This is a genomic window from uncultured Winogradskyella sp. (genome assembly GCF_947498345.1).
Lineage (GTDB): Bacteria > Bacteroidota > Bacteroidia > Flavobacteriales > Flavobacteriaceae > Winogradskyella.
In genome coordinates this window covers 1-163,660 of the sequence record NZ_CANMJY010000010.1, presented here as the reverse complement: position 1 = coordinate 163,660, position 163,660 = coordinate 1, and the positions used below count along the sequence as shown (strand labels likewise).

The 163,660-nt window shown below is 32.5% G+C and carries 164 protein-coding genes; 59 read left to right on the top strand and 105 right to left on the bottom strand.

Annotated features, from left to right (window positions below; genetic code table 11):
* The 4 genes from Q0912_RS14020 to lptB form a co-directional block, all read left to right on the top strand.
* Positions 1 to 832: hypothetical protein (locus Q0912_RS14020; protein ID WP_299116175.1), on the top strand; the 832-nt coding region annotated here is incomplete at its 5' end.
* Between the two features lie 12 nt (positions 833 to 844).
* Positions 845 to 1,447 carry a DUF6705 family protein gene (locus tag Q0912_RS14015; protein WP_299116173.1) on the top strand — a complete coding sequence of 201 codons (603 nt, stop codon included), beginning with the start codon at positions 845 to 847 and terminating at the stop codon, positions 1,445 to 1,447.
* Positions 1,448 to 1,458: 11 nt separating this feature from the next.
* Entirely contained in the window at positions 1,459 to 1,860 is a 402-nt protein-coding gene (locus Q0912_RS14010) for a hypothetical protein (RefSeq protein WP_299116171.1), read from the top strand.
* Between the two features lie 254 nt (positions 1,861 to 2,114).
* Entirely contained in the window at positions 2,115 to 2,855 is a 741-nt protein-coding gene (gene lptB / locus Q0912_RS14005; RefSeq protein ID WP_299116168.1) for an LPS export ABC transporter ATP-binding protein, read from the top strand.
* A gap of 189 nt (positions 2,856 to 3,044) precedes the next feature.
* Here lptB and Q0912_RS14000 read toward each other — a convergent pair whose 3' ends face one another.
* Both Q0912_RS14000 and Q0912_RS13995 read right to left on the bottom strand, forming a co-directional pair.
* Positions 3,045 to 3,917 carry a DUF808 domain-containing protein gene (locus Q0912_RS14000; protein ID WP_299116166.1) on the bottom strand — a complete coding sequence of 291 codons (873 nt, stop codon included), beginning with the start codon at positions 3,915 to 3,917 and terminating at the stop codon, positions 3,045 to 3,047.
* Positions 3,918 to 3,938: 21 nt separating this feature from the next.
* Positions 3,939 to 4,697, bottom strand: a complete 759-nt coding sequence (locus Q0912_RS13995) for a CDP-alcohol phosphatidyltransferase family protein (protein ID WP_299116164.1) — start codon at positions 4,695 to 4,697, stop codon at positions 3,939 to 3,941.
* Between the two features lie 143 nt (positions 4,698 to 4,840).
* Between Q0912_RS13995 and Q0912_RS13990 the strand changes: the two genes are divergently transcribed.
* Positions 4,841 to 5,911 (top strand): PorV/PorQ family protein, encoded by a 1,071-nt coding sequence (locus tag Q0912_RS13990; protein WP_299116162.1) that lies wholly within the window; start codon positions 4,841 to 4,843, stop codon positions 5,909 to 5,911.
* Positions 5,912 to 6,031: 120 nt separating this feature from the next.
* The gene (locus Q0912_RS13985; RefSeq protein WP_299116161.1) at positions 6,032 to 7,159 is read left to right on the top strand and encodes a DUF4105 domain-containing protein; all 1,128 of its coding nucleotides are present in this window, start codon (positions 6,032 to 6,034) and stop codon (positions 7,157 to 7,159) included.
* Between the two features lies 1 nt (position 7,160).
* Here Q0912_RS13985 and Q0912_RS13980 read toward each other — a convergent pair whose 3' ends face one another.
* The 27 genes from Q0912_RS13980 to Q0912_RS13850 all read right to left on the bottom strand — a co-directional run bounded on the left by Q0912_RS13980 (position 7,161) and on the right by Q0912_RS13850 (position 37,454).
* A complete protein-coding gene (locus tag Q0912_RS13980; RefSeq protein WP_299116158.1) occupies positions 7,161 to 8,555 on the bottom strand; it encodes a sugar transferase in 1,395 nt (464 codons plus the stop codon).
* A gap of 55 nt (positions 8,556 to 8,610) precedes the next feature.
* A complete protein-coding gene (locus Q0912_RS13975; RefSeq protein ID WP_299116156.1) occupies positions 8,611 to 9,618 on the bottom strand; it encodes a glycosyltransferase family 4 protein in 1,008 nt (335 codons plus the stop codon).
* On the bottom strand, positions 9,578 to 10,933 hold the full coding sequence (locus Q0912_RS13970; RefSeq protein WP_299116154.1) for an O-antigen ligase family protein: 1,356 nt from the start codon (positions 10,931 to 10,933) through the stop codon (positions 9,578 to 9,580). Before Q0912_RS13970 ends, Q0912_RS13975 begins: the two co-directional genes overlap by 41 nt.
* A 40-nt stretch (positions 10,934 to 10,973) precedes the next feature.
* Positions 10,974 to 11,732 carry a transglutaminase-like domain-containing protein gene (locus tag Q0912_RS13965; protein ID WP_299116152.1) on the bottom strand — a complete coding sequence of 253 codons (759 nt, stop codon included), beginning with the start codon at positions 11,730 to 11,732 and terminating at the stop codon, positions 10,974 to 10,976.
* A 138-nt stretch (positions 11,733 to 11,870) separates the two neighbouring features.
* Entirely contained in the window at positions 11,871 to 13,016 is a 1,146-nt protein-coding gene (locus Q0912_RS13960) for a glycosyltransferase (RefSeq protein ID WP_299116149.1), read from the bottom strand.
* Positions 12,980 to 14,032, bottom strand: coding sequence for a glycosyltransferase (locus Q0912_RS13955; RefSeq protein WP_299116147.1), 1,053 nt, complete (start codon positions 14,030 to 14,032; stop codon positions 12,980 to 12,982). The genes Q0912_RS13960 and Q0912_RS13955 overlap by 37 nt, the downstream gene beginning before the upstream one ends.
* A 2-nt stretch (positions 14,033 to 14,034) precedes the next feature.
* Entirely contained in the window at positions 14,035 to 15,312 is a 1,278-nt protein-coding gene (locus Q0912_RS13950) for a glycosyltransferase family A protein (protein WP_299116145.1), read from the bottom strand.
* 51 nt (positions 15,313 to 15,363) lie between these two features.
* A complete protein-coding gene (locus Q0912_RS13945; protein ID WP_299116143.1) occupies positions 15,364 to 16,428 on the bottom strand; it encodes an exostosin family protein in 1,065 nt (354 codons plus the stop codon).
* Positions 16,429 to 16,496: 68 nt separating this feature from the next.
* The gene (locus Q0912_RS13940; protein ID WP_299116141.1) at positions 16,497 to 17,693 is read right to left on the bottom strand and encodes a glycosyltransferase family 4 protein; all 1,197 of its coding nucleotides are present in this window, start codon (positions 17,691 to 17,693) and stop codon (positions 16,497 to 16,499) included.
* Positions 17,690 to 18,478, bottom strand: a complete 789-nt coding sequence (locus Q0912_RS13935) for a sulfotransferase family 2 domain-containing protein (RefSeq protein WP_299116139.1) — start codon at positions 18,476 to 18,478, stop codon at positions 17,690 to 17,692. Before Q0912_RS13935 ends, Q0912_RS13940 begins: the two co-directional genes overlap by 4 nt.
* Before the next feature lie 11 nt (positions 18,479 to 18,489).
* Positions 18,490 to 19,311, bottom strand: coding sequence for a sulfotransferase family protein (locus Q0912_RS13930; protein ID WP_299116183.1), 822 nt, complete (start codon positions 19,309 to 19,311; stop codon positions 18,490 to 18,492).
* Between the two features lie 50 nt (positions 19,312 to 19,361).
* On the bottom strand, positions 19,362 to 20,420 hold the full coding sequence (locus Q0912_RS13925; protein ID WP_299116136.1) for a glycosyltransferase family 4 protein: 1,059 nt from the start codon (positions 20,418 to 20,420) through the stop codon (positions 19,362 to 19,364).
* Positions 20,401 to 21,798: an asparagine synthase-related protein gene (locus tag Q0912_RS13920; protein ID WP_299116134.1), complete on the bottom strand. Its 1,398-nt coding sequence runs from the start codon at positions 21,796 to 21,798 to the stop codon at positions 20,401 to 20,403. Before Q0912_RS13920 ends, Q0912_RS13925 begins: the two co-directional genes overlap by 20 nt.
* On the bottom strand, positions 21,799 to 23,004 hold the full coding sequence (locus Q0912_RS13915; protein ID WP_299116132.1) for a glycosyltransferase family 4 protein: 1,206 nt from the start codon (positions 23,002 to 23,004) through the stop codon (positions 21,799 to 21,801).
* A gap of 46 nt (positions 23,005 to 23,050) precedes the next feature.
* On the bottom strand, positions 23,051 to 23,941 hold the full coding sequence (locus tag Q0912_RS13910; protein ID WP_299116130.1) for a sulfotransferase domain-containing protein: 891 nt from the start codon (positions 23,939 to 23,941) through the stop codon (positions 23,051 to 23,053).
* Positions 23,938 to 25,062, bottom strand: a complete 1,125-nt coding sequence (locus Q0912_RS13905) for a glycosyltransferase family 4 protein (protein WP_299116128.1) — start codon at positions 25,060 to 25,062, stop codon at positions 23,938 to 23,940. The genes Q0912_RS13910 and Q0912_RS13905 overlap by 4 nt, the downstream gene beginning before the upstream one ends.
* 10 nt (positions 25,063 to 25,072) lie before the next feature.
* Entirely contained in the window at positions 25,073 to 25,975 is a 903-nt protein-coding gene (locus Q0912_RS13900) for a hypothetical protein (protein ID WP_299116126.1), read from the bottom strand.
* Positions 25,976 to 25,977: 2 nt separating this feature from the next.
* Positions 25,978 to 26,895: a glycosyltransferase family 2 protein gene (locus Q0912_RS13895; RefSeq protein WP_299116124.1), complete on the bottom strand. Its 918-nt coding sequence runs from the start codon at positions 26,893 to 26,895 to the stop codon at positions 25,978 to 25,980.
* Positions 26,896 to 28,029, bottom strand: a complete 1,134-nt coding sequence (locus Q0912_RS13890; RefSeq protein WP_299116122.1) for a polysaccharide pyruvyl transferase family protein — start codon at positions 28,027 to 28,029, stop codon at positions 26,896 to 26,898.
* The gene (locus tag Q0912_RS13885; RefSeq protein WP_299116121.1) at positions 28,010 to 29,080 is read right to left on the bottom strand and encodes a nitroreductase family protein; all 1,071 of its coding nucleotides are present in this window, start codon (positions 29,078 to 29,080) and stop codon (positions 28,010 to 28,012) included. Before Q0912_RS13885 ends, Q0912_RS13890 begins: the two co-directional genes overlap by 20 nt.
* Positions 29,070 to 30,323: an ABC transporter ATP-binding protein gene (locus Q0912_RS13880; protein WP_299116120.1), complete on the bottom strand. Its 1,254-nt coding sequence runs from the start codon at positions 30,321 to 30,323 to the stop codon at positions 29,070 to 29,072. Before Q0912_RS13880 ends, Q0912_RS13885 begins: the two co-directional genes overlap by 11 nt.
* A gap of 3 nt (positions 30,324 to 30,326) precedes the next feature.
* Positions 30,327 to 31,193 carry an ABC transporter permease gene (locus Q0912_RS13875; RefSeq protein ID WP_299116119.1) on the bottom strand — a complete coding sequence of 289 codons (867 nt, stop codon included), beginning with the start codon at positions 31,191 to 31,193 and terminating at the stop codon, positions 30,327 to 30,329.
* A gap of 79 nt (positions 31,194 to 31,272) precedes the next feature.
* A complete protein-coding gene (locus Q0912_RS13870; protein WP_299116118.1) occupies positions 31,273 to 32,250 on the bottom strand; it encodes an SDR family oxidoreductase in 978 nt (325 codons plus the stop codon).
* A gap of 15 nt (positions 32,251 to 32,265) precedes the next feature.
* Positions 32,266 to 33,561, bottom strand: a complete 1,296-nt coding sequence (locus Q0912_RS13865; RefSeq protein WP_299116116.1) for a nucleotide sugar dehydrogenase — start codon at positions 33,559 to 33,561, stop codon at positions 32,266 to 32,268.
* Positions 33,558 to 34,148: a sugar transferase gene (locus Q0912_RS13860; RefSeq protein WP_299116114.1), complete on the bottom strand. Its 591-nt coding sequence runs from the start codon at positions 34,146 to 34,148 to the stop codon at positions 33,558 to 33,560. The genes Q0912_RS13865 and Q0912_RS13860 overlap by 4 nt, the downstream gene beginning before the upstream one ends.
* Before the next feature lie 18 nt (positions 34,149 to 34,166).
* Positions 34,167 to 36,650, bottom strand: a complete 2,484-nt coding sequence (locus tag Q0912_RS13855; RefSeq protein WP_299116112.1) for a tyrosine-protein kinase family protein — start codon at positions 36,648 to 36,650, stop codon at positions 34,167 to 34,169.
* Positions 36,651 to 36,653: 3 nt separating this feature from the next.
* Positions 36,654 to 37,454, bottom strand: coding sequence for a polysaccharide biosynthesis/export family protein (locus Q0912_RS13850; protein ID WP_299116110.1), 801 nt, complete (start codon positions 37,452 to 37,454; stop codon positions 36,654 to 36,656).
* Positions 37,455 to 37,557: 103 nt separating this feature from the next.
* Here Q0912_RS13850 and Q0912_RS13845 point away from each other — a divergent pair, with 103 nt between their 5' ends.
* From Q0912_RS13845 to Q0912_RS13815, 7 genes are all read left to right on the top strand, one after another.
* Entirely contained in the window at positions 37,558 to 39,420 is a 1,863-nt protein-coding gene (locus Q0912_RS13845) for an ABC-F family ATP-binding cassette domain-containing protein (RefSeq protein ID WP_299116108.1), read from the top strand.
* Positions 39,421 to 40,191 (top strand): class I SAM-dependent methyltransferase, encoded by a 771-nt coding sequence (locus tag Q0912_RS13840; RefSeq protein ID WP_299116106.1) that lies wholly within the window; start codon positions 39,421 to 39,423, stop codon positions 40,189 to 40,191.
* A gap of 164 nt (positions 40,192 to 40,355) precedes the next feature.
* Positions 40,356 to 41,045, top strand: coding sequence for an ABC transporter ATP-binding protein (locus tag Q0912_RS13835; protein WP_299116104.1), 690 nt, complete (start codon positions 40,356 to 40,358; stop codon positions 41,043 to 41,045).
* A gap of 229 nt (positions 41,046 to 41,274) precedes the next feature.
* Positions 41,275 to 41,850 carry a cob(I)yrinic acid a,c-diamide adenosyltransferase gene (locus Q0912_RS13830; RefSeq protein WP_299116102.1) on the top strand — a complete coding sequence of 192 codons (576 nt, stop codon included), beginning with the start codon at positions 41,275 to 41,277 and terminating at the stop codon, positions 41,848 to 41,850.
* Between the two features lie 161 nt (positions 41,851 to 42,011).
* Positions 42,012 to 42,233, top strand: coding sequence for a DUF2795 domain-containing protein (locus Q0912_RS13825; protein WP_008272287.1), 222 nt, complete (start codon positions 42,012 to 42,014; stop codon positions 42,231 to 42,233).
* Positions 42,234 to 42,401: 168 nt separating this feature from the next.
* A complete protein-coding gene (gene secA, locus Q0912_RS13820; RefSeq protein ID WP_299116100.1) occupies positions 42,402 to 45,758 on the top strand; it encodes a preprotein translocase subunit SecA in 3,357 nt (1,118 codons plus the stop codon).
* Positions 45,759 to 46,086: 328 nt separating this feature from the next.
* The gene (locus Q0912_RS13815; RefSeq protein WP_299116098.1) at positions 46,087 to 46,695 is read left to right on the top strand and encodes a hypothetical protein; all 609 of its coding nucleotides are present in this window, start codon (positions 46,087 to 46,089) and stop codon (positions 46,693 to 46,695) included.
* A 359-nt stretch (positions 46,696 to 47,054) separates the two neighbouring features.
* Here the strand turns inward: Q0912_RS13815 and Q0912_RS13810 are convergent, their stop codons facing one another.
* Positions 47,055 to 47,477, bottom strand: coding sequence for a DoxX family protein (locus Q0912_RS13810; RefSeq protein WP_299116096.1), 423 nt, complete (start codon positions 47,475 to 47,477; stop codon positions 47,055 to 47,057).
* A gap of 168 nt (positions 47,478 to 47,645) precedes the next feature.
* A complete protein-coding gene (locus Q0912_RS13805; RefSeq protein ID WP_299116094.1) occupies positions 47,646 to 48,305 on the bottom strand; it encodes a GNAT family N-acetyltransferase in 660 nt (219 codons plus the stop codon).
* A gap of 112 nt (positions 48,306 to 48,417) precedes the next feature.
* Between Q0912_RS13805 and Q0912_RS13800 the strand changes: the two genes are divergently transcribed.
* From Q0912_RS13800 to Q0912_RS13780, 5 genes are all read left to right on the top strand, one after another.
* On the top strand, positions 48,418 to 48,966 hold the full coding sequence (locus Q0912_RS13800; protein WP_299116092.1) for a hypothetical protein: 549 nt from the start codon (positions 48,418 to 48,420) through the stop codon (positions 48,964 to 48,966).
* A gap of 54 nt (positions 48,967 to 49,020) precedes the next feature.
* Positions 49,021 to 49,707: a hypothetical protein gene (locus Q0912_RS13795; RefSeq protein WP_299116090.1), complete on the top strand. Its 687-nt coding sequence runs from the start codon at positions 49,021 to 49,023 to the stop codon at positions 49,705 to 49,707.
* Positions 49,708 to 49,756: 49 nt separating this feature from the next.
* Positions 49,757 to 50,380 (top strand): Crp/Fnr family transcriptional regulator, encoded by a 624-nt coding sequence (locus Q0912_RS13790; RefSeq protein ID WP_299116088.1) that lies wholly within the window; start codon positions 49,757 to 49,759, stop codon positions 50,378 to 50,380.
* A gap of 69 nt (positions 50,381 to 50,449) precedes the next feature.
* The gene (locus Q0912_RS13785) at positions 50,450 to 50,689 is read left to right on the top strand and encodes a hexameric tyrosine-coordinated heme protein (protein ID WP_299116086.1); all 240 of its coding nucleotides are present in this window, start codon (positions 50,450 to 50,452) and stop codon (positions 50,687 to 50,689) included.
* Positions 50,690 to 50,766: 77 nt separating this feature from the next.
* Positions 50,767 to 51,291, top strand: a complete 525-nt coding sequence (locus Q0912_RS13780) for a nuclear transport factor 2 family protein (RefSeq protein WP_299116084.1) — start codon at positions 50,767 to 50,769, stop codon at positions 51,289 to 51,291.
* Here the strand turns inward: Q0912_RS13780 and Q0912_RS13775 are convergent.
* From Q0912_RS13775 to Q0912_RS13760, 4 genes are all read right to left on the bottom strand, one after another.
* Positions 51,283 to 51,966 carry a peptidoglycan DD-metalloendopeptidase family protein gene (locus Q0912_RS13775; protein ID WP_299116082.1) on the bottom strand — a complete coding sequence of 228 codons (684 nt, stop codon included), beginning with the start codon at positions 51,964 to 51,966 and terminating at the stop codon, positions 51,283 to 51,285. The two genes, Q0912_RS13780 and Q0912_RS13775, sit on opposite strands and share 9 nt — an antisense overlap.
* A gap of 100 nt (positions 51,967 to 52,066) precedes the next feature.
* Positions 52,067 to 53,689 carry a hypothetical protein gene (locus Q0912_RS13770; RefSeq protein ID WP_299116080.1) on the bottom strand — a complete coding sequence of 541 codons (1,623 nt, stop codon included), beginning with the start codon at positions 53,687 to 53,689 and terminating at the stop codon, positions 52,067 to 52,069.
* Between the two features lie 74 nt (positions 53,690 to 53,763).
* Positions 53,764 to 54,336, bottom strand: a complete 573-nt coding sequence (locus Q0912_RS13765) for a hypothetical protein (RefSeq protein ID WP_299116078.1) — start codon at positions 54,334 to 54,336, stop codon at positions 53,764 to 53,766.
* Positions 54,320 to 54,877: a sigma-70 family RNA polymerase sigma factor gene (locus Q0912_RS13760; protein WP_299116181.1), complete on the bottom strand. Its 558-nt coding sequence runs from the start codon at positions 54,875 to 54,877 to the stop codon at positions 54,320 to 54,322. The genes Q0912_RS13765 and Q0912_RS13760 overlap by 17 nt, the downstream gene beginning before the upstream one ends.
* A 183-nt stretch (positions 54,878 to 55,060) precedes the next feature.
* On the opposite strand from Q0912_RS13760, the gene Q0912_RS13755 reads away from it, so the two are divergent.
* The 3 genes from Q0912_RS13755 to Q0912_RS13745 are packed head-to-tail and all read left to right on the top strand — an operon-like array spanning position 55,061 to position 57,472.
* A complete protein-coding gene (locus tag Q0912_RS13755; protein WP_299116076.1) occupies positions 55,061 to 55,627 on the top strand; it encodes a DUF2911 domain-containing protein in 567 nt (188 codons plus the stop codon).
* Between the two features lie 15 nt (positions 55,628 to 55,642).
* Positions 55,643 to 56,722 (top strand): methylmalonyl Co-A mutase-associated GTPase MeaB, encoded by a 1,080-nt coding sequence (gene meaB, locus Q0912_RS13750; protein ID WP_299116074.1) that lies wholly within the window; start codon positions 55,643 to 55,645, stop codon positions 56,720 to 56,722.
* A 33-nt stretch (positions 56,723 to 56,755) separates the two neighbouring features.
* A complete protein-coding gene (locus Q0912_RS13745) occupies positions 56,756 to 57,472 on the top strand; it encodes a glycosyltransferase (RefSeq protein WP_299116072.1) in 717 nt (238 codons plus the stop codon).
* On the opposite strand, the gene Q0912_RS13740 is transcribed toward Q0912_RS13745, so the two are convergent.
* The 4 genes from Q0912_RS13740 to Q0912_RS13725 form a co-directional block, all read right to left on the bottom strand.
* Positions 57,462 to 58,034, bottom strand: coding sequence for a phosphatase PAP2 family protein (locus Q0912_RS13740; RefSeq protein WP_299116070.1), 573 nt, complete (start codon positions 58,032 to 58,034; stop codon positions 57,462 to 57,464). The genes Q0912_RS13745 and Q0912_RS13740 overlap by 11 nt on opposite strands.
* A complete protein-coding gene (locus Q0912_RS13735; RefSeq protein ID WP_299116068.1) occupies positions 58,034 to 58,261 on the bottom strand; it encodes a hypothetical protein in 228 nt (75 codons plus the stop codon). Before Q0912_RS13735 ends, Q0912_RS13740 begins: the two co-directional genes overlap by 1 nt.
* A 3-nt stretch (positions 58,262 to 58,264) precedes the next feature.
* On the bottom strand, positions 58,265 to 59,647 hold the full coding sequence (locus tag Q0912_RS13730; protein WP_299116066.1) for an MATE family efflux transporter: 1,383 nt from the start codon (positions 59,645 to 59,647) through the stop codon (positions 58,265 to 58,267).
* A gap of 93 nt (positions 59,648 to 59,740) precedes the next feature.
* Positions 59,741 to 60,346 carry a DinB family protein gene (locus tag Q0912_RS13725; protein WP_299116063.1) on the bottom strand — a complete coding sequence of 202 codons (606 nt, stop codon included), beginning with the start codon at positions 60,344 to 60,346 and terminating at the stop codon, positions 59,741 to 59,743.
* Positions 60,347 to 60,510: 164 nt separating this feature from the next.
* Between Q0912_RS13725 and Q0912_RS13720 the strand changes: the two genes are divergently transcribed.
* Positions 60,511 to 61,473, top strand: a complete 963-nt coding sequence (locus tag Q0912_RS13720; RefSeq protein WP_299116061.1) for a helix-turn-helix domain-containing protein — start codon at positions 60,511 to 60,513, stop codon at positions 61,471 to 61,473.
* Between the two features lie 151 nt (positions 61,474 to 61,624).
* On the opposite strand, the gene Q0912_RS13715 is transcribed toward Q0912_RS13720, so the two are convergent.
* From Q0912_RS13715 to Q0912_RS13690, 6 genes are all read right to left on the bottom strand, one after another.
* Complete coding sequence (locus Q0912_RS13715) at positions 61,625 to 62,347, bottom strand: VOC family protein (RefSeq protein ID WP_299116059.1); 723 nt, start codon at positions 62,345 to 62,347, stop codon at positions 61,625 to 61,627.
* A gap of 13 nt (positions 62,348 to 62,360) precedes the next feature.
* Complete coding sequence (locus tag Q0912_RS13710; RefSeq protein ID WP_299116057.1) at positions 62,361 to 63,251, bottom strand: sterol desaturase family protein; 891 nt, start codon at positions 63,249 to 63,251, stop codon at positions 62,361 to 62,363.
* Positions 63,252 to 63,253: 2 nt separating this feature from the next.
* Positions 63,254 to 63,778 (bottom strand): hypothetical protein, encoded by a 525-nt coding sequence (locus Q0912_RS13705; RefSeq protein WP_299116055.1) that lies wholly within the window; start codon positions 63,776 to 63,778, stop codon positions 63,254 to 63,256.
* 65 nt (positions 63,779 to 63,843) lie between these two features.
* Positions 63,844 to 64,401 carry a Crp/Fnr family transcriptional regulator gene (locus Q0912_RS13700; protein ID WP_299116053.1) on the bottom strand — a complete coding sequence of 186 codons (558 nt, stop codon included), beginning with the start codon at positions 64,399 to 64,401 and terminating at the stop codon, positions 63,844 to 63,846.
* Between the two features lie 189 nt (positions 64,402 to 64,590).
* On the bottom strand, positions 64,591 to 65,193 hold the full coding sequence (locus tag Q0912_RS13695; RefSeq protein WP_299116051.1) for a hypothetical protein: 603 nt from the start codon (positions 65,191 to 65,193) through the stop codon (positions 64,591 to 64,593).
* On the bottom strand, positions 65,186 to 66,550 hold the full coding sequence (locus tag Q0912_RS13690) for a hypothetical protein (RefSeq protein ID WP_299116049.1): 1,365 nt from the start codon (positions 66,548 to 66,550) through the stop codon (positions 65,186 to 65,188). The genes Q0912_RS13695 and Q0912_RS13690 overlap by 8 nt, the downstream gene beginning before the upstream one ends.
* Positions 66,551 to 66,853: 303 nt before the next feature.
* Between Q0912_RS13690 and Q0912_RS13685 the strand changes: the two genes are divergently transcribed.
* On the top strand, positions 66,854 to 67,879 hold the full coding sequence (locus Q0912_RS13685) for a response regulator transcription factor (protein ID WP_299116047.1): 1,026 nt from the start codon (positions 66,854 to 66,856) through the stop codon (positions 67,877 to 67,879).
* Between the two features lie 96 nt (positions 67,880 to 67,975).
* Complete coding sequence (locus tag Q0912_RS13680; protein WP_299116045.1) at positions 67,976 to 69,520, top strand: serine hydrolase; 1,545 nt, start codon at positions 67,976 to 67,978, stop codon at positions 69,518 to 69,520.
* A gap of 43 nt (positions 69,521 to 69,563) precedes the next feature.
* On the opposite strand, the gene Q0912_RS13675 is transcribed toward Q0912_RS13680, so the two are convergent.
* The 4 genes from Q0912_RS13675 to Q0912_RS13660 form a co-directional block, all read right to left on the bottom strand.
* Positions 69,564 to 70,505, bottom strand: a complete 942-nt coding sequence (locus Q0912_RS13675; RefSeq protein ID WP_299116043.1) for a nitronate monooxygenase — start codon at positions 70,503 to 70,505, stop codon at positions 69,564 to 69,566.
* Positions 70,506 to 72,116, bottom strand: a complete 1,611-nt coding sequence (locus Q0912_RS13670; RefSeq protein WP_299116041.1) for a S8 family serine peptidase — start codon at positions 72,114 to 72,116, stop codon at positions 70,506 to 70,508.
* Between the two features lie 20 nt (positions 72,117 to 72,136).
* Positions 72,137 to 73,324, bottom strand: coding sequence for a tRNA 2-thiouridine(34) synthase MnmA (mnmA, locus tag Q0912_RS13665; RefSeq protein WP_299116039.1), 1,188 nt, complete (start codon positions 73,322 to 73,324; stop codon positions 72,137 to 72,139).
* 129 nt (positions 73,325 to 73,453) lie between these two features.
* Complete coding sequence (locus Q0912_RS13660) at positions 73,454 to 74,164, bottom strand: toxin-antitoxin system YwqK family antitoxin (RefSeq protein ID WP_299116037.1); 711 nt, start codon at positions 74,162 to 74,164, stop codon at positions 73,454 to 73,456.
* Positions 74,165 to 74,228: 64 nt separating this feature from the next.
* Here Q0912_RS13660 and Q0912_RS13655 point away from each other — a divergent pair, with 64 nt between their 5' ends.
* The gene (locus Q0912_RS13655) at positions 74,229 to 75,257 is read left to right on the top strand and encodes a fasciclin domain-containing protein (RefSeq protein ID WP_299116035.1); all 1,029 of its coding nucleotides are present in this window, start codon (positions 74,229 to 74,231) and stop codon (positions 75,255 to 75,257) included.
* A gap of 118 nt (positions 75,258 to 75,375) precedes the next feature.
* On the opposite strand, the gene Q0912_RS13650 is transcribed toward Q0912_RS13655, so the two are convergent.
* The 3 genes from Q0912_RS13650 to Q0912_RS13640 form a co-directional block, all read right to left on the bottom strand.
* On the bottom strand, positions 75,376 to 76,176 hold the full coding sequence (locus Q0912_RS13650; protein ID WP_299116033.1) for a DNA alkylation repair protein: 801 nt from the start codon (positions 76,174 to 76,176) through the stop codon (positions 75,376 to 75,378).
* Positions 76,177 to 76,339: 163 nt separating this feature from the next.
* The gene (yidC, locus tag Q0912_RS13645; RefSeq protein WP_299116031.1) at positions 76,340 to 78,244 is read right to left on the bottom strand and encodes a membrane protein insertase YidC; all 1,905 of its coding nucleotides are present in this window, start codon (positions 78,242 to 78,244) and stop codon (positions 76,340 to 76,342) included.
* An 89-nt stretch (positions 78,245 to 78,333) separates the two neighbouring features.
* Positions 78,334 to 79,950, bottom strand: a complete 1,617-nt coding sequence (locus Q0912_RS13640; RefSeq protein ID WP_299116029.1) for a CTP synthase — start codon at positions 79,948 to 79,950, stop codon at positions 78,334 to 78,336.
* A gap of 88 nt (positions 79,951 to 80,038) precedes the next feature.
* On the opposite strand from Q0912_RS13640, the gene Q0912_RS13635 reads away from it, so the two are divergent.
* Positions 80,039 to 80,602, top strand: a complete 564-nt coding sequence (locus tag Q0912_RS13635) for a hypothetical protein (protein ID WP_299116028.1) — start codon at positions 80,039 to 80,041, stop codon at positions 80,600 to 80,602.
* 150 nt (positions 80,603 to 80,752) lie between these two features.
* Here the strand turns inward: Q0912_RS13635 and Q0912_RS13630 are convergent, their stop codons facing one another.
* The 8 genes from Q0912_RS13630 to bshC form a co-directional block, all read right to left on the bottom strand.
* Complete coding sequence (locus tag Q0912_RS13630) at positions 80,753 to 80,944, bottom strand: cold shock domain-containing protein (protein ID WP_299116179.1); 192 nt, start codon at positions 80,942 to 80,944, stop codon at positions 80,753 to 80,755.
* 80 nt (positions 80,945 to 81,024) lie between these two features.
* Complete coding sequence (locus tag Q0912_RS13625) at positions 81,025 to 81,888, bottom strand: RNA polymerase sigma factor RpoD/SigA (RefSeq protein WP_299116025.1); 864 nt, start codon at positions 81,886 to 81,888, stop codon at positions 81,025 to 81,027.
* A gap of 342 nt (positions 81,889 to 82,230) precedes the next feature.
* Positions 82,231 to 82,458 (bottom strand): DUF3820 family protein, encoded by a 228-nt coding sequence (locus Q0912_RS13620; RefSeq protein ID WP_299116023.1) that lies wholly within the window; start codon positions 82,456 to 82,458, stop codon positions 82,231 to 82,233.
* 2 nt (positions 82,459 to 82,460) lie between these two features.
* On the bottom strand, positions 82,461 to 83,006 hold the full coding sequence (locus tag Q0912_RS13615; protein ID WP_299116021.1) for a DUF922 domain-containing protein: 546 nt from the start codon (positions 83,004 to 83,006) through the stop codon (positions 82,461 to 82,463).
* Positions 83,007 to 83,408: an OsmC family protein gene (locus Q0912_RS13610; RefSeq protein ID WP_299116019.1), complete on the bottom strand. Its 402-nt coding sequence runs from the start codon at positions 83,406 to 83,408 to the stop codon at positions 83,007 to 83,009.
* Position 83,409: 1 nt separating this feature from the next.
* The gene (locus Q0912_RS13605) at positions 83,410 to 85,314 is read right to left on the bottom strand and encodes a LysM peptidoglycan-binding domain-containing protein (RefSeq protein ID WP_299116017.1); all 1,905 of its coding nucleotides are present in this window, start codon (positions 85,312 to 85,314) and stop codon (positions 83,410 to 83,412) included.
* A gap of 52 nt (positions 85,315 to 85,366) precedes the next feature.
* Positions 85,367 to 86,902, bottom strand: a complete 1,536-nt coding sequence (gene guaA, locus Q0912_RS13600) for a glutamine-hydrolyzing GMP synthase (RefSeq protein ID WP_299116015.1) — start codon at positions 86,900 to 86,902, stop codon at positions 85,367 to 85,369.
* A gap of 86 nt (positions 86,903 to 86,988) precedes the next feature.
* On the bottom strand, positions 86,989 to 88,587 hold the full coding sequence (gene bshC, locus Q0912_RS13595) for a bacillithiol biosynthesis cysteine-adding enzyme BshC (protein ID WP_299116013.1): 1,599 nt from the start codon (positions 88,585 to 88,587) through the stop codon (positions 86,989 to 86,991).
* Positions 88,588 to 88,726: 139 nt separating this feature from the next.
* Here bshC and Q0912_RS13590 point away from each other — a divergent pair, with 139 nt between their 5' ends.
* From Q0912_RS13590 to Q0912_RS13570, 5 genes are all read left to right on the top strand, one after another.
* Positions 88,727 to 91,207 carry a M14 family metallopeptidase gene (locus Q0912_RS13590; protein ID WP_299116011.1) on the top strand — a complete coding sequence of 827 codons (2,481 nt, stop codon included), beginning with the start codon at positions 88,727 to 88,729 and terminating at the stop codon, positions 91,205 to 91,207.
* Between the two features lie 117 nt (positions 91,208 to 91,324).
* The gene (locus tag Q0912_RS13585; RefSeq protein ID WP_299116009.1) at positions 91,325 to 92,119 is read left to right on the top strand and encodes a hypothetical protein; all 795 of its coding nucleotides are present in this window, start codon (positions 91,325 to 91,327) and stop codon (positions 92,117 to 92,119) included.
* Between the two features lie 51 nt (positions 92,120 to 92,170).
* Complete coding sequence (locus Q0912_RS13580; RefSeq protein ID WP_299116007.1) at positions 92,171 to 92,542, top strand: VOC family protein; 372 nt, start codon at positions 92,171 to 92,173, stop codon at positions 92,540 to 92,542.
* 3 nt (positions 92,543 to 92,545) lie between these two features.
* Positions 92,546 to 92,872, top strand: coding sequence for a hypothetical protein (locus Q0912_RS13575; protein WP_299116005.1), 327 nt, complete (start codon positions 92,546 to 92,548; stop codon positions 92,870 to 92,872).
* Between the two features lie 10 nt (positions 92,873 to 92,882).
* Positions 92,883 to 93,281, top strand: a complete 399-nt coding sequence (locus Q0912_RS13570) for a VOC family protein (protein WP_299116003.1) — start codon at positions 92,883 to 92,885, stop codon at positions 93,279 to 93,281.
* Between the two features lie 16 nt (positions 93,282 to 93,297).
* Here the strand turns inward: Q0912_RS13570 and rimO are convergent, their stop codons facing one another.
* Complete coding sequence (rimO, locus tag Q0912_RS13565) at positions 93,298 to 94,602, bottom strand: 30S ribosomal protein S12 methylthiotransferase RimO (protein WP_299116001.1); 1,305 nt, start codon at positions 94,600 to 94,602, stop codon at positions 93,298 to 93,300.
* Positions 94,603 to 94,682: 80 nt separating this feature from the next.
* Here rimO and Q0912_RS13560 point away from each other — a divergent pair, with 80 nt between their 5' ends.
* Positions 94,683 to 95,768, top strand: coding sequence for a serine hydrolase domain-containing protein (locus Q0912_RS13560; RefSeq protein ID WP_299115999.1), 1,086 nt, complete (start codon positions 94,683 to 94,685; stop codon positions 95,766 to 95,768).
* Here the strand turns inward: Q0912_RS13560 and Q0912_RS13555 are convergent.
* From Q0912_RS13555 to Q0912_RS13505, 11 genes are all read right to left on the bottom strand, one after another.
* Positions 95,765 to 97,432, bottom strand: a complete 1,668-nt coding sequence (locus Q0912_RS13555; RefSeq protein ID WP_299115997.1) for an amidase family protein — start codon at positions 97,430 to 97,432, stop codon at positions 95,765 to 95,767. The genes Q0912_RS13560 and Q0912_RS13555 overlap by 4 nt on opposite strands.
* A gap of 35 nt (positions 97,433 to 97,467) precedes the next feature.
* The gene (locus Q0912_RS13550; RefSeq protein ID WP_299115995.1) at positions 97,468 to 98,103 is read right to left on the bottom strand and encodes a hypothetical protein; all 636 of its coding nucleotides are present in this window, start codon (positions 98,101 to 98,103) and stop codon (positions 97,468 to 97,470) included.
* Positions 98,104 to 98,114: 11 nt separating this feature from the next.
* Positions 98,115 to 99,089, bottom strand: a complete 975-nt coding sequence (gene ftsY, locus Q0912_RS13545) for a signal recognition particle-docking protein FtsY (protein ID WP_299115993.1) — start codon at positions 99,087 to 99,089, stop codon at positions 98,115 to 98,117.
* A 145-nt stretch (positions 99,090 to 99,234) separates the two neighbouring features.
* Positions 99,235 to 99,387 (bottom strand): DUF4295 domain-containing protein, encoded by a 153-nt coding sequence (locus Q0912_RS13540; RefSeq protein WP_008271041.1) that lies wholly within the window; start codon positions 99,385 to 99,387, stop codon positions 99,235 to 99,237.
* Between the two features lie 9 nt (positions 99,388 to 99,396).
* On the bottom strand, positions 99,397 to 99,579 hold the full coding sequence (rpmG, locus tag Q0912_RS13535; protein WP_076616981.1) for a 50S ribosomal protein L33: 183 nt from the start codon (positions 99,577 to 99,579) through the stop codon (positions 99,397 to 99,399).
* Between the two features lie 25 nt (positions 99,580 to 99,604).
* Entirely contained in the window at positions 99,605 to 99,841 is a 237-nt protein-coding gene (gene rpmB, locus Q0912_RS13530; protein WP_008271039.1) for a 50S ribosomal protein L28, read from the bottom strand.
* Between the two features lie 114 nt (positions 99,842 to 99,955).
* On the bottom strand, positions 99,956 to 101,203 hold the full coding sequence (locus Q0912_RS13525) for a competence/damage-inducible protein A (protein WP_299115990.1): 1,248 nt from the start codon (positions 101,201 to 101,203) through the stop codon (positions 99,956 to 99,958).
* Positions 101,204 to 101,545: an Hpt domain-containing protein gene (locus Q0912_RS13520; protein WP_299115988.1), complete on the bottom strand. Its 342-nt coding sequence runs from the start codon at positions 101,543 to 101,545 to the stop codon at positions 101,204 to 101,206.
* Entirely contained in the window at positions 101,546 to 102,157 is a 612-nt protein-coding gene (locus tag Q0912_RS13515) for a fumarylacetoacetate hydrolase family protein (RefSeq protein WP_299115986.1), read from the bottom strand.
* Between the two features lie 34 nt (positions 102,158 to 102,191).
* Positions 102,192 to 103,094: a carboxypeptidase-like regulatory domain-containing protein gene (locus Q0912_RS13510; RefSeq protein ID WP_299115984.1), complete on the bottom strand. Its 903-nt coding sequence runs from the start codon at positions 103,092 to 103,094 to the stop codon at positions 102,192 to 102,194.
* Positions 103,095 to 103,151: 57 nt separating this feature from the next.
* Positions 103,152 to 103,928: a 3'-5' exonuclease gene (locus tag Q0912_RS13505; protein WP_299115982.1), complete on the bottom strand. Its 777-nt coding sequence runs from the start codon at positions 103,926 to 103,928 to the stop codon at positions 103,152 to 103,154.
* Positions 103,929 to 104,126: 198 nt separating this feature from the next.
* Between Q0912_RS13505 and Q0912_RS13500 the strand changes: the two genes are divergently transcribed.
* From Q0912_RS13500 to Q0912_RS13490, 3 genes are read left to right on the top strand one after another with little or no spacing between them, the layout of a single operon-like run.
* Positions 104,127 to 104,669, top strand: a complete 543-nt coding sequence (locus Q0912_RS13500) for an RNA polymerase sigma factor (RefSeq protein WP_299115980.1) — start codon at positions 104,127 to 104,129, stop codon at positions 104,667 to 104,669.
* A gap of 10 nt (positions 104,670 to 104,679) precedes the next feature.
* The gene (locus Q0912_RS13495; RefSeq protein ID WP_299115978.1) at positions 104,680 to 105,078 is read left to right on the top strand and encodes a hypothetical protein; all 399 of its coding nucleotides are present in this window, start codon (positions 104,680 to 104,682) and stop codon (positions 105,076 to 105,078) included.
* Positions 105,071 to 105,322 (top strand): hypothetical protein, encoded by a 252-nt coding sequence (locus Q0912_RS13490; RefSeq protein ID WP_299115976.1) that lies wholly within the window; start codon positions 105,071 to 105,073, stop codon positions 105,320 to 105,322. Before Q0912_RS13495 ends, Q0912_RS13490 begins: the two co-directional genes overlap by 8 nt.
* Positions 105,323 to 105,427: 105 nt before the next feature.
* Here the strand turns inward: Q0912_RS13490 and Q0912_RS13485 are convergent, their stop codons facing one another.
* From Q0912_RS13485 to Q0912_RS13470, 4 genes are all read right to left on the bottom strand, one after another.
* Positions 105,428 to 106,768: a dihydrolipoamide acetyltransferase family protein gene (locus Q0912_RS13485; protein ID WP_299115974.1), complete on the bottom strand. Its 1,341-nt coding sequence runs from the start codon at positions 106,766 to 106,768 to the stop codon at positions 105,428 to 105,430.
* An 89-nt stretch (positions 106,769 to 106,857) separates the two neighbouring features.
* On the bottom strand, positions 106,858 to 107,958 hold the full coding sequence (locus Q0912_RS13480; RefSeq protein ID WP_299115973.1) for a glycosyltransferase family 2 protein: 1,101 nt from the start codon (positions 107,956 to 107,958) through the stop codon (positions 106,858 to 106,860).
* A 6-nt stretch (positions 107,959 to 107,964) separates the two neighbouring features.
* Positions 107,965 to 108,582 carry a recombination mediator RecR gene (gene recR, locus Q0912_RS13475; RefSeq protein ID WP_299115971.1) on the bottom strand — a complete coding sequence of 206 codons (618 nt, stop codon included), beginning with the start codon at positions 108,580 to 108,582 and terminating at the stop codon, positions 107,965 to 107,967.
* Between the two features lie 85 nt (positions 108,583 to 108,667).
* Complete coding sequence (locus Q0912_RS13470) at positions 108,668 to 111,217, bottom strand: T9SS type A sorting domain-containing protein (RefSeq protein WP_299115969.1); 2,550 nt, start codon at positions 111,215 to 111,217, stop codon at positions 108,668 to 108,670.
* Positions 111,218 to 111,296: 79 nt separating this feature from the next.
* On the opposite strand from Q0912_RS13470, the gene Q0912_RS13465 reads away from it, so the two are divergent.
* A complete protein-coding gene (locus Q0912_RS13465) occupies positions 111,297 to 112,754 on the top strand; it encodes a sodium:solute symporter (RefSeq protein ID WP_299115967.1) in 1,458 nt (485 codons plus the stop codon).
* Here the strand turns inward: Q0912_RS13465 and Q0912_RS13460 are convergent.
* On the bottom strand, positions 112,734 to 113,096 hold the full coding sequence (locus Q0912_RS13460) for a CoA-binding protein (RefSeq protein ID WP_299115966.1): 363 nt from the start codon (positions 113,094 to 113,096) through the stop codon (positions 112,734 to 112,736). The genes Q0912_RS13465 and Q0912_RS13460 overlap by 21 nt on opposite strands.
* 104 nt (positions 113,097 to 113,200) lie before the next feature.
* Between Q0912_RS13460 and Q0912_RS13455 the strand changes: the two genes are divergently transcribed.
* On the top strand, positions 113,201 to 115,675 hold the full coding sequence (locus Q0912_RS13455) for a TonB-dependent receptor (RefSeq protein WP_299115964.1): 2,475 nt from the start codon (positions 113,201 to 113,203) through the stop codon (positions 115,673 to 115,675).
* Positions 115,676 to 116,103: 428 nt separating this feature from the next.
* Here Q0912_RS13455 and Q0912_RS13450 read toward each other — a convergent pair whose 3' ends face one another.
* The 15 genes from Q0912_RS13450 to Q0912_RS13380 form a co-directional block, all read right to left on the bottom strand.
* On the bottom strand, positions 116,104 to 116,523 hold the full coding sequence (locus Q0912_RS13450) for a DUF6196 family protein (protein ID WP_299115962.1): 420 nt from the start codon (positions 116,521 to 116,523) through the stop codon (positions 116,104 to 116,106).
* 3 nt (positions 116,524 to 116,526) lie between these two features.
* Positions 116,527 to 116,838, bottom strand: a complete 312-nt coding sequence (locus tag Q0912_RS13445; protein WP_299115960.1) for a hypothetical protein — start codon at positions 116,836 to 116,838, stop codon at positions 116,527 to 116,529.
* A 206-nt stretch (positions 116,839 to 117,044) separates the two neighbouring features.
* Entirely contained in the window at positions 117,045 to 117,881 is an 837-nt protein-coding gene (locus Q0912_RS13440) for a sulfurtransferase (protein ID WP_299115958.1), read from the bottom strand.
* Between the two features lie 77 nt (positions 117,882 to 117,958).
* Positions 117,959 to 118,312: a hypothetical protein gene (locus Q0912_RS13435; protein ID WP_299115957.1), complete on the bottom strand. Its 354-nt coding sequence runs from the start codon at positions 118,310 to 118,312 to the stop codon at positions 117,959 to 117,961.
* Positions 118,313 to 118,472: 160 nt separating this feature from the next.
* A complete protein-coding gene (locus Q0912_RS13430; RefSeq protein ID WP_299115955.1) occupies positions 118,473 to 118,952 on the bottom strand; it encodes a hypothetical protein in 480 nt (159 codons plus the stop codon).
* Positions 118,953 to 118,976: 24 nt separating this feature from the next.
* Positions 118,977 to 119,411 (bottom strand): hypothetical protein, encoded by a 435-nt coding sequence (locus Q0912_RS13425; RefSeq protein ID WP_299115953.1) that lies wholly within the window; start codon positions 119,409 to 119,411, stop codon positions 118,977 to 118,979.
* 136 nt (positions 119,412 to 119,547) lie between these two features.
* Entirely contained in the window at positions 119,548 to 120,453 is a 906-nt protein-coding gene (locus Q0912_RS13420; RefSeq protein ID WP_299115951.1) for a hypothetical protein, read from the bottom strand.
* A 247-nt stretch (positions 120,454 to 120,700) separates the two neighbouring features.
* Positions 120,701 to 121,219: a hypothetical protein gene (locus Q0912_RS13415; RefSeq protein WP_299115949.1), complete on the bottom strand. Its 519-nt coding sequence runs from the start codon at positions 121,217 to 121,219 to the stop codon at positions 120,701 to 120,703.
* 184 nt (positions 121,220 to 121,403) lie between these two features.
* Complete coding sequence (locus tag Q0912_RS13410) at positions 121,404 to 121,847, bottom strand: hypothetical protein (protein WP_299115947.1); 444 nt, start codon at positions 121,845 to 121,847, stop codon at positions 121,404 to 121,406.
* Positions 121,848 to 122,024: 177 nt separating this feature from the next.
* Positions 122,025 to 122,543 (bottom strand): hypothetical protein, encoded by a 519-nt coding sequence (locus tag Q0912_RS13405; protein ID WP_299115944.1) that lies wholly within the window; start codon positions 122,541 to 122,543, stop codon positions 122,025 to 122,027.
* Between the two features lie 159 nt (positions 122,544 to 122,702).
* Positions 122,703 to 123,290 (bottom strand): hypothetical protein, encoded by a 588-nt coding sequence (locus tag Q0912_RS13400; protein WP_299115942.1) that lies wholly within the window; start codon positions 123,288 to 123,290, stop codon positions 122,703 to 122,705.
* Positions 123,291 to 123,399: 109 nt separating this feature from the next.
* The gene (locus tag Q0912_RS13395; RefSeq protein ID WP_299115940.1) at positions 123,400 to 124,530 is read right to left on the bottom strand and encodes a helix-turn-helix domain-containing protein; all 1,131 of its coding nucleotides are present in this window, start codon (positions 124,528 to 124,530) and stop codon (positions 123,400 to 123,402) included.
* 233 nt (positions 124,531 to 124,763) lie between these two features.
* Positions 124,764 to 125,378, bottom strand: a complete 615-nt coding sequence (locus Q0912_RS13390; protein ID WP_299115938.1) for a hypothetical protein — start codon at positions 125,376 to 125,378, stop codon at positions 124,764 to 124,766.
* A gap of 136 nt (positions 125,379 to 125,514) precedes the next feature.
* Positions 125,515 to 126,018 (bottom strand): hypothetical protein, encoded by a 504-nt coding sequence (locus Q0912_RS13385; protein ID WP_299115936.1) that lies wholly within the window; start codon positions 126,016 to 126,018, stop codon positions 125,515 to 125,517.
* Between the two features lie 147 nt (positions 126,019 to 126,165).
* The gene (locus Q0912_RS13380) at positions 126,166 to 127,176 is read right to left on the bottom strand and encodes a beta-ketoacyl-ACP synthase III (protein WP_299115934.1); all 1,011 of its coding nucleotides are present in this window, start codon (positions 127,174 to 127,176) and stop codon (positions 126,166 to 126,168) included.
* A 213-nt stretch (positions 127,177 to 127,389) separates the two neighbouring features.
* Here Q0912_RS13380 and Q0912_RS13375 point away from each other — a divergent pair, with 213 nt between their 5' ends.
* The 10 genes from Q0912_RS13375 to Q0912_RS13330 all read left to right on the top strand — a co-directional run bounded on the left by Q0912_RS13375 (position 127,390) and on the right by Q0912_RS13330 (position 143,134).
* Entirely contained in the window at positions 127,390 to 129,831 is a 2,442-nt protein-coding gene (locus Q0912_RS13375; protein WP_299115931.1) for a prolyl oligopeptidase family serine peptidase, read from the top strand.
* A gap of 166 nt (positions 129,832 to 129,997) precedes the next feature.
* Positions 129,998 to 131,908 (top strand): molecular chaperone HtpG, encoded by a 1,911-nt coding sequence (gene htpG / locus Q0912_RS13370; protein WP_299115929.1) that lies wholly within the window; start codon positions 129,998 to 130,000, stop codon positions 131,906 to 131,908.
* A gap of 120 nt (positions 131,909 to 132,028) precedes the next feature.
* On the top strand, positions 132,029 to 133,681 hold the full coding sequence (locus Q0912_RS13365; RefSeq protein WP_299115928.1) for a serine hydrolase: 1,653 nt from the start codon (positions 132,029 to 132,031) through the stop codon (positions 133,679 to 133,681).
* Between the two features lie 155 nt (positions 133,682 to 133,836).
* The gene (locus Q0912_RS13360; protein ID WP_299115927.1) at positions 133,837 to 134,412 is read left to right on the top strand and encodes a Crp/Fnr family transcriptional regulator; all 576 of its coding nucleotides are present in this window, start codon (positions 133,837 to 133,839) and stop codon (positions 134,410 to 134,412) included.
* A 170-nt stretch (positions 134,413 to 134,582) separates the two neighbouring features.
* Positions 134,583 to 135,218: an MOSC domain-containing protein gene (locus tag Q0912_RS13355; protein ID WP_299115925.1), complete on the top strand. Its 636-nt coding sequence runs from the start codon at positions 134,583 to 134,585 to the stop codon at positions 135,216 to 135,218.
* A 197-nt stretch (positions 135,219 to 135,415) separates the two neighbouring features.
* Positions 135,416 to 136,477 carry a hypothetical protein gene (locus Q0912_RS13350; RefSeq protein WP_299115923.1) on the top strand — a complete coding sequence of 354 codons (1,062 nt, stop codon included), beginning with the start codon at positions 135,416 to 135,418 and terminating at the stop codon, positions 136,475 to 136,477.
* A gap of 16 nt (positions 136,478 to 136,493) precedes the next feature.
* Positions 136,494 to 139,946 (top strand): pyruvate carboxylase, encoded by a 3,453-nt coding sequence (locus Q0912_RS13345; RefSeq protein WP_299115921.1) that lies wholly within the window; start codon positions 136,494 to 136,496, stop codon positions 139,944 to 139,946.
* Positions 139,947 to 140,071: 125 nt separating this feature from the next.
* The gene (locus tag Q0912_RS13340; protein WP_299115919.1) at positions 140,072 to 140,863 is read left to right on the top strand and encodes a class I SAM-dependent methyltransferase; all 792 of its coding nucleotides are present in this window, start codon (positions 140,072 to 140,074) and stop codon (positions 140,861 to 140,863) included.
* A 45-nt stretch (positions 140,864 to 140,908) separates the two neighbouring features.
* A complete protein-coding gene (rlmF, locus tag Q0912_RS13335) occupies positions 140,909 to 141,865 on the top strand; it encodes a 23S rRNA (adenine(1618)-N(6))-methyltransferase RlmF (RefSeq protein ID WP_299115916.1) in 957 nt (318 codons plus the stop codon).
* Positions 141,866 to 141,898: 33 nt separating this feature from the next.
* On the top strand, positions 141,899 to 143,134 hold the full coding sequence (locus tag Q0912_RS13330; RefSeq protein WP_299115915.1) for a DEAD/DEAH box helicase: 1,236 nt from the start codon (positions 141,899 to 141,901) through the stop codon (positions 143,132 to 143,134).
* A 36-nt stretch (positions 143,135 to 143,170) separates the two neighbouring features.
* On the opposite strand, the gene Q0912_RS13325 is transcribed toward Q0912_RS13330, so the two are convergent.
* Genes Q0912_RS13325 through Q0912_RS13315 form a run of 3 tightly spaced genes read right to left on the bottom strand, consistent with a single transcriptional unit; the run spans position 143,171 to position 145,365 of the window.
* Positions 143,171 to 144,331: a hypothetical protein gene (locus Q0912_RS13325; protein WP_299115913.1), complete on the bottom strand. Its 1,161-nt coding sequence runs from the start codon at positions 144,329 to 144,331 to the stop codon at positions 143,171 to 143,173.
* Complete coding sequence (locus tag Q0912_RS13320; protein ID WP_299115891.1) at positions 144,315 to 144,830, bottom strand: hypothetical protein; 516 nt, start codon at positions 144,828 to 144,830, stop codon at positions 144,315 to 144,317. Before Q0912_RS13320 ends, Q0912_RS13325 begins: the two co-directional genes overlap by 17 nt.
* A complete protein-coding gene (locus Q0912_RS13315) occupies positions 144,814 to 145,365 on the bottom strand; it encodes a sigma-70 family RNA polymerase sigma factor (protein ID WP_299115889.1) in 552 nt (183 codons plus the stop codon). The genes Q0912_RS13320 and Q0912_RS13315 overlap by 17 nt, the downstream gene beginning before the upstream one ends.
* Positions 145,366 to 145,488: 123 nt before the next feature.
* Here Q0912_RS13315 and Q0912_RS13310 point away from each other — a divergent pair, with 123 nt between their 5' ends.
* Positions 145,489 to 146,805, top strand: a complete 1,317-nt coding sequence (locus Q0912_RS13310) for a hypothetical protein (protein ID WP_299115887.1) — start codon at positions 145,489 to 145,491, stop codon at positions 146,803 to 146,805.
* On the opposite strand, the gene Q0912_RS13305 is transcribed toward Q0912_RS13310, so the two are convergent.
* Complete coding sequence (locus tag Q0912_RS13305) at positions 146,802 to 147,206, bottom strand: hypothetical protein (RefSeq protein WP_299115885.1); 405 nt, start codon at positions 147,204 to 147,206, stop codon at positions 146,802 to 146,804. The two genes, Q0912_RS13310 and Q0912_RS13305, sit on opposite strands and share 4 nt — an antisense overlap.
* Positions 147,193 to 147,777: a sigma-70 family RNA polymerase sigma factor gene (locus Q0912_RS13300; protein WP_299115883.1), complete on the bottom strand. Its 585-nt coding sequence runs from the start codon at positions 147,775 to 147,777 to the stop codon at positions 147,193 to 147,195. The genes Q0912_RS13305 and Q0912_RS13300 overlap by 14 nt, the downstream gene beginning before the upstream one ends.
* Positions 147,778 to 147,919: 142 nt before the next feature.
* On the opposite strand from Q0912_RS13300, the gene Q0912_RS13295 reads away from it, so the two are divergent.
* The 3 genes from Q0912_RS13295 (at position 147,920) to Q0912_RS13285 (ending at position 149,707) form a co-directional block, all read left to right on the top strand.
* A complete protein-coding gene (locus Q0912_RS13295; protein ID WP_299115881.1) occupies positions 147,920 to 148,258 on the top strand; it encodes a DUF6249 domain-containing protein in 339 nt (112 codons plus the stop codon).
* 93 nt (positions 148,259 to 148,351) lie between these two features.
* Positions 148,352 to 149,326 carry a hypothetical protein gene (locus tag Q0912_RS13290; RefSeq protein WP_299115879.1) on the top strand — a complete coding sequence of 325 codons (975 nt, stop codon included), beginning with the start codon at positions 148,352 to 148,354 and terminating at the stop codon, positions 149,324 to 149,326.
* A gap of 183 nt (positions 149,327 to 149,509) precedes the next feature.
* A complete protein-coding gene (locus Q0912_RS13285; RefSeq protein ID WP_299115877.1) occupies positions 149,510 to 149,707 on the top strand; it encodes a hypothetical protein in 198 nt (65 codons plus the stop codon).
* 415 nt (positions 149,708 to 150,122) lie between these two features.
* Here Q0912_RS13285 and Q0912_RS13280 read toward each other — a convergent pair whose 3' ends face one another.
* Positions 150,123 to 150,803, bottom strand: a complete 681-nt coding sequence (locus tag Q0912_RS13280) for a M15 family metallopeptidase (RefSeq protein WP_299115875.1) — start codon at positions 150,801 to 150,803, stop codon at positions 150,123 to 150,125.
* 32 nt (positions 150,804 to 150,835) lie between these two features.
* Here Q0912_RS13280 and Q0912_RS13275 point away from each other — a divergent pair, with 32 nt between their 5' ends.
* From Q0912_RS13275 to Q0912_RS13240, 8 genes are all read left to right on the top strand, one after another.
* Positions 150,836 to 151,441 (top strand): alpha-ketoglutarate-dependent dioxygenase AlkB, encoded by a 606-nt coding sequence (locus Q0912_RS13275; protein WP_299115873.1) that lies wholly within the window; start codon positions 150,836 to 150,838, stop codon positions 151,439 to 151,441.
* 371 nt (positions 151,442 to 151,812) lie between these two features.
* On the top strand, positions 151,813 to 152,739 hold the full coding sequence (locus tag Q0912_RS13270; RefSeq protein ID WP_299115871.1) for an alpha/beta hydrolase: 927 nt from the start codon (positions 151,813 to 151,815) through the stop codon (positions 152,737 to 152,739).
* Positions 152,740 to 153,070: 331 nt separating this feature from the next.
* A complete protein-coding gene (locus tag Q0912_RS13265) occupies positions 153,071 to 153,931 on the top strand; it encodes an SPFH domain-containing protein (protein ID WP_299115869.1) in 861 nt (286 codons plus the stop codon).
* A gap of 2 nt (positions 153,932 to 153,933) precedes the next feature.
* Positions 153,934 to 154,092 carry a DUF4177 domain-containing protein gene (locus tag Q0912_RS13260; protein WP_299115867.1) on the top strand — a complete coding sequence of 53 codons (159 nt, stop codon included), beginning with the start codon at positions 153,934 to 153,936 and terminating at the stop codon, positions 154,090 to 154,092.
* Positions 154,092 to 154,601, top strand: a complete 510-nt coding sequence (locus Q0912_RS13255) for a hypothetical protein (RefSeq protein ID WP_299115865.1) — start codon at positions 154,092 to 154,094, stop codon at positions 154,599 to 154,601. The genes Q0912_RS13260 and Q0912_RS13255 overlap by 1 nt, the downstream gene beginning before the upstream one ends.
* Entirely contained in the window at positions 154,594 to 154,773 is a 180-nt protein-coding gene (locus Q0912_RS13250) for an Arc family DNA binding domain-containing protein (RefSeq protein ID WP_299115863.1), read from the top strand. The genes Q0912_RS13255 and Q0912_RS13250 overlap by 8 nt, the downstream gene beginning before the upstream one ends.
* A gap of 130 nt (positions 154,774 to 154,903) precedes the next feature.
* On the top strand, positions 154,904 to 156,187 hold the full coding sequence (locus tag Q0912_RS13245; protein ID WP_299116177.1) for a DUF819 family protein: 1,284 nt from the start codon (positions 154,904 to 154,906) through the stop codon (positions 156,185 to 156,187).
* Positions 156,188 to 156,239: 52 nt separating this feature from the next.
* Positions 156,240 to 156,950 (top strand): DUF4369 domain-containing protein, encoded by a 711-nt coding sequence (locus Q0912_RS13240; protein ID WP_299115861.1) that lies wholly within the window; start codon positions 156,240 to 156,242, stop codon positions 156,948 to 156,950.
* Between the two features lie 103 nt (positions 156,951 to 157,053).
* Here the strand turns inward: Q0912_RS13240 and Q0912_RS13235 are convergent, their stop codons facing one another.
* The 7 genes from Q0912_RS13235 to Q0912_RS13205 all read right to left on the bottom strand — a co-directional run.
* The gene (locus tag Q0912_RS13235; protein ID WP_299115859.1) at positions 157,054 to 157,323 is read right to left on the bottom strand and encodes a hypothetical protein; all 270 of its coding nucleotides are present in this window, start codon (positions 157,321 to 157,323) and stop codon (positions 157,054 to 157,056) included.
* Positions 157,324 to 157,397: 74 nt separating this feature from the next.
* Positions 157,398 to 158,369 (bottom strand): type I phosphomannose isomerase catalytic subunit, encoded by a 972-nt coding sequence (locus Q0912_RS13230; protein WP_299115857.1) that lies wholly within the window; start codon positions 158,367 to 158,369, stop codon positions 157,398 to 157,400.
* A gap of 4 nt (positions 158,370 to 158,373) precedes the next feature.
* The gene (locus Q0912_RS13225; protein ID WP_299115855.1) at positions 158,374 to 158,784 is read right to left on the bottom strand and encodes a 6-carboxytetrahydropterin synthase; all 411 of its coding nucleotides are present in this window, start codon (positions 158,782 to 158,784) and stop codon (positions 158,374 to 158,376) included.
* Positions 158,781 to 159,308 (bottom strand): isopentenyl-diphosphate Delta-isomerase, encoded by a 528-nt coding sequence (idi, locus tag Q0912_RS13220; RefSeq protein ID WP_299115853.1) that lies wholly within the window; start codon positions 159,306 to 159,308, stop codon positions 158,781 to 158,783. The genes Q0912_RS13225 and idi overlap by 4 nt, the downstream gene beginning before the upstream one ends.
* A gap of 105 nt (positions 159,309 to 159,413) precedes the next feature.
* On the bottom strand, positions 159,414 to 161,393 hold the full coding sequence (locus Q0912_RS13215; RefSeq protein ID WP_299115851.1) for an OmpA family protein: 1,980 nt from the start codon (positions 161,391 to 161,393) through the stop codon (positions 159,414 to 159,416).
* Between the two features lie 10 nt (positions 161,394 to 161,403).
* A complete protein-coding gene (locus Q0912_RS13210; RefSeq protein WP_299115849.1) occupies positions 161,404 to 162,330 on the bottom strand; it encodes a type IX secretion system membrane protein PorP/SprF in 927 nt (308 codons plus the stop codon).
* A gap of 28 nt (positions 162,331 to 162,358) precedes the next feature.
* On the bottom strand, positions 162,359 to 163,660 hold a 1,302-nt coding region (locus Q0912_RS13205; protein WP_299115847.1), incomplete at its 5' end, for a gliding motility-associated C-terminal domain-containing protein.

Sequence of the window (163,660 nt, the reverse complement as noted above, 5' to 3'; positions counted from 1 at the left end):
CACTTATGAATGCGTATTTGACTCTGGTGGAGATAACCCACCAGATGGAGGAGACCCCAATGCTGGTGGTAGTACTGGAGGTGATGGAACTGGTAATAGCTCAGGTAATACAAATATTGCTTCATTAACATCACCTGTGGGCAAAAAAGTTGGTGCCGCATCTAATGAGACCGATAATTGTAAAAGCCTTAAAGATTTAAGAAAAACAGACTCCTTAAGTCTAAATATTAAATCTATTATAGACCAACTTAGGCTAAAAACAAACGAAAAAGAAGAATGGTATCAAGAAGTAAAACGTCAATTTGGAGAAACGGATTATGAAACATTTCTTGTGTCCGGAGGAATTAAAAAAGGTGTAAACGACAAAAAATCAAAATTTACTACAGGAATTTTTTATATTGGTGTAATACATACACATCCTGAAGGGAAAAAACCAATGTTTTCTTGGACAGACTTACAAGCAGTCCGAGAAATTTACAGGGAAGTTGGTGCTTTTGGCAAAGACCATGTATTTAATATTTGTGTTAACCATAATGGCACAGTATATGCTCTAAAAGTGGATGATTACGAGGCATTAAATGCTAAAATTGAAAGTGATTGGGCAAATGCCAGAGGAAATAATGATGTAAAGAAAAGAAAAAACATTGAATATGAATTAGGAAAAGCATATAAGAATGACGATAATATTGAACGTGCCTTTTTAAGAAAATTCAAAAATCATGGTATATCCTTATATAAGGCGGCTGATGAAAATATAAGCAATTGGAACAAACTAGAATTAGATAATCCTAATTCAAGAAATTCAGAAGTAAACATCTTACCTTGTAACTAAAAACAAACCGTTATGAAACACATTATAACCACTATAGCAATATTCATTTTTGCAGTATTATTTTTTAACTGTAAGGCACAATCACCTATAAAATCAATTGATAGTTTAGATTGGGAATACCAAAACAACGCATACTATAAAGATCTAAACAACGATTTAGATGCCTTCGAAGGTACTTGGTTATATACTAATGGAAACACATCTCTAAAAATGGTATTAGAAAAAAGGACAATGCAATTTAATGGAGACTATTATACCGATTTAATAGTTGGTGAATACCAATATATTAAAAATGGTGTAGAGAAAATAAATACACTAAATCAACTTAGTCAAGACCTTGGAGAAAACCATAGTATTGAAGGAAATTTCACTAGAAAAACCTGCGAAGTTTCCCCTGTTGATGATTGTGTAGATGGTGAAATACGCTTGCAATTATATATGGATGACCCTTTAGTTAATTCAGGCTTAGACATTATCTTACATAATCGTGTTATTAATGGGGAAGATGCATTAAAAGTAAACATGTCATCTGGATATGGGTTAACTAAAGAAGAAGATATAGTTGAACCAACTTTGGGCTTTCAATTAGAAAATATGGTGTTTATAAAGCAGTGATTTAATTATAAATGAAGTATACCTTAGTTATAATAACAGTATTCATTTTTGCAGTATTATTTTTAAACTGTAAGGCACAATCGCAGGCTCAACAAATTATTAATTACAATAGCTTAATCATTGGTACTTGGATATCAGAAGATGACCCTGACTATAAAATTGAATTTACTAGTCAAGGTATACAAAAAGAATATGTTAATAATGAACTTCAAGAAGAAATTTATCAGTATAGTATTATTCCTTCTTGCGGTTCAAATTCAAATAATGGATTTGATGTTTTTTTAAAAAGACAAACGAATATTATAGATTATACATGTGATATCATTAATAATATTCATACAGACTCGAATGGAATTATAACACTATCTATTACAACTGAAAGCGGTCAATTAGACAGATATATTAAACAATGAAAAAAACCTTTATCCTTATAAAGTATCACTAAAATCGCTCTTATTTGTGTTACTGTAAAACCTAACTATTTCATAAGTATCAACCACTCTTTAACATCAACTTCTTTTGATGATGTTACGTAGCTCTTCAATTTTCACATGCTTTTGCAAAACTTGTATAGGTTAATTCCATAAGAGCAAAATTCAACTTATTATATAGTTAATAATTACTTAATCTATATGATTTTCTTATTTTTAACGTTCTAAATAGCATTATGAAGTTACGTGCAGAAAATTTAATGAAGTCCTATAGCGGGCGAAAAGTGGTAAAAGATGTTTCTCTAGAAGTTAATCAGGGAGAAATCATTGGTTTACTTGGCCCTAATGGTGCTGGTAAAACCACATCGTTCTACATGATTGTGGGTATTATAAAACCTAATGGTGGTAATATCTATTTAGATGATACCAACATTACTAAATACCCAATGTACAAACGCGCACAAAATGGTATTGGTTATTTAGCACAAGAAGCTTCTGTATTTAGAAAATTAAGCATAGAAGATAATATTCTTAGTGTACTACAGCTGACCAATTTAAGCAAAAAGCAACAGCACGAAAAAATGGAATCGCTTATTGAAGAGTTTGGTTTAGGACATATTAGAACCAATAGAGGAGATTTGCTTTCGGGTGGAGAACGTCGACGTACTGAAATTGCCAGAGCTTTAGCAACTGATCCTAATTTTATTCTTCTGGATGAACCCTTTGCAGGAGTAGATCCAGTTGCTGTAGAAGATATTCAGCGTATAGTAGCCAAACTCACCAAAAAGAATATTGGTATCCTCATTACAGACCACAATGTACAAGAAACCTTGGCTATTACAGACAGAACATATCTTATGTTTGAAGGTGGTATCCTCAAAGCTGGAGTCCCAGAAGAACTGGCAAATGATGAAATGGTACGTAAGGTATATTTAGGTCAGAATTTTGAGCTTCGTAAGAAGAAATTAGAGTTCTAAATCCAATTAAATCCCTCAATAAAAACAATAAGCCCTAATATAAATATCAACAGAGCACCCAAATAAAGTTTAAGCTTTCTGTTAGGTTTATTTAATTTAGTTTTAGCAAATCTGTTAAGTAGAAAAGCGATTATTACTAATGATAAACCAATGACTTTCGCTACCCAATCGTACATTGTAAATCACTTTTTATTTTTTCTTAGGCAAAAAAAGTTTTACAGTTTTAACAACAAGTAAACAAATAATTCCAACGGCAAGACCAATAATAAAATCTCTTAATATGCCTGGTATACCTTCTAAAAGATGATGGAAGTATTCGATATTATGTACAAAAATTCCTCCTGCTACCAATAATAAAGCCAGTGTTCCTATTACTGATAATGCTTTGATAATCCACGGCAGTGCTTTAGTTAATCCCATACCAAGATTATATAAAAATCCAGAATTGGACTTGCTCTTTTGAATAAGCTTTAACCCCATATCATCCATACGCACTATAAGTGCAACAATACCATATACACCAACTGTAGCAATTAATGCAATTATAGAAACAACAATGATTTGAGTGGTTAAATTTTCTTTAACTACGGTACCTAATGCAATAATCACAATTTCAACAGAAAGGATGAAGTCAGTAATAATTGCAGATTTAATCTTCTTTTTTTCAACTTTAAGCAATTCTTCAGTCGAAATATTGTGTTGTGCAGCCACTACTCTCTTCTCAGTTCTATGAAAAAAGAATTCATAAATTTTTTCTGCACCTTCGTAAGCCAAATACAGTCCTCCCAGTACCAAAACAACAATGACCATTTTTGGTATAAAAGCACTCATTAAAAAAGCTATTGGTAATATAATGAGCTTATTTATTAAAGACCCTTTAGAAATTGCCCATAGTACAGGGAGCTCCCTCGATGGACTAAAGCCAGAAGCTTTCTCGGCATTTACCGCTAAGTCGTCGCCTAAAATCCCTGCTGTTTTTTGGGTTGACACTTTGGTCATTGTCGCAACATCATCCATAAGTGCTGCAATGTCGTCTAATAATGCAAAAAAGCCTGAAGCCATTTATATATTTAGTAAAATTTGTTAATTGATTTGTTTCTGATTTAACACTGATAATAAAATGTATAGAATGATAATAACTGGTATTGCCGCAAACTGCAAAACAATTAATAGCACTAAACCAAGTATTAAAAAGATATAACGTGTTGCATTATTCTTAAAACTCCAGTCTTTAAACTTTAACGCAAATAATTTAATCTTAGAGTTGAGTAAATAACAACTTAAAAGTGTTATTCCTATTAAAAACCACTTATTAATAATAATAGAATTCATAATATCATTATTTTGAAACTCTAAAATCATTGGTAATGATAAAATCAATAAGGTATTTGCTGGTACAGGAAGCCCTTTAAAATACGTTTGCTGGTCTTCATCTAAATTGAATCTGGCTAAGCGATATGCAGATGCTAACGGAATAAATAAGCCTATAAGCGGTAAAACAGATAATTTAAAACCTTGCCAATGAAAAATAGAATTCCAACTATCACTGTGAGTCGAATAATCTGGCGCATCTACGGTTAAGGAAATTAATTTAAACATAATAATTCCTGGCACTACTCCACTAGTAACCATATCTGCTAAAGAATCTAGTTGAATTCCTAAGGGACTTTGCACATTGAGTTTACGTGCTAATAGACCATCAAAAAAATCAAAAAATATACCTAAAAACACAAACATTGCAGCCACAACAAAATTTCCATAGACCGCAAATACCACAGCAATACAACCCGAAAACAAATTGAGAAGTGTAACTATATTGGGTAGATGTCGTTTTAAACTCATGGACTTAGTTTTTGTAAAAATAAAAAAGTATTTGAGCTTAACTTGTTATTTTTTTCAAATTGCCCCTTTATTAAACAATAAGTAGCTTATTTTGAAGTTAAATAAATAGAAAAATTGTGCATCTTTGTAAAAAAATATTGCTGTTGAAAAATTACATTGTAATTCTCTTAACACTTGCTACACTTTTTGTTTCGGCTCAGACTACAAGAAAGTATTCTAATGAATTTATGAATATTGGTGTGGATGCTGCTGCATTGGGTATGAGTAATGCTGTTGTATCACAAACCAGTGATGTAAATTCCGGATACTGGAATCCGGCAGGATTGGTATACCTCGAAGACAAGCAATTGGCTTTGATGCACTCTAGCTATTTTGCTAACATAGCCAATTATAACTACATAGGTTTTGGTATGCCATTAGATGATAGAAGTGCTGTTGGTGTATCTTTAATTAGATTTGGTGTTGATGATATTTTAGATACCACACAGTTGATTGATGATGAAGGTAATATTAACTATGACAGAATAAGTACATTCTCTACTGCAGATTACGGATTAACCTTTTCATATGCCAGAAAGTTACCTTTAGATGGTTTAAATTTTGGCGTAAACGCCAAAGTAATACGACGAATTATTGGCGATTTTGCTTCGTCTTGGGGGTTTGGACTCGATGCAGGTATACAGTTTGAAAATAAATCGGGATGGAAGTTTGGTTTAATGGCAAGAGACATAACTACAACATATAATTCCTGGTCTATTGACGAAGATAATTTTGAACGAATTAGCGGAGCAATTGAAGGGCAGAATCAGGAATTACCAGAAACTACAGAAATTACAATTCCTAAATTACAAATTGGAATGTCTAAACAATGGATTTTCCATTACGACTACTCGCTATTAGCAGCAGCCAATCTAAATGTACGTTTTGAAGAGAATAATGATGTATTTTCCACCTCATTTGCAAGTATAAATCCAGCTTTAGGATTTGAATTTGGTTACACTGATCTGGTCTTTTTAAGAGGTGGAGTCGGTAACTTTCAGAATGAAAGACAAATTGATGATTCTGAAAATCTAACATTTCAACCTAATTTTGGCGTAGGATTTAAGTATAAAGGTATACAACTTGATTATGCTTTTACAGATATAGGTGATCAAAGTGCAGCTTTATATTCTAACGTATTTTCTTTAAAAATAGATTTTAGTGTTTTTAGATAAATAGGTATTCCTATGGCTACAAGGACATTTATTAGTAGAATATAACACATAGATCAATTAAATTAGTAAGTCTAGATTTTGGTAAAAAAAACACTTTCTTTTCTATTTCTTTTTATAACATTGGCAATATTTGGTCAACAACATACGCTGTCTGAAGAAGCAGAAGTATCTGTACTAACTTTTGGCCCAGGACAATCATTAAACGACTCCTTTGGCCACAATGCTTTTAGAATTACAGATAATAAAAAAGGTATTGATTTAGTGTATGGCTATGGAGAATATGATTTTGACGCCCCAAATTTCTATTTAAAATTTGCAAGAGGAAAGTTAAACTACCTTATAAGCAAACATAAATTTTCTGATATATACTACCACTATTCTAGTTATAATAGACGTATAGATGAACAGGTATTAAATCTCTCTTTAGAAGAAAAACAAAAACTTTTTAATTTTTTAGAAAATAATTACAAGCCTGAGAATAGAAAATATAAATACGATTTCTTTTATGACAATTGTGCTACACGAATAAGAGATGTCGCAGCTATAGTCACAAATTCTAACATAGATTTTACATTACCTGAAAATTTTGAACCTAAAACGTTTAGAGCATTAATACACGAACATTTAAATCGTAATTCCTGGGGAAGCTTAGGAATAGATATAGCATTAGGCGCGGTTATTGATAAAGAAGCTAAACCAAAGGAATACATGTTTTTGCCGAAGTATATCTATTTATTTTTTGATGTTGCCAAAATAAATGGCAAAGAAAATCTAATAAAAAATTCATCTACTTTATATAAGAATAGAGCTAAAAAATCAGCATCTAACTTTCTGTATAGTCCTTTAATGATTCTAGGTATAATTGCAGCTCTTATTCTATATATCACTTATAGAGATTCAAAAAATAAAACACGTAGTAATTGGTTAGACATTACCTTATTTACTCTTACGGGAATAATAGGCGTATTGCTCTTATTACTGTGGTTTACAACTGATCATTCTGCAACTGCTCAGAATTATAATGTACTTTGGGCTGTACCGCTTAATATATTTGTAATAGGTCAACTCTTTAAAACACAAATTAAAAACTGGTTTAAAGCCTACCTTAAGCTTTTAATTATAATGCTCTGCCTATTAACTTTGCATTGGCTTATCGGAGTTCAAGTATTTGCTATAGGTTTAATTCCTTTGCTGATTGCTTTAACGCTTAGGTATATTTATTTGTTAAGGTTTTATAGTAGAAATTAGTTTATTGCCCTCTGTAATACAAAATTGTACTTAAAGTTTTAATCGTTATACTAAAGTCTAAGAAGATGCTTCTGTGCTTTATATAATATAAATCGTATTGTAGTTTAGTTAAACTATCGTCAATAGACGATCCGTATCTTGTATTAACCTGTGCCCAACCTGTAAGACCAGGTTTAATGATATGACGTGTTTCGTAAAATGGAATAATACGTGATAGCTCATTTACAAAAAATGGGCGTTCTGGTCTTGGACCAATAATACTCATATCACCTTTTAAAACATTAAAAAATTGAGGGATTTCATCTAATCGAGAACGTCTTAAAAATCTTCCGAAAGCTGTGACGCGCTTGTCATCTTTTTGAGCCCATTTAACACCATCCTTTTCGGCATTGATCACCATAGTTCTCAACTTTAATATTCTAAATGGCTTACTGTTTCTACCAACTCGTTCTTGAGAATAAAATATTGGTCCTCGGTTACCTAATGCATTACCAATAAGCAATAATGGTAATAAAAGTAATCCGGTGATCAGACCTAAAATAGCAATTATAATATCAAAAGCACGTTGAAAAAAAATGTAAAGTTTATTCTCGTTACTTCTGCTAAATGGGAAGTATTTATAAAAGTCCTTGCCTACAAACTGAATTGGTACTCTATAGAGTAATTCTTCATATACCTGAGTATATTCTCTTATTTTAAACCCTCGCTCCATTAATAGCATTAAGTCGTGATAAACCTCAGCAATAATGGATTCGGTATTAAAGCTTGCAACTAATACTTCAGAAATCCTTTCTCTTTCAATAATTTCTAAAAAATCTTTAGCTATAAACTCTTTAAGTCCTTTAAATTTTACAGATTCTGATGTTGAAACTTCACTATTTATAAATCCAACAATTTTATAATTTGGATCTGAAGTATCTAACGCTTTAATTAAACCGTCAATATTAGAAACCTCTCCTACCAAAAGGACACGCTTATAGAATCTGGGAGATTCAATGAGGTTTATATATACTAATCGCCATAATAAAATGGAAATAATGATAGCCATAAAAAAATACACTATCTGTATACGTTCTTCAGGTAAATATGGAGATAGAACAGGTGTTAAAAGATAAAACAATACAACTGTAGATGTTGTGATAACTATATTCCTAAATGTAGTATCTAGCTTACTTGCTTTTTGTAGATCATAGAGTTCAAATACGGTTCCGAAAATGGTAATATACACTCCTAACAATATTAGAGCGACCGTATTATCTTGACTAAATTGAATGTATTCAAAATCAAAAAATAGATCTAAGCAATATATGGAAAGAAAAACCATAGATAGATCCACGATTCTAAGTAAAATCTTTCGCTCTGAAACTTCAAAATGAATTCCTTTTTTATGCTTCATGTAGAGGGTTAGTAATAGGTAAAGATAATAAGTACATTTTATTTTTAACTTTAAATCAAGACAAAAGTGCCTCCCATTTAGGTTTAACAACTTCCCAATCAAATTGTTCAACTTTTTTTCGGGCATTTATAACCATACTATCTTTTAGTTTTTTATCTTTTTTTAAATTGATTATTTGATCAACCATTTCTTCTACATTAGTAGGAGGTACTAAAATTCCTTCTTTTTTGTCTATTATTAAATTAGGTAATCCTCCTACATTAGTAGAAACTACTGGTAAGCCTAATGCCATAGCTTCAATGACACTCACAGGTGTATTATCGAAATTTGTTGTATTAATGAAAATATTACTCTTTTCTGATAATGCCAACCAATCTTTTTTAGATAATTTTCCAGTAAAATTAACCTTTACATTGTTCTCTTCAGCCAGATGTTTCACTTTTGATAATGTTCCGTCGTTATCAGGACCTACCATTGTTAACTGTGTTTTGTAGCCTTTCTCGATAAGTTGCTTTAATACCAAAACTGCCATTTTTGGATTATACAGCTCGGCAAATGACCTTACCCATAGAAGTTTAATAGTATCAATTTCTCTATTTTTAAATTTGTATCTATTTATCTCAATGGTATTTGGTATAAAAGTAATATCGCTATAACCATATTTATTAAAAATAGTTTTTAAAAAACTTGATGGAGCAATTAATTTATAAGCATATTTAAAAATAGCTTGACTCATTTTAGGATTTTTAATTAGTCTGCTTTCTAAATCACCTCCTCTTAAAATTGGAATATATTTAATATTAAACCACTTGCATATTTGAGCTATAATTAGAGCATAATAAAAATTAGCAGTACTATAAGTATCAATTAATACATAATCTGTCTTATTTTTATTATTGAGTACTAGCATTGTCATATCCAATAATCTTAGAATTTTATTGGATTTATTAGACGCGGTTTTTACATGGTATAGCCCACTTAAGAAGTTACCAAGCACCTCTATTGAAGTAACAGTTTTACCCTTATTTGATAAGACGTTTCCTATGTAGAGGACGTTTTTCATACTTAACATTTAATAATGATAGTGAATACAGAAATGCAGGTGCAGCAATCCTCATTGCTGAGTGGTTTATCGTCGCAAACCAAAAAGCCAAGAATGCATAAAAGAATATATTATTCTTATTTCTGGAGCGATAGGATAATGGCGTAAATATAAGTATCAATAAAATAATAATACCAATGAGTCCATGCTCAGATAATAATCTACTGATTTCGTTATGAGATACCACACCTTTACCTCCCATACCTAAACGCCTATCCTTAACTCTACTTGCACCAATCCCTAAAAACGGTGATTGTATAAAGCCTTCTATTTCATCCATAAAGAGTTCTACTCGCCCTGTAGTTATATCATCTTTACCTCTTCCTAAAGCATCCTCATTAGCATAACGCTTATCAATTAAACCCATGGTCATGGCTGAACTAATCATCCATGTAACTATAATGCTAGTTAAAAATAAAAAGAAAGATATTGCTAATTGATTTCTTTGTTTTCTCGAGGACTTATTGTACAACAATACTACAAAAGCTGCAATTACTATTATTGCAGTAAACACACCACCTCTGCTAAAAGTAACTACAGCTCTAAAAGATATTAAAGCTAGTAATGACATATTCAAAACTTTAAGGAACAAGGTTGGGGAATGCAATAATAGACGTACCGTAAAAACAATCATACCAAGACCTAGAATAGTAGAAACCTGATTTGGACCAAATCCACCTGAGGCTGCGAAATTTGATGATGTACCCGAGAGTGTTTCTTCTATACTTGGATTATAGAAATATAGATACATCGTCATACTTACGATAGGTAGTGAGGCGTACATTAAAATGTTAGTTAAGGCATTGATCGAAATCTTTCTATCATACGCAAATAAAGCAGCTAAGCCCAAACAAGTTGGTCCACTTAAAACAAAAGCCACATTGGTTCTAAAGTTAGCTTCCAGACTTAAATTCATAGATGCTAAAATCACTGAAGGTACAAGTAGCACTAAATAAATAAAATAAGAATAACCTTTTCCTGAGATACCCTTATAAAACATACCAATCAGTACAAAAACTATAATAAGGTATTTTGAAGCTTCATAGGCCAATCCGCCTTTAGTCATTCTAAACAGTACTTCTGCACCTACAAAATATGCACAAGCCTGCAAAACAGCAATTGTTTTTTTATTCTTTGGACTAATTATTATATTAACAAAAAAGTAAAGCAAGGCAAGATTAAAATAAACCTTAGATACCGGAAGCGCCAAATAAATTACAACACCGAGTACAGCATGTAAAATAATTAAGAATACGTATTTGTTATTTGACTTCAAAAAAACAGGGTTATATAACCTTTATATAGATGCAATAAAATTAAGCAGATTTAAATAAATCATTATAATCGGAAAGCGGAAACTTATATTTATAACTTCTACCAGTCATATATACCAAAAAATGAATCACAAAAATAGGAAACCATTGTTTTAGGCCTCTCAAATAGCTATCATATAATTTATTTTTGTACGAAACAATAAGGTATGGAGTTGCTGATGGATTATAAAAATAATTCTGTAATTGTTTATCTTCCTTTTCAATACCTAACAAGGAAGAATGTCTTAAATTTCCATTTGCTGTGAATACTTCTAATGTTGAAAGAGGCTCTACATTATCTTCTAGATAGAATAATATACACCTCGAAACATCTATTAATATCCATTTATTCATTTCTTTAGAAAAGATTTCATTTACCGCATGCCCACCATAACGCTTATCAAAAGGCATTATAGTTATACCCCATTCTTTTACTAATATTCCATTAATAACACAAAAGTTATTAAATACTTGAGATAAATCGCTACATACACCACCACGTCCATCTAACATACTAACAAGAGCTTCATCTGAAGGAAGACTCAAACCAGGACCGCCTTTAATATTAGACCTAAGCCATAGTGCAATTTGTTTTGCTTTTTCTAATTCGGTTGCTGGTAGTTTATTTTTGAAAATCTCTTTATTGATCTCATAATAGATTTTAGGGATATCCTTTTCTTGATTGTATTTATTATAAGTTTCTTGATTAACCTCTTCTGTATCGGCATTATGAGATAATAGTCGAAATCTTGTATAGTACAAGAATGGATGCCTTTTTAAAACTTTTTTGATTCTTCTTCTAATCAACTCCCTAAAATAATGATTAATAGCGCTCTAAATTTAAATAAAATAATACGCTCACAAAAAAGTATCTCAGTAAATTGTAAATATTTACAAAAATTACAGTGTCTCTAATTCAAAAATTTCATTTTTGATTCTATCTAAATATATCTTATAGGTGAATCTGTTAGCTATTTGGTAATTGTTGCTTATCATTTTATAAAAAAGATGTTCGTCAATCTGTAAAGCCCTTATTAATGTCTCAACAATACTACTAACCTCTATACTTCTCAGTAGATAACCATTATTTTCGCCTATTATTTGAGGAATACAAGATACGCTTGACACTATTGGGAGACAACCATAGTTCATAGCTTCACTAATTACTTTAGGAAATCCTTCGCTTTTGGAAGGCAAAACAATATAATGGGATTTTGTATAAATTGAAACAACGTCCTTTTTAGATAAGTACCCATAAAAATTAATGTTTAATCCTGTACTTTTTTTAAATAGAGTATCTCTCAGTACACCATCGCCAACAATATTTATCTCATTGATTAAAGATGGTTCTAGTTGTTTAACTGCTTCTATTAAATTTAGCACTCCTTTATTGTCATTTAAACCACCAACAAAGCAAATATTATATGGCTTTTTAACTGCTTTTTGCTCAACAATAGTTTTACCCAAACCTCTATCTTCATCATCTAAACAAGGATTATCAAAAGCCAAGATATTCTTAGGTTGATTATCCCACAACCCATTAACTGTTATTTTACTATTGCGTTTTAGACTTTTGAGCTTATTTCGCTGCCAACTATAGGATTTTGAAGTTTTGCCAACCCAACTACCAGCATACTTAAACCAAAAATTTTTATCGGGATATTTTATAGAAAGTCGTGTTGCGATAATTGAGGGATTTGATGGTGCCCTTACATGTATAAAAGCATGTTTTTTGACCTGATGATTGATTACAGACCACATTTTAGGGTAATTTATAAGAATATTTATTTTACTTAAAAAACTACGTCCACCAACTTTTTGCAACGCAATAACTTTAATTTTATCGGAATTAATTTGTTTATACGATGCATTGTTTAACTGATCATTTCGGTTAAACCCAATCCATGTTATTTCTGAAAATAATGACAAACAATATTCCAGTTCTGTAACAACAGGCCCAAAAGCATACCAATGGCTATCCTTTTGATACATCCCTGTATCAGAAATCACTAAGAGTTTATAACCTTTTGATATATGCTTAGACATCTATTAATATAATTATTACTGCTAAAATAATCACTATATACCTGTTCTAAAGAAGTAGATGAAAGTTTATCCAGTTCTTTTACTTTCAAAGACCAGGATTCTAAATTAAACTTTGAAATAAAACATTGTGGTAATTCACTTTTAATCGTTTTAAAAACTTGTCCAGTTGCAAACGCCAAAAAAGGTAATCCCTGTGCAAGATATTCTATAAGAACTAATGGACCAGTCTCTTGATGCGATGTATGAATAGCATATTTATAGTTGTACAGTTCTGGTTGTATATTATTACAATCATGAACAAATTTAACATGCTCTCCATAGTCTAGCTGAGAAACTAATTCTTCAAGCTCATTAAAATAATCTTCGTCTCGTATTTTACCAAATATGGTTAATCTTTCATTTAAATGCTTTGCTAGCCGAATTGCATAATCGATATTCTTAACCCGACTAATATTAGACACTATTACAATACCTCTTTTTATCGCTTGCTTTTCATCTACATTTTGCTTAGCAATTGTATTTTCTAATAGAAATATTTTCCCTTCGGGCAAGCGTAACCTTTCTCTCGCCCAAATACAATTACTCTGACTAACGCCTATAAAATAATCTGGCTTAAAAACAGATTGAAATAGTTTATCCTTTACAGAACGTGCGCTTAATTTAGAAACCCCGAAATAATGGCTATGATCGTGAAATATTAGCTTATGATTTTGTTTACTAAAATACCTGGATGCCAAAGACACATATCTAAAATTATGTTTTAAATGTATATGGACTAGGTCATACTCATCAATTAATTGAGATACTTCTTTTAGCTTTTTTTTGTCAAACCTTCTTTTTCTCTCTAAAAAAAATACAGGGATTTTAGTATTTAACAAGCCACATAATTCGCCTTTTTCTACTAAAATTAAAACTGCTGCATCTACCTTTCTCTCGTACAACAAGTTAGATAACAATACAGTAATATGCTCTGCACCACCTACTTTTAACGTATCTATAACTTGTAATACTTTCATTATCATAATTCTGCTATTAATGCACCATAATCTATCTTTTTACTTGCAAGGTACCACGATCTACAAACTTGAAATATTACAATAGGTGATAGAACAAAAGCTATAATAAAACCAAAGAATAAAGCCATCTTATTGCCTTTAAAGCTATAAGGAATTACTGAAGGAGGCACAGTCTTTAGTAATGATAATAACGTACGCTTGGTACCATAATAACGTCTAAAGTAATACAAAACGCTTGGAATAGGCCGAGGACCAAACCATTTTTTTGGTCTAAATCCATCCCAACTTCCCATTTCTCTTAAACCTCCTGAACCAACTTTAAGGTGTAAACGCTGAGCGAACGGGTTAGAGACATTTAAAAAACCATTAACATGCGCTCTTAATCCATATTCTCCGTCACCCATACGCTGCTTTTCAAATTGTCTATCAAATAATCCTATGTTTCTAAAAACCTGTTTTTTTATGAGAACATTACCTGTATCTAACTGATCAGATCTTCTAAAGAAAGTATAATTCTCCGGAACTTTGGCTCCTACAAGAGATATGGATACACCCGAAGAAATATCTGCATTAAAAAAATCTAAACATTTTACATGGTTTGAAATCCAATTAGGTTCTACTCTACTATCATCATCAAATAATAATAAGAATTCTCCTTTACTCATTTTTATTGCCTCATTACGTGCTAACCATAGTGCTCTTTCTTTTTGATGGTGAACTATTAAATCTAATTCAAAATCTTTATAAAAATCATTGTTAAAAGGGTCGGATTGATCTATAATAATGACTTCAAAATTTAAATAATCTTGCTTCTCTAAATCACTAAGTACATCCTTTAAGTATTTATATCTATTTAGAGTAGGTATGACAACACTTACCAATGACTTTTCCCTCAATAGTTTGGAATCAAATGTTTTCCATTTAGGATATAAAATTGGTGTTTTTAAGTATTTTGAGCGTTTTACCGATCTAGACTTTAAAAATGCATTTATCTCTGTAAACGGATTCTTTAGCGTTACAACTCTAAGTAATAAGATATATACAGCCCATACCTGATTAAAATATTTTCTAATAAATCTGTAATTATCAACCTTAGATAGGGTCTTAAAAGTACTAAAGGTTTTTACTTCACCTATAAAACCCAACTGCAATGCTTGCCATGATAAATCGTAAAGAGTAGCATCTTTATCTTTATAATTCTCATCTTTTGTTAATACTATTTTTACCGACTCTGGTAAATCATTGTAAACAGGAAAAACAAAAGATTGCTTTGCTTGCAAGGCAAAATAGTTAGTCGGTTGAATATATTTTAAAAAAGTGAAAGGCAAATTTTATTCTAAATGGTTAAAAATTGTTTCAAAATACGATTTTAACTGAAGCTTATCTTCCCACAATCTCCTATTTTCCTTAAACTTGGCATTTAGTTTACCTTCATCTAATCTAGAATGATAATCTATTACTATATCTGCAACACGATGTCTGTCTTTATAATCAACCCAAACAACGTGATTTTTCCAATTTAAGTCATCATCGTGTGGCAAGATACAATCTGTATTTAAAAAAACAGGGATTCTACCCATAGCCAAGGTTTCATAAAATCTGACCGAAAAATTCCCAACTCCTCTTACACACAGTACATAATCAGAATCTTTTATATTATCAAAAAATTCATAGGTCGTTTTATGTGTATTTCTTCCTTTTAAAAACTCTACACCTGCTCTATGCGCTTTTCTTAAAATAAAATTGGAGTTTATTTTATTATTACTCTTCAAACGTGTTATAAGCTTATATCTAAGATGTTTTGTAGCTATTAATTGATGTGGAGTCTTATACCTCAACCCTGTATAATACAACATATTTCTTAACGCTATTTTTGCTAATTCTTTAATTGTTTCAAATGTATTAGAATCAGCCTGACCACAGAATCCAACAGTAGGGTTGGTATTATATGGCCTGGTATATACTGTATCTGTTTGATAATATTTTTTTAGTGGGTCAGGTACAAAAACAGGCAAACCATTATGTTTGCTATTAAGTTTAGACTTATAACCTTGAGCCCTTAAAACAATTACATCGAGGTGTTTTGGTATTTTTATCCCAAAATCACTAGGTATAAAAACCAAAACTTGCTTATTTAACTTATTAGCTTTTTCTATAAATTGAATTGCTTTCTCTGATTGATTTGTTAACTTATAATACAACCATGACATAGTTAGAATAGCAAATTTTGCATCTTCTATTTTATCTGTAAAAGTATAGTCTTTATCAGATATACCATATTGTGCTATCCGCTGTTGATCCGTGAAATTTGGCCCTTTAATAAAAGGCTTTAACATAGGAAACAGATGTCTTCTATGATTCTTGTCGTAGTGTTTGTTAGGGAAAAACAATATCATAAGCGAAAAGTACAGAACTTTATATTAATTCTCAAAAGAAGTAGCTAAAAATAAGCTAGAGATATCAATCAAAACGAACTAACCCTATCACAGTAAAAGTCTATGAACTGTTTTCTTTGATTTTCCAGATTGAATTCATTTTTCACTCTTTTTAAAGCATTCTGAGAAACTTCTGTTTTTTCTTTATTATCGAGTTCTAAAACGTACCGTATTTTTCTTGAAACTTCTTGTGGGTTTTGTTTAGGCACTAACCATCCTGTTTTTCCATCTATTATGTTTTCTTTTAATCCGCCAACATTTGTCGCTACACATAACTTACCCAATGCTTGAGCCTCTATAACCGCATTGCAAAAGCCTTCATTGATACTCGTCTGTATATAGAGGTCGCTACTGGCGATTAGTTCTAATGTTTGTTTATGCTCTAATTTATAATGAAAAAAGACGTTATCCTCTAGCCCTAATTGCATAACGAGAAATAAATAGCGTTCTCGTTCTTTAGTGTTGCCATCACCAATTATATGAAATTCAATGTCTGCATATACTTCTTTCAGTATTGCAATGGTTTTTATACCTGTAGTAAGGCCCTTTATCCAATTTAATCGCGCAACTGAACATAGTTTAAGATTTTTATTTTGTTTTATATGAGATGATTCAGTTATAGCTTTAATCTTATTGATATCTACTGCAGGCGCAATAATAGAATATGGAATATTTTTGGGTAATCCTAAACGTAAAGCTTCACTATATAGATATTTAGAAATTGAGTGTACTTTATCAATATTTTCCCAAAGCAAAGTATAGCAATTCTTATGCTTTTTAGGGTATATATTAATGTCAAAACCTCTTAAGCTAACTGCCATTTTTGCATTAATAGCCTTGGCTATTAATTCGCTCCCTATAGCTTGAGTGGCAAACCCAAAATGCAGCCAATCCAGATGTTTTTTAAGAATATGACTATTGAGAAAAATTTGTTTTAATATATCGCTACTTTGCTGTTTTGATAATTTTGAAAGCCTATAGAATTTCAGCACTTTTTTAATATGAGGAAAAAGTGTCACAACCGTCCACAGCAAGTTAAATACTAATACGAGTTTATTTTTATGAACTTGAGGTGTTTTGTATACAGGACAGAGGTTGAAATTTGGCCTTACTGTCTGCACAAATAATGCAACTGAATAACCATTATCCTGAAGCCCTTTGATTTTATTAACAAAAAATGTTTCAGAATAACGAGGAGTTGCAGGTAAGACGAGACCTATTTTCATTTTTTTGCAACTTTTAGTTGAACATTATTATAAAACTGGTAAGCTTTAGCCAGTTTTTCTCGTGCCTTTAGCTCTTCTTCATATGATATAACTATAGTTTCATTTTTTCCAAATACACGTTCTTTTTTCACTTGCAATTCTTTACCAATCAATAAACTCAAATCGGTGATAGCCTCTTCAAACTTTTCTTGGTGGTAAATCGCATCGAGTTTACTAATATTATGCAAAGCTTCTTCAACATTACCTGTTTCAGAAAACATATATAATTGATTCTGAATATGTTTCATTGGCACATTATCTAAAAAATCATTGAAGCTATTACCTAACCAAACTGTTTGCTTATATATCGTATTGTAGTAGGGCTCTATTGAGGTAGCCTCCTTTGGATCGAGATCTTTCACCCATTTTAAATATCTGTATAATGAAACTAAACGTTTGTAAGGATCTCTTAACATACAAAATACAAATGTATTTGTAGGAATATTCAGATTCCAATAGGGAATATGAGAATTCGCATAAAAATAACAACCATCATTGATTAAGTTCTCATTATTCCTTACAAAAACATAGCTCCCTTTTATTAATAGTGCTTTACGCTTAACAGATTTAAGATTTAAACCTGCTATATTCCAAAACGCTGAGTTAATACTTGTTCCTGCACTTTTTCTTATATGTACGTGATATACTCTATCATATTGCTTAAGATAAGGTGCGTTTTTATTGTACACATACCTTGCATAATGGGCTTTAAAACGTTTATATCTTCTTTTTAAAAAAGTTCTCACTTAATCACAACTTAATTTTTGGTATATGCTGTTACCTTGAATCGGTCTAAAATACCTTTGATAGCCATAGTATCTATATCATATTCATGTTTTGAATCTTTATCATTATCTCTAATATAACTTTTAGGATGTGTTTTAGAAGAAGGCTTACTGTACACGTCTTCTATATTAGACAAAGGCTTTATATTAAGCGTTTTACACAAATCATAATATATATTTATATCTGCCTTTAATTCTTCATAATGAAGAACTATGAAGTTGTTTTGATTAGTAGGGCTTAAATCAAAAATCACTTTATTTTCTATGCACCATCTCAATGTTAAAATCTCAATGTCATTGAAACTATCGAGCTCTTTCCATTGAAAACTATATTTATGTTCTAAAATACGTGTTAAATGTTCTTGCTTCTTAAAATGGGTAAGATCGTAGAGCCAACTAAATTTTACTCGGTTTTGTGAAAAAACCACATCGTAAGGGTTTCTTATAAAAAACAACACAGGAATGTCGTAAAACGAATTAAGAAATGATACTCCTAAATTACATCGTACAAATTTTATAATATATTTCTTAGGTAGAAATGGCCATAAATGCATTTTAAATCTACGGTTGCTTATTTGTCCAATCCAGTCAGAATCTACTCTATTGTTAAGAACTCGGTTTATGTACTTTTTCTGGGACGATGTAATTGATTCTTTAGAAAGGTACTTATCACAAATAAGGTGTCCTTCTTTAGTTTGAAATTCATGCTCAGGTTCAAACAAAAGTCTATATCTAAATTGTAATGCAATTATTTCTGCAAGCCAACTTGTTCCGCTGCGTGCTGAGCCAGCTATTATAATATGTTTATTAAATCGTTTCAGCGTTGTAGGGTAAAACTGTACAATTATTTGATTAATTTCAAATATAAATCTTTGTAGGCATTAATTTCCATTTGAAGGGAAAAACGTGACCTTACATTTTCTACGGCTTTTAGTTTTAATTCCTCATACAAAATCTTGTCGCTGTATAAATTATTGATCTTTGCAACTAAATCTTCAGAAGAATTGAAGATATAACCACCATTGCCGTTATGTAAAATATAACGTGCTCCTCCACCAGAATCTGAACTTAATACCGGGATTCCTGAGGCTAAAGCTTCAAGAATACTTACAGGAAGACCTTCTTGACGAGAAGCCAATACAAATACATCTTGATTAGACAGCACTTGTGGGATTTCTGAGTTCTTTATATATCCCCAAAAGTGTACACGATTCTCCAAACGGTGCTTAGAGACTAATTCATTTAAATAGTGCCTGTAATCATTATCCTCTCTACCATATAGGTTAAGATGAATACTTTTTGGTAACTCTACTAAAGCCTCAATGATTTGACCCTGATTCTTATTAGCAACTATATTACCAATGCAACATATATTAAACGTATTACGTTCTCTAGAGTTTTGAGGTAAAAACAGGTTTAAATCTACACCATGAGGAATAAAACTCGTTTTAGATTTTAATAACCAATTTTTAAAAAACCGTTCTTCCATTTCTGGATTATCATAGGCAATATGACTAGACAATATACTTTTAAAAACCCATCGCTTTGACCATGAATTATTCTTTTTAGTATAAAGATATTTGGTACCAGATAACCTACATGCTAAAGCTTCAACTAAAGAAGATTTATAATCCCAAGAATGTAATATATCTATTCTATACTTTTTAAGTAAACCCAATAGATAGAAGGTGTCCTTTATAGTTTTACCTTCATAATTTAAAAAAATACAATCGTTTTCTGAAACCGCTTCTGGTATACAATCGTAATTATTCTCTACAGCTACAAAAACCTTATATCTAGACGTTTCTTTTATCCCACGCATTATAGCGAGAAGCACAAACTGACTTCCTGCTGTTTTAAAATTGGGTATAGTAAAAAGTATTTTAGGTTTTGTTTTTTCCATTAAAAGTAGATTGCCATAGCGAGAGTGTTAAGAGCATACTCAACGTGTGCGAATATTTTACACTATTCTTCTCTCTAAAACTTTTATAAAAATGTTTAGTAATTTCATTTTCAACTAATACTTCCAAGCCATTTTCAAATAAATATTTTCGCAAATATGTGTCATTTTTAGTCCCTAGAAACTGGAGTTCCCAATTACGTTGCACATAGGCTTGACCTATTAAATTGTTCTTAATCCTTTTAATTTTATTGAATATACGGTAAGGATAATTATAAGGTTTTCTATTGTATAGATATGTATTTAAATTAAAAGGTCTATGCTCATGCCATGTAATTTTTGCTAGCTTAATATTTCGTCGTTTTATATAATCAATTTGCAATTTTCTATTTGCTAAATAAGCTTCGGGAACACTACATATAAATTCGCACATTTCATCACTATAATATGGTAATGTTATTGGTGCTGCTGCTTCAAATATAGTAAGATTAGCCGTAGTCCATCTTGGAGCCCAATACATAGATTTAAAGGCCCTGATTTTTGCACTAGAATTATCTATATTAATATCCATTAATAAGGATTTAACCCTGCTTCTTAAATAATCCTCAAACTCTCCTTCTAAGTTCCAAGATTGCCAAAGTTTAATCGCCAACTCTAATCCACCAGGTTTCACTATTTTTTTTAGAACTAAATTAACCTCTTCCTCTAAGGACAATTGATTTTTAGTTTGCGCATCAAACAAAACATCTCCCCAATGTCCTAAAGAAAAAACATCACCTAAGTTCCTCAGCTCATCTAAAACCGCCATCTGCCTAGGATGTGTAAATTCAGCAAGACAACTATTAATCTCGGCAAGCTCATGAATATGATTCCACAAATAGTGTTTTGTTATACTAAAAGGTTTGAAAGGAAAATTGCACACATTTGCTATAGCTTGAGATAGTTTTGTTTCCGGATAACCATTTTCAAAGTTATAGCTGTATGAAGTAACATCTTTTTTGAGATGCTTTAAAGCTACCGCTTGAGTTCTACTATCTAAGCCACCAGATAATGGTAATATTACTTTTTGATTGGTTGTTTGACGATCTATAACATTTTCAAAAACTGACATAAAATTCATCAAAACCTCTTCATAACTAAGGTTAGAAGGTGTATAATGCCATTTAAACCAAGGTTCACTAGAAACCAGTATACCATCTTTATCAATTACATTATTAGTTGCTGGCCTTAGACAAACTTCATCTTTATAATAACAATCCTGATCGAGAAAAAAACCTGTTGCCATAAAAACGCAAATAGCCTCATAATTTAGGGTATGACTAGCTGCAATCTTAGCAAATTGCTGTCGTTTTGGTATGATATCCGTTTTAACTGTTTTCACTTATACGGTTGGTTTATCTATACATTTACGATAAAGACTTTCCATGTCATCAATCATTTTCTCTTCACTATGTTGTATTTCAACTTTTTTCCTTGCTTCAACTCGCATCTTTTCAATTTCATCTAAACTTAGTTCATTAAATTTTACAACGGCATCTACTAAAGCGTCAATACTGTTTAATGGTGTTATTATACCTGTTTTTAAATGTGATATAAGCTCTGACATACCTCCGCAATTAGTACTGATTACAGGCAAACCAATAGCCATAGCCTCAATAACTACATTTGCAATTCCTTCTTCTAAACTCGGTAAAATAAACACAGAAGATCGTCTCATAATTTCATATACTTCATCTTGAGAGACTTTATCAGTAAGCTTTATCTCATAAGATAGATTATAAGCTTCTATTAAATAGATAAGCTCTTCATCATTAGCAGCCCCAATAATTGTATAATTAATTTTAAGACCTTTTTCTTTAAGTAAATGACACGCTTGTATCATGGTACTATATCCTTTTTTCCAGTGTGGACGACCAACAGACAATAATTTTAGCGGTTCACTTTTCTCATAGGATTTATTAAAATTTATTGACTTTAGGTCTAACCCAGAATAAACGACTTTATCAATTTTCTTTGCTGAGTTATGTATTAAATTACTGTTTACTTTTAGGGTATTACTCACCGAATGAAATCCATCTAACCTAGGATACCATTGCTTTAAATAATTCTGATATTCTGTATCTACTGAAGCCCTTACGTTAATATGATAGCCACGCTGACTTAGCACTATGCTATATTTTTTCAACGATATTACATCTTCTACAAGAGGAAGTAATGTAGGCCATTGTAGATGTATAATATCTGGTTTGATTTTCAATATACTGTTACTAATATTCAGTTTTTTTACACCTAAACTATTGGTATGCAATAGCATATTAAATAATTTAATGAACCGCTTAATACCACCAGAATAAAATACAGTTTGAAGCGCAAGTTTTAGAGATACCAAAAGAAAATTTACTTTATTAGTATTGTTTCCTAGATTTATATACCTAACACCTTCTAATTTTTTTTCAATATCTGTATTAAACCCTAGAACAAATACATTGTGTCGTCTTGAAAGCCCAAGAATAAGCCTATTAATAAAAGCCGTAGTTTTAAAACTACCGTCAAAAATTATGATATTTAATTTTTTTGAACCGTTCAATTATTTAGGTGCTTAATTATTTAATAGAAGCTTATAATCTATACTCTTAATAACCATAATCTTTAATGTTTATATAATCAGGAAGCTTCTCATTATTTAAATCCAATGTTTTTAAATAATGCGTAACAGCATGTTTATCTATAGTTTTATTTGAGCTTATAAAATTATGAATAGCCATTACGGATTTTTTAAATCGTCTAGGTATTAAATGCTCTTTATGGTAAGCTGTTTTTCCTATTCTATTATAAAAGCGTAATGATTCAAGCTTCTCTTGTTTAATAGAAACGTTGTTTTTAGAATCTAAAATATCCTCAGACACACTTATTTTAAAACCGAAATAGTCTTGTAATTCTTCAAGAAAAGATGATCTATTTGTCTTTAGCTTTTCGTAGTATAAAACTTTAATACGCGCTTCACCTACCAGTTCTTTTATATAATGATAGTAGGCATAGTAATTTAAATAAGTCCCTCTTGAGAAGTTGAGTTGGGTATTCTTTTGAGCTAAAAAGTCATTAAGGCTAGCCATACCTCCTTTTTTGAGGTATTCGGCATACATACTCGCAATAAAATCTCTTTGGTTTCTTAAAACTAAAATATATTTGGCATTAGGAAAAAAAGCATGTAAACGATCAAAAATCAATCTCCTGTTACTTGCATTTTGTAAAGGCAAACCTGATAATTGCTCTTCACATAAAGTAATGCTTTTATCAGCAAGAAATTCTTCTGAAAGATTTTTAAAAAACAATTCTCTGGCTATTCCTACATCATATGTCAAAGGATGTTCTCTGAGTATATATTGATTAAACTCACCCAAAACAGTCATATCTCGTAATGGCAAATAATTAAACTCATTAAAACCAGGATAAAATGTTTTTTGAAAAAACGTAGAACCTGTTTTGTGCAACCCTAAATGAATATATGTTGTATTGTTAATCATACAGCATTATAAAGTTTATTAAATTCCTTAAGCTCTACATCCCTTGAAAATTGTTTTTTGTGCGTTTCATTATGCAACCTTAATTCATCAAAATTCATACTATTAGCTTCTAAAATGGCATTGTCTAACGCTACCATATCATTCACACTAATCACAACTCCACTTTTCTGGTGCACAATGACTTCTGGCATTCCACCAACATTGGTTATCACACATGGTAGATTATGCATCATAAGGTCTACCAATCCGTTTGAAAGCGCCTCGCTTAATGACGGTTGTAAAGCTACATCATAGTTTTTATAATGCTCTTTAAGCTCTTTATTATCTAGATGTCCTTTTAAGCTAATAGAATCTTGTAATTCTAACTGATTAATTCTGTAGTTAAAATATTCTTTTAAACTGCCATCTCCATAAATATCTAATGTTACATTGTAACCTTTTTGCCTTAGCCTATGTACACTTTCTATACTATAAATGTGTCCTTTAACCCATTCTAATCTCCCAACAGCAATTAATCTTATAACATCTGTTTTGTCGAAGTCTGTTTTTATATTTTTAGCTTTTGGCAGTTCTTGTCCTCTGTATATCACTTTAGATTCTATATGTAATTGATCTTTGAGATAAGTACTCATATAGGCACTAATATTATGGACTATGTCTGCTAAGCTTAATTTTTGCTTTAATAATATCTGTTGGGTTTCATTTTGAGTATCGATCAGCAAATCTCTTCCTCTCAATGACATAATTACCTTTACCTTATTACATTTAAAGTATCGCAATAATGGTAAGGGTATAGCATGCATATGATGTAAATGAAGTATATCTGGTTTATTGATGCACAGTACAATCCATTTTTGCAACACACTCAATGGTAATACTTTACTTAAATCTCTATAATCACTATCAAAAGTATATAGTTTTAAATGAATTAATAAAAACTGAATACGATTATATTGTTTAATAGTAAAAACTGTAATCCTATCTGTCTTTACAAATAACCTATGACAAAAAACAAAATGATTATCGTTAGAGGTAGTATTAAGTAGCTCTAACAAATCTTTTGTATACGTTTGATTTTTATTACCAAAAGCCTTAACTATATGACATATATTTCTTGGCATTCTCTATACTTTATCGATACTTTAATTTAGTAATTAGTTTTCTTTTGGCTTCCATAAATTTATACTTTAAATGAACGCTATAAGCTAAGTCTAACCCTAAATACAAATAGGTTTGATATACCTGAAAGCAATAATACTTCATTAATAGCTTATTAATTTCACCATTACTATTTAAACGATTTAGTTCAGCTTTTAGAAGTTGTAAATCTAGACTTGAGTTTTGTTTTACAGTTTCTATATTGAGATAATTTTTACCTCTCACTAAACCCAAATGAAATCCATGCCATGGACGTAAATTATGCAAAAGTTTTTCTGCATCAAAATTAAATGCCGCTTTGCACAAATTGTAAAGCACATGCTCATTACGTTCGGTATCTTTTAATAACTGATTTCTATAGGTACTATCACTTAAGAATTTTTCAATAACTGGTTTTAATGCAGTATAGTATGGTTTTACCTCAACAAAATGAAGGCCTGTTAATCGTTTTGAAGGTATATTTTCATGCGCTACAGATGGTCTAACTTTATTACTAAATGGAAGTTGGGTTTTAGCACATTGATCTCTATGAAACTGAAATAAATTATAGGCTTCTTTTAAAACTAAAATATCTACATCCCCAAAATAGATATAATCATAATTAAAAAACACATCGAGCATTAAGATGTGCCTTATGGACTGGTATTTTGCACCACGATGTTTTAATTCTTTAACCCAATTATGTCCTTTAGTAAAAGATTCTTTTAAAATAGTGTTATGGCTATTTTCAACATAATGCTTATATTTTTTTGGTAATATGCCATCGTACAAAATAATGATATCCGAATCTGGGTAAGATTGGCCTATTGAATATATATAATAAGGTATGTATTTATAGTATTTACTGTAAATAAAAGTGCAAAAGGCGGTTTTCATAACTACTTTAAACGTTTATAAAAATAGTTATACTTACCAAATAGTTGATTGGTGGCTTTTGCCAAATAAAACGCATTTGCTCTGTTTTTAAACACTTCTTTTAATGATTTACCAAACCCTTTTGGTAATTTAAAAGCATTGCGGCTTTGTAAATAACATGTGATACATTTTAATAAAGAGTAACGGCTAAAATCTTTATGGTCTGTTAGGGCTTTAACATCTGTATATGTAAGCCAATGTGCATTAAACTTAGATTCTAAATAATAATGTTCATCAGCAATTCTTCGGGATCTAATAGAATCCTCATGAGCTCTTCTGAGTGTTAAAAAATGATCTACAGTTGCCATGGATGTGGTTTTCAATAATAATTTACATATAAAATTATATTCTTGCCCTGCTTTTAAATTTTCATTATAGGTTATGGTATTGACTAATGCTCTTTTTACCATTGTATCTGGTGTACTCCAGTTAATATGACCCATAGCGAAACTTTCAAAAGTTACATCATTGGCATTAAACTCATAATATTTAAAATCGTGATTGTCTTTATTAAAGTATTTTGTTTTACTTACTACAAAATCTATCTTTTTAGATATTAAGGTTTCTACCTTAAGCTTAAGGAAATCTTTGGTCATTAAGTCATCACTATCAAACCAATTGATGAGTTCTCCTTTACTTTTTATAAAACCGTAGTTTCGTGCGCCATTACCACCAGATTTGTGTTGTTTTGGCCGTTTATAGTACTTAAAACGAGGGTCTTTTGCCACATAAGTCTCAACAACTTCTTTTGTATTATCACTACTCCCATCGTCTATAATGAGGCATTCCCAGTCAGTATAGGTTTGCGCAAAAACAGAGTCTAAAGTTTCACTTATTAAGTGAGCGCGATTAAAAGTGGGAATTATTATTGAGACAAGCATTTATCCATTATAGTTTATAATATGATTTACCTTATTCCACATTTCCATAGTCTTACTTTTTTCAACAGTAACATAATCCCTTAAATGATTGACACATTCTGTGTATAAGTTATCATTGTTTATAACTCTAAATATTTTATCAATACTTTTCTCATAATCTTCTAAGTTTAGAACACCTTCGTGAGCATAGTCTTTCATCAATTCCTCATACTTATGGCTCCATGAAGTACAAAATGTAGGAACAGCTTGAGATAAACCACTAACCACACCATGAAATCGAGAAGAAACGACAGCTTTAGACTTACCAATAACATATTTTACATCATTAGCATTAATATCTGAAATAACAGGATAATTATAGCCTTTATTTAGCGTATTAATTATCTCTAAATCTCCTTTACCTTCATGGTTAAGGAAAAATAAATCCAAATTTGCTTCTGATAATCTTGCAACTAATGTATTCATGAACTGCATATAATCATTGGACTTTTCTTGATCTGTATGTGTAAGCATTTTAGCGTTTGGAATAAGGCAAATTTTATCTTCAAACGCTTCATAAATTATATTTGATGTAGGTGTATAGATATTTGTAAAATCAGGATATAAAAGCAACTTATCATGTTCTCCTACTATACTTACACATGATTCGTAAGAAACTTTATCTCTCAGTATAAATAAATCTATGTGTTTTAAAATATTTTGAAAATAATGCTTAGATAATGTTTTCTTGAATAATCCGGCTGCCTGAGGTAAAAAAACAATTTTAGTGCCTTGTTTTTTAAAAGATTTGTAGTAGGCTATTTTTTTATCAATATCTTTTTTTTCTGTGTCAGAATATATCCATTGGTCTCCTATATGAAACCCACCGGCATCAAAAAGTACATCTATATTTTCTGTAAGCTCAACGCCAGAGTTAGAGAATCTATTCTTAGGAAAGATAAAAGAAAAATTAATCTTAAATCTACGTAACGAAATTAATGACTTTAAGCCTAAAGAGGCTTTCTGTTGAAAAGTAGCATGACCTTTAAATATTAAGCTAATATTACTATCATTTTTGTACCTATCAACTATAGAACAAAGCATTAACTCCGCACCTTTATTTTTAAACCCTGTATTATCTATTTGAATATTCATTGTACATTACAATATCTGATGCTTCTTTTTTTTCTGAAAAAGGCACTAAGCCCTTACTCTTTGCATATCCAAAAGCAATAAAACATATACATCTTTTATGCTTAGGTATTTTAAATTGTTTATATAGACTATTTTCTCTTTCTTCAATATCTGGCCAATTAATGACACAAGAAGATAAACCTTGAGCTTCAAGTCCTAAAACAAAACTCATAACAAAGAGACCGCTATCTATGTAAATTATATGACGATCTCTTTCTTCAGAATAATAGCTAAGGTCACCTAATACAATTGCCAAATTTTTTATTTCATCTTTAAACGTTTGAACTCCCATTGGTAGTTCTACAGCTTTAGATATTACATTTTTATCTTGTAAAACTAAAACTTCAAAAGGTTGTCTATTACAAGCACTTGGTGATTGCAAACCTGCACTCACTGCATTTTCTATAAGTGTCTTATCTACTAAACCATTTTCAAAATATCTAACTGAATGTCTTCTTTCGGTCAACTTCAAATAATCAGAGAATGCAATTTTAGAAGCTTCTAACTCTTTATGCTCAAATGGTATAGATTTAATATTTGGCTCTTGCTGTATTGAGATTTTACTTCTTATAGCATCAAACTCTTTTTTAGATTTTTTAATTACGTCTAAAGTATCATCTGCCCTTTTAAAGTAAGCATCTAATACATCAACAACCCAGCTTAATGATTTCTCATCTATATCTTTATAAGTAACCCTAAGTATTCTACATGTATCATATATATAACCTAAGGCATAATGTTTTTTTTGTTTGGGTACTATAAGTCCTTTTTCAATTCTATGTGTACTTCTTCGAAGAAATGCTTGATTAGATTCTAGATTTTCATTTCTAGAATTATGGACTTTCTTACCTAGAAGAACACTAAGCATTTCACGGTTAAAAGATGAATCCAGAAAAAAGTAATACAATTTCGCTAAAAAAATACCCTCTTCATCTAGCCTTGCAAGGATTTTTTTAGAAAAAAAGTTTTTAATCCTCGGTTTTATTCTATGAATTTTTTTTCTAAGTCTCATTCCAACCAACATTCATTAAAAATTTCCCATTATTTCTAAGCACATTCTTTCCCATATTATAATAATCCCCAGGAGATACTTCAAAGGCAAAAACTTCTTTTTCAAGATGATGTGGTTTACCATATGCATGCAATGATAAATTTATATGAAACCTACCTTCAACAAATGGTAACCTCTTTAATTTCACACATACTTTTGTTGACTCACTTTTTATATCAAATTTAGAGTATGTATTACCAAAATGCGCAATCTTCTCACCATATTGATCATATAAACCAACAAATAAGTTAACTGGTACATGCTCTTCATTTTCGATACTAACGAATAAATCTAGATCATCCCCACTATGAAAGTTAGTCGTTGAAATACCATTATTTTGAATTTCCGCTGATAACATTTTCACTAAAGTTGCTTCCTTTTGAAACTCTTTTACAGAACCACTATCCAAAACATTAATCGTTAGGTATTCTTTTATGGCTTCACTTGTAGGTTTAATACTTTGTATTAGTCCATCATTTAAAATAACACATCTATTACACAAATTTTGAATAGCTCCCATATCATGACTAACAAACAGCACTGTTCTTCCGTCTCCTTTACTAATATCCTGCATCTTACCAACGGCTTTCTTTTGAAACTCTGCATCACCTACTGCCAAAACTTCATCAACCACTAAAATATCGGGTTCTAAAAATGCAGCTACCGCAAAAGCCAAGCGCACACGCATACCAGAGCTATAACGCTTTACAGGTGTATCTATATATCTCTGACATCCCGAAAACTCTATTATTTCTTCCTCCTTTGCTTTTATCTCCGATTTAGTCATTCCTAAAATCGCGCCATTTAGATAAATATTTTCTTTACCGGTAAGCTCTGGATGAAAACCTGTTCCTACCTCTAACAAGGATGCTATTCGCCCTTTGGTCTTTATTTCTCCAGTGGTTGGGCTGGTAACTCTAGATAATATCTTTAGCAGTGTAGATTTACCTGCTCCATTTTTTCCTATAATACCTAGTACTTCACCTTTATTGACTTCAAAACTAATATCCTTTAAAGCCCATACATAATTACTTTTAGCTTTAGAATTTCTATCGTTTTTATCCCCTATTTTTAAGAAGGGATCTTCCTTGCCTCTTATCTTGTAGATCCAACGCTTAAGATCATGACTCAAAGTACCTGTACCAACCACTCCTAATCGGTATTGCTTGCTAATATGATCGACTTTTAAAATGACATCTAACATATACTAAACGGTATCAATAAATGATTTCTCGGTTCTATTAAAAATAACAAGACCTAACATAAACAGTCCTATACTAATCAATAAGGTATATAAAAATTTACCAAGATTAAAGTCGCCTGTATCTAGTAACATATACCTAAACCCTTCTATAATCTGGGTCACAGGATTATACTCTACAATTTTTGCCACCAATGGTGGAAATTTGGCTTTGGCCTCAGACATAGGATACGGAACTGCCGAGACATACATTAACAACTGAACAGCAAAATTAAGTAGTACTGTCAAATCTCTATATTTTGTAGTTAAAGATGAAAATATCATTCCCAATCCTAAACCTAACATACCCATTATAATAACATATAGTGGAAACAATAGAATATATCCACTAAAATCTAAATCATGACCTGCCCAGCTATAGTAGATAAAGAATCCTATAAAGATTAATAGTTGAATCCCAAACTTTAAGAGGTTAGAGACAGTTATAGACATAGGCAATATAACTCTAGGGAAATAAACTTTACCGAATATACCTTGGTTCTTTGTAAATGTATTTGAAGTATTAGTTAGGCAATCTTTAAAATAATTCCACGCTGTAATCCCAGCGAGATTAAATAAAAACGGAGGGATACCACCAGTTTTTATATCTCCTAAATTATTAAAAACGAGTGTAAATATTACCGAAGTAAATAAAGGTTGAATTAAATACCAAAGCGGACCGAGAATTGTTTGTTTGTATAAAGTAACAATATCTCTTTTTACAAAAAGTACCAGCAAATCTCTATATCTCCAAATTTCTTTGAAGTTAAAGTCGATGAACTTTCTCTTACTAGAGATTGTGTATAACCATTCATCTTCTTTTTGGGTAGTCAAATCAACGTGTTTTTGTTAATCACGCTAATATACTATTTATTCGGTATTTTGATAATAAAGCTTAGGTGTATTTATTCACTTAATTAAAATAATCCCAAGTGATTTTTAAGCCCTCTCTAACGGTATATTGAGGTTTATAACTCAATAATTTTTCGGCTTTTGAAATATCAGCCAGTGAGTCTCTTACATCTCCTTGTCTTGGTGGTCCATATACAGCTTTTAAATCTGAATCTGCTGCAACTCTAAGTGAGTCCCAAAGATAGTTTACTGAAATACGCTCTCCACAAGCTACATTAAACACTTCATTAGCCGCTTCTTTTGAAGCAAAAAACCCTCTAACATTAGCTTGAACAGCGTTATCAACAAATGTAAAGTCTCTTGTTTGCTCTCCATCTCCATTGATTTTTGAAGCTTCATTATCTTTTAATGCCTGCATAAATAGTGGAATTACTGCCGCATAAGCTCCATTAGGGCTTTGCTTTGGTCCAAATACGTTAAAATAACGTAAACCTATGACATCAGTATCATAAGTTTTTCCAAAAACATCTGCATACAATTCATTAACATATTTTGTTACCGCATAAGGTGATAATGGTTTACCTATATTATCTTCTATTTTAGGTAGAGATTTACTATCACCATAAGTAGAACTCGACGCTGCATAGACCATACGTTTTACAGTTGAGCTATCCTTTAAAGCAATTAGCATATTCAAAAAACCTGAAATATTAACCTCATTTGAGGTAGCAGGATCATTAATAGAACGCGGTACTGAACCTAATGCAGCCTGGTGAGATACATAGTCTATCCCTTCCATAGCTTTCTTACATGTCTCTAAATCCCTGATATCTCCTTCAAGTAATTCAAAAGCAGGATTATCCATAAATTCAGTTAAGTTTTCGCGATATCCGTTTGAAAAATTGTCTAAAACTCTAACTTTTTTAGCATCATATTTTAAGAGATATTCAACAATATTAGAGCCAATAAAACCAGCTCCTCCTGTTATTAAAAAACTTAAATTAAACAGGTCTTCTTTATGGTATTGATTTGAGTACATAAAAGTTGATTTGGTTTACAAACGCGCATCCACGGTATTATGTGGTAATAATGATTTTACATCAAAAACCACACACATATCAGATTTAAGATTATCGATAGACAATTCTAAAAACTCGTTATGCGATACTGCCAAAATAATGGCATCATAATTAGATTTTAACTGAGACATTGAAGATTTTAAATCTAAACTATACTCATGCTTTACCTCTTCTGATGAAGCCCAAGGGTCATATACATCAACATTGACGTGATAAGATTGTAACTCCTCAATAATATCTATAACTCTAGAGTTTCTTATATCAGGGCAGTTTTCTTTAAAAGTAATCCCTAAGACTAGCGCATTAGAACCTTTTATAGTTGCCCCTTTCTTTATCATCATCTTAACAGTTTCGGTAGCTACGTAACTCCCCATACTATCATTCATTTTACGACCTGCCAATATAATCTCTGGGTTATAACCAGATTCAATTGCTTTTTGAGCTAAATAATAGGGATCAACACCTATACAGTGACCACCCACCAGTCCTGGTGAAAATTTTAAAAAGTTCCATTTAGTACCTGCAGCTTCTAATACAGCTTTGGTATCTATATCTAAAAGTCTGAAAATCTTAGACAACTCATTAACAAATGCAATATTGATATCACGCTGAGAGTTTTCAATAACTTTAGCAGCTTCAGCCACCTTTATTGAAGGCGCTAAATGCGTGCCTGCAGTAATAACAGTCTTATATAAATCATCTATTTTTTTAGCAACTTCTGGCGTAGAGCCCGAAGTCACTTTTAATATTTTAGTTACAGTATGTTTTTTATCACCTGGATTAATTCGCTCTGGCGAATATCCTGCATAAAAATCTTTATTATAGACCATACCAGAAGTACTTTCAACTACTGGAATACATATATCTTCGGTAGCACCTGGATATACTGTTGACTCGTAAACTACAATATCACCTTTGCTCATAGCTTTACCTACGGTCTCACTAGCCTTAATTAAAGGTGTAAAAACAGGTTTATTTAGAGCATCAGTTGGTGTTGGCACAGTGATAATATAAATATTAGCAACTGACAATGCATCTAAGTTATCTGTGATATATAATCCTTTATTAGCATTTAAATCTGTAGTTAAAACAGATTTTAAATTATCATTGTCAACCTCTAGTGTCTTATCTAAACCAGAATTTAATTCGTTGATGCGCTGTTTGTTGATGTCAAAACCAACTACAAAGAATTGTTTTGCGAATTCTACAGCGAGGGGCAAACCGACATAACCTAATCCTATGATTGCAATTTTGTCTTCAGAATGTGTCATTTGTTTAAAGTAGATTTTAAAATGAGCCTCAAATCTAAAGAAAAACTATAATTCAAGACGTAGTTTTTGTTGATTTTCACTTTATCTACCCAAATAATCGTTCTGTTGTAATGTTCTGGGTCATTTTGCCGTTCTAATACACGTTCTTCATCCTTGTACTTTAAAGTAGCCTCACCTGTTATTCCTGGTTTTACTTTTAAAACAATACGATCTTCACCTTGTAACTTATCTGCAAAACCCTGAACATCAGGCCTTGGACCAACAAAACTCATATCACCAATTAATACATTATAAATTTGTGGCAATTCGTCTAATTTTGTTTGTCTTAAAAACTTACCAAGTACTGTGGCACTTTTTTCTAAGTGCCCTAATTTATGTGTTTCTTCTTTTAATGTCCTTATTTTATATATCTTAAACAATCTTGCATTTTGTCCTACTCGCCACTGAGAAAACACCCCATGCCTCTTAGTGTCAATGCTAGCAGCAATAACCAAAATTATAATTGGAAGTATTAAAAACGGGAGCATTACTAATGCCAAAACAACATCAAAGATGCGTTTAATGATGAGTTGTTTTTTAGTAATCAAAATTTAAGGTATAACTGGTTACAACCGTTTAAAGTAATTCTTAATCTTCTTAAAAAAGGACTGATTATCTCTCTCGTGATAAGCATTACCGTAAACACCATAGCCGTAACCATAGCCGTAACCATAGCCGTAACCATAACCATAATTGTGATTATTCTTGTGCTTATAGAAGTTTAGTACAAAACTCACATTCTTTAATTCACCACTTCTATACTTTGCATTAACAAGCTGAAGCATTCCTTTTTTAGTATAGTCTAATCTTACCATAAAAATCGTAGCATCTGTGTACTGTGTTAATTCTAAAGCATCAGTTACTAAACCTAATGGTGGTGTATCTAAAATAATTATATCGTACTCTTGCTTAAGTAAAGTTATAAGCTCTTTTAGTTTGTTTCCCATTAAGAGCTCCGAAGGGTTTGGAGGTATTGGACCCGATGTTATTAAGTCCAGATTTTCGACATGTGTGTTTGTAATGATTTCATTTAACTCACTATCTTCAATTAAATAATTTACCACTCCTTTTTCATTAGTAATATTAAAATCATCAAAGATTTTAGGTTTACGTAAATCTAATCCTAATAAAATAGTTTTTTTACCAGAAATGGCATAAACTGTGGCAATATTGATAGATGTAAATGTTTTTCCTTCACCACTTACCGAAGAGGTAATCATCAATGTGCTTGCCTTAGTATCCGATGGGTTATTCTTAAATATAAATTGCAAACTTGACCGTATGGCTCTAAACGACTCAGCTACGGCCGACTTAGGTTTCTCATAAGCCACCAGATTATTCTTGTAACGATATTTTCCGATAAGTCCTAAAATTGGAATTTTAGACATTTTCTCAATCTCATCAGAGCCGTGGATGGTACTATCCAACAGGTAAATAACAAATATCAAAAACATTGGAGTAAAAAACCCAATCATTAATGCCATCATATAGTTTAGTGATCGCTTGGGTCCTACAGGTGGGTTTCCAATATCTTTAGCTTCATCGATTACTGTAATATCAGATACATTTGCTGCTTTTACAATGGCTGCTTCACCACGTTTCGCTTGGTAAATATCATAGGCTTCTCTACTCAAATCCAACTTTCGTTGTATTTTTAAATATTCTTGCTGATCTTCAGGAAGACCTATTAATTTTCCTTCTAAATTTGCTATCTTATTGTTTACAGTACTTAATTGTACACTAATAGTATTCCTTGTAGAGTTTATAGCCTCTAAAAGGACATTTTTTTCGGTTTCTATCTTACGGTCTATATCGTCGAATAATACAGAGCCTTCCTTAGTTGAATATTCAAGGTTTCTTCTTTGAACAGATAACCCTATAATCCTACTAACACTCGATAATATATTTACTTCGCTTATACCTACTGTTGAAGGTGCCGCGATTTGACTATAATCATTTTTATTTCTAAGGTACTTTTCTAAAGTATTTAAATAATTTAATTTAGATTCTTCTAATAATCGCTCCTGGTCATAAGTTTTAAGCTGTTCTGAAATTTGAAGGATTTCTTCTTCTACATTAAATACTTTATTTGTCTTTCTAAAAGCATTCATTTCATCTGTAACAGACTTTAAATTGTCATTGACATTACCTAAACTACTATCAATAAACTTTATGGTATTTGTAGCATAAAGATTTTTACGCTCTAATTCTGTTTTTCTGAGAATAGCAGATGTAGCGTTGAGAAAATCAACAATCTTAGATTTATTTTTGCCAATAAGCGACAGTCTAAGCACCGAAGAAGCATCACGAGATGATGGCTCTATTTTAATTGTTTTTTTATAGCGGTCTACAACCTTGTCAAAATCTAAACATCTTACAAAATAATTATCATTACCAGATACATCTACACTTGGTTTTAATGTAATTTTTCCATTAAAAAAAGGTAAACTTACAATGTCACCAAAATTAAATGCTTGTCTAAAAGGTCCAGGAGTAAGATTTATAGCTTCTTTTTCTTTAGTATCAAACCTCTGTCCTAAAGCTTTAGATTTTTCAAATTCATAAAACAACTCGTATTTTTGCTTGTCTATAATCTTAATTCCAATAGGTCTATTGAGTATTTGTATTTTAGACTTGTCCAACACAATATCAAATGGTGCCGTTTTATACACATCAATTAAATGGTATTTCCCTTCTTTTAAATACTCTTTATAGTATTCCAGAGAATCAATAACCAACTCATTATGCGTTCTGGTTTTTACTTCAGTAATAATACTCCCGACCTTACCAGATACACCACCCCAATTAAAAGAGATACTGGTATTGGCTGTAAAAAAAGGATTTTGATCATTATTAACTGTAATTAAAGAATCTAACTTATAGATATTCTGCTTTCTAACATTGATAAAATAAGCAATTATTAGTGCTACTCCAATACAAAGTAAAACCAGCTTCCATAGGTTTAGTGCTTTAAATAAAAACCCTTTAAAGTCAAAACCTACACGTTGGGATTCATGCGAATCAATATCTTCAAAATCTTTATAATCCATATTCTACAGTCTTGTAAAAAGTAAAACACTAGTTGCAAATAATGATACAATAGAGGCTATGGTTGAGATACTAGACACTGCTGTTTCACCAGTACCCAAAGATTTTTGCCTCAAGGGTTTTACGTAGATAATATCATTCGGCTGAATATAATAGTATGGTGACTTCATTACTTCAACATTGGTTAAATCTAAACTATGAATCTTTTGACCTTGAGGATATTGACGTATTATCTTAATATCTTTTTTATCCCCTGTTAGTGGAATTTCCCCTGCATTTGCAATCGCTTCAAAAATATTAACACGTTCTTTAAATAGTATTACTGTACCGGGACTATTTATTTCTCCAGTAGCTGTATATCGCAAACCAGCCAATTTCACAGTAACAAAAATGTTTGATGTTTCTTTAAACTGTTCATCTAATAGTTTTGTCTTAATCTTTTCTTCAATCTCGGCAGCAGTGTAACCCAGGACATTCATATCGCCTAAAACAGGTATTCTAACATTGCCATGAATATCTACAGTAAATCCATCAAAATATGCACGTTCTGCACTACTGGCATTAAGATTACCATCACCAATCGGATTAAAAATCTGAACATTGTCCTGATCTAAAACTTTTATTCTAATATTTAGAATATCATCTATCTGAACTCTGTAAGGTTTTTGAACTTCAGATAAGTTATATGGAATCGTATCATTTTTAGCATTTTCCTTATTCTGTAAATACACCGTGTCTTTGTGAGGAATACAAGAAGAGACAATAATACAACTAAGAACAATAATCAAAAGCTTGATGCTTCTCATGGGTAAAGTGGATGTTTATAGACAAATATAATGTATCAAGAGCAATAACAAAACTATTGGTATTCTTTTTGGTTTATTTGCTTTTCTTTGTAAAAAATTTAGCGTGAATTACCTCAACGTAGAAAATATATCTAAGTCTTATGGAGAGCTTATTCTTTTCAAGGATTTGTCATTTAGTATACATAAAGATCAGAAAATTGCTTTTGTGGCTAAAAATGGAAGCGGAAAGACATCAATTCTGAATATATTATCTGGAAAAGACTCACCAGATGAAGGGCAAATAGTCATTAGAAAAGGGCTAAGACTTGCATTCTTAGATCAAGAACCCGATCTAGACCATAAACTCACTATTGAAGAAACGATTTTTGCATCAGATATACCTATTTTAAAAACCATTGAAGCTTACGAAAATGCTTTAAAAAACCCTGAAGACATTGAAGCCTATCAATTAGCTTTTGAAGCTATGGACAGAAGCAATGCTTGGGAATTTGAAACGCAATACCAACAGACATTATCCCAATTAAAGTTAGATGATTTAACCATAAAGGTAAGTACACTTTCTGGAGGACAAAAAAAGCGATTAGCTCTGGCCCAAGCTTTACTAAGTAAACCTGATATTTTAATTTTAGATGAGCCCACTAATCATCTCGATCTAGAAATGATTGAATGGTTAGAAGATTACTTTGCAAAAACCCAACAAACGCTTTTTATGGTAACTCACGATAGGTATTTTTTAGAACGCGTTTGTAATGAAATCATAGAACTAGATCATGGTCAATTATATACTTACAAAGGTAACTACTCATACTACCTGGAAAAGAAAGAAGCACGAATTGAAAATCAAGCTATTGAGACTGGTAAAGCAAAGCAACTCTTTAAAAAAGAATTAGATTGGATGCGTCGCCAGCCCAAAGCACGTACCACAAAATCTAAAAGTAGAATAGACGACTTCTTTGAAATAAAGAAAAAAGCACATCAAAGACGAAAAGACCATCAGGTACAATTAGAAATAAATATGGAACGTCTTGGCAGTAAGATCATAGAGTTTCATAATGTATCTAAAGCCTTTAAAGACAAAAAAATACTTGATGGGTTTGATTACACATTTAAAAAAGGCGAACGTATTGGTATTATTGGTAAAAATGGTACAGGAAAGTCTACATTTTTAAATCTACTTACGGGTAGTCTTCAACCAGACGGAGGGAAAATTATCCTTGGTGAAACCGTAAAAATTGGTTATTACACGCAAGGTGGTATCACAGTAAAACCTGAGCAAAAAGTTATTGATGTTATTAGAGCTTATGGAGATTACATTCCCTTAGCTAAAGGTAGACAAATAAGTGCTCAACAACTATTAGAACGCTTTTTGTTTGACAGAAAAAAACAATATGACTTTGTTGAAAAACTAAGTGGTGGCGAACAAAAACGCCTCTATTTATGTACCGTTCTTATCCAAAACCCAAACGTATTAATCCTGGATGAACCTACTAACGATTTAGATATTGTTACACTTAACGTACTAGAAAGTTTTTTAATGGATTTCCCAGGCGTACTTTTGGTTGTATCACATGATCGGTATTTTATGGATAAAATCGTGGATCATCTTTTTGTATTTAGAGGTCATGGCAAAGTCGATGATTTCCCAGGAAATTATTCAGACTTCAGAGTATATGATAGTAGCTTACCAAAACAAATTGAAGCTTCTGCAAAAACCAATAATACAAAAGCCGTAAAGCAAAACGAAGCCAACAAATTATCTTACAATGAGCAAAAGGAATACAAAAATTTAGAATCTAAAATTCGGTCTTTAGAGTTAGACAAAACCGCCTTAGAAGCAAAATTTAATAATCCCGAATTATCACAAGAAGATATCAATGTATTATCAGACGAGCTTCAAACTATAATAAATGCAATAGAAGAAAAAGAATTACGATGGTTTGAATTGGCTGAAAAATTAGAAGGGTAAATGTATCAAGTAATAAGTTACATAAAATTCCTTTTCACTTCAACCAACCAACATGGTGTACACTCACCTTTTGTCTATAACTTTGTAACTAAATGCCTATATAACAAAGTAAATTATTCTGCTTACCAGAAACTTACGGACTATCACAAAATATTAAAGTCTTCAAGAGCAGTACTACAAATTACAGACTTAGGAGAAGGCTCTAAGACCTTAGGAACTAATAAGCGTAAAGTTAACCAAATGGTAAAAACTTCGAGTAGCTCTAAAAAAGAATCCAAATTATTATTTAGAGTAACTCAGTATTTCAACTTCAATACTATTCTAGAGTTAGGTACATCACTAGGTATGGGAACATATGCTCTTGCATTAGCTAACAAGTTTTCTAAGATTAGTACAATTGAAGGTTGCCCAAATACATCAAACTTTGCTAAATCAAAATTCAAAGAATTAGAGATAAAAAACGTAACGTTTATTAATGGTGATTTTACGGTAATCATTCCATCACTAAAAGAAGATAAATTTGATTTTATTTTCTTTGATGGTCATCACAATAAAGCAGCTACAATTCAATACTTCAAATCACTCTTACCAAAGATTCATAACGACACTGTTTTTGTGTTTGATGATATATACTGGTCAAAAGGAATGACAGAAGCATGGGAATATATTAAAGCTCATAAGACAGTAACCGTAACCGTAGATTGCTTCCATTTAGCCTTTGTATTCTTTAGAAAAGAACAAGCCAAACAACATTTTAAAATTAGAGTGTAAATTATTCTAGTTTTAAAAGTTAACAGAGTGTCACCATGGTGTAGTTTCAAGGTCAATTATAATATTTCACCTTAAGTTGTAACAAGCACGCAACTTTAACGTCTTATTAACTGTAAATTCCTGTATCTTGCAGGAAGATTTTCAACCAACAGTTTTAGATTACTATGAGTGACAACGTCATTGAGATTAGAGGCATCATTAGAGATTTTAAATTAGGCCAAGAAATTGTCCACGTCTTAAAAGGTATCGATCTAGATATAAAACGTGGCGAATATGTGGCCATAATGGGACCTTCTGGTTCTGGTAAATCAACTTTAATGAACTTATTAGGCTGCTTAGACACACCAACTGCTGGTTTGTACAGACTAAATGGTAAAGACGTAAGTCAAATGTCTGATGACGAGTTAGCTGACATTAGAAATACAGAAATCGGTTTCGTTTTTCAGACCTTTAATTTATTACCCAGAACTACAGCTTTAGACAATGTAGCTTTACCAATGGTCTATGCTGGTGCTTCAAAAAAACAACGTAATGACAGAGCATCAGAAGTTTTAACTGATGTTGGACTAGCCGATCGTATGGATCATAAACCCAATCAATTGTCTGGTGGACAACGACAACGTGTTGCTGTAGGACGCGCTTTAGTGAATAAACCTTCCATTATTTTAGCTGATGAACCTACAGGTAATCTCGATTCTAAAACGGGTACTGAAATCATGGGGCTTTTTGATGAAATCCATGCCGCAGGTAATACAGTTATTATGGTAACACACGAAGAAGATATTGCTGCTCACGCCAAACGTATTATCCGTTTGCGCGATGGTATTATTGAGAGTGATACTTATAATGAGTAAATAGAACTAATGCTTGTTATTTTAATACTAGTTGGAGTCTACTTAATCGTAAAAGCTATTGCAAAAAATACGGAACGAAAAGTCAGTCAAAAGTCAAGCAAATTTAGAAAAAGAAGATTCAGAGATTGAAAACTGATGAGTTAAATATGTAAGCGAATCAACAAATACAATCTTAACACATACCAAATTCTACTTCCATCTTCAAGCCTTATTCACTAACTTTGTTTTTATGAAAGTATATACAAAAACAGGTGATAAAGGTACTACTGCCCTATTTGGTGGTACACGTGTTCCAAAACATCATATTAGAATAGAAAGCTACGGCACTATAGATGAGCTCAATTCTCATATTGGACTTATAAGAGATCAGGATATTGATCAATTATATAAAAACACATTGATGCATATTCAAGATCGTTTATTTACTGTTGGTGCTATATTGGCAACCGACCCAGAAAAAGCGACATTAAAAAGTGGTAAAGCACGTTTAAACATTCCTAAGATTTCTAATCAAGATATTGAACGCCTAGAGAAGGAAATGGATGTTATGGAAGCTAGTTTACCACCTATGACACACTTTGTATTACCTGGAGGTCATCAAACGGTGTCATTCTGTCACATAGCACGTACAGTGTGCCGTAGAGCAGAACGTCTGGCTTCTCACCTTAATGATTTAGAGCCCTTTCAACCCGAAACCCTAATATATATTAATAGACTATCTGACTACCTTTTTGTATTGGCACGGAAGTTGTCACATGATTTGCAAGCAGAAGAGATTAAGTGGATTCCACAGAAAGAATCGTGATTCATTAAACTACTTTTGCACTTAGATCTTAATAATGCAATATTGTGGTCTAAATAAGTTGAAAATTACACGTTCTTTTTATTAATGAATAATTAATTTAATTTTTTCTTGAATTATTCAGTTAAAAAATTATTTTTGCAAAAAATTAAAATTACACGCAAATGTATTGGACATTAGAATTAGCATCGTATTTAAGTGATGCACCTTGGCCAGCAACTAAAGACGAACTTATCGATTATGCGATTAGAACAGGTGCGCCTTTAGAAGTTGTAGAAAATTTACAAGCGATAGAAGATGAAGGAGATTCATACGACTCTATCGAAGAAATTTGGCCAGACTATCCAACTGATGAAGATTACCTCTGGAACGAGGACGAATATTAACACATAATATTATCACAAAAAAAGTCTCTTGCGTTATCTTAACTGAGAGACTTTTTTTATTTTCGGATTCTCTTAAACGAGAATACATATAAGGCTTTTTAAGCCAATTTTTTTACTAAAATTAATACGCAGCTTTGACACCAATCAATCTGCTACAAAATATTGACCATGGGTATATTAGATAAAGTACTTAAAGTTTTTGTTGGAGATAAATCCAAACAAGATGTTAGTGCTATAAGACCAATTGTAGATCAGATAAAAACCTTTGAGCAAGCGCTTGAAGCTTTATCTCATGACGAGCTTAGAGCAAAAACTATAGAATTTAAAGACAAAATTGCTGAAGCTCGAAAACCACTTCTGGAAAAAAAAGAAGCGCTTTTAGCTAAAGCTGAAGAAACAGAAGACATTGATGAGCGTGAAGACATCTACATAGAAGCCGATAAGATTGAAGATGATATCTACGAAGTTACAGAAGAAGTCTTAAACAATATTCTACCTGAAGCGTTTGCAGTTGTAAAAGAAACGGCTAAGCGTTTTGTCCATAACACCCAGATTCCTGTAACGGCAAATGCCTTTGACAGAGAAGTTTCTGGAGATAAAGATTACGTAACTCTAGATGGAGATAAAGCCGTTTGGGCAAATTCTTGGGATGCTGCAGGTAAGCCTATTATCTGGGATATGATTCATTACGATGTTCAATTGATTGGTGGTATTGCTATGCATCAAGGTAAAATTGCAGAGATGCAAACTGGTGAAGGTAAAACCTTAGTAGCGACCTTGCCTGTATATCTTAATGCATTAGCTGGTAAAGGTGTACACTTAGTTACCGTAAATGATTACTTAGCAAAACGTGATAGTGCTTGGATGGCACCTATCTTTGAATTCCATGGGTTGAGTGTAGATTGTATTGACTACCATACACCAAACTCTGATGCACGTCGTAAGGCTTATAATGCAGATATTACATACGGAACTAATAACGAATTTGGTTTTGATTACTTACGTGATAACATGGCGCATTCGCCAGACGATTTAGTACAACGCCCTCATCACTACGCTATTGTGGATGAGGTGGATTCTGTATTAGTCGATGATGCACGTACTCCATTAATTATTTCTGGTCCTATCCCGAAAGGAGATGAGCACGAATTTGATGCCCTCAAACCTAAAGTACAGCAAATTGAAGATGTACAACGTAAATATTTAGTTGGTGTATTAGCAGAAGCAAAAAAGTTAATTGCTGCTGGTGATAGCAAAGAAGGCGGTTTTCAGTTATTGAGAGCTTATAGAGGTATTCCTAAAAATAAAGCCCTAATTAAGTTTTTGAGTGAAGAAGGTGTAAAACAGTTGCTTCAAAAAACCGAAAACTTCTACATGCAAGATAACAACAGAGAAATGCCAAAAGTAGATGCAGAACTCTATTATGTTATCGATGAAAAGAACAATCAGGTGGAATTAACTGATAAAGGTGTAGAATTCTTATCTGGTAAAGACGATCCTAATTTCTTTGTGATGCCAGAAATGGGAACTGAAATCGCTAAGATTGAAGAAAAAGGATTACCCTCTGAAGAAGAAGCGGTTCTTAAGGAAGATTTATTTAGAGACTTCGGTATTAAGTCAGAACGTATTCATACACTCAACCAATTATTAAAGGCCTACGCACTTTTTGAAAAAGATGTGCAGTATGTGGTCATGGACAATAAAGTAATGATTGTTGATGAGCAAACAGGTCGTATTATGGATGGTCGTCGCTATAGTGACGGATTACACCAAGCAATTGAAGCTAAAGAAAACGTAAAGATCGAAGCTGCAACCCAAACTTTTGCAACCGTAACGCTTCAGAATTACTTTAGAATGTACCGCAAATTGTCTGGTATGACAGGTACTGCTGTAACAGAAGCAGGCGAATTCTGGGAAATCTACAAATTGGATGTAGTTGAAATTCCTACAAACAGACCAATCGCCAGAGATGATAGAGAAGATTTAGTTTATAAAACAAAGCGCGAAAAATACAATGCCGTTATTGATGAAGTTGTTGGCTTATCTAATGCTGGACGACCAGTATTAATTGGTACAACAAATGTTGAGATTTCTGAACTTTTGGGTAAGATGTTGAGCATTCGCAAGATTCCGCATAATGTATTAAATGCAAAACAGCATAAAAAGGAAGCAGAAATTGTTGCCGAAGCTGGTAATGCTGGTCAGGTAACCATTGCAACCAATATGGCAGGTCGTGGTACTGATATTAAGTTAAGTGATGAAGTTAAAGAAGCTGGTGGATTAGCCATTGTGGGTACTGAGCGTCACGATTCGCGTCGTGTCGACAGACAGTTACGTGGTAGAGCTGGTCGTCAGGGAGATCCAGGAAGTTCGCAGTTTTACGTATCATTAGAAGATAACCTAATGCGTCTATTTGGTTCTGAACGCATCGCTAAGATGATGGATAGAATGGGACTTAAAGAAGGGGAAGTCATTCAGCATTCTATGATCTCAAAATCTATTGAACGTGCGCAGAAAAAAGTTGAAGAAAATAACTTTGGTGTACGTAAGCGTTTGCTAGAATATGATGATGTTATGAATGCACAACGTGAAGTCGTTTACAAACGTCGTCGTAATGCCTTACATGGAGAACGCCTACGTGTCGATTTAGCCAACATGATTTTCGATACTTCAGAAGGTATTGCTATGAGTAATAAAGAAGCTAACGATTATAAAAATTTTGAGTTTGAATTGATTCGTTATTTCTCAATGTCCTCTCCTATTTCTGAAGCAGAGTTTGCTAAAATGGGTGAACAAGAGATCGCTGGAGTCATTTATAAAGAAGCCTTTAAACACTATCGCGAAAAAATGCAACGTGCCGCTGACTTAGCGTATCCAGTAATTGAAAATGTATATAACACGCAACGCGATCGTTTTAAGCGTATTGTGGTACCTTTTACAGATGGTGTTAAGAATCTACAGGTTGTTACGGATTTAGAAAAGGCGTATGAATCTAAAGGTAAGCAGTTAATTAATGATTTTGAAAAGAACATTACCCTTGCTATTGTAGATGATGCCTGGAAAACGCATCTACGTAAAATGGATGAGTTAAAGCAATCGGTACAATTAGCTGTACACGAGCAAAAAGATCCATTATTGATCTACAAATTTGAGTCTTTTGAGCTGTTTAAAGCGATGATCGACCAAGTGAATAAAGATGTAATTTCGTTCTTATTTAAAGGTGAGATTCCGCAAGAAACTGCAAATAACATTCAGGAAGCCAAGCGTCGTAAGCAAGAAAAACTCAAAACACAAAAAGATGAAATTCCTAACATGGATGAACGTGCCGCACAAAGTAGAGCAGCTGGTGAAGGTGCTTCTCGCCAACAACAAGTGGTAGAAACGATTGTAAGAGAGCAACCAAAAATTGGTCGTAACGACAGGGTAACGATTAAGCATGTGATGAGTGGAGAAAGCAAAGTGGTAAAGTACAAACAAGCCATTCCATTAATCGATAAAGGAGAATGGGTTTTGGTGAATGACTAAATTTCCTGCGAAAGCAGGAATCTCAAATCCTGAACTTGTTTCAGAATCACATTATATAATATAAAGCACAAAAAATCCTGATGCAATGCATCAGGATTTTTTGTGCTTTTACGGTAAACCATTTTGTCTCTTCGAATGAAATTTCAACGCTTTTGAGATTTTGTGTCAAGAAGTTTTTAAATGACCTACCAACATCAAATTTTACGGAAAACCACAAAACCAAACTTTATAACTTTCTTATTTTTAGAAAAATACGTAAGGTTACATATATAATCAAGAATTGATTTCAATAATTTAATATTATGAATAAAATCTAAAAATCATACTCATGACAAAATATAATAATGATAGAAGCTTTACGGATTATGTACATGATGAACTTGCAATTCCCAAAATATATAATCCGTTAGGATGGGATGTTTTAGATATTGATGATGATGAATTGGAAGCAAAGGATATAAATGAAGGAATAGATTATGTATTAATTAATAGTGATACTGGTGAGATCTTTAATGTGCAAGAACGGTTTAGAGATAACTATTACAAAAGTTATAACGATGCTACATTAAGATACAGAAGAGAGTTTAATACAAATCCTGAGCGAATAAAATCAGAATTTTATAAAATTAAAGCAGATTATTTAGTTTATGGCATAACAGATGGTAGCAAATGGCCAGAAAAAAGGCATACGTTGACAGATTTTATCAAATGGGTAATTTTAGATGTTAAATTTATTCAATCTAAATTCGAAGATGGTAAAATAAAAATCGTCTCAAGCGCTCGCAATACCTGTTGGCTGGAGGAAGATATACTTTGTTGTCCTGAGAATTTTAATCCTGATGGTTCTTCCAGTTTTTTACCTTTTGATATACCTTTAATATTTAATTTATGGGGAAAGGAACCAATTTTTGCACAAAATGGATTTATAACAATATAAATAAAACCCTTTTCCAACTAAGAAGCATAATTTGAATAATATAAAAATAGGCGCTAATCGAGGAACCCGTTTTTCTAATATCATATCTGCAAAAGTAGGTGACCAACTTAAAGCTGCACTTATGAAAGGTCATCAGCTCAATATCAGCTCCCTTAAAATTACCAAAGAAGGTTTACAAGAGTATTGGATACAATGGAAACATAAATTGGTTCAGACTGAGTGTGAGTGATTAAGCTTTTAAGAGTTCTCGATACAACTTACTCATACTTCGTAAATTACTTGAACTGACAATAATCTTTTTATATTAATTCAATTGTCACTTCAAGCAAAATTTCAAATTGTTAGAATTCTGATTAGACTTACTGCTGCATTTTTAAATACTTATCTACCGAATGTTTCCCAGAGCCATAAAACAAAAAGAAAACACATACTACTAACACAATTAAGGATAATAAAAGATTCCCTGTATGCATTTCTCCCACAAAATTAATAACTACTGCACCTATTAAGATAGGTAATTGTGCTATGACAGCCCAACGGGTCAACAATCCAAAAACAATTAAAAAGCCTCCTACAAAATGAGCTGGAGCAATATAATGTACCAGTAAGACATCGCCAGCTACAGACTTAACAGGTTCTATAAGATCTATTAAAAGATTTAGGTTAGACATAAAGTATACTCCCTTATAAAATAAAAATATACCCAAAGCCACACGTAGCATATCAAGTGGATAATAGGTGTGTGCATTCGCCCATTTATTGAGTGATTTTATATAGCCCATAATAATATTGATATTGATTCTACCTCTTTAAAGTTACTCAATTTTGATGAAAAATGGTGTGTTTTGAAGCTTCAATTTTTAATTAAATACTTGATAATCAAAAAATTGTATTATTTTTCTGACTGTAGAAGTTATCTAACTTTCATAGGATAAAAAATGAGCAAAAAGTTATTTAGAACACCTCACATCTTCTAAATATGCAGCCATTAAAGCTTTGGGAACAGACTCAAATTTTATGGTTCGTCTAAATAAAAACCATCTTTCGGTTCGTAGTACATAAGGTGAAAAACCTGAGCGATGACAACCTTTTAGTGAAGGTAGATTATTCAATTCAACAAAGAGGATTACATATCTTAAACCTAAACCATTTGCCTTTTGAGATATTCTATCTAATGCTGCTGGCATAATCCCTTTTCTTCTATAAGCAGGAATAGTAAATACGCTTTCCACCAAAGCTTCATCGACTTTTAATTCTGGAAACGATTGTCCCCAAAATGCTTTTATGCTTTCATTCTGCTCTGATCCCATTAGCCACTGCCTATAACATGGAGCATCTTCAGTATTTGTTGCAACATAGCAGGTCGGGATATCTGCTTCCATAAGACCATCATTTTGTAAATCGGCTACAAAATGCATTTCATCACTAGCCTTGTAAGATCGTATCAATAAGTCAATCTGTGCGTTTGGCACTTCAAATTCAATCGTTAAGTCGCGTTTTAAACCAAAAGCCTCTGTTTTAGATAAAATACGTTTGGTGATGCCTTTAACCATAAATCGTAATTCTCCTTTTTTAATAAGATTTAAAATTCGAAGTAAAGTACTTTTCATAGTATTGTAGCCTTAAGTAAGGTAAAAATAGACTTTAAAATATAAGACCTCAAAACCCAATACAACTTTTTATTATATATTTACTCTATAACCTACTTATAAAATCAATGTTATGAAACCAAATCTATCACATTTATTTGCACTTGTACTTACCGTAGTTTTAATGGCGTGTTCTTCTGATGACTCAAGTTCTATTCCAGATGAAGCCACTAACGAATTTATCTTTAATGGCGTAACCTACAACTTAGTTTCAGCGATTATTACCGACGAGAATACTTCAAATGACGATCCCAGTGATATAAGCATTAGCCTATTTAACAAAACAAGTTCTGAGATTACCAATAATGAGAATTTAAGTGATATTAGCTATGTGTATTTTGATTTTGAAGACGTTACCATTCAAAATATGACCTACACTCAAATAGAAGATTATGATGTCTCTGTTAATGGTTCTATTGTAGATAGCGAGTTTAATCCTGGTACTATTCTACTCTCAGATAATAATCCTGAATCTGACGTCTATGCACAATCAGCATCAGTAACCGTAACTAATTTTACAGAATTTAATATCGTCTTTACATTTACGTTTACCAGAAATGATGGTCAAGTGATTTCTGGTAGTTATGATGGTAATTATTTTGCACCTAATGGTATAGATTAAAAAGAATAAGTGTTTTTAATTCACTAAATTCGTTACTCACCATTACTCCAACAAATGCAAATCCAAAAACCAATACTTCTTATTCTACTCTTTGTTTCTACTCTAAGCTTTGGGCAAAACTTTGAAACTGATAAACTTTGGCGAACTAAAGGCGTTTATGACTCAGTTGGTAATTTTATGGAACGTGCAAAAGTTCAGATTTTTCTGTATAGCTCTGGCACTGATCAATTACAGCGTTTAAGGACACAAGACAAAATAAATATGGAAACTGGTGAAACAAAAATATTTATTTATAAAGATACCTTAAACCTTAAAGCTTTAAACGAAAATACATTTAAGCTCAATGATGATGAAACCATAACGATACATTCTAAGGATTCTATGACGATACAATTTAACGGCTATATTTTACCATTTGTAAAACTAGATGTAAAATCCAATCAAGCGGATAAAAACAAGTTTAATGCTAACTTTATTAATGTGCGTCTAGACGAAACTGTTGATAACAAAACTGAATATCAGTTTACATTTCTAGATAATGGATTAAAGAAAACCAAGAGGGTTGATGCTGATTCGGAATGGGAATCTGAATATAAACTCATTAATTTTAATGGATTCTTAATTCTACAAGGTATTACGTCTGCACCTAAGCTCATCACAAAAATTGGAAAAACTAAAGTCAATTTCTTAGAAATTGACTATCGATTTAAAACTAAAAAAGGAATGCTTACCAAAGGTTAACTTTGTTAATCGATAAGCAATAGTAGTCAGCATTGTAATTAAGTACCTCATGAAAATTTCATTTTTAGCAGAGTGTTTTCCTATACTTGAAAAAGAGCTTCTAAAGGAAATCGAAGTATTTTCAACTTTAAAAAAATATAAAGCCAAAGACCTCATTGTAAAACAAGGCAGTTATATTAAGAGCTTACCAATTGTTATTACAGGTAATGTAAAAGTTTTTAGCAATGAAGACACTATACAATTCTTGCTTTATAATATTTCGCCAGGTAAATCTTGTATTTTTAGCTTTGCACATACACTCAATAAGGAGCCTGCAGAATTTTCAGCCGTTGCAGAAATAGATTCTGAACTATTATTGTTACCCATATATAAAGTAAATGTATGGTTAAGAAAATACCCTTCGTTTGCCAACTTAGTGCTTTTAGATTACCAAAAGCATTACAAAGATTTGCTTGAAACCACAAAGCAAGTTATTTGCTATAATTTAGATCAACGCTTATTAAAATTTCTTGAAAATAAATCTCAAATAGAAGGCTCGGATACTTTACATATAAGTCATCAAGATATTGCCAATGAATTAGGTACCTCAAGAGAAGTCATTACAAGAGTTCTAAAAAAATTAAATCACTCTAACAGCGTTATTCAAATAGGGCGAAAAATAAAAATACTCTAAAGTAACATGTATCACTGTTTTTAATAATTGTGTACCATAGCTTTGCTTTTTAAACAAAATATAAAAGTCATGTCAGAGCAAACACAATTAATTCCAGGAAATTCTTTAATTGCTAACTCACCAGAAGAAGGCAGAGCTTTAGCTGTAAAAATTGCAAGATTAACTATTAAAATTACACAACCAGATGCAGAAGTAAGGGATAAGTTACGACCTGCATATGCTAATGATGCAGCTATGTTAATAGCCATAGGACAAACGGTAGCTATGGAATTTGCAACTATAGCAAAAGCAAATAACTATTGGCAGTAACAACTTGCTTTTGATAAAGTTGCCTAAAAACAAATCCCTAAAATTTATTTACCTTTAAATACATAAATTTTAATGCTATGCGCTTTAAATATATACTACCATTATACTTTTTTGTGCTTACCGTAAATAATGGTAATTCTCAAACTAAAGATGATTTAAAGTCTATAAATACCACATGGGCAAAATTCTATAAAGCTTTTGAAACCTTAGACCATATATTAATGGCTGACATCCATTCTAAAGATTTAGTCCGTGTTTCTGGCGGAAAACGCATTTTAGATTACGAAACCTATATTAATAATTACAAAACTCGTTTTGAGCGAGATAAAAAGATTGGTCAAACTAGTGATATTTCTTTACGCTTTTTTGAACGTCTTGTTAATAATAATACTGCAAGTGAACGCGGTATATATAAATTAGTAAGAAATAAAGGTACAGAGAAAGAGAAAGCTTATTATGGCCAATTTCATGTTATATTTAAAAAGGTAGATGGTCAATGGAAAATTGTTATGGATTATGATTCTTCTGAAGGTGACACAATTAATGAAGATGGTTACAATAAAGCCTATGCCATTGATGATTTCAAAAGGTTTTTAAATTAAGCCTAAAAGTAAATTAGGGTCTGGACAATTGGTTTTATAAAACTCTAAGTCCAATTGATTACTCACACCAGGATAATCGCCGTTATATGATTTAATATCTTTTATAACCTGAAAATGTAAGTGAGGAGGATAATCTCCATTAACCTCAGCAGTACCAAGCGTTGCAATTTGCTGTCCTTGCTTTACCTTTTCCCCAACTTTTATATGTTCTATAGACTCTAAACTTAAGTGTCCGTAAAGTGTAAAAAATTCATACGCTTCTGTATGATGTTTTAATATAAGCGTCGGACCATAATCACCATGATTAATGTTATTATTAAAGCTATGAATTTCACCATTTAAAGGTGAAAATATGGCTGTATTCGCTTCTAACCAAAGATCCAAACCTAAGTGAATATTACGTTCTGCTTCAGGATTTTGCTCATTAAAATAGTCACTTCGCTTGTAAATACCACGATGTTCTAAATAACCACCAAAAGCAGCTTTAGCATTGTTTTTCTTGATGTGATTAAAGATATAAGTTTCTAAATCTTTTGAAGATGAAACATTGACGCTTCTTAATTCTGAATTATGAATTGACAAATCTAAATGGGTAAGCTTAGATTTAGTTATGTTCTTTAATACAGGATGTATATTTAGATTGTGAAGAAAGTTTTCGAAAGCAGAAAGCGGCATAAAAACAAAATTTCCATAAAAATACAATTCTATTTTAATGGAAAACGAGAGGTAAAAGAAGAATAACCCTTTAAATCATATATTATATTACCTAAAGGGATTAATTCATAATCAAATTGCTAAATCTAGCATTAACGATAATATTTCTACTAGAACTTTGCCCATCTGGATAGTTTCTAATGGTTTTTTGTTCTGTAACTTTATTATTTAATTTAGAGCGACTTCCTTTAAAATACATACTGTAATCAATATTTTTAGGCAGATTAACTAAAGCATCACTATTCTCTAAAACTAAATTTAGATTCTTAAACGATTCCGTGAGGTTAGAAATGGTTAAATCCCCAAAACTACCGTCAATAATACCTGTATCTGTTAAGTTTTCTATATTAATATTAGATGATTTAGAGTTTAAAACTAAATTTTTAGCGCTTTTAATCTGTGCTTTATCTACATAATTTAAATTAAGTGTTCCTAAATCCCAGATATTAATTACTACTGGTGAGTAAGACACATTGATGGAAGTCTCACTTCCATCAATGTGTTCTGCTACTAAAAAGGCATGTGATATATCTCCTTTTAAGTTATAAATAACTGAAGATAGCTTTAACTCGCCATGTCTAATATTTGTTTTAAGTTTCGCTTTTTTAGGGATTTTAATCTTAATCACCTTCTTAACTTTACTATTACTACCAGATTCTAAACGTCTCACAAGCATAGCTTCACGTTTATTGCGCATTGCGTTTTTGCGTTCTTGCATCTCGACTTCTCGTTTTGCTAATTCATGAACACGCTCTGCATGACGCTCTGCTATACGAGCCTCGCGCTCAGCCATTTTTTCGTGGCGCTTTGCCATAGCCTCACTTCTTTTCTCCATCTCCTTTGCATATTTTTCACCAAAGCGCTCTCCCCACGCTTCCATCTTTTCTGCCCATTCTTTACCAAATTTTTCACCAAATTCCTCTCCCCATTTTTCCATATCTTTAGCATACTTTTCACCAAACTCTTCTCCCCATTTCTCCATATCCTTTGCCCATTTACCTTCAAAACGCTTTCCATACTCTTCACCCCATTTAGCCATCTTTTCTTGGTAACCAGATTCTGCAAACTTTTTAGCCCATTTTTCCATACTTTTTTGCAATTCTTCACCTCCTTCTTTTTCATATTTTTTGCTCCATTCAGCTAAGTACTTTTCACCTTCTTTCTGATATTTATCATAATCAAAAGATATGCTCTTAATCCCTTCTGGTAATTCTGGTAATTCCGGAAATTCTGGCATCTCTGGCATCTCTGGCATCTCAGGAAATTCGCTCATCATCGGTATACTTGGCATTACGACAACTTCTGGTATTTCTGGCATTTCTGCAAGTTCAAATTCTAAATCTCGTAATACATTGGCGTAATCTTCTTCTCCTAATATACCAACTGTTCTGCCGCCGCGAGAAGAAATAACGACATTATCATTAGAGCCGTCTACTTTTAAATTCCATGCTTTTAAAGCACGCTCCAGTTCTTCTTCAGAAAGCTTATCACTTTCTATATAAGCTTCAACTTCTACAATATCCTTATTCCAGGTGTCGATTTCTATTTCAACATAACTTGTATTTAAGTCTATAACAACATCTTTGTTAACCTTAATAGATTGTGATGTTTTGCTTAACTTTTTTTGTGCGTAACCAAATGTGGTTAATAAACACAATACTAAAACTCTAATTGTTTGCTTCATGATTTTTTCTTGATTTTTAGACATACCCAGTTGATGCTGAGTTAAATCTGTTCGTTATTTGATTTATGAATTGATTATGAAATTATTTGCTCAAAAGAATCCTCATTAAACTCTTGTAATTTTTCTTTAAGACGAATAACAAGATTTAATCTAAATTTTAAGTTATCTATTAATGCATCTAACGTTTCTTCATTAGGACCATTTTCATTGAGCTCAACAGTTAATTTATCATATTCTTCATTTAATTCTTTAAGGCGTTCTATATAACCGTCAACGAGCTCTTTATTTTCTGGTGTTAACTGTACTTTTGACAACTCTAAATTGATACTTGCCAAATAATAATCCTCTACTTTCTTTAAATCTGGAACAACTTCACCCATACTTTTTATATCACTCTTAACCTCAACAACTTCTTTTGGTTCTAGACTTTCAACAGAGGGATTAAAAAACTTAATTGCACCAACTGTAAGCCCTAACAACACCACCACACTTGCTGCAATATTGAAGAAGTTAAATCGGTTTGATGATTTTTGCTTAGGCAGTTCTTCTTCTAACTTTTGAAGAAAACGTGCCTCATGACCTTCAGACATTTTTACATTCTGAGCTTTCTCATCTTTTTCAAATAAATTTCTAAGATCTTGTGCCATTTTTATTTGTTTTTAATGCCGTTTGTAATTTTTGTTTTCCTCTGGATAATTGTGTTCGGGATGCGACTTCAGAAATATTGAGAATCTCAGAAATTTCTTTATGATCATAACCTTCAATTAAATAGAGCATCACAACATATTTATACTTTTCTGGTAACTGTTCAATAGCTTCTTTTACCACGTCTATTGTTATCTCATCATCTACCAACCACTCACTTTCATAATCTGCATCTACAACATTAAGATGGTGGTCTTCTAATTCTATTAAGCGTTGACGCTTAGACTTTAAAACATCAATACATCTATTAACCACAATACGCTTTAACCATGCTCCAAAACTCACTTCAGCTTTATATTGCTCTAATTTTGAAAATGCTTTTATAAACGCTTCCTGCACAGCATCTTCGGCTTCCATGGTATCCTTTAAAAAACGCTTCGCAACGATAAGCATTCCATCACAATACTGATTGTACAATTGCATTTGCGCTTGCCTATCATTCTGTTTGCATTTTTCAACAATATGAATTTGAAACGTGCTGATGTTTAATTGGTTTTTTGGTTGGTTCACTCTAAAGACGACACAAAATTTTAAGTGTTGCAAAAAGTTTGAAAAAATTCAAAATTTATAAGATTTACTTAAAATTAGCCGTTTGCATTCTATAAATTTAGGGAATTGAATTATCTTTAAAATCTAAATTTTAAAAACCGCTTAAGATAAAGACCTATGCTAAAACGCCTCCTCATTATTTTATCTATTATAGCCTTAGGATTACTTATATATTCTGTGTTTGTTGAAAATATCTTTGCTCCGCGATTAAGTCCAAAGGATACTGCAAAGATTACGCTCAACGATTTAAATATAAAAGTAGAATACAACAGACCTTCTAAACGAGAGCGTGATATTTTTGGAGCTCTTGTACCTTACGATAGGGTCTGGAGAACTGGAGCAAACGAAGCCACTACATTTGAAACTAATAAAGATTTAATGATAGATGGTATGTTACTAAGAAAAGGAAAGTATACACTTTGGACAGTGCCTATGGCTAATCGCTGGAAAGTAATGTTTAATTCTAAGCAATATGATTGGGGAGTAAACGAAAAGATGGAACCCATGTGGGATCCTAATTTTGATGTGTTAGAAACAGAAGTTACTATACAAAACGTTGAAGCAACTGTAGAACAATTTACTATTGCTTTTGATAATAAATTAGGCACATTAAAGCTTACAATGGCCTGGGATCAAACTTTGATTGAAATCCCTATGCAAGTACATCCGCATACTAAACCTTAAAAACAAGATTGCAAAGTGGCTAAAAACAAACAAACATATAGATCTACTTTGCATGAAAAAGATGGTATTGAACCACCGGAAACTTTAAATAAAGACTCAGCAAAATCCATAAAATCTAAGCGCAAACAACAACCTTCGGTTGAGGATTTAGTTGCTGGTATTACCTGTGGAAATATTACAGATCTAAGTAGAGCTATTACTTTAGTAGAAAGTACTAATCAAGCACATACAAAGAAAGCTCAAAAAATTATTACCAAATGTCTACCTCACGCTAACAATTCTGTAAGAATTGGTATTACTGGCGTTCCTGGTGTAGGTAAAAGTACTTTTATTGAAGCTTTTGGCAGTTACCTTACCAACATTGGAAAAAAAGTTGCTGTCTTAGCAGTTGATCCCAGTAGTACATTAAGTAAAGGCAGTATTCTTGGTGATAAAACGCGAATGGAAGACCTGGTAAAAGATAAGAATGCTTTTATAAGACCATCACCATCTGGAAATTCTTTAGGCGGTGTTGCCAGAAAAACCAGAGAAACCATTATTCTATGTGAAGCAGCTGGCTTTGACACTATCATCATCGAAACTGTAGGAGTTGGGCAAAGTGAAACTGCCGTACATAGTATGGTTGACTTCTTTTTATTGTTAAAACTTGCTGGCGCTGGTGATGAATTACAAGGAATTAAGCGTGGTATTATTGAAATGGCTGATGCTATAGTTATTAATAAAGCTGATGGAGATAACCTAAAAGCTGCAAAATCGGCTAAAGTTGAATTTAATAGAGCTTTACACTTGTATCCCGAAAAAGCATCGGGATGGTTACCAAAAGTATCACTCTGTAGTGCTCTTAAAAGAGAGGGTATTTCTGATGCCTGGGAATTGATTGAAGACTATTTAAAAACTACAACTACTAATCATTATTTTGAACAGAATCGTAATAACCAGAACACTTTTTGGTTAGTACAAACAATTGAAGAGCGTTTAAAATCTAATTTCTACAATTCAACAAAAATTAAAAAAGAATTACAAAAGCAAATTGAATTGGTTGAAACTGGTAAAACAACACCATTTGCTGCAGCTGAGTATTTACTCTCACTATAAAAGTAAACGCTTTATAAGATAATTACAGACTATATGAAGTACATGTTCACCATCATAGTTCCTGTTTATAACGAAGAAGATAATCTTAAGCGTGTTGAGAATGAACTCTCTAAGTACCTAAAAATAGCTTCTGTTTCTACTACAGTTTTATTTGTTAATGATGGGTCTTCGGACAGTAGCCTCTCTTTAATTAAAACTATTTGCCAAAGTAATAATGCTTTCGCTTATATTTCATTTAACGAAAACAAAGGTCTAAGTGCTACCATTAAAGCTGGTTTTGACCATGTAGATTCTGAGTTGGTTGGCTACATAGATGCTGATTTACAAACCTCCCCAGAAGATTTTAATATACTATTAGAGTATATAGATTCTTATGATATGGTAACTGGTGTACGTTTAAACCGAAAAGATACTTTTATAAAGCAAATATCTTCAAAAATTGCCAATAGTATCAGGCGTGCCTTTACTCGCGACGGTATGGATGATACAGGTTGTCCGCTTAAGGTCATAAAAACAGAATACGCTAAGCGCATACCTATGTTTAAAGGCTTACATCGTTTTCTTCCAGCTATGGTTATATTACAAAATGGTAAAGTAAAACAAATTCCTGTTCGGCATTTCCCCAGAGTAGCTGGCACTGCAAAATTTGGATTAAGAAATAGATTATTTGGTCCTTTTATAGATTGTTTTGCCTACCTCTGGATGAAGAAAAAATATATAAATTATAAAATTACAGAATCTAATGAGTAACTATTCGTTTGAGTAAATAAGTATTCAATTTGTAAAATCCAAAACCTGCCAATGCTCCAAAGGTCATTCCGCATAAGATATCTATTGGATAATGCACTCCAACATAAATTCTACTGTAGGCAACTATAAAACTCCAAAGTAAAAGGAAAAATATTAAATTTTTAAAATAAGGTCGTAAGACCAAACCTCCAAACACAGCTGCTGCCATTGAATTTGATGAATGTCCAGAAAAGAATCCATACTTACCACAGCGTTCAGCAATAAAACGCATACCGTCTGCCTTTAGCTCATCTAAGCGACAAGGTCTTGGACGCATAAAGCCATCTTTAAAGAGGTTGGTTATTTGATCTGTAAAGGTTATCATAGCTGCTATAACCAAAACCATAATAAGCAATGATTTTGCACCATATTTTTTATAAATCAGGAATAAAAGCACAGCATAAAGTGGTGCAAAAGTAAATTCGTCTGTAATAATCAACCACAAGTTATCCCAAGTAGGCGACCCTAATTTATTTAGGTAAAGAAAAAATTGAGTATCTAAATCTAAAAGTTTATCCAGCATTAGTCATCGTATCTTGCCACTTCCCTATCATAAAACGCTGTGGCTTGTTTTATATAATTTTCTGTTTCGGTTTCTAATTCCTTTTGGTCATGCTGATCAAATTCTTCAAACCACTCGACTTCATCATTTTCAAGATTGATTATGAATCTCGGAAACTCTGTATGTATAATGAAAATTGCATCTGGATAATCGGTATTATCGCCAAGTATAAACTTTGGTAGTTCCATATTTTAACTTTTATCTTGTTGCAAAATTAAACGCTTCGTCAAATAATTAAACCTAAAATACAATAAAATTGCTGCGACACTCAACCCAGCGAGTAGTCCAAGCCAGATTCCCAGACTTCCATAAGCATCTTCTTTACCTAAAAAATAACTAATCGGAAAACCAACAACCCAATACGAAATAAAGGTAATCAGAGTTGGAATCATAACATCTTGTAAGCCACGCAAAGCCCCAAGCGCAATAATCTGAAGACTATCACTAATCTGAAACACTGCTGCAGCCAATAATAAGGTTGATGCTATTTTCACTACTTCTACTGTATCTACTGCATTTGCAGGATCATCTAAATCGACATACAAATCTGGTAATGCTGTATGAAAAACAACAAAGAACAGAGCAAATACTACAGCAAAAATAAAGCCTACTAAAAATATAGATTCTGCAATACGCTTTAAGGCTCTAAAATCTTTTAGCCCTTTTTGATTACCTACACGTATCATAGCTGCAACACTTAATCCCATAGCTACCATAAAGGTCATAGAAGATAAGTTTAAAGCAATCTGGTTGGCGGCTTGTGCATTTTTACCTAACGTACCACTAAGCCATATTGCAGCTGTAAAAATACCAACCTCAAAAAACATTTGCATAGCACTAGGTAGACCAAGATTTGTTAATTTTTTGAGTGGCTGCTTACTGAGTTTAAAGAACTTTATATTCGTAACATAAGCCTTAGATTTTTCCTTTTTAGCTAACAACCACCATAAGAAAAAGAGCATAACAAAGCGCGATGCTAAGGTCCCAACAGCTGCACCAACAATGCCCATTTGAGGACAACCAAACTTTCCAAAAATCAGCACATAGTTAATGGTTACATTAAGCACATTAGCTACTATCGTTGCATACATAGGATATTTAGTTAAGGATAAACCATCACTAAATTGCTTAAATGCCTGAAAGACAATTAAAGGCACTAACGAAAAAGCTACTAAATCTAAATACGGAATAGCGAGCTCCACCACTTCTTCTGGCTGATCCATCACATACATTAAAGGTTTTGCTACCAATTCCATTAAAAAAAGTACTAAACCTAAAACCGTACACAGAAAAAACCCATGTTTAAAAACAGATTTGCCTTTAATAAAGTTTTGCTCAGAATCTGCTTCAGCTACTAAAGGTGTAATCGCAGTAGAAAACCCAATACCAATGGACATGGCAATAAAAATAAAGCTATTACCCAAAGATACCGCTGCTAATTCTGCAGCGCCTAATTGCCCAACCATCACATTATCTACAAAACTCACAAAGGTATGCCCAAGCATACCCAAAATCACTGGGGAAGCTAGTCTTAGATTGTATTTAAACTCTTTGGTGTAGTTGCGCAAAAACATAGCGCAAAAGTAGAGGTTTTAAGTAAAGAAAATAGCACTTTGTCGTACATTAATTATTTTGCTTAATAGTATGTATTGTCTTCAACTTCTATATTATTCTTTTTCCTTTTCAGAGTACATCTCTTTTAAAACCTCATCAATTTGAACAGTATGACGATAACAATGTGCTCCTATTATTAAAGCTTGTTGAAGGCCGTCAGCTTCACCATAAAGATAGGGCCCGAAAATTTTGCGCAGATTAAGTTTTGAATCTTTTATTAGCCAAAGTGTATGATCTCTGTACTTTTTGATTTCAGCCATAAAATAATCTCTTCCTTTATCCTTAAGTTCTGGTTGTGGTTCAAATTTTGGTGGTGTCTTTGCTTTATTAGTTCTGTCTGTCACTTGCGAAATTACTAGCCAATCATTCATGCTTAAGTCTTTATCAGTTTGAATATCTCCGGCTTCGATCATATCACTCAACCCTTTATTCAATACTTTTTCTACAAATGCCAAATGTTCTAAATTATTTAAGATAGACCATCCATCATCTTGTGGTACATACCTTAATTCTGCTTCAGTAAGGTTTGAAACTTTGTCATCTAATACCTTATAGGTTTGAGTTAAAATATCGATAGCAGGTTTTTTATAATCCGTTGTCTCTTGAGAAAATATCATAGTAGATACAATCAGTGCCGTAAATAATGTAATTAATTTCATGATTAAAATTTTAGCATAAGGCTTACTTTTATGAATAAAAGTGTACAAAGCCTCATATAATTCACAATCAAAATTAAAGGTTCTACCTATATTCTTGTTTTGCTTTTTTGCCAAAAAGAGGGTAAATTTGGACAAATTACCTTTTTAATTAAAATTGAGAATCTGTGCGTAAATTAAATAATATAGTCATTGCGGTTCCTGATGCAGATGTAGTAGTCAGTAGTATTTCTGGGAGTTACAAAATACTGTCTTCTATTATACAATTTACTAACTCCAATACCCGATTAATTTTGGCAGGTAGTAAAAAAAAACAATCCATAGTTGGTGGCCTTTTTTCTCTACATGCACAAGCAAAATTTCATGAAATTAAAAAAGCCGATCTAATTATTGTACCTGCCATACAATCTAATATTGAGAAAGCAATCGAAGATAACCAAGCGCTTTGTAATTGGTTGGTAAAACAGTATAACAAAGGAGCCTATATTGCCAGTATATGCTCTGGAGCCTTCTTACTTGGTGGTGCAGGTCTTCTCAACAATAAACGATGTACCACACATTGGTTACAAACACAGGAGTTTAAAAGGCTATTTCCCAAAGCCAAACATCGTAAGCATAACATTATCACAGAAGATCAAAAAATTTTTACAAATGGAGGCGCTTTCTCTTTTTTAAATTTAATTATTTATTTAATTGATCGGTTTTATGGTAAAGAAGCTACACAGTGGGCAATAGGTGTATTTCAAATTAACTATAATAATAATTCTCAAGGCCAGTTTGTATTGTTTAATGCACAAAAAGATCATTCGGATAGTAACATCTTAAAAGCGCAACAATATATTGAGCAAAACTATATGAGAAAAATTACCAACGCAGAAGTCGCTGCCCATTGCAATCTTGGAGAAAGAACTTTAGTAAGGCGATTTAAGTTGAGCTGCGGAAATACTCCCAACGCCTATTTACAACGTGTTAGGATTGAAAAAGCCAAAGAATTGCTTGTAAGTAGTAGTGATAGTATTTCTGCTATACAGTTTGATGTTGGTTACAATGACCCAAAAACCTTTAGAAAACTCTTTTTAAAATATACCTCTATAACGCCAAATGCCTACAGAAAACAATACGTGTTTTAAATAAGATTATGCTAAATCATTTAGTAAAGTTGCAAAAGCTATAACGTAGAAGTAGTACTTAGACTTTAGTTGTACGAAATAACATTAATCTGTAATTAAATACATTCAATTTATAAGTTTGACAGTTTCGTAATTAGTTAAAGCTTATGACTCATAAGACTTCTTTAATATAAAAAAATGCCTGACCAGAGTGATCCGTATAGAAGATTCTTTCTCCATCATCATTAACCATAGTCCCTCCATTATTTAGAATCCTACTTTTGGTTTTCTCTATACTACTAACACCAAAAACACAAACCCAATATTCATACTTCCCTTTATCACTATTGCTAATTTCTAAGGTATCTGCAATATGTTTGTTATTACTGTTATATATTTTAAAATAACCTACACTTGCTTCATGAAATTGCCAATCAAAAATACCTTCATAAAAAGGGATAATGTTTTGAGCATCAGAAACATGTAACTCATTCCAGATTAAAGTGTCAGGTTCATTTTGAGTTCTTGTAGATTTTAGTTGATCTCCTTCATAAATCGTAAAACCTGCTCCTTGTGGGTCTCTGATTAATGCAACCTTGCCAAAACTATCTAATGATTGTTCCATTTCAATAATACCACCTAATGCCCTGGCTTTCGCAACAGTAGTACTAACATCATTTACTTGTATATAAGTCATCCAAAAGTGCGGCATGCGCATTTGTTTAAATTTTTCTGGAGTTTCATATAAACCAACGACTTCTTTATCATTTTTATAGGCTAAATAATAATCGTTGCTTTTATAATATTTCCAGTTAAAAACATCTTCATAAAAGAACATTGTTTCCTTTAATGAATAGGTAGATAAATCTGCAAAAATCGGGTTATTCGCTTTCATACTCAATAATTTATTATTGGTTGATGCCTTTAGGCATCCAATCTGGTGGTTTTACAAAAACAAGTAGTTTGTTTTTGAATCCTTTTACTTTTTTCAATTTTCTAATAAGTCTTGATATGCCATGAAAAAACACTTTAATTGGATTATGACTATTAAGTGGTTCTGAAATACCATAACGTACTTTTTCTACTTCGGGCTCAAAAGTCCCAAGAAGTCTGTCCCAAATGATGAAAATACCAGCATAGTTTTTGTCCCAATACTGTCTGTTAGAACCATGATGCACACGATGATGAGATGGTGTATTAAAAATGAATTCTACTGGCTTGGTTAGTTTACCTATAATCTCTGTATGCAATAAGGTTTGAAACACCTGAACAAAGACTTCACTCAACAATACCAAAACAGGATCAAAACCAAGCATCACTAAAGGCAACGAAAATACAACAGGTAAAATAGCGTCTAAAGGTCCAAATTGGTACGCAACAGACATATTAAAATGAGGCGAACTATGATGAACCGTATGCGTTGCCCAACCAATACCTATTCTATGCATCATTCTGTGTTCCCAATAGTAGGCGAAATCTGCCAACAAAATACAGGTGATAATGGTTACCCCGTTTAATTCTAAATGTGGCAAACTAAAGTTGTTGTACACCCAAAAATACACCTTGGTTATCGCTAAAAGACCCAATATTATTTCTACTAAAAAGAATCCACCAAAAGTGATAACATTGGCAATACTGTCTAAAATTAAATCCTTATTTAACTTTTTTAAGTAAGCATACCTAATGAGCTCTAATACAAAAAATGGAAGGATGATGTAGATGAGACTTAAATTATTAAAAATGTAAAACCAATATTGTACATCTATCCAGTCTAGTTTTTCTGATAAAAATTCAATCATAACTACTGTCTTTTCCAGGTTTCTACATCACTATAACCATAATAATCATAGCTTAACTTAAAGGTGTTTTCGTCTACCATATCAATCTGGCAATCGACTTGATGTTTTTCGTTCTTATAGTCAAAAACATATACACCTTTTCCTTTATAACCATCAAAAGATGTAATGGTTAAAGTTTTAGCACCTTCTGCTTTTTCAGCATAACCTTTTTCATCTAAATATTGATGGGTATAGGCATTAAAAGTCTCTCCCTTTTTTTTAATACTATAGACTACAGCACCTTTAAAATCTTTGCTGTTGTAGGTTACTTTCCATTTGCCAAGGATATAATCTGTTTCCAGATTATAGTCAGTAGTGTTCTCTGAAGCTTCATCCGCAGTAAGCTCTTGTTTCTGGTGTGAATCTACAGGTTCTTTATAACCATAATTAACAGCCTCTTTTTGTGATGCATAACTTGCTAAATGTGTAATACCAGACACAAAAACAATGATGGTTAAGCTTCTAAATAATAACGTTGAATTTTTCATACTTAAATATTTTATACAAAAATGAGGACTATGAAAAGTATTACTTTTGACTTATATCAAAAAATCTATTTGCGGATGCGACTCAAGGTCTCTTGAGAAATGCCTAAAAAAGAAGCGATATAACCTAGCTTAACACGTTGTTCTATATCTGGAAAATAATTGAGTAGTAATTGGTACTTTTCTTTCGCGGTAAGAAACGACCAGCCTTTAGAGAACTCATCTATAAAGGTGAGCATCTCTTCTGCAAGCAGTCTTGCAAAATTGCCAAAAGCAGGAAAATTGGCAATGAGTTTTTGGTAGCCTGAATAACTAATTTGGTACAATACCGAATCCTCCAAACATTCTATTTCTTCAAAACTTTGCTTTTGCGCATAGAAACTATACCAAGAGGTAATGAATTGGTTCTCATTATAAAACCAGGACGAGATCTGCTTGCCATCATGGTAGTAATAATTGTGCAACACCCCTTTTTTAATAAAGTACAGGTAATTGGCTTTGCTCCCATCAGTTAGTATGTTTTCGCCTTTTTTAGTCTCTATGAGCTCAAAATCCTTTAGAATTCGCTGCTGTAATTCTGAACTTAAAAAACAGCGATTGCTTATTTCCTGGAGTAAACTTTGCATAAAGCAAAAGTAGTGTTTAGATTTTGATTTTAGATTCAGTAATAAAGTATAGCTAGATTTGACAAAATCATGTTTACATAATACTTCAAACAAAAATGAAAATTTGGAAACTAATAATTCACTTTATCTTCCTTTTTCTAATATTTCTTAATTATAACTATCTTCTTCTTTCTAGAAATAAATATCTTACTAATCTTTACTTTTTGCAGCAAACAAATGCCATGTTCCAGCTATAGCCTTTTTTAGGGGTTCAAATATATTTATCGAAACATGTAAAATAAATATAAATATAAAGCCTACAATACCTGCCTCCACATCCTTAATCGCTGGATATAACGTTAAGTATATCACAAATGAAAAACTTGATAAATCGAATACTATTCCAATTAAATTTTTCTGCCAATTACTATTATCCCATTTTAAATAGGTTGCATTGATTAACCAACTCAAAAGCCCTAAAAAGGATAGAACTAAAAGGAACATTAATGTTAAACTAGAATTCAACGATAATACAGCAACCGCTAGACCAGCAAGAACTACAAATAATGCATGACTAAAAAACACATATTTTCTTAAGGTATCGTCTTCATTTTTCCCATTGAATCGATCTTCTTCTTGAGATGAAAAAAAAAGAATATTGCAATAGTAGGACACAACTAAAAGGCCTGAAAGAATTACTATTTCTATTGGAGCCTGTTTAGAATTAAAAGCATTAAGAATAACTGAAACTACAAAACATAATAGTGATCCCCAAAATACGGCAGATGTAGAAATAAGTCGAATATTATTCATATTTATTGGCATTTTGGTTTTTTACAAAAGACATAATAACTAACGGTGGTAATGCTACAAGTAAGGCATATAAAAAGTTATCGGGAGGATAAATCGCTATATAAATAAGTATAATTCCACTTAATGAAAGCGATATAATGGAGGTCAAATTGTTTCCCCTCTTTAATAACGTCATCAACATGTAGCTTCCTAATATTATAAATACATTTAATAAAACTAGATAAACATCAATGAGTACATCTTTAAAAACGATAGCAATGATAACGGTAACTATTGAAACAAAAACCATAGTCAATCTTTGCCTTTTAACTGAAATTGCAACGTTTTCATGTCTCCATAGTTCTTTACTTAATATGTCAGATATTGCATGAAGTTCTGTGTCAGCAGTTGAAACTAATCCCGCAAACAAACCAAGTATTACTGCAATTTTAAGGTAATTATCATTTATCGTATTAAGTGTTTCTATAAATGCATTTGAAGCTTCAAAATTGGGATTTGCTACGGCAATCTTTGCTCCAAGAATTGCTACCAAAATTCCAAATATTATCAGAGCAATACCGTTCCAAATAAGTGATTTTTTAGCAATAGAGTTTGATTTTGCTGAAGTTATTCTTAACCAAATATCACTTCCCCCAAAAACCCAACATATTCCTCCTATTATTAAAACCGATAAAGTTTTCAAATCTGGAACTTGAGCAGTCTGATTAATTATAGATAAATTTTGATTAAAATCAGTTATTAAATTAGGTTCGAAGAAAACACACATGATGATAAACGCAATAAATAGCACTACGATTTGCACAATATCTGTTGCTAACACACTTTTGAAACCACCTCCGATTGTATAAATACTGACAATTACAGACATTAAAACTATACTATACGCTTGAGGAAATCCCGTCAGAATTTCTATCATCATACCTCCAAGGGCAAATTGAATTAGGAGTAAGGCACCTAAAGAAAGTAACATATAGACCGTTGAAATTCTTGACGAAACCTTATTGAAATATAAAAACGAAATATCAGGTATTGAGTGAATATCATATTTGCTCTCTTTTTCCCAATCATAAGAATTAAACTGTCTCACCTTTTTATAAAGAGTTAGAAACAAAAAGCAACCAATAGAAAAACCCAAAAATAGCGTACAACTAAAAACCCCAAATTGATAAGAGAGTTCTGTGACATAAATAAATTCTCCACCACCAACAACAGAAAAAACACCAAATGTAGTTTGCCATAAATTAAGTTGTTTTTTTTCAGTTGAAAAATTATGTGGTTTTTTTTCGGAAGATTTTGCCCAACCGTATAAAACCAGTACGAATGAAAAAATTAAAAGTACAATTAATTCTAGTGTCATATTTTAGCTTAATTTGTTTAAACAAGCTAATTTAAACTTATATAAACGAAAAATCAATACGTAGAACTACGTATTTTTCAGATAATCAGTAGTCTTATATTTATTTTGATATGATTTCCTATTCTATTTTCTCAACTCAGCAACTAAATCCTCTACCATCTCAGCCACTGGTTTTACATCTCTCCTAAAACATAAACACATCATTCTTTTTCTTATATTTCAATACTAATCTTATAGTGCCAATTAAAAGTTATGTAACTGGACCACCTTTCGTTTATAGCTTAAGTATAATATGACGTAGTAATGATAAAATTTCTTTCAATAATAAACTTAATTATAGCTGCTCAAGCACTGTTTTTAGTAGTCCACTTTTTCTTGAAGAAGAAAGGAGAGCAGTTATTGAACCAGTTATTAGGATTTCTCTGTTTTTGCTTTGCTATTCTTTCTATAAGAACTTATAATTATTTCTATCCTTTTTTGGATGTAGAATCAGTATGGATTAGAATTTCTAACCATGTGATTTGGTTTGTTGGTCCTTTACTGTATTTATATGTAATATATCATGACAGGAAACTGACCAGAAAGTTAGTGCTCTCTAATACAACGCCTTATATCTTCATTGCTATGTTTGATATTCTATTTAACAGCAATGGTCATATTATAAACCTCCAGATTATTTCGATCATACAAATTAGCATTTATTTATTGTTGTCTATTAAACATAGTCTTAAAAATTATAAAGAATCAAAACAATTTTTTAGCTGGATATTACCTTCTTTATATACAATGACCTTTCTTGTTTCTCTTTATTTGATTGTTCATATTTTTAGAGGCTTTGGTTCTGAGTTTTTTCCCAATGAGCTGAGAAGAAGTTTTACATCCTTATTGGCAATTCCAATTTTTTATATTGCATATAAAGAAATGAATTCAGATAATGAGTTTGGAATAAAGCCTGCAAAGTATAAATCATCGCAATTATCTAATGAGACAACAACGCAATACTTAAAGACAATAGAAAAAGCTATGCAAGAGGAAAAATTATTCTTAATTAAGAACTTAACATTACATACTTTTTCAGGGTTGGTAAAAATTCAATCGAGACATATTTCTCAAGTAATCAATCAAAATTTAGGACTTAGTTTTTCGGAATATCTTTTAAAATACCGACTTGGAGAAGCAAAAAAAAATCTACTTGATCCAGATAATAAGAACCTTTCAATTTTCGGTATTGCGCAAAATTCAGGGTTTTCTTCCAATAGTAGATTCTATTACTTATTTAAAAAAGAAACGGGGCTTACTCCAAAGCAATTTAAAGATCAAAAAAAATGAAATCATTTTTCCTATATCGCGATATAGGAAATACTTTCTTTAGTCATCATGTGTACAGATATTACATTTGCTACCAAACTATTAATATCGTAAAACATGGAAACAAGATCTAGTAGCAATAATTCTTCATTAGTACATAAAATCGTAATTCTACTCCTATTATGGAGCAATTTTTCTAGTTGTCAAAATAATAGCGCAAAGAAAATTGAGGTCATAGATCAACTATTGTCTAAGCTAAATTCAGAACAACAATTCAATGGCGGTTTTATGATTGGAAATAAAGATAGTATCCTATTTACAAAAGTGTATGGGTATGCCAATATAGAAACAAAACAACCATTAGATATAACAAATTCATTTGGCATTGCATCAGTAAACAAATCTTTGACAGCAACTTTAATTATGCGAATGGTAGAGTTAGAATATTTTACAACAGAGAGTAAACTGGTTGAGTTTTTTCCAGAACTTCCTTACAAGGAAATTACTATAGATCATCTTCTAACCCATACATCTGGGATTCCATTTTACTATGATAATTTGGTAAAGAAATATTGGAATATGTCCAATAACATGACAAATGAGGACCTTTTTAAATTGTACGAACAGTATACGCCAAAACAAGAATTCCCTGCAGGAGAAAAGTTTTCATATTCTAATGCTGGATACATGTTTTTGGCAGGAATCGCTGAAAGAGCTTCTAAAAAAACATATGATACGCTTTTAAAAGAATTAATATTCGAACCTTCTAAGATGAAAGAAACAAAACGATTAGTTCTTATAAAAGACGAATCTAACCTTGCGAAAGCACATGCGTTATCTGTTGAGAAAAGTAGTTACGTTCCTTTAGACAGTCATGAAGATTACCAAAAATATCTTGACTTTTATTTTAGAAATAGAAAAGGAGCTGGCGGTCTCAATTCTACACTTGAAGATCTTTGGAAGTTTAGCAGAGCTCTTCAAACGGGAAAGATTATAAAGGATGAAACCTTCAAAAAGATGCTTACACCAGCACAACTAAAAAATGGAAAGCGACATATGTATGCTAGAGGATGGCAGTTAGAACCTGTAAATGGTAAACGTTATGTTGGCCATAGAGGTGGTTCTGAAGGTGAAAATTGCTTTTTTAGAATTGCTCTTGATGATGATTACACCTATTTCTTAATATCCAATGCAAAAACACCCTACCTGAGCAATATTAACAAACAGATAAAGAGCATTTTACAAGAAAAGTCAATAGAAAAAATTAAAATATCGGGAGTAGAAAGATTGTCTTTATTATACGCAAAGAATGATTTTCAGTATGTTTCTGCCAAAGCCAGAGAAATGGGGTTACAAAACAATGATTACTATTTTACATTAAGTGAGTTCAATGCAGTTTCATGGAATTACTGGTTAAAAGAAGATTTTGAAAATGCATTGAATTTCTTAAAATTAGCGACAATTGCAATGCCAGATAATGCAGGTACATGGGAAGTACTGGCTGAGGCTTATATGGAATTAGGTAGAAATGAACTGGCAATAAAACACTATAAAATAACTATTGATAAATTAAATTCTGATCCGACTAAAAAAGGGAAGAAGTGGGTAAATGAATGGATTGTGGAGATGAATGATAAAATTAAAAGCATGCGAAAAAATTAGATCTACATAAGATATGATCTATTGGAATTTTATGTAGTCTTGCCTAAAATGAAGCAATATACCGTTTTGCATCCTCAAACTCAGCAACCATATCCTCTACGATTTCAGCAACTGGTTTTACATCATGGATTAAACCTGCGATTTGGCCAATTTCTAATTCGCCATCGTCCAAGTCACCTTCAAACATACCACGTTTGGCTCTGGCTCTACCTAGCAGTTCTTTAAGTTGCTCTGGCGTTGGTGCGGTTTTATAGAGTTCTTGTAACTCGTTGTAGAATTTGTTTTTAATAAGTCGTACTGGTGCTAATTCTTTTAGTGTGAGTTGTGTATCGCCTTCTTTAGCATCGACTACCACTTGTTTAAAAGCCTCATGTGCTGAGGATTCTTCACTGGCCACAAATCGGCTACCTACCTGTACTCCATCGGCTCCCAAAACCATACAAGCTAACATGGCTTTTCCAGTAGCGATACCACCTGCCGCAATTAAAGGAATCTCTAACTGTTCTTTCACCATAGGAATCAAGGTTAAGGTTGTGGTTTCATCTCTACCATTATGACCTCCAGCTTCAAAACCTTCAGCTACTACGGCATCCACTCCAGCCGTTTGAGCTTTTAAAGCAAACTTTACAGAACTTACCACATGTACCACAGTAATCCCTTTGTCTTGTAACCATTGGGTCCAGGTTTTTGGATTACCTGCAGAGGTAAATACAATCTTTACTCCTTCTTCTACAATGATATCCATAATCTCTTCAATGTTTGGATATAGCATTGGCACGTTAACTCCAAAAGGTTTATCAGTAGCAGCCTTACATTTTTGGATATGCTCTCGTAATACATCAGGATACATAGAACCTGCTCCGATTAAACCTAAAATCCCTGAGTTACTTGCTGCCGAAGCGAGTCTCCAACCACTGTTCCAAATCATTCCGGCTTGAATGATTGGATATTTGATATTAAAAAGAGAGGTGATTCTGTTTGCCATTTATTGCTTGATAAATTTTAAAGTTCTTGTATTTTGTTGTGAAGACACTTTCATCAAATAGATCCCAGAAGCTAAAGCTGAGACATTAAGATGATTAGTTTCTAAAGAAATTACTATGCCTTCAACCTGCTGACCTAATTGATTATAGATTGATATCTCAAAATTATTGGTATCTACAGGTCGATTAAAGTTTAATTCATCCTTAACAGGGTTAGGATAAAAGCTAAAATCTTCAATAGAGGTTTGTTCTAATCCTAAAGTCCTAGCTAATGCTAAATCTGGGATACCATAACCTAATAAATCATCTGGTGTGGCAAACTGAGAAGCCGATTGTCTTACCAAATCCATAATTTGAGTTGGTGATACATCTGGAATGGCTTGCCATAAAGATGCTATTCCTCCACATAAAATCGGACCACTAAAAGAGGTGCCGTTATTTTGCGTAATCGTATTATTCTCATCAATAACAAAAGCAGATCCTCCTCTGGCTACAACATCTGGTTTTTGATACCCAACTTGTGCTGCACCTCCTTGCGAGCTAAACGAAACATAATTACCATTTTCATTTACTCCACCTATGGATAATACATCTGGTGAATCTGCTGGTGCACTAACTGTTTGCCAGGTAGAAGCTCCTGAATTACCAGCACTAACCACAACCAAAATTCCTTTTTCGGCAGCCATGGAAGCACCTTTGGTAATAAATGCAACCTGACCATTCATATCTGCTGGAGTATAGTCGTAATTAGAATTGTCAAATACACGATATCCTAAAGAGCTATTAATCATATCAACTCCCAGACTATCTGCACGTTCGGCAGCTTCTACCCAATAGCTTTCCTCAACCGGGTTTTCGTTACCCACATCCTCAGTAAGAAACAAATAATAGGAAGCATCTGGAGCAGTACCAACAAATTCATCTTGTACAAAAGCCGCCATTGTACTTAATACTCGCGTTCCATGAGAACTCGCCGTATTGGCATATACATCTGCATTGCGATTAACAAAATCATAACCATCTAACAAATCGCCATTGTCTCTTAAGCGTTGAAATGCTCCCATGGTATTTACATTTGGAAATCCCGAATCCATTACCGCAATCGTAATACCTTCACCAGTAAAATCATCAAGATGTAAATCGTCTGCATTAATCATTTCAACCTGGTTCTGAGTATTTCCGTAGGTAAATAATATATTTTCATCTTCAATGTCATTCTTATTATCAATAGCTGATGAACGCGAAAGTGCATCTAAGCTATTGTTTGCAAAATCTATGTTATCTACATAAGGTAAACTGCTTAAAGCTGAAATATCTGTTTCGGTTCCTCTAACATGTACTGCATTAAACCACTTAGACTTTGCTAAAACTGTGATTCCTGTTTGTGATTTTAAATCGGCAATGTAAGTTTCATAAACCGGAACATCTCTGGCATCAATAGCTATTCCATGGTTCTGTTTTCTGTCTATAGCTTTTTGGGTAAGAATAGAAATTGGGTTGCTTAATGCAGCAGATGTATTGGGTTTATCGCTGAGATATACCCAAGCGTCTTCTTGAGCGTAGCTATTTATTGTGATAAGGAGCAATAAAAGCATGGTTAATTTTCTAATCATAGCTTTTCTTTTATTGCAATTTAAGAAATAACTCCTGAACCTAATAATTCATCATCTGTGTACCAGGCTACAAATTGCCCTTCAGTAATCGCAGATTGTTTATTCTCAAACGCTACATACAGTCCTGAAGCTACCTTGTAAAGTGTTGCCTTTTCTAAAGGTTGACGATATCTAATTCTTGCCATTACATTCATGGTCTCACCATTTCCTAATGCTAAATCCTCTCGTATCCAATGTAATTCGTCATTAGAAACAAAAAGTACGTTTCTAAGTAAGCCTGGATGATTTTTCCCCTGACCAGTGTAAATCACATTATCTTCTACATCAGTTTCAATAACAAACAATGGCTCTTTAGTACCACCGACAGCTAAACCTTTACGTTGTCCTTTAGTAAAATAATGTGCTCCTTGATGCTGACCTACCACAGTACCATCTGAAACCGAGTATTCGGGTTTCTTAGCCATAAAAGCCAGTTCATTTTCTTTAGAGTCGAATTCTGGAATAGCTTGATTATAGGTTTTAAAAGAATCTGGTACTTCAACAATTACGCCTTCTTTTGGTTTAAGTTGCTGTTGTAAAAAATCTGGCAATCGTACTTTACCAATAAAACACAGACCTTGTGAATCTTTCTTTTCCGCAGTAATTAGATCTTGAGCTTTAGCAATTTCTCTAACTTCTGGCTTAGTCAGTTCTCCAATTGGAAACAAAGCTTTTGCTAATTGTTCTTGAGATAATTGACACAAAAAATAGGATTGATCTTTATTAGCATCAACACCAGCCAAGAGTTGATGTACTTCTTTCCCATGCTTTGTAATTGTGCCTTTTCTACAGTAATGACCTGTTGCTACATAATCTGCTCCAAGTTCCATAGCAATATCCATAAAGACATCGAACTTTATTTCGCGATTACATAATATATCTGGATTTGGTGTACGTCCTTTTTCGTATTCATTAAACATATAATCTACGATACGCTCTTTGTACTGCACACTTAAATCTACGGTTTGAAAAGGTATACCCAATTTATCAGCTACTAACATAGCATCATTACTATCTTCTAACCATGGACATTCATCAGAAATAGTTACAGAATCATCATGCCAGTTTTTCATAAACAAACCAATAACCTCATAGCCTTGCTCTTTTAAAAGATAGGCTGCAACACTAGAATCTACTCCTCCAGAAAGTCCTACAATTACGCGTTTCATGTTTACTTATCGCTTAGGCGACGATCGCTTTAATTATTTGTTCGAAAAATCTATGCAAAATTACGAAATAAAAAAGGCAATCTAAACAAGATTGCCATGCATAAAAGCTATAGACCATATAACTTAAAGCTATTCATATTTTTTAATCACCTTTTGATTTGTGTGATCAATTTCTTTAGTAATTTTTCCTCCTTTATAATATTTCCATATACCAGCTTTTTTATCCTTTTTGTAGTTGCCTTCTGAGGTTACATTTCCTTTACTATCATAGTTGATAGTCTTGCCCTCTAATAAACCACTTTGATATATAGATTGCCTTAGAGGTTTTTTACTTTTAAAAAACCATTTTGATTCACCATGTAATTTACCTTGTTTATAGTTTGCAATTTCGGCTATTACTCCAGTTTCGTAAAATACTTTGCGCTCGCCATTAAGTTTTCCATTACTATCATAATTCTCCACAATCATTTGTTTTGTAGTATTCTTATGATAAAAAATCCACTCACCAATATATAACTTGCCATCCATTTTGCCTTTACTAATTACCATTTTCTTAGAGGTGTAAAATGTTGCTTCAGCAATATTGTTTTTAGCATTAAAAACTTTTATTGCACTCAAAACACTTTTCCCATTAGATAACGTATAGTATTTAAAGGTGTCTATCTCTTTCCCATGGTTAAAAACACCTTCATAACGTTTTTGATTGGTCTTATGGTAATTTTTCGTCCATAGACCATGACGTTCGCCGTTTTTATCAAACTGATTAACCGACTTTTGAGCATATCCAAAAGTTAAAATTAATGTTAAAATTAATATTGAAAATAATTTTTGTTTAATCATTCTTTATTTTTGTTAAACAAACTGATGTTTGTGCAATGTTGAACAATTTTAAAAACTCAAAAAAATGAAAATTATTTCAAAAACTTTCAAATTACTCACAGTATTTCTATTGGTTTTAGGTGTTACTGGATGTAGTGATGACGATGACAACAATGGTGGAGGCGTGCAATCAACAACAGTTGTTGATGTTGCTTTAGCAAATGGATTAACCTCTCTTGCCGCTGCTTTACAAGCCACAGATTTAGTAACCACATTACAAGGTACTGGTCCTTTTACAGTATTTGCACCAGATAATGCTGCATTCGACGACTTATTAATGGCTACAGGATTAGATTTAGATAATTTAACTGCTGACCAAGAAACTTTGGTAAGAAACATTCTTTTAAACCATGTAATTATTGGCAACAGTATTCCTGCGCAAGCATTAATTGATGGTGGCTCTGGCTATGAATCAACAGCTTCACCAGGTCCGGTTACAAATACAACTTTAAGCCTATACTATAACGTAGTTGCTGGAACAGTAGAAATCAATGGTGGCTCTGACGTAACAGGAGGTGCTGATGTAACTACCCCAGATTTAACTGCTACCAATGGAACTGTGCATATTATAGATGCCGTTATAGCTTTACCAACAATTGCAACTTTTGCAACTACAAATGGTGCTTTATCTACATTAGTAGATGCACTTGCATTTGCAGATACTGGTACTCCAACCGTACAACCATCTTATATTGATGTTGTATCTGATGGTGATGCTGGTCCATTTACAGTATTTGCACCTACAAATACAGCTTTTGGTGATGTGTTGACAGAATTAAGTTTATCAGGTTTTGGAGAAGGTGCTGGAGAATTAAATGCTGCAACTACTGATGCTGTTTTGCTAATGCATATTGTTAATGCTAACGTACAGTCTAGTGGATTACCAAATGGAGCCGTTATGACTTTAGGTGGAGAAATCACTGCAGACAATACGGCGTTTACACTTACTGATGGGCTAGACCGTGAGATTGGAATAATTACAACACTAGTAGATATACAAGCTACAAATGGTGTTGTACATGTAGTTGACACAGTCATAAGACCTGGCAACTAATAAAAGAGAAAGATCGAGGCTGATTACCTCATTTTTATATTGATTGATTTAGTTAGTAGAAAAACCCAGATTTTTATCTGGGTTTTTTTTATATACTAATTTAAAGAGACACTAAAAGCTATTTATTAATCGTCCGTAATCCTTTTTTAATAATATAAGCAGTTTCTTTTGTGGGAGATTCTTTTTCCCATTTGCTACAAATAGATCTTACCCAATCTGGCTGAGACTTACTTGCATCATTAAGCCAGTTACCAACGGAATCGCGAACGTATTTTGATGTGTCGGATTTAAGAGGTTCAATGAGTGATATGCCTTTTTTTGGGTGCTCTTGAAAAGCTGATATCTTCTTAGTCCATACACCAACAGGACGTAATGACTCAACTGCAAAACGTCTTACATTCTCATCTTTGTCACTTGTCCATTTTGATAGTATACAAATAGCAGTTTCCAGTTCTTCGATCATTCGTTCTTTACTGGCGAAAATGACAACTTCCCTTACACCAAAATGGGTGTCTGACGCATAAGATTTCATAGCATTGATTAATTCAGGAATTGAATCATAATGTGTACTCTCTGCCCAGCAAGACCAACAACGTACTAAATCTGAGGTATGCGTTTGTAACGCTTCATATATTGAGCTATCTGAAGTTAGTAATCCTAAAGTTTGACCTATCACTTTCGTATTGCTATTGGCTGTGGGTTTCTTTTGAGCATTTATAGCAACTTCAAAATCCGAAAACCAATTTTCTTTGCCCAAATCTTTTAAAACTAATTTTAAAAGTGCTAATTGGTCTGTTGCCAACCATTCCATTAAGTTACGAGTTTCAATTAAGCCTCTATTTAAATATTCAATCACTTCTGGATTAAGGTCCTTTAAACTTCGTGCTCCTTTTCTGTTTTTAATATACTCTGGTATCATGTTATTTTCTTTTCGTGGGTTAGAAATGTTGTCTCTAATTAGATCGCTAAGCTCTTCATAAATCGCAGCATACTTAGAAACTATTCAAAATTAAACGATTAAACTAATACATAAAAAAAGCCCTAGTAAAACTAAGGCTTTCATTTTTTATAATAAAGTGCTGCTATTTCTTCTTCTTTTGTTGTGCTTGCTTTTGCTGTTCTGCTTGCTCCATCATCTCAGCCATTTTTTTCTGAAACCTGTTCTGCTTTTTAGGTTTACTCTTACTTACTTCTATCTTGGCTAATACTTTTTCTTCATCAATGATATAATTTTTTATTACTAACATAATACCAATACTAATAAGGTTAGATATAAAGTAGTACAAACTTAATCCTGATGCATAGTTATTAAAGAATACTAACATTAATAATGGGGAGAAGTAGATCATGTACTTCATCATTTTGCTCATATCTGGCATCCCTTCTTGTGGTGGACCTTGCATAGCCGTTTGCTGACCTGTGGTCATCTTCATATAAAAGAAAATGGCAATAGCAGCTAATATTGGAAATAGAGCCACATGATCACCATAAAACGGAATGTTAAATGGTAAATCTGCAATAGAATCATAAGAACTTAAATCGTCTGCCCAAAGGAAGCTTTTCTGTCTTAAATCAAAAGCCGTTGGGAAGAACATAAATAAGGCATAAAACACCGGAATCTGCATTAAACCTGGCAAACAGCCACTCAACGGACTTGCACCAGCTTTACTCTGTAATGCCATAGTTTCTTGCTGAGCCTTCATTTTGTTATCCTTGTATTTAGCTCTAATGGCATCTAACTCTGGTTTTAAGATTTTCATCTTGGCCTGAGACAAGAATTGCTTATACTGTACAAAAGACAGCATAATCTTAACTAATATGGTCATTACGATAATAGCAATACCATAAGGCAAGAAACCACTTAAAAATCCAAATAATGGAATAAATAATGCTTTATTAATCCAACCAAAAATTCCCCATCCAAACGGAATACTTTCTTCTAAACTTTTATCGTAAGCTTTAAGTGTTTTTGAATCTGTTGGTCCATAATACAAGCCTAAATCCTTGCTAATTTCGCCTCCACTATAAGCCAATGGCATTTTGGAGGTATACATTTTAGTGAATAAGGTATCGACTTCCTCATCTTCTACTAAATTCTTAGAGGTCATTTCTACCTTTTTAAAAGGCTTATCATTAGCTACTAAAATTGAGCTAAAGAAATGCTGTCTGTAAGATAACCACTCGACATCTTCAACAATTTCATCATCATCACCCATTTGAGATAATTTCTCTACACGATCTTTATCATGCATATAGGTTAAACGTGTATAGCGGTTTTCGTAACTAATACTCTTGGCGTGGCGCATTCCTTTTTGTTTCCAGTCTATAGTAATAGGCTGAGATGTATTGAATACTCCACTAAGCCCTTGAGACTTGATTGAAAAATCAATCATATAATCATTAGGCTTTAGCTCATATCTATATTCTAAGAAAGCTGTTTCAGAAACCTTAAGTTTCATAGACACTACCGTGTTTTCACCATTCTTAGTAACACTAGGTTGAAAAGGAAAATCCTGAGTGTTTAAGGTTCTGTTATCAGAAGTGCCAAATGTAATATTAAAAGCACTGTTTTTGTCTTTTACTAAATATATCGGTACCGAGTCGTAATCTACAAAGTTGCGTAATTTAACTTCAGCTAAATGACCACCCATTCTATTAAACTTAAGTTCAAAAACATCAGTTTGTACTGTGGTAATATCTTCGCCAGGTAATGTTAATGCGTAAGAAAGTGCTCCTACTTTATTCTTAAGTTCTACTTGTTGCGTAGAATCTAAAACTTTAGTCGTACTGTAATCTTGTGCAGTAGTGACTACAGCTTCATTTTGCTTACTTTCTTTTTGTTCTGCCTCTACTTGTTCTTGCTCTGCTTTTTTCTGTGCTTCAACTTCTTCGGGTGTTGGTGTGTTTTGATACATCATGTACACCAGGATTCCAAAAATTAGAATGAATCCTACGATTGAGTTGATATCTAGTTTCTTTTCTTCCATACTATTTATCCGCTAAAAGCGGTTGACTGATTAATGATTTTGATATCCCAAAAAGCTATCCAAAATTCATTTTGCGCCAAAGTGGCACATTATTTTTTATTCTTATACTTTAATGCTGCAGCAACAAAAGCCACAAAAAGTGGATGAGGGTTGGCTACTGTACTTTTATACTCTGGGTGATATTGTACACCAACAAACCAATTATGTTCTGGTATTTCTATGATTTCAACGAGCCCAGTTTCTGGATTTAAACCTGTAGCTTTCATACCAGCAGCTTCAATTTTAGTCTTGTAGTCATCATTAAATTCAAAACGATGTCTGTGACGTTCCTTTATACGTGTTTTTCCATATACCTTGTAGGCAATACTATTTTCAATGATATCACAATCCCAGGCACCTAAACGCATGGTTCCTCCTTTGTTTACCACATTTTTCTGTGATTCCATTAAATTGATAACAGGGTTTTGCGTGCTCTCATCCATTTCAATAGAATTAGCATCATCAAGATTTAATACATTTCTGGCATATTCTATAACTGCCATTTGCATGCCTAAGCAAATGCCCAGAAAAGGAATATTATTTTCTCTAACATATTTTACTGCATCGATCTTACCTTCTACTCCACGCTCACCAAAACCAGGTGCTACTAAAACACCATCAAGATGCCCAAGTTTAAAATCTATATTATCTTCATTTAAGTATTCGGAATGAATAGATTCTACCTTGACTTTAACTTCATTTTCAGCTCCTGCATGAATAAAAGCTTCTAAAATAGACTTGTAAGAATCTTGAAGCTCTACATATTTTCCTATTAAACCAATAGTAACTTCACTTTTTGGGTTTTTATGACGCTTTAAAAATTCGTTCCAGCGATTTAAATCTGGCACATCGCTTTTAAGGTTCAATTTTTCTAATACCACTTTATCTAAACCTTCTTCAAGCATTAAATTTGGCACATCGTAAATTGTAGACGCATCTATGGACTGAATAACCGCTTCTTTTTTTACATTACAAAAACGTGCCAATTTAGCTTTTAACCCATCACTTAATTCGTGCTCAGTTCTACAGACCAGAATATCTGCATGTACTCCACTTTCCATCAAAGTTTTTACACTGTGCTGTGTGGGTTTAGTTTTTAACTCTCCGGCTGCAGATAAGTAAGGTACTAAGGTTAGGTGTATAACCAAGGCATTGTGGTCGCCCAAATCCCATTGTAACTGACGCACGGCTTCTACATAAGGTAAAGACTCTATATCACCAACGGTTCCACCAATCTCAGTAATAACAATATCATAGTCTCCAGAATTTCCAAGAATTTGAATTCTATGCTTTATCTCGTCTGTAATATGCGGAATAACCTGTACTGTTTTCCCTAAGAATTCACCACGTCGTTCTTTATCAATAACGCTTTGGTAAATTCTGCCAGTGGTAACATTATTGGCCTGAGATGTTGGTACATTTAAAAAACGTTCGTAATGTCCTAAATCTAAATCGGTTTCTGCTCCATCATCTGTAACATAGCATTCGCCATGCTCATAAGGATTTAAAGTGCCTGGATCTATATTGATATAAGGATCTAATTTTTGAATGGTAGTTCTGTAGCCTTGGGCCTGTAAGAGTTTAGCCAAAGATGCAGCTATAATGCCTTTTCCGAGAGAGGAAGACACACCGCCTGTAACAAAAATATACTTAGGGTTTGTGGTCATGTTGCGTTGTTAAACGCAGGCAAATTTACAAAATAAAACGAGTAATTTAAGAATTGTTAATGGTTTGTTTATATGTTACTTTTATAACATGGTATTTAACCATAATTTAGAATCTAATGATAGCTTAACTCTACTCATAAAGTCTTGTTATATTGATAATTGGTTAAAGTTAACCTCATACATAAAAGGATTACCTTATGGAAGAAATCAAAATCGAAAAGACCTAGCTTTGGTCTGGAAAGAACAAAAAGGTACTTGTAGTTCTAAACATGCTTTTTTAAAACATGTCGCTGATTTAAATAAATTGCCAGATATTGAACTTATTCTTGGCATGTATAAAATGAACAATACTAATACACCAAAAATTGGCAATGTTTTGTCCGAATATCAATTGGATTATATACCTGAAGCGCATTGTTATCTTAAGATCAATGGAGAACGTTTGGATTACACCTCTCCTACTTCTGATTATAATAGCGTTAAAGATGACATTTTATTAGAAAAGATAATTACACCTAATCAAGTGACTGCATTTAAAGTTGATTTCCACAAAACCTATATAAAGGACTGGATAAAAACGAATAATATTCCCTTTAGTTTTGAGAACATATGGGAAATTAGAGAGCTTTGTATTACTAATTTGAGTACTTGACTTTGAAAAAATTTTCAACTAACTTCGTTAAAGTCTAAATATAAGTGATTAAACTATATATTAGAAATCTTTATTTCTTATATGTAATTAAGATTTAAAAAAGAAAACCATCTTAGATAGATGGCTTTCTTAACTTTTAGTCCATGACTATTAAACTAGACTGACCCTTATAGCGTTTAAACCTTTTTTACCTTGTTCTACATCAAATGTTACATTATCATTCTCTTTTATCTGATCGATAAGATTTGATGTGTGAACAAAAATTTCTTCTTCAGAATCCTTTAGTGTTATAAACCCAAATCCTTTCGCATTGTTAAAAAATTTTACTGTACCTTCTTTCATAATAGTTACTTTGTTAATATTCATTAATTTGTTTATTATCTTTTTTATCATCATGTTTTGTTTTAATTAATAAGTGTTTATCAGCCCAAATATTTTACTAATAAATGAGATTTGTTTGAGTTTTTAATTTTCGAAATTGCAGATTCTTTAATCTGTCTAACACGTTCTCTTGTAATTCCATATAATTCAGCAATTTCTAATAAGTTCATTGAGTTTTGATTACCTATACCATAATGGAGTTTAATGATTTCTGAGTCTCTTTCTGAAAGAGATTTCAAAACAGCTTCTATGTCTACTTGAAGTGAATCTAATAACAATACTCCATCTGGTTGAGGAAATACATCAGCTATAATAATGCTTTGCATATTTAGGTCTGAGTCATGAGATAAAGGTGCGTCTATTGAAACACCATATACGGAACTTTTAATACAAAGTTCCACTTCATCAACAGGTACTTCAATAATTTGAGAAATCTCGTAAGATGTTGGTTCACGATCATATTTTTGTTCAAAAAAAGCAATTGCCTTTTTCATTTTATTAAGAACCCCAATCTTATTAAGCGGCAGCCTTACCATTCTTGAATTTTCTGATAAAGATTGTATTATACCTTGCCTAATCCACCAAACAGCATAAGAAATGAATTTAAATCCACGTGTTTCATCAAATCGCTTGGCAGCTTTTAATAGGCCTAAATTACCTTCATTAATTAAATCAGGTAGTAATAGACCTTTATTTTGGTACTGTTTTGCAACCGAGACCACAAACCTTAAGTTAGCATTGATAAGTTCATTTAAAGCAAGCTCACTACCAGCTTTAATTTGTACTGCTAGTTCAACTTCCCTTTCTAATGATATTAAGCTAATTTTGCTGATATCATTTAAGTATTTATTAAGTGACTCTTCATTTCTAATAGTAATTTGTTCAGTTATTTTAAGTGATTTCATTTAAAAACAAAGTTTTATTGAATCGTCCAAAAAATAATGAAACCCATTCTTTCTAAGGAGTTATCGGTTAATAAAGGAATTAGTAAACCATAAAAACAGACAAGCAAGGAACTAGGTCAGGCAGGAATATTATTACTAAATAATTTATTATGCAAACCATGTAAAGAAACGTATTAAAAATGGGATAGCACTGGTTTATTTCTTTTATTTTTTAAAAACACAAAACATATAAAATTAATTTAAAAAAGGTTTCTAATTTTATAGTCAAAACAAATCATAAAATATAGTTGAATTTAAATGGGAATAAACGCTGGGTAACAATGCTAACTAATCTAAAAAAATCTACTTCGTAAAATCACGCTTAATCCTATAAATCAATTCTTCAAGTCCATTGATTTTAATATCATGCATTTGTACCATCATCCTACCTAGCTTACCTTCTGGAAACCCTTTTTGTTTAAACCAAGTGTAATAATATTCTGGGATATCAATGAGGTAATCTCCTTTGTATTTTCCAAAAGGCATTTTGTAGTGTGCGAGTTCTATAAGTGCTTCTTTACTGCCTTCCAATTTTATTGTGACTTATATTGATCTAGCTTCTCTAGTTCTTCATCTATAAAGTTTTGCCAATACTTTTGTGCTTCAACATTTATAGAGTGTTTGGTCTGAGCATCGTAGCTTTTCTGGGTTTTTTCTAAAGCCTCGTTAATAGCTACATGAATCTGATTCATTTGTTGCTTTATATTTTGATTAGCGACCAGACGCTCTAACTGTTGTCTAAATTTACGCACATAGAGTTCGGTGATATCAAAATGCAATTGTTCGTGCCCTAGTATATAATCATCAGCTCTATCATCTAAGTACCAAGATTTATTGGGATAAAAATGCGCCTCTACTGTAGCGGCAAAATCTATAATTCGACGACCTGATGTTTTTACAGAATATCCAAAGGTTATACCCGAAGCCGTTAATGCCACAGCATCTGAATTTGGATTAGGGCTTGCTTTAAAATCCTCCCAAGTTAATTTTCGCGATTCATTCCACGTCATGGTTTCTTCATTGGAAGTTGTTCCAACAAAAAGAAATAACAACGAAATTATCACATGTTTTATTTGCATCTATTGCCAGTTAAACGTAATATCTTTTTGGATATCTGGATGTAAACTGTAATGTACAGGACAAGTATTTGCGGTACGTTCTAAAATCTTTTGTGTTTTATTATCAGTTTCAAACGGAAAATTAAGAACAACCTCTATTTTAGAAATGCGTCTTGGGTTACTTGCCATGGTTTTTGTAACCTCAGCTGTAGCACCAGACATATCTACATTCATATCTCTTGCCTTAATTCCCATAACTGTTAACATACAACTTGCCAATCCTGTAGCAACAGTATCTGTTGGAGAAAACGCTTCACCTTTTCCATTATTGTCTACTGGTGCATCAGTAATAAAAGAATTATTAGACTTTACATGAACACTTTCTGTTCTTAAGTTACCCAAATATGTGACTTTAGAGGTCATATTAATTCGCTTCTACAATTCTTAAATTATCAAACTTTACGATATAAACGGCTTCATTCATATAACCACCAAATAGTGATTTATTGTATCTAAACTTATTCTCTATATATTCTGTCTCTATAGTATCGCTAGAAGCTTCGTAAAGATTATCTTCTGTAGCTAAACGCAATAAAACATCTAATGTAATGTCAAAACCACGAGCTACATACTTACTTGGTGAAATACCAAATTCTTTTCTATAAGCTTTAACAAAACCATTGTACTTAACTTCATCAAAACCCTTATTTACTGAAGGGTAATGGAACTTAAGATTAGATAAATTGTTATTGTCTATATCTTTACCTTCAAAGGCCTTATTTTTATTTAGTGTTACTAAAACAATTTCGGTATCATCTATTGCTTTTGAGTTAATCATACTGATGACGCTAGAAGCTAGAGGATTACTATCAGTCTCAAGAAATACTATTGTTTTTCCTTTCGGAAACATATTTTCTAATCGTACCGGATAAACAAAATATTCATCCTTACCTGTTTTCTTATCTCTTTCTGAATATATTTGAGTAGCACCTGGAAACTCTTTTTTCAACATGTTGCTTTTCTCACGATGCGCCTGATCTGCAATTATCACAACTTTAGTCTTTAAGCTATCTGCTTTAACAAAATCGATCATTGCTTTTTCTAATAGTTTATTTTTAGGAATTGTTTGAAACACATTACCATAAACTTCTTTAGGTTTATTTAAAGCAGCAATTACTGGCACTCTATCACGTTTTAAAGCATTTGCTACTCTATCAAATGCTTGTTCTTCCATCGGACCAATAACAGCATCGTAATTAGAAAAATCATTCTCATTTAATAATTTACTGGCTCTTGATGCTTGATAACGTGTATCTAAAACTTTTAAGTCTGTTGATATACCAAGCTGCCTAGCAGAATCCAAGGCCATCCTTACTCCTACATGAAAATCTAAAACAATAGACAATAGCTTATCTTTCTTTATCATAGCTTTTGCTTCAGCAACAGAATCTGTATCAATTCTATTAAGACGATATGGCATCATTAAAGCCAATTTCTTAGTCTTAAAATTCTTTAAATTAGATTCTAACTTTGTAGTTTCTACATTAGATAAACTAGCTGTTGTGTCAATAGAAGCTGGGATTTTTAAAACCATACCTGCTTTTAAGCCTCCTGTTTTTAATTCTGGGTTAAGGTCTTCGAGCTCCTCTTGCGTTAAATCTGTTTTTATTTTTAATCTATAAAAACCTTCTTTTGGCAATACTTCATAGTAGTTGTACTCAGCTTCTATTGTCTTTTCCTCTTTATCATTGATGTTAGGCACATTAAGCTCGTCACCTGGTTGCAAGATTGGCTCCATATTAGGATTTAAAGCTTCCAATTCTGCAATAGTGATACCAAATTTATAAGCAACCCTCCATTTACCTTCTTTAGGTAAAACCTCATATTTTCTAACTGTATTCTTTAAGGTTTGTTTAGAAATAAATGTTTTGTATTTAGGAATACGTATTTTGTCTCCCTTTTTTAAATTTTCTGAATACAAAAAACGATTTGCTTTCTTTATATCATCTTCGGAAACGTTATACTTTTTTGATAAGCCATAGAGCGTTTCTTTACGCTTTACCTTATGTTTTTTATAACCGATCAACTCCCGTGATTTTTCCTCAATAGGTTCATTCTTAACTTTAGAATTAGGAATAATTAAAATCGTATTAGGTTGAAACTTTGTTTTGGCATCTGGGTTTAATGCAAAAATATCGAAAGGAGTTACTAAATACCTTTTGGCAATACTCTCAATAGTTTCGCCAGCTTTTATTTTGTGCTCGATATAATTTTGAGCACTAAGGCTTATTGTAAAAGTAAATAGTATAACGGTTAATAAATTCTTCATGTGTTCAATTTTACCTATTTTAAGAAACAAGTTAGACTGATAAGTCACTAAATTATTCCCACTCAATTGTTGCTGGTGGCTTAGAGCTGATATCATATACAACTCTATTGACACCTTTTACTTTATTTATAATTTCATTTGAGGTTTTCTGTAAAAACTCATAAGGCAAATTAACCCAATCTGCGGTCATACCATCTGTGCTTTCTACCGCTCTAAGTGCTACACATTTTTCATATGTACGTTCATCTCCCATTACACCTACACTATTTACAGGTAACAACATAGCACCAGCTTGCCAAACCTTATCGTATAAATTCCAAGAGCGAAGGTTATTTATAAAAATAGCATCTACCTCTTGTAATATACGTACTTTCTCACGAGTTAGATCTCCAAGTATCCTAATTGCCAATCCTGGCCCAGGAAATGGATGGCGACCCAAAAGTTGTTTATCCATATTCATGGAAGCTCCTACACGTCTTACCTCATCCTTAAACAATGTCTTTAAAGGTTCCACGACTTTAAGCTTCATAAAGTCTGGTAGACCACCAACATTATGGTGACTTTTTATAGTAGCACTTGGTCCACCTGTGGCAGACACGCTCTCAATTACATCTGGATAAATAGTGCCTTGTGCTAACCACTTTACATCTTGTATACGATGAGCCTCATCATCAAAAACCTCAATGAACATGCGACCTATCGTTTTTCTTTTTTCCTCAGGGTCGCTCTTACCAGCCAAGGCATCCAAAAAGCGTGCCGAAGCATCTACACCTTTAACGTTTAATCCCATGCCTTCGTATTGATGTAATACATCTTCGAATTCATTTTTTCGTAATAAACCATTATTTACGAAGATACAATAGAGGTTTTTTCCAATAGCTTTGTGCAATAACATTGCTGCTACGGAAGAATCTACACCTCCAGATAATCCAAGCACTACCTTATCATTTCCTAGCCTCTCTTTTAATTCTTCAACGGTTTCTTCAACAAAAGCATTTGGTGTCCAATCTTGTTCTACTTTCGCAATTTTTATCAGAAAATTCTGAAGTAATTGGTGTCCATCAGTTGTATGATACACTTCAGGGTGAAACTGAATAGCATATGTATCTTCACCTTCAATTTTATAAGCCGCATTTTCCACATCTTCTGTACTGGCCAATAAAATCGCTTCATTAGGTAAACTTTTAATAGTATCGCTATGACTCATCCAAACCTGACTACCTTCGTGAATGTTTTCAAAAAAATCTTCATCAGTCTTTAAAAAATCCAAATTAGCTCTACCATACTCTCGTGTATTAGACTCTGCCACCTCACCACCAGAAAAATGCGCTAAATATTGGGCTCCATAGCAAACCCCTAATAATGGCTTTTTTCCTCTTATTTCTGAAAGATCTGGATGAAGTACATCTTTACCTCTAACAGAATTTGGGCTACCCGATAAAATAACAGCTTTAAAACTGTCTGAATCGTTAGGAATTTTATTGAATGGATGAATTTCGCAATAGATGTTTAATTCTCTAACACGCCTTGCGATTAGCTGCGTGTACTGCGATCCGAAATCTAAAATTAGGACTTTGTTGTGTTGCATGTGCAAAAATACTAATTGATTTCAGATTTTAGATTGACGATTTTAGATTTTTTGAATAGTTTTTAACAGTTTTTGAAACTAAAATCCTAAAGCGTAATTATAGTGAATTTGCCCTTCAATGGTTTCAAAGATTTCATCAACTCAGGTACTAAACTGTCTCCATATTCTAAATACATTTCTGAAAAATTTGTATTTCGCTCTTGTAAGCTTTGGTTAGGAAACAATTGTTCTTGCAAAGCCGTACAACGTTCTATCTGATCTTTCAATTTACGTTTTTGGGCTTTAAGCAGACGTTTTTCAAGGCGTTTCAAGCCTTTTATTTGCCTAGCTTCTTGTGCTTTTACGGCTCCAATAAATGATTTATCTGTTTGCTCTGCAAGCAGATGTAAACTTTTAAACTGTGATTCTAAATGCTTAACCTGTTCTGAAAAATCAATATCAATATTCGAGATTTTTCTAACTTTTTTATTGATGAATGAATTTTTGTCTAAAAACAAATCTTGATTCGAAATATTCAATTTTTCAAGCTTTTCAGTTTGTTTTTTGGTCTTCACCAAAGCAGAATTCCTTAGTAATAATATCGGAAAAGTAATACCTTGTATCTTAAAGTTAGATTTTAACTGTAGCCAATAAATCATTTCTCCACCTCCACCTATATAGCACAGATTTGGCAAAATAACTTCTTGATAAAGTGGTCGCATAATTACATTTGGTGAAAAACGCTCTGGTACCTCATCAAGATGTTTTAATAATTCATCTTTACTCCATGCAATGTCTGTATCTAAAACTGAATAAACTCCTTCAGTTTCAACAATACGTTCGCGCAATCCGTTTTTTATATAAAATAAGTTAATTTCTCTTGGATTGACCTGAATCTTTAGTCCTAAATCTTCAAGTATATTATTAGTTTCCGTAACTTGCTCAAAAGCAGTATTATCTAATAATTCTTTCTTCATCTGCGGTATAAACAAACGCTTCAAATCCTTGTCATCGGCATCGAGAATAACTAATCCATAATCTCCAAATAAAGCATTAGCTAAATAACGTGTTGCGTCTGCCAAATTATGATGATTTAAGTAAGCTTCATTAAACCATTCTTTTAGTTGCTCGGCATGTTTTCCTCTACCTAATTCGGCAGAAAATACCTCAAAAACTTGTTCTAAACCTTCAGTCTTAAAATGACCAACAGCACCTGTTTGATTAGAATTCCATTGGATCTTTTTGCCTTTAAAATTAAAATAATTGATTTCTTCAAAATCATGATCCTCTGAAGCCATCCAATACACTGGCACGAAGTTGCAATCTGAATAAGTTTCTTTTAATTGTTTGGTTAAATTTATTGTAGATATAATCTTATGTAAAAAATATAATGGTCCTGTAAACAAATTTAGTTGATGGCCTGTAGTAATCGTAAATGTATTCTTTGAAGTTAAGCTTTCAATATGTTTTTGAGTAGATTCTGACATTTCTATACTCGCATATTGCTTCTTTAAAACATTGAAAAGTACCTTTCGGTTATGCTCAAGGTTGCCGCTTTTTGATTTTTCATCTATTTGTGCTTTAAAGTTTTTGAGATTTGGGAAACGGCTATAAAGCACTTGCAGCTCCGATTTTTCATCGAGATAATCACATATAAAATCAGAAAAATAATTGGTATCCCTGTAGGATAGACAGTCCGTTGGCATATAAAAATATTATGAAGGTATAAATATACGGCAAGTGTAAATTCTAATTGCTAATTTTTAGTTAATTCAAATAACAAGCATCATATTCTAAAAATCCCTAATTATATTTACTAGCTTTATGCCAAAACCAACACAGCTCATGCGCAAATTATTTTTCATTCTTTTAATTACTTTTAATGTAACATTAGTTCTTACCGCACAGAACATTCAAAGTCCAAGCGAATTTTTAGGTTATGATATTGGTACACAGTTTAGTCGTCATCATCAGGTAATCGATTATTTTAAAGCGGTTGCTTCTGCCGCATCAAACCGAGTAAAGTTAGAACAATATGGTTCAACTTATGAGAGAAGGCCTTTGTATTTGGCTTATGTTTCAAGTGAAACTAATTTAAAAAACCTTGAAACCATAAGACAAAATAATCTAAAAAACACTGGGCTACTCGACGGCACACCAAGCTCAACAGATGTGGCTATTGTTTGGTTGAGCTATAATGTACATGGAAACGAAGCATCAAGTACAGAGGCAGCTATGCTAACTCTTTATAAGCTTTTAACTGAGCGTAAAGATTTATTAGAAAATACAGTTGTTATCATCGACCCGTGTATTAATCCGGATGGAAGAGACCGTTACGTAAATTGGTATAACGAAACGGCCAGTCAACCTTATGATATTGACCAACAGGCAAGTGAACATAACGAACCTTGGCCAGGTGGACGACCTAATCATTATCTATTTGATCTCAACAGAGATTGGGCATGGGCAACACAAGTAGAAAGTGAATCGAGATTACTTGCCTATAACAAGTGGATGCCACATATTCATGTTGATTTTCATGAGCAAGGACCTAACGAACCTTATTATTTTGCACCTGCTGCAGAGCCTTTCCATGAAATTATAAGTGATTGGCAACGCGATTTTCAGACACAAATCGGTAAAAATCATGCCAAATATTTTGATGCTGAAGGTTGGTTATTCTTTACCAGAGAACGTTTCGATTTGTTCTACCCAAGTTATGGTGATACCTATCCAACATATATGGGAGCGATTGGTATGACCTACGAACAAGGTGGTCATGGTATGGCTGGATTAGGGATTTTAAATGATGAAGGGCATGTACTAACTTTAGTAGAGCGATTAACTCATCACACTACTACTGGATTATCTACAGTTGAAATTGCTTCTAAAAATGCGAAACAATTGAATACTGAATTTGCAAAATTCTTTGACAATTCAAACTTAAAGTACAAGAGCTATGTTTTAAAAGGAAATACAGACAAATTAAATAGCTTAAAAAAACTGCTTAACAAACATGAGATTACTTTTGAAAATGCCAGTGGCTCAAAAGTATCTGGTTATAATTATGCTACAGGTCAACAAGCCAGTATGACTGTTGATGCTAATACTATGGTAGTGCATACCAATCAGCCAAAAGGTAAAATGGTTAAAGTGTTATTTGAGCCCAATGCTAAACTATCGGATTCATTAACATACGATATTACAGCATGGTCAGTACCTTATGCATATGGCTTAGAGGCTATTGCTTGTACAACAAAAGTAGCTAGCGGTAAATTAGCAGAACGTAAAGCGTTACAAGTTTTAAAAGATGCCTATGGATACGTGAGCAAGTGGAATTCTATAGATGATGCTCAGTTTTTGGCTGATTTGCTAAAAAATAATTTCAAAGTGAGGTTTACCGAAAAACCATTTAGTTCTAATGGTTCTGATTTTGACCGTGGTTCATTGATTATTACCAAGGGAGATAATAAGCATATCAAAGATTTTGTTAGTGCTTTAAATACTGTAGCGCAAAAACATTCACAGCCTTTGACTCAGATCAATTCTGGATTTTCGCAAACTACTCCAGATATTGGCTCTCCGGATATTAAACTCATTAATAAACAAAAAGTAGCTGTGCTATCTGGCAAAGGCATTTCGTCATTGAATTATGGTGCAATTTGGCATTTCTTTGAGCAACAACTAAACTATCCTTTGACCTCCATTAATACTGATAATTTTAGTACAACTAACTTGAATAAGTATAATGTATTAATACTACCAAGTGGGTATTATGGTAGTGTTCTAAATGACAGTAATATGAAAAAGCTTAAAGATTGGGTACGTAAAGGTGGTAAAGTCATAGCTATCGATGCTGCACTAAGAAGTTTTGCAGGTAAAGATGGTTTTAGTTTAAACTATAAAACTTCAGAAAGTGACGATAATGACGATAATCTAATTCCGTATGCAGATCGCGAACGTGAACGCACTAATAATCTTATTACTGGTGCCATTTTTAAAACCAATGTTGATAATACTCATCCTATGGCTTTTGGTTATGATAATAACTACTTTTCTTTAAAATTAGGAAGTTCTGCCTACAGTCTGTTAGATGATGGTTACAATATTACTTATTTAAATGAAGCTAAAGTTTATTCAGGTTTTGCTGGCAAAGATACTTTAGATAAATTAGATAAAACGCTAGTATTTGGAGAAGAGCGTATGGGAAGTGGTAGCTTTATTTTTATGGCAGATAATCCTCTTTTTAGGAGCTTTTGGGAAAATGGAAAATTATTTTTGGTGAACTCTATTTTCTTTGTCAATAATAATGCTTACGAATTATAACAAAAAAGAATGATTTTTAAGTCTCATATGTTAGACCATTAAAATATCTAAAACTTAACGAGATTGGACAAATCTTAGGCTTTGTAAAAACCTACATTATCAAATTAAAACATCGAGATGAAAATAAAGTTATTGGTATTCGTTTTTTTATTTCAATCGCTAAATGCATTTGCCTGCCTATCAGCAAAACAACAAAAGCTATTTCCTGTTGGTGTTATAGATGATAGTATTATTTTTATTGAAGTACATCTATATAGAACACATGATATAGACAAAAACGATAAAAGCAAAAATATGATGGCAATGAAATGGAAAGTAAAATCATATGTTTCTATTTATAATAAGTTTCATAAACTGATTTCGCAAACAGAAATTGAAAGCTCAGAAATTAAGGGTCGTTCATATTTACCATTATTACAATCTACTTATACCAAAGGGCTGGCACAAATAAAATCGATCTACAAAAGCTTAGATTATTTTAAAGCAGAATATTTATCATTTTGCGACTATCAAAAAAAATGTAAACGGCTAGAAATACATCATGATTCTATTACAAAAAAAGACACGTTTAAATACAAAAAACAAGACTTTACTATAGAGTTATCAGATAACCAAAAGGATGAGAAAAGTGAAACATTTGTTGGTCATTTATCATCTTACTTTTTAAATTCTGTTAGGATTTATAAAACCAAAGACATAGAACTTATTATCGGTCATATAGCAACAGGCCACGAAGTTTCAATGGGTTGGATTACTGATAATCCTAACAAAAAACCTAATAAATTTGGTGACCCTATACATAAAGCTGAACCATACCATCCAGATTTTGAATTCAAAGAACTGCGTACTGCTGTTTATGAAGAGCCTATAATGCATCATGGTTATGGTTTTGATTTATTCATTATCAAATAAAATTAATGATACTTTCATTATCTTTAACTGATAATCAAACACATAAGAATTATGAAACTAGGTGCATTTTCAATTAGTCTTGCCGTAAAAGACATTAAGGCATCCAAAGCATTTTATGAAGCCTTAGGCTTTTCAGTTTTTGCAGGTGATTTAGAAAGAAACTACCTTATCATGAAAAATGAATCATCACTTATTGGTTTGTTTCAAGGTATGTTTGAAAATAATATCCTCACTTTTAATCCTGGTTGGGATCAAGATGCCAATACTTTAGAACAGTATGATGATGTACGCGATATTCAGGCACATTTAAAATCAAAAGATGTCACATTTGCCAGCGAAATCGAAGCCGCTGATTCTGGTCCAGCTAGTTTTGTGATATTAGATCCAGATGGTAATGCTATATTAATCGATCAACATATATAAGTTATGACATGGGACGACGCACTAAACGTTTATGATAAAATTACGGAAGCCTGTAACGGTTTTGAGCGTAAAGGTAAAAAGATGATTTATACCTCATCGAACGGTTACATGTTTACCTTATTAAACAAGGATGCTGAGATTGGTATTCGTTTACCAAAGGATGTAGCAACGAAATTTATGGAGCAACATAATACTGGCTATTATTATTCTTATGGAGCAAAAATGAAGGATTATGTTTTAGTCCCAGAATCACTTTGGAAAGACACAAAATTAATGGTAAACTATTTTGAGCAAAGCTTTGCTTATGTTAATAGTTTGCCTCCTAAATAAAATATAAATTTTGAAACGTGTTGGTATACAATGGATTGTTGAGAATGTAGAAAAATCGATAGCATTTTATTCTACAAAACTTGGTTTTGAAATTGATTGGGTTGGCGAAGGTCCAAAATTTGCCATCTTAAGTCGTGGGAATTTTTATGTAATGCTACGCCAATTAAAAGAAAAAGGACATGCAAGACCTAATCGAATCTCATTTATTAAAGCTGGTTGGCATACCGAAGGGCAAGAAGCATGGGACGCTTACATTTGGGTTAAAGACGCAGACAAGCTCTATAAAGAATTTATAGCTAATGATGTTTCAATTATAAAGCCCATTCAAAATACGCAATATGGTAATAGAGATTTTGAAATTGAAGATATCGATGGTTATATCTTATGCTTTGGGCACTCAAATGAATAGCAGTCTACATAAGTAATTAATTTACAACCTCACCATAAAGATCGAAGTCTTCAGCTTCAATAACTTTAATAGTGGTAAACTCGCCTGTTTTTAAATACGTTTTTGTTGCATCAATTAAAACTTCGTTATCTACGTCTGGCGAATCAAACTCTGTACGACCAACAAAATAATTACCTTCTTTACGGTCAATAACTACTTTAAACTCCTGCCCTATTTTAGCTTGGTTTAATTCCCATGAAATTTGCGACTGTATCTCCATAATTTCATTGGCACGCTGCAGCTTCACGTCTTCTGGCACATCATCTTCAAGGTTATATGCATGTGTATTTTCTTCATGCGAATATGTAAAGCAGCCTAAACGTTCAAAACGCATCTCTTTTACCCACGCTTTCAACGTCTGAAAATCATCCTCTGTTTCGCCAGGATAACCAACAATCAATGTGGTTCTTATGGTCATTTTAGGAACTTTTGCTCTAAACTCTTGCAATAGCTTTGTTGTTTTTTCCTTTGTAGTTCCACGGCGCATACTCATTAAAATAGTATCAGAAATATGCTGCAAAGGGATATCCAGATAGTTACAAATCTTTGGCTCACGCTTCATAATATCTAAAACATCCATCGGGAACCCTGTTGGAAAAGCATAATGCAACCTAATCCACTCAATACCTTCTACTTTAACAAGATTTTCTAATAACTCGGCAAGGTTACGCTTTTTGTATAAGTCTAAACCATAATATGTTAAATCCTGAGCAATAAGAATAAGCTCTTTAACGCCATTAGCGGCTAGCTTTTTAGCCTCAATTACCAAATCCTCAATTGGTGTACTTTTATGTTTACCTCGCATTAAAGGAATAGCACAAAAACTACAAGGTCTGTCACAGCCCTCAGCTATTTTTAAATAGGCATAGTTTTTTGGAGTTGTTGTTAAACGCTCACCAATTAATTCGTGCTTGTAGTCAGCACCGAGAGCTTTTAATAAACCTGGTAGTTCTGTTGTTCCAAAATACTGATCGACATTAGGTATTTCTTTTTCTAAATCTGGTTTATAGCGTTCACTCAAACAACCCGTTACAAAAACTTTATCAACATCACCTTCCTCCTTCTTTTGCATGTAATGTAAAATGGTATTTACACTTTCTTCCTTGGCATTATTAATAAAACCGCAGGTATTAATGACTACAACATTACCTTCTTGCTCATGTACTACATCTTTTCCACTCGCTTTTAGTTGTCCCATTAACACCTCACTGTCGTAAACATTTTTACTACAACCTAAGGTTACTACATTGATTCTATTTTTCTTTAAGGTCTTTGTACGCATCTTCTTTTAAATCAGTGCGCAAAGATACAACCTAAATTAAACCTTTAGTATATTTATAAGTCTTAATTGAAATTCAAACTATGAAATACGTGCGTATAACCTTAATCTTTATAAGCATAATTTTAGCATTTTCTTGTTCATCTGATGATTCAACCAATACTGATTATTTAACAGAAGATGAATTATATTTTCCACCTATAAATTCTGATATCTGGGAGACAATGTCCATAGAAGATTTGGGATGGAATATTGATGCGTTTCCTACTCTTCTCGAATTTTTAGAAAATAGTGATACGAAATCCTTTATAATCTTATACAATGGTAAAATTGTGAACGAATCTTATTTTAATAGTACTACAAGAACCTCTAATAACCCTTGGTTTTCCGCTGGAAAAACCTTAACTGCTTTTATGATCGGATTGGCACAAGAAAATGGTTTATTAAATATTAATGAATCGTCGTCAAATTATTTGGGAAATGGATGGAGTAGTTTAGCAATTGAACAGGAAAATATGATTACCGTAAAAAATCATATCACAATGACTACTGGATTAGATTACACAAGCGGTTTATACTGTACAGATTCAGACTGTTTAACCTTTTTAGAAGATCCAAATGCATTTTGGTACTACCATAACGCACCTTATACTTTAACACAATCAATTATGTCTGGAGCTTTAAATTCTGATTTTGACTCTTATTTTAATTCGGAATTGAAAAACAAAATAGGCATGCAAGGTAGTTGGGTACAAGTTGGTTATAATAAATTCTACTTTAGTAATGCCAGAAGCATGGCTCGCTTTGGTTTGTTATGTTTAAATGAAGGGACTTGGGATGGGGAACCTGTGCTAGGTGACACTTCCTATTTCTCTGAAATGACAAACACATCTCAAAACTTAAATTTAGCTTATGGCTACTTATGGTGGCTTAATGGTAAATCATCATATATGTTACCTGGATCAACAAATGTTTTTACAGGTAAGCTAATACCAAATGCACCTGACGATTTAATTGCAGGTTTAGGAGCTAATGATCAGAAACTATATGTTGTACCAAGCAAAAAATTGGTCATTATTCGTATGGGAAATGACGGTGGTGAAGGCCAATTAGGACCTTCAGGTTATGATAACTTACTTTGGGAAAAATTAGATAATCTCATTAACTAATTATAGTCCTTAGATGCAACTCTAGCTTTAGAAGCTTGCTCATAAACATAGGCCCATTCTAATAATTGTTTTTCCTGTAATCGCTTGCCAATAAATGTTAGACCTTTTGGTTCACCTTCTTTAGTATAACCCATAGGAACTGTTAAAGCAGGATATTCTGCAACAGCAGCAAAAGCTGCATGATAATTATTAATAGATAAGAAACCATCAAGATTATGAGCCTTCATAGGAATATCAAAATACCGTTTTCCGTTGGTGCTTAATGTATCTTTAATACGCTCTAAATATACTTCATCTCCTTTATCGTCTGCAATTCCTTTAAATAACTTCTGTCCATAAGGCATTGTTTTTATTGAATCTTTTAAGTTGAAAGTCATAACATCGGAAACCGTTCGTAATGATATAGTTTTATTAGCATAGTTTTCCATATATGCAGGCAAATCCTTTTTCATATCAAGGTTAAGCAAATTGAGGAAATTTGGTAAACCTAGTTGTTCCTCATCAATCTCAACAATTTCAGCGCCTTGTTGTTTTAGAACTGAAATTGCTTTCATAAATAATGTATCTTCTAGTAAACGTTTTGGTGCACCAAAACGTTTGTCTTTTAAACTAGCTTTTTTTATATCCTTTGTGTAGAAACCAGCTCCCCACATTATCATGAAAGATTTACTATCTGTAGTATCTTCTCCAAAAATAGCATCCATAACAATGGCATTATCCATAACAGTTCTGGTTATTGGCCCAGCAGTATCTAATGTTGAAGAAATAGGCACAATACCATTACGACTCACCAAGCCTATAGTAGGTTTTAATCCAACAACTGAATTCTGACTTGCAGGTGACAAAATAGAACCCGCTGTTTCACTACCTATTGTCGCTGCTGCAAAATTAGCTGAAGCAGCTACACCACTTCCTGAGCTTGATCCTCCTGTATCCATAATACGCCTTCCATATGGATTAAGCGTTTGCCCTCCAATGGCTGAATATCCACTTGGACAATCCCCACAAAAGAAATAAGCCCATTCACTTAAATTTGCTTTTCCTAGTATCAAAGCACCTTTTGATTTTAATTGCTTTACAATAAATGCATCATCTGTCATATTATCTTTTAAGGCAATTGCACCAGCCGTTGTTGCCATGCCTGATGCATTAATGTTATCTTTGAGTAATATTGGCATACCATAAATTGGATGTACTCCAGAATCCTGAGCCAAATCTAACTTATTTGCTTCTTTAATCACATCAGGATTTATTGCTATAACAGAATTTAAAGACAAGTTATTTTCCCGATCAAACTTTCTAATGCGATATAAATAGAATAGTGTTAATTCAGTATAACTCAATTCTTCTTTTGCAATTTGCTCTTGTAATGATTGAATGTCTTTTTCAAGAATTAAGGGCTTCAATCGTATATATTGAGCTTCAGTAAATGTTTGCATTTGTGGATTAATCTCAGCCCATATATCTGTTTTCGACAAATTTTTAGAATCTAAGACTTTAAATTCTCTAAAGTCTTTAGTAGAAATAGCCTCTAGATCTGAGTCTTTTTCGGTAGTACTTTCTACGGTTTCTGATTCTGAAATAGGTTCTCTTACTTCATTAGATTTAGAATCTATACAAGAAAAAATAAAAAGGAAAACAGATAGAAAAGTAATATATCTCATGGTTCGTATTTTTATAAAAATACGAAATGCATGCTTTAGATGAAACCCTTAAAAATAGAATCATCGTATCCCTCATTTTCTTTAAGAAACAAAGTCTTCATCTTTAGAGCTTCTACCATATTACCTTGTCTATGATATAAATGGGCTAAAACATAGGGAAGCTCTGGGTTATAAATTCTATAATTGTATTTCTTACTTGCGAATTGATTTTCAGCTAATGTAATATTTGCTTCAAGAGAATCCAATCGAATTAAAAACTTTGAAATTTTTCTAAAGTTACTATTAATAAACTTCTGAAGGCTTTGTCTAAAAAATGATTTATTCCAAAGTCGAATAGAGTATCCCTTTTCAAAATACTTACTATTTTCATATACTTGCAACGCATAATTATAATGTGCTGTCTTCTTGTTTTGAGTTAATGAAGGAATAAAACTAAAATTTACTCCTACAAAAAAAGCGGTATTTAAATTTCTATATTTAAATCGAATAATTGGTTTAATACCTTCAGCATTATACACACCTTGCCATATATACTTTTTCTGCTTATTACTTAGACCTATTAAACTAAGTTTAGGCGTTACGATATCATTAAGTGTATTTGCTATAGTTTCTGTAGAAGGAACATTTAGGTTAGAATTATGCTCAATATCAAAAAATGAATATAAATTCATAAAGTGATTTTTTACTTAAAAAACGAATCTACAAATTCATATTTATTGAAAACTTGCAAGTCCTCAATACCTTCTCCTATACCAATATATTTTACAGGAATTTGAAATTGATCGCTTATACCAATTACTACACCTCCTTTGGCTGTACCATCTAACTTAGTCACTGCTAATGATGTAACTTCTGTAGCAGCTGTAAATTGCTTAGCCTGCTCAAAAGCATTTTGCCCAGTAGAACCGTCTAAAACCAGTAATACATCATGTGGTGCATCATCTACTACTTTTTGCATCACGCGTTTTACTTTAGACAACTCATTCATTAAATTAACTTTATTATGTAATCGGCCAGCTGTGTCTATAATGATAACATCGGCATCTTGATTTACACCAGATTGTAGGGCATCAAATGCTACAGAAGCAGGGTCAGAACCCATTTCTTGTTTTATCATGGGTACATCTACACGATCTGCCCAAACTTGTAATTGGTCAATTGCAGCAGCTCTAAAAGTATCTGCAGCACCAAGTACTACATTTAAGCCTTTCTTTTTAAATTGGTAAGCTAGCTTACCAATCGTTGTGGTTTTACCTACTCCATTAACACCAACAACCATAAGAACATAAGGTCTTTTTTTACCATTATCTTGAGCAGGCATTTCTGGGATGGTATAATCAGTATCCTCACCAGAATTAGTTTCGGATAACAAACCAGCTATTTCTTCTCTGAGGATTTTATTTAATTCAGATATGCCAAGATATTTATCTTTTGCAACACGCTCTTCAATACGTTCTATAACTTTTAATGTTGTGTTTACACCAACATCACTGGTTACTAAAACTTCTTCAAGATTATCTAATACGTCATCATCAACTTTAGACTTACCAGCAACAGCTTTATTTAATTTATTGAAAAAAGAAGATTTAGATTTTTCCAAACCTTTATCCAGGGTTTCTTTCTTTTCAGAAGAGAATATTTTTTTAAAAAAACTCATTTATAATTAATTCTATTTGCTTTGCTAACAGCAACAACCTTGCCTTTAATGGTTTACTGCTAAGTTGTCAGACCTCATCAAATATAGCCATAAAAAAACTGCTTTCAAATGAAAGCAGTTTTATAAATCTACATCTAAATGTAGCTTATTTTTTGTTTAAAAAGTCATTGACAAATTCTGGTGCCATTACTGATTCTACGAACATGTAAGCTCCAGTTTTTGGTGATTTCACCATTTTTATCGCTTTTGTCAAACGCTTTGATCCTGTCTGTAAAGACGCTACTGATTTCTTTGCCATGTCTCTTAATTATTTAATTTCTTTATGAACTGTCATACGCTTAAGGATAGGATTAAATTTTTTAATCTCCATACGGTCTGGCGTATTCTTCTTATTTTTTGTAGTAATATATCTTGACGTTCCTGGCATACCAGAAGCTTTGTGCTCTGTGCACTCTAAGATAACTTGTATTCTATTTCCTTTTTTTGCCATTGTAAATTGACTTTAGCGTACGCTATTATTTGTAAAATCCTTTTGCTCTAGCTTCTTTTAACATTGCACTGATACCAATTTTATTGATAGTCTTTAACGCTGATGTAGAAACTTTTAATGTTACCCACTTATCTTCTTCAGGAATGAAAAAACGCTTTTTAACTAAGTTTGCATTAAACTTGCGTTTTGTTTTATTCATAGCATGAGAAACATTGTTTCCAACCATTGCTTTTTTCCCAGTAAGTTCACAAACTCTTGACATTGTATTCTTTCTTTAGGTCTATTAATTCTAATTGTCTAAACTAAAACCATAAAAGGTTATTTTAAACAAGGGTGCAAATTTAAGAAAACTTTACGTTTCAACAAACATAAAATACTACTTTTTAAAAATTTCTTTTTGAAACATTTCAAAAGCCTTGTTTGTAGCTTTAGTAATCACTTTATCACGATGGTTACCAAAGTTAAAAACCTCAGCATATACTTCATTTTCAGTAGCTATTGCAATCCACACTGTGCCTACTTCAGCATTAGAATCTCCTTTTAACGGACCTGCATTTCCAGTGGTACTTATGGCGTAGTCTGTATTAAAAAGCTTTCGTACATTTTTAGCCATAGCTTCAGCCACCTCTTTACTTACAACAGAATGTGACTTTACGTCTGTTGGTGAAACCCCTAAAACATTGACCTTAGTTTCTGTGGCATAACTCACAATACTTCCCTTAAAATATTTTGATGCACCAGCTTTTGAAGTGATGGATTGCGCTATTTTTCCCCCTGTACAACTCTCTGCTATTGATAATGTTTTACCTCGTTTGGAGAGTTGATTCCCTATTAGAGTTTCTATAGAACCATTTTCTTCGAAACCAATAAAAATATCTTCAATTTGAGGTAAAAGTGAGGCAATTTGCTTTTCTATATCAGTTTCTAGAGATATTTTATCTCTCGATTTACCTGATAAACGTAACCTTACTCTACCTAGGCTTGGTAGGTATGCCAATTTAATATGATCAGGCAAAGCCTCTTCCCAAGCTTCTATTCTATTGGCTATGGCACTCTCTCCTAAACCATAAGTCAACATTGTTTTATGTCTTATATAAGGAAACTCGAATTTATGTCTTAAAGCAGGAATGACTTCATGAGTAATCAAAGCCTTCATTTCGTATGGTACACCAGGAAGCGATACAAATACTTTTCCGTTTTTTTCCAGCCACATACCCGGAGCAGTACCAAAGCGATTCGTTAGTACTTTTGATTTAGAGGGCACCAACGCTTGCTGCCTGTTTAAATCTGAGATTGGTGTACTAATATATTTTGAAAACAAATGTTCTACATGAGCGAGAACATCTTTGTTTTCAACTAAAGTATCATTGAAATATTCGCAAATTGTATGTTTGGTAATATCGTCCTTGGTTGGTCCTAAACCTCCAGTAATTATAATAATATCTGCATTACTCTCTGCCTCTTGTAAAGCCTTAATTATATGCGCCTTATCATCTTGTACAGATGTTATTTGATAAATAGAAATACCTATTTTATTGAATTCCTTCCCTAAAAATGCTGAGTTTGTATCTACAATTTGACCTATGAGTATTTCGTCGCCAATTGTTATTATTTCTGCTTGCATTTATAACCCGAAGTCTGCTTTAATCTCGTTGGTAGCATTTTCTACAGCTGTAAGTACTTTTTGAAGCGACTCATCTACATTTTTACCTTCTTCCTCATATTTGCCCCAGTCCTGTACTTCAATTAATTCGTCATAGACACCTAAATCGAATAGTTCTATAGTAGGTTTCATCTTATGGGCGGCCTGATAGGTTTCGTGATAGTCTTTTGCTGGCACTGCTTTTCTTAAGCGTTCTGCATCTTCCGGAACTTCCTCAATAAAAGCTGCTGCCAATGCCATAACGAAATCTTCATCGTTATCAGCCATATCACGTACACGATCTAATTTATAATACTTTGCCATTTACTTTATTTTAATTGAAAACATTTCTTGGTTCTCAATATATCCTTTTAATTGGTCATTCGCAACAACCTTGCCAACACCAGCTGGTGTGCCTGTAAAGATAATATCTCCAATTTTTAAAGTAAAATATTTTGAGATATATTCGATGAGTTCATCAATCTTCCACAACATTAACCCTGTACTGGCAGACTGCACCACCTCCTCATTCTTTTTTAGACTAAAATTGATGTCATTAATATTTTGAAACTGAGATTTGGGTAGCCACTTTCCTATAACTGCGGCACCATCAAAGGCTTTTGCTTTTTCCCAAGGCAAACCTTTAGCTTTCAATTTTGCTTGTAAATCACGAGCTGTAAAGTCAATTCCCAATCCTATTTCGTCATAATATTTATGAGCAAATTTCTTATCGATATACTTGCCAACTTTTTTGATTTTTACCAAAATTTCTACCTCATGATGTACATCTTTTGAAAAGTCCGGGATAAAAAACGGTTGTTTTTTTAATAAAATCGCAGTATCCGGTTTTAAAAACACTACAGGATCCGTTGGTTTTTCGTTTTCTAGCTCTTTAATATGGTCTGTATAATTACGACCTATGCAGATTAGTTTCATAGTCATTTCCTGCACAAGCAGGAATATTTTTTAATTAATTAGACAAAGTTAAGGATATCGCAGGAACCACTTTTTCCTTTCCTTTGTATTTATTGGCAGCATAAAAACGCCATTGACCTGAGTTATAGATAGCAACCTTAAACCTGCCCTCTTCTTCACATGTTCCTGATAGTACTGGGCTGTATTTTATTCTTTTTTCTTTCTTTTTGTTATTCTTTTCAAAATGAAAAGTTACTTCCTCTTCATTATATGGTATATACAACCATTCAAAAGCTACGTAAAAGCCTTCTCTTGGGAAAATTATACTGTAATCTGAGATATCTACATCAACAATTTTTTGCTTCTTTTTTAGACTAACGATAATATTCTCTTTTAATAAATCTTTGTCTGGTAAACTATCATTACCAATGGAAAATAAACGTAACCTAAATTTTGCCTTTTTATTTTTAAAATTTCCAAAATGAAGCCTAACTGATTTAATAAAATCTATATCTTCATAATCTTGATCAAAAGGAAAATACAAGCTTAAAAGCCAAGGATTTTGAGCACTTGAGCCATAACCCTGACACAAATCGTCTTCATTTAATTCATTTACAACTAATGTTTTTTCTTCGATTTTTTCGGATATAACGACTTCATCTAATTGTTCAACTAGAGGCTGAAGGAAAACCTTACCACTTTTTAAAAATAAGGAGATAGGTATTTTACTCACTTCGTATCCTAATGAGGATAATTTTACAACTTTATATAAATCCTCATTATTTATCTCAAGTGAAAAGCTTCCATCTTCATGACTAGAAGTACCTATTTGAGATTCTAAGATAGAAATGTTTACATATGGGATTGGCTCATTTGTTTTTTTATCAAGAATTAAGCCCTTAGCAGTTTGATTTTGACATAAAACAAACAATGGTAATAGTAAAAATAGATATTTCATAAGTTACTAAATAAGATGAGATCAACTGAGTCTTCGATTTAATAGTAACTCAGAAATTTAGCCCAATTTATTATTAAATTGTCTCAACTTAATCGCAGTTAACACCTTTTTAGTATACAACGGAAAGTCTGCATTGAGTAACCAGCCAAAATAACCAGGCTCTTGCTCCATAACATCAACTACACGTTTACCTTTATGCTTACCAAAAGAAAAACACTCTTCTCCATCTTTATTATAAACTAGGAATCCTGCAAAATCAGCAAATTTTTTGCGCGAACTGAATTCAGCTAAGAATTTTGTGTCATTTTCTAAAGTATTGTATTTATCTAACTGCGCTTTCAATACTTCATAAGTGGCTTTGGTATCTGCTTCAGCACTATGTGCATCATCCAAATTCTTATCGCAATAGAATTTATAGGCTGCACTTAAGGTTCGTTGCTCCATTTTATGAAAAATAGTTTGTACATCTACGGATTGTCTATTCTTCATATCAAAATCAACTTCAGCACGTAACATCTCCTCTGCCAAAAGCGGGATATCAAAACGGTTTGAGTTAAAACCTCCTAAATCTGAGTCCTTTATTAAGTTGTGTACCTCCTTGGATATTTCTTTAAAAGTTGGAGCATCTGCAACATCAGCATCTGATATACCATGTACTTTAGTTACTTCTGGTGGAATAGGAATGGTAGGGTTTACCCTTTTTGTATACGTTTCTTCTTTTCCATTTGGGTGAACTTTTAAGATAGAAATCTCAACAATTCTATCTTTTGAAATATTGATTCCTGTGGTTTCTAAATCGAAAAAACAAATGGGTTTATTAAGGTTGAGTTGCATTATTATTTTTTTTAACACCAAAGATAAATAGAATAAGTAGAATAGCCGTCACCGAATTAGAAAAGCTGGATTGGGATTGTTAATTAAAATCTTTGAAACAGAATAGAATCTGTTTCGTCATTAATTAATAACAAAAAAATGCAATAGATTAAAAAAGTTACGTCTTTATAACTGAGAGCTGTAAAAAAGCGCTTTTAAATGAATCAATCAGAAAATAGTAAAAAGTTAAGTACATTTTTTAATGAGGAATATTATGCTCTTAAATCTTATGTAAGCTCAAATCTTAAATCGAGTATTGATAGAGATGCTGAAGATATTATACAAGATGTAGCTTTGAAACTATTTACTGGTGCTGATAGATATTCGCCAATTAATAATGTAGCAGGATTTGTATATCGTGCTATTAAAAACAAGCTTATAGATATTATGCGAACCTCAAAGACCAATAAAATTGATTATGAATCTCAAAACGAAACAAAATTAATTGAGTTTGCCACTTTAATATATGAAACATCTTCAGATTTATATTCTGAGCAAATGAAACGCGAACTAAAAACAGCAATAATTAATCTTAAACCACACTATAGAGAAATTATTATCGCTGTAGACTTTGAAGGCTACACTTACAAAGAGATTGAACAAGAAACAGGTATACCTATAGGCACATTAATGTCTAGAAGGCATAGAGCTATTTCACTCTTATACAAAAACTTAAAATCTAAACAGAAAATAATTAGTTAAATAAAAAAATATGTCAAATTACTTTAAACACAAAATGAGAGGCAAATCACCTGGGGAAATTGCTGGAATGATAATATTTGGTGCCATATTTATAACTGGTCTGTCCATATTATTTGGCTTTGTTATTATGTGGCTATGGAATTGGTTAATGCCAATGATTTTTGGGCTTACTACATTAACATTTTGGGAGGCAGTAGGGGTTTTTATTCTATTTAAAATCCTTCTAGGGGGTTGTGGTGGTTTTGGCGGTAAAGACAAGAAAAAAACCAAGACATCAAATTGTAATCACGAATCTAAAAGGCAATTCTCTAAATGGGAACATTATGACAACTTCTGGAAAGAAGAAGGTAACAAAGCTTATGAAGCATATGTCAATCGTTTAAACTCTAAAGAAGAAACTGATGATTAGTCCATTTTATAAAAGTCAAAAAAACGGTTTTAAAATTCATATTTTTAAAACAAAAATAAAAACAAAAATAGAGCTAAAAAGCATAAAAGCATTGCTAAATTCTAATTCTAGTATTCTAAATTGGTCTATAGACTTAGAAGATGTTGACAAAGTATTAAGAGTTGAATCTCAAAAAAATTTAAGCGAAAAAGATATAATCAATCTAATAAAATCTGGTGGGTTTTATTGTGAAGAATTAAACTAATACTTTACAATAAAACTAAGAACTATTTATTACTAAACAGAAAAGACACAGTGAAAACTGTGTCTTTTCTCATAATGTTGAGGTTACTCTCTTCTCAGGAACGTATTAAATTTCTCTACTAGAATCCCAGGCTTCTAAATAATCTTTAACAGCTTTTACAAACTGCCCTCCTAATGCTCCATTAACCACACGATGATCATAAGAATGTGACATAAACATTTTGTAGCGGATACCTATAAAGTCACCTTGAGGGGTTTCTATAACTGCTGGTACTTTTCTAATTGCTCCTAAAGCTAATATCCCAACCTGTGGTTGATTAATAATTGGTGTTCCCATAATACTACCAAATGTACCTACATTGGTTACTGTGTATGTTCCACCTTGTATATCATCTGGGTTTAGCTTATTCTCTCTCGCTCTGTTAGCCAGATCATTTACTTTTTTAGCCATACCAAAAAGATTCAATTGGTCTGCATCTTTTATTACTGGCACAATTAAATTACCATCTGATAATGCAGCAGCCATACCTAAATTGATGTGCTTCTTTTTAATAATATTATCACCTTGTACAGAAATATTCATCATTGGATAATCTCGTAAGGCTTTTGCTACGGCCTCCATGAATATTGGTGTAAAAGTTAGATTTTCTCCTTCACGTTTTTTAAAGTCATTCTTATGCTTGTTTCTCCAATTCCAAATATCCGTAACATCGGCTTCAATAAACGATTGTACATGGGCAGAGGTTTGTACAGAATCTACCATATGCTTAGAAATGAGCTTACCCATTCTTGTCATTTCAATGATTTCATCCTCTCCTGAAGCCACAACTGGTGTAGATGTAGATTTTTCAACAGGTTTTGCTGGTTTTGAAGCTACCTCAACTTTTTGTTGAACTACTGTCTCTACTTTTGATTCTGTAACAGGAGCCGAACTACGAGATTGTAAATAACTCTTTATATCATTTTTAGTTACACGACCATCTTTTCCTGTACCAGGAATAGTATCTAATTCTACTTGCGCAATACCTTCTTGTTTTGCAATATTCTTAACCAATGGTGAATAAAAACGCTCACCAGAAGAAATCACTGGTTCTACCGTAGCTTTTGCAGCTGTAATCGTTTGTGTAATTTCTGCGACAGCTTTAGGTGCTTCTGACTCAGCAACTGGCTCTGCTTTTGGTGCTACGGCTTCACTATCTCCTCCTCCTTCAATCTCTATAACAGCTATGGTTTGTCCAACTTGTACCACATCATCTACGTTGTAAAGCTTTTCAACCAATACACCATCTACTTCACTTGGGACTTCACTATCTACTTTATCCGTAGCGATTTCTAAAACGGCTTCATCGGCTTCAATCGTATCACCGACATCTTTTAACCAAGACGTTATCGTTGCTTCTGCAACACTCTCACCCATTTTAGGTAACTTAAGTTCAAACTTTGCCATATCTATAATTTGAAGGTCTTTATTAGCTAATTGAATGCAAAATTAGTAAAAAATAGTGTGTTTTACTGATTTTTATTCAACTAAAACATTTAGAAGCGTAATACCTCTCCTCTACTAACACTACTGTCGCTTCCAAGGATAAAATTACTATTTTTTGGTAATATTCTATATGAATTTTGATTTGTACTACTATTAGACTTCATATAATCTATAATAACCTTATAACTAAGATAGTTAGTATCAAATACAACTAACGTATTATTAATTGCATCAGAAAGACTAGAGGTTTGTGAAACTGGTTTAGGTAATTTAGACTTTAATGCATCAGACAGGTTATTAGAAATAACTAAGGTTTTTATAATATCGTTTTGCTTTATTTCAGCAACACTTCTTCTTTTTTTAGATGCAAGCTTAGTACTGAGTTTTACTAAAAAAGTAAATACTATATTCTTGTCAAAATGTTTCTTATAAAAAATTTCCATAGCTTCATAAAAGCGTTTGGCATAAACCTTATCCTTTAAAGTACTCTCACCTTTGAAATGGATAATACTTGCTTCACCAAAATAATAGTTGATGTAACCAGATTTTAAGATTTTATAAGACAAATCGATATCCTCACCATACATAAAGTAATCTTCATCAAAACCTCCAACATAATTATAGACCTCTCGCTTCAGTACCATAAATGCGCCAACTAACACATCTGTTTTGCCAATATCATTTTTATTTAAATTTACATTATAGTAGTTATCAGCGTAACCTATCATTTTTTGAAACGCTATCCGTGCCGTTGGAACATGACGTTTACTTTCTGGTAAAAATACTCCATTACCATCTATTAACTGACAACCTATAATGCCAATATCTTGCTTTTTTTTAGCATACTGAAGTATTTTTATAAAGGTGTCTTCTGCTACAACCGTATCTGGATTAAGAATACATACATATTTACCTTTTGCTTTAGCAACACCAATGTTATTACCTTTTGAAAATCCTGAGTTTTCTTTATTCTCAATCAAAATTACATTAGGGAATTGTTGCTTTACCATTTGGCAACTCTCATCTGATGAGTTGTTATCCACCACAATAATCTCAGCTTCTATATTTGCTATAGCAAGCTCAACACTTTTGAGGCATAGTTCTAAAAAGTAGCGTACATTGTAATTTAAAATAACAACAGATAACCTCACAATAAGTTAAGATTTTAGTGAAGTTTCAAAAGGCACGCGATCCATGATACTTCGGCCAAGTGTTATTTCGTCAGTATATTCGAGCTCATTTCCTGCAGCAACTCCTCTAGCAATAGTAGACATGGTAATATTATAATCTTGTATTTGTCTAAAGATATAAAAGTTAGTAGTATCACCTTCCATGGTTGGACTCATAGCAAAAATAAGTTCTCTAATTTTTCCTGTTTTCACTTTTTCGACTAGAGTATTAATATTTAAGTCTTGAGGACCAATACCGTCCATAGGAGATATTTTTCCTCCCAAGACGTGATACAAGCCTTTAAACGAGCTTGTATTTTCAATGGCCATAACATCTCTTATATCTTCAACCACACAAATCAATTCTTCATTACGGTTTGGGTTTTCGCAGATTTCACATAAAGCTTTATCACTTATATTATGACAAGATTTACAAAAATTAATTTCTGCTCTTACTTTAGACAATGCATCCGATAACTGAAATGTTTGGTGCTCAGGCTGACGCAATAAATGCAACACCAATCTTAAAGCCGTACGTTTTCCTATACCAGGTAATTGCGACATTTCATTCACCGCATTTTCTAAGAGTTTTGATGAAAATTCCATAAGTGCGAAGTTACTGATTTTTGAACATAAAAAAACCCAATGGCAAATGATTTGCTATTGGGTTTTAGTTCTATTGGCTTTGTCACTATTTTAAAATGAGCTGCTTTGTTAGCTCTCCTCTTGAGCTATTTAGTTTCACAAAATACATTCCGGCTTCAAATGAAGACATGTCTATTTTAAATCCATTAAACAAATTGACTTTTTTTCCATAAAACACAAGCTTACCTGTTGTATTATATACTCTTACACTAACCTCTTCTGATGTATTCCACTTAAGATTAACTACATTAGTAGCTGGGTTAGGATACATGGATAAGGCATTAAGCTCAAAGTCATCAACACTTAAATTTTCATTATATAAATTTGATCTCCACAACCCTCTTCCATAAGTTGCAGCATATAACCTATTATCTGCTGTATTGACTTCTAACTCATTAATTCTAACATTAGGTAACCCATTATTAAATGGCACCCAGGTATTCCCTAATCCATTATCTGTATAATAGACTCCGTAATTCATACCAACATACAATCCATCGTCACCATTATCCTGCCAAGCTAAAGCCTGTGCTGAGAAATTTGGCAAATCCCAACGCATTGAAGTCCATGACGCACCATTATCATTACTAATATAAACTTTTTCATTATTTGTAGTCGCTATTGCTACTTTTGAGGGATCTGTAGGGTGAACTGCAATTTCATTTATTTGTACATTATTACCGAGACCCAATGGTGCTACAGACCATGACATACCAGCATTTTGCGTATAACGCAATGTTCCGTTAATTGCAAAGTACATAATTTGATTATTGGTAGGTGCAACTTTAAAATGATCAATATTAGACCCAAAATTAGGGGAAATTGATGTCCAAGAACCACCTCCATCAATAGATCTGTAGACTTCATCAAATGCACAATAGATAACATTTTGGGTTATTGGATCTTGCTCAAAGGGCACAATCCAATTCCAGTTATTTTGACCACCTTTACCATCTGGTTGTGATACACCAGAGACATTAACGCCACCATCAAAAGACTTAACAAAAGATCCAAATTGAGACGTTCCATAGATAATTTGCGAATTGTTTTTATCTACAAAACCTTCCATGCCATCTGCTCCCCACCAATCTGTCCAGTTGCCATCTGCCCCCAATACAGAAGAACCATTATCTTGCGAACCACCTGTAACCACTACAGGGTCAGTTTGGCTTATACCAATTCTATAAAATTGTCTAATTCCTAAACCTGTTGTTAAATCCGTATAATAACTATTATTAACAACCGTTGGATTTTCTGCTTTATATATACCACCATCAGTACCTACAAAAAGTTTAGCGTTAGAACCTGTACCACTAAATAACATAATATCTACGTCCGCATGACAATACCCAATATTTTGACCAAAAGCACTAGATGGCACCCATTGTGAACTAATATTAAAACTAACCCCACCATTTGTTGACCTCCAGGTGTTTATACCTGCTATGTGTACATCGTCAGCGTCATTTGGATTAATAGTAATATCCATATCCCTAGGTGCTTGCCCTACACCTGCATCATTTACATCTTCAGGATTAGATGAGTAACCAAAATAGTTTTTACCAGTATGATCTAACTTTGTAAAAGTAGCTCCACTATCAGTAGATTTATATATGCCGCCAAATGATCCGCCAGATGCTTCAACAATATAAACTACTGCTGGATCATCAGCAGAAACACCAATCATTTTAACACCATTAGAAAATCGATTAGGAGCAGCACCATTGACTTCAGTGAAATTCGCTCCATCGTTGGTTGACCTGTAAAAGGCAGTTCCTGAAGCATATATAGTACTTGGGTCTCCTGGTTTAAATTCAAAATCGTAACCCGTTCCTGTTGGTACAAAAAATATAGAGTTCCATGTTGAACCACCATCTACAGACTTATATAAGCCATTTCCTTGAACACTAGCATACATTTTTGAAGCATCAGTAGGGTTTATTAAAATCTTATTGACAGTGCCTCCAAACAAATTACCGTGTAGAGTCCAAGTTGCGCCATTATCTGTAGATTTAAATATAGTTCCACCTGTAGATCCCCAATAGTAAGTTGAACTATTTAACGGATCTATAGTAAGTGCATAAACGTCTATATTAGATAAATTATCTGTTAAAACCTCCCAGCTTGTACCACCATCAGTACTTCTCCAAACACCACCTGTTTCACCACCAACTATAATATGATCTATATCCCCCTCATCAACTGCTATTGCAGTAATTCTACCAACCCCTGGATTATATCCAGAAGTAGCATTCCAATACGTTGGTCCCATTTCTTCCCAGGTACCTACTACTGTTCTTGCTGCAACACCTTCGCTGTTTATTATTGCGTTATAGTTTTGTAACTCATTATAATAAAATTCTGAAGATTTCAGCTTCCCTGTCTCATCCATAGCGCGTTCTGCAAAATATTGCCAACGTTTAAAGGGTTTATAACCTGTACCTCTGCCTCGACCTACAGAATCAAAATGACTTTCTGCGACCTGAGAGATGTAGTCTACTGTATGAGTACCTTCGGCTATTAAATGCCTATAGTCTTGTGCAGAAATACTCATAGCAAATACTATAGAAACTGATAATAAGAGTATCTTTTTCATAAAATTGTAGTTTTTAAGTAGCTTTTTTTTTCAAATGTACTATTTTTCATAAAAATTTCTTGTAAAAAAGCGTCTATATATGAGTTCTTCTTCAATATTAATATTAATTGTATGCTATTTTGCTGTACTTGTTTTAATATCCTATTTCACAGGAAAGGAAGATACGAATGCTGCATTTTTTAAAGCTAATAAATCCGCTCCCTGGTATCTTGTAGCCTTTGGCATGATTGGCGCCTCTTTATCTGGTGTTACTTTTATTTCTGTTCCAGGAGCTGTTGAAGCCAAGCAATTTGGATATATGCAAGTGGTATTTGGATACTTTTTTGGTTATTTAATTATCGCCTATGTATTACTTCCGCTTTATTATAAGCTCAATTTAACTTCGATTTACACCTATTTAAAAGACCGGTTTGGCAATATTAGTTATAAAACTGGTTCTGTAGCTTTTTTAATATCCAGGACTATAGGAGCTTCGTTTCGCCTGTTTTTGGTTGCTAAAGTATTACAGTTATTGGTATTTGACAAACTTGACATACCGTTTGTAATTACTGTAATTATAACGATTGCTCTTATTTGGCTCTATACGTTTAGAGGTGGTATTAAGACCATTATTTTTACTGATACGCTTCAAACATTGTTTATGTTAGTTTCTGTACTGGTTACCATTGTTTTTTTAGCTTCAGCTCTGGATTTAAACAGTGTATCAGCAGTTATTGACAATGCTAAAGAAAGTAACCTCAGTAAGGTGTTCTTTTTTAAAGATGGTAACGACCCACAATACTTTTGGAAAAGCTTCCTGTCTGGAGTTTTTATCACTATTACTATGACTGGTTTGGATCAGGATATGATGCAAAAAAACTTAACTTGTCGTAACCTAAAAGATGCTCAAAAAAATATGGTATCATTTAGTGTTGTACTGATATTTGTAAATATGCTCTTTATGATTCTTGGTTTAATGCTCACCCAATATGCCGAAGCTAATGGTATTACAGCCAAAAAAGATGATTTATTCCCTACTATTGCAATGTTACCAGAAATAGGTGTTGTTACATCTGCTTTTTTCTTGTTGGGACTTATTGCTGCAGCCTACTCTAGTGCCGACTCAGCTCTAACCTCATTGACCACATCGTTTTGTATTGATATTGTTGAGATTGAAAACATGGCAGAAAAAGAACGCAAGAGGATTAGAAAACAAGTACATATTGGCTTTAGCATTATTCTAATTTTAATAATTCTATTGTTCAATACCATTTTTACTGATATTTCTGTAATCTGGGAGTTGTTTAAAGCTGCAGGATACACATATGGACCGCTATTAGGAATGTTTGCATTTGGCCTGTTGACTAAGTGGCAAATTAAAGATAAATGGGTTTGGATTATTGCAATAGTAGCTCCAATAATTTCATATATCCTAAATAGTAATTCTAAAGCTTTATTTAATGGCTACGAAATAGGTTTTGAAATTTTGATAATTAATGGAATCTTAATGTTTATAGGACTCTTATGTATTAAAAGATCAGTACTGACCAGTACCTAACAATACTAATGTACAAGCAGCTTCATAAGCGATCTTGCTTTGCTTTAATAAGTGATAGAATTCAGGGTTTTCTGTCCCAGGGTTAAAGATGACACGCTTTGGCTTTAATCCTATAATATAATCGTAATATAATTGCTGTCGCTTTGGGTTTAAGTATAGAGTTACAGTATCGACATTTTCATAAGGCATTAGCTCTAGGTCAATTTCTACATCATTTACTTTACCAGATTTAAGTCCAAAAGCTACAACTTCATGGTTATACATTCTTAATCTATTAATAGCAATATTAGAATAGCGTTGTGGCTTTAAAGAAGCTCCGATAACAAGTGTTTTTTTATTCATACTGTTAAAAAGATGTTAAGATATGTTAAATAAAGTAACTTAATGCAAAAGTAGTCGTCTACCCTTTAAGAAACTATCAGTCAATCAAAAAAATCAATCAAAAAATGAAGCATTTCTTCGCGATGCTTATTATGGCCTCATCATTCATAATAAGTGCTCAGCCCAATTCAAATTCAGAAATTAAAAACGGCTCCATATCTGGTCGTGTTTTAGACGCTGAACTTAATGAACCTCTGCCCTACGTTAATATCATTGTAAAAGACGCAGCAAAGAAACTAATTACAGGAGGTATTACTGATAGTAAAGGAATGTTTAACATTAAAAAGATTCCTGAGGGCGCAATTAGTATAGAGATTACTTTTATAGGTTATAAGAGCATTCTAAAGCAAGAGACTATCGGAAAAGGTAACTACGATATCAACATGGGAGACCTTATGCTTGAGGAAGATGCCGAAAATTTAGATGAAGTTACTGTTGTAGCTGAAACCTCAACAATTCAGCAAAAAATCGACCGAAAAGTCGTCAATGTCGGGAAAGATTTAACAACATCAGGTCCAACGGCTTCAGATATAATGAACAACATTCCGTCTGTTAACGTAGATCAACAAACAGGTGATATTGCCTTACGAGGCAACCAAAATGTGCAGGTTATGGTCGATGGTAAGTTATCAAATATTCCTGCTGCTCAATTATTAAGACAAATTCCTTCAACATCTATTAAGCAAATTGAATTGATTACAAACCCTTCTGCTAAATATAATCCAGATGGCATGAGCGGAATTATCAATATCATACTTCATAAAAATGTAAATATTGGCTTTAATGGAAACCTTAATTTTGGTTTAGGTTATCAAATTGAGCCCAAGTTTAATAGTTCTATAGACATGAATTACAGGAACCGTAAACTTAACTTTTATGGAAGTTACGGCAATAACATTTCGCGGAATGCTAATGAAGGTATTTTAGAACAAACTGAATCTGACTTAACACAATTATTCGACATTACAGATATACGTAATTCTCACCTATTTAAAGTTGGTGTAGATTATTACATAAATGATAAAAACACCTTTTCTGTATTTACAAATCAAAATATTTTTGATGGTGGTGCTTTAGGCAAAACTGATCTGATTTTTGAAAACAACCCTAGCATCAATCAATTTCAAATATTTGATAATACCAACGAAAATAATAGTCAACAATATAATGTTAACTATAAGCTAGACTTTAATAAAGAAGGCCATAACATAGAATTAGAAGCAAATTACAATATTTTTGATAACGATATCTTTACTGATAACAACTTTAGTGGTTTTGGAAGTCGACCAGATTTTGATGAATTTACTGATGTGGATAGAACCAGAACTGAGATTAATTTAGATTATGTAAATCCTTTATCTGACACCTCAAAATTAGAGCTTGGTGTACAAGCACGTTTGTTTGAAAACACTATAGATTACAACTCTGATGCTCGTGTACAAAATGAGTCTGGCAATTACATTCCTACGTCTACTAACTTTAATTACGAAAGAAATATTTATTCTTTGTATGCAAGTTATAGTATGCAAAAAGATAAATGGTCGTATCAATTTGGGTTGAGAGCAGAAACGGTTAATGTCGATGCATTGGCATTAGACACAGATCTAACCAATAACACGGTTACTGAATTTCCTTTTGAAAACGATTATACTCAAGTATATCCATCTGTCTTTATTACTTACGAAGCATCTGAGAAAAATTCATATCAATTTAGTTTTAGTAGACGTGTAGATAGACCAGGTGTAGGGCAAGTTAATCCTATTCCAGAGTTTAACACACCTTTAATTTCTCAATTTGGTAATCCAGAGCTAGAACCACAGTTTACCAACTCCGTAGAGGTCAATTACACTAGAAATTTAGAAAAAGGAAGTATTACAGCTGGTGTATTTTACAGACTCATCGAAGATGAAATTAATCAAGGTGTATTTGTAGATCGTACATCATTAGGTTCTGGTCGTGTTATCCTAAGAATTGACAACTTTGATAATACCTCAGCATACGGATTTGAAGTGTCGGGCAATTACAAACCAACAAAATGGTGGAGTTTTAATGCTAGTTTTGATATGTATGGTCGTACACAACGTGGTTTTGCAGAAACCTTAGACCCAACAATCCCTAACCCAACAGAGAGTGATATTGAGTTGAATAATGTTGAAGTTGATAACCTTATCTATAACTTTAGAATATTCAATAATTTTAGAGTGAGTAAAAAATTATCTTTCTCGGCATTTGCCATGTACAGAGGAAAAGATACTGGTCTTAATTTTGAAATGGACCCTATGTATTTTGCAAATTTAGGTATGCGTTATAATTTCTTAGAAGGTAACAAAGCCACATTTAGCTTAAACTTTAATAATGTTTTTGATACGCAAGAGATTAATATCTTAAGTGAGCGTCCATTTAGACAAGAAGTAGATTTTATGCCAGAATTTAATACCATTTACGCAGGCTTATCTTATCGTTTTGGTGGTGGAAAATACAGAGCAAAGTCTCGTAAACGAAGAGATAATGACGAAAAATCTGGTGGTGGATTTTTATAGAAAATGTTAAAACTTACACTATAGTCGCAAAAACTGTCACATTTTTTGCGGTAATGTGTCTTTAGTAAAAGAAATGCTTAAAAGTACATTTAATAGCTTACATAAATAGTTGATGGTTAGTGTTAATGTTTGACTATTAAATATAGGAAACCCGAAACGTTTGTTTCGGGTTTTTGTTAAATACACGTTAAAAAGCTTAAACCATGAAATAAAACCCAAAGTATTACGTCTAAATAAGTGAGATAAGTTTTAAGTAATAGTAATTATAAATTAATTTTTATAATAGTGTTAGTTAAGTTGGTTAATAGCAGAAAAGCCCAGACAATTTATAGTGTTTGGGCTTTTTTAATCTGTATTATGTAAGCTCAACTTTTTATCATTAGCTAAGTAAGAATAAGCCAATATAGTATAGCCATAGTTTATATGATCTATGCTCTTAATTGATGAATATAATTGATTATTTCATCTGCTACTTCAATTGGGCATCCATTATAATCAAATATTCCTCCAAGATTAGAATTTTGACCACAAGTAACAAATAAACCAGAGCCGAATTTTTCTTTAATTTTAGTAGCTAGCCAACCAACAAAACCACTATTATCTAATCCAGGTTTAAAATGAAATCTGAAAACCCTGAAATTTTCAGTGCCTTCTTTTTCAACTGGCACCAAAAGACTCCAAACTTCGTCATCCCTAACAATTGCCAAGGCATTTGAGTCCATAACAAAATTATCTAAAGGTAATTCTCTGAAATAGTATGACTCTTTATAAACCTTAAAGCTTGAAGATTTTAATACCTTTATTAATCTATCTTCCGTTTGCTGTTTAGTTTCTTTACTAATATACATCGACTATAATTGTTTGAATATATTCACTCCGATCTCTTTTCTATTTTCAGAAGACATTTCAAAGTTCTCTTTCAAAATGAGTTTACCATTTTCATATGAAATTTCGCAGATAGAAGTTCCGTGATCCATCATCCCATTATATCTTATCTGACAATAACTAAAGTGTAATTGATTATCTTTTACGTTGCCAACCAAATATCCTTTTCTAATTTTCCCACCTGAATAACTTGCAGAAACTAGTTCTTGATCTTGTTCAAAATCAAAAATGGTATCTGAGTTAACGATTCCATTTGGAGCAGTACTTATCACATTCATTTTAATATTTTGAAACATATTATCAGTTCTAATTGTAAACAATGGTCTTATAACCTCGTTAAGAGAATTAAAGATACAGCTTTTCGGTTAAGTTATTGCCTAGGCTATTTCGAGTAGGTTTGGACAGCTTGAAATGTATTTTGGAATGACCAACGTGTCAACACAAACTAAGCAAACTGGTATAGGCAAATTGTATTTACACATTGTTATATAATGTTTTTTAAGTTATTCAGCTCAGCCCACTCAGTCCAGGAACCGTCATATATTCTTAGACTATTTCCATAACTTATTTTATTTGCCAGCATTATAATACAAGCTGTTAAACCCGAACCACAACTAAAGACCAACTCTTTTTCCCCTCCACATTTACCCTCAAATAATTCTCTCAGTTGGTTTTTAGTTTTAAACTTTCCGTTATTTAAAACTTCCTGAAATGGAATATTAACAGAGTTAGGGATTTTACCACTTTTTAGGTGTCTTCTAGGCTCACTTTCAGTACCATTGAATCTTCCCTCTGATCTGGCATCTGCGATCAAGAATTTTTTTTGAATTGTATTTTCCTTAATCTGCTCTAGTTTCACGACTAAGCTCTCGTTATATTTTGCCTTGAAGTTTCCGGTTTGAAATGTCTCCAAATGTTCATTTTCGGTTTGAAAACCCTCCTTAATCCAGTTGAGAAGCCCTCCATCTAAAACGAATATTTCTTTATGTCCCATAACATTAAACAACCACCAAACTCGTGGACTCGAATAAATTCCATTATTTTCAAATACAATAATTTCCGAATTTTGATTAATCCCAAGTCTTCTGCATTGGAGTTCAAATTCTTGAGGTTTAGGAACTGTGTCCGGAAAAGGACTGGATTTATCTAGAAAAACGTTCTTTAAATCAAAACGCCTTGCACCTGGAATCGTACAATCAAATTCTTCGAATTCTTTTCCACTAGCATTAGATTCGATACTTGCATCAAGAACTATTAAATTAGGTTTGCTTAAATTCTTATTGAGCCATTTGGCCGAAACTATTTCTCTTAATTTTTTCAAATATTATGTAGTGGTTTTGGCAAAGATTTCTTTGTGTGTTCAAGCAATTAATTATACACGTTGTTGGGCATAGTTTTTTATGTCATTTCATTTATAAAATCCATATCCAATTGTTTATTATCTGTGAACGATTTGCAAATATATTCTAGCACTTGCCCGATTTCAATAAGCTTTTCTTCTTCCATATTGTCAATTTCGAAACCATCACTTTCATTGTAATTATACCCAAAACTAGATTGAATCCGATATGACAAGTGCCAAAGCTCCGTGCTCTTTTTCAGGCGATCATTTTTGTTTAATTCCATTCCATTAAGATTATCAACGAAAAGTATTAATTCCGCAAATAGACTTTGATCAAAGTAACCTTCTTCAGATAGTCTTTCGTAAAAAGATCCTTCAGTCCCATTTATATTTTCTAATAATAAGTCCATTTTCTCAAATTATGCCCAACGTGTTTGTGTATGGCTCGTTGCGGGAAATCAGCTATGATTTTCCGCCGTAACCGAAAGATAGCAAATTGTAATGAATTTCGATTAAGGAATTTCAGTCGTAATGAACTAAAGCCGTTGTTAGGTGTTGGCTTTCATTCTGCTATAAATGGTTAAATTCAAATTTTAATATTTTTTCTTTTAAGTGAATTTCAGCTTCGATAGGTTCATTTTCATCTTCCATATCCAAAAATTCAAATCCATAATCAGTCCGAAACCAACTTCCTCGATATTTAGTTTTTAATAATGAATCAGCTACCAATTTGAAAAATTCCATATTCTCATTTCCTGCAATTAGATATCGACCTCTTTCGCTTCTGAATCTTTTTAGTTGGTCAAAATATGGTTCGGTTTCGATTTGTTTTATAATTCGTTCAAGTTCTGATTTATTCAGTTTGATATTAATATTCAGAGTATAGTCGCTTTCAAATCCATTGTGCGATATATCTTCATCTTTAACAACTTCATAGTTTTCGCCAAGGTCAATATTTAATTCATTTTCTAGTAAAATTATCCGCTTTTCTTGATTTGAGCAGGAAGCTAATAGAAATGCTAGAAGTAAGAATTTAAAAATGTATTTCATTGGTTTTTCAGCTTGCGTACAACGTTATTTTATTGTCATTAATCTTTCCAGTTTTTCATAATTCCTGTTCAGAAACAAATGATAATATTCAATTGCTTTATCAAGGTTAAATCCCCATTTATCAGTCACTTTCATTTTAGTTTTTTCGGCTAATAGTCCAAATAATGGTCGAGTTTTAACAGGTCTGTTATACCATAGAGAAAATTCAGGTTTTCCATTTTCCAAAGTTGCTGTAATTCCAAGACTTCTTTTGTCAATTAAATTCTCAAAATCTAAAGATGGACTGTAATAAATTTTTTCGTCAGGAATATTGTCCATTGATTTCAAAATTTCTAACCAAGAATAATATTTAATCAATTCGATAACCTCATAACTATTCAATTCCTTTTCAGGATATTCGATTTCGGATTTATCAGGATGGCAGATTGAGTATTGTAGGTCATTTCTAATGTTGTACAACGGTTTGTATATGGTTTGTTGCGTGTTTTAAGCAACTAATTTAGTAAACAAAAACGAACGCGAGAAAATTCCGCAGGAATTTTACAAATAAGCACTTGCCAAAGCAATTAATTATACACGTTGTTGCCAGTAGTTTTTATCTTATTTCAATTTGCTCGTTAATCGATTCAGACAGTTTTAAATCAAGATTTAATTTTGTTTTTACTTTAAATATCTTAAATCCAATCATTTCATAGTCTTTTTCATAGTCGTATGTTTCAAAGTATTCTACTTTTTCTAAAAGTCCATTTTTGTCATAAACTAATTTTGTTTTGTTTCCAATTTCTAATTTAGAAGTATATTTTTCTTCACACTCTATTAATTGCCCGTTTTTATTATATGTTTTTATTTCTAATTTGGAACTGTTGTCTCCATCATCATAATACGTTTGAAAAATTCCGATTCTTCGGTTGTTTTTATATTCGTATTTCCAATCCCAACGTAATTTATTGTCATAAACCTGTTTTAAATAAATTACTCTATTTAAACTATCATATTCTCTCTGATAATAATAAGTAGGATTTAAAATTGATTTAGTTTGATTTGAATTTAAGTCATATTCAAAAGTTGTTTTATTATATAATGAATCCGTTAAAATATGATATCTTGATTCGTCAATAATTTGGTCTTTAGAATTATATGTGAATTTTATTTTCCAATATGGATAAATACTTTTTTGGTAATCAGATTCATATTGAATAGATTCGGTCAATTTTCCATTATTATATTCATAAACTTTGATTTTATCTGTTAATCGTAAATCCGTATTATGATGCTTTCCAAAAGTTATTTTTTTCAATAAGATTCCACTTGAATTGAAATATAATTTTGCATAAGGTCTCTTTCTGCGATTAGTTTTTCTTTTCGTTAATTCATCATCAGAATTGCGTTTATAATTTTGTCCGATTAATTGTATTTCTATTACACCAACTTTTTCAGATAAATTTTGACCAAATGATATGGAAGAAATAATAGCGAAGATGATAAAGAGTGTTTTATTCATTTTTTTTAAGTCTTTATCAAATTTAATTCAACTCTCTTACTATGAAAAACAGGAATGAGTAAATAGTCTATTTGATTGAGTAATCTCGTAAAATTGCGGATTTGGTCAAATTACTGGCAACGTGTTCGTGTATGGTTAGTAGTGTTAGCATGTAAGTTAGCAAAAAAGAACGAAGAGTGTGGAAATTCGGCAGAATTTCCCGAACCACTTTTAAACACTATTAACTATACACGTTGTTGACAATAGTTTACTTTTCAGCGTTGTTATATTTTTCTATTATGTACATTATATTTTTTTGAGTCCCTTTAAGTGCATCAAATTCTTTTAAAATTTTTGGTTTATCTTCTATTAGAGGCCTAACTTGGGAATGGGCTTTTTTACCAGAAAAGAGCGAACCAATATCAGTAGAAACTATTTTAGAATCATCCTTTGATACATAAAAGATAGTACCATCAATTAACTGAAAAACTTTTATTCTTCCGTTAATAATTCTTTTAATATACCATTCATCATAAATTGTTGTAATATAGCAGTCGCCGTCTAAACCTTTTAAAGACCTGATAGTCTTAACTTCACTTGGATTAATTAGTGTTTTCTTACCATTTTTATTTTTAATTTTAAAACTCACTTTTGAAGGGTTTACAAAATTAGTCCTTCTAATAACTTTACCATAAATAGTGTCATTATTCTTAGTTATTATATATTCTTTTTCCTGAGAAATAGCAAAAAATGGAATTAATAGGGTAAGAATTATTAAAGCTCTCAAATGATGAATTTTAATTATTTAATATCGTTTGGATTTAATTATTGCCAACGGTGATGTATATGGAAAGTTGCGGGTTTGCGTGCGAGGAATTTCCGAAGGAAATTCAGACGTAGTAAACGTGCAACGACCTTTGATTAAGCACAAAATAGCAATTTTTTATATATTGTGTTGTGCATAGTGTTTTTTATTTTTTAATCAGTTTTATAATCAAAAACGGAATTCCAATTCCCAATCCAATAAATATTGTAGTGTACAATTCAAATGGTTCAGTTACTATATATTGAGGCATTAAAGGATTTTCAGGTTTTCCAATGAATGTTAAAATCAAGAGTCCGATTCCAAACATTATGATTACAGAAAATAAAATGGTTACAATATCCATTATTAGTTCGGTTAGCTTAAAATCAGTTCTTGTTGAGTTGTATAGCATTCCGAATATGGGAATCGTTGACAAAATCAGATAGTCAAAACGAGTGCTTGAGAACGCAAAAAAATAATTTGTTATCGGTAGTAACTTATTTGAAATCCCAACCATAAGTCTAATTCCAAAACCTGAATAAAGTCCAATAAAAGTCAGTAGACTAATACCGAAAATCAGGTATTTTAAATTCTTTGGTATTTTATTCAATTCGGTAGGTTTTGCGGTTGGTTTACATTATACACAACGGTCTCGTATAACCGTCAGTTACGGGTTAATATGCGTTTATTTTCGGTTTAGCACAGACGTTAGCAATTCCGAGTGGATTCGGACGTAGTCGGATCCGCCGTAATTGCGGTTATACATTGTTGTGCAACGTTATTTTTATTATTCAGTTTCGTTAAATTCAATTATTGTGTCAAATTCAAAAGTTTCATTATTTGCAACCATTTCGTGTTCGAAATCAACCATTATTTTTCCGACTGCTCTGTAATTTCTTTCGTCAATTTTATTCAAAGTCAGCTTAAGAATATCAAAAGGATTATGAGCATTTCCAAGATATACAGAAGCTTCTGTTTCCGAATTTTTATCAGTCTGAATTAAAATTCCGTCCAATTCATCTGGATTCGGCAAATTCAAATTCATCCACTCAATAATCATTATGGTTTCAACTGGTTGCGATTCGTATTCAATTCCTGAATCAAATGGTTTTAATGGAATGGAAATCCTATGAAACAAGGTTTTCTTTAGTCCTATATTTTCGTTCTCAAACCAATACTTTTCAACTGTTCCTTTTTCAGCTTGTGTTTTATTCTGTAAATCAACCATTATTTTTTTGTAAAAGGGGATTTCCTCTGTTTTTAATTCAGAGTTTTGTTTTTTCTTCCAAAAATCAAATATTCCCATAGTTCTTGGTAATGTTGCACAACGGTTTTGTGTATGAGTAGTAGCGATTTAATAGTCACTACTTTTCGGAAAGTAAAATACGAAATAAAAGTAATAACGATTTGAGTTATAAACCAAATAGCTATTACTTATACACGTTGTTGTACAACGTTTTTATTACTAAAACTGATAGCCAATACGTAAGTGTAAATTTATTGCAGTTTCTCCTTTGTTCTTGGTAAATCCTGCGTTTTTAGAAAAATAATGAATATAACCAACTCCAATACCCGTTTCATAGTTAAAATGTTTCCCTAAGTTTCTTCTAATTCCCCAAGTTGGAATTATTGATAAGTTATCTACTATTTGTGCGTTTTTATCATCCCCAAAGTCGAGAAGTAAATCATCTGAACGAAAACTTGTTTTAAGAGAAAAGAAATTCCCACTATTATTGTCTATTCGTTTTGATTTACTCGCTCGTTTATCGAGATTATAATACCAACGCGGTTCTAATGTAATAACGGTAGTCATTAGAAAATCAGCATCAGGATAAAAATCATCATTACTATAGGCATCAAAACCTAATTCAGTTCGAAAAGCAATTTGATTAGAAAGTTTTAATTCATTGTAAACCCAAAGTCCAGCAAATCCTGTCTGAATTCCGAAGATTGATTTTTCTATACTCTGTTTTTGTGATTCTTTAGGTGTGTTTTGTGATTTTACAATTAATGCAAGTCCACAAAATAACAATGTCAGTACGTTTTTTTTCATTTTATTATAGTTTATAAATTTAACTGCAAATCAATAAATTTATAATGATTTAGGTTGACCAATAGAAGCATTGGTGCGTTATTATATGTTAAAAAAACATTGAATAACTTTAAGAAATACTTTTTTTGAATTCAGAAGGTGAGAGTCCAGTTTCTTTTTTGAAAATTCTATTGAAACTGGTTCTTGATTTAAAACCGCATTCGGACGCAATTCCAAATAGGTTATAATTTTTATAGCTATCCAAGTTTATCTTGACTTTTACCTCTTCCACACGATACTTATTTATTAAATCATAAAATGTAGTGTTCAAGTATTGATTTAACATTGTGGACAGTTTTTTGTCTGTTGTAGAAAGTTGTTTTGCTAATTTTCCTAATGTCAAATCTTCATCCAAATATGGCTGTTCAGTTTTTATAATAAGTTCAAGTTTGTTTTTCAGGTTTACAAACTCTTCTTTTTTATCAGAAGGTATTGTCTTCTTTTTTTTCTTATTAATTTCAGGTTCAATTTCATTATATAACAAAAAGGTTGGTAATAATACTTTAGATTGGTTTACACCATAATATGCCAAATATGAAACTAAAACAATCATAGCCAATACAGAAATATTGTCGACATTCCATTGAAAATCACCAAAAAAGGACTCATATATTTTAAGGACTAAATCAACACTTATAATACCCAATGTGGACAAAAGCATAATCTTTATCCAATTAAAATCAAACTTCGTCAAGTTCGAATATTTGTATTTGGTTAATTTTTGATATTTTGATAACAATTGTAATGAAATAATCAAATACAGGATGAAATAGAAACTTTCAATTCTAAAAAAAATGAATATAAAATCTTTTAATGCATACGAAAAGACATCAATTTTAAAACTCGTATATAGAAGCGTTGGAATTGTAATACCGAAAGCGAACAATAAAGTAGGAATAAAGTGTGGTAGCATATTCTTAACTAAATTATCTTCTTTTAAAAATAAAGACTTTACATATAGAAATAATAAAGGGCCTAAAGTAATTTTTGTTATATCATTTGGAAAAAAACAGAGTTTTATTAGCCAATTTATATTATGTAACAAAGCATAAAAGTATACAGCTACAAAAAACAGAAGTAAAAAAAGTAGTATTAATATTTTTTGAGGTAGTTCTTTAGATTTAATTCTTAATAGTCGCAATAAAATTATTGCAATAATTACGATGCCACCCACCAAAAAGAAATCTAAAATTAAATCCATTAATTAAAATTTAGTTTTTTTCAATGTTTGAAACGTTCATTTGCATAACTTTCTAATGTGTAAAGTTTGTGTTGAGGACTGTATTTAATGTTGTACAACGTGTTCGTGTATGGTTTCGTTGCGTGTTTAAGCAACTAATTTAGCAAATACAAACCAAATAGAAAATCCGCGAGGATTTTCGTAAGTAGGCGAGTACTAGCAATGAATTATACACGTTGTTACCTGCAGTCTTTTTATTCAGTTTTGACATAATTCGACAATACTAATACATAAAACATCTCATCAATATTTTCCATATTTTCAGGTAAGAAATGCATAAATACAATATTCTTATTATCAACTTTTCTAATGCTTAAAAAGTTCGAACTATATGTTAAGGATTTAATTTGTTCTTTTGGCAGAATTTTCAATAAAGCTTTGTCTTTTATTTGACATTGAGGTTCGTCATAATTTAAGGTTAATTCTCCTTTGCTTATTTCCCATTTTCCACTTATAATCTCTTCATTGTCTAAAATGTTAAATTTTCCGTCATTCCTTATTTCAATTTTCTCAAATACTTGCAAGTTGTAAGGTTTTCCACTCGATGTTTTAATGGTGTTCAAATTCCAACTTCCGATTATTTCTTTACTAATTAATAAACTGTCCTTTTTAGTTAACAATTCCAGTCTTTTATCGTCTAAAATATGGATATTAATGGAATCTAAATTTTTAGACATTTCACTTTTTAATAGAACCTTGCCTTTTGGGTTTAGAGAATCATAAACTACAATAATGTCTTCTGGACTTACTTGACCAAATCCAAATGTACAAGTTAGTGTTATTAATAAAGTGATTAGTTTCTGTTTCATTCGTTGCGTTTAGATTGCAGGTAACGGTCTCGTATAACCGTCAGTTACGGGTTAAAGTACACAAACTTTTCGGTTAAGCACTGACGTTCGCAATTCCGAGTGGATTCGGACGTAGTCGAATCCACCGTAATTGCGGTTATACATTGTTGTGTGTAGTTTTTTTTAATCGGTTAATTATTTTTCTTGCTCTGCTTTCCACGTTTTTCCATTCCCACAATTCTGGATTTCCAAATTCAGGATTTGTGCTATTCCAATTTTCAGCTCGTCTTTTTGAATTGACAGATACTTTACATTTTATTTGGTTTTCTCCGTTTTTCAAGTCAAGATGTATAAAAATTATTGCCCAACCCACTATTTGATAGCGGAAAGTTTTTCCATTACAATATTTTGGATTCAGCTTTATTTTCGAGGTAAAGAACTTGCCTTTCGATTCAGGATTATAAATTCCAAATCCGAAATGTACTTTTCCGTTCGTTAATCCATTCTCAAAATAAGCTCGAAATTCAGACAGACTGTTTATCCGAACTATTTCTTTTTCCATTTCAGAGTATGATTCATAGAATTCAGTTTTTGAATCCAAAAGAATATATTCAATCAATTCAAAAAGTTGATTTTTATCTATGGTTTCTGTTCTCTGCATTGGTTTTTCTTAAATTACATACAACTAGTATATATCAGTACTTTTTAAAATTAGTCAAAATTCGATATTTAATGAACAATAATAGTCGTCTAGGCGGTATTACTCATTTACAATTAAGTACAAATATTTATAAACATTTGTACACGTCTACCACTTTATAATAGCACTGCCCCAGGTAAAGCCACTACCAAAAGCGGCTAAGACCACATTATCTCCTTCTTTTACTTTACCTTCTTCCCAGGCTTCAGTTAAAGCAATAGGTATGGATGCCGCAGTCGTATTTCCATATCGCATAATATTATTATACACTTGATCGTCACTTAACCTAAATTTCTTTTGTATAAACTGTGCAATACGCAAATTTGCCTGGTGCGGAATGAGCATATCAATATCTTCCTTTTGTAAGTTATTTGTGGCTAGGCCTTCTACAATGGCTTCACTAAAACGCACTACTGCATGCTTAAACACAAACTGTCCGTTCATGTAAGGGTAGTAAGAGACGTCGTCCGGATTGTCATCTTCCATAATGGCATCTACCCAACGACCTGTACTTGGACCTTCTAAGGCTAATTCCTTAGCATGCTTACCTTCAGAATGCAAATGCGTGGATAAAATCCCTTTAGAGTTATCTTCTTCTCTACTTAATACTGCCGCTCCTGCTCCATCACCAAAAATAACGGTCACACCTCGTCCACGGGTTGAGCGCTCTAAACCACCCGAATGATTTTCGCTACCAATCACCAAAACGTTTTTATACATACCTGTTTTAATAAACTGATCGGCAACAGATAAGCTATAAATAAAGCCCGAACATTGATTACGCACATCTAAGGCTCCAATAGTATCCATTTCTAAAAGCTCTTGTACGCGCACTCCACCTCCAGGAAAATACATATCTGGGCTTAAGGTTGCAAATACAATAAAGTCAATATCATCCTTGGTTAACCCAGCACGCTCAATAGCAATTTTAGCGGCTTTAGCTCCCATAATTGATGTGGTATCATCACTGGTTTTTGGGTCTATCCAACGGCGTTCCTTTATACCTGTACGTTCTTGAATCCACTCATCACTTGTGTCCATCCATTGCTTTAAATCATTATTGGTGACAACGTTTTCCGGGACATACTTTCCTAAACCTGTTATTCTTGAATTGTACATAAAAAGTTCTGTTTTTTATTCCCACGAAAGTGAGAATCTCATTGATTATATAATTACAAATTTAACCCATTTCGTACGAATCTTACATCAATTCGTTATGCATGCATAATAAAGTGTTTTTTAAGTTTGATCAATGCTAATTTTAACATCTCTATCACATTTTAAAACTACATTTTTCAGTACCTTAAGACACTAATCAATTATCAAAAAAACATGAAACATTTAATCAAACTATTTGCATTACTTTTTCTTCTCAATGGTTATGCACAACAAAGCTTAACCTATCAACAGCCTTCTGAAGAAATTCTAGAATTAGCCGATGTAGAATTGGCACCAGGAGTACAAATTGATAGTAAAGGTGAACACATGATACTCCTCTACCGCAACCAGTATAAATCTATTGAAGAGCTATCTGAAACCGAATTACGACTTGCCGGATTACGTATTAATCCCGTGACCAATATTGGTAGTAGAACCAATTATTATACCAATATTAAAGTTAAAAAAATTAGAGATAAAGACGCTAAACAAGTATCTGGATTACCTGAAAATGCAAGACTTTCGGGTTTTAGCTGGTCACCAGACCAAACCATGATCGCTTGTTTAAACACTACATCTAAAGGAGTTGAAGTTTGGGTGCTCAATATTGCCAATGCTTCTGTAAAAAAATTAACAGATGCTAATGTTAATGCGAATATGCGAAGTACCATTAATTGGTTTAAGGATAATAAAAACCTTTTGGTAAAAATGCTACCAGGTGATAGAAAAGATTTAATCGATACTGATGTAGCTGTTCCAACAGGACCAACAGTTTCTGTAAGTGATGGTGCCAAAGCCCAAAACAGAACCTATCAGGATTTACTAAAAACTCCAAATGACGAATTCAACTTTGAGCAATTAGCGCGTTCTGAAATTAAAAAAGTATCCATTAATGGTGACATTCAAGATTTTTTAAGTGCCGATATGTATCGTGGTATTAGCTTTTCACCTGATGGAAAATATATTATGATTACTAAAGTAAAACGTCCATTTTCTTATATAGTAACGTACACAAGGTTTCCGAGCGAAAGTATTATGTATGATGTCAATGGTAAAAAAGTAAGAACCGTTAATGAAGTACCTTTAGACGAAGTTAGACCTAAAGGCTTTATGTCTACAAGAATGGGCAAGCGTAGAATGACCTGGAGAGGTGATAAACCTTCAACATTAACATGGGCAGAAGCTTTAGATAAAGGTGATCCTGCGGTTGAAACGGATTACAGAGATGTTGTATACGAACTTAGCGCTCCATTTAATGGTAAACCAAAGGAGATTTTAAAAACTAAACAACGCTTTGCTGGTATAGAATGGGGAGATGATAATACTGCGATTGCTTACGATTATTGGTGGAATACAAGAAACTTAAAAACCTATTTATTCAACCCTTCAAACGGAAAAGCTAAAGTTATTTCAGATAGAAACTATCAGGATAGATATAGTGATCCTGGTAATTATGTGACGTCTAGAAATGAATTGGGCAGATCTGTTTTAAATATAAATAATGATAAACTCTATCTTATGGGAGCAGGCTATTCTAAAGAAGGTCAATTTCCGTTTATAGATGAATACAATATAAAATCAGGAAAAACAAAACGACTTTATCAATCTGAATATACCGATAAGCTCGAGAGCCTTAATTATGCTATCGATATGAAAAAAGGTGAGATTCTTGTACGTATCGAATCTAAAAAAGAATATCCAAATTACTACATAAGAAACATTAAAAAGGATGAATTAACACCAATCACTGCCTTTGAAAATCCTTTTAAAAGTCTGGAGGAAGTTGATAAACGTGTTATTAATTACAAACGTGATGACGGTCTGGATTTAGAAGGTACGCTCTATTTACCTTTAGATTATAAGGAAGGTAAAAAATATCCAATGATACTTTGGGCATATCCACGTGAGTTTAAAGATAAGGCCAGTGCATCGCAAAGTACTGCAAACCCAAATGAATTTGTTTATCCATATTGGGGCTCGCCAATATATTGGGTAACTAAAGGTTATGTCGTTTTAGATGATGCAGCATTTCCAATCGTAGGTGAAGGAGATGAAGAACCCAACGATTCTTTTAGAACGCAATTGGTTGCCAATGGAAAAGCAGCTATAGATGCTGTAGATAACCTTGGCTATATTGACAGAGAAAAAGTTGCCGTTGGTGGTCATAGTTATGGAGCATTTATGACAGCCAACCTACTGTCGCACTCTAACTTATTTGCCGCAGGAATTGCCAGAAGTGGAGCCTATAATAGAACATTGACACCTTTTGGTTTTCAGAGTGAAGAACGTAGCTATTGGGAAGCACCAGAAATTTACTATAACATGTCACCATTTATGCATGCTGATAAAATGAAAACACCACTACTCTTAATCCATGGAGTCGCGGATAATAACTCAGGTACTTATCCATTGCAAAGTGAGCGTTATTTTAATGCATTAAAAGGGCTAGGCGCACCTGTAAGGTTAGTAATGCTACCAAAGGAAAGTCATGGTTATAGAGCTAAAGAATCTATCATGCACATGCTTTGGGAGCAAGATCAATGGCTAGACAAGCATGTAAAAAATAAGAAGAAAAAAGAAGAAGTTATTGAGAGTGCAGAGGCAATAAAAGATTAACACTCTATTCTATAAAATGCTAAAGCCACTCATAACAGAGTGGCTTTTTTATGTCATCTTGTCACAAATATTGTCTTGGTATTTTATTTGTCTATACCTATACAGCAAACAAATTATTGTATTAATTAAATTCTTGCCTTCGCAGGAATGACAAAAACGACATAAAATGACAAAAGGAAGTATTAATGTATCGGTAGAGAATATCTTTCCGTTAATTAAAAAATTCTTATACTCAGATCACGAAATCTTTTTACGTGAGCTGATTAGTAATGCAACTGATGCCACATTAAAACTAAAACATTTAACCAGTATTGGTGAGGCTAAAGTAGAATATGGCAATCCTAAGATCGAGGTAAAAGTCGATAAGGATGGTAAAAAACTTCATATCATTGACCAAGGTCTGGGTATGAGTGCTGATGAAGTAGAAAAATACATTAATCAGGTTGCTTTCTCAGGTGCTGAAGAATTTTTAGACAAATATAAAGATGCCGAAAAAGATGCTGGAATCATAGGGCATTTTGGTCTTGGTTTCTACTCTGCGTTTATGGTGGCAGACAAGGTAGAGATTATTACAAAATCATTTAAGGACGAGCCAGCAGCACATTGGACATGTGATGGTTCTCCGGAATTCACTTTAGTTGAAGCAGACAAAGAAGATAGAGGAACAGAAATTATTCTACATATTGCCGAAGATTCAACAGAGTTTTTAGAAGATGCCAGAATACGTGAGCTATTAAACAAGTATAATAAGTTTATGCCTATTCCGATAAAATTCGGAACTAAAGAAGTAAACGATCCAGACTTTACACCAAAAACCACTACAGATGCCGAAGGCAAAGAAACTACTGAGCCTCACAAGCAAATTACTGTAGATGATATTATCAATAACCCAAATCCGGCCTGGACAAAACAACCTACGGATTTAAAAGATGAAGATTATGGTTCGTTTTACAGAGAACTATATCCAATGCAGTTTGAAGAGCCATTGTTTAATATTCATCTTAATGTAGATTATCCGTTTAACTTAACAGGAATCTTGTATTTCCCTAAGATGACGAATGATCTTAATATTCAAAAGGATAAGATTCAATTATACCAAAATCAGGTATTCGTTACAGATAATGTTGAGGGTATTGTACCAGAGTTCTTAACCATGTTAAGAGGTGTAATTGATTCACCAGACATTCCATTAAACGTATCACGTTCTTATTTACAAGCCGATGGAAATGTAAAGAAAATTTCATCTTACATTACACGTAAAGTTGCAGATAAATTGAAGTCATTATTCAATAATAATCGTGAAGATTTTGAAAAGAAATGGGATGACATTAAAATCGTTATTGAATATGGTATGCTATCTGAAGAAAAATTCTTTGAGAAAGCCGATGCCTTTGCTTTATATCCAACTGTAGATGGTAAGTACTTTACATTTGAAGAACTAACTAATGCTATAAAGGCTAAGCAAACAGACAAGGATGATAAAATGGTAATTCTTTATGCTTCAAATAAAGATGAACAACATAGTTATATTCAGGCGGCTAAAGACAAAGATTACGAAGTCTTATTATTAGATTCACCTATCGTAAGTCACTTAATGCAAAAGTTAGAAACCTCTAAAGAAAATATCTCTTTTGCCCGAGTTGATGCTGACCATGTTGACAACTTAATTAAGAAAGACGATACTACCATTTCTAAATTATCTGATGAGGAAAAAACCAAATTAGATGAGCTTTTAAAAGAAGTTGTACCATCAGAAAAGTTTATGGTACAATTAGAAGCTATGGACAGTAGTGCGTCACCATTTATGATTACGCAACCAGAGTTTATGCGTCGAATGAAAGAGATGCAGCAAACTGGCGGTGGCGGTATGTTTGGTATGGGTAATATGCCCGAAATGTATAACCTGATTGTTAATACTAATCACGATCTGGTGAATGAGATTCTTAATACCAAAACACGCAAAAAGCAAGAACGTCTAATAAATCAAAGTTTAGACCTGGCGCGTTTATCACAGGGTTTACTTAAAGGTGAAGAACTTACCAACTTTATTAAGCGAAGCTATGATATGATCAAATAAGATTTTACATTCATAATATACATATTACTATAAAAAACCACTTAGATTACCCTAAGTGGTTTTTTTGTAACTTATCCTCTCGACAAATCGTCTCAACATAAACAACCAATTATAACACACATGAAAACTAAATTCTCTTTTTCAATTCTTACTCTTTGCTTTCTTTTTACAACAACCTTTCAGGCCCAAGACCTAACACAACAATTTGATGATATTGTATCTCAATCCTATACATCCGACATGCCAGGTGCTACAATCTTAGTGGCAAAAAATGGAAAAACCATTTATAGAAAAGCGGTAGGTAAGTCTAACTTAGAACTAGACGTAGATATGATACCTGAAAATGTGTTTATGTTAGCATCTATAACTAAACAGTTTACTGCTGTGGCTATTTTAATGCTAGAAGAACAAGGTAAACTGAGCTTAGATGATCCTATTACTAAGTTTATTCCAGACTATCCAACCAACGGCAAAACGATTACAGTTCATCAGCTGTTAAATCATACCTCTGGAATAAAAAGTTACACAGGTATCGGAAACCTTGTAAAAGTTGCCAGAAATGACAAAACTTTAGATGAACTGATCGATTACTTTAAAAACGAACCTATGGACTTTGATCCAGGTGAAGAATTTAGGTATAACAACTCGGGTTACGTACTTCTTGGCAAAATTATAGAGGTCATATCTGGCGATACTTATGAGAACTTTCTTAAGAGAAATATTTTTGATCGATTAGGAATGTCTAGCTCAAGATATGGTAGTAATAGAGAATTAATAAAAAATAGAGCAATGCCTTATGAGCAAGAACCAGATGGTTATGTAAATGCTAATTACTTAAGTATGAGCTTACCACATGCTGCTGGTGCCTTAGTATCAACGGTCGATGACTTATTAAAATGGCAAAACGCATTATCTAATAATACTCTGATTAGTTCTAAAACATTTAATAAGGCTATTAACGGATCTGAATTAAACAATGGAGAACATATTTCTTATGGTTATGGTCTTGGTGAAATGACATTGAAAGGTTCTAAGGGCTATACACACAGTGGTGGTATTTTCGGAACCTCTACAAATGGCATCTACCTTATTGAAGAAGATGTTTATGTTATTGGACTAAGTAATTGTAGTTGTAATGATATTGGAGCGGTCACTCAAAATCTAGCCGCTATTGCAATAGGAAAACCTTACCCAACCATGAAAGATGTTGTAAAATTATCTGAAGAACAACTAAAACAATGGGTTGGTGCTTACAAATTTGAAGATGGTGCTGTTAGACATATTTTTATGAAAGATGGCAAACTAAAAAGTATGCGAGAATCAGAAACTAATACTGTTTTTGATATTTTTCCTCTTGCAGAAGACCGTTTTATGTTCGAAGAAGGTACTATTGAGTACAAGTTTTCTAAATCTGTAGATGGCAAACGCCAAGCCATTTTTATAACCGATTCTGAAAATGTAGGAAAAGAAGTTGATAAATCAATGCCAGAAGCCCGAAAAGAGGTTACGTTATCTAATGACATTATAAAACACTATGCAGGAAAGTATGAGTTAGGCCCAAATTTCCATGTTGAAGTTACTGTAGAGGGCAATCAAATTTTTGGGCAAGCCACAGGTCAGGGAAAATTTGAAGTTTATGCTGAAAATGAAACAACTTTCTTTGCAAAAGTTACAGCATTAAAAGTAACATTCAACAAAAATGAGTCTGGTAAAGTAGAAAGTTTTACTTTATATCAAGGAGAAACAGAAACCGTTGCTAAAAAAATAGAATAGATTTACACTATTGTATGACTAAAAAACCACTTGGATTTTTCTAGGTGGTTTTTCTTATATAAAAAAGCCGATTAACCTTTTTAAATTTCTAATATCGAATTTAACATCTTCATTTAAAAGCTTTTACGTAACTTAAACCTAATAATTAACCTTGTGTGCGTTCCGATAACTCTAAGATAAAAGAGATTTTTAAAGACCTAGTTTTTACAGCTGAAGAAATAAAACTTATAGAATCTGTATTTCATAAAATCAATGTTAAAAAGGGAGCCATTTTACTTACTGCTGGTGAAAGTGTTAACGAACAATATTATATCCTAGAAGGTTGTTTAAGGTCGTTTCATATAGATTCTGATGGTAAAGAATATACGGTTCAATTTGGTATTAAAGATTGGTGGATTAGTGATTACACGGCTTTTTTTACATCATCAAAAGCTATAATGAATATTGAGGTTATTCAAGATGCAATCATTTATAAAATTACAGAACAAGACAAGGAGCTTTTGTATGAAAAAATCCCAAAAATAGAGCACTTCTTTAGAGTAAAGCTCGAAAAAGCTTTTGCTGCATTTCAAAAACGAATTTTATCTAATCTTTCTAAAACAGCCAAGGAACGTTATTTAGATTTTATTAAAACCTATCCTAATATAGAAAAGAGTGTAAAAAACTATCACATAGCATCCTATTTAGGTATCACTACAGAAAGCCTTAGTAGAATAAGAAAAGCGTTATAAAGTACCTGAATTTCTTATCATACATCAATTTTTGAACGTTATAATAACTTTAATTTTGTAGCCCTAACAAGATTAATTAAGTTATCCCTAAGGATTAATAGCTAAAGAGCGCGAGTTGAATAAACTTGCGCTTTTTTTATACCTTTAATCCTGTAAACAATTTCAGAATTTTGAAAATCATTTCTACCAATATAGCGAAGCCTACTACTTTTATATGGGAAGGTAAAAAGGTTACAACTGGTATTTATAAAAAACCCACTAATGCACCCATCCATTTAGGCAAAGAAGACGTCAGAGGTGATGAAGTTTCGGATAGACGTGTACATGGAGGTGAGTTTAAAGCCTGTTATTTATTTTCTGCCGATCACTATCCTTATTGGCAAGGCTTATACCCAAATCTAGATTGGACTTACGGCATGCTGGGTGAAAACTTAACCGTTGAAAACTTAGATGAAAAACAGCTCATTATTGGAGATATCTATCAACTAGGTAAAGCTGTGGTACAAATCACTATCCCAAGAGAACCTTGTTTTAAGTTTGCTCATAAGTTTGGTACAGACGACGTTTTGCAACAATTCATTGAGCATGGCTATTCTGGTAGTTATGTTAGGGTTATAGAAGAAGGAGAAGTAACAACCGGAGACACTTTTAAATTGATTGAAAGTACTAAAAATAGTATTTCAATTTTTCAATTATTTGAATTACTATTTTCCGAAAACAAAAATCGATCACATCTTAAGCTTTTACTTAATAGTGAGTCTATTCCCCAGCGCTTAAAAAAACGCTTGAAATTTTTCTTACGTTAACTCTTAAAAAATAGAATATACGGAGTACATCGGTTTTTTTTGAAAATCATTTCAACTCATAGTTATAATCTACCATACATCTATTATTTAAACACCTAATATACAGCACATTAATAATTTATGTAATTTTCACGAAAACGTTGTAGTTATAGTTGTTTATTTTTATCCTGTTACCTTAAATCTAATCAATAATTGTTATGAGTGAAAAGCTGATATCCAAAAAAAAACCTGCATTTCCTATAAGTAGTTGTCTATCAGATTATCTCAGTGAGCAAGCTAGAAATATAAAAATACCCATTTTTTATGATGACCTGTTACGCTTTCAAGGTGCTATAGAAATTTTTGATAATGATGGAAATGATACACTCTGGATAAGCTGTTACTATGCTGAATACGAGCGTGATGAAATTGAGCATAGTCTTAAACAAATGTATTCTATCTTACACTCCGATGGTAGCGAAAATATTATTCCTTATCTAAATATTGACAGTATTGATTTTTGCACCTTTGGTAATACAAAACCATTCCGTGTAAAGGTGAGAAATATTCTTAATGATAATTATATATTTCTATACATAAAAAAGGCAGACGCGTCACGCATTTACGGTTTAGAATTAGAACACCTCTTATCCCCAAACCATATTAATTTTTTAGTGCATAAGGATACGCTTATCGAAGAGCATATCTTAGGTATTCCCGGTGACACCTTTATTCATCATCATCTCAATACACTTTCCGAACAAGACAAACGTGCTTTAGCTAAAGAATTTGTAAAATTCAATGAGCGTTGCTTTGTGCGATTGCTCGCAGATATGCGCTCTTATAATTACGTTGTTGTTATTACGCAAGATTTTGATAGAGTACAATATCGAATCCGGGCCATAGATTTTGACCAACAGAGTTACGAAGGCAACCCTAAAGTTTATAAACCTCAGTTTTTAAAAGAGAATAATGCTCTTGTTGATATGACTCTAAAAGTTCTCGCTAAAGAGTCCATTGAACAATACGAAAAAGAAGAACGCTCACTACTGGCTAAGCGTGCAACAAGTGAACGTGAACGTTTAGAGGACTTGCTAAGTTGTATGCGAAAAGATATCATTTCTACACCAGAAAAAATAAGTGAGTTAAGAGCAGAACTTTTTAGATTAACTAAAGACGTTAACTTTAAAAAGTCTAAAAACATGGGAGAACTTCTAAGCAATGGCTTAGATTTTATAACCAGAAATTACGTTAACGAAAACCCTTATATCATCAAATAAACCTAACCTATCCATCATGAAGATTAAAAAAATATTAGTCGCTAACCGTAGCGAAATTGCTATACGGGTTTTGAGAGCATGCTCAGAACTAAATATAAATACCGTAGCCATTTACACTTACGAAGATCGTTATTCGCAACACCGTTACAAAGCTGATGAAGCCTATCAGATAGGTGAAAATAATGACCCCTTAAAGCCTTATTTAAATATTGAGGAAATTGTGGCTTTGGCAAAATCTAAAAACGTCGATGCTATTCATCCAGGTTATGGTTTTTTGTCCGAAAACTCAGAGTTTGCCAGACGATGTGCCGAAAACGGTATCATCTTTATTGGTCCAGATCCTGAAGTGATGGACGCTTTGGGTGATAAAATCACGGCAAAAAAGATAGCCGTTCAATGTAATGTCCCAATCATAGAAAGTAATAAAGGTGATTTAAACACATTAAATATGGCTATTTCTGAAGCCAATAGAATTGGATATCCAGTAATGCTTAAAGCGGCATCTGGTGGTGGAGGTCGTGGTATGCGTGTGATTCGTTCTAATGAAGATTTAGAAGCAAATTTTAGTTCAGCACGTAATGAAGCATTGAATGCTTTTGGAGACGACACTATGTTTCTTGAAAAATATGTAGAAAACCCAAAGCATATCGAAGTACAGATTGTTGCAGATAGACATGGAAATATTCGTCATTTATTTGAGCGCGATTGTTCCGTACAGCGTCGACATCAAAAAGTAGTTGAAGTTGCACCTTCTTTTAATGTTTCTCAAGATGTTAAAGATGCACTATATAAATATGCTGTCAACATCACATCTGAAGTGAACTATAACAATATTGGTACTGTTGAATTTTTAGTCGATCAACAAGACAACATTTACTTTATTGAAGTCAATCCTAGAATTCAAGTAGAGCATACAGTTACAGAAATGGTAACAGGAATTGATTTAGTAAAAACACAAATCTTTATTGCTGGAGGTTATAAATTATCAGATAAACAAATTAAGATTTACGCTCAGGATAGTTTAGCTACTTATGGCTTCGCTTTACAATGCCGATTAACTACCGAAGACCCAGAAAACAATTTCACGCCAGATTATGGTGCTATAACAACCTACCGTAGTGCTTCTGGTATGGGAATTCGTTTAGATGCTGGCAGTATCTATCAAAGTTATAATGTAAGTCCATTTTTTGACTCTATGCTCGTAAAGGTTTCTGCACATGGCAGAACATTAGATGGAGCTATCAGAAAAATGTCGCGAGCTTTACGCGAATTTAGAATTAGAGGTGTAAAAACCAATATTCACTTTCTTCAAAATGTAATACAACATAAAACCTTTATGGAAGGTAAAGTGAATGTGAATTTTATTCAGAATACACCAGAATTATTTAAAATAAAATTACCTCAAGATCGAACCTCAAAAGCCATAAATTATCTCGCTGAAGTTATAGTAAATGGCAATCCAGATGTAAAATTTATTGATAATAACAAGGTCTTTAGAGATGCAAAAATTCCAAAGTTTGATAGAAATACTGCATATCCAAAAGGAACCAAAGATTTATTAACTAAGCTTGGTCCAGAAAAATTCTGTCAATGGCTTAAAGATGAAAAGAAAATCCATTATACAGACACGACGATGCGAGATGCGCATCAGTCACTTTTGGCAACTCGTATGCGAACATACGATATGCTAAAAGTAGCTGAAAGTTTTGCTAAAAATCACCCGAATATCTTTAGTATGGAAGTATGGGGAGGAGCAACTTTCGATGTTTGTTTACGTTTTCTTCACGAAAGTCCATGGACGCGGTTAAAGCAGCTTAGAGAAGCGATTCCTAATATCTTATTCCAAATGCTATTGCGTGGTTCTAATGCTGTTGGTTACAAAGCCTACCCAGATAATCTCATTGAAAAATTTGTTGAGAAATCCTGGGAAAACGGAGTTGATATTTTTAGAATATTCGATTCACTCAATTGGGTGAAGGCTATGGAACCTAGTATCAATTATGTACGAAATAAAACAGGAGGCATAGCAGAAGCAGCATTGAGTTATACAGGTGATATTTTAGATACATCCCAAACCAAGTATAATCTTAAATATTACACCCAATTGGCTAAAGATTTAGAAAATGCTGGCGCGCATATGATAGCTGTTAAGGACATGGCTGGATTATTAAAACCATATGCTGCGACTGAGTTAGTATCTGCATTAAAGGATACTGTTAATGTTCCAATCCATTTGCACACTCATGACACCTCATCGCTGCAAACAGCAACGTATCTTAAAGCCATAGAAGCTGGTGTTGATGTTATTGATGTGGCGCTTGGTGGCTTATCTGGTTTAACATCGCAACCAAACTTTAACGGTGTGGTAGAAATGATGAAATATCACAAACGTTCACAAGATTTCGATATGGAAAAACTCAATCAGTTTTCTAACTTCTGGGAAGATACACGAGAGATGTACTACCCTTTTGAATCTGGTTTAAAGGCAGGAACTGCAGAAGTTTTTCAACATGAGATCCCTGGAGGACAGTATTCTAATTTAAGACCTCAAGCAGAAGCTTTAGGTTTAGGCGATCGCTTTGACGAAGTCAAAAAAATGTATGCAAAAGTAAATATCATGTTTGGCAACTTGGTAAAAGTAACGCCAAGTTCTAAAGTGGTTGGAGATATGGCCATTTTTATGGTCACTAACAATCTAACACCTGAAGATATAATGCAACGCGGTGAGGAAATATCATTTCCAGAATCAGTGATTAACTTCTTTAGAGGTGATTTAGGACAACCATCTGGAGGGTTCCCTAAAGCACTTCAAAAAATTATACTCAAAGACAAAATACCTTATACAAATCGGCCAAATGCACATTTAAAACCTATAGATTTTGATAAGGAGTATAAAGCGTTTAAAGATACTTATCAAAAAGGGTTCACAAGAGCGATAGAAATGGAAGATTTCCTATCCTACACCTTATATCCAAAAGTGTTTGATAAAGCTCATGAAAACTACAAGAATTATGGTAATGTCGCTTTAATCCCAACAAAGAACTTCTTCTACGGTATGAAGTTACGTGAGGAAACTTTAATTACGTTAGAACCTGGTAAAACGGTTATTGTAAAATTATTATCAGTTGGTATTCCAAATGACGAAGGTAAACGCATTGTGTTTTTTAAAGTCAATGGCGAAAACAGATATGTTGAAGTGCTTGACAAATCCTTAAATATTAAAAAACAGGAAAACGTTAAAATTGATACAGAAGACAGTAATCAAATTGGCGCGCCATTGCAAGGATCTTTATATAAAGTGTTAGTTAAAAAAGGACAAGCTATTAAAGAGAACGACCCTTTATTTGTTATTGAAGCCATGAAAATGGAAACTACTGTTACAGCGCATAAAGCAGGTAAGATAAAATCCATTACTTTAGATGAGGGAAGCATGGTTAAACAAGACGATTTGATTATTACCTTTGAATAACTGTATCTCTTAAGGTGTTTCTGTCAGTTTGAGCGCAGTAGAAAACATTATTAACCAGAACTTCTAATACATTTCGACTGCGCTCAATGTGACATTCTTAAATTACTATTATAGAAATTAAATTTATGTCAACCAAATACAACAAAATAGGAATCAACTATAATCAAACACGGAAAGCCAATCCTTTTTTAACTGAGCAACTTCTAAAACATTTGAATCCTACAAAAAATGGTTTGTATTTAGACATTGGTTGTGGTACAGGTAATTATACCAACGAATTTCAGAAAAGCGGTTTTACCTTTATTGGTATTGATCCATCTATTGAAATGCTTCAAAAAGCAAGACAAAGAAATCAAAATATACAATGGCAAATAGGTACTGCAGAAAACACAAATTTAACGCAAAGTAGTATAGATGGTATAATCGGAACGTTGACCATTCATCATTGGACGAATTTATCAAGAGCATTTTCAGAATTAAACCTTGTGCTTAAACCCAATGGAAAAATAGTACTCTTTACTTCTACTCCACAACAAATGATGGGTTATTGGCTCAACCATTACTTTCCAAAAATGTTAGACGATTCTATGGTACAAATGCCCTCCCTACAAACCGTTAAAGATGCTATGATCTCTGCTGGTCTTAAAATAACAGCTACCGAAGCTTATAATATTAAACCCGATTTACAAGATCAGTTTTTGTATTGTGGTAAGCAAAACCCGGAATTGTATTTTGACGACAACATACGTCAGGGTATTTCTTCCTTTAGTGCTTTAGCCAATAAAGACGAGGTTGAAAAAGGATTGAAAAACTTACGGATGGATATTGACTCTGGAAAAATAAATGACCTCGTAAAGTCTTATGAAAATGGACTAGGTGATTACCTATACATTATTGCTGAGAAAACAAAAGTTTAAACCTATAAGTTTACATTACCTTTGCAACAAGAAAAGCCCTGTAACTTGCAAAGGAAAAAAGAACATTCAAAAGTAAAATCTAAACTTCATCCAAGAAGTCAACATAGAGCACGTTATAATTTTGATGCACTTATTAAAAACTCACCTGAGCTTGCTACTTTTGTTTCACCAAATAAATATGGTGATGATTCTGTCGATTTCTTTAATCCAAATGCTGTTCTAGCTCTAAACAAGGCATTATTAAAACATCATTATAATTTGGAATTTTGGGAAATCCCAAAACATTATTTATGCCCTCCAATTCCTGGACGTGCAGATTATATACATTATATCTCAGATCTTTTGAGCGAAAACCACTCTAAAATTCCAAAAGGACATCACATCAAAGGTTTAGATATTGGTGTTGGTGCCAATTGTATCTACCCAATTATTGGAAACCATGAGTATGGTTGGTCATTTATTGGCTGTGATACCGATGGTACTGCCATTAGCTCAGCAAAACAAATCGTTGTACAAAACCCAAATTTAAAGTCTCATATAGATATTAGACAGCAAGAACACTCTAGCACATTTTTTAAAGGTATTATTAAGCCAGAAGAAAAGATAGACTTCACCGTTTGCAATCCGCCATTTCATGCCTCAAAAGAGGAAGCTCAAAAAGCAAGCTTAAGAAAGCTCAAAAACTTAAAAGGTAAAACTAAAGGAAAACCAACCCTCAACTTTGGCGGACAACACAATGAACTTTGGACAAAGGGTGGCGAAGCGCGTTTTGTAAAAGATATGATTTATGAAAGTAGACACTTCGGTAAACAATGTCTTTGGTTTACAAGTTTAATTTCAAAGGAAGCTACACTAAAACCAACTTATAAGGTTCTACAAAAAGTGAAAACTAAAAATGTAAAAACCATAGATATGGGTCAGGGACAAAAAGTGAGCCGATTCATAGCCTGGACCTTTTTAACAGAACAAGAACAAAACGACTGGGTTAAACAACGTTGGTAAAATATTGTTCTACCTTTGCCCAAAATCAAGTAAATGTCATTTAAAGACCTAAAACTTATAAAACCGCTTCTTAAAGCTATTGATGCTTCAGGGTATATAGAGCCTACTTTGGTGCAGCAAAAAGGCATTCCACCAATTTTAGATCAAAAAGATGTTATCGTTTCTGCCCAAACAGGAACTGGTAAAACAGCTACTTTTGCATTACCTATTTTACAGCAGCTTTTTGATAAGCAAGATGCACCTAAACGTGGTAAAAAAATAAGAGCTTTAATTGTAAGTCCAACACGAGAATTGGCATCTCAAATTCAGCAGAATTTTAAAACCTACGCGCAGTTTTCTAACTTAAGATCCTTTGTGATTTTTGGTGGTACTTCTATTGAACCACAAATTGATGTTTTAAAAAAAGGAGTAGATATCTTAGTAGCCACACCTGGTCGACTCCTCGACTTACACAAGCAAGATTATATCAATCTAGACTATATAGAAACTTTAGTTTTAGACGAAGCAGATTTAATGTTGGCAATGGGCTTTATTGATGATGTAAAAAAGATAGTACGTCTATGTCCAGAGGATAAACAAACCTTGCTATTTTCTGCAACAATTCCTTATAAAATTGAACAATTAGCTAATAGTATTCTTAAAAACCCCGAGCGTATTGACGTTACACCAACGCACTCAATAGCAAAAGATGTGAGTCAGGTGCTTTATTATGTCCCTAAACGTAATAAAATAGAATTGTGCTTACACTTAATGCGAAACACCATAAAAGGCAATGTACTCATTTTTAGACGTACAAAATTTGGTGTCAATAAACTAGAACAGACCTTACTTAAAAACGGTTATAAGGTAGATAGTATTCATGGAGACAAAAACCAGAGTGATCGGCAAACAGCTCTAAATAAGTTTAAAAATGGTTATATAAAAATCCTCATTGCTACAGATGTCGCTGCTCGTGGTATTGATGTTAACGAACTTGACAATGTTTTTAATTTTGACATGCCTAACGTTGCCGAAACCTATGTGCATAGAATAGGAAGAACTGGTCGTGCCGGTCATATCGGTAAAGCGTATGCCATGTGTTCTGCCGACGAAAAAAGCTATGTAAAAACTATTGAGGATTATATTAACGTACAAATACCTATTGAAACTAATCACCCCTATCCTTTAGACCCAAAAGCTAAACCTATAGTTCATAAAAAGAAAGGTAGTAAGTATAAAAAAGGGCGTAAAAGTACAGCTTCTAAGAAAAAGAAAAAGCGCTGGTATTAGGTTTGCAAAGTTGTAAAGTTATTGTTCTAGTTTTAACTAGTCTTCATAGCTATATATAATACCATTTACCATATCAAAATCTATTTGCCCTGTACTGAGCTCATTTTCGTTTGGCTTTTTTTCTAATACCAAATATTTTTCACCCGAAGCGTTAGACTGTAGGTCAGCATTGAAACCTTTAGTTATATTTTTAATGTTATTACCAAACACTTTAAATCCGTAATTGGTTTTTGGTTTAAATATGTGAATTTTAGAGTACTCAGAGTTTAAATTAAAGGTATTAAAATCTTCAGTCCAATTGTAAAGAAAATATTCGCCTGTGAAATCTATTAGGTCCACTTTTTTACCTATTTCACCTATTTCTACTTTTGTAAATTCTGTGTTTAATATAGAATTGCTCAAATGACCTATTCTTACTTCTTTTGCATTAGCAAAACTATAACTACCACCAGAAACCTCTTCAGCATTGAAATACCCATTATCAAAATCAAAATTATTAAGTGCATTACCAAGTGACTTAAATCTCAATCTGGAATTTCTAACATTCATTGTTGCGCGATTATAAAAATCATTCATAAAAACTAAATTTGAATTCTCTAAAGTAGCTCTTACATGTATATTTTTAGGAATCTTTATAACCATTTTACTAATAATGATCTGATCTCTTTTTTTCTGCTTACTTGTCCGAGGTTTTCTTGTTAATCCGCCTAGTATTTTATTTCTATATAATGATTCTGCATCTTTAATTTCGTGTAAAATAGAATCTAATGATTTTCTTTTAATTGCTTTTGGCAATGAATCTTTAAGAGATTGCTTTCCTTCAAAACGACCGATTAATATTTCATGGAAACTATACATCCTATCACCTATATTCATTCTACTCCTTGATGAATAGGTGATTTTATTACCTTCCTTTTTTCCCGAAACCTCAAGAAGTTTCAACTGGGCTTCTATCTTTTTTTTTCTAGTATTTCTAAATTCTTTTGTATACTCAATATATACTTTATCATCTGGTGACTCTAACACCTGAGCGGTAGTACTTTTTAAATTTAACACCAAAGTTGTATTGTCATTTGTAGTAAAATTTTCTTTATAAATAGTATACTTTTCGTCCATTTCAAATTCAGACGTTTTTTGAGCATAAACTACTGCTGATGTGATGAGCATCAGCAATGAGAGTTTAAATTGATTTTTCATAGTGTTCGTTATTTTGATTTAATATTTTAATATGTTCTTGTATATCCTTTAATATCTGAAGCCGCGTTTGTAAATTATCGATTAAGTTTTCTATAGCTATAATATTATTAGGGTCGTTCTTAAACTGCACGGAAATCTCCTGATAATTCTTATCTAATTCGTCTAATTTTTTCTTAAACCTTGTCACCAAAACCTCATCTTCTGCAATAGCTATAAAGTTTTGCCATTCTTGTTCTATATCTTCTAAATACTCAGCTTCAACTGCTTCTATTTGTGCCACCACTGACGAAACTTCTTGCTCTGTAGTTGAGTCATAAAAAATATTGAAGCCAACAGTTAAGGCAATTATCGCAATGGCCGCAACACTTAACCAAAAAAATGTACTAGATTTTTTCTTTGCCTGTTTTTGAAGCTTCTCTAAAAACTCTGCTCTATGATTCTCCTGAAGTATCTCTAATTGGTCTTCCTCTTTAAATAAATCTCTAATATCTCGCTTCATTATACTTTGGTTTTAATAGGTCTCTTAATTTTGCTTTACCTCTTCTTAAATGTGTCCTTGAGGTTTTAATCGGTATATCTAATATTTCTGAAATTTCCTGATGATCATAACCTTCAATTAAATACAGTTTTACTACGATTTTATATTTATAACTCAGCTGGTCTATAGCTACTAGTATGTCTTGTTTAGAAATGAAACTGTCAAAATCCCAATTATCATCTTCAATGAGTTGAAGCGTTTCAATTTGATCATTGCTAAACTCAAATCTTTCTTTCTTTATAGTATCTAAACATTGATTAATGACGATGCGTTTTAACCAAGCACCAAATGTTGCGTTTGGTTGGTAACTTTCTATATTTGTAAACGCTTTGAGAAATCCTTCCTGCATGGCGTCCTTAGCACTTTCTTTGTCGTTTAAATAGCGGTAAGCTATGGTAAACATAGCTTTACAATAGTTATCATAAACCTGCATCTGCGCAACTTGATTTCCTTTTTTACAGGCTTGTATTAATAAACTATCTATTTGATTTTGCATATGGTTTTGTCCATCTCTTTGTGTATAAAAACGAAGAAAAATGAAAAGGGTTTCAAAATTTGAATAAAAAAGTTGAAATTAATGGAATATCCCTAAATTTAGGGTAAATTAAATTAGCCAACAATGAGTCAAGATTATAATAATCCTGCATTTAAAAAATTACTCCAGAAGCTACAAGAAGAAAGCTGGCAGTTAGAATTACTAATTTCTGGTTTTGCCATTTTTGGATTATTTACTGCATTTCCTCATATAAGGATTGCGGCATCAGCAGCTCAAAATGATGAAAAAGTTTATTCATGGATTGTACTAACAGTAGTCATGGTTTCTTGTGCCATTCTTATTTTCAATCTCTTGTTGCATGTTATTTTAAGAGGGCTTTGGATTGGAGCTCTAGGCTTAAGGTATGTCTCTGGAGATATTGACTACGAAGAACTTAACTACAGTCAAAAATTCACAAAATACCTTAAAAAAAAGGTAGGCTCTTTTGATAGATATATTGGCAGGTTAGAAAACTATTGTAGCATCTTATTCGCCATTTCTTTCTTACTAATTTTCTATGTCTTAGCCTTTACCTTTAGTATATTAACCATTGTATTAATAATTACATCATTGCTTGATAATGATAATATTAATAATAATCTAGGAATTTGGATAGGTGCTCCGCTACTAGTTTTTTTTGTTACAGGAATGTTTCTAACTTTTTTGGATTTTATATTGCTAGGCTGGTTAAAGAAAAAGAAATGGATAAGTCGAATATATTTCCCTATATATTGGGTTTTTAGTAAGGTGACACTATCATTTTTATATCGTCCACTTGTCTATAACTTTTTGGATAATAAATTTGGAAGAAGGGTTAGTTTTGCTCTTGTTCCTATTTATATTTTAATTGTATATGCTTCTACATACAGCTATAAAACATCAAACTATTTTAGTAATGATATGGACTCTAATAATATTATAGCTGATAGCCGTAATTATGAAGACGCGCTTACTGAAGACACTTTTATTGAAGATGTAGCTATTGCATCTAAAGTCGTTACAGATAATTACTTAAAAGTGTTTATGATCATGGATAATGACTTTGATGATTATATCTTTGACTTTAACCCAACGCTAAAGCCAGAAGACGATCTCAGAGGATTAAAATCTAGAATGATTACCAACTCTACAGTATCATGGAATAAACGAGATAGTTTAAGAGGGGCTTACATAAAAACATTAAATGAAGTATTTACAATAAAAATTGATTCGACCAATTATAAAAGTGAATTTATTATAGGTGAAAGTACAAATGGGCAAAAAGGTTTTGAAACTTATGTTGGTATTAAAAACTTACCTGAAGGCAAGCATCTACTAAAAGTACTTAGAAAACGTATTAGAAAAAAAGACACTCAACAATTCTATCATTCTAGAATTCCATTTTGGTACTACCCAAATTAATAAGATAATCGATTATTAAAATATTGCTTTAATATAGGTATTTGAATACTTAACATTATAGCAAATAAAACCACGGCATACATTAAAGTATTAGAAAACTCAAACGATAAACCTTCAAAGGGATTTAATGATACTTCTGGTAAATTAAATCTTTCAGATAAGGTACTAGATCCTGTGGGTTGTTTAAATAATATATAACTGACTATGGCTATAAAACCTGTACCAACTAACCATAGTATATATTTAGGAATTAAAGGTTTATATACAGTAGTTTTAGTATTGGACAAAGCTTCAATTTTTGACATCACATTATCTGTAAAACCAGTAGGTGCTTGTTCTAAACTATCTGCAGCCATTAGCTTATTAACTAAATCTTCTATTTTTTTATTATCCTTTTCCATAATCAAGTATATTTTGTGGTTGCAAATACTGTTCTAAAATAACAGCCAATTTTTTTCGGGCTCTAAACAGCTTCACTTTTACAGTGTTGGCTTCAACATTAATAATTTTAGAAATCTCTTCAAGAGATAGCTCTTCAAAATAAAACAGCGTTAATATAGCACTACTATCTTCGGGTAGTTTATTAATACAATTCTTAATTAGAGTACTTTTTTCCTCGTTAATAATATTGTCTAAAGCATTATCTATAGTATCTAATTTATTAAATGTATACTCATCTATTGCAACATTATTTAAATATTTCTTGTTCTTTTTTATATTATCTAAGCATGTGTTATATGCTACTCTATATATCCATGTAGAAAACTTAGAGTCTCCTTTAAATTTATCTAAAGATTTAAACACCTTAATAAATGTGTCTTGTGCTACCTCCTCAGCCTCTTCTTTATGTTTTAGCATTCGTAATGCTAAAGTATATACTAAATCCTTATAGCGATCTACTAATTTAGCATAAGCTTTAGTATCGCCATTATTAATAGCGTCTATTAATATGTTATCGTCGTTGGTGGTCATTTTTATTTAAGACGACTACTTTATATATAAGGTTACATAAACCCATAAAAAATATTTTTAAAAAAAAGTTGTAACCTAAATTAATAAAGTATCGTCATAAGCTATGAACAAATTAAAATTAATCAATTAAAAATAAATAATTATGGAAGTAGCAGTTTTAGCAATAATTTTCGGATCAATATTTGGTGTATTTTATCTGTATTTTTCATCTCGAAACAAAGAACGTTTAGCACTTATTGAAAAAGGAGCAGACGCAAGTATTTTTAATATTGGTAAGCGATCAGGAGCTTCATGGAAAGTTATAGTTATAAATTTAGCTTTTCTTTTAATGGGTATAGGCCTAGGCGTATTCATTGCCAATATCTTAGACACCTATTCAAATCTAAATGAAGACGCTGTATATCCTGCAATGATATTCTTAATGGCAGGTGCTGGCTTATACATAGGCTATACACAAACTAAAAAAGCATTAGATGACTAAATCATAAAATCAATCAAATAGGAAAACGCCTCAATTTATGAGGCGTTTTTTTATGGCATAAATAATGTATCTTTAAAACTTAAAGTGTGTTTTATGCCCAAAATCTTATTTCTAATATTACTTGTATCTCAAATAAGTATTGCTCAAATTACGGTTTTAGATAGTGTCACTAAATACCCTGTTAGTTACGCTACTGTATCATTTGGTAATGGCAATGGTATTTTTGCAGATAATGAAGGTAAATTTATTTTTACAGAAAAGTTGTATCCAGATATTGATTCACTCTATATTTCGGCATTGGGATTTAAAAATTTAAATATCTCGACTAAAGATATTCCCAAGCTACTCCTTATGCTACCTCAAGCCGATGAACTGGACGAAATTGTTATTGGTACAAAATTGAATAGGAAATTCAAAGAGGAAACCTTAAAACCTCACCTCGATGATGATTATTACAACTGTTGGCTACCAACCATAGAATCTGAAATTGCTGTTTACTTTCCTAAACATTCCGACCAAGACCAAAAACTAACTTCTATTATATTTCCTATTGCTTTAGAATCTAAAGATTGGAACAAACGCAAACGTGCTAATAGTGACAAGAAAAAATTCTCTACCCTATTTATGGTAAAGTTTTATGCAAATCACAAAGGTGCACCTGGTAAAGTACTCACCTATGAAACTATTGTTTTTAGAGCTACAGAAAAAGATGGAGATGCTTATACATTGAATGTCGAAGATTACGGTATTTACATTCCAAAGGATGGTTTTTTTGTATCACTACAAGTTATGGGTTACACAGATAAAGCCGGGAAACTATTACCCAATAAAAAGTACAAAGAAGTAAAAACTAAAAATGGTATAGTTAAAATTCCTACCAATTTTAGGCCATTACTCCCCTTTACAGAAAAATTAGAGGCTAAAAACACATATATAAAACGTGTGTTTATCAATGGTAATAATTGGGTGAAATTTGATAAAGGCAATGGCTTTAGATCGAGCCTGCTAGATAAAGACCTTTACAACTATGGTATTGGCTTAAAGTATAAAACCTTTAAGGATGAATGAGCCTGTAGGTTTTCTGAAAATTTTTAGAAACAACTTAGAACTTGCCAAAGTCAGAAAAGACAATATTGGACAAGATTTTAGTCTTATACTGATACTAAAATAGATACAATAATAATCTTTCATTCGGAAAAAAATAGTATCATTGAACTTCATATATTAATTCACTATTAACCTTAATATTATATGCGTAAACTCATTCGCACTTTACAGCCTGTACCAATCTATGCAGAACACTCATTAAGTTCTAAAAAAATCAGAGAAACTACCGAAGATGAATACCTGCCATATAAAAGAGTAAAACTTAGAGAAAAGACCAGATGGTACGAAATAAAATTAGAGAATGATAAATTAGGTTATATTAAAAAGGATAAAACAAATTAAAGATCTCGAAAAAAACAAGGTACGTTATATCGACCTTTGTTATGACAATAATGTTGTTGAGGTTGAAAAATTTATTCTAAAAAAGAAAGCAAAATTCTATCTCACTTATGAGTCAGATTATTCGTCCAAGGACGTCTTAATAGAAGTTAATAATTTTAAAGACAAAAAAGGTTACCTACTTAAAAAGACCAGCTATGGTTTAGTAAGTAATAAATGGATGATATATCTAAGCTATGTGATTATAACAATATGTACAGTAACAACATTCCTGGCTTGTTTAGCAACAGGTTGGCTTGTTATAGGATTTATTTTAATTATCCCTGGAATAATTGTTGGATTTTTAGTAATGCTAGCTTTACAATTAGTAATTTCTATACTAAAAGGGATTTTCAATGAAATTTATGTGAGGTTATAACTACTCTATCTCAAAATCAAAATATGTCTTCGGAAATGGTTCCCAACGCAACGTAAAATGCCACCATTCTTTTGGGTAATTTCTAAAGTTATATTTTAACATAATTGTTTGTAATAACTGTCTGTTCTTTTTTTGGTTTTCCTCTATATTGTCATAATCTACCCAGGACTGTTCACCAAAAAAATCAAAAGGACTTCCCATATCCAGTGGCTCACCTGTTTCACCACAAATTATGGTCAAATCCACTGTGCTTCCTCTACTATGACCAGATCTAGAAGCTATATATTCTTCTTTAAACAAATTTCGCTTTGCAACATCGGGATAAAATTGAGATTTATTAATCGTATCCTTTAAATTCCTGGCCCATCGTATAAAATGATTGACTGCGCGTTGAGGGCGGTAACCGTCATAAACTCTTAAACATAAATTTTGTTGTTGTAATTCTTCTTGAACACGCTTTAATTGCTCAACTGTTGCTTTGGTTAAAATCAATCGATTAGTCTTGTAACCATCTATAGTATCACCAACAAAATTGTTAGAACCATAATAACGTAATTCTACATCTAAATCTTCAATGATAGTATCCACGTATACAAAGCCTTCTGGTAAGTTTTTTTTTTGAACATAACCAAAAGAAATCGCTATAACGAAAAGTAAATATGAAAGTGTTTTATAATTCATAATGAAGCACTAATTTAGAGAAAAATTATGCTATGGACTTGTTTTTAGAAGATAAACAACACTTTCAATTGCCTAATGTAGAACTTATCTACGTTCCCAACTTCTTTAGTAAACAAGAATCAAATTTTTACTTAAACAAAATTAATACTGAAACCAGTTGGCAACATGATAACATAACTGTTTATGGAAAAACCTATAAACAGCCTAGACTAACAGCTCTTTTTGGGGAAACAAACCAACCTTATACCTATTCAAATATTGTAATGCACCCTGTAGCTTTTACACCAATTTTACAGTCAATAAAAGAGAAGGTAGAGCATTTTTCCGAACAAAAATTCAATACACTATTAATTAACTTATATCGCAATGGTAATGATAGTAATGGTTGGCATGCAGATAATGAAAAAGAGCTTGGCAATAACCCAGTAATAGCCTCAGTTAGTTTTGGAGAGGAACGTCCTTTTCATTTTAAGCACAAAACATTAAAAAATCAACGACACAAACTTATTCTAAAGCATGGTAGCTTATTACTTATGCAAGGAGAGATGCAACACCATTGGTTACATCAAATCGCTAAAACAAAAAAGGACATAAAACCTAGAATAAATCTTACGTTTAGAAAGCTCATTAAACTGTAAAAACAAAAAACCGGGTTCCCTCAAACCCGGTTTCTCTAATTTGCTTTTTTTATTATGTAAGTAGATTTAGGGTCTCTAAGTCAACATAACATAATGCAAATATTAATTAATTAATCCATTGAACTAAAAACTAAATTTTAGTACACTTCAAATATATAATTAGGTTTTAATTTTGTCGCTAAAAAACACTATTAATCGATGAAATACATTTAATTTTAACATTTTAAGATGAAATATTGCATTTCGTCGATGAAATGCATATCAACAAAAATTAAAAAGCATATTTATAAATACTAAAACCATATAAAAATTGTTTTTGAAATATAAATTCTTTTTAATATCAACTAATTTTACACTTATTTAAATTAAAAATGAGACATTATATATTAACTATACTTCTTTTCATTTTTGCCTTCAGTTTTGGTCAGGAAAAAACATATAGTGAAGATGAAATTTCTATATCAAAATGGATAGACGGTACATTACTTACTCCAAACGAAAGTGAAAAACCAACCTTGGTTATTATAATTGCAGGCTCCGGACCTACAAACCGTAATGGCAATCAAAATTTTCAAAAAAACAATTCACTAAAAAAATTAGCAGAAAGCTTAACTAATAATGGTATAGCTACATTTAGATATGACAAACGTATAGTAAAACAAATCCGAAAAGGTAAAGTAGACAAAAACTTAAAGTTCGATGATTTTGTTAATGATGCATCAGATGTAATTTCTTATTTCAAAAAAAATGATGATTATTCAAAAATATATATTCTTGGTCACAGTCAGGGAAGTTTAGTAGGTATGCTAGCAGTTAAGGATGAAGCTGACGGCTTTATATCACTTGCTGGTGCAGGACAGAATATTGGTGACGTTATTGTAACTCAAGTCACAAATATGGCACCGCAATTAGGTGAAGAAGCTAAGAAAATAGTTGATAAATTGAAGCAAGGTGAAACCGTAACTGATTATCCCAATGCCCTAGCCTCTGTTTTTAATACAGATATACAACACTTTATGATCAATTGGATGCAATATAATCCTACAGAAATTATAGAGACACTTAAAACACCCATTTTAATTATAAATGGCACAAAAGATCTTCAAGTTTCCGAAAATGAAGCTAAGCTTTTAAAAGCAGCTAATGATAAAGCGCAACTAAAAATTATTGAGAATATGAATCATGTTCTTTTTGAAATTAAAGGAGATGATTTAGAAAACTCTAAATCCTATAATGAATCGTTTAGGCCAATTTCTTCAGAACTAATTGATACTATTATTCAATTTATAGATAATTAATAATATGAAATATTGAGAACATTCAATTCAACTTTTCTGTACTTTAAAAAGTTACTTAAAATTAAAAAAGCATCTCAACCACGAGATGCTTTTTTACTAACTAACCAACCAAATTGTAATGTCGCGATTTAGTAGTGTTGTTACTATTGTAACTATCGCTGTAACCATTACACTTATTATATATCAAACGGTGTGCCAAACTTTATTTTTTATTTTTTTAATAAAAATGTAACAAAAACATTAATTTATATACTAATATTTTATATCTTTATGATATCATTTTAATATCATATTGATTTTTAATGATTATTAACCAATTAAATTTTAGATTATGAAAGAAGAAAAAATCATCGTCCCTGCAAATGGCTACTTAATGTTATTTATATTTTTAATATTATTTTTTGGAAGTATCGCCACAATGATTGCCTTAAAAACACCATGGCCAGGTATAACACTATTATTATCTTTAGTTATGGCATTTGGTTTTGTAATGGTACAACCCAACGGTTCCAGAGTATTGCTATTATTCGGAAAGTACGTAGGAACTGTAAAGAAAAATGGATTCTATTGGGTAAATCCATTTTATACCAAAAAGAAGATTTCACTTAGAGCAAGTAACTTCGATAGTGAACGTCTTAAAGTCAATGACAAGCTCGGAAACCCTGTTATGATTAGCACTATTTTAGTTTGGCGTGTACAAAACACTTATAAAGCAGCTTTTGATGTAGACAATTACGAGAATTTTGTACGTGTACAAACAGATGCTGCTGTTCGTAAATTAGCAAGTATGTATCCCTATGATAATTTTGCAGATGAAGGTGTTGATGAAGATATTACTTTACGCTCTAGTGTTAATGAGGTAAGTAATGCACTCGAAAAAGAAATAGACGAACGTTTATCTATTGCAGGTATTGAAGTTTTAGAAGCACGTATAGGTTATCTGGCCTATGCACAAGAAATCGCCAATGCAATGCTTAAGCGCCAGCAAGCTACAGCTATTGTAGCGGCACGACATAAAATTGTAGAAGGTGCTGTAAGTATGGTAGAAATGGCTATTGAAGAACTCAATAAAAAAGATGTTGTGGATTTAGACGAAGAACGTAAAGCTGCTATGGTAAGCAATCTTATGGTAGTACTTTGTGGTGATAAAGATGCCTCGCCAATTGTAAATACAGGAACTTTAAGTCATTAATTATGAAAGAATATAAAGTGGTACAACCTAAGCTTGGGTTTAGAAGTCGATTTCAAAATTTTGAAGACCTTTTAAATCAACATGCCAGAGAAGGTTGGACAGTTGAATTTATAGGTCAGGGTTGGGCTAGTGTAGTGTTTGAACGTGATAAAAACAGATAATGCGAATTTTTAAGGAAAAGCAACGTTTTAATCAAGCTTGGTTAATTATTTTAATGACCATTAATATCCTAATGATCGTTGGAATAATCTTGGGTAAATATATTAAAGAGCCCAATAGCTTTTCTGTAATAGAACTGGTTTTATTAATTGGTTTTATACTGTTGATCCCTGGTTTTATATTTTTGTTCAAGTTGGTATTAAGAATCGACGAAAAAGGGATACATTATAAGTTCTTTCCATTTCATTGGAAATTAAAGACCATAGAATGGAATAGCATAGACAAAGCCTATATAAGACACTATGATGCTCTTGGGGAATATGGAGGTTGGGGGCTTAAAGGAGGACGACTTTGGAAAAAATCAAAAGGGAGAGCCATAAATGTATCTGGTGATATAGGCATTCAACTCGAGCTAAAAAATGGTAAAAAACTTTTGATTGGCACCCAAAAGAAAGAAGAAGCTGAACACGTTTTAGCAACTTATAAACCAAAAACTAATAACAATGGCTAAGAAAAAAGCATTTGCGTTGCGCATCAATGAAGATATGCTAAAAGCTGTTGAGAAATGGGCAGCGGATGAATTTCGTAGTACCAATGGACAAATAGAATGGATGTTGATGCAGTACTTAAAAGAACATAATAGGCAGCCAAAAAAGAAAGAAAAACCTGAAGGTGAAAAGTGATCAGAAATGGTCACTTTTTTAGTTTTTAATTTTTGTATTTTGCGCAGAAATTATCTCTATGAATTCTAAAAGCAAATATATCCTGGCTTTCATTTTAACAGTCTTATTGATTGCAATTACTTCAATTTTAATGTACTTTTTTTATGAAAAGCCAAAAGATCCAATTTTTGCTAATGATGCAATAGTTTTTGGTCTTTTAATGATAGCACTAGGTTTTGTGTTTTTAACAGAATCAAAAAAATCGGGTTACTGGTATTATTTCTATAAAATAGTTCCAGGGCTTTTAATGTGCTACCTTATTCCTGCAATATTTAATTCTTTAGGTTTAATTTCAGATGAGATTTCTAAAACTTATTTCATTGCCAGTCGCTATTTATTACCTGCATCATTAGTACTTCTAACTTTAAGTATAGATTTAAAAGCCATTTTTAATTTAGGCTGGAAAGCCTTGGTAATGTTTTTTACAGGAACAGCAGGTATTATTATTGGTGGTCCCATAGCTATTTTACTAATTTCTTCATTTTCACCAGAAACCGTTGGAGGTGCTGGTTTTGATGCGACATGGAGAGGGTTAGCGACTTTAGCTGGAAGCTGGATTGGTGGTGGCGCCAACCAAGCTGCTATGTTAGAAATCTATGAATTTAACCAGGAATTATATGGAGGAATGGTACTTGTAGATATTGTTGTTGCCAATATTTGGATGGCTTTAATTCTTTTAGGAATTGGTAAGCGCAAAAAGATTGATAATTGGTTAAAAGCAGACAATACAGCTATTGACGAATTGCAAAATAAAGTGCAAGCGTTTAGTGATAAAATTACACGTATTCCATCAACTTCTGATCTCATAATAATATTAACAATTGCTTTTGGTGCTGTTGGTATTGCCCACTTTGGTGCTGACCATATTTCGGTATTCCTTAAAGATAATTTTAAAGCTGTAAGTGACCCTAAAAGTGCGTTATCATCTTTTGGTAGTGGTTTCTTTTGGTTGATTTCTATTGCAACTTTAATTGGTGTATTATTATCCTTCACCAAAGCTAAAAATTATGAAGGTGCAGGAGCCAGTAAAGTTGGAAGTGTCTTCATTTATATTCTTGTGGCTACTATTGGTATGAAAATGGATTTAGGTAAAATTCTTGAAAATCCAGGATTAATTTTAATCGGTTTGGTTTGGATGGCCATCCATGCAGGACTCCTAATCTTAGTAGCTAAACTCATAAAAGCACCATATTTCTTTTTAGCTGTTGGTAGTCAAGCTAATGTTGGTGGAGCAGCATCAGCACCTGTTGTGGCTGCAGCTTTCCATCCCTCACTAGCAACTGTTGGGGCTTTACTTGCTGTATTTGGCTATGTTGTCGGAACTTATGGAGCTATACTCTGTGCAGAGTTGATGAAAATTGCAGCAGCTGGCTAGTGTTTTTAATTTCAAAGTAAGATATTTGCACACCAATTTATGTAAATAACGTATGTTAAAATTAAACAAAGTTTTTAGCCTTATTATTATAGGTATAATGATGTTTTCTTGTGAAAAAGACAAGGAAGCTAATTTTACTTTAAAAGGTAATATTAAGAACCTTAAAAAAGGTGTTGTATATCTTCAAAAAGAAGGTGACTCAACTATTATAGATTTAGACTCTGTGGTAATTAATGGTCAACCAGAATTTACTTTGCAAACCAATATTGAAGAGCCTATTCTACTCTATCTTAAATTATTTAAAAACGATGGTGAAGAACATTTTATTCCTTTCCTGGCAGATAAAGGTGTAACAGAAATTAAAACATCATTAAAGAATTTTAATTTTGATGCTGAAATAAAAGGTTCTCAACAACAAGATTTATTGAATGAGTACACCAAAGTAATGTCTAAATACAATGAACAAAACCTTGACCTTATTGAAGCCAGCTTTTTAGCCCAAAAGGACAATGACAGTATTGCTTTAGATTCACTCAACAAGCTTTCTGAAACCTTATTGAGACGTAAGTATTCTTATACCATTCAATTTGCGTTAAATCATAAGGATAATATGATTGCACCTTATTTAGCATTGTATAAAATTCCGGCAGCAAACCCAGTTTATATTGATTCCGTTTATAATGGTTTAACTGAAAACGTTAAAAATTCATTATATGGAAAGAAGTTAAATGATATTATTTTAAAAAGAGCATCTGAGGAATAAAAAATATTCTAATTTATTTCCGTTAGGTTTCTATAAAAGGTTACCATAAAAAAACCAACCATGAGAATGGTTGGTTTTTATTTAATATTAAAATATTATATAACTATTTCAATTTATTAATACGATCTATTAAAGCTCTACCTTTTGCTTCTAAATCGTTATTAATAGCCTTAAAATGCGATTTAGCGTCCTCTATACTTCGATCATTTACGCGAGCAATCAATTCATCAAAACCAGCAAAAGCATCATCAATAATGGCATCACTTTCCTTAGTTGGTTTTTGTGTATTCTCTAATTCCCAATAATAAACTGCTTCAATGATATCTCCAAAAACATAGTTGATATCCTTTTTTAAATCTCTTTTATTTGCCATGATAATTTTTCTATTTATTAAGGTACAAATGTAATAAATCCTTATATTAATAATCCGAATTTAATTTTGAAGTTTTAAACATAAACTTCAAGAAGTTTTGCGTCTTTAGTTTTTAATTTAAAATGCTTAATTACAGCAGGAATCAAAATTGTTTCACCCTTAGAAATTATATCTGTTGTGTTATCTGTTAAAACTTTAACTTCACCTTCAACACACATATATATTAAAAATGAATCTTCTTTGTTTTCTTTTTCAATATCTGCATTCAATTCTAAATAATTCGTTGTAAAAAATGGGCAACTTATAATTTTGTTTGCCACATTTTTTTGCTTTTTATACTTCATCCTAAAATCATCATTCATATCAAACCTAAAAGCATCAATAGCAATATCATTATGTAACTCACGCATATTACCTTTATCATCAATCCTATCCCAATCATAAACACGATAGGTTATATCGCTCGTTTGCTGAATTTCAGCTAATAGAACACCTGCACCAATAGCATGAATACGACCAGTTTCAATAAAATAAGTGTCTCCTTCTTTTACCTTATCGAAATTTAAAACCTTGGTAAGTGTTTTATTCTCAAGATTTTTTAGATAAGTTTGCTTATCCATTTCTTGATTAAAACCCACAATGAGATTAGCATCCTTATCAGCTTGCATTACATACCACATCTCATTTTTGCCAAAAGAATTATGGCGTTTTTTAGCCAACTCATCGTCAGGATGAAGCTGTATACTTAAATCTTCTTTAGCATCAATAAACTTTACAAGCAATGGAAAGTTATTACCAAAACGTTCATGATTTTTTTTACCTAATAAATCTGCTCTGTAGTGCTCTATAAGGTCTTTTAAAGTTTCACCTTTTAATTCTCCATTAGAAACTTCAGAAATATCACCAGAAACAGTACTTACTTCCCAACTTTCACCCAATTGTTTTGAATTAGATTTTTTATTAAACTGTTTAATAAGCTTTTCTCCTCCCCATATTTTATCTTTTAAAATGGGTTGAAACTTTAATGGATATAAAGTACGTTTCATAAAATTACTCACCAGAATAGGTTACAAAGTTACGAGGTGTTTCGTAAAGTGTAATTTCTAAATGAAATTTAGAATCTAATTTAGCCTTGATTTTATTATAGATTACAACTGCAATATTTTCTGCAGTAGGGTTTAAGTCTTTAAATTCGGGCACTTCGACATTTAAATTTTTATGATCAAAAGCATCCTCTACTTCAGACTTAATAATATCTTTTAAAATCTTTACATCTATAACATAACCTGTTTCTGGATCTATCTCTCCAGTAACACTTGCTATAAGTTCATAATTATGCCCATGAAAATTTGGGTTATTACATAACCCAAAAACAGCATCATTTTTTTCGAAGCTCCAATCTTTTCTATAAAGTCTATGGGCTGCATTGAAGTGTGCTTTTCTATGTACAGTCACTTTCATAAGTTATTGACGTTTATAAATTCATAAAACTTCTCAAATATAATTTTAAACCAAGCTGTATAATTTTGAGGATGTAATGCCATATCTACTTTCACCGCTTCTGGTGACATCCATTTCCAATCTGCGACTTCATCTACATTAATATTTGGTGCTTTGTTATAATTACCAATCATAATATGGTCGTACTCATGCTCTGTTAGACCATTATCAAAAGGTGCTTTATATATAAAAGATGTCGATTCTTTTAAGTCGGTTACAAACCCCATTTCTTCTTGCAGTCGTCTTTTACCTGCTTCTAAATTAGTTTCGCCATCACGTTGATGACTACAGCAGGTATTTGTCCAAAGGCCTGGCGAATGATATTTATGTAATGCACGTTGTTGAAGCATCAATTCGTTTTCATCATTAAATATAAAAACTGAAAACGCACGATGAAGAAGTGCTTTTTCATGCGCTTCCATTTTGGGCATTAAACCAATCTGATTATCGTTTTCATCCACAAGGATGACTTGTTCTTCTGTCATAGAGCAAAATTAATGACTAAAGCTTTAAAAATGGTAAAGGAATTCATAAAAAATAGCCGTTCAATTTTTAAACGGCTATTTGAATCTTTTATTTAATCGTAAAAGTTATTCTTTATCGTCGCAAGATTTACCATTAATACTTGTAATAATAAATTCACTTCGTCTATTTAATTGATGTTCTTCTTCGGAACAACCAGATGTATTTGTTGGTTCACAACCACAATCGTTAACTAACTGTGACTCACCATAACCTTTAGCTGTTAATCGGTTGGCAGCAATCCCATTATCAATTAAGTATTGGCGTGTGGATTGTGCTCTTCTTTCGGATAACCTTTCATTATAGTCTGCTAATCCTCTACAATCTGTATGCGAACGAATGTCGATAGTCATGGTTGGGTATTTGTTCAATACCGCTAATACTTTCTGTAATTCAATTTCTGCATCGTATCTAATATTAGATTTATCAAAATCGAAATAGATAATTGGTATATCAAGTATCTTAGCTAAATCGTCACAAGGTTCAATTTCTTGTTCGTCTTTCTCTAACAATAACTGTAGTTGTAATTCCTGCTTACGCTTTGGTGTAGTAAAACGTTTTTCGTCAGAGGCATAGGTTTCTTTTTCTCCTCTAATTAAGTATTCTTTTTCACATTCGAGCTCAAACTCAAAAGCAGCATCAACACCAACAGTTTTACGTTGAAGCTCATTTCCTTTACCATCGAATAAAATTACCGTAGCATCAGCTATTAGATTGTCTGTATTTTTATCTTGTACTGTTCCCGCAACCAGTTGCTTACATTCCGGAACCTCGAATGTATAAATATCATCGCTACCTTTTCCTCCTTCTCTATTAGAACTAAAGTACACACGTTTAGTGACTAAGTTTTCATAATAGCCAAAATCGTCTGCAATACTATTTACAGGTTTACCTACATTTTCAATAGGAAAATTTCTGTTAGAACCCACACTTACCTTTTGGTCTAATTCTTCGGACTTAAATACATCTAAGCCGCCTAAGCCTGGAAATCCGGTTGAAGAAAAAAACAAGTTACCACTAGTGTCTACAAAAGGAAATGACTCCTGACCTTCAGTATTAATTGAAGAACCTAAGTTTTCGGGCTCACCAAGTGTACCGTCATCATTAACATCTACTACAAAAATGTCTGATTGCCCATAAGTTCCCGGCATATCTGAAGCAAAATACAATCTCGATCCTGTAAGGTTTAAAGCTGGATGTGCTACACTATAATCTTCACTATTAAAATGAATCTTGTGAATTTCATCCCAAGTACCATCCTCACTCAAAGTCGCTCTATACAATTGTAATCTATTAACTCCTGTTTCATCTTCTTTATACTTTAATTTGAAGAAATTATTTCTTGTAAAGAACATATACTTTCCATTAGGTGAAAATACAGCACTAGACTCATGGTATTTTGTATTTACTTTTCCATCAATTTCCTTAACCTCACCAAATCCATCATCCGTTTTTTCAACTGAATATAAATCTAAATACGGTTCTTCATTCCAGCGGTATTTACGCCCTCCGCCTCTAGCTGAAGCAAATACAATTCCGTTTTCATATTCTGTAGTTCCAAAATCTGAAAGCTCTGTGTTAATTTCTAAATTTTGAGGCTCAATATCATCTCTACTCAATTCTTCAATATTAGACTTATAATCTACTTTAGAGAGGAAAGCTTTTCCTCTTAAATCATCTGGTTTTAGCTCATTAAACTTCTTCATCCACTTATCTGAGTCTTCATAATTTTCAATGCCTTTAAGTGCCAGGGCATATCTAAAATAGTATTCGGGATCTATAACTTCATTCATAATCATTAACTCACCATACCATTTAGCTGCATTCACCATATCATTATTAAAATAGTAGGAATTCGCTAACTTTTGAAAAAGATCTGCAGACTTATAACCTTTATTGGCGACTTCTAGAAGTACTTCACTCGTTTTAACATAAGCAAAGTCTCTGTAGTCATCTTCGACACTTTTTATCTTTCCGTTTTGGGCATAAGTAGATAAAGTAATCATACCTACAAATGCTACACATATATATCTTGAAATTGTTCTCATAGTTATATTTTTAAAAGAAGCGTGGTGATAAAATTCTACCTAATCGTTTCACTTCAAATCTTAAAGTTATTTCGTGTGTTCCGCTATTGTAATTATTTAATCCTGTTGTAGTTAAATCATAACCATAGCCTATAAACATACCTGGTGTAGCTTGAAAGCCTACTAGAGCACTTACAGAATCATCCCATCTCCATGCCAAACCAGCAGTTAAGTTCTTTTTATACCAAAAATTAGCTGAGATATCTGCTATTAGTGGAGCTCCCGAAACACCTTTAACTAAAAAGGCTGGCTTAAGCTCTAAGGTTTCACTTAAGTTAAACACATATCCTCCAATAGCATAAAAGTGCATACGTTCAGTAGCTACAGATTCTTGAAAATCATCATAATGATCCGTCTCTAAAAAATTAGGAACCGCTAAACCTAAATACCATTTTCTGGTATGCATATACAAACCTGCTCCTACCATTGGTGAAGTTAAACTTAAGTTGTTTTCGAAAGCTGGATCAGTATCTCGAAATCTTCCTTTACTCCAATCAGTATTTAAAATATGTAGACCACCTTTTACTCCAAAAGATAATTTTAGATCGTTAGCATTTAATGGTATGGTATATGAAAAGTTAGCATCTACAAAATTCTCTCTTGCAGGACCTAAAGCATCACTTACAATATTTAAACCTAAACCGATACGCTCATTACGTAAAGGTGAATGAATACTTAAAGATTGTGTTTGCGGTGCTCCATCAATTCCAACCCATTGCGATCTATGTAATCCAACAACACTTAGTGTTTCACGTTGCCCTGCATAGGCTGGATTAACACTTAGTGTATTGTACATATAATGCGTGTACTGAGGATCTTGCTGTGCAAAACTATTAGCACTAAGTAGTATAAACACTAAAGCTACTAATCCTTTTAATATCGATGATTTATGTATCATTTTAATATATTTTATTATTCAGTGTTAATTAGTTTCGTCTATTTACATATACCCAACCTACTCTTGGTTCTGAACCATCACCCAGATTAAGAACATAGTAATACGTCCCAGCTGGTAACTCATCAGATTGATTGATTACGGTCCTTCCGTTAGAAGTTCCTGTCCAATCATTCTGATATCCTTTTTTACTATATACGATATTACCCCATCTATTATAGATTTCAAGTTTATTGTTAGGGAATCGTTCTAAACAATCAATTACAAACGTTTCGTTTATACCATTTCCGTCTGGTGAGAATTCGTTATAAATGGTCAAACATATTGGATCAACTTCTGCTGTATCTTCATCATTACTTGGATCTACATCAGATCCTCCATCGGCGTTACCAACAAATGCAGTATTAGTATAATCTCCAAACCCAAGTACTTCTACAGTAATTTGAAGAATTTCCACCTGATCAGGATCTAACTGACCTACAATCCATTCTCCATCAAATTCTGAATAAGTTCCAGTAGTTGTAATTGCTGACACAAACACATAACCATTAGGTATTTGTTCGTTTATAACTACATTGGTTGCTGTAACATTTCCAATATTGGCTACCTCAATGGTAAATATAACTTCGTCACCCACTACAGGTCGCAATTCATCTACAACTTTAGTAACCTCTAAATCAAAGATTGAATTTACAGGAGTCACTGTTGGGTCATCTGGTTCACCATCTCCATTATCGTCATTATCATTATTATCATTAGGATCATCACTTGTGTCTCTAACATCATCTGCAGGATCACCTAAATCACCACCTGGTCCTTCACTAGTTACAGTTGCAGAGTTAGTAACAAACCCAATATCCAAATCTATCTGGGTAATCTGATACGTCGCTGTAAATGTTGTATCATCAATCTCACCAGGTAACAACTGAGCGATAGGCCCTCCAATTAGATTTAATCCTGGAAGTGCATCTTGTACTTCAATATTTGTTAGGGTTACATTACCTGTATTTTCTACAATAAATACATAAGATATAATATCATCTATGCTTCCAGCAATACCATCTCCATTAGTGTCAGCAAGTGGTAAAGTAGTCTTAATAAGACTTATCATAGGTACCTGTACTATTTCTGTATCGGTTGGATCATCTGTTCCTGTTGGGTCTGTTGGATCATCACTATCATCTGTAACACCACCACCTAAGGGATCTGTGCCACTGGCTATCGCCTGGTTCGTTACGATACCTGCATCGATATCCGCCTGGGTGATCGCATAGGTCGCTTCGTAAATAATTGTGCCTGAACCTACAACCATATCTTCTAAGTCGGCTTCACC

Bases quoted from the DNA above. Each gene is read 5' to 3' on its own strand.
- Q0912_RS14015 (WP_299116173.1), top strand. From the start codon at position 845: ATGAAACACATTATAACCACTATAGCAATATTCATTTTTGCAGTATTA.
- Q0912_RS14010 (WP_299116171.1), top strand. From the start codon at position 1,459: ATGAAGTATACCTTAGTTATAATAACAGTATTCATTTTTGCAGTATTA.
- lptB (WP_299116168.1), top strand. From the start codon at position 2,115: ATGAAGTTACGTGCAGAAAATTTAATGAAGTCCTATAGCGGGCGAAAA.
- Q0912_RS14000 (WP_299116166.1), bottom strand. From the start codon at position 3,917: ATGGCTTCAGGCTTTTTTGCATTATTAGACGACATTGCAGCACTTATG.
- Q0912_RS13995 (WP_299116164.1), bottom strand. From the start codon at position 4,697: ATGAGTTTAAAACGACATCTACCCAATATAGTTACACTTCTCAATTTG.
- Q0912_RS13980 (WP_299116158.1), bottom strand. From the start codon at position 8,555: ATGAAGCATAAAAAAGGAATTCATTTTGAAGTTTCAGAGCGAAAGATT.
- Q0912_RS13975 (WP_299116156.1), bottom strand. From the start codon at position 9,618: ATGAAAAACGTCCTCTACATAGGAAACGTCTTATCAAATAAGGGTAAA.
- Q0912_RS13960 (WP_299116149.1), bottom strand. From the start codon at position 13,016: ATGTCTAAGCATATATCAAAAGGTTATAAACTCTTAGTGATTTCTGAT.
- Q0912_RS13955 (WP_299116147.1), bottom strand. From the start codon at position 14,032: ATGAAAGTATTACAAGTTATAGATACGTTAAAAGTAGGTGGTGCAGAG.
- Q0912_RS13945 (WP_299116143.1), bottom strand. From the start codon at position 16,428: ATGATATTGTTTTTCCCTAACAAACACTACGACAAGAATCATAGAAGA.
- Q0912_RS13940 (WP_299116141.1), bottom strand. From the start codon at position 17,693: ATGAAAATAGGTCTCGTCTTACCTGCAACTCCTCGTTATTCTGAAACA.
- Q0912_RS13925 (WP_299116136.1), bottom strand. From the start codon at position 20,420: ATGGAAAAAACAAAACCTAAAATACTTTTTACTATACCCAATTTTAAA.
- Q0912_RS13910 (WP_299116130.1), bottom strand. From the start codon at position 23,941: ATGATTAACAATACAACATATATTCATTTAGGGTTGCACAAAACAGGT.
- Q0912_RS13905 (WP_299116128.1), bottom strand. From the start codon at position 25,062: ATGCCAAGAAATATATGTCATATAGTTAAGGCTTTTGGTAATAAAAAT.
- Q0912_RS13900 (WP_299116126.1), bottom strand. From the start codon at position 25,975: ATGAAAACCGCCTTTTGCACTTTTATTTACAGTAAATACTATAAATAC.
- Q0912_RS13895 (WP_299116124.1), bottom strand. From the start codon at position 26,895: ATGCTTGTCTCAATAATAATTCCCACTTTTAATCGCGCTCACTTAATA.
- Q0912_RS13890 (WP_299116122.1), bottom strand. From the start codon at position 28,029: ATGAATATTCAAATAGATAATACAGGGTTTAAAAATAAAGGTGCGGAG.
- Q0912_RS13885 (WP_299116121.1), bottom strand. From the start codon at position 29,080: ATGAGACTTAGAAAAAAAATTCATAGAATAAAACCGAGGATTAAAAAC.
- Q0912_RS13880 (WP_299116120.1), bottom strand. From the start codon at position 30,323: ATGTTAGATGTCATTTTAAAAGTCGATCATATTAGCAAGCAATACCGA.
- Q0912_RS13870 (WP_299116118.1), bottom strand. From the start codon at position 32,250: ATGTACTCAAATCAATACCATAAAGAAGACCTGTTTAATTTAAGTTTT.
- Q0912_RS13865 (WP_299116116.1), bottom strand. From the start codon at position 33,561: ATGACACATTCTGAAGACAAAATTGCAATCATAGGATTAGGTTATGTC.
- Q0912_RS13855 (WP_299116112.1), bottom strand. From the start codon at position 36,650: ATGGATTATAAAGATTTTGAAGATATTGATTCGCATGAATCCCAACGT.
- Q0912_RS13850 (WP_299116110.1), bottom strand. From the start codon at position 37,454: ATGAGAAGCATCAAGCTTTTGATTATTGTTCTTAGTTGTATTATTGTC.
- Q0912_RS13840 (WP_299116106.1), top strand. From the start codon at position 39,421: ATGTATCAAGTAATAAGTTACATAAAATTCCTTTTCACTTCAACCAAC.
- Q0912_RS13835 (WP_299116104.1), top strand. From the start codon at position 40,356: ATGAGTGACAACGTCATTGAGATTAGAGGCATCATTAGAGATTTTAAA.
- Q0912_RS13830 (WP_299116102.1), top strand. From the start codon at position 41,275: ATGAAAGTATATACAAAAACAGGTGATAAAGGTACTACTGCCCTATTT.
- Q0912_RS13825 (WP_008272287.1), top strand. From the start codon at position 42,012: ATGTATTGGACATTAGAATTAGCATCGTATTTAAGTGATGCACCTTGG.
- secA (WP_299116100.1), top strand. From the start codon at position 42,402: ATGGGTATATTAGATAAAGTACTTAAAGTTTTTGTTGGAGATAAATCC.
- Q0912_RS13815 (WP_299116098.1), top strand. From the start codon at position 46,087: ATGACAAAATATAATAATGATAGAAGCTTTACGGATTATGTACATGAT.
- Q0912_RS13810 (WP_299116096.1), bottom strand. From the start codon at position 47,477: ATGGGCTATATAAAATCACTCAATAAATGGGCGAATGCACACACCTAT.
- Q0912_RS13805 (WP_299116094.1), bottom strand. From the start codon at position 48,305: ATGAAAAGTACTTTACTTCGAATTTTAAATCTTATTAAAAAAGGAGAA.
- Q0912_RS13800 (WP_299116092.1), top strand. From the start codon at position 48,418: ATGAAACCAAATCTATCACATTTATTTGCACTTGTACTTACCGTAGTT.
- Q0912_RS13795 (WP_299116090.1), top strand. From the start codon at position 49,021: ATGCAAATCCAAAAACCAATACTTCTTATTCTACTCTTTGTTTCTACT.
- Q0912_RS13790 (WP_299116088.1), top strand. From the start codon at position 49,757: ATGAAAATTTCATTTTTAGCAGAGTGTTTTCCTATACTTGAAAAAGAG.
- Q0912_RS13785 (WP_299116086.1), top strand. From the start codon at position 50,450: ATGTCAGAGCAAACACAATTAATTCCAGGAAATTCTTTAATTGCTAAC.
- Q0912_RS13780 (WP_299116084.1), top strand. From the start codon at position 50,767: ATGCGCTTTAAATATATACTACCATTATACTTTTTTGTGCTTACCGTA.
- Q0912_RS13775 (WP_299116082.1), bottom strand. From the start codon at position 51,966: ATGCCGCTTTCTGCTTTCGAAAACTTTCTTCACAATCTAAATATACAT.
- Q0912_RS13770 (WP_299116080.1), bottom strand. From the start codon at position 53,689: ATGAAGCAAACAATTAGAGTTTTAGTATTGTGTTTATTAACCACATTT.
- Q0912_RS13765 (WP_299116078.1), bottom strand. From the start codon at position 54,336: ATGGCACAAGATCTTAGAAATTTATTTGAAAAAGATGAGAAAGCTCAG.
- Q0912_RS13755 (WP_299116076.1), top strand. From the start codon at position 55,061: ATGCTAAAACGCCTCCTCATTATTTTATCTATTATAGCCTTAGGATTA.
- Q0912_RS13745 (WP_299116072.1), top strand. From the start codon at position 56,756: ATGAAGTACATGTTCACCATCATAGTTCCTGTTTATAACGAAGAAGAT.
- Q0912_RS13740 (WP_299116070.1), bottom strand. From the start codon at position 58,034: ATGCTGGATAAACTTTTAGATTTAGATACTCAATTTTTTCTTTACCTA.
- Q0912_RS13735 (WP_299116068.1), bottom strand. From the start codon at position 58,261: ATGGAACTACCAAAGTTTATACTTGGCGATAATACCGATTATCCAGAT.
- Q0912_RS13730 (WP_299116066.1), bottom strand. From the start codon at position 59,647: ATGTTTTTGCGCAACTACACCAAAGAGTTTAAATACAATCTAAGACTA.
- Q0912_RS13725 (WP_299116063.1), bottom strand. From the start codon at position 60,346: ATGAAATTAATTACATTATTTACGGCACTGATTGTATCTACTATGATA.
- Q0912_RS13715 (WP_299116059.1), bottom strand. From the start codon at position 62,347: ATGAAAGCGAATAACCCGATTTTTGCAGATTTATCTACCTATTCATTA.
- Q0912_RS13710 (WP_299116057.1), bottom strand. From the start codon at position 63,251: ATGATTGAATTTTTATCAGAAAAACTAGACTGGATAGATGTACAATAT.
- Q0912_RS13705 (WP_299116055.1), bottom strand. From the start codon at position 63,778: ATGAAAAATTCAACGTTATTATTTAGAAGCTTAACCATCATTGTTTTT.
- Q0912_RS13700 (WP_299116053.1), bottom strand. From the start codon at position 64,401: ATGCAAAGTTTACTCCAGGAAATAAGCAATCGCTGTTTTTTAAGTTCA.
- Q0912_RS13695 (WP_299116051.1), bottom strand. From the start codon at position 65,193: ATGAATAATATTCGACTTATTTCTACATCTGCCGTATTTTGGGGATCA.
- Q0912_RS13690 (WP_299116049.1), bottom strand. From the start codon at position 66,550: ATGACACTAGAATTAATTGTACTTTTAATTTTTTCATTCGTACTGGTT.
- Q0912_RS13685 (WP_299116047.1), top strand. From the start codon at position 66,854: ATGATAAAATTTCTTTCAATAATAAACTTAATTATAGCTGCTCAAGCA.
- Q0912_RS13680 (WP_299116045.1), top strand. From the start codon at position 67,976: ATGGAAACAAGATCTAGTAGCAATAATTCTTCATTAGTACATAAAATC.
- Q0912_RS13675 (WP_299116043.1), bottom strand. From the start codon at position 70,505: ATGGCAAACAGAATCACCTCTCTTTTTAATATCAAATATCCAATCATT.
- Q0912_RS13670 (WP_299116041.1), bottom strand. From the start codon at position 72,116: ATGATTAGAAAATTAACCATGCTTTTATTGCTCCTTATCACAATAAAT.
- mnmA (WP_299116039.1), bottom strand. From the start codon at position 73,324: ATGAAACGCGTAATTGTAGGACTTTCTGGAGGAGTAGATTCTAGTGTT.
- Q0912_RS13660 (WP_299116037.1), bottom strand. From the start codon at position 74,164: ATGATTAAACAAAAATTATTTTCAATATTAATTTTAACATTAATTTTA.
- Q0912_RS13655 (WP_299116035.1), top strand. From the start codon at position 74,229: ATGAAAATTATTTCAAAAACTTTCAAATTACTCACAGTATTTCTATTG.
- Q0912_RS13650 (WP_299116033.1), bottom strand. From the start codon at position 76,176: ATGATACCAGAGTATATTAAAAACAGAAAAGGAGCACGAAGTTTAAAG.
- yidC (WP_299116031.1), bottom strand. From the start codon at position 78,244: ATGGAAGAAAAGAAACTAGATATCAACTCAATCGTAGGATTCATTCTA.
- Q0912_RS13640 (WP_299116029.1), bottom strand. From the start codon at position 79,950: ATGACCACAAACCCTAAGTATATTTTTGTTACAGGCGGTGTGTCTTCC.
- Q0912_RS13635 (WP_299116028.1), top strand. From the start codon at position 80,039: ATGGTATTTAACCATAATTTAGAATCTAATGATAGCTTAACTCTACTC.
- Q0912_RS13630 (WP_299116179.1), bottom strand. From the start codon at position 80,944: ATGAAAGAAGGTACAGTAAAATTTTTTAACAATGCGAAAGGATTTGGG.
- Q0912_RS13625 (WP_299116025.1), bottom strand. From the start codon at position 81,888: ATGAAATCACTTAAAATAACTGAACAAATTACTATTAGAAATGAAGAG.
- Q0912_RS13615 (WP_299116021.1), bottom strand. From the start codon at position 83,006: ATGCAAATAAAACATGTGATAATTTCGTTGTTATTTCTTTTTGTTGGA.
- Q0912_RS13610 (WP_299116019.1), bottom strand. From the start codon at position 83,408: ATGACCTCTAAAGTCACATATTTGGGTAACTTAAGAACAGAAAGTGTT.
- Q0912_RS13605 (WP_299116017.1), bottom strand. From the start codon at position 85,314: ATGAAGAATTTATTAACCGTTATACTATTTACTTTTACAATAAGCCTT.
- guaA (WP_299116015.1), bottom strand. From the start codon at position 86,902: ATGCAACACAACAAAGTCCTAATTTTAGATTTCGGATCGCAGTACACG.
- bshC (WP_299116013.1), bottom strand. From the start codon at position 88,587: ATGCCAACGGACTGTCTATCCTACAGGGATACCAATTATTTTTCTGAT.
- Q0912_RS13590 (WP_299116011.1), top strand. From the start codon at position 88,727: ATGCGCAAATTATTTTTCATTCTTTTAATTACTTTTAATGTAACATTA.
- Q0912_RS13585 (WP_299116009.1), top strand. From the start codon at position 91,325: ATGAAAATAAAGTTATTGGTATTCGTTTTTTTATTTCAATCGCTAAAT.
- Q0912_RS13580 (WP_299116007.1), top strand. From the start codon at position 92,171: ATGAAACTAGGTGCATTTTCAATTAGTCTTGCCGTAAAAGACATTAAG.
- Q0912_RS13575 (WP_299116005.1), top strand. From the start codon at position 92,546: ATGACATGGGACGACGCACTAAACGTTTATGATAAAATTACGGAAGCC.
- rimO (WP_299116001.1), bottom strand. From the start codon at position 94,602: ATGCGTACAAAGACCTTAAAGAAAAATAGAATCAATGTAGTAACCTTA.
- Q0912_RS13560 (WP_299115999.1), top strand. From the start codon at position 94,683: ATGAAATACGTGCGTATAACCTTAATCTTTATAAGCATAATTTTAGCA.
- Q0912_RS13555 (WP_299115997.1), bottom strand. From the start codon at position 97,432: ATGAGATATATTACTTTTCTATCTGTTTTCCTTTTTATTTTTTCTTGT.
- Q0912_RS13550 (WP_299115995.1), bottom strand. From the start codon at position 98,103: ATGAATTTATATTCATTTTTTGATATTGAGCATAATTCTAACCTAAAT.
- ftsY (WP_299115993.1), bottom strand. From the start codon at position 99,089: ATGAGTTTTTTTAAAAAAATATTCTCTTCTGAAAAGAAAGAAACCCTG.
- Q0912_RS13540 (WP_008271041.1), bottom strand. From the start codon at position 99,387: ATGGCAAAGAAATCAGTAGCGTCTTTACAGACAGGATCAAAGCGTTTG.
- rpmG (WP_076616981.1), bottom strand. From the start codon at position 99,579: ATGGCAAAAAAAGGAAATAGAATACAAGTTATCTTAGAGTGCACAGAG.
- rpmB (WP_008271039.1), bottom strand. From the start codon at position 99,841: ATGTCAAGAGTTTGTGAACTTACTGGGAAAAAAGCAATGGTTGGAAAC.
- Q0912_RS13525 (WP_299115990.1), bottom strand. From the start codon at position 101,203: ATGCAAGCAGAAATAATAACAATTGGCGACGAAATACTCATAGGTCAA.
- Q0912_RS13520 (WP_299115988.1), bottom strand. From the start codon at position 101,545: ATGGCAAAGTATTATAAATTAGATCGTGTACGTGATATGGCTGATAAC.
- Q0912_RS13515 (WP_299115986.1), bottom strand. From the start codon at position 102,157: ATGAAACTAATCTGCATAGGTCGTAATTATACAGACCATATTAAAGAG.
- Q0912_RS13510 (WP_299115984.1), bottom strand. From the start codon at position 103,094: ATGAAATATCTATTTTTACTATTACCATTGTTTGTTTTATGTCAAAAT.
- Q0912_RS13505 (WP_299115982.1), bottom strand. From the start codon at position 103,928: ATGCAACTCAACCTTAATAAACCCATTTGTTTTTTCGATTTAGAAACC.
- Q0912_RS13500 (WP_299115980.1), top strand. From the start codon at position 104,127: ATGAATCAATCAGAAAATAGTAAAAAGTTAAGTACATTTTTTAATGAG.
- Q0912_RS13495 (WP_299115978.1), top strand. From the start codon at position 104,680: ATGTCAAATTACTTTAAACACAAAATGAGAGGCAAATCACCTGGGGAA.
- Q0912_RS13490 (WP_299115976.1), top strand. From the start codon at position 105,071: ATGATTAGTCCATTTTATAAAAGTCAAAAAAACGGTTTTAAAATTCAT.
- Q0912_RS13485 (WP_299115974.1), bottom strand. From the start codon at position 106,768: ATGGCAAAGTTTGAACTTAAGTTACCTAAAATGGGTGAGAGTGTTGCA.
- recR (WP_299115971.1), bottom strand. From the start codon at position 108,582: ATGGAATTTTCATCAAAACTCTTAGAAAATGCGGTGAATGAAATGTCG.
- Q0912_RS13470 (WP_299115969.1), bottom strand. From the start codon at position 111,217: ATGAAAAAGATACTCTTATTATCAGTTTCTATAGTATTTGCTATGAGT.
- Q0912_RS13465 (WP_299115967.1), top strand. From the start codon at position 111,297: ATGAGTTCTTCTTCAATATTAATATTAATTGTATGCTATTTTGCTGTA.
- Q0912_RS13460 (WP_299115966.1), bottom strand. From the start codon at position 113,096: ATGAATAAAAAAACACTTGTTATCGGAGCTTCTTTAAAGCCACAACGC.
- Q0912_RS13455 (WP_299115964.1), top strand. From the start codon at position 113,201: ATGAAGCATTTCTTCGCGATGCTTATTATGGCCTCATCATTCATAATA.
- Q0912_RS13450 (WP_299115962.1), bottom strand. From the start codon at position 116,523: ATGTATATTAGTAAAGAAACTAAACAGCAAACGGAAGATAGATTAATA.
- Q0912_RS13445 (WP_299115960.1), bottom strand. From the start codon at position 116,838: ATGAATGTGATAAGTACTGCTCCAAATGGAATCGTTAACTCAGATACC.
- Q0912_RS13435 (WP_299115957.1), bottom strand. From the start codon at position 118,312: ATGGACTTATTATTAGAAAATATAAATGGGACTGAAGGATCTTTTTAC.
- Q0912_RS13430 (WP_299115955.1), bottom strand. From the start codon at position 118,952: ATGAAATACATTTTTAAATTCTTACTTCTAGCATTTCTATTAGCTTCC.
- Q0912_RS13420 (WP_299115951.1), bottom strand. From the start codon at position 120,453: ATGAATAAAACACTCTTTATCATCTTCGCTATTATTTCTTCCATATCA.
- Q0912_RS13405 (WP_299115944.1), bottom strand. From the start codon at position 122,543: ATGGGAATATTTGATTTTTGGAAGAAAAAACAAAACTCTGAATTAAAA.
- Q0912_RS13400 (WP_299115942.1), bottom strand. From the start codon at position 123,290: ATGAAAAAAAACGTACTGACATTGTTATTTTGTGGACTTGCATTAATT.
- Q0912_RS13395 (WP_299115940.1), bottom strand. From the start codon at position 124,530: ATGGATTTAATTTTAGATTTCTTTTTGGTGGGTGGCATCGTAATTATT.
- Q0912_RS13390 (WP_299115938.1), bottom strand. From the start codon at position 125,378: ATGAAACAGAAACTAATCACTTTATTAATAACACTAACTTGTACATTT.
- Q0912_RS13385 (WP_299115936.1), bottom strand. From the start codon at position 126,018: ATGCAGAGAACAGAAACCATAGATAAAAATCAACTTTTTGAATTGATT.
- Q0912_RS13380 (WP_299115934.1), bottom strand. From the start codon at position 127,176: ATGTACAATTCAAGAATAACAGGTTTAGGAAAGTATGTCCCGGAAAAC.
- Q0912_RS13375 (WP_299115931.1), top strand. From the start codon at position 127,390: ATGAAACATTTAATCAAACTATTTGCATTACTTTTTCTTCTCAATGGT.
- htpG (WP_299115929.1), top strand. From the start codon at position 129,998: ATGACAAAAGGAAGTATTAATGTATCGGTAGAGAATATCTTTCCGTTA.
- Q0912_RS13365 (WP_299115928.1), top strand. From the start codon at position 132,029: ATGAAAACTAAATTCTCTTTTTCAATTCTTACTCTTTGCTTTCTTTTT.
- Q0912_RS13350 (WP_299115923.1), top strand. From the start codon at position 135,416: ATGAGTGAAAAGCTGATATCCAAAAAAAAACCTGCATTTCCTATAAGT.
- Q0912_RS13345 (WP_299115921.1), top strand. From the start codon at position 136,494: ATGAAGATTAAAAAAATATTAGTCGCTAACCGTAGCGAAATTGCTATA.
- Q0912_RS13340 (WP_299115919.1), top strand. From the start codon at position 140,072: ATGTCAACCAAATACAACAAAATAGGAATCAACTATAATCAAACACGG.
- Q0912_RS13330 (WP_299115915.1), top strand. From the start codon at position 141,899: ATGTCATTTAAAGACCTAAAACTTATAAAACCGCTTCTTAAAGCTATT.
- Q0912_RS13325 (WP_299115913.1), bottom strand. From the start codon at position 144,331: ATGAAAAATCAATTTAAACTCTCATTGCTGATGCTCATCACATCAGCA.
- Q0912_RS13320 (WP_299115891.1), bottom strand. From the start codon at position 144,830: ATGAAGCGAGATATTAGAGATTTATTTAAAGAGGAAGACCAATTAGAG.
- Q0912_RS13315 (WP_299115889.1), bottom strand. From the start codon at position 145,365: ATGCAAAATCAAATAGATAGTTTATTAATACAAGCCTGTAAAAAAGGA.
- Q0912_RS13310 (WP_299115887.1), top strand. From the start codon at position 145,489: ATGAGTCAAGATTATAATAATCCTGCATTTAAAAAATTACTCCAGAAG.
- Q0912_RS13305 (WP_299115885.1), bottom strand. From the start codon at position 147,206: ATGGAAAAGGATAATAAAAAAATAGAAGATTTAGTTAATAAGCTAATG.
- Q0912_RS13300 (WP_299115883.1), bottom strand. From the start codon at position 147,777: ATGACCACCAACGACGATAACATATTAATAGACGCTATTAATAATGGC.
- Q0912_RS13295 (WP_299115881.1), top strand. From the start codon at position 147,920: ATGGAAGTAGCAGTTTTAGCAATAATTTTCGGATCAATATTTGGTGTA.
- Q0912_RS13290 (WP_299115879.1), top strand. From the start codon at position 148,352: ATGCCCAAAATCTTATTTCTAATATTACTTGTATCTCAAATAAGTATT.
- Q0912_RS13285 (WP_299115877.1), top strand. From the start codon at position 149,510: ATGCGTAAACTCATTCGCACTTTACAGCCTGTACCAATCTATGCAGAA.
- Q0912_RS13280 (WP_299115875.1), bottom strand. From the start codon at position 150,803: ATGAATTATAAAACACTTTCATATTTACTTTTCGTTATAGCGATTTCT.
- Q0912_RS13275 (WP_299115873.1), top strand. From the start codon at position 150,836: ATGGACTTGTTTTTAGAAGATAAACAACACTTTCAATTGCCTAATGTA.
- Q0912_RS13270 (WP_299115871.1), top strand. From the start codon at position 151,813: ATGAGACATTATATATTAACTATACTTCTTTTCATTTTTGCCTTCAGT.
- Q0912_RS13265 (WP_299115869.1), top strand. From the start codon at position 153,071: ATGAAAGAAGAAAAAATCATCGTCCCTGCAAATGGCTACTTAATGTTA.
- Q0912_RS13260 (WP_299115867.1), top strand. From the start codon at position 153,934: ATGAAAGAATATAAAGTGGTACAACCTAAGCTTGGGTTTAGAAGTCGA.
- Q0912_RS13255 (WP_299115865.1), top strand. From the start codon at position 154,092: ATGCGAATTTTTAAGGAAAAGCAACGTTTTAATCAAGCTTGGTTAATT.
- Q0912_RS13250 (WP_299115863.1), top strand. From the start codon at position 154,594: ATGGCTAAGAAAAAAGCATTTGCGTTGCGCATCAATGAAGATATGCTA.
- Q0912_RS13245 (WP_299116177.1), top strand. From the start codon at position 154,904: ATGTACTTTTTTTATGAAAAGCCAAAAGATCCAATTTTTGCTAATGAT.
- Q0912_RS13240 (WP_299115861.1), top strand. From the start codon at position 156,240: ATGTTAAAATTAAACAAAGTTTTTAGCCTTATTATTATAGGTATAATG.
- Q0912_RS13235 (WP_299115859.1), bottom strand. From the start codon at position 157,323: ATGGCAAATAAAAGAGATTTAAAAAAGGATATCAACTATGTTTTTGGA.
- Q0912_RS13230 (WP_299115857.1), bottom strand. From the start codon at position 158,369: ATGAAACGTACTTTATATCCATTAAAGTTTCAACCCATTTTAAAAGAT.
- Q0912_RS13225 (WP_299115855.1), bottom strand. From the start codon at position 158,784: ATGAAAGTGACTGTACATAGAAAAGCACACTTCAATGCAGCCCATAGA.
- idi (WP_299115853.1), bottom strand. From the start codon at position 159,308: ATGACAGAAGAACAAGTCATCCTTGTGGATGAAAACGATAATCAGATT.
- Q0912_RS13215 (WP_299115851.1), bottom strand. From the start codon at position 161,393: ATGAGAACAATTTCAAGATATATATGTGTAGCATTTGTAGGTATGATT.
- Q0912_RS13210 (WP_299115849.1), bottom strand. From the start codon at position 162,330: ATGATACATAAATCATCGATATTAAAAGGATTAGTAGCTTTAGTGTTT.